Source organism: Paraburkholderia sp. RAU2J (assembly GCF_003634845.1).
Taxonomy (GTDB): Bacteria; Pseudomonadota; Gammaproteobacteria; order Burkholderiales; family Burkholderiaceae; genus Paraburkholderia; species Paraburkholderia fynbosensis.
Window position 1 is genome coordinate 749,224 of record NZ_RBXG01000003.1, and the last position, 230,686, is coordinate 979,909.

Sequence of the window (230,686 nt, forward strand, 5' to 3'; positions counted from 1 at the left end):
CCACCTGGGATTCGTTGCGGCGCGACATGCTTGCCCAGTTCAACGTTCAGGCGCTCGTCGCAAGCATGCTGGCTTCGCTGTCGTCGATGATCGTCAATATCTTTGTGGTGGTTCTGTACGCCAGCTTTCTGCTCATCGAGCAGCGGACGTTCAGCGAAAAGCTGACGAACATGGCCGCGAATTCGAGCAACGCCGAGCGCATCAAAAGCGTCGTCACCGACATCAACCGGCGCATTGGCGCTTATCTCGCGTTGAAGACGCTGCTAGGCGTGGTGCTCGGTGGCATAAGCTGGGGTGCGATGCGCAGCGTCGGCCTCGAATTCGCCGGACTGTGGGCCGTGCTGATTGCGCTGCTCAACTATGTGCCCTATATCGGCTCGGTGCTGAGCATCGTCTTTCCGACGCTCATGTCGGTGCTGCAGTTTGGCGAGGTCAACGAGGTGCTCATCGTGCTGGTGTCGCTGAGCGCGATTCAATTCGTGATCGGCAACATCCTCGACCCGTATCTGATGGGTAACTCACTGAACCTGAGCCCCTTTGCGATCCTCGCCAGCATGGCGGTGTGGTCGGCGATCTGGGGTGTATCCGGCGCATTCCTCGCCGTGCCGATCACCGTCATCGTGATCATTATTTTCTCGGAGTTCGAGATGACGAGGCCGGTCGCGATCCTGCTGTCGAAGAACGGCAGGCTGACTTACGGTGGAAGTTCGCCGGCGGTCTGAGGCGCAGAGGGAGAATCCGTTTCCAGTTTCATCGGCCGGCAGGCAGGCAAACCATTGCCCGCTCCCACTATTTCGACCACGGAACGCGCAGCCGAAGCCCCATAGCGTCCTATAGCGGAACCGATTGGTCAATAGAGAAGTGTGCTCTGTTGAACAATAGCCATTCCCGTCCGATACTCGGAACATCGTCCCCACGCTCACAAAACTCATGGCAACGTGGACTATGGGAGCAGACCGATTTGCGACCCGCCTTCCCCGGCTCGCGTGCGGGACCGCGCAATGCTGGGGAATTCCACCGCCGTCGAAGCTTGCGGGAAAGACCCCCGAAAGGGCCGCCGAAGCACGCACGAGACTGAAGGAGCCCTGAAATGGCGCACGACGATCTGGCGGTACTCGTGGGCGTCGGGATTCTCGCGCTGGCTTGTCTGTTCGTATGCGGATTGTATGTGTACCGGAGCAGCGATACCTGCCGCAACCGCAAACGCCGATCCGAAGCGCACGCAAGCGGCGTTCAGGCGAGCGGGTCGAACAGGGAATCGTTTTGGGACGAGGAGGCGATGATGGGCACGCAACTGAGCCATTGCTGCAAAAGCTCACTCTATCGGGCCGTGTTCGGCAGCGGCCACGATGAGCGGATCGTATTCCTGATCGCCGGCAACCGCGACGACGCCCGAAAGCGCGCGACCATCGCGCTGGCCGCGATTCATGGCGTCGCGACCCACGAGGTGTCTCTCTGCAAGCTGGCCTCGTTCCGCGAGCTGATCGACATCGGCGTCAGCGAGGATGAAGATCTGCGCGTGTTCGAAATGGCCTGGAAGGGTGAAAATGTCAGTGCATGGGCCGAGCATCCGCTTTTCCTGACCGACGACTCGTCCTTGCTGGGCAAGTGGGCCGAGCTATACGCGGACCTTGCGCGGGAGCTGGCTACCAGCGCGATCGACCGGGCGCGAGGTTGACGAGTTCGCTCGGCGAAGTACTGGCGCCGGCTATCCGCTACGCCGACCTGGGTTAGCCGTCGCACCGCGCACCAGCGGCGGCCATGGTCGCGATGCAGCGTCGTCCATGCGTGCACCGCGCCCGGCACCGTCACCGCGTGCGCCGAGTCTCGTTCGATTGCATTGACCCCGAGCTTCTGCAGCGCGTCGATCGACGCGGCCGCGGGCGCCCAACCGGCGCCGTTATACGCGACGATGTCGTCCGCGCCCCCCCCCCGAATACAGGGCAAAGCAGTCGCCACCGACACCGGTCGAACCGGGCTCGACCACGCACTGAACCGCGCAAGCGGCGATCGCGGCGTCCATTGCATTGCCGCCGGCTTCGAGCGTGTTGATGGCGATCAGCGTCGCGAGCGGATGTGACCTCGCAGCCATGCCGTTGCGGGCGACAACCATTGAGCGGCCAGGGGCCTCGACATTGCGCATGAAGAGTTTCTTGTCAGTGTAGGAAACGAGTCAACGCATCGCAGCCGTACCCGTTGCGCCCGCTGCCGCGTTTCGTGGATTGGACCTTCAGGAATGACGCGGTCTGCCCGGCAGCGCATCGGCGAGACCGGCGGCGCTTCATTGACCCTCTTGACCGTTAGGTTGGCTGAAGACTTTCAGCGGCCTCCAATAAATCCGGTAGAGGGTAAACCGCAATGCAGTGAGCAATAGTCAGGCGTGTTCGGGAAACTATGAAGTGCCTTGTCGGCCACCTCTCTGCACGCGTGTGTGGGGTTGCGCCAAAGGCGACGGCCATGCCGTTCAAAGGCATGGCCGGGGCGCTCATTCGGAAGAAATTCTTTCAGGGGCAGGGCGAGTCTTCGCCGCTAGCCCTGTCTATCGGAACCGCTCGGGACGGAACGGATGCACATCGATGAACGGCGCGGCGCCGGTCATCATCTCCGCCAGCAAACGTCCGCTGACGGGGCCGAGCGTCAAGCCGTGATGATTGTGTCCGAACGCGAACCACAAACCTCGATGCCTGGGCGCGCGCCCGATCACAGGCCGCATGTCGGGCGTGCAAGGACGCAGCCCGAGCCACGGCGCGTCGTCCAGACGCTCGCCCAGGCCAAAGGCCGGTTTGGCGATGTGTTCGGCGCGTTCTAGCTGGATCGCCGTGGGTGCGGCTTCACGCTGCGCAATTTCGACGCCGGTCGTGAGCCGCAAGCCGCCGCGCATGGGCGCAATCACGTAGCCTTCTTCCGTGTCGACTACGGGGACGGACAAGACCGTCCGCGTAGGACGATAGTGCATGTGATAGCCACGTTTCGCGCGCAACGGAATGCGATAGCCGAGCGGCGCGAACACCGTGTCCGACCACGGTCCGAGCGCGACCACCACTTCCTTCGCGCTGATTTCTCCGCTATTGCTTTGAACGGCCCACGCGTCGCCGCGTACGCGCAGCGTGGTGGCGTCGCCGTTCAACAGTGTGCCGCCGGCCTGTTCGAATAGACGCGCATAGCCTTTCGTCAGCGCGCCCGGATCGGAGATGCTCTTCGGATCCTGCCAATGCAACGCTCCGCAAAACCCTGCGCCGATGCCCGGCTCTTTCGCGCGCAATGCAGCCGCATCGAGGGGCTGCACGCGCAGACCGTGTTCGCGCACGGCGGCTTCGGCCACCTTCGTCTGATGGTCCAACTCGCTTTGCGTGCGAAATGCTTCGATCCACCCGCCGTCGTGCGCGAGTCGTCCAAGACCCGCGCGCGCAATCAACGCATCGTGCTCGGTGACGCTCGCCCGGATCAACGGCAACATATCGCGCGCCGCCATCGCCAGCCGTTCGGGTGACGACTCCCACCAGAAACGGCCGAGCCATGCGGCGAATGCGGGGAGCGCGCGGTAGTCCCAGTAAAGGTCGGTCGATTGATTGCGCGCGTAGCGCAGCAATGTGCGCAGACGGCGGGGAAAGCCGTACGGCACGATCGACGAACTCTCGATCAGGCCCGCGTTGCCGAAACTGGTTTCCTCACCGGGCCCGCGCCGGTCGACCAGCGCGACGCGGCGTCCGCGATCCTGCAGATGCAGGGCGGACGACACGCCGACGATGCCGGCACCCAATACGATTACATCGAAATCCATAGACTGGCTCTGTTCCCCGCGCCGGTTCGCGCGGGAGGGGCCTGCTGCTCGCAGGCCGGGAGGTGCTTATTTCACGAGTTATTTCGCAATGATGTCGCGCTTGAAATACTTGACCGACAGATTGCTCAGCGTGCCGTCTTTCTTCAGTGCGTCGAGCGCGGCGTTGACTTTGCTCTCCAGCGCCTTGTCGCCTTTGCGCAACCCGAAGCCGGTGCCTTCGCCGAGTGTCGCCGGGTCTTTCAGCGGCTCGCCGACGATCATATAGTCACGCCCGGCCGGCTTGTCGAGAAATCCATCCTGAGCCGTCTGCGCTTCCTGCACCGCGGCGTCGAGGCGACCCGCGGTGAGATCGCTATACACCTGATCCTGGTCCTGATACGACACGATCGACACGCCCGCATTCGCCCAGTGCTGCTTCAGGAAGTCCTCCTGCGACGACCCTTGCAGGACGCCCACGCGCTTGCCCTGCAAGCTCTTGACGTTGGGCAGCAACGGCGAGCCGTGCTTGACCACCATCACGATCGGCACGATGTAGATCGGCGGCGTGAAATCGATGCTTTGCTTGCGCTTCGCGGTGATGTTCATCGCTGAGTTGATGACGTCGAACTTGCGCGCCTGCAACGCTGGAATCAGGCCGTCGAACGAGTTCTCCACCCAGACGCACTTCACGCCCATCTTCGCGCAGACCGCATTGCCGACATCGACGTCGAAGCCTTGCAACTGACCGGTCGGCGACTTGCTTTCGAACGGCGGATACGCTGCCTCGATGCCGAAACGCAAAGTGCCGGCGGTTTCGGCGTTGGCTGCGCCGGCCACACTGACCAGGGCGGCAGCAAGGCAAACGGAAAGCGAGAGCTTGAGAATCATGATGGGTCCAGGCGTAGGTGGGATCGCTAGAAAGGGGCCAAATGAAACAGCATGGAGCTTGCCGCGAAGCCATCGCATGGTCGCTGCCTTGTCGCTGTTCTGGAACATGAGTCTATTCTGGACGGCGATAATTGCAAGGTATTTCAAAAAAAATAATCCAGACTGGACTTTAAATTTAGAATTGAGCCATGCCGGACCTCTGGCACCGACCTGGAGAGCAGACACATGAACCACAGCGAAACGACAACCCCGCTCATCGTCTACGAGGAGGCGGTGCGCAACGCGCTGCCCGAACTGGACGTACGCCGCGCCTTGACTGAGATGTTTCGCGCACTGCACGGCGAGCAGGCAGTGCAGCCGCCGCAAAGCCTCACGCTGTTTCCCGCGAACGCGGGCGATTTCATCACGTACCTTGGCGCGATTGCCGACGCGAAGGTATTCGGCGCGAAGATGTCGCCGTACATCGTCACGGGCGCGAAGCCGATCATCACCGCATGGACCGCGCTGATGTCGATGGAAACCGGCCAACCGTTGATGTGGTGCGATGCCGGTCTGCTGACGACCGAGCGCACGGCAGGCGCCACTGCGCTTGCCGTCGAGCATCTCGCGGAGCCTCACGCGCGCCGGCTGGCTATCGTTGGCACCGGCGCCGTGGGACAGGCGCATCTGCGCCACATTGCGCCGTTGCGTGCGTGGGATTCGATCCACGTTTTCTCGCCGAATCTGCAGGGCAACGCCGCACAGCGTGCCGCCGTCACCGCGCTGGACCCGCGCGCGAGCGTGAGCGCGACGCTCGAAGACTGCATCCGCGACGCGGACGTGGTGCTCTTGTGCACCTCGTCGGGCGCGCCGGTGCTGGCTGAAGGCATGCTGACGAAGCCGGCGCTGATCACGTCGATCAGCACCAACGTCGCCAACGCGCATGAGATTGCGCCTGCGTGGTTGCCGCAGATGGACGTGTTTTGCGACTACCGCCGCACCACGCCCGCGAGTGCCGGTGAAATGAAGCTGGCGGCCGAATTGCACGGATGGTCGCCGCACAACATCGTAGGTGACCTGCCCGAGCTGGCGAGCGGCAAAGCGGCTAAGCCGTCGTACCAGCGGCACGCGTTCTTTCGTTCGATCGGACTCGGACTGGAAGATGTGGCGATCGCGTATGAGCTGTTTCGATATCTGAGCGCGCGGCACCCCGTGGCAAAATAGTACGGACCAACAGGGGCGCGGCATGTCGGGCTGCACCATGCCCGACATGCCGCGCCCCAGGAACCTCCCCGACCTTCATGCGAAAGACAAAATCCACCCCGGCTCGCCGACAGTTGCTCGAACGCTATAGCCGCGTCGCCGACGGTATCGCGCTACTGTTTTTTCCCTACGTCGAAATCGTCATTCACGACCTTCACAGCCAGACCATCGCGTACATCGCCAACAATCTGTCCAAGCGGGAGTTGGGTGACGACTCGGCGCTGGAAGAGATCGATCAGGTCGCGCAGCCCGGCACGATCGGTCCGTACGAGAAGATCAATTGGGACGGCCGGCGCATGCGTTGCGTCAGCACGGTGTTGCTCGACGACGAGGGCGTCGCTTCGGGCGTGATGTGCGTGAACTACAACATCGCCGTGTTCGAAGATGTGAAGCACGTGATCGACCTCGTGATTTCGGGCGTCGGCGTGGTGAAGCAGCCGGAGGAACTGTTCAAGGACGACTGGCAGGAACGGATCAACACATTCCTCCATGGCTGGCTTCAGGAGCGCCAGTTGGCGCTCAATTCGCTGACACGCGATCATCGGCGCGAACTCGTCGCCGCGCTGTGGGAGGAGGGTGCATTCAAGGGGAAGAGCGCGGCGAACTACGTCGCGAACGTCCTGGGGATGGGACGCGCGACCGTCTATCAGCACATCAGGGATTTGCGCGACGCGACGCAGTAGCGTCGGCCTGTTCCGCCGGTGCCGGTTCATGGCTCGCGCGATGGGGCGGCGATTGGGCGCAGCGGCGCTGCGATCGGCAACGTACCGCTGCACCCAATACTTTTCACCGGAGGCTATGTCACGATTGCGGCGGCCATCACAAGGCCGCACCCCGCGATCCGACCCATTACGAGAGGTGATGAACCTCCTGCAACCCGAACACCGGCGTCGCGATACCTTCCATCCGAGCCTTCAGTTGCAGTGACAGGTACTGCGAGTAGTGGCGCGACTGATGCAGATTGCCGCCGTGGAACCAGAGCGCCGTCTGCTGCGTCGGTTTCCACATGTTGCGCTGCTCGCCTTCCCATGGCCCCGGGTCTTTGGTCGTGTTCGAACCGAGGCCCCACACCTTGCCCACCTTGTCGGCGACTTCGCGCGAGATCAGGTCGGCGGCCCAGCCGTTCATCGAGCCGTATCCCGTGGCATACACGACCACGTCCGCTTCGAGTTCGCTGCCGTCGCTGAGCAGCACCGAGTGTTCCTTCAATTCCACCACGTCGACGCCGCTTTTCAGCTTGATCTTGCCATTGGCCACCAGATCCGACGCGCCGACGTCGATGTAATATCCCGAGCCGCGCCGCAGATACTTCATGAAGAGTCCGGAATCGTCATCGCCGAAATCGAGCATGAAGCCGCTCTTTTCAAGCCGATCGTAGAACTCGGCATCGCGTTGCCTGATCGCGTTGAACACCGGGATCTGGAATTCGTGGAGTATCGCGTACGGAATCGAGGCGAAGGTCAGATCGGCTTTCGGCGTCGTCATGCCGGCCGCCACCGCGCGCTCCGAATACAGGTCGCCCAGCGCCAGTTCCATTAGCGAGTCCGACTTGACGATGTGGGTGGACGAACGCTGCACCATCGTGACGTCGACACCCGCTTCCCACAGCGCTGCGCAAATGTCGTGCGCCGAATTGTTCGCGCCGATCACGACGACCTTCTTGCCGCGATACCCGTCCGGCCCGGGATGTTTGGACGAATGATGCTGCTCGCCCTTGAACACGTCCATGCCCTTGAAGTTCGGCACGTTCGGCTTGCCCGACATGCCGGTGGCGAGCACGAGCTGCTTGGGCCGCAACGTGATGGCACGACCGTCGCGCTCGACTTCCACGATCCATTCGCCTTTCGCTTCGTCATAGCGGGCGGACTTGCAGGTAGTCGACCCCCAGTAGTTCAACTCCATCACCTTCGTGTACATCTCGAGCCAGTCTCCGATCTTGTCCTTCGGCGTGAAGACCGGCCAGTTGTCGGGGAAGGGCAGATACGGCATATGGTCGTACCAGACCGGATCATGCAGGCAAAGCGTTTTGTAGCGCTTGCGCCAGGCGTCGCCGGGTCTTTCGTTCTTATCGACGATGATGGTCGGCACGCCGAGCTGCCGCAGTCTCGCCCCCAGCCCGATTCCGCCCTGCCCGCCGCCGACGATCAAACAGTAAGGCTGCGACGAGTGGCCGAGCGCGTCGAGCTCGGCCTCGCGATTTTCCTTCCAGCTGGTGCGCTCGGGACGCGCGCCGTGCTCGGCGCCCATCGGCCGCTTCGGTCCTTTGGGTTCTTCGTGGCCCTTGAGCTCGGCCATCGTCGTGAGCAGGGTCCAGATCCGGCCGTCCTTCAGACGAATGAAGCCGCTGCCGCGCGCCGCTTCGGTTTCGAACGTGATCCAGCCCTGGGTCACGCCATTCGCATCGGTTTGCGGCTCGGGCTCGCCTTCGGCGAGCTTCAGCTTCGACGGTTTGATCGCGCCGAGTTGCGCATCCAGCATCGCGGCGATCTGCTCGCGGCCTTCCATGGTCTTGATGTTCCAGGTGAACGCGACCAGATCGCGCCAGTAGCAATTGGGTTGGAACAGTTCGACGGCCGCTGCCGTATCGCCGCGTTTCAACGCGGCTTCGAGTGATTCCAGAACGCTGGAGATGGGCCGGGTGGCGTTGTTTTCAGACATGGTTGCTCCTCCATACAATACGGATATCTAACTTCGATGGACATGCGGGTTCTGCGCCCGCTAAGGGAATCGATGCGGCGTTGCTAACACTTGTGCGGCGGCAGGATGCCGAGCTTGGCAATGCGCCGGTACAGCGTCGCGCGTGACATGCCCAGCGCTTGCGCGGCTTGCTCCGCGCGCCACTTCGCATCGCCCAAGGCCGCGACGATGCGGTTGCGTTCGAGCGCGTCGCTTTCGGACATGGCGGAAGGCGGCGCGGGCGTGGCCGGTGACGCGGCGGCGGCGCCGCGCGGCGGCGGTGCTGGCCGCTTCGGCATACGCACGACGGGCGGCGGCCGCACGCGTGCATACAGCGTCGAACCGGTATCGTTCAATCTGAGCGAGACGAGACCGCGGCTCGCCTTGGCTTCGAACAGACGCTCCGCCGGGACGTCGAAAAGCTCGGTGACGTGGCGCGGCAACCGCGCGAGGGCCGGCACGCATTCGCGCGCGCGCCGGTTCGCGGCGATCGCGTTGCCGCACGCGTCGATCGCGATCAGGATTTCCGGCTGGGCCTCGACGTAGTGGCGATTGCGGTGCGCGAGCAGCACCCAGCAATCAGTCGCCGCGTTGAGGAAGTACGCGTCCTCGATCAACAGCGCGCTTTGCCGCACGATGTGATTGACGAGCCGCTGGCTCTCGCGCTCGTCGGGCGAGCGCACCGCCGACGCATCCAGCACGCCGAGCAATTCGCCGTGCAAGCCGAAGATTGGCGAGGCGCTGCAAGTCAGCGTGGCGAACGCCGCGCGAAAGTGATCCGTCCTGTGAACGGTGATCGGTTCCGCGTCGAGCAGCACGGCGGCGACGCCGCACGTGCCTTCTTCGCTCTCCGACCAGCACGAACCGAGGTAGAGGCCCGCGCGCTTGAAGTCGTGGCGACGATCACGATCGACACGATAGTCGATGGTCACGCCTTGCGCGTCGGTGAGCATCACGCAGTAGTCGGCTTCGCGCACCATTTCATGCAGCCGCGACAGACACTGGCCCGAGGCTCGCAGGAAGGTTTCTTCGCGATGCTGCACATCGCGCAATTCGGGAACCGTGAGCACGCGTGGACCGGCGGTTGCGCCGGGGTCGAGATGGTATTGCTCGAGCGAGCGCCGATACGACGACGCGAGCCGTTTGCCGTCGACGCCGGGCCGCACCGTCCGCCCTTCGATGACGTTGCAGACGCGGTCGATATGCTGGGTCGACGGAACATACGGCATGACGAACCTCCGGGCGAATTCAGCGCGAGCAAGGGTGCAGAAGGCATTGTGCGCCACTTGTGGCGCCGTATGTCTGCGCTGCTGAAACGTACAGACGTTTTTTAGCACGCGTGCCGCGAGAGATCACACTGCAGTGCACCATGGCCGTGTGTGAGATTTTTTTCTCAACGATTCACCCGCGCCGCGTCCTTGAATCGGGCGGCCTGCGTCTCCCAAAGCGCCTCGGGCTAGGTCACTGGAAGCGCGAGTATCGCGCTCGTGCTCACGATGCAGCGATTGAAATACTCGGCGGGGCGGGTGAGGATTGCGCCTTCGCGACGCATCTATTCAGAATGACCGGCCGCAGTGGCAGGAACGAACTCATCGGGCAACGCGGCACGTCGATCGCAGGATTTGCTCAAGGTGGACACGCATGGCGGCGATACAGGTCATGGTGGGCCGGTGCGCCTCGTCAGTTGCAAAGAATGTGAGCCGGCCAGCGCATGCAAAGCGAGCCGGGTCAGCTTCAAACGCGAGCCGCTACACCTGGCGGCGTCGCAGGTCTGATTCGAACGTTCGTGTCGCCACTGGGTGGCAGGCTCACGGACGGGATGAAGTGGCGCAAGCCGATGCGCTATGTGACCAGCGTAGCGCGCGTGCTGCGGCTTTACCCGTCTTCGCGTTAATGCTTCGGATTCCGATACGTCTCGCGATCACGTTGAGCGTAACCGTGATCGTCGGTCTTCGGGCAGTGGCCGATCCGACGAGTTTCCTTCTTCTGTTCGAGGGGGCGAATGACGGAGGAGTGTCGTTGAGCGGCAGCGTGCCCGAGGCGAGCCAGGTCGATCTCGCGATCAACGCGGCGAAGGGCGTGCCTGGTGTGCAGTCCGTCAATAGCCGGCTTGCGGTGCGCAGTGAAATCATCGGGCGCGGCGGTCAGTAGGGTCATGCAGACGTCTGACCGGCGCCACGAGCAACCTCGCGCTAATCATGAAAGACGGCAAGATCTTCGAGATACGCCAACTGGCATGACATGAGTGCCGCGCGTTCTCTCTCGCAGATTGCAACACTCGCTGCGAAACAGGTGTTGCAACGCATGGGCGGCTTTCCTTATGCCTGAATCGTGTTCTTATAGAATTTTCCGTCTTTCATAATGGCGCGTAGGTTCTGGTCCGGATTGGCGATTAGATCGATGTTCTCGAGCGGATTGCCATCGACGAGCAATAGATCCGCGTACGCGCCCTCTTCGAGCACACCCAGTTTCCGCGGATAAGGATTGCGCTTACCGGAGAGCGCAAGCAATTGGCCGTTCGTGCCCGTCGCCATCCCCAACGCCTGCGCAGTCGAATACCAGCGGGTCAAATGCGTCAACATCGTGCCCTGGCGCGTTGCAAGCGCCGCGGAAAAGATCAGGTCCGAACCGAATGCGGTTTTAAGCCCGTGCTTTTTCGCGAGCTTATAGGCGTTGTCCGTGCCGCCCAGAACCTCCTGCAGCTTTTCCTTGCTCGGTCCGGTGACCGGCGCGACATCGTCTTCGCTGAGGAACGGCTGGATGCTCAACCACGTACCGCTTTTTGCCATCAACTCGGCGGTCCGGTTGTCCATCAAATGGCCATGTTCGATGCACTGCACGCCGGCCGCAACGGAGCGCTGCACGGCTTCGGCTGTGTACGCATGCACCAGAACATACGTGCCCCAGTCCGCAGCGGTTTCGACGGCGGCATGCAACTGCTTTTCAGTGAACGTCAGCATGTCCAGGGGACTGCGCGGCGTGGAGACGCCGCCGCATCCCACGATCTTGATCTGGGATGCGCCTTGAAGGAATTGTTCGCGCACGCGCATCCGAACCTCGTCTTCCGAATCGGCGATGGCGCTGCCGCCGCCTCGTTCAGTGGCGCTGATCTGGCCGCCGGAGCGGGGCAGATCCGAGAGGGAGCGAAAGTCGGCGTGGCCACCCGTGGTGGTGATCATGGCGCCGGACGGATAAATGCGCGGCCCCGAGATCAAGCCGGCATCGACGGCCTGCTTCAGCGCGAAAGCCGGGCCGCCGGCATCACGCACGGTGGTGAAGCCGCGCAGCAACGTACGCTCGGCTTCGGCGCTCGCCGCAAGGTGAACGAAGGCCATGTCGGACTGGAGGATCGCCTGAATGGGCAGTGACGCGAGCAACGAGTGCCAGTGTATGTCGATCATGCCGGGCATCATGACCATGCCGCGGCAGTCGACCACCATCTTGCCCTCGGTCGACGCGGGTTGCCCCTGGCCCAATTGACCGATGCTATTTCCATCGATAACCATGTACAGCCCATCACGCAAGGTCGAGGATTTGCCGTCGAAGAGCCGGAAGTTCGTGAAGACTACCGGCTTCGGGGGGGTGCCCGGGGGGCTAGCGCTTTGCGCGTTGCTGAGGCCGGGCAGAACGAGGCTCAGCATCGAAGCCGCAAGACCGGCGACGAACCCCCGTCGCGACAGGTCGGCGCTGATACGGCGGTTGGCGTACTGCGCCTGCGACTTATCACAAAAGCATGAGTACGACGAACCGATTGTCTTGTTGTCACTGTACTTTCTTGAAGGCATAGATCACCCATAAGCGTAGATCACCGCGTGCCGAAAGCCGCCGCCGGAAGCCGACCGGCATCGAAGAGAAGTGAAGCTCATGCAGATTATCTGTTATGGAAAAGTCTGGCAATTCCGGCTTCATCAGGTACAAGAGGAACGTGTCGAAGACCAATGCAGTACTAATAGAAAGGAATGCTTGACTGTTGCAAAAGAGCACCTGGAAAAATTTGCTTGCGATAGCCCAAAAAAAAGGGCTATTCTCATGACACGCAACTGCGTCGGCAAATCTCTGGCAACAAGACAGAAAAATTCAACATTATCGGAGAGCGAGATGGACCGGATGAGTGCTCGAGTTGATCCATTCACAGGTGTTGGCGGCACTTGCCATCGCGGCTCCGAATGCAGCAGGACATGAACGATTTCATGTGATCGATGCGCTGGGTTGTCCGTCTTTCGAACAACCACAAGCCGTGCAGTAGCGAGTCTGAAATTCAGCATCAAAACTGCGTGTTGAACTTCATGACCGACGCCGCCGGATTCGATCCCTTCATTTGCCGACGGAGAAGCCGAAATGATCGAAGTGTCAATGCGGTGCATGACCAAGCTGCTTGCGGGCTCTGCGCTATCGCTGTGTGCCGTGACGGCCATGGCGGACGATACGCTGAGCCTTTCAGAGAGCCTCTTTGCCCTTGCCGCCCCGGAGATCCAACCCGGCCCGTCCGGTACGCCCAGTCCGTGGCGCTTTTCCGTGGGCGCCGGTGTCGTGAACCTGCCAAAATTTCCAGGCGCGAGCGGCACGAAATGGGAGGTCGTGCCGGCAGTGAGCGTCAGTTACGACCGCTTCTTCATTGGCGCCAATCCGGATGCCGCATCATTCCTGTCGCTCGGTGCTTACCTGTATCGCGACAATAACTGGCGCGTAGGCGCGGCCATCACTTACGACGTCATAGAGCCGCGTAACGAATCCGACGACTCGCGACTGCATGGCCTCGGCGATGTCAAGCGGACTGCGCATGCCGAGCTATTCGGTGTCTATTCCTATCAGTTCGTCACTGCGCGCGCGAGCGTGTTGACCGATATCGCCGGCAACGACCGCGGCACCGTGGTGACTTTCGATGTGCTGGGCAAATACGAGCCGATACCGGGATTGACGCTCAGCGCCGGACCCGGACTGACGTGGGCGAGCAGCGACTACAACGAAACCTATTTTGGTGTGAACGCGGAGCAGAGTGCCCGCTCTGGTTTGCCGGGCTTTTCGGCCAGTTCGGGGTTGAACCAGTTGCGCTTCTCGGTCGGCGGTATTTATCGGATTGGGAGGCACTGGAATGTCGGCGCCAATGCCGCATTCGCGTGGCTGCGGGGCGACGCAACCGACAGCCCGATCACCGAGAAGACGAGCCAGATATCGTATGGCATCTTCTGCACCTATCTCTTCTGAGTCGGGCGAAGCGTGCTGCCGGTTATCATGTGAATGCGCGTTGCGCGCAATGCCGTAGCGATCCGGCTCACCACGCCATGGGGTGAGCCGGGCCGACTTCACTGACCGTAGACGTCGAAGTCGAAATACTTTTTGGCGATCTTGTCGTAGGTGCCGTCCGCGCGCGTGTCGGCGATCGCCTTGTCGATCTTCTCCTTCAATTCGGTGTCGTCCTTGCGCAAACCGATCGCGGTGCCGCTGCCCAACGTCTTCGCGTCGTAGAGCGCATTGCCGGCGAATGCGAAGTCTTTGCCTCGCGGCGTCCGCAGGAAGCCGACTTCGGCCTGCACGGCGTTCTGCAACGATGCGTCGATACGGCCGGCAATCAGATCCGCGTAGACGAGATCCTGATCCTGGTAAGACACGATGACCGCGCCGGCCGGCTCCCAATACGTCTTGGCATACGTCTCCTGGATCGAGCCCTGCTCGACGCCGATGTGCTTGCCCTTCAGCGCTTCCGGTATCGGTGCGATCGGCGAGCCCTTCTTCGCTACGAGGCGCGTGGGGATACGGAATACCTTCGACGAGAACGCGATCTGCGCCTGGCGCGCCGGGGTCATCGACATCGTCGAGAGCACGCCGTCGAATTTACGGCCCTTCAGCGCGGGAATCATGCCGTCGAACGAGTTTTCGACCCACACGCATTTTGCGTTCAGGCGGCGGCAGATCTCGTTGCCCAGGTCGATATCGAAGCCAACGAGCTTGCCATCGGCGGCTTTCGATTCGAACGGTGGATAGCTCGCATCGACGCCGAAGCGCACGGTCGACCACTCCTTCGCGATGGCGCTGCCGGAAGATACGGCGAGTAGCGCCATCGTCAGCGTTGCAAGCATGGTCTTCATGTTTTTCCTTTTCATCACTCTTTAAAAACCGCACGACGCGAATGGACGACCGCTAACGGACGTCAGGCACGCTGCTGCGCCGGGACCCATTGGACGAGTTGCCAGCGGCGCGCAAACCTGCCATTCGAGCGCAAATTGCCCGAACAGACAAATGTATTGAATAAATCGATTCATGCGAATGGCGCATACGGGCGGCGACGCGGATTCTACCGGCATCGACGTGAATGTGCGGAAGTGATTGAACCCGCGATGCGCGTCGATGAGAGCGAGCAGCAAGATGAGGGACCGCGCGTTCCGCAGCGCCGCACGCATTCCCACCGCTTGACTTGTATATGCCTTGAGGAGTATATAAGAGATATGGAGTCGACATTTGCCATCATCGCCGAGCCGAACCGCCGCGCCATCCTGAGTCTGCTTGCAGCTTCCGAGCAGTCCGTGGGTGAAATCGAGGAGAAGCTCAATCTCTCGCAGCCCTCTGTCTCGAAGCACCTGCGGGTGCTCCGGGAGGCCGGCTTCGTGGAGGCGCGCGTTGATGCACAACGGCGTCTATACCGGCTCAATCCGGAACCGTTGATGGAGATAGACGCCTGGCTCGCTCCGTTCCGCCGATTCTGGTCGGTCCACCTCGACGCTCTCGAGCGCCACCTCGATCAGATCGATCCTGCACCGCGCAGCAAGGGGAAGAAACGATGAGCAATCGCGACGAATACATGCCGGGCCCTGCCGCCGGCGCCGAAGTCAGAAAGGATGGGGAGAAGTGGACGCTCGTTGTCGTCCGCGAGTTGCGCCATTCGCCCGAGAAAGTCTGGACGGCATTGACCGATCCGGCCAGTCTGCGCGAATGGGCGCCGTTCGATGCCGACCGGAGCCTTGCTTCGGTCGGTCCCGTCAAGCTTTCGACGGTCGGAACGCCGACGCCGCAGATCTCGGAGACCGAGGTGACGCGCGCCGACGCGCCGAACCTGCTCGAATATCGCTGGGGCGGCAATGATATGCGGTGGACCCTCGAGCCGCTCGGCGACGGCACGCGTCTCACGCTCTGGCACAACATCGATCGCAACTTCATCTCGATGGGCGCAGCTGGGTGGCACATTTGCCTCGACGTGCTCGAGAGGCTCGTGGCCGGTGATCCGATCGGGCGTATCGTTGGTGGCGACGCGATGCAATTCGGCTGGCCGCGCCTGAACACCGAGTACACGAAGCGCTTTGGTCTCTGATACGGGGAGCACGGTGAGGGGCAAAGCCGAGATGGAAGTCGTAGTTAATAAGAAGGCTCGCCCCAGATCAGCACAATGTCCGAAAGATCAGGAGGAGAAGATGAAAAAAACGGAGCCGACCGAAGGTCAGCCGGCATCTGAATTGATCGACAACAGAATTGCCGAACTCGGAGATTGGCGTGCAGAGACGTTGAGCAGGATGCGCAAGCTCATCAAGGAAGCGGACCCTGCGGTCGTGGAGGAATGGAAGTGGATGGGCACGCCCACGTGGTCGCATGATGGGATCATCTGCACCGGCGAGTCGTACAAATCAGTCGTGAAGCTTACTTTCGCCAAAGGGGCTTCGTTGGAGGACCCAGCCAGCCTCTTCAACGCGAGTCTCGACGGAAATGTTCGACGCGCGATCGACATCCACGAAGGAGAGCAGGTCGACGCGCGCGCGTTCAAGACGCTCATCCGTGCCGCCATCGCCCTCAATGCCGCCGCTGTAAAAGCAAAGGCCGCGAAAAAGCCGGCGCGCACGAAGTAGGCGTCAAAAACGCGAACGACGCGCCGCTGCCCGAAGCGTCTTATCGCCAGACGCACTCCGGGCAACGCGGCGCACGCTTGCCCGCCACACGCGCTCAGTCAGGTATCTCTGGCTCGACCAGCCTCGCCAGTTGAGCGAGCGATTCCTGCCAGCCGAGGTAGCACATCTCCACCGGAATGACCTCGGGCACGCCTTCCTGCACGATGGTGATGTCGGTGCCGCAGGACACCTGCCGCAATGAAATGGTGACGTGCATCTGGCCGGGCAGGTTCGAATCGTCGAAGCGGTCGAAGTAGCGGATTTTCTCGTTCGGCACCAGTTCGATGTACTCGCCGCCGAACGAGTGGCTATGGCCGGTGCCAAAGTTACGGAAAGACATCTTGTGGGTGCCGCCGACGCGGGCATCCATGTGGTGGACCTGGCAGGTAAAGCCGTAGGGAGGCAGCCACCGCACGATTGCATCGGGTTCGAGGAAGGCCCGGTAGATGCGCTCGGGCGTGGCGCGCAAGACGCGGTGAAGATGAATGGTTCCGGTAGTCATGGTGTGCTCGCCTTTCACTAGAGAAGTTGGACTTACTTCTACGACGAATCGGCAATGCGGCTATCGACATGGATTTGCTCAGGGAAAACCCATGGATGCCGTCAATCGTACTCGAAAAGGCAAGCCGCGCGGCGAGGGGCGCCGCTCACGGTGACGACGGTTGAATCCGCCCAGTGCACGAGGGTCGCGGCTGTGATCCGTATCGAGCAAGCGTGAGCGGCGGCGAGCGCAATGTGTTCAGATTCCTGCTTCAACGCGCGGCTTGCGGCCGGCTGAACCATGTGTCGAACCTGACCGAACCGAGACGCGGATTCGCACCGGGCACCAGCGTGTCGTCGTGCAGTTCGGCGCCGAAGTAGCGTGCGTGCGGATCCGCGACCACCTTGCGCGGATCGTGCGTCGCGCTCAGGAAATGCTCCGCGAGCTCGGGCAGCCGAATCCGTTCCGGACCCGCCACTTCGACGACGCCGTTCAGCGGTTTGCCGAGCGCGTAGTCCGCGACCGCGAGGGCGATGTCGTCCGAGGAGATCGGCTGGATGTACGCGCTCGGAAGCCGCACGGTGTCGCCTTCGGTGCCCGATTGCACGATGCCGCCGACGAACTCGAAAAATTGCGTCGACTGGATGATCGTGTACGGCACGCCTGACGCGCGAATCAGTTTCTCCTGCGCGATCTTGCCGCGGAAATAGCCACTTTCTGCGAGCCGCTCGGTGCCGACCACCGACAACGCGACGTGATGCGTGACGCCCGCGGCAATTTCGGCCGCGAACAGATTGCGGCCGGACGTTTCGAAGAATTCGAGCACGGCCTTGTCCTCGAACGACGGCGAGTTGGCCACGTCGACGACGACCTGCGCGCCGCGCAGTGCGTCTGCAAGTCCCTCGCCTGTGATCGTGTTGACACCCGACGCGGGCGATGCCGCGATCACGTCATGACCGCGTGTACGCAGGTCGTTGACGACTTTGCTGCCGATGAGTCCGCTACCGCCAATGACGACGATTTTCATGATGTCCTCTCGATGAGTGTTCGTGCGGCCGCACGGGCCACGGGATGTGTCTCGGAGTGTGGCGCGCGCATCGCACACGATGCGTCGCAGTTGGGCTGTATCGGAGACCTGATTTATCTGGTCGTCGTACGAGGTGAATAGTAGGCGTCGGACGCGGCGCCCAGTAGACTCGCGCCGGGACTCGCACTGTTGCCGTGACGACACCAATCAGCGCGCGTGCGCCGGGGGCAATGTGGAAAGTTCCGGGAATGCGGTCATGCAGTCGAGGTCAAGCGCGCGCGTGTGTTCTGTCATGTAATCGACGAATACACGGATACGCGCGGGAAGATGTTTGCGGCTCAGATAGCAGATGTAGTGGCCGCGATCGTCGGGTGCGTATTGCTCGAGGCAGGACCGCAGCCGCCCGTCGCGCAGCGCGTCGCAGACCTGGTACGCGGCGAGCTGCGCAATGCCCGAGCCGTCGTGCACGGCTTGCAGCACGAGATCCGGATCGTTGAACGTGTGCGGGGCGTTGGGCGTTATCCTGTGCGGCAGGCCGTTGACCTTGAACTCCCATTCGGCGATGCGTCCCGACGCCGCCCGCAAGTTGATGCAGCGATGCGCCGCCAGCTCCGCCACGCTGCGTGGCAAGCCGTGCTCGCGCGCGTAGGCGGGCGACGAGCAGACGATCATCTGCATCGGGATCAACTGCTTGGCGATGACCTGACTGTCCTCCATGCGTCCATCGCGGAAAGCGACGTCGACGCGGTCGGCCGTGAAATTGGCCGGGTTATCGTTGAGCAGCATGTCGAGCGCGATATCCGGGTAGCGCTCGTGAAAACCGCGCAACAGCGGCGCGACGATCGCACGGCCGAAGCCGCTTGTCGAACAGATGCGCAATTGCCCGCGCGGCGGTCCGCTGCGAAGCTCGCGCATTTCCTCCAACGCCTGCACGATGCGTTCCACACCCGGATGGCAGTTCTCGTAGAAAAGTTCGCCTTCGCGCGTGAGCGAGGTGCTGCGGGTGGTGCGCAGAAAGAGGCGCGCATCCAATTGCGCTTCGAGCTTCTGGATGTTGCGGCTCACGGCCGAGCGGCCGATGCCGAGCCGGTCGCCGGCCTTGGCGAAACTGCCTTCGCTGGCGACCGCCAGAAACGCGATGACGCCCGCGTAGCTGGTGGCGAAGCTGCTGGCGAGCGAATCCTCGCAAGCGGGGGCGGAACGGGGAGAGGGTGCCGATGGTCGGCGAAACGCGTGCGTGTCAGGCATGGCGGGTCGGGTCGAAGATGTGCATATCCTCAAGACGGGCGACGCGCGCGCGCTGTGACACGATCCGCCATTTTTTGTTCGGCGGACGATGTCACAGGCCGGTGGATCGCTTTACTTCACCGGCGTCAGCACCGGCGCGTTTTTATTCTTCAGCAGCAGGACGAGAAACTTGGCCGGCTGCGTGGCGCTGGCGTTCCGGCCGACCGTGTGAATGTCGTTCGGCCCTTCATAGAAGCTCTGCCCAGGCGTGAGCGTCACTTCCTTGCCGCCGTTGACACCCATCACGATCGACCCTTCCAGCACATAGATGAAGCCATGCGCATCGTGCCGATGGACTGGATCGGCGGCGCCGGGCGGGTAGACGACCGTGATCATCAGCGCTTCCTTGCCGGGATAGTCCGCAAGCGGCTGCTCCATCACAGGTGTGACGATCGCTTCGGGCGCGGCGCTGGCCGGCTCCGCAAACCACGCCGAGCACAGCAGCGGCATCAGCGACGCGAGTTTTTTCGAGCTCGACATGACGTTTCTCCTGTAAAGGCCGCGCGGGCGCGGCCGTCACTCATGCAAGGCCGGCCTTGTCGAGACCGAACGCTTTGTCCGACGAGCCCGGCACGGTCTTGAAGGCGACGTTCGCGCGGTTCCAACCATTGATCGCCATCACTTCATAAGTCAGATCCGACAGTTCCTTCTCCGAAAACTGCGTGCGGACACGCTCGTAAATGTCGTCGGGAACGCCTTGTTCGGGCAGGCGCGTGAGGATTTCAGTCCACGCGAGCGCGGCCCGTTCGCGCGGCGCAAACAGCGTCGATTCGCGCCAGGTGGCCAGATGATGCAGGCGCAACTCGCGCTCGCCGTGGATCTTCGCCTGCTTCACGTGCATGTCGACACAGAAGCCGCAGCCGTTCATCTGCGAAGCGCGGACCGCGACGAGATCGCGGACCGATTCTTCGATGGCGCTGTCGCCTAGCAGGTTGCTGAACTCGAGAAACCTCTTGAACAGTTCTGGCGATTGCTGAATGTAGTTGATGCGTTGGCTCATGATTTTCTCCTGGCGGGAATGAAGACGGCGCCCTTCGGCGACCGGGGCATCGGTGTCGGCGATGTGCCGTACGGAAACCATGGTAGGTTCCGCCGCCCGAGCCCGGTAGACACGCCAGGATGCTCACGCTGTTGCCTGCTCGACACCAATCGCGCCAGCGCCTCCCGCCAGGGAGAAAATCTTCAGCAAGCTCCGAATGCGGCCGCGAGACGCACGAGCTTGGCAGGATTGCGCTGTATCTGGATGCGCACGATCCGCTCGCCATCGGTCTCGTACGACTGTGCCGATTCCAACGTGCCTTCGATGAAGCGCAACAGTGCCCACTGTCCGTTGAGTACCGCGAGTTCGATGCGCAGGTCGTTGCCAAAGCGCCGGCTCGCGGCGTAGAACAGTTGCGCGATGCGCCTGCCGCCGACCATCGGTTTCGGGAAGCTCGGGACGCGGCCGCCACCATCGCCGATGAGCACGGCGTCTTCAGCGAGCATGCCGTTGATGGCCGCGAAGTCGCCGCGCTCCAACGCCTGTGCGAATACTTGCAGCAATCGCAGATGGCTTTCGCGCGACACCGCGAAACGCGGCCGTTCGTCGCGCAATTGCGTTTTCGCGCGGCTCACCAACTGGCGGCAAGCGGCTTCGCTTTTGCCGATGGCGTTTGCCACTTCGTCGTAATCGGCATCGAAAACTTCTCGCAGCAGGAATGCTGCGCGCGCCTCGGGCGTCAGTCGTTCGAGCAGCATCAGGAACGCAACCGATACGTCGTCCGCGCGCTCCTTGATCTCCTCGGGCGTGACCGGCGACTCGATGATGTGCGGCTCCGGAAGCCAGATACCCGCGTAGTGCTCGCGTTGCACCTTGGCGGCGCGCAAGCGGTCGATCGACAGACGCGTGGTGACCGATACGAGCCATGCTTCCGGATTGTCGATGGTGGCGCGCTCGGCGCCATGCCATCGCAGCCATGCGTCCTGGACGACATCTTCGGCTTCCGCAACCGACGCGAGCATGCGGTATGCGATGCCCTGCAGACGAGGGCGAAGCTTGTCGAAGATGCGGGTCGCGTCATCCATTGGGGTGGTGGGCTCTTGATGCGGCGTGTCGAGGGAGGGGGGAGTGCGCTTCATCGTCAAGCTCATAGGAGAGGATCATCAGCGACAGTTGCAAGTCCGCTGAGCAAAGAATTACGGCCGTTCAGACCAGTCGCTTTTCAAACCAGTGATGGGCATACGGTTCCGCGCTGAACGCATCGACTTCGACGTATCCAGATTGCCGGTATAGCGAAATCGCCTCACCCAGAGTTCGATTTGTCTCCAGGCGAATAACGCGCACTTTGGCCTGCCGAGCGCGTTTCTCCGCCTCAACCATCAGCCGGCGGCCTACACCCATACCGCGAGCGGAAGGGCTCACCCACATTCTTTTGAGCTCGGCCGGGGACTTCTTATGAAATTTCAACGCGACGCAGCCGATCGGCTTTCCTTGGAGTCTCGCGACGATCAATGCGCCCGCCGGTGCCTTGAGTTCATGCGCATCCGCCGACAGACTGCTGGACGGGTCGAATCCTCCTTCAAAGCGCTGATCAAGCTCGCCAAAATACTGTTCAAAGCACCATCGCGCGTCATCAGTATCGGGATCCTCTAGCGCGAAATTCACAAGGGATGCCTGTAGCAAACGCTCAACCTCAGACATGGCTGCGACCAGTCTTCGACGCTGCTCATCGCCGAGCGGTTCGAGCGCGCGCAAAGCGACCTCGTCAGAGAGCCGCTCGAGTTCGGCCCTTTCCATGAGGCCTCCCTGAGTGAGGCAAACCCGGCGTACCCGCCGGTCGCCCGAATGAGCAAGGACAGCAACAAGTTTTTGCCGTTCGAGAGATGCCAACGTCCGGCTGACATAGCCTGAATCAAGATTGAGCCGCGCGCGCAGAGCGCGAATATCCGCACCTTCGACACCAATCTCCCATAGCAGGCGTGATTCACCCATCGGGCGTCCCCTTCCGAGGAAATGATCATCGATAGCGCCAATGCTTTCGGCGACTATGCGGTTAAAGCGACGGATGTGGAGAATGTCGGATTCCATATTTCTGACTTTAGTCAGAGATATGGAATCCGTCAACATAAAGTCGAGCAATGCGGTGCCTTGCGCTGCGCCGAGCGGCGTGTGGTGCAGTTCGACGAATGTTCGTCGGCTTCCTCAGCGATTTCGACCAGGATGCGGCGCTCGGCGATCTGACGGATCCACGAGGCCCGGCTGTGGTCACTGGCTACCGGAGGAATGCGCAGGTCCCTTGAACGAGGCCGTGGCCGATTTTCTGAATGCACCTTGAGCCTAGGCCAACGTCAGGTTTCACCGATGTTTCCGACTGACCCGATATGTACTCGCCATCGCCATCGCGCCGGCTACCAATCCAGCCATGTGGGTCAAAGCCAGCATGGCCATGCTCGGCATGCGCGGACACGACGCCGGTTATCAGGCTTGCCGTCGAAATGATGCCGTCGTTTGCGCCAGGCACCGCAGCGCGCAGCCAGCCAATCGCCTTGATTCGATGCGGCTCTTTGTGAGCCTTGGGCGTTGACAGGCCCTAGCGGTCTCGACCCCGATCACGCGACGGCCCTGCGTGAGGCAGCATCCGTTGTAGCACATGGTCTTTCAGAACAAAGCGGTGGAACAACGCTGCGACGACATGCAGGCCAATCAATGCGAAGAGCACCCATGCGAGGATGCCGTGCACATCCCCCATCTCGTGGCCGAAGGCGGAGCCCGGTTCGCTCAGTGCCGGATAAGGCACGACGCCCAGCAAGCGGACCGTCCAGCCGCGCGAGGACGCGTTGATCCAGCCGAGTAGCGGGACGAGCACCAGGGCGACGTAGAGCAGAACATGCGTTATGCGTGAGACGACGCTGAGTGGCAGCGGCAGTTGGTCCGGCGTGGGCCAATGCGTCAATCGCCAGAACACCCGAAGTACCATCACGGCGACGAGCGTCGCGCCCACGCCAAGATGCCAGGCGATCAGGTTAACGGGCTGCGTGTCTTTGTGGACATCCGGCATCGTCCAGCCGATCACAAACTGCGTGGCGACCAACAGGACGGTCAGCCAGTGCAGCGTGCGCGCGACTGCGTCATATGCCGGACGCTTCATTTCGAAGACCTTGGCCATTCCTGCTCCTCAAGTTACCACGACTTGATGAATTGATGAGGCGCGCAGCCTGCGAATCTTGAACTGATACCCGAAAAAAGCACTGCACAAATCCGACCCATGCTAGCGACCTTAGCTTAAGGGAACCTGACGTTCGGCGGGGCGATCCGGACGCTCGACTCCGCTGCTGATTCCGCACAGCGCCAACGTAGCGTCAGCAAGACCGGCAAGTCGGGAGGCCGAGGTCTTCCGCTTGAATCACGGAGCAGTTTGCGCCTTTGCAGGCAACGTCACGGGCCGGCTTCTTGCTATTGCTCGCATGCATCATCAATCAACGCTCATCGTAGGGAACCCACATGTGCCTGCTAAATCGTCTGGCTGTTTCAATGGTTTTGCCGCTGGCCGCTTGCGCGATCGGACCATCGAGTTCAAGCGATGCGGGCTTAGGCACGTCGCCCGCCATGCCGGCCCCGGAAACGTCGTGGGTGCCGATGGTCAACATCGCGCCTGTTCAGGCGCGCCCCGACGGTTTCATCCCCACAGCTCCCGCCGGCTTTCTCGTCACCGAGTTTGCCGGTGGCCTCGCGCACCCGCGCTGGCTTTACACGCTGCCCAATGGTGACGTACTGGTAGCGGAAAGCGACGCGCCAAAAGAACACGATGAAGGCAGCGGCCTGTTCGGCTGGGTCAGAAAGCAGGTCATGAAGCGCGCAGGCGCCGGTGTGCCGAGCCCCGATCGTATTGTGCTGTTGCGCGACGTGGACGGCAGCGGCGTCGCGGGGATGCACACCGTGTTTCTGCGCGGCCTGCACTCGCCCTTCGGGATGGCGCTCATTGGCAATCAACTCTACGTTGCCGATACGGACGCTCTGCTGCGTTTTGACTATGTGACGGGCACCACCCAGATCACAAGCCCCGGCGTCAAGGTTGCCGACTTGCCGGCCGGGCCGATCAATCATCACTGGACTAAAAATATTTTGGCTGATCGCTCCGGCAAGCGTCTGTACATCACGGTGGGATCGAACAGCAACGCAGCGGAAAATGGAGTCGACGCCGAAGAAGGCCGAGCGCGAATTCTCGAGTTCGACGTGGACAGTGGGCGCCTCGCGCCCTACGCGACAGGGTTGCGTAACCCCAATGGGCTCTCGTGGCAACCGGACAGCGGCGCATTGTGGACGGCAGTCAACGAGCGGGACGATCTCGGCAACAACCTGGTGCCAGACTACATGACAGCAGTAAAAGACGGCGCGTTCTATGGTTTTCCGTACAGCTATTATGGCCAGCACATCGACACCCGCGTCAAACCGCAACGCCCTGATAGGGTTGCAAAGGCCGTCGTGCCTGACTATGCGCTCGGCAATCATACGGCTTCGCTAGGTCTGGTCTTTTACGACCGGACGCTGTTCCCGCCTCATTATCGTGGCGGCGCGTTTGTTGGCCAGCATGGATCATGGAACCGTAAACCGCGTACGGGCTACAAGGTGGTGTTCGTGCCATTTGTCGATGGAACACCTGTCGGCCTACCCGAGGATTTTCTGACTGGCTTTCTGACGGCAGACGGCTACGCCCTGGGTCGACCTGTCGGCGTCGCACTGGACGCGGACGGGGCCTTGCTCGTGGCTGACGACGTCGGTAACGCTGTATGGCGAGTAGCGCCGCGCAACAATCACGAATCGGCTGACACCGCGCCGGCAGGCAAATGACACAGCCGTGATTCGCGCTCGCCCGCGTTTGGCGACTAGCTGCCCGTCGTGAACGTCGAAATCGGCCGCAACGTGTCGATTCGACGGTCCTTCGTTCGTCGTGGTTCTGAAGCACCATTCAACTCAGGAGAATGACGATGCGATTCATCATCACAGCCCAAGCAAGTGCAGACAAGGAAGAGCCGGATGCAGGCGGCCGTTTGGACGAGGCCCTGCTCACGGCGTACATGAAGTTCAACGAAGAGATGCACAAGGCCGGTGTCCTGGTGGCTTCCGAAGGCTTGAACCCGGCAGCGCCCGGAGCGCGAATTGCGGTTAGCAAGGGCAAACGCTACATCGTTGATGGCCCGTTTGCCGAGTCCAAGGAACTGGTCGGTGGCTTTTACATCATCGAAGTTGGATCGCTTGAGGAGGCAATTTCCTGGGCATTGCGCGCGCCATCCGGTCTCGGCACGGACGATGTGCTGGAGGTGCGCCAACTCACCGGCGCGGGCGACGTCCCGCCGGATGTCCTCGACATCATCCGGGCAGCGGCACCGACCTGGAGCGAGTCGGTCTGGCAGGCGCGCAAGTGAAGCCCACATACCCAGTTCACTTGTCGCCCATTCCAAAAAACACTGCGAGTTCGTCGGCGACCACTCGCGGTTGTTCTTCCGGCAGAAAGTGTCCACAGTGACGAATGGTGCGGCCCTGCACATCGGCGAAGAAGGCGCGCAGAGGTGTTGCCATGTCGGGGATAGACCCTTGATCGGAACCAAGGGCCAGTAACGGAACCTTTAGCATGCCATGTCCGTTCAATTCGCGGTTCTGCTGCGCGGACACATGCGCGGCACGGTAATACGCAAGGCCGGCGCGTAAGCCACCGTCTTTCTTGAAGATGCGCAGATATTCATCGAGATCCGCGTCAGTAAAAGCATCGGGATTCGCCGTCTTTCGACGCAGAAACCAGTCGAGGTATTCGCGTTCCTTGCCGGTTATCAACGTCTCCGGCAGGTCCGGTAGCATGTGGAATGCAAAATGCCAGGTACGCCACGCACGCTCGGGAGCGATAGACAGGGCATCCGGCAGCGTGATGCCCGGAATACCCGCGTCCAGTAGCGCGAGTCTGCGGACTTCGTTGCTGAACAATGCCGCGTGAGGATAAGCAACCCACGCTCCTACGTCGTGCGCGGCGACGAAGTACCGGGTCACGTCGAGTTGCTGGAGCAAGCCATGGACATGGTTCGCGAGGGTCCGCGTGTCATAGCCGTCTACCGGTCGATCGGAATCACCTTGTCCAGGAAGGTCCGGCGCGACGATTCTGTAGGTCGTCGCGAGCATGCCCATTACTTTGCGCCAGGCGAACCAGCTCTCGGGAAATCCCGCGAGTAAAACAATCACATCACCGTCCGGGTTGCCTCCCGTGACGTAGTGCAGCCGAAGCCCGCTCACGGTCTCGAACCGATGCTCGAATCCTGCCAGTCCCGGAACGGGCCTTGATGCGGGCAATTCGTTTGCGATTGTGGGACTTCCTGATTGGGTGGGCGAATGATGCGCTGTCACGAATGGGACTCCTTGGATTTTGTGGTGACGAAAGCATTAACGGGTTTGCCTGTCGGCAAATTCCAATTGGGAAACATTCGTTTCCTATTTTGTCGAGCAGCTTTCATTTGATGAGGATCGTGCCTTCAGCGGTTTTTTAGCCAAGCAGCCGCATGGCCTGCTCTGCTGCGGCCATCATGTGCGCCCGGGATCGCCCCGTCTTGCCGACGACCCTGAAACCTTGCACCACACTCAACAGTGCACAGGCAGAGGCCTTTGAGTCCACAGCCGATGTGATGGAGCCGTCTGTCTGGCCAAGACTGATCAGACGGTTCAACATGGCTTCAATTCTCTGCAAGGCCGCTACGACACGACCGGCGACCTCGCTATCGAAGGTAGCGAGGTCTGTCGCGCTTCCAGCGACAAGACAGCCCCGCTTTCCCTCGACGCCATGCGCTGACTCTGCATAGAAATGCAGAACAGCTCGCACCTTGTCCCGTCCAGTTGGCTCCCGATCGATCAGGCTCTGTAACTGTGCATTTCGTAGGTGAATGTAGCGGTCCAGTGCGGCGACGAATACTGCGCGTTTATCGGCAAAGGCCTTATAGATACTGCCGGCCGTCAGTTCCATCGCCGACCCAAGGTCTCCGAGGGACGTCGCGTGATAGCCGCGTTCGCGAAAAATCTGAATTGCGCCGTCTAGCGCTACATCCATGTCAAATTCACGTGGGCGTCCCGGCGCGCGGGAGTGTCTGGCAGTAGGGTTGCGCGTAGTCATCCAGCATTATAGGAAATGGTCATTTCCTAATCAAGATGTTCTTATGCGTCGGTGCCGTGCCCGTTGTCTTGTGACGGGCGGCCCAGGCCCGGCCTCGGTCAGAAGCGGACATTCGGAAATACCAGGTTCAGCGACCGCTTCGGGCCGATACGACTCATTCGTCGCACGCTGGATTCCAACCGCCATCCAGAGACCGACGGTGGCCACGAAACGCCCGGGTGTTTCGGGTACGCAGTTCCTATCATTTCAACGCGATAGAGCAGGGCCATCGAGCGAGCAAACGCATCGTACGACCAATGCCAGAGTTGAGAATCTCTCGTTGCGCCCGTGTCATTTCAGGCGGTGTCGAACTCACGCACATGATCCGTAAAGGGAAGATGAAGAGTGACGGTGGTCGGCATAGTTCAGTCGCCTGGCAGTTCGACGATCTTGCTAAATAGGCATTCCTGTTCGTGTCGTCCCGATTTTTACTGATCTTCGTCTCGGCGACAGATCTGTTCATGGATGACGTGGCGTGGCGGGGCTCGGGCCTTATTCAGGCAGCCGACGGCGATGCAGATGCGGGCGTGGCTGTTTGTGTGCCCACTGGCGCGTTTGCTGTTGATGCAATTGCGACTGGCGCTGGCGGCAGTGTTGCTCATCGGTGTCTCGTAGAGCAGCTTGCTGGTGTGGCGTCCGGCACCGCTACATTTTTCAGTGGCGATCAACGTCGATCTTATTGACCATTGATTTGCGCGGTGCGATCAGGCAGTAACCGCTAGAATTGCGGTTTTAGCCCGGAATGCGCCCATGTCTTTTGCCTCGCTTGGCCTGATCGAGCCCTTGCTGCGTAATGTGCACGACCTCAATTACCAGACACCTACGCCGGTGCAGGCCAAGGCGATTCCTGCTGTGCTCAGTGGCAAGGACGTCATGGCTGCGGCACAGACCGGCACTGGCAAAACGGCGGGTTTTGCGCTGCCGCTGTTGCAACGGCTGGTGCAACACGGCCCGGCAGTGTCCAGCAACCGCGCGCGTGTTCTGGTGCTGGTGCCCACGCGTGAACTGGCCGAACAAGTGCTGCAAAGCTTTATCGTTTACGGCAAAGGCCTCGACTTACGATTTCTGGCCGCCTACGGCGGTGTGAGTATCAATCCGCAGATGATGAAGTTGCGCAAAGGCGTGGATGTGCTCGTTGCCACGCCGGGCCGTTTGCTGGATCTCAATCGCCAGAACGCAGTGCAGTTTGATCAAGTACAAACGCTGGTGCTGGATGAAGCCGACCGCATGCTGGATCTGGGCTTTGCGCGCGAACTCAACGCCGTCTTCGCTGCCTTGCCCGTTCAGCGCCAGACCCTGCTGTTCTCTGCCACGTTTACCGATGATATCCGCGCCATGGCGGCGGGCATTCTGCGCGGCCCGGTCAATATCAGCGTCAGCCCGCCCAATGCCACGGCCAGCAAGATCAGGCAGTGGGTGGTGACGGTGGATAAAAAGAACAAGCCTGACCTCTTCATGCACCTTGTGGCTGAGAACAACTGGAAGCACGCGCTGGTGTTCGTCAAAACCCGCAATGGCGTGGATTACCTGGCGGCCATGCTGGATGAAGCGGGCTATGCGGTCGACACCATCCATGGCGACAAACCGCAACCCGCGCGCCTGCGTGCGCTGGAGCGCTTCAAGACGGGCGAAGTACATATGCTGGTCGCCACCGATGTGGCCGCGCGCGGGCTGGATATCGACGACCTGCCGTTGGTGATCAACGTCGATCTGCCGATCGTGGCGCAAGACTATGTGCACCGTATTGGCCGTACCGGCCGCGCGGGCGCCAGCGGCGTGGCGGTGTCCCTTGTGTGTGCCGATGAAGCGCCGCAACTGGCCGCGATTGAAGCGCTGATCCGGCAAACGCTGTCCCGTAAGGAAGAGCCGGGTTTTGAAGCCGAACACCGCGTGCCGCAAACCAGCGCGACGGGCCAGATCATCAAGAAACCCAAAAAGCCCAAGAAGCCCAAAGCGCCGCAAGCTGCGCCGGGCGCCATGCAGGTGCTCAGCAAAAAAACGCGCCCGCAGCAAAGCGGCGAAAACAAACGCAAGCCTGCGGCGCAACGCGCTGTGGCCGCGAGTAAAGGCACCAGCTTGTCCAGCGGCAACCCATTCAGCGTGCAGAAGCCGCGCAGCAAACCGGCCGGCAAGCCAGTTGCGGGTTCACGTAAGCCGGCTGGCAAACTCGCTGCTGGCCGCGCCAAACGCCAACCCTGATCCGTGGGATGTAGCAATGCCAGCCCTGGAACAGGCCGGCGGTTTGCGGCCCGCTGGCAGGCAGCGGCGCGGCTTCGGCGTGCATCAGGTCGGCGGGCAACGGCGTTCCAAATCCAGGATTCGTAGCAACTTCGGGGCCGCGTTGAAATCACGTGCGGGGGTGTCATCGGCACGACGAACGCGCGGTTCTCTGCGTGGTGGTCCAGCCAATGCAATCGCTCGTCATCCATCTCGACCGCTATGGTGGAATACTGCGCCGCAGCCCAATCGGTCGTGACCTGAGCGGCTGACCCCTTGCCTGGGCGGCCTGCACGCCGCTGGCATTCCCCACTCAATCTCTCGACGCGCCAAGCCGCGTGGCGTCAGGCGCGCCAACGTCGCGCGAGAACGCCCGCGCCATGGCCGACCGATCCCGGACGACTCCCGTTCGACGGCCGATCACTCGAATCGCCGCAAATTCGAACATTTGTGAATCTTAAAGAACAAATACGCGCGTGATCACGTTTGTCATCAGACATCGGGGCCTCAGAGTTTTCTGAAATTTGATTAAAGATATCTCAATATAATCAATAGCATAAAACTAATACATGGTTTTCCCTACTGTGATGTCGATCGCCGAGTGATACGATGACTGAAGCGAAACGAACGAAAAATGTTCGAATTCGCGCACCGCTCGAGGCAACTCGCGGCATCGAAAATTCGGAGATACCTTGAAAACAATCGTTGGACTGCGCTGGTGGATCATCGCGCTCGTGTGTCTCGGCACGATCGTCAACTATCTCTCGCGCAATTCGCTCGGCGTAATGGCGCCACAGTTGATGCCGCTGCTGCACATGAGCACCCAGCAGTATTCGTACGTTGTCGGCGCCTTCCAGATCGGCTACACGGTGATGCAGCCGGTGTGCGGCGTGATCATCGATCTGATCGGCCTGCGGCTCGGCTTCGCGCTGTTCGCCTGCCTCTGGTCGCTGACCGGGGTATTCCACGGTCTCGCGAGCGGTTGGCTCTCGCTCGCGGCATTGCGCGGGCTCATGGGGCTGAGCGAAGCGGTCGCCATCCCCGCGGGCATGAAGGTGGTCGCCGAATGGTTTCCCGATCGCGAGAAATCCATTGCAGTGGGTTACTTCAACGCGGGCACCTCGCTCGGTTCGCTGCTCGCGCCGCCCCTCGTCGTCTTCCTCTCGTTGCGCTATGGCTGGCAAAGCGCGTTTGCCGCGACGGGCGCGCTCGGCTTCGTGTGGGCCGCCGCATGGTATCTGCTGTACCGCTCGCCGGCCGATCACTCGCGCATCAGCGAGGTGGAGCGCGACAAGATCGTCAGCGGACAGGCGCCTGCCGCGCCCCGCCGCCGCAGCGTTCGCGAGGTATTGCGCACGCGCCGCTTCTGGGCGATTGCGCAAGCGCGCTTTTTCGCGGAACCCGCGTGGCAGACCTTCAGTTTCTGGATTCCCCTTTATCTCGCCACCCAGCGTCACATGGATCTCAAGCAGATCGCGATGTTCGCGTGGCTGCCCTTTCTCGCCGCCGATCTGGGCGGGCTGTTCGGCGGCTATCTGTCGCCGTTCCTGATGAAACACCTGCGCGTGCCGCTGGTCTGGTCGCGCATCGCGGGCGTCGTGCTCGGCGCTTTCATGATGCTCGGGCCGGCGGCCATCGGCCTCGTCGCTTCGCCGTATCAGGCCATCGCGCTCTTCTGCGTGGGCGGTTTCGCGCATCAGATGATCTCGGCGCTCGTGAATACGCTCGCCGCCGACGTGTTCGACCCGAGCGAGGTCGGCACCGTGGCCGGCTTTGCGGGCATGGCCGCGTGGATCGGCGGCCTCGGCTTCTCGCTGCTCGTCGGCGCGCTGGCCGACTCGATCGGCTATACACCACTATTCGGCGCCCTCGGCGCTTTCGACCTGATCGGCGCAACGCTGCTGATCATCCTGATGCGCGGCGTCTCGCCCGACGGCCGTCCGCGTCCGATCGCCGACGGCGCCGGCACCCCTGCGTGACCTCATTCGAAGACCCATCATGCGTTCACTGACGAATCTGAAACACCCGCCACGTTTTGCGTTGTCGTCCCAGCTCGACAACCACCTTGTTCTGACCGCGCAGGAAAACTGCCGAATCGAACTGTTCGTTCTCGCGGAAGACATCATCCGTGTGCTCGTGCTGCCCGACGGCGAATTGCACGGCCCGCGCACCTGGGCGATCGCGCCGGGCACCGACGATGTCGCACTGGAAGGGCGCGAGCGTCGCGACCTCAGCGGCTTCACGCCGCCGCCGTTTGTGGTGTCGAACGACGCGCGGCACTTGGTGGTCGAGACGGCGCGCGTGCGCCTGACGGTCACGCTCGACGGCGGCCTGTGCGCGTGGGACATCCTGCACGACGGCGCCTGGCATCGCGTGATGAGCGATCGCAAGACGCAGTCCTACAACTTCGGCTGGTGGGACAAGCGCGTGTATCACTACATCGAGCGTCGCAAGGACGAAATGTATGTCGGCCTCGGCGAGCGCGCCGGTTCGCTCGACCGCGCGCATCAGAGCTACGAGATGCGCAATATCGACGCGATGGGCTACAGCGCGCGCACGACCGATCCGCTCTACAAACACATCCCGTTCTACGTGACGTGGCAGCCGCAAACGTCGACCGGCTTCGGCCTGTTCTACGACACGCTCGCCGATTGCCGCTTCGACATGGGCCGCGAGCTCGACAACTACCACGGCCACTACCGCCATTTCATCGCCGAGCATGGCGATCTCGACTATTACTTCATCGCGTCCGCGGGCACGCCGTTGAATGCGGTGCGCCGCTTCACGTGGCTGACGGGCCGCCCCGCCTGGATGCCGAAGTGGGGGCTGGGCTACTCCGGCTCGACCATGAGCTACACCGACGCACCCGACGCGCAGCAGCGCATGGGCGAATTCATCGAACGATGCAGCGAGCACGACGTGCTGTGCGATTCGTTCCATCTCTCGTCGGGCTATACGTCGATCGGTCCGAAGCGTTACGTGTTCACCTGGAATCACGAGAAGTTTCCGGATATCGACGGCTTCGTGCAGAGCTATCTCGATCACGGCGTGCGACTGTGCGCGAACATCAAGCCGTGTCTGCTGCAGGATCATCCGGCATTCGAAGACGCAGCCCGCGCGGGTCTGCTGATCGCGTCGCGCGACGGCGAGCCGGCATGGGTGCAGTACTGGGACGAAGTCGGCGCGTACCTGGACTTCACGAATCCCGACACCCTCGACTGGTGGAAGGCGTGCGTAAAAGAAAGCCTGCTGAAGCACGGCATTGCGGCGACGTGGAACGACAACAACGAGTTCGAGATCTGGTCGCCTGACGCGATGGCGCGCGGCTTCGGCAAACCGTATCCGGCGCTCCAGGCGAAGGTGCTGCAAACGCAAATGATGATGCGCGCGTCGCACGATGCGCAGCGCGAGCATGCGCCCGACCGGCGGCCGTTCCTCGTGTCGCGCTCGGGTGGCGTCGGCATGCACCGCTACGTGCAGACGTGGTCGGGCGACAACTACACGTCGTGGGAAACGTTGCGCTTCAACCTGAAAATGGGCCTTGGACTCGCGATGTCCGGCGTGTCGAACAGCGGCCATGACATCGGCGGCTTCTCGGGTCCGGCGCCGGGGCCGGAGTTGTTCGCGCGCTGGGTCGCGTTCGGCATCTTCCTGCCGCGCTTTAGCATCCACTCGTGGAATGACGACGGCACCGTCAACGAACCGTGGATGTACCCCGAGGTCACGCAGCAGGTGGCCGACCTGATCAAGCTGCGCTATCGGTTGATCCCATACTTGTACGAACTGCTGTGGCAATCGCACAGCGCCTATGAACCCGTTTTGCGGCCGATGTTCGCGGAGTTTCCGCACGACCCGCGCTGCCTCGAAGACGGCGACGACATGATGCTCGGTTCGTCGGTGCTGGTCGCGCCGGTGGTCGAGGCGGGGCAGTCGACGCGCGACGTGTATCTGCCTGCGGGCACGCGCTGGGTGTCGTACTGGAGCGGCGAAGCATTCGACGGTGGTCAGACGGTGACGCTGCCGGCGCCTTTCGAACAGCCTGTGTTCCTGCTGCGTGAAGGCAGCGTGGTGCCGTTGAATATCGCCGAACAGCACTTCGGCCGCCCGGCTGACGAACGCGCGTTCATCGCGGTGCCGCACGCCGGCGCCGGCGTGACGCGCGGCGGCTGCGTCGAGGACGACGGTGAAAGCGAAGCCTGGCGCACTGGCGAGCAAGGCCGCTGGAACGTCACGATGACGGGCGACGCGCATACGTTGCGCATTGCGGTCGAACGTGAAGGCTGGATGCAACAGCCGCAGACGCAAGTCCGCCTCTACGTGCCGATGCATGAAGCGCGAGCTATCGAGTGCATCGGCGCAGCGCTCGCAGCCGACCACACGGCCGAAGGCTGGCGCTGCCTGACGATCTCCCTGTCCCACTGAACCCCTCAAAAAACATCCAGCACCGGCCTGAGGGATCAGGCCGGATATTCAATCCGGAGACCAGCAAGCGATGAACACTTTGAAGCGCGCGCGAACCCGCGCGATCGTCCTTTCCTGCCTGCCGTTGGCGGGCGCAGTGGCGTCGAGCAGCGCATCGGCGCAAAGCAGCGTGACGTTGTACGGCGTCGTCGATAACGCGTTTGCCTATGTCAGCAATCAGAACGGCCACTCCAACGTCTACATGAGCCAGGGCAACCTGCAGGCGAGCAAGTTCGGCCTGCTCGGCGCGGAAGACATCGGCGGCGGCACGAAGGCGATTTTCCGGCTCGAAAGCGGCTTTAATTCGCTGACCGGCGCGCAAAGCAGCGCCGGCTACCTGTTCAATCGACAGGCTTATGTGGGCCTCGCGAATGACCGCTACGGCACGGTGACGCTCGGCCGCCAATACACGCCTTACTTCCAGATGGTCGGCGCACTCGGGCCGACCGGCGTGCTTACCGGCGCGACCGGCGCGCATCCCGGCGATATCGACGCGCTCGACACGACGTTGCGCCTCAATAATTCGGTAACCTATCTATCGCCGACTATTGCGGGCCTGCAGATGAGCGCGCAATACGGACTGGGTGGCGTGCCGGGCAGCATTGCCAACGGCAGCCATTTCAGCGCGGCGTTTCGCTACGACTACAGGCCGTTTGCGATTGCAGCGGGTTACGTGAAGCTGAAAGACATCGCGACGAGCGCGGCGCTCGGCAGCTTTGCAATCAACTCGCCGGTGAATAACGGCTACGCTACCGCGCGTAGCGCGCAACTGTTTGCTGCGGCGGCGCGCTATAGCTTGCAGGACCTGATGGTCGGCATCAACTATTCGAACGTGCAATACACGCCGGGCAATGGTTCTCTGTTTACGAGCAAGGCCGTGTTCAATACGTACGGCGTGATTTCGACCTACCGGGTCACGTCCAGTGTGACAGTCGGCGCGGGCTACAGCTATACGCAAGCCAGCAAGGCGAATGGCATCAGTGATCCCGCACGCTATCACCAGATTTCGCTCGAACAGACGTACAGCCTCTCCGCACGCACGACGCTCTATGCGCTGCAGGCGTATCAGCATGCACGTGGCAAGTCGCTGGTCGCAACGGGTGCCGGCGCGACGAGTATCGTCGATGCAGTCGCGGTGGTCGGCGACTCGCAGAATACGACGCCGTCGTCCGGACCTTCGCAATTCGTCGGGATGGTGGGGCTCAGGCACGCGTTTTAAGGGCCTGAAGGCCGTGGGATTGCGCGTTGCCGATGGCGGCGGGCGTCCCGCGCGAAATTACAATTCTTGACTCTTTCTCGGCTTTGGAAACAGTTATCCGGCATAGTCGCGTGCTAAATTACGCCCGCCAGTTTGACTGCGTCCAAGCGCATTGACGAAGACAAGTCGATGGAACGCAGGTTGCGTCTGGGCCGGGAAAACTGGCAAACATGCAGCAGCGCAAACAGACAGCCAGGAAAGCACTGGCACTGAAGCCGGCCTCGTAGAGAGGTCGGCTTCAACCATTTCGGCGACGATTCCGGCATCACTCCCCGAGCGCCAGAAACTGGTGCAGAGACTGAACCGCAGCAGCGCCTTCCCCGACAGCCGCCGCCACTCTCTTGACCGAGCCGCTGCGGACGTCACCCACCGCGAAGATGCCGGGCCGGCTCGTTTCGAGAAAGTGGGCGGGGCGCTCCGACGACCATGTGTTGATTGCATCGGGCCCCGTGAGCACAAAGCCGTTCCTGTCGAGTTCGACGCAATCGCCGAGCCATGCGGTATTGGGCTGTGCGCCGAGAAAAAGGAAGAGATGGCGGATCGCCTTTTCTTCGATCTGCCCTTGCCGGTCCCATTTGATCGATTCGAGTTGCGTGTCGCCGTTCAATTCCACGATCTGCGTTCGCGTATGAACGGTGATATTTGCGGCTGCCTCGATGCGCCTGATCAAATAGTTCGACATGCTCGCATTGAGTCCGTCACCGCGAATCACGACATGCACGTGACGGGCGAATCCCGCGAGAAAGACCGCGGCCTGGCCCGCCGAGTTGCCTCCGCCGACGATGACCAACTCCTGCTGCGCACAGAACGCGGCTTCCATATACGTCGCGCTGTAATAGATGCCGCGTCCCTCGAAATGTTCGAGGCGTTCGAGCAAGGGTTTGCGATAGCGTGCGCCGGTCGCGATCACGACCGAGCGGGCGTAGAGATGCTCGTCATAGTTGAGACGGAGGTGAAAGGGCGGCGCATTGTGACATTCGATGCCGAGTACTTCGATCGGCACGCCGACCTCGGCGCCGAATTTACGACATTGCGACAGGCCGCGCCCGGCAAGCGCCTGCCCCGAGATGCCAGTTGGGAAACCGAAATAATTTTCGATCTTCGAACTGGTACCCGCCTGGCCGCCCGGCGCCTTGGTGTCCAGCACGGCCACCCTCAATCCTTCGGAAGCCGCGTAAACCGCAGCCGCAAGACCGCCCGGTCCCGCGCCGACTACCACCACGTCGAATTGCTCGCCATTCAGGCGGTCGGGGCTCAGCCCGATCGCATCGGCGACGGCTCGATGGGTCGGCTGCTTCAGCACGTTGCCTTGCAACGTGATCACCACTGGCAAATCGGCTTCCGTCGCGCCATAGCGTTCAAGGAGTGCTTTCGCTTCTTCGTGTTCGACGATATCGAAGTAGGCAAAAGGATGAGCGTTGCGGCTCAGGAAATGCCGCAGCTTGAGCGTGTCCAGCGAGGCCGGGCTGCCGATGACCAGTACGCCGCCGTTCTGATCCTGAATGAAGGCGACTCGCCGCAGAATATAGGCGCGCATGATCGTTTCGCTCAACTCCGCTTCAGCGATGACGAGCGCGCGCAGCGACTCCTCGTCGATCACGATCACTTCGCAGTCGCTGGTCGCGCGGGCGCTCGCCACCGCGGCGCGACCCGCAAGCGTTCCCACTTCGCCGGTGAAACTGCCGGGGCCGTGCAGACCCAGCACGTGCAGATTCTCGCCCGTGCCCCTCGTTGCCTCGATGGTGCCGGAGACGATGGCGAACATGGGTATATGGCGCTCGCCTTCGGAGAACAGCACGTCGCCGGTGATCAGTTTGCGCCGTTCGCCGTATCGTTCCAGAAGCGCGAATTGCCGCTCATCCAACTTGGGAAAGACCTGGTAGTGGCGGCTGCCGCCTGCCAACAGATCTTCCAGTTTGCCTGAAGACTTATTGCTCATGGACGCGTTCCGAAGGGAGGTGCGCACTGTGCGTGCGGAAGTGAGTCTGTGGGCGGTTGCCGATCAAACTGGTGAGAGTATCGCGGGCCTCCATATCCGGACAGATTGTGCGCCCGAGTTCTGCCCAAGGTAAAGCGCGCGGGAGGTGGCGATGGGGCGCACGCGGGTGTGCGAGGAGAACGGGCGCTGAGTGGCGGGCGTGGGCAGTCGCCCTTGTGCAAGCGAACGGTCGGTCTCAAATGGCGGCGAGGAGGCGAGTCAGGCGCGCTTTGCTTGTACTTCTGGCATTCGCGCATGGTTCACGAGGTGCGGCCGGTGATTGGTGAACGGCGGGTCCGATTGCGCGGCCGCGTCGGCGTCCAGATAGAACTGTTGGAAACGACGGCAGACACTGAAGCGTGCCATGTCCGCCTGCACACGGCACGCTCAACGCGCGGCCCGCGGTCGGCGTTAGCTGAAGCGAGGGGCGCAAAGACGAGAGCGGTGCTCGGGCGAGCACACGCCGTACGGCCTACGCAAAGATGTGGGGATTTGGTCAGCGCGGCGGGCCGGCTAATATGACCGCGTGATGACTGACGACATTGACGGATGTCGCTGCGCGATCAGTGTGCAATCCGCCACGCCGACCAGTCCAACGGATCGGCGTGGCTATGCAGACAGGCTCCGGAATTACTGCGCAACGGGTTGGGTCACGTCGGTACCGAACCAATGAACGGATATCTTTTTCAGCGTACCGTCCTGCTTCAACTCGGTCAGCGCATCGTTGATGGCTTTCGCAAACTTGGGATTGTTCTGGCGGAACGGAATACCCATCTCCTGATTGGCTCCCTTGAGTACCGCACCGGGCCGCAGCGGCAACTGTGAGGTCTTGATGATGTACGGCAGCATCAGCCGGTCGTCGATCGTCGCATCAATACGCTTGCTGGCCAGGTCACGTAACTTTTCGGGCGCGCCGGGGTAGGTCTGCACGTTGATGCCCTGGACGGCTCGCGCCATCTGATCGTAGTTGGTCCCGAGCGTCACCCCCAGCTTCTTGTCCCCTTTGAATTCGTCCAGTGACTTGAATTCGCGCTTGTCGTCCGCGCGCTGAATCAATTGCGCGGCCGAGTAGGTGTAGGGCTGACTGAAGTCCAGGGCCTGCTTGCGTTGCGGCGTGATCGTCACCTGGTTCACGATGACGTCGAACTTCCCGGTCTGGAGCGCCGCGATGATACCGCTCCATTCGGTAGGAATGAACTGCGGCTTGACGCCGAGCTTGGCGGCAACCGCTTTCGCGACGTCGACATCGAAGCCTTCGAGTTGGCCGTCGTTGTTCCGATAGTCGAACGGAGGATAGGTGCCCTCCAGACCCACCTTGAGTACCCCGGCCTGCTTGACGGTGTCCAGCAAATCTTCAGCATGGGCGGCAACGGAGGCCAAGCCGGCGGCCGACAAAGCCAACAGGTTGATGAGCACGAGCTTCGACAATTTCATTGAACGTCTCCTTGTTATTCGAGTATTGAACGGCCTGACTACTCCACTACGAAAAAACGGGTTCAGCTCGCTTGAAGAAGGCGGGCTACTCCGGCGATGAAGTCTCCAAAGAATGCTGGTCGATGTCGCGACGCTTTTGCCGTCACCTATCACGATGGGCGCCCTTATCGTAGCACTCCTGGTAGTGCGTCAGAGGGGGATTCGACCAGAGGCCAAGTCAGGGTTTCTACGTCTTCATGCGCTCGCCCACGATAGGTCACGGCGTGAGCAATCCATTTGTATGCACATATCGTTTCGCGCCCCGGGACATATACCGCCAAAATTCCCCAGATCAATATGTTTTGGCGTTTTTGCAACACATCAATTTTCCTCTAATCCGCGATGCCAGCGTGGACGCGGCTCGCGGGGCAACACCCTAAGTTCAGACAAAAAACCGGATTGTTTCACGCGTTCGAGCATGAGACATTGACGTAACGTCAGCGCCTCATCGCGCGGCGTGTGTGTTCTGGCCGCAGCGCTGTCTGCGGCTTTTTTTATGGTGCCGAACCGAACGGAATTGAGCGGAATCGGCAGACAGCCGCACCCTTGCGCCGGTTGCCACACGGCTGCGCCACATGCGACCCAGCCCGGCGATACGCTGATCCTGTCGCGCCCTTTGCCGGAGGGCTCGGAATGGGCTCGCCATTCGGCACGATCTATTCATCGAATATCACGCCCGACCGCCATGCCGGTATCGGCCGCTATAGCTACGACGATTTCGCGCGCGCGTTGCGTGACGGCGTTGCGCCCCGGCGGCAAGCGCTTGTATCCGGCGATGCCTTACCCTCCTTTGCCCGAATCGCCGACGACGACATGCACACGCTGTACGCGTACTTCATGCACGGCGTGCAGCCGGTAGCCACGCCCGCACCCGAAACGGCACTGCCGTTCCCGTTCAACCAGCGCTGGGCGCTCATGTTCTGGGACTGGGTGTTTGCGCCGCGCGGCGTGTTCAAACCGGAAGCTGGGCGCGATGCGCAATGGAATCGCGGTGCGTATCTCGTGCAATCGCTCGGACATTGCGGCGCGTGCCACACGCCGCGCGGCCCCGCTTACGAGGAGCGCGGCTACAGCGAGTCGAGCGCGGCCTATCTGACAGGCGGCACGAACGACCACTGGTTGGCGCCGAACCTGACCGGCGATCCCGGCTCGGGGCTCGGCCGAAGCTCCGCCGCGGACATCGCCGCCGTCCTCAAGCACGGCCACGGCGGCGGACTGGTGACACTCGGCTCGATGGTGCAAGTCGTCGAAGACAGCACACAATATCTGGACGACGCCGACCTCGATGCGATTGCCGTTAATCTGAAGAGCCTGCCTGCGCGTGCGCCACGCGGCCATTTCAATGGCGAGTCACGCGCCGCGCAGCAGACTGCGCGGGCGCTCAAAACGGGCAACGTCGAACGGCCCGGCGCAGGCATTGACGCGACTTATTGCGCGCGTTGCCATCAGATGGATGGCGCGGGCGTGCCGCAAAAGTATCCGCGTCTGGCGGGCAATCCGGCGGTGTTGTCGCCCTCGACGACATCGCTCGTGCGACTGCTGGTGGAGGGGGGCGCGAGCCCGCATACTGACGGCGGCCCGGAGTCTCGCGAGATGCCGTCTTTCGCCGGCAAACTGAATGATCGCGAAATCGCGCATGTGCTGACGTTCATCCGCAATACGTGGGGCAACGCGGCGGCGCCGGTGACTGCGAGAGAGGTGGCGAGCGTACGCGCAGCCTTGCACAAATAGAACGGCGACAGCGTTCATTCCGGCGCGCTGTCGCATCGCGACCGGCATGGAACGGGTACGTGCGCAATCAAGCGGGTCGAAGAGCCGCGACCACCTTCACCGGAATCGCCTTGGCCGCAGGCACCTTACTCTCTTTCGCATGATGCGACAGCGGAATGAGCGGATTGCATTCCGGGTAGTAACCCGCGACGCAACCCTCGGGCAAGTCGAACGCAATGATGCGGAACCCGTCGATGCGGCGTTCCATTCCATCCGGAGATACCGCCTCCAGCGATACCTCGGCATCCGCTTCGAGCCCACGGCGCTCGATGTCGCGCGCATTCATCAACAGCACCATGCGCGAGCCCCGAACGCCGCGAAACCGGTCGTCCAGCGTGTAGATCGTCGTGTTGAACTGACTGTCGCTGCGCAGCGTGAAGAGACGCAGGTCGTCGGGCTGGCGAGCGGGCATGTCGGGGTCTTCATCGAGCGTGGCCGGTACCATGAATTCGGCCTTGCCGCTCTTCGTTTTCCATTGACGCTCGCATGCGGGCAGTGGGCGATGAAAGCCGCCCGGCGTCCACATCCGCGCGTTGAAGTCGTGGAAAATGTCCGGATACGTTTCGGCGATGGCGTCGCGAATCAGCGCATAGTCGTTGCTCCACGCGTCCCAGTTGACCCGTTGCGAATCGAGCGTGGCCTTCGCGATTCCCGCGACGATCGCCTGCTCGGACAACAGCCGGTCGCTTGCCGGCGGCGCGACGCCGTGCGATCCGTGCATGCAGCCGGTGCTGTCTTCCATCGAGACCGCCTGCGGCCGGCCCATGCGCTCGTCGATTTCAATGCGGCTCAAACAAGGCAGCAGATAGGACACTTCGCCATGCACGAGATGGCTGCGATTGAGTTTGGTTGCAATGTTGACGGTCAGCCGCAGCTTGCGCCACGCCGGCTCGATGACGTAGCGGTCGGGCACCGAGCGCACGAGGTTGCCGCCTAGCTGGAACACGGCGCGCACCTTGCCGTTTATCACGCCCTTGCACGCATCGACCGTCGCCATGCCTTGCGTGCGCGGCGGCTCGAAGTGGTACTGCTCGGCGAGCTTGTCGAGCGGCGCGAGTTCCGGTTTTTCCGTGACGCCCACCGTCCGCTGTCCCTGGACGTTCGAATGGCCGCGAATCGGCGACGGCCCCGCGCCGGGTTTGCCGATATTGCCGCGTAACAGCAGCAGATTCACGACCATCCGCACGTTCTGCACGCCCAGCCGATGCTGCGTGAGGCCCATGCCGTAGTGGATGATGACCGCCTTCGCGCGCATGTATTCGTCGGCCGCCGCAGTGAGCGCCGCGCGCGAGAGACCGCACAGGCGCTCGAGTTCGTCCCAGCTGGCGCGGCGCACATAGTCCGCGAACTCGTCGAAGCCGCTCGTATGCTGCGCGATGAACGCAGCGTCGACGATACGCGCGGCGCCGGTGGCTTGCGCGCGGTCGTCCGCCGCGATCACGGCCTTGCAGATGCCGACGATCGCTGCCGAATCGCCGCCCGTTTTCAACTGATGATATTGCGTACTGATTTGCGTCGCGCCCGGCTTGAGCATTTGCGTGGGCGACTGCGGATTCACGAAGCTCACGAGGCCCGGCTCGCGAATCGGATTGAACGTGATGATCGGCACGCCGCGCTCCCTCGCTTCCTGCAGGTCGTGCAGCATGCGTGGACTGTTCGTGCCGACGTTCTGGCCGAAGAAGAACATCAGATCGGTATGCTTGAAGTCCTCCAGTGTGATCGTGCCGACGCCCACGCCGATCGCTTCCTTGAGCCCGACACTCGTGCTTTCATGGCACATGTTCGAACTGTCCGGCAGGTTGTTGGTGCCGTACATGCGTGCGAAAAGCTGGTACATGTAGGCGGTTTCGAGCGACGCGCGGCCGGACGTGTAGAACACCGCTTCATCGGGCTGAAGGGCGCGCAGTTCGCGGCCGATTTCACCGAACGCATGCTCCCATGTCACTTCGACGTATTGGTCCAGCGCAGAGTCCCATCGCATCGGCGCGCAGAGGCGGCCGGCATCTTCCAGCGCGTGATCGTGCCATTGCTCCAGTTCCACCAGTGTGTGGGCTTTAAAGAAATCAGCGTCGACGCGGCGCGAGGTGATGTCCCATGCGGTGGCTTTCGCGCCACTCTCGCAGAATTCGAATGGATGCGGGTGCGCGGGTTTTGCCCACGAGCAGCTCACACACATGAAGCCGTCTGGCTTGTTCTGATGCACGAGCACACGGCTCGTGCCAACCGGCGCGCCTTCCTGGATCAGCGCGCCCGCGACCGCCTTGACCGATCCCCAGCCGCCGCTGGCGTGCTGATAGGCGTCCGTGTCCTTATGTGCCGAGCTCATGGCGGCCTCCCCGAGATGAACGACGTGTACGACTGTCCGCAATGAACGTGCCTTGCATTCGGCTTACCGGGCCGGCAACAGCCACCTGCCGTCGTGTGCCGCGCGGCTCCATTGGGATTGTTTTTTGCAGCGGAGCGTATACGGCTCAGACATTGAAGAACGCTCATGACTGCAGCGGTAGGGGATTTCGTCGTCGAACGGCTGGGCGACTGGGGTGTGCGACACATCTTCGGCTATCCGGGCGACGGCATCAACGGCGTGTTCGGCGCGCTCAACCGGGCTTCGAAGTCGAAGGAAGGCGGAATCGAATTCATTCAGTCGCGTACTGGAAGCAGTGCTGAACAATGAGGACCTGAATCAGGTGATATAGGAGCAGCGCGCGATGGAGGGCGACCCGAAGTACGAGGCATCGCAGACGACGATGAAAAACTTGGCGGACTGTGGGACGAAGCGCTGGCGTCGGATCGGCCCGTCGTGCTGGAGTGAAAAGCGATCCCAACGTGCCGCCATTGCCGCCTCACGTAACGCTCGCGCAAGCGAAGGCGTTTGCACCGATGCTTTTCGAGGGCGATCCTGACGAGGGGAGCGTCATTGTCGAGACGGCGAAGCAGGTGCTGGGTGCGGTGTTGCCGGGGAGTAAGCGCGATTGACCGCGCATGCGCGACTCCGCTACGACTTGCCGAGAAAGCCCGGTAGTCCGATCGCCAGTTCGCTGCGAGCGAGTTTGATCACCTTGCGAAGCGCGTCGTCAAACTCTTCATCGTTGGTCGGCGCAGGCAACAGACTACGCAGAAGATCGGCCCAACGAAACTCCGCCAGCGGCGTGTCGGTTTTTTCAAAGGCTCCCGCGTCGCGGGCTAAAGCGGCGAGACTGCGATATTCATCGTTCGGCAGTTCCCAGACATGTCGCGGCATGTCGCTGAACGGCTGACGGCGGCCGTGTTCGTCGTAGGGGTACGTCCAGCGCCGGTCTTCCATCGTCAGCCAGAACTTCTCGGGCGTCAGCGAGGAAAGGTCTTCGATCAGTACAACCGGCACGGCCGGTATCCGCAGTAGGTGGAGTGCGGCGACGACATGGTGGTGATCGGTCACATACGCCACTTCGTTTGGACCGAGCACGATCGGCACGGGCTTTTCAGCAATGGCCATTTGCCGGTCGTGCTCCGAAAGGCTTCGATATTGCTCGGCCTTCTTTGCGACTACCCGCATACCGTGCGTCATCTGTGAAGGCCGCAGCCGCTGCAGCGCGATTTGCTTCATGACGTACTCCCGGTGGTCTCAGCGCAGCTCCCAGCAAATGCTATTCCCGGGCGAGGCGGCGCCGGGCACATCGTATGCTCGCTTGCCTGTAGCGACGCGTGGTCACGTCGCTGCATTCCTGACTGACAGGATGAAAGGAGTAGATCATGCCACTGAAGAGAGGAACCTCGAAAGACACGGTATCGCGCAACATCAAGACCGAGACGAAGCACGGTAAGCCGCACAAGCAGGCCGTGGCGATTGCGTTGAATCAGGCGCGCAAGTCAGGCGCGAAGATCCCGAAGAAGAGCGACAAGTAACACGAGTGGATGGCGGGTACGGGGAATCCGCCAGGGAGAGGCCCATGGCGACCAATAGCGAACCGGTTGAGGAAACCGGAGGATGTGCGTGCGGTGCGTTGCGCTTTCGCGTCAACGCGTGCCCGCGGCGGGTGTCGCTCTGCCATTGCATGACTTGCCGGCGCATTCATGGCAACGTCTTTGGCGGATATGCCATGTTCGAACGCAGTGCGGTGGAATTCTCGGGAACTACTCAGGCGTGGCCGAGTTCGCCCGGCGCGCGCCGGCATTTTTGCCCGACGTGCGGGTCGGTCGCGTTCATGGAATGCGTCGGCAGCGACGAGCTCGATTTACCGTTGGGCGCTTTCGATCGCGTGGGCATCTACGAGCCGAGCTACGAATTGTGGTGCTGTCACAAGGAGCCTTGGCTGCCCGCTGGCGTACGGGAAGAATACGACGAGGGTAGACCGGAGTAGCGAACATCGCTTCACGACGCCGGAGCTTGCGGAACGACGCTTGCTGGACCTCGGTAGCTGCCGGCTTAACCGGCGAAAGGAGTGGGATATGACTGACACGAAGCAAGCGAATGCACAGCCCGGCAATCCGAAAAGCGCAGGCAAACAGCAGGGCCAGCAACAGCAGAACCAGCAGAAGACGCCGCAGCACCAAGGCGGTCAACGGCAGCCTTGAGGGCATGTCGCGATGGGGAACCGTGGACACCGCGCATAGGCGGCGTCCACGGATAGACCCAATGCGGAGCGTAGCCTGCCGCGACTGACTGCATTGCGCAGACCTGCCGACGTTCCGAACTCTATCCCGCGGAGGGCATGATGAAACCCGCAACAGACCATCCGGCGCAGAGCACTGTGGATGGCAACCCCAGTAAGCGCGCAAGCGCCGCCAATACGCCGCTCGATACCGCGCAAAACAAGCGGGATGTCGAGGAGAAGCGCAAACATAGCCGCTCGGAAAACGCGTTGCAGTCTTCGCAGGACAAAAACCCGATCCCACCGGACTCGACCCGCCATTCATAGGCATCGCGGACATGCCGGCCACGATAGACGACAAGCCCCCTCGGCGCACGCGCCGCGACACGCATACCGACGCGGATGTCGAACGCGATCAGCAGCCTGCGACACTCGACGAGTGCCGTCGCTGCGCGCTTTGGCGCAATGCGACCCAAGCGGTGCAGGGTGAAGGGCCGCGTCACGCCTCGATCGTATTGGTCGGCGAGCAGCCGGGCGAGGCGGAAGATCTTCAGGGCAGGCCTTTTGTCGGACCGGCCGGCGCGCTGCTGGACAAAGCGCTGGAAGAGGCGGGCCTCGCGCGCAACGAGGTCTACGTGACGAATGCGGTCAAACATTTCAAGTGGACCGCGCGAGGCAAGCGTCGTATGCACAAGACGCCGGGGCAAAGAGAGATCGATGCCTGTGAATACTGGCTCGAACAGGAGTTGAACCGCTCAGGGGCACGCGTGATCGTCGCACTGGGCGCTACCGCACTCAAAGCCGTGCTCGACGACGCTCACTCACGGCTGCAGGACGCGCTCGGCAAACCGATCGAGCACGGCGAGCATCTGGTGGTGGCGACCTATCATCCATCGTTTGCATTGCGCGCGCCTGATCCGGCGACCCGTCAGCGTGTCTATGCCACGATCGTCGACGCGCTTCGCAGCGCGGAGAAACTGGCTCATCAGCGCAAACGCGCCGGTTCGTGAGTTCCTGGCCTGTATCGGTCACGCTGCCGAACCCGCTCGCTGCAACCCCAGCCGTTTCATCAACCGCTGTGCGTCGAAAGGCGCGCGTGCCTTGACGTCGTTGTCGAAATAACAGTACACGTCACGCCGTTTGCGGCGGGGCGGATGCTCGTCCGCTGCGATCAGCCGCGCGTCGGCCGGCTGCGACCCGTGACGCCATGCTTCGATCCGCGCAGCCCAACGGTCCAGCTCCGCGTCGGAGTATGAGCCTGCATATCGGGATTCGGTGCCATGCAGCCGAATGTAGACGAAGTCCGCAGTGAGGTCTTCGGCGAGTGGCCAGGACTCGGTGGAATCGGACACCACCAGTGCGACATCGTATTGCCTGAGCAACGCAACGAAGGCGGGGTCGAGAAAACTCGCGTGACGTATCTCCACTGCGTGGCGCAATCGGTGCTCGTGGCAAATCTCGAGATAGGGCGTCTTTACCCGCTCGTCGTGGTGTCTCGCCAGCGAGAGCGCGGCCGATGTGTCGCGTGGCAGCAAGCGTAAAAAGCGTTCCATGCCGTCGGGTTCGAAGGAGAACGACGGCGGAAATTGCCACAGAATAGGGCCGAGTTTTTCATTCAGCGCCAGCAGTCCTTGCGCGAAGAAATTCGCGCATCCGGCCCGTGCGCTGTCATCACGAAAGCGCAACAGGTGCGTCAGATACCGCGCGCCTTTAATGCTGAACACAAAGTCGGGCGGAGTGTCGGCATACCAGTGTCGCCAGCTGTCGAGCGACTGGAGGCTGTAGTGCGTGCCATTGACCTCAATCGTCTGGAACAGGCGCGACGCGAATTGCAGTTCCGCCGCCTGTTTCAGGCCTTCAGGGTAGAAGTCGCCTCGCCATCCCTTATAGCGCCAGCCGGAAATGCCAACACGAACGTCGTCGATTTGTTCCATGGCGAGCGGGCCCACGAGTGCATGTGTGGATTGTCACGCAACGAGAAGTAGCAACCCCTGTTCCCCGAGGCGCTCGCCGTGCTCGGCAAGAGTGGCTCGAAGCAGACACCGGGCGCATGAGTGAGCGTGAGCAATCGAGAACTCATGTCAGTTAGCCCTGCCGTTGCCGACATGAGCGTGCCCTCGTGCAGGCCACAAGCCCTGGGCCCAAAGGTTGCTCATCTCGTCATGAAAGCCGACCGCAATGCTGTGCATTTTCCTGCACGCCATCCCTATCCGCCCGCACCTGGAGATTTGACATGAGCACTATCCAACGACCCAAACCGCCGTTTCCCGCCCAGCAGCAACAACGCACGCCGGGCACGACGGCTGAAATGAATCCGCAACCCGATCATGGCGAACGAACCTACAAGGGATCTGCACGCCTCGCGGGCAAAGCGGCGATCGTGACGGGTGGAGACAGCGGCATCGGCCGCGCCGTCGCTATCGCATTTGCGCGCGAGGGTGCGGACGTGCTGATCTCGTATCTCGACGAGGACGACGATGCACGCGAAACCGCTCGCTGGGTGGAGGAGGCGGGCCGCAAGGCGGTGCTGGTGCCGGGAGACATCACTTCGCCCGCGCACTGCGACGCTATCGTCGACAAGGCCATCGAGGCGTTCGGCCGGCTCGACGTGCTGGTCAACAACGCGGCGTATCAGATGAGCTACCCTTCGCTCGATGCCATCAGCGACGAAGAGTGGGACAAGACCTTCGATACCAACATCGGTGCGATGTTCAGGATCACGCGCGCGGCGGTCAGGCATATGAAGGCCGGTGCGGCGATCATCAACACGACGTCCATCAACGCCGACCATCCGAATCCCGGACTGATCGCCTATGCGACGACCAAAGGCGCGATTCAGAACTTTACCGGCGGGCTTGCGCAGCTGCTGGCCGAAAAGGGCATTCGCGCAAACTGTGTGGCTCCCGGCCCGATCTGGACGCCGCTGATTCCGTCCACGATGCCGCCGCAGAAGGTCGAAAAATTCGGTGAGCAGGTCCCGATGAAGCGACCCGGCCAACCCGCCGAATTGGCGGCGGCCTATGTGATGCTTGCCTCGGACGAAGCGAGTTACATCTCGGGCGCCACGATTGCGGTAACGGGCGGCGCGCCGATTATTTGAGGTGACTGGACTCCCCGGCCGGTTGGCACATGCTGCTGACCGGTCCTGATTGCGCCGGATGCACCGTGTAGTCTGACTTCCATAACGGCTCGACAATTCAGTTGCGTGGTCGAGCCCCGCGTTTTTTCGACATCCGGCTTTGGGTTCAACAATGCGGCCCCTTTTAGCGCCTGGGGCCGGCATTGACACGTCCACGCGTTGGGCAGCCACGGGCACGGGCCGCTTTGCATTCTTCTTCTCGCCCGAAGGGATTCAAGGGCTGGTGCAGCGCGTAATGAAGAGACCGCGCTGGACGCTCGTGCGTGACACGATTCCGGCACGTCCTGCTGTCATCGAGCCATATAAAAGCGCACGTATCGATGCCGATCCAGACAAGCCGATCCTGTCGGTACGTGGTTTGTCGAAGCAGTTCGGCTCGCTGGTCACCGCCGACAAGATCGATCTCGATGTGTTTCCGTATCGGTTGCACAGCTTTATCGGCCCAAACGGCGCGGGTAAGACGACCTTCTTCAACATGCTGACCGGTGTGCTGCAACCGACGGCAGGACGCATAGTGTTTGACGGTCAGGATGTGACGCGCATGGCGATGTTCACCAGAAGCGGCAAGGAGCCGGCCAGCCGAGTACTTGCAAACGACCCTTCATTTCTTAATTGTAATGTTATAACATACGGCGCCGTGACCTGAGGGAGAAACCACCCTTCAGGAATTTTGTCGATCACATGGCGCCTGCGATGTGCAATGTTATAGCGTTGCACTCGACATCGCCGCTGGTGTCGAAGTCAACCTTAGAAAAAAGATCGTGAACAGACAACCTACACGCTCCATCGCGCGGTGGCCCCGCCGGTTATCGCCGGTTCCGTTGGCCTTGCTCGCATTCTCCGCGCAAGCCCAGCAACAGAATGAGACACCGGATGCGTTGCCCGGGGGTGCGCTTGCGCCCGTCTTCGTCACCGCGAACCCGCTGGGCTCGACCAACCTCATCGCGCCGGCCACTGCGCTGTACGGCGACGCTCTCACCTTCAGACAGACCAATTCACTCGGGGAAACGCTCAATGGTCTGCCCGGCGTGTCCACCACGACGTATGGGCCGATGGTGGGCCGGCCGATCATCCGTGGCATGGACGGGGATCGCATCCGCATTCTGCAGAACGGGGTGGCGGCGTGGGACGCATCGTCGCTGTCGTACGACCACGCGGTACCGCAGGAGCCCCTGACGATCGAGCGCGTCGAGATCGTCCGAGGTCCTGCGGCGCTGCTCTATGGCGGCAACGCCATCGGTGGCGTCGTCAATACGATCGACAACCGCATTCCGCGCGAGCCGATCACGGGCGTCACGGGTGCAGTCGACGCGAGCTACGGCGGGGCCAACGACGCGCGCGCCGGCGCGGCCCTCGTCGAAGGAGGCAATGGGCGATTTGCGTTTCATGTTGACGCGTTCGATCGGGATACCGGCACGCAACGTATTCCTGGTTTCGCGCACTCCGATCGCCAGCGCGCGCTCGACGGCCCGGATGCCAACGAGGCCTACGGCAGCATTCCAAACAGCGACGGCCGGTGGCACGGCGGCGCGGTCGGCGGTGCGTATACCTGGGCCGATGGCTATGCAGGTCTGTCGTACAACGGCTACGACGGCAACTACGGCTCGGTCGCAGAAGACGACGTGCGGCTACGCATGCATCAGGACCACGTAGCATTCGCCTCGGAGTTACGCAATCTGAGCGGGCCGTTCTCGCAACTGAAGTTCGATTTCGGCTACACGGACTACGAACACAGGGAGATCGACAACGGCGAAACCAGCACGACCTTTCGCAACCATGGTTATGAAGCGCGTATCGAAGCGCGTCATCGACAGATCGGCCCGTTCGAGGGAGCCGTTGGCGTGCAGGTCAGCCAGAACACGTTTTCGGCGCTAGGCGACGAAGCACTCGTCCCAACCACGCAGACCACCAACGTGGCGCTGTTCGGGCTGGAAGAGTGGAACGTCACCGACGCCTTCAAGCTCAGCGCGGGCGCACGCTTCGAGCATGTAAAACAGGACCCCGTGGCCAACGGCAACGACAGGTTCGCGAGTGCGACCGACCGCGACTTCAATGCGGTCAGCGCGTCGCTCGGTGCGTTGTACAAACTGTCGCCAGTGTGGTCGGTGGCGGGCAATGCCGCCTATACGGAACGCGCGCCGGCGCTGTACGAACTCTATGCAAACGGGCCGCACGATGCGACGGGCCAATATCTGATCGGCAATCCGGCTGCACAGAAAGAGAGGGCCGTGTCGACCGATCTGTCATTGCGCTTTGCGAGCGGCCCGAACAAGGGCAGCGTTGGCGTGTTCTACAGCCGCTTCAAGAACTATCTGACCGAATTCAACACAGGGCGTCTCGTCAACGACGACGGCGAAGTCGTGCCGCGCGGTACCGATGGTGCGTTGAACGAGGCGGTATATCGCGGCGTGCGCGCGGAATTCTATGGCATCGAACTCGACGGCAGATGGCGCGTCTTTGAGAAGGGCGCGCATCAGGTGGACGTCGAACTCGTTGCCGACTACACGCATGCTCGCGACATCGACAACGGCGAGGCGCTGCCTCGGATTGCGCCGCTGCGTGCGACGCTCGCCGTCGACTATGACTACGGACCGTTCGGCGCGCGTGCGGAGATGGAGCATGCGTGGGCTCAGAATCGCGTACCCGACAACGATCTGCCGACTTCGAGCTATACGAAACTGGGCCTGATTCTCACGTACAAGTTCCATGTCGGCGCAACGAACTGGCTTGCATATGTTCGCGGGGATAACCTCACGAATCAGGAGATTCGCTATGCAAGTTCGGTGGTCCGGGATATCGCGCCAGAGGGGGGCCGCAGCGTGATGGTCGGCATGCGTACTACGTTCTAGTCGGATCATGCGGGCATGCGCGATGGGCGACACAGGATCGCTGCCCTGGGCGGCTTTCTTGCCAGTTAGCGCATGCCTCGAAGACACGCTCGTCCATCCGGCACCAGACCGTTGCTGCCGGCGGATCGTCGGCATGCAAAATCGGCGACGCAGTCACTGTCACGTGCACTACGCTCCCGGCCCTCAGCACACTGAATCCTCGACGACGCGCAGTTCAAACACGTTATGCTCCCCGCTCAGCGAACTCGCGGCAGGCGCGGCGAGCGCACGCCGATACCACGCATGAAAGTGGCGCATGCCATCTTCGAGCGGCGATTGATACGGCCCCGCGTCACTCACGCCGCGCCGGTGCAGACGCAGGCGCCCTGCATCCATGCGTTCGGCGATTTCATCGTCTTCGATCATTGTTTCCAGATACGCGGCGCGCTGCGCCTCGATGAATTCGCGCTCGAACGCCACGATTTCCTCCGGATAGAAAAACTCGACGACGTTCAGCGTTTCCTGCGGCCCTTTCGGATAGAGCGTGGACACCACGAGCACATGCGGATAAAGCTCGATCATCTGAGTCGGAAAATACGCAAGCCAGATTGCGCCGAACGAGGGCGCGTCGCCGCCGCGATACTCGAGCAGCCGGTCGTGCCACGCCCGATAGATATCCGAGCCCGGCTGCGCGAGTGCGTTATGTACGCCGACCCGCTGCATGCTGTACGTGTCGGCAAACTCCCAATCGAGGTCGTCGCAGGTCACGAATTTGCCCAGTCCCGGATGAAACGGAGCGACGTGATAGTCCTCCAGGTATACTTCGATAAAGGTCTTCCAGTTGTAATGACACGAGTGCGTTTCGGTATGGTCGAGCACATAGCCGGAAAAATCGAATTCGGGGCGTGCAAACACTTTGGCCATGTCTCTCGCAGGTTCACGCGGTCCTTCGTAGAGGAGTCCGTGGCAATTCTTCAGCGCGAAGCGTTCGAGATTGCGGCAAGGCTTGCGTTCGAACTCGGGCGCCCCGATCAGTTCGCCCTTGCCGTCATATGTCCAGCGATGCAGCGGGCAAACGATGTTGCCGCCGGTCGCGGCGAGGTTGCCGCTCGATTGCGCGGCGCCGCCCACGTCCCCCGTTTCGCCGCCCAGCATCAACGCCTGGCGATGACGGCAGATGTTGGAGAGCAACTGCACGCCGCTCGCGTTGCGCACGAGGACGCGGCCGCCTTCCTCCTGCGGCAGACGGCGCCAGTCGCCCAGCGCGGGCACTGACTGTTCGTGGCCCACGTACAGCGCGGCGTTCGTGAAGATGCGCGCCATCTCTCGCTCGAACAGCGCTTCGTCGAAATAGGCGCTTGCCGGCAGTTGCAGCTGCGCGTCTTCCGCATCGGACGGCGGAGCAAGATGCGTCATGTTGCTGATGTCGTTCATCGGTCGTTTCCATTTCGGTTAGATGCCACGTGCGCGTGCGTTCACGTTCACGCGGCGGGCATGGCATCCCGTTCCGCATTCAGGCGCACGATGCGCTCGCGTTGTGCCAGTCGCGGGCATGTGCTGCAAAGTTCGCCATCGCGTCGGCGATAGTGGTAGCAGCAGGTCCGGCGATCGAGCGCGAGCGCGCTCGCGCCGTCGCTGCGAGCGAAAACGAAAAAGCCGCCACGGCCTGCGAGTGCGAGCGCCCGCAGCCAACGTTCGCCGAGCGCTTCGATATGCGCGTGGGTCCAGCCGGGATGCGTGGGCCGCAAAGCGAGCAACGCCGCCAGCACGCAATCGGCCTGCATGCATCGCGCAGCGTGAGCATTGAGCCGGACGACGCTCGACAGTTCGTCGAAAATCTGCACGCAGCAGGCGGCAATCTCACTCGCGGCGCGATCGATCAGTGCATCGGGATCGCCGTGCTCCGGCACGTGATCGGGCAACCGCACTTCGCGGGTCCAGCCGTTCTCGATAGGCTGCTCGAAGCGATCGAGCAACAGCGCGCGCTGCGCTGTGTGGACGCCGATCACGCTCAGGTAAATCGGCTGCCAGATCAGAATGCCCCAGCAGCGCAACGACCAGTACGCACGTCCGGCTTCGGGATATCCCGTGGTCCAGAAACTGAGCAGCGCTTCCAGCGCGACACGATTGCCGTCGCAACGGGCAGGGCGAAAGTGCGTTGCGCGACGCGCGGATTCGTCGTTGCAGGACGGCGAAGAGCTTGCGCAGTCCGCGACGACTCCGCGCAGGCCAGGCACTACGCGCGCGGCGAGCCGCAGGAGATCTTCCAGTGTGCGGGTCGCCGTCATGCTTACGCGTCGACTGCTTCGGCGAGCGCGCCCGTTTCGGCTTCCTGCGAGGCGGCGCGTCGTCCCGCAAGCGGGTTCTGGAGGTTGCCCGCCATCTTCAGATTGCCAGCGGGGTCCGACAGATTGACCATCTGCAAATTGTTGCCGAGCTGCAGGCGATTGAGGCACGAATGCAGGAACTCCGGCGCGAACAGGTCGTAGTCGGCAAACTTCTGCGCGAGCTGCGGATGCTCTGACTGATAGCGCGCGACGCAGCCTGCCACGGCGTTCCAGAACACATCCTCGCTGCAGCAGCCGTGCTCGACGAGAATCTGGTTGACGTAGCGGAAGAAGCCGTCGAACACGTCGATGAAGATCGCCAGCAGCTTCACGTGTTCGGGCACGTCCATTGCGAGCCGCTTCACGTTATCGGGGAGCTTGGCGTCCTTGTTGAGGATCGCGGATTCTTCCGCGATGTCCTTCATGATCGCGCGCACCGGCACGTGGTTCTCCATCACGAGGATCAGGTTCTCGCCGTGCGGCATGAACACCAGGTCGTGCGTGTAGAAGCAATGCACGAGCGGTGCCAGATACGCGTTCAGGTAGCGCTCGAGCCATGCCTGCACGCTGAGCCCGGACGCTTCGATGAGCGCGGGCAGCAGCGCGCGGCCGTGGCGGTCGGTGTGCAGCAGCGCCGCCATCGTCATCAGGCGTTGGCCTTCGCCCGCGAGTGTCAGCGGGTTCTCGCGCCAGAGCGCCGAAAACATCTTCTTGTACGGACTGTCGACCTGCACGGCCATTTCGTAATAGCGATTGCGAAAGCCGAGCGACGCGACTTCGCGCAGGATCGTGAAGCCCTGCTGCTGCAAATAAGGATCGCTCGCGACGAGGTCCTTGATGTAGTCGTTGATCGCCGGCGTGCCCGACATGTAATACGGCGAAAGACCACGCATGAACCCCATGTTGAGAATCGACAGCGAGGTCTTCACGTAGCGCTTCGAGCGGTCCGAGAGGTTAAAGAACGTCCGGATCGATTGCTGAGCGAGATAGCGGTCGTCGCCATAGCCCAGGCAGATGATGCGATTCGTCGCGACGTACGACGCGAACGCGATCGACAGCTTGTTGAACCATTGCCACGGATGGGACGGCATCAGATGGTAGTCGTCGAAGTTACAGCCGCGGGCTTCCACGATTGCCCTGAATCGCGCCATGGTCGGCGCGCCGAGTTCCTCGTCCATGAGACGCGCGTAGTCGAGGTCCTCGCTGCAATGAAAGGCGGCGTTGTCCTGATGGACCGCAAGCCATACGACCTGAATCGGCGAACCGGCTTCCGGCGCGAACGCGCGGTAGTCGCCCGCGTCGAAGCCGAGGCGGCCATTGTTGGCGACGAAGCCCGGGTGACCTTCACTCATCGCGGTTTCGATCGCCTGGAAGTCGGCGCCCAACAGCTCGGGCGTGTCCGGGCCAACCTTGACCGCCTTGTACGCGGCGCCATACAGCGTGCTGCTGATTTCGTCGAGGTAGATCGGCAGCATCTCTTCCTTGATGCCGAGACGACCCTTGACGTCGAGGATGAAGGCGAGCGCGTCCAGCGGTTGCTGAACACCGTCCCGTGTGCACACGATCGACTCTGGACGAATGCTCCAGTGACGCAGCGCGAGTTGTCGCGCTTCGAAGCTGTAGATGCTCGTGCCGTCGTCGGACTTCACTTCGTAGCGCGCATGGTGTTCGCCGGGCGCGTCGCCGATACGCGTCGGCTCGACGATCAGCTCGTGCGCGTATTCGGCGAGCGCCTTGCGAACCAGCATGCGGTTGGCGTCGAGCCATACGTCGGGCGTGAGATGCGCGGTGGCCTGTTGCGGGGCGAGCGTCACGTGTTGCATCGAAGGTTGCGTCGTCGGTTGAGTCATGACTCGAGATCCTTTGCAGTGGTCTTTTGAAGGGTGGCGTAGAAGTCGGCTCGCGTGCAGAACGCGAGTGAGGCGGTTTTCTCACGGAACGCGACGTTCTTCGCATAGACGAAACCCATCGCGCGGTTGAGTGCGTGGATACGCGTGTTGCGCGCATCCGGTTCGACGACGATGCGCTCGGCGTCGAGTTGTTCGAACAGGAACCTCATCAGCGTCTGAAACACGCGGCGTGTATGACCGGGCACGGGCGTCGCAGCTGGCCCTACGAACAGATGCATGCCGAGATCTCCGTCGCGCACGTCGTAGTGCTCGCCCGCTTCGTCGTGCGCCGGGTCGTAGCTCTCGAAGAGAAAGACGCTCGCACCACGCTGGCTGCCGATCCATGCACGTGCGTGGCCGGAGTCTTCGATGGCCTGATAGAACGCGGCGACCTCGTTGACGCTCTTGTCCTGCATGTTCCAGAAGGCGGCGCGCTCTTCGATGAACCAGCGGTGCAGCGTGGGTGCGTCCCGTTTGACGTCGAGCGGTCGGATGTAAAAGCCGTTCACGGTTGCGCAGAGCGTTGCGTGTTGCGAGCTAGCCGGGTTATCGGCGAGCCGTGCGCCAGATAACGGCGCGGGCGCGCGTAGTGCGATTTCGTCGGAGGCGATGTCAGTTCGCATGGCCGGTGGCTCCTGTGTTGGCAAGGTCGTTGGAAAGCGCGGCATGTTCCGTGTCGCGAGCGGGCCGTCGCCCGAGCAGCCAGATGCTCATGAGCGCGCATAGCAAGAGGCCCGCAGAAGCGATGAAGAACGGCGCGCGCAAGCTGATTTCATTGACGATCGCGCCGGCGGCGAACGAAGCGAGCAGCACGCCGAGGTTCTGGAAGAAGTTGATCACGCTGAAGTCGGTGGCATACGAGGCGGGCCTACTGAGCGCGAACATCGTCACGTCGAGCTTGACGACGATCTGGAAGAACGCCCAGCCGAACAGCACGCGCCCGACGATGATCCACAGCGGCGCTTCGACGCCTTGCAGCAGCATGCCCACGGTGCAAAGCAGCAGATTCGGGATCATCTGATCCGGCAGACGCCGGCCTCGCCCCGCGGTGTGCTTGTTGATATACAACGCGACGAGTGCAACCATGCCGGGAATCGCGAAGACGAGCCCGGAGAGCAGCTCGCTCGGCGAACCACTCGTGTTCTGCCAGTAGGACGACATGAACGGCCGGATCAGGTACACGCAGAAGTCGAACGCAAGCATCAGCAACGCGAGCCGCAAAATCGGCAGCCGAGTGCGCAGCTTCGGACGCACGGTCGCAGCCTGCGCTGTCGCTTCGTCCGCGAAGCGGCAGCGCCGTGCGATGGCGTGTGAGCGGATCAGCCACATGCAGATCGCCATCTGCGCGAAATCGCCGGCGGCCATCGCGAAGATGCAGGTGTGCGCGCTCCAGACCTGCATCACGAAGCCGCCCGCCACAGCGCCCGCGATCGCGCCGAAGTGCACGACCACCGAGAGCAGGCCGATCGTATGCGCGTGGGACTCCTTCGGCTCGAGCCGCATCATGTACGGGTACATCAGCAGATAGCTGCTCTTGCACATGAACATCGCGAGCGACAACACCCAGAAGAGCGACAGCGTCGACGCCCAGTAGCTCGTCAGCGACAGGACGCCGGCTGCGCATTGCGTATAGACGAGCAGATGCATTGCGTCGAGCCGTTTGGCGATGCGTGCCCAGATGGGCAGCGTCAGCATCACGACGACCGAAATGAACGCCACGTAGGCGCCCGCGTGCACAGGACTCGTCACGCCGTAGCGCGCGGCGAAGAACTGCGGATAGAACGGAATCAGGATCGCGTCGCTGACGACCGCGAAGGTCGTCATGAGGATGATCATGTTGCGCAACTTCATCGCGCCTCCAGCGGCGCTTTGACGAACGCCTCCGTGTCGGGCACCGAGAAGTCTTGCAACGCGATGCGCCGCTCGATCTTGTAGTGCTCGAAGCCGGTCAGCTCGCGCAGAATGCACGAATTGCGGTAGCAGCTCATGCCGAGGTCGGGATTGGTCAGCCCGTGGCTCAGAAGCCCGGCGTTCTGCACGAAGATGTCGCGTTCGTTCACGTCGATCGCATAGTTTCGTGACAGGCGGTAATGTCCGTTGTCGTCCCAGCGGATGCGCTCGCGAATGCCGTCGATGAAGTCCGGCACGTTCTGCCGGTAACCGGTCGCGAAGATCGCGCCGTCTGTGATGTGCGTGTACTGCACGCCCTCGTCGCGCTGCACGAAGCGCAGATGGTAGCGGTCGTCGACGTGATCGTGATGGCAGCCGGTCAGCTCCGAGTTCGTGATGAGCCGTGCGTTGCGATGACCGCGGCTGCGGCGGTCATCGAGCAGATCATAGATCTGGTTGATCAACGAAGCATTCACGCCTTTATAGAGACTGTCCTGCTTCGCGATGATGCTTTCGCGCACATTGCCCGGCAGGTTATAGAAATAGTCGATGTAGTCGGGCGAGATCATTTCCAGCGTGAGCTTGGTGTTCTCCATCTGGAAGAAGCGCGGCGAACGCGTGATCCATGCGAGCGAATAGTTGTAGTTATCGCTTTCCTTGAGAAGATCGTGAAATATTTCGGCGGCGCTCTGGCCGCTGCCGATCACCGCGATCGACCGCTTCTGCTGCAATTCGTGTTTGCGCGCCACGTAATGCGCGCTGTGAATGCAGCGGTCGCGCACCGCGTCGCAACAGGCCGGCAGTTGCGGCACCGAACCCACGCCGACCACGAGCCGCTTCGCACGATGCACGAAGGTCTGGCCGGTTCGCACATGACGCCCGCTCACGACGTAATGGGCACGCTCGCGATCGTATTCGACATTCTCGACACTCGAGCCGAAAGCGATGCTGGAAAGCTGCCTGATCGCCCATTTGCAGTAACGGTTGTATTCCTCGCGGCTCAGATAGAAGCGCTCGCGGATGTAATACGCGTAGAGCTTGCCCTCCTGCTTGCAGTAGTTAAGGAAGCTGAACTTGCTCTTCGGATCGGCGAGGCTGACGAGGTCGGCCAGAAAGGGATTTTGCAGCGTGGTGTCGTCGATCAGCATGCCGGGATGCCAGTCGAAGTCTTCGTTGCGTTCGAGGAAGAGACCATGCAGATCGCGGATCGGGTCGGCGAGACACGCGAGGCTCAGGTTGAACGGGCCCAGACCGATCGCGATGAAATCGAGAATCACCGGGTTCGTCCCGGCATCGGAGCCCGCACCTGCAGTACGGGGCTCGCGCTCATGGAAGATATTAGTTCTACTCATGTTCGAGTTTCCTCTTTGACCGGGTAGGACCATGTTGGGATGCCATCAACGACGGATGGAAGTCACGAGAGTCACGCAACTGTCACAGCGAAACGCGGGCGAAGTGGCATGCGACTTATGTGTGAATGAGAGTGATTCGCGTTTGATGATCATAGAAATTTCCTCGACGTCTTGCAAGGCCGAATGACGAATGAAAAGGAATCCAAATCAATAGATTGACTCACTGCGCATGAACGGGTCATGCGTCGTAGCGGCCGCAAAGTCGCTGTGGATCGAAGAGGCGCCGGGTTGTGGCGGTGTGCGCACTGTGCGCCAGTCGGGACCGCGAAAAATGCGGTTCTCCGATTTCATCGAACTTCATAACCCTTCCGCATGTGGGGGTTCGTGCGAAGCGGGTATGTCGGGCCAGACAGAGCCGGGAACGCCGTCTGGCGCGCGATGCAGCGCTTTTAAGGGGCTGTAAGGCAATCGAATTGCCGCGTAAGGCTTTTAAATGGGTGCGCACTTTGCTAGTATCGCGTCTTTGCGAATGATTCCCATTCACAACTAGGGCGCAGACGCCTCGGTCCTGCCAGACATGAAAAATCAACAAACCAAACGCTGTACCCGGCTCATGCCTTACCGTCCTTTGCAGATCGCGGCATGGCTGACTTTTGCCGCCGCATCTCAGCACGCCTTCGCTCAGAGCAACGCCAGCGCCGAAGCCGCTGCGCCGGCTGCCGCCTCCGGCGTGACAGCGGGTGCGCCAGCGACTGGCCGCGGCGAACAGGCATTACCCGCCGTCAAAGTGACGGCGGCCGCCCAGGCAGACTCGCCGCTGCATCTGAATACGCCTGTTTCGGCTGGCGCGCTCGGCTCGCGCTCGCAGTTGGAGACTCCGTTCTCGACCACTGTCGTGACCGGTGAAGAACTCGCCGATCGGCAGGCCAACAAGCTCGGCGACGTGTTCGCGGGCGATGCTTCGGTGACCGACAGCAGCAACGCGTATAACGCGTGGGCGACGTACATCACGATTCGCGGTCTGCCGATCGACTGGCAAAACGGTTTTCGTATCGACGGCAATCCCTTCATTTCATATGGCATCACTATGCCTTATGAAAATCTGGAGCGGGTCGAGTTGCTCAAGGGCCTCGGTGGCTTCATGTATGGTTTCGCGCAGCCAGGCGGCATCGTCAATTACGTGACGAAGAAGCCGGGGGCCGAACCGGTGACGAGCGCCTCTCTCGGCTACCGGATGGACGGCGTGCTGAGCCAGCACGTGGACCTGAGCCGCCGTTTCAGTCCGGACGGGATGTTCGGCGCACGCATCAACTACACGCACGAGGCGGGCAAGACCTATAACGCCGGCGACATCAACCGCAATTCGGTGGCGTTGGCGCTGGACGGCCAGATCACGCGCGACCTCGCCGTCTACTTCAATGCGATCTATCAGCAAAGCCGCTCGAGCGGTGGCACGCCGGCGATCTACACGGGTAGCTATACGGCGGCGAATCTGCCCGCGACGATCAGCGGCGGCAGCAATCTGCTGGGCGGCACCGATCAGCATCTGAATACGAACCTTCAGCTCTACACGGGAGGCGTGCGCTACCAGATCACGCCGGACTGGTCGTTCAATACGTCCCTGAGCTACAGCAAGTCGACGCGCGACCGTAACGAGAGCACGCTCACGCTGCTCAACCAGGCGGGCGACTACACCGACAACCGCTGGAACGGCGACGAAGGCCACCAGGACATTTACTGGCAGGGGATGTTCGAAGGCAAGGTGAAGACCGGCCCGTTCATGCATCAACTGGTGCTCGGCGCGTCGTGGCAGCATCAGACCAACGACTACAGCGCCGTTTCGTACTCCTTCGAACTCGGCAACGGCAACCTCTTCCAGCCTAATCCGTGGCGCTATTACTCGGGCGCGGGTCTCGACAAGTATCGCGCGAGCGAGATCACGCAGAAATCGGTGTTTGCGAGCGACACGATCCAGTTGACGAGCCGCTGGTCGGTGCTCGCGGGCGTGCGCGTCACGAACTACGATCAGGAGACGTACAACGTGAACGGCTCGCTGGCGTCGTCGTATGGTCACAATGGTGTCGTCACGCCGACCTTCGCGCTCATGTACAAGCTCGAGCCGAACACGACGGTCTACGCGAGCTACGTGGAGTCGCTGGAGCAAGGGACGAGCGTCGCCAGCAATTACGCGAACGCCGGGGCGCTGCTGAACCCGCTGCGCTCGCGTCAGTATGAAGTCGGCATCAAGAGCGAGCACGGGCGCTGGAGCGCGAATGCCGCGCTGTTCCGTATCGAGCGCGGCGCCACGTACGAGAACGACCAGCACGTGTTGACGCAGGACGGCACGTCGATCTACCAGGGTATGGAAGCGGGCGGCAGCGTGCGTCTGGGTCGCAGCTGGCAGGTGGCGGGCGACGTCATGCTGCTCGACACGTGGTACGCGAAGGGGCAGACGTATAACGGCAACCGCGTCGCCGGTGCGCCGCGGTTCGTTGCCGCTGCGCGCGTGACCTACGATGTTCCGTTCGTGCCGGGCCTGCAGGTGGGCGCAGATACGAAGTACACAGGCAATATGGAAGTACGTCCGGCGGGCAATCTGCAGACGGGCGGCTATATGCTCGTGAACGTCGGTGCGAACTATATGACGCGCGTCGGCGGCCACGACGTGACGCTGCGCGCGGCGATCGATAACATCACGAATCGCCGCTACTGGATGTTCCAGTACGAAAACTACATTGCGCCGGGCGATCCGCGTACGGTCAGCCTGAATGCGAAGATCGATTTCTGATCGAAGGATGGAAGCCTGCTTGCCGGCCGAGTATCGGCAGCAGGCTTTTCCTTGTTACCCGGCCAAGGTATTCGGCCTGGCCTGAAATCGAGCGTACGTTCTCTCTCGGCATAGGCGTTGCGCGCCGCTTGCTTCCCTGCAGACGCCACACTTGCGCACGGCACTTTCCGGTGCGCATCATTGCTGAAGTGGTCGATCGAACGACGTCAGCCGAACCGGCTGCAACTTGGGCACGATTGACGGGGCACCCCTCGCGCTGTTCGCAAGCGCGAGGACGCGAGTGCCGCAACCTCACGAGACGTTCGTGCTTCGTTGCGCGTTGCGTTGCCACTCGATGACCCACCTCGCGAATCACGATAGCCCGCGTGCAGCAGCCACGAGCGCCATGTGGGAAAGACACCGAACTGCTCATCGAGGTGTCATCAATCAAAGGGAGATTCTTCAGATCGGACGGCTGCTTCAGGGCATTCGGACCTTCCACGAGCGACGGACCACAGACCGGGAAAAATTCGTCACGCAGCAAAAAGCTGGACATGAGATCCGGCCACATGCCCGCGCCATATCTGATGCCGACATCGATGCGCACGGAGGAAGGCATATCCGAGCGCCGCGCGGAGCTAACGTGCGGTAGCCCCTCGCGCGGCCTGCGTGCGTTACCCCTGCACGCAGGTAAATGAAGCTGCCCTGTTCACGTCGCCCGCGCCGTTATAGCTAGGCCAAGCCGGATACTGGCACAGTGGCCGCGTGCGTCCAGGTACGCCCGCGGTATCGGTGACCACCTGATGCACCGGCTGCTTGCCGTGTTCGACCCAGTTCTCAAGCGTCGTGAGCGAGTCCCACGATGCGTTGAACCCGGTGCCGACCCCGTGCTGCAGCCCCGGAATCTCGTAGAAGCGCACGAATGACTCCATGGCGCCAGAGCCCATGGTCAACAGCAAGCGCTGATAGTAGCTCTCGGTTGCCCGCGTGCTGACGGTCAGGTCCACAGTGCCGTGTGCCATCAGCACCTTGCCGCCGCGTCGCATGAAGGACGTCAGGTCTGCGTCGGTCGCGTCGAGTCCAGACAGCATGCTGATCCGCCCAGACCATTGACCGGCAAGCGCCGGGTTGAACGTCAGCGAGTTGGCGTTCGGGTTGCCCATTACGGTGTAGCGGACGAACTCGTCGCTGATCTGTCCGTCGAACATCGTGGTGATCTGCAGCGGGTACGACGGCTGCGTCGTACCGAGCGCGAGCAACGTGACCGTTTCCTCGAGCGGAGAACTGCTGCCCATGCCGAGATCTGCGCCATACACGTTAAAGCCAGGGTACTGCGTTTCGCCGCTTTCGAGCGGATACTCAAACACGAGGGGTGTGTTCATCGTATTGAGCGCCGCGATCTGCCGGTCCGACAGACACGTGTCGCCGCGCGCCGCACCGCCGGGGCAGCGCAGTCGCTTGCCGTCGACGTAAGCCGTCGCGGGATTGAACGTCGCATTGCACGCCTGCACGTTGCTGATCAGCCCGTCGGCGGCGCCGTCGAGCCCGTCGCACGCCTGCATCGCCGCTTTCAGGAGCAGCGCGCGCTGCGTGGTGTCGAGGTACGCGCCAGGCGCCGCGAAGCCTTCCGTCACGCGTAACAGCTGCAGGCTCAGCGTCGTGAAGTCGTACGCGGGATAAAACGCGATCACACCATCCCAGTCCTGCGGCCAGCGCTGCGCGACGGTCAGCGCCTCGCGCCCGCCAGTTGAGCCACCCGCGAAATACGCCTTGTAGGGATGCGTGCCGTAACGCTTGTCGATGATCACGAGCGCCGCGTCATGCGTCTTCTTCAGCGCTTCACCCATGAAGTTGTCGTACGCCTCGGCGTTGACGGAGAACGCGCCGTCTATCGAGCCACCCGTCGCCTCGTGCCCGGAATCACTCGCGAACACCGCGTAGCCACGCGACAGCGGTCCCGGCAGATCGGGCGGCGCGCTTGGCACGTTGTCGGTCACGGCAGGAATCGAGCCGTTGAAACCGCCGCCGCCGAGCATCAGGATCTTGCCGTTCCACTGGTCCGGCAACGCGATGTTGAACAGGATGTCTGGGGCGGACCGATCGATCGGATGAATTGCGCCGGCCACGAGACAGTACGGCCCGGTCGCCGTCGGCCCACTGCCGCTCGCTGCCACCTGTGTGGTCGATGTGACGACTGCGCCGTTTGTCGGCAGGTCGATCTCGCGGGCCCGGATGGTCAACCCGTTCAGGTGCTGACAGCTTGTTGTCGACGGCGGCGGCCTGTGCCGTCCGCATGCCGCGTCGCGACATGAACCGGCCACCGACTCGGCATGCGCGCCGCCGCTCCACATGGCGCACAGTACCAGCACAGGGAACACACCCAGCCACGACAGCACGCGTCCACGCGCGCGCCACAGCCCGCTGCTCGAGTTCATCGCTTTGCCTCCTTCCAATTAGGCCTGGAGACGGCGCTGGACATCGCGGCATCGGGCCTATATGCCGCAACGCACAGGTGACCCTTATCTCGCCCGGGTCAACCGCGCGGCCACCGCGTGCGCGACGATCACCAGCGTGTTGCGCGCGATACCCGCCCGACACCGCATACCTGAACTTGCTGTCAACTCATTAGAAGACTTTCGACGGCCTGTCTACGCAATATTCGAAGGTCGTCGCATTCGCGCTCGCATTGCCGTATGCCCAGTGCCACTGCGCTCCGCTATTGCAGGCGAAACGGCAGCGGCTCACCCGGCACGCTGGTCGTAACGCTCGAGAAGAGATGGTCCGATACATCATAGTCGCTAACGCACGCCGCAGACGCCGAATCGCTCCTTTACCACGAGACGTGCAAGACTACTCTCGCTGAGTGCGACGTGACGGGCCCATTCCGTCAACGTGCGACGGTCTGCGGGATTTTCCGCTAAGGCCGCGGCGATCCGCTTCAAGCGCGGTCCGGATAGCGTCGCGCGAACTCTTCTGCTGAAGCGGCCGTACTAAGATCGGCCGCAAATCCCTGAGCGTTGCGGCCCGTTGCCGCTTTCAGCCGTGCTGCCGCTCACCAGTGCGAGTTTGCCTGTCAGATTCAGGTCCATGAGTGATGTCCTTTCAATGGACGAAGTAGAAATGGCGGCATCGCGGCATGAACGTCGGATACCGCCAGGAACGTTCACGTACGTGTAATCGATGCGCCACCATCGACCAATGAGGCGGTGCCAGTCACGAAGGACGAATCGTCCGACGCGAGATACAGCACCGAACGCGCCAGTTCTTCCGGCTTTGCGACGCGCTTGAGCGCATGCAGCCCGGTGACGAACGCCTGCGATTCATCGCTGTCGTTCATGTCGCGATACATCTCCGTGTCCACCGCGCCCGGCAGCACCGCGTTGACGCGCACCCCTTGCGCGCCGTACTCGGCGGCGAGGGCCTGCGTCAAGCCGATCAGTCCGGCCTTGCTCGCCGCGTAGGCCGCGGTGCCGGGGAACGCGAACGAGTAACCGACGAACGTCGACGTGAAGATGATCGATCCGCCACCTTGCTTCAGCATTTCGGGAATCTGGTGCTTCGCTCCCAGGAAGGCACTCGTCAGGTTGGTCGCCAGCGCGGCGTTCCAGCCAGCTTCGGAAATGCCGGTGGTCGGGCCCATCTCGCCCAGCGTACCGGCGTTGTTGTACGCGATGTCCAGACGGCCGAAGCGGCTCACGGCGAGCGTGACCAGCGCCTTCGCGAAGTCCTCCGACTGCACGTCGCCGGCCAGATGCGCGGCTTCGCCGCCTTCGCCGACGATCTCCGCAGCGAGCGTTTCAAGTTCCGCCGCGCGGCGCGCCGCAATCACCACCTTGGCGCCTTCCTTCGCGAACAGCTTTGCAGTAGCGCGGCCAATTCCTGCGCTGGCACCTGTCACGATGGCGACTTTTCCCGTCAAGCGTTGCATGTTCTATCTCCCGATACATTTGGTCGGCCAGCGCCCGATGCATTGGCCTGTGAAGCAATATAGGCTTCAGTCCTGATGGCAGAAAGGGCTAAAACATGGTCCTATCATTCAGGCTTTGTGAATGATAGGAGTGTTGCATGGACCGCCTGCGTGCCTTCGAGGTTTTCGTGACGGTGGTGAGCCGTGGCGGCTTTGCGCGCGCAGCGCATGCGACATACTCGCCATGTACCCGAGCCGTCGACACCCGAGCGCCAGAGTGCGTGTCATGATCGATTTCCTGGTCGATGCGTTCAGTGGGGTGCCCCCATGGAATCGGGATGACGGAAACAGGTCAGGTGTCGCGCCGGGGACGAGTTGAAGGCGCGTCCAGAACATGCGTCCGATATATCCGACAAAGCTGGCGCGCATTCGCGAATTGAACTAACCAGATACATTGCTCAGAACTGCAAGCTCTACGATGCGCTGAGAGCGCATCTTTTCCATCCGGATCATCATCCTGTGTTGGTCGATACTCATCCGGCAATCGAGGTTGCTCGTCATCTAGAAAGACTAGGATGGGTAAAGAATCCGGCTCCCCACACATGGTTACCTGCGTGTGATGAGGAATGCAGGGTGTATCTCGCAGGCGGGTGGCTGGAGGAATACAGCTTTCTGGCGCATGAAGCGGCCGGAGTTGATGAAATCTACTTCGGTCAGGAAATAGTCTGGTCCTACAGCGCGGACGGGGCAGCCTGAGTGAGGAATCGAGTGCAGTAGAAAGCGGCTCAATCAGAAGTGAAATGAACTGACCCGCTGTTTTTCGCAGTAGTCGCAGCGTCGCGTGAGAAAACGACGCGCTGCCGCTCAGAGCAGCTTGCCAGGATTCATCCGGCCTTTCGGATCGAGCGCGCGCTTGACCGCCCGCATCATGTCCAGCTCGACGTCGCTCTTGTACTGCGACAGTTCTTCGCGATGCGCCCGGCCAATGCCGTGCTCCGCGCTGATGCTGCCCCCGTGCTGCACGGCCATGCCATTGACGATCGTGCCGATGGCATCCACACGCGCATCGCGATCGGCGACCTGCGCCCACACCGCATGCGGAAACAGCACGATCGAATGAATGTTGCCGTCGCCCACGTGGCCGACGTACAGAAAGCGCGCGCCTTCGACGAGGCCCGCGTCGAGCAGCTTCGCTTCGGTGTGCGCGAGGCACTGCGGGATCCGCGAAATGGGCACGGAGATGTCGTGCGTCACACTGGTGCCGAAGCGCACATTGGCTTCGGACACGACATGCCGGATATGCCACAGCGCGGCCGACTGGGCTTCGCTCGCGGGCAGCGCGGCATCGAGCGCGATGCCGTCTTCGAGCGCGGCGCCGATCACGTTCTCGAGCATCGCTTGCAGCGGCGCCTCGTGCGACGGGTCGGCGAGTTCGATCAGCACGACCCAGGGCGAACCGCCGTCGAGTGGGTCGCGCGTGTCGGGCACTTCCTGATAGACGACTTCGAGCTGGCTGCGCGACATCAGCTCGAACGAGGTCAACGCGTCGCCGCAGGCGGCGCGACAGCGCGCAAGCAGGTCGATCGCGGCATCGGCGGATTCGAGCGCGACCCAGGCCGTCGCGTGCGCGCGCAGCGCAGGAAAGAGCTTCAGCACCGCCGCGGTGACGACGCCGAGTGTGCCTTCCGCGCCGATGAACAGCTGCTTCATGTCATAGCCGGTGTTGTCCTTGCGCAGTCCGCGCAGGCCGTTCCAGATGCGCCCGTCGGGCAGTACGGCTTCGAGCCCGAGCACGAGCGCGCGCATGTTGCCGTAGCGCAGTACCGCGGTGCCGCCCGCATTGGTGGAGATATTGCCGCCGATCTGGCACGAGCCCTCGCTCGCGAGCGACAGCGGAAACAGACGGTCGACGGACGCCGCCAGCTCCTGAATCTGCTGCAGCGTGCAACCGGCTTCTACGGTGACGGTGTCGTTGCCGATGTCGATTTCGCGGACCTTCGCCATGCGCGCGAGGCTGATGATCACGGCATCGCCGGCTTCGGACGGCGTCGCGCCGCCCACGAGACCGGTATTGCCGCCTTGCGGCACCACGCAGATGTCGTGTTGGGCGCACAGCGCCATGACCTGTGCGACCTGTTCCGTGCTCGACGGTCTGACGATCGCGCGGGCCTTGCCGTGGTAGCGGCCGCGCCAGTCGCTAAGCAGCGGCTCTGCATCGGCAGCGTCGACGAGGCCGGCCGGCCCCACGATGTCGCGCAGTGATTCGACCAGATTCATGATTGGGCGGCTCTGGGAGCAACGGTGACATTCGGTTTGACGGCGGGCGCCGATGCGGCCCGCGACGTGCCGGGCTGCGCATCGGCAATGCGCTCGTGCAAGGTATCGATGGCTGTGCAACCGAGCAGGGTCATCGTGGTGATCATCTCCTCGTACAGCAGCTCAAGGACGTGATTGACGCCGGCCTCGCCACGAGCGGCGAGCCCATAGAGCGGCGCGCGGCCGAGCAGCACGCCGCGCGCGCCGAGCGCGACGGCCTTGACGATGTCGGCGCCGCGTCGCACGCCGGAATCGAGCAGGATGTGCAGCGAATCGCCGAGCGCGTCGGCCACCGCCGGCAGCACTTCGATCGGCGCGTGCGCGCCTTCGAGCTGACGGCCCCCGTGGTTGGAGAGCACGATGCCGTCGGCGCCGTGTTGGTGCGCAAGGCACGCGTCCTCGACGGACATGATGCCTTTGACGATGAGCGGTCCCTTCCAGTGCTTGCGCAGCCACGCCATGTCGGACCAGGCGAGCGAGAGATCCATCTGACGCGCGAGCGCCGCTGCCTGACGTTGCAGGTCCGGCGCTTCGCCGAGGCTCTTCGCGAGGTTGACGAGCTGCGGTGTGCCCTGGCGCGCCATCTGCAAGGACCAGTGCGGATGACGCAGCAGGTCCAGGATCAGCTGAGGCGTGATCGGCAGGGGCAGGCGGTAGTTGTTATGGATGTCGTGATCGCGCTTGCCGTGCACGGGCGTATCGACCGTGACGAGCAGTGCCGTGTAGCCCGCCTCGGACGCGCGCCGCATGATGCTCTCGGCGATGCGGCGGTCCTTCTGCACGTAGAGCTGCATCCATAGTTCGGCGTGCGGCGCGGCCTCGCGCACGTCTTCGAGCAGCGAAGTCGAGGCGCTCGACAGCGCGAACGGCACGCCGCGGGCCATCGCGGCGCGCGCGAGCAACTCGTCGGCTTTCGGCCAGAAGAGTCCGTTCAGTCCGGTCGGCCCGACGGTCATCGGCGCGGCTGCCGCATAACCGAAAAGCTGCGCGGCGGGCGAGACATGCGAGACGTCCACCAGCGCGCGCGGCGTGAAATGCACGTCGGCGAAAGCGGAGCAGTTGCGCGCCAGCGTGTGACCGTCCTCGGCGCCGCCGTCGAGATAGTCGAAGGCGATCTTCGCCAGCCGCCGGCGTGCGGCTTGCCGATAGTCGGCGACGTTGGCGAAGCCTCGCGTGGATGAATAGAGCAGACTCATTGCGCGATCAGTTGAAGACGGGCCTGTTCAACGGCGCTCAACGCAACACCCACTCGTTGAAGCGTTCGATGGCGACGTCCTGGTGCGCGGGCCAGTAAGCGGGGTCGATGCGCACGCCGCGGCGCAAGTTTTCGGCGTAGGTCGGCAGGTTCTTCGCACGCGTCGCGTCGATGAACTGGAAGGCGTCGGGATGCGTCGGGCCGACGGCGAGCGCGCTCGCGACTTCCGCCTGACGTTTCGGGTCGGCACAGAAGGCGACGAACTGGCGGCATGCATCGACGTTGTCGCCGCCCTTCAGGATGCCGAACCCTTGCGGGCCATAAATGTGGCCGCCCCAGGAAATGGCGAGCGGCGCGCCTGCGTCGATGGCGGGCAGCACGCGCGCGAGCCAGCTCGCGGCCATGGCCACTTCGCCTGAGCGCAGGATCTGCTCGCACTGGGCGCCGGTCGTCCACCAGATGTCGATGTTCGGCTTCACGCGATCGAGGCTCGCGAACGCCTTGTCGAGATCACATGGATATACGCTGCCTGTCGGCGTGCCGGCTGCCATCAGTGCCTGTTCGATGGTGTCGAACGGAAACTTGCGCAGCGCGCGCCGGCCGGGGAAGTTCTTCACGTCCCACAGATCGGCCCACGAGGACGGCGCCTTGCCGCCCTTGATCGCATCGGTGCGGTAGGTCATCACTGTCGTGTAGACGTTGTGTCCGACCGCGTAGGTGTCGACGAACTGCGCGGGAATCTTCGAGACCGCGGTGTTGCCTTCGAGCTTGACCGGCTCCAGGTACGTCTTGCCATTGCGCGACAACAGGTACACCGCCGGGAAGCTCAGTTCGGCCATGTCCCACGTCTTCGCCCCGGTATCGACGATGCTCCTGATCTGCGCGGTCGGCTCCGCGCCCGAAGCCACACCCACGACCTCGATGCCGGTGGCCTGCTGGAACGGCTTGTAGAGCGTGCGCGTGTAGATGTCGGTATAGACGCCGCCGGAATCGCGGACCACGAGCCTCCGGGCAGCGGCTTTCGCCGAGGTCCAGATGGCCGGCATCGCCAGCCCGGCGGCGCCGGCTACGCCAAGACGGATGAAGTCGCGGCGCGAAGCTGCGGACGGCCTGTTTCGTTCGTTTGCCATCGAAGACTCTTTCTGCGAGAAGTGGAACCGGCGCGTGCCGCAAGGCAGCGCGCTGCGAGAAGGGCGGGTGAATGAACCTTCGAGGCACGTCCGTGGGCCGTGCCTCGAAGGCTTCGTCCCATGTTCGGGCCGTGCGCGCGTTGGGCCAAACGAAATAACAACACCAGGTGATTCGGAAAACTCATGATGCCCCGCACAAAGGGCTCGACGTGTCGCCGATCGACTGCGCGTCATACTGGCTGGCCTGTTGCAGCAGCCACAGGCGAAACTGTTCGAGCGGCTTGCTGTGGCTCAACTCGGTGGGATAGACGAGGTAGTACGCGGAATCGACCTTGGTGGTGGCTTCGAACGGCACGATGAGTCCGAGTTGCCCGAGCTGTCCGTTCACGAAGAACTTCGGCACCAGCGCGATGCCCAGTCCCGCCGCGGCCGCGTTGATTGCCATGGTGTGCAGTTCGTAACGCGCGCCATGCATCGTGCTGGCGTCTTCGACACCGAGATCCGCGAACCATTGGGTCCAGCCGTCGGGGCGCGTGGTGGAATGCAGGAGCGGATAGGCCAGCAGTTCGTGGGCTTTCCTGATCGGCTGATCGAGCAGCGAAGCCTTGCACACCGGCACCACTTCCTCGCCGAACAGATAGTCCGCCGCCGTGCCGGGCCACGTCGGCTTGCCGTAGTGGATAGCCGCCTCGAAGTGCGAGTCCGTAAACGAAAAGGTTTCCGTGCGCACGCCCATGTTGACGCGCACGTGGGGCGTGCGGTCGTAGAAATCCTTGATGCGCGGAATCAGCCACTGCGACGCGAAGGTGGGCAGCACCGCGAGTTCCAGATAGCCGCCGCCGCTGCCGTGCGCAATGATGGACAACGTATCGCGGTCGAGCTGTTCGAGCGAGCGCCGCACCTGCGTGCCGTAGATGCGGCCGGCGCGCGTCAACACCACGCGCTGCCTGGCGCGAACGAACAGCCGCACACCGAGATTCGATTCGAGCGTCGCGATCTGGCGCGAGATCGCGCTCTCCGTGAGGAACAACTCTTTCGCCGCGTGAGTGAAGCTCTCATGCCGCGCGGCCGCTTCAAAAGCCAGCAGCGCACCCATGTTGGGGATCTTGAATTTGCGCATGGTGATTCTGAACATTCATTACGTGGCAATTTAATCGCGCTTCACGCGCAATACAACGATTCAAAATAATGTGGCCACGCTGACGCGCTCGCACCGGTGGCAGTGTGACGAAATATCAACACCTCGTGAATATTCATGGTTTGACGTTGCGCCTGCGTTTACAGATAGTTGCGTGCATTCCGTTCGGCCCGTTGACCGACCGGATACCATGCGCGGAAAAGAGACGTTAGAACCGATTGTGCGGACCCTCCGTGCATCCGCAATCACCACACGGCAGACAAGTAGGATCACGTAATGAAGAAGAGCTTCCTGAAGGTGGCCTCCGTGTCGTCACTCAAGGAGAAGACGGACAGGGCATTCGGAGCTGCCGACGCGAATGCTCAGGACGCCGATCTGTGGCGCTGGTTCACGCTCCTCGTGCAGGACCGGCGTTTGCGTTGGTGTCAGGCGCAGGACCGCTGGTTCGTCAGTGTCGACAACCGGCATGTCGCGACCGAATCATCGTTCGATCAAGCGATAAGAAGTGCGAAGGCTCGTGTTCAAAAGCCGGATCGCGAAGACCGTGCGGCGTGCGTGTCACCCTGAAACAGACTTCGCGCGGTCGCATGAATCAGCCACCTGATCGCCCTGCCGGCAAAATCATGGACCATCCAAGTTGCTGATTATGCGAAACAAGTTGGCAAAGTAAAAACCAACTAATCGCAATGCGATCGTTGTGATTTTATTACAATTTTGACGCTCGTATGCTTTGTTCGAACGGGGATGCATGCCCCGACTCATGGGGTCTGCCTTGACAGCTGAAACCGGATTGATTGGTCGTTTTCGAACTCTGCTAGGCGATGACGCGGTCATTGTCACCGCTGCGGAGATGGAAGGCTTCGTCGAAGATTTTCGCGGTCGTTATCGCGGCGCGGCGCTGTGTGTCGTGCATCCGTCGTCGACGGAACAGGTGGCGGCGGTGGCGCGCGCGTGTGCCGCCGAGGGCGTGCCGATGCTCGCGCAAGGCGGCAACACCAGCCTGTGCGGCGGGGCGGTTCCCGCTGCCGATGGGACGCCGCCGGTCATCATCAGTCTTGCGCGCATGCGCCGCATCCGCCGCATCGATGCGGCCAATGGTTCGATGGAAGTGGAAGCGGGCTGTGTGCTGGAAACCGTGCAGAACGCGGCGGCGGACATGGCGCGGCTCTATCCCGTCAGCCTGGGCGCCGAAGGGTCGTGTCAGATCGGCGGCACGCTCTCGACGAATGCGGGGGGCACCAGCGTGCTGCGCTACGGCAACACACGTGAGAACGTGCTGGGCCTCGAAGTGGTAATGGCCGACGGCACGATCTGGAACGGCCTGCGTGCGCTGCGCAAGGACAACACCGGCATCGATCTCAAGCAACTGTTTATTGGCGCGGAAGGCACGCTCGGCATCATCACCGCTGCGACGCTCAAGCTGCATCCGCTGCCGACTCATCACGCGCTGGCCTGGTTCGCGCCGACCGATCCACTAGCCGCGCAGCAAGTTCTCGGGCTGTTTCAGGCGAATTGCGGCGCTCGCCTGACGGCATTCGAATTGATGAACGCGCGGCAATTGCAGCTGGTGGTCGAACATGTGGCCGATCGCCGTCAGCCGCTCGAACGCGCGCACGACTGGCACGTCCTTGTGGAACTCGCGGACACGCAAGGCGCGGCCGACATGGAAGCGGCCCTGCAGGCCACCCTGGAACAGGCGGTGGAAGCCGGGCTCGTGGAGGACGCGATCGTCGCGAGCAGCGACCGGCAGCGCGCCGCGTTGTGGGACATCCGTCACAGCGTGACCGAAGCCAACAAGAAGGCGGGCGTCGGCCTGACGACGGATTGCGCAGTGCCGGTGTCCGCAGTGGCCGCGTTCATCGAACAGGCGACGCAGGCAGTGCGCGCGCTCGACCCGCAAATCGACGTCGTCATCGTCGGCCATATGGGTGACGGCAATATTCATTTCATCCCGATGTACCCGTTCGATGTCTGGCGCGCGCTTGCGGATGCAGCTGCGACGGGCGCCGCGATGCGCCGCAGCGTGAACGATGCCGCGCATGCGCTCGGTGGCACGTTCAGCGCGGAGCACGGCATCGGCCAGACCGGCTTGCCGGAGATGGCGCACTACAAGTCCGGCGCCGAACTGTCGATCATGCGCGCCGTGAAAGCGGCGCTCGATCCGCGCAACCTCATGAACCCGGGGCGTCTCATCCCCGATCCGCTCCATTGAGCCGCTTCGCCAGCCTACCGCGGCTATCCGCTTAACGCAGGAGATGACCATGAAGCCGAAGTACAAGAACGACAGCGAGAAGACGATCCTCAACCCCGCTCGCCGCTCCGCGATCAAAGCCGTCGGCGCGGGCGTCGCGGCGACGGCCTTTCCGTTCATCTGGACGCCTTCGCGCGCGGCCAGCAAGCGCATCGTCGTGCGTGATGACGGCGGCATCTACACGAAGGCCTATGGCGCCGTGTACTACAAGCCGTTCTTCGAGCAGACCGGCATCGAAGTGGTGGGCGTGCAGGCCAATGCCGAGCCGACCGCGCAGATCAAGAGCATGGTGGAGTCGGGAACCTATTCGTGGGACATGGCGAAGATCAGCCAGCCCGCCATCCTGCTGCTCACCTCGGGTGGCAAGGAGTATCTGGAAAAGCATAATCTCGAATCCGATCCGACCATCGCAAGGATTCCGAAGCAGTACATGTCGCCGTACGGAGTAGGCACCAACGTCTATTCGACGGTGCTCGCCTATCGCACCGATGCCTTCAAGGGCCGCAAAGCGCCCAGCTCGTGGGCGGACCTGTGGAACGTGAAGGACTTCCCCGGCCGCCGGGCGTTGCGCAAATATCCGTTCGATACGCTCGAAGAATCGATGATGGCCGACGGCGCCACGACCGCTCAGGTGTACCCGATCAACTTCGACCGCGCGTTCGCGAGCCTCGACAAGATCTCGAAGCATGTGGACGTATGGTGGAATACCGGCGCGCAGGTCGAGCAGATGCTGAATTCGGGCGAAGTCGCGATGGTCGCGACCTGGGCCTCGCGCGCGCAGTCGGCGATGGCATCGGGCGCGCCGGTGGGCATCGTCTGGAATCAGAACATCTGGGGTTGCGACAACTGGTCGATTCTCAAGGGCACGCCGAACGCCGCCGCCTGCCGGGAGTTCATCAAGTTCGCCAGCGATCCCAAGCGTCAGGCCGCGCTGCTCGAGTATTTCCCGGCCGGCCTCACGCAGCCGGAAGCCTTCAACTACGTGAAGCCGGAACAAGCCAGAAACTGCCCGACGTTCCCCGATAACATGAAGACCGGCGTGCAGATCAACGCGAAGTACTGGCAGGAGAATCAAAGCACGGCGCTCGAGCGTTTCAACCGCTGGATTCTCACCTAACGGTCGGCATCGTTCATCAAGGAAGTGATCCGTATGGCTAGCATCAATCTCCAGATCTCCGGCCTCGGCAAGCGCTACGGCGATTTCGTCGCACTGGCCCCGACCGAGCTCGACGTCAAGCAAGGCGAGTTCCTCACGCTGCTCGGGCCGAGCGGCTCGGGCAAGACCACGCTGCTCAGTCTGATCGCGGGGCTGGCGCAGGCCGACAGCGGTTCGATCCGCATCAATGGCGTCGACGTCACCGACGGCGCGCCGTATGACCGCGACATCGGCATGGTGTTCCAGAACTACGCGCTGTTTCCGCACATGACGGTGGCCGACAATATCGCGTTCCCGCTGCAGATGCGCAAGGTCGATGCGGCGAGCGTGAAGAAACGCGTGGCCGAAGCATTGGAGATGGTGCACCTGCCGCATGTGGCGGGCCGCTATGCGCGCGAGCTGTCGGGCGGGCAGCAGCAGCGCATCGCGCTCGCGCGCTGCATGGTCTACCGGCCGTCGATCATTCTGATGGACGAACCGCTGGGCGCGCTCGACAAGAAGCTGCGCGACCACATGCAGCTGGAGATCAAGCGCATTCACCGCGAGCTGGGCACGACGATCATCTACGTGACGCACGATCAGGAAGAGGCGATGACGATGTCGGATCGTATCTGCCTGATGAACGCGGGTTCGATCGCACAGCTCGGCACGCCAGGGGAGCTGTATTTCCGGCCGAAAAGCGTATTCGTCGCGGACTTCCTTGGCGAATCGAATCTGCTCGATGCGCGCGTCACGGAGCGCCAGGGCGACCAGGTGCGCGTCGCGATGCAAGGCATGGACAAGGGCGCGGCAATGGTCTACGACCCGCATGTGCAGTCGGGCAAGGACATCAAACTCATGCTGCGCCCGCAGAATCTGCGCGTGAATGCCCATGACGGTTCGGGCGCGGGGGTCGAATCGATGTCGGCGGAGCTGACCGACATCATGGTTACCGGCGGCATGACCCGGCTCTACATGCAGCGTCGGCAGGATGATGCGGATGCGTCGGCGCTGATCGCTTCGTTCCCGACCCAGCGCCTCGGCGCGCAGTACGAGATCGGTCAGACGCTCACGCTGTCATGGTCGCCCGCCGACGCAGTTGCGATTGCGGGGTGAGCACATGAACGATTCCGCCATTGCCGCGCAGACCGAAGCCAGGCCGGCACGACCCGCGCGCAGCCGGCGCTCGCGCGAGAAGCTGCGCGTCGCCGCGATGGCCGCGCCGGTCGTCGTGCTGCTCGCCGTGTTCCTGATCTATCCGGTTGGGCAACTGCTCCTGCTGAGCATTCACAACCAGAGCGGCTTCACGCTCGCCGAATACAAGCGACTGTTCGCTTCGTCGGTCTATGTGGATGTGTTGTGGGTGACGCTCAAGGTATCGCTGCTCACGACCTTCTTCTCCGTGCTGATCGGCTATCCGGTCGCGTACCTGATTTCGACGCTCACACGCGAGCGCAAGAACCGTCTGCTGTACTGGGTATTGCTGTCGTTCTGGACCAGCTTTCTGGTGCGCACCTTCGCCTGGGTCGTGCTGCTCGGCCGCAACGGCGTGATCAACTGGGCGCTCAGGCATCTAGGCCTCGCCGACTCGCCGCTCGGGTTGCTCTACAACCTGCCGGCGGTGATCGTAGGGATGACGCACGCGCTCATGCCGATCGCGATCATGACGATGCTCTCGGTGATGGAGAATATCGATCGCCGCCTGCCGAGCGCCGCGTCGACACTCGGCGCGCGACCGGGCACCGCGTTCTGGAAGGTGTATTTCCCGCTCTCGCTGCCGGGCGTATTCGCTTCGGCGCTGATGGTGTTCGTGACCGCGATCGGCTTCTTCATCACGCCGACGCTGCTCGGCGGCCGCCACGAAACGATGATCACGCAGCTCATCATCGATCAGGTGCTGCAGGCGCTGAACTGGGGTTTCGCGGGTGCGATCTCGGTGCTGCTGCTGGCGGTGGTGCTGGTGGTCTTCGTCGTATACGACCGCATGGTCGGCCTCTCGACGATGACGGGCGGCAGCAGCGCGGCGCGCGCTCCGAAACGCGGCGGCGGGCTGAGCCGCAAGCTCGGCGACGCGCTGCTCACGGTGCTCGGCAACGCCAGCGATGCGCTCATTGGTCTGCTGCCGAGGCGCCGCAAGCGTGCGGGCGACGGCGCGAGCCGCACCTTGCGCACCGTCGTGTTGCTGATCATCGTGTTCCTGAGCGCGCCGGCGTTCCTGATGATTCCTCTGTCGTTCGATTCCGCTTCGGGCCTCGCGTGGCCGCCGCATGGTGTATCGCTGCAGTGGTACCAGCAGGTGATCGACTCGCCGCTGTGGATGCAGGCCGCGACGCGCTCGCTCGTCGTTGGCGTCGGCACGGGCGTGCTGTCGATGGCCGTCGGCACGCCGGTCGCGTTTCTTCTGGTGCGCGGCGGCTTGCGCTGGAACGCGACGATGCTCGCGTTCGTGCTCGCGCCGATCGTGGTCCCGCGCATGATTCTCGCGGTGGGCATCTTCTACTTCTTCGCGAAGATCGGACTGGTGGGCTCGTCGCTCGGGCTGGTGCTGGCGCATACCGTGGTGGCGGTGCCGTATGTGGTGATCACCATGATGGCGGTGCTGCGCAATTACGACACGCGTCTGGATCTGGCCGCGCAAAGCATGGGCGCCGGGCCGTTCACGACGCTGCGGCGCGTCACGTTCCCGATTCTCAGTGCGGGGATGCTGTCTTCGTTCCTGTTCGCGTTTGCGACTTCGTTCGACGAACTGACGATTGCGCTGTTCTCGTCGGGCGGTCTCAGCACCACGCTGCCCAAGCAGTTCTGGGACGAAACCACGATGCAGATTTCGCCGGTTATCGCGGCGGTATCCACCTGCCTGTTCGTCTTCATTTCGATCCTGATCTCGGTCGCCGATCGCCTGCGGCGCCGGGGAATGGCCTCCTGAGCCTTTCAAACAAAGAGAAATCCGTATGTCGTTGACGTCTCAATCCTTGCACGGCATCTTGCCGGCTATTCCCACCCCGGTGCATCCGGACGACACGATCAACGTCGAAGCCACCCGCGCGCTGCTGGGCTATCTGCTCGCGCAGGGCACCGACGGAGTTCTACCGCTTGGCGGCACGGGCGAGTATGGCGCGCTCTCACGCGAGCAGCGCGTGCGCATGGTCGAAGTCACGGCGCGCGAAGCGGCAGGCCGCGTGCCTGTGATCGCGGGCGTGCTCGACCCGGGGTATCACGATGCGATCAAGGCGGCGAAAGACTTCGCCGCGGCCGGCGCCGATGGCTTGCTGGTCCTGACGCCGTACTACACCAACCCGACGCAGGCCGGCATCCGCGACTACTTCATGCGCTATGCCGACGAATCGCCGGTGCCGATCCTGCTGTACGAGATTCCGTACCGGACGCGCATTGCGATCACACCGGAAGTGATTCATGAACTCTCGCAGCATGAACGCATCATCGGCATGAAGGCGTGCAACACCGACATGTGGCATTTCCTGCGCGTAGTGGCGGGTGTCGATGAGAGCTTCTCGGTCCTGAGCGGCGAGGACACCTTGTTCCCGCTGCATATCGCGGCAGGCGCGCGTGGCGGTATCGTCGTGACTGCTTCTCTATTGCCGAGTGCGTGGCGCCGTATCTACGAACTCGCCAGCGCGGGAAAGACCCAGGAAGCGCTTGCTTTGCATCGCACGCTGATTCCGCTGATGAACCTGGCCTTCGCCGAAACGAACCCCGGTCCGATGAAGTCGGTGATGGATCTCATCGGCGTGCATGCCCCCGACGTGCTTGCGCCGCTCGTGCGTGCCGACGCGACGCTGGCGAATAACCTGCGCGCCGAGCTCAAGAAGCAGCTTGCTGTTTTCGAGGGACGCGAGTGACGCGCTGAGGTTTGCCCTAACGCGTCGCGTTAGCGATGGGAGATGGGCAGGCGCGACTTCGAGATCGAGGTCGCGGCCACCTGAACATGCTTGGCCAATTCCGCCTCGACGCGTTCCACTGTCCAGCGAGTCGTGGGCACGGAGATGTTGATCGCCGCAACCGCGGCGCCACCGTGATCCGTGATGGGTGCGGCAACGGAGATATCTCCCAACACCGTTTCGTTCTCGATGATGGCATAGCCCCGGCGCGATGCCTGCCGTATCCGTTCGAGCAGTTTCTTCGGATCGATCTCCGTATAGGGCGTCATCCGCTCGAGCTGTGTTTGCGCGATGATGGCCTTCAGTTGCTTCTCGGGCAGGCGCGAAAGAATGGCGGTGCCGGACGCGGTGAAGAGAGCTGGTAGCCTCGCCCCTAATGCAATGTCGACGTTGAAGAGATGGCGCCCAGGAAAGCGCGCGACGAACACGATTTCGCTCCCGTCGATTTCCTGCAGATTCGTCGTCTCGCCAAGATGGCGGCTGATGTCCAGCAGATAGGGCGATGCCTTGTCGACCAGTTCATTGGCGCGGATGTAGTTGTAAGTGAACTGGAGCACCTTGGTGGTGAGCCGGTAATTGCGCGTCTCCGGCACACGCAACAGGTAACCGAGCGCTTCCAGCGTATAGACGATGCGCTGCGTGGCGCTTCGGTCGAGCGCCGATGCTTTGGCGATGTCGGCAAGCGTCATGTGGCGACTCGCACCATCGAACGCGTGGAGCACCCGGAATGTCTTTTCGGTAGATCCGATGAACAGGGAGGAGCGTTCGGAAGACGCGTCACGCGACGCTGGCGCCGCTGCGGAAGAGGCCTTGGGCATTGAGTCGAACGATCGTATTGCGATACGTTTGATTGTAGTCCAATTGCAGTGCTAAAAAAATTCGCGGAATTTATTCCTTGGCGAGGAATGAAGGTGTCTTCGTTACCCAATTCGACTCTTGCGTTCGACCATGCGAGCAGACGGTGGCGCGGATGATTTCGGCATCAGGCCGGCGCAAAGAGTTCGATCACGTCGCGAATTTGAACCAATAGTCCGGGTGCGACAGCGTCTAACCATTCAGTCGAATTCTTCGTGCTGTGGCAGCTGATCGGTGATGGCATGCCACGCTGCCTTTGAACCCACAAAAATGTGAGCAGTGGGGCGAATGGTGGGGGTGTCGGTGAGCGTTCCCAAAGTGACGTGTACGAACTCTCCGTGACGAACCACTGAGAACATCAGGCTGCCGCATGTCTTGCAGTGCACATCGTGCGACGCTCGTTCGTCACCGAAAATCAACAGGTTGTCTTTGCCCTGAGTGATACACAACTTGTCGCGCTCGATCCCCGCGAATGGTTTGAACGCTGAACCGGTCGCACGCCGACAGTTTGAACAGTGGCAGTTCAACGCGTAGATGAACTCGTCTTTTACCGAGTAATGGACAGCACCGCAAAGGCATCCGCCGGCAAGCAATGGTTTCATGGCTGGTTTTCAGGCAGTACGCACGTCGCAAATGGATTGGGGAGTAGCACGTCCATGATTATTGATGGGTCCAAGGTCGATGTCCAATAGCCGAATTTTGAATTAGCTCACAATATGGCATATTTAATTTTTTCCGAGAAAACTGGCGGAATATTGGGCGTGAAATTGAGGCGAGCCTGATAAATCGTTTGTCGAGGGTGAAATTCGTGAACCGGCCCTTCTCTGCTTCATGCAAGGCAACGAAGCGGCCGTGCGGGAACTCGACGTTACGTGCGCTCCGACAGCAAAACCGCGAGCAGCCGTCGCAACTCAGCACTTTCCAGCGGAGAAAGCGCGGCGGTGAGGATACGATCGACATTGTCGACGCGAGGGCGCAAGGTGGCGAGCTGCTTTTTCCCTGCTGAAGTCAGGAACAGGATATAGCTGCGCTTGTCGGCGGGGTCGTCCTGCCGCTCGATCAGGCCGTTTCGCACCATGCGTGCAACCAGATCGGCAATCGTGGAACGGTCCACGTCCAGCTCGTCGCCGAGTTGTCGCTGGTTGACGCCCGGCGTCTCGTGAAGGACGACGAGCGCCGCGTATTGCACGCTCGTGACCTCAGCCGAAACCTCGCGAAGCCATACCGCCAGGTGTCGCTGCTGAGCGCGGCGTACCAGGCTGCCCGTGTGTCGGGCAAGCCCTTTGAGGTCATCGGATTTTGTTGGCAATTTCGCAGTGTTCCGCGCAGGTTAATTGATTCGGAAAATGGGCTGCAGAAAGGTGCTCAACTCCGCGTAGGCGTTCAGCGGTAGAACGTGAGCAACGTACTGGTCCGGGCGGACCACAACCACTGCGCCCCGCTCGCGGTCGATGCCGCGTTCGTCGAAGATATCAGTCACCGCGTCGCTCGTAAATGCTTTCTCGTAGTCGATCAGGCCGTAGCGTCCCTTGCATGGCAGCAGCAGACGAGGCAACGCTTCCAGACACACTTCCCGATGGTCTTGCTGAAGCACCGCACGCAGATCAAGCACGCTGTCCGGGTCGGTGTCGGTGGGCGTAATTTGCCGCAAGATGGAATCGGGCGAGTTGATGAGATGGTCGCACAAGGCATCGAACGCTCTTTGACTGGCATCGGCGAAAACATACAGGCGCCAGCGGCCGTCCGCCTGCGCGGCATGTCCGAGATGGACCGGCTTGGCGTCGGCGACGCGAACCACCGGTGAAGAGTGGAACCGGGTACCGATCGTAAAGCCGCTCGCGAGCGCCTGATAAGTCGACCCTCCCGTGAGCATGCCTGGGCGGTAGCGGGTCGCGACCCCCGCGGTGTACCTGCCGGCGCGCACGAAGTACGCCTGCAATTCAGCGGGATCGACTCCGCCTGCTTCCGGCCGGGCTGGATCCTTGGGTGGCGCCGCCATCATCGCCGACCACTCCTTGTCGAACTCGATCAACTCCTTCGCGATGGGTTGGCGCTCGCCGGAATACGTGCGTAACAGAGTGGGACTGCTGCGTCCCTGAAGAACCGCAGCGAGTTTCCAGCCGAGATTGAACCCGTCCTGCATGGAGACATTCATTCCCTGGCCCGCTTTGGCGCTATGCGTATGGCAGGCATCCCCGGCGATGAACACGCGAGGGTCACGATCGACTCCATCTGCGCTGACGGAATCGTCGAAACGGTCGGTTAGACGCTGTCCCACTTCGTACACCGAGAACCATGCGACCTCTTTCACGTCGAGCGTATAGGGATGCAGAATCCGTTGTGCGGTCGCGATGATGCGGTCAACCGTAATCTGTTTGATCGCGTCTCGCTTTTCAGGCGTTACGTCGCCGAGGTCGACATAGAAGCGCACGAGATGGCCACCTTCGCGCGGAATGATGAGCAGATTGCCTTCGCGGGCGGACTGAATGGCCACCTTCAGCCGGATGTCGGGGAAGTCGGTGACGGCAAGCGCGTCCATCACGCCCCATGCGTGATTGGCCGCGTCACCGCGCAACGTTTGTCCGATTGCGGCGCGCACTCGACTGCGCGCGCCGTCGCAGCCCACGACATAGCGGGCGCGCACGCATATTTCCTCGCCGAGCCGCGTTGCATCAGTGCGGCGCAACGTGACCCGCACCGGGTACTCGCCGACATCATCGCGTTCCACGGCCACGACTTCGAGATCGTAGTCCGGTTCCAGCCGCCGCGGGGACAGCCGCATCACATCCAGCAGATAGTCCTGGATACGGGCCTGATTGACGATGACGTGCGGAAACTCGGAAAGGCCTGGTTCGGTGTCCTGAACACGTCCGGTACGCCGGATCGCGCCTTGCTCATCGGCGTCAGGACGCCAGAAGACAGTTTCGTTGACCCAGTATGCTTCGCGCAGCAAGCGCTCGGCGAGACCGAACGCATTGAACATCTCAACGGTCCGGCACGCGACGCCGTCTGCCTGGCCCATCAAAAGCGGCCCTGACCGGCGTTCGACGATGCGGGTCGTGATGCCAGGGAATTTCGATAGCTGAGCGGCGAGGACGAGCCCCGCGGGTCCCGAACCGGCGATCAGAACGTCGACCTGGTCGGGCATCTCGGGGCCGTGCATGTTCTCGGCGGCGGGTTCGATCCCTGGGTCGCCGACACGAAAACCGTTGAGATGAAATTGCATGATGTCTTCCTCCATGTTGGTGCTTATCGCGTTGGAAGAAATATACTCCGTATGCCAACTATTTCAATAGTTTTGCGTGTTATAGCGGTTTACCCTTAGGAAACTAAGGGTGGCGTGGCGGTATTTGTCCGCGTCTTTGCCAGAAAATGTCTCACTTGTGGGAGGGGAAGGCGCGCTGATGCGCGGGGTCTGCCGCGATCAGGCGAGCAGCTCGAGCAAATCCCGGCAGTGCATGCCCCAGCCGCTTGTGTTCAACCACCACGCCCTGATCGATCTCGGCCAGCCGTCTGCAGGCGCTCGACGCGGAGGTTGAATTGCAGAAGCAGCGGATCGAATCGGTTGCGTTCACGCGGGACAGCGTCGAGGCACACTACCGGCGAGGTCTGACGAGCCGGCTCGCGGCGCTCGAAGCGCGCAAGCCGGTGATCGCCGAGCAGGTCGCATTGCTCACGCTTGACGGGCGGACGCTCAGCCAGGAAAGTACGCTGACGAAGGCGCTCGGCGACGGGTATCGCGCCGAGCGGCCGTCGAACTCAGGCCGCTTTGAACGGAACGTGAGCGGGTTTTATTCCAGCTGCGCGCGAAGCGATGCGAACTCCGCGCGGCATGCGTCACTAAAGTTGTTGAGGATGTCGATCGAACCGTCTGCGAGCATCTCGCGAATCTCGATAAACGACTTGTCTGGCGCGAGGTAGGTGTCGACGATCTTGCGTCCGATAACTTCGGCCTCATCCGCGACTTCGCTCGAAGACTGGACTCGCATGCGGCTGATTTTGGCGTAGATGCTGCCGATCGAGTTCAGATCCGGTTCATTGTGTTGCAGCGCGTCAACATAGCACTTCGTTGCTTCCTCGATGAACTCCTTATAGAGCTCCTGCCGCCGGACGCGGTCATGTGCCCGCCACTCGGCGCGAACCTGGGTGCGTTGGGTCAACCATGAAGCAAGCACCGAAGTGAGGCCGCCGATCGCGGCGCCGACTAGCGCAGCCAGAGCAGAGATAGCCGATGCATTCATGGAGCAGCCTCTCATTGCGGATCACGATCATCCATATTAGCGCCCGAACGAGCTTTTCCTGGGAGCTAGCCCGAAGCAGTGAACCAGCATGATGAAGAAGACCGCTATTGCAGCGTATGTGCAGGCAGGCGCATCCGGCAGTCTGACTCTCGGCTCGCAGCCGCCGGAAGGGCAAATCCAGTTCGATAGCTGCCGTTGGACTCTTGCGGGACCGAACGGCCGTTCAGGGTCCGGAGGCGGGCGTTCGCCAATTTCCAGCATCGTAGAACGTAAGTTCTGCATTGGACGGTGTCCATATAAGGGTGTGTCAAAACGTGCGGCTTCGACGTTGCGCGCGAAAGTTGACCCGCCAGGATGCTCTGTATAGGCTTTGCGGCACTTGGGGAGGGGTGAAGCGACACCCGAAAACCAGGCAACTTCGAGTCTTGACACGCCCTCGGTCGATTGCTGTCCGACGCGAAAGGGCGAGTCGGCGGTAGCGCGGTTCTTACGGACAACGGCATTGGCGTCCGTATAGAACGTGGCGATCCGACGGATAACCGTTAGCCGTTTAGACGTTGTCCTCCACCTGTACCGCGACGGTGCCGGAGTTGATCGTCACGCGCGTGCGCTTTGCGAGCGGCGATGCCGGTGCCGTGGCGTCCGGGTTGAGGCCTTTCACCTTGTTGAAGATCGCGACAAACTGCGTCGGCGTGACCGTTGCCGATGCATAACCGATGCCGTCGTGATCCGCATAGTGCATGTCGGGGTTGTTTTGCATGATAAACGCATCGAACACTGCCGACGAACTGATCAGCGACGCGAGCGGCATGCCTGCCGCGTAGACCTGCACATCCTCGAAGAACGGCCGGCTGCTAATGCCGGCCGACATCAGATCGACCATCACCGGGGTGCCTGTCGCGGGATCGGGCACGTCACGCACGACGCCTGCCTGAAAAGCGTGCAGGTCGCCCGTGACGGCGACAAGATTCTTAATGCCTTGCGTCTTCACGAACGACATCAAGTCCGCCTTGTGCGACGGATACCCGTCCCACGCATCGCAGTCGAGCACGAACACGACGTTGTCGGGCGCCGGCGCGATGGCGGACAGATCGAGCCACATCCGGTTCATCATCACTTCGTTGCCCCACACTTTCCATGTCGAGGTAGACGCCTGCAAAGTCTCCTTCCACCATTGTGTTTGTGTGGTGCCAAGGATCGAGGGCACACGGCCGAGTTGCTGGGTATCGAGCACCTCGGATTGCGCGAGTACGGGTTGCGGCACGAAGTAGCGTGAGCCTACGAGATCATTGCCGTTCACTGGATCATGTCCGAGCAAGGACGCGATCGCCGCTTCGCTTACGACGTGATCGTCACGATAGAGCCGCTCGTCGGTCATCACGAGGTGAATCAGCGAGCCGAAATGGAAGTCGCGATAGATGCGGATATTGTTGTAGGCAGGGTTGTTCAGATCGAACGACACGTCACCCCAGTCAACCGGCAGATACTCGGCCCATGCCTGATTGGCGTTGCGGCGGCGTGCGGTTTGCTGGAGGTTCGCGTTCGTGTAGGTCTGATGGTCTTGCCAGCAGTCGTCGGAGAACTCGTGATCATCCCAGATCGCGATTACCGGAAAGCGCGCATGCACTGTCTGCAACCGCTCATCGCCGCGATAGGTGCGATACAGCGTGCGGTAGTCGGCCAGCGTGTTCGCGTAGGTGCCGCCACCCGGCAGCGGCAGGCCGTCGGGTAGCGTGATCATCGGATGCGCGGGCTCAGCGGGACCTGGCTGCGCGGCCGCTCCAGTGGTCTCGTAGATGTAGTCGCCCAGGTGCACGATGAAGTCGAGATCCGTCTCTGCGGCCATCAGCGTCATTGCCTGCCAGTGATTGGCGCTCCAGTTCTGGCACACAAACCACGCGAAGCGCAGCTGCGGTAGCGCTTCAGTGGCAGCGGCTGCCGTCAGCGTAGTGCCCGTCGGGCTGACGTCGCTGCCCGCGACGAAACGATAGTAGTAGGTCGTCTTGGCCTGAAGTCCGGTGACCTTGGCGCGAACCGTGTAGTCGTAATCGGGGATCGCAGTGAGTTGTACCGTTGCGGCAAGCTGCCCAAAGTCCGGTCGTGCGGAGACCTGAAGCAGCAGAGGCACGTTAGACGGAGTCGACGCATTCGCCGTGTTGTTCGGATTCGCTATGCAACGAGTCCAGAACACGACAGACACGTCACGCGGATCACCGCTCGCCACGCCTTGCGGGAACGCATACATACCCACCGGGTTTGGCGCGGGTCCATTGTTGTCGTCGCCGGAATGGCAGGCGGCCAAAGAGCCAGCAGCGGCTGCGACGGTGTAGAACGCGGAAAGTGAGAGAAAGCGCCGACGGTCCATGGAACTCCTCAGTACGCGATACATGGCGAAGTCGATGCGCGGCTTTGGTGGGCGAGCATCAGTCGCCGACGTTAGGCAATTCCCGCGTCGCGCCTGGCGATGAATTCAGTGGTGCATCCGAGCGTTCGGCCGGTTCCTCTCGCGCCCAACGCTTTCATTTCTATAAACCGCTGGTAGGTCTGTCAAGCAACGTCTTTGGCGGCAACCGGGGCCATAGACGATTTACCGAAACGATTGGGCTGTTGGCCATCGCACTGGCAACTTTACACGGTGGCAACCGGGCGCTTGTCTCGCTGGCTGTGGCGGCCATGTGCGATTCCTTTTGTTCTTTTTGGCCTCTTTTTTAATTCCGAGCGTGTGGCTGGCGAGTCAAGGGCAAGCATTAGCCTGGAGAAGCGGACCGTTGCTGCGCCGTCAAACGATAAGCTGACGCATGGTTGGTTGCGAATGCAGCAACCAACAATTCTAGATGAGCGAAGAGGACGAGTTAGACGCCCTGTGAACCGACGCGGCGGCGGGCCGGTCTTGGTGTCGCCTATGTCACAGCGCCGATTCTCAGCGCTGTTTCGCTCTGGGGGAGTTCGGCCCAATTCAAGTCGTTCGTCCGCCACCGCGACGGTATATTCGAACGGCGGCGCCGCACGAGACAGGGGACGCTCGGCCGCCGCTCACTGTTATCGGGTCATCGACCGCAGCAAGGTGTTTTCGCCGACTCTGTTAGCGACGGGATTAACGCGTTGCGGAACGGGGTCGAGAGTGCAAGGGTCAAGGAGTGAATGCAGGAGCGTTTCCTGAATTCGATGACGTATCGGGGAGACGCGGATGCAAAAGCACCGCTTCCGAAAGAACTCTCGGACGCTTCTCGATCCAACCCGCGATAGCGTCCAGCAGCCTCGCATCATCCGGCTTAGGAGTCTTCTCTGTCGGATCAGGTTGGGCAGTGCTCCAGAGCATCTGCTCCAGCACCATGCCGATCAGAGCGCTTCGCAACAGGCGCGACGTCTGCCCCTCATGCCGAGATGCCGACACGGCACTCTTGGCGACCGTGTGCAGATAAAAGGCGCAAAACGCAGAGATATGGACAAGCGTCTGCGAAGCCAGCAGCTATTCTTCAGACACGACGGCTAACGCGTTTCACACCGGCTTTGCGGCCGTCGTCAGCCATTCCGTGTCCCACGCGGAAAGGAGAGGATGTGTGACCCCCACAACTACCTCCTACGCAACGCGCGCTGCGTCGTCGGCATTCAAGGGGACGCCTGTGGTTCATCATCGGCAGTTCCCTCACCGGCCTCGCCTTTGCGCATGCGACGCTCGCTGCGGGCACACCTCCACTAGGTGACACCTACGTGGCCGGCGCTCAGATGAGTACCCCCGCCGGCTTTGGCTCCACGTATAACTTTGGGCCTAACGGGATATGGGCCATGCCCGCCGTAGCGTCGCATGCCGTGCTGGTGGCAGCTTGCTCAGTAGATGGTGAACGCCTGGCGGAAAACGGATGACGCTCACCATAACCTGGATGATGTTGTGAGAGCCGATTGAGCGGGGATAACCTCGGGAGTTCAGCGATGAAACACTCCGTTTGTGCGGGCCTTTTCAAGTTCGCCCGGATCATTCTGTTGGTCGTGCCTCTTGCAGCAGCGGCTCAATCACAAACAATAGTCACGGTGGCCGGTACCGGAGAGCAAGGGTATGCCGGTGACGGAGGGTTGGCCACGTCAGCGCTCCTCGCTCCCGAGGGACTTTCTCTCGACCACGAGGGAAACCTGTTTATCGCCGAGCCCGTGAACCACGTGGTCCGGCGCATCGATCACGCGACAGGAATCATCACGACTTACGCGGGTACCGGTCAAACCGCCTATAACGGCGAAGGGCTGAAGGCAACAGCGACAAATCTCGACTATCCGACAGGGGTCGCAGTCGGACCGCACGGCGATGTCTATATCGCCGATTATGGATCGACCAGCCGGATCTGGCGCGTCGATCGTCACACGCTAACGATGCGCACGGTAGTCGGCGGAAGCGAGCGCGGATTTTCTGGAGATGGCGGGCCTGCAAGTGGTGCATTGATCAACGCGACGGACATCGCCTTCGACCGCCACGGGAACCTTGTCATCAGCGATTCTGGCAACGACCGCATTCGCCGCGTCGATCGTCGCACCGGTATCATCACGACTGTAGTGGGCGGCGGCATAAACGGAGCAGGTCCGGCCAGCGGGCCTGCAATGGCAGCCGGTTTCCTGTATTACATCACTACGGCGTTCAACCGGCAGAATGACATGTTCTTTGCCGACTCTGTTCTAAGCACCGTTCGTGAACTCGACGCACGACGTCAGACGTTCACGACCGTGGCGGGTGTCTATCCGGGCACGACAGGGGTTGCTTTCCTGGCGGGCTACAACGGCGATGGCCAGCCTGCGACGCAGGCGCTCCTCAACTATCCCTCGCATATTGCGGCCGATTGCGCAGGCAACCTGACCATTAGCGATAGCGCTAATTACCGCGTCCGGCAGGTGGACAGGGAGACAGGAGTCATTGAGACTATCGCTGGGACAGGTACGGCGGGATACTCCGGTGACAGAGGTCTGGCCGTGCAGGCAATGCTGATGCAACCAAGAGGGCTTGCGTTCGGGCGTGACGGTGCTCTGTATGTGGCCGACGGCGTCCGGATCCGCAAGATTGATGGGCTGCCCGGTCATCACCGATGGGACTGTCGGGACGAACGACGTTACCATCTCGACGACGATCGAGACGATGGTGGCAAAGATTGAGCTTAAGTATAAGTATGGCGTTTGATCGGTTGCGTGCCGGGAGTGCCGGCGTCGGCATTCTGCGCGCGTCATGTCGATCTCGCGACGTCGCCTACTCCCTTTTGGTTCAGCAGACGGTGGACGTCTGCCTAGGGTCGCGTTTTGTCGATCGACACCGAGGGAGGACGGGCCGCCGACGCTGTTTGCATGAGGCAGTGCGCGGTCTTGGAAGCCGCCATTAATGTTTCACGACCCCAGCGGCTGCTTAGGGTCCCCGCTGCCGCCGCCGAACACCGGCGGGACGCGGCGGCAGCTTTCAAGTCCGACAACGGCCACATGTCCTGCCGCATCGGGCGACAATAGGCAGGCCCTCGCGGGCATTGGAGTCCGCTCGCATCCTGGTCAGTCGCGCAGTCGATTTATTCGCTGATTTTGGGAATGGCCCGACGGTATCTTCGGCAAGAAGCACTGGTCACAGCGGACAGCTGGGAAATGCGCGCGGGCGACCGCGTCCCCGATGCCCGAATACGACGTGAATTTTTTTCACGCTCGGCTTTCTACGGCGGCTGAAGTCTCAGCCTGCACCGCCGGCGGATTCTGACTTTCGAGAATCGGTTCGTCTGCCAGTCATTTTCATGTCAACAAAATCCATATAAATCAATAAGATAGGCGGCCTCCACGTCCGGCGATCGTTGGCACGGGCCTTGCGTTGTTTAACGCATAGCGCATCCAACGCCATTAAAGCAGTCCGCACAGGACTCACCTTCGGAGACGACACCCATGATTCGATTTTGCCCCCCGCGCTCTAGCGCGCGGCGTTAGTAAGCCGCAACTCAACTTCCCCAGTCTGTCCTGATCACCGACTGCCTCCCGCGGCCGGCGGGACAGATGCGTCCGTCGATTGTTCGTCACTGTATCCGGCATGCCCGCCGATGCCACCGCGCAGTCCATTCAGGAAGCAACCCGCAAGGAGACGATATGCAAGTCACTGGTATGTTGTACGGCTCAAGACTGTTGAAATTCGGCGGTTTTCCCACTGCCGAAGTTCTCGGCCCTGACGCAAGCGAAGAGCAGATCAAGGCCCTGATCGATCGTCATGGCTCGGTATTCGTGAAGCCTATGTTCAAGGGTGGGATAGGCAAAAAGGGCAAGGCGGGACTCATCGGGCGAGCGAGCGACCTGAAAACCGCACTGAAGGAGAAGGAGCGCCTGTACTTCGCCGAACACCGGCATGGAAATCAGACCGCCAAGGCTAATGGCGTGACCTTCGAAGGCGCAGTGCCGGCGCAGCATGAAGTGTATTTCTCGATCACCGATTCGACGCGCTTCAGGGCGCCTACGATGACACTCACGCATCACGGCGGCGTCGACATCGAGGAACTGGACCCGAGCATGATCGTGCACGTGCCGTTTGATCCGCTCACCGGGCTGAAGGCGTTCGTCGTCGCCAACGCGCTGTCGCGCCTGAACGCGCCTAAGGAAATCATTTCGCCGCTGGTCCAACACCTGCCAAAACTGTGGGAGCTATATCACAACTTCGGCATGACGACGCTCGAGCTGAACCCGATCCGCATGCAGGCCGGTCGCGATGGCCGGCTGACGCCAGTCGCATGCGATTTCAAATGCGGCTTTGATCGCGACGACGTTCGCTGGCAGCGGCTCGACATACCCGCGCACGTGTTCTCGGTCGACTATTCCGATTTCGAATCAGAGATCAACCAGTTGCGAACCTACCAAGGTCAAAGCGACGTCTATGTGATCAACGAAGGCGGCACGATCCTCGCGCCGACTTTTGGCGGCGGCGCCAACTCGCTGGTGTCGGAGATCCTGGGCGACGACGCGATCATTTCCTCGGACTTCGGTGGGAATCCTCCCTACGAAAAGATGAAGGAAGTCGCTCGCATCTGTTTCAAGCACTGGCTGAAACAGACCAACGTGCTATTCATCATCGGCGGGAAGTCGAACAACACCGATATCTTCGAGACGCTGCGCGCAATGGCCGATGCGTTGCGCGAGCATTTCAGCAAGAACGGACCGACGCCGCTTTACGTGGTGATCGGGCGCGGCGGCCCTAACCTTGTCCGCGGCATGGGTGCAATGCGTGATACGTGCGATGCGCTCGGCCTGCCCTACAGCATTTTCGGGTTCGATTCGGATATCAGCGAAGTGATCCAGTACGCGAAGGCGGCGGACGCGTGGATGAAAGCAGGCGGCCGCGAGCTGGTCTGCGCGACGCTCAACAGTGCGCAAGGCTCGCCCGCCCAGGCCTGAACCGACATGACTTGAGCATCTAATCAATCTGGAGGAAGACCATGTACAGGCAAGGTGCAGGAGATTTCAAATACTACGTCGGCATCAGTTCGCTCGCGCAGGCCGCCTGCCGCGAGGACCGTGTGTGCGTGCTGAACATACTCGGGGGCGAGTCGCGACAAGTCACGCCGGTGGGCCACGCGTATTCGGGAGGTAACGTGGTTTTCGGCACGTCGCCCGGACGCCGCGGACAGGTGCTGGAGACTTCGCTTGGCAATATCCCCGTGTACAACAGCGTGCTGGAAGGGCTGCAGGACGGCCATCGTTTCAACTGCGGCGTGATCTATTTGCCGCCATCCGCTGCGCGCGACGGTGTGGCCGAACTGATTCGCGTCAATCCCGAACTCAAGAAAATCTTCATCGTCACGGAGAAATTGTCCGTGCACGATTCGCGCGAGATCCGCGCGATGGGGCAGCAAAACGGCATCGACATCTTCGGCGGCAATAGCCTTGGCATTGCCGATGCGTGGAACCGCGTGCGCATCGGCGGCGCACTCGGCGGCGATAGCCCTGACGAGGCACTCAGGAAAGGCTCGATCGCGATCTTCTCAAACTCGGGAAACTTCACGACAACAATCGCGACATACCTGCGAATGGCCGGCTGGGGAACGACTACGCTGATGTCGAGTGGGAAGGACGTTTATATCCATTTCGCGGCGCCGGAGTTCGCGTTCGCGCTCGCCAATGACGCGCGCAGCAAGGCGGCCGTGCTGTACTCGGAGCCGGGCGGGTATTACGAACTCGAAGCGAATTTCAGCAAGCCGGTGGTCGCCTGCGTGGTCGGCCGCTGGAAGCAGAAACTGACGCGCGCGGTCGGCCATGCGGGAGCATTGGCCGGCGGCAACGACGACGCTGCATCAAAAGAGCGCTGGTTCATGGAGAAGTTTGGCGTCGATCGACCGTTCACACCGGACGATCCGGTGTGTAGCGCAAAAGGCGCGCTTGTAACCAATATCGCCCACATTCCGGCGGCCCTGACGGCGGTGATGCATGAAAACGGTGCGCGGCCGGACTTCGCGCCAGAAGGCAGTCTCGCGCTCAAGCCATGGTTTCGCTCATCAATAGGGATTGCGTTGCCGCCCGAGCTCGACCTGCCGGTTGTCGCAGCGTTGCCGCCGTATGACGCACAGATCGCCGCGCTGAACCAACAGGTCGGCATCGTGTTGCCCCGCCAGAATATGAAGGACGCTTCGGGCGCATCGCAGATGGACCCGGGCACGCAGGTGACGAGTCTGCACGGCGTGCCGGTGCTACAGGCCGCGCAGTATTCGCTCGAGGGCAACCTTTGCCTAGCGCTGTTGCATGAACCGGGGGGCACAAACGACGCGAAACTCGTCAGTGTTGCGGTCGGCGCCGAACTCAACCTGCATGGCGACGCGACGCTTGCGGCGGCACAAGCCGCGCGCGACGCGGGCAACGCGCCGAATAGCGTCCTCGCGGCGGCGGCGAGCATTGTCGGGCCTCGTCGCGCGGACCGCGCGCGACGGGCTGCGCAAGCGTTCGTCGACCTCGGCACCGCGGCCGGCCTGCGTGATGCGCTCGACGAAGACTTCGAGTTGTCGTTGCTGCAGTCCGACGCCGAGACGCGCGCGCTGCTCACGTGTGAGGCGCCCGACGAAAAGGCCCAGGCGATGCTTGCAGGTCTGGCGAACCGAGAAGCGAAGTCCGTGTTCATCCGCTATTTACAGGGCCTCGACGGACACCCGAACGCCGATGCCGTGCTGGCTGCAATCACCACGACGCTCGCGTGGGGGCCGTTGATGCGCAAACGCGTATCGCGGATGACCGTCGAAAACCTGCCATGGTGGATGCGCCTGTTCGGAACGCTGATCGGCGCGTCGGTCGACGCCGGACAACATGAAGCGGGACGCTTCTGCGGTATCGCGATGGACGAGGTGCTAGGACAGCGCTCGCTGACCGATGTTGCGTGCGCCGCGTTGATTGGGGGCAAGCCGGATGAAGCTGAGCTGTTTGGATTTCAGACACTCGTTGGCCTGCTGCTCACGAACGGACCGGGCGCGATCTCCGCGCAGGGCGCGAAGGGCGCGGTATCGGCGGACGGTCCCGAAACGCCGGAACGCGTTCAACTCAACAAAGCGATGGTCGGCTTTCTCACCCACGCGGGCTACGCGCATGGCGGCAATGGCTTCGAGGGAGTGGCGTTCCTGCTTGAGCGTTTTAAGGAGGTCTCGATGACCGATCCCGGTGATCCGGCGCACGGTCTCGACCTGAAAGCGATGGCTGCCGGATTCGCACGTGCATATGGCGAGGAGCGGACACAACGCAAGGAGGTCGGCGCACAGCAAGCCACGGCACTGCCCTGCATCAACCATCCGGTGTTCAAGGGCAAGCCCATCAACGTCGATCCCCGTGAGGCGTTCGTGCGTCAACGCTTCGAGGCTCGCGGCGAGTACAACGTCTTTCACGACTACTACCGTGCGCTGGTGCAGGCGTTGTACGATGAAAACGTGACGCGCAACGTATTCGCGGTCAACGTGGATGCAGTGATTGCCTCGGTGTTGCTGAAGATGCTGTGGGCTCGCCATCGGGCGGGGGAGTTCTCCAGTCAGGCGCTGGAGACCGCGGCCTTTACCGTGTTCCTGTATGGCCGGATGATCGGCTGCGCTGCGGAGGTTGACGACCACTTGAATCGCGGTCGCAACCTGGACACTCGCACACCTCAGGCAAACGTGCGATTCGTCGCGTGAGAGCCGAAAGCTGTATTACGATCGACTGATCAGTCCGAAGACCGGGCCGCATTCGACTGCTTTATCGGAATGCAGCACCGGCTTCAAACGCCGAGGAGACACTTCGTGCAAGTCACTCAACACACATCACAGCCGGTACCGGCGCCGCAACCCGAAATCAAGCCCCGATTCTGGCCAGAGGGCTGGTGGAAACTGATGGAATACCGGATCGGTATTATTCCGCTGCCGGTCTACGTTATCCTGCTCGCGCTGATCGCAGGTTTCGCGATCACCGGAAAGGTGCCCGGCGAAATCTCGATGGCGATCGCTGTATTGGCCTTCTTCGGTTTCACCTGCGCGGAGATCGGCAAGCGCCTGCCGATCGTGCGAAATATCGGCGCTGCAGCGATCTTCGCGACCTTCATCCCATCCGCGCTGACTTACTACCATTTGCTGCCCAAGCCGATCCTCACGCTCACGACGGATTTCACGAAATCGACCAACTTCCTCTACCTGTTCATTGCGTCGATCATCGTGGGTAGCATTCTGAGCATGGACCGGCGTGTGTTGATCCAAGGGTTCATCAAGATCTTCGTTCCGCTCGCGCTCGGCTCGGTCGCGGCGGGCATCGTCGGGACGCTGGTCGGCATGGCACTCGGGCTCGGCGCGCGCCATACGTTCTTCTATGTCGTCGTGCCGATCATGGCGGGCGGCATTGGCGAAGGCGCGATACCTTTGTCGGTCGGCTATTCGGAAATCCTTCATCTGCCGCAGGGCGAACTGTTCGCCCAGGTGCTGCCGCCCGTGATGCTCGGCAGTCTCACCGCGATCATCTTCGCGGGCGCGCTCGATATGGTCGGAAAACGCTTTCCGCATCTCACGGGTCAGGGGCGTTTGCAAGCCGGCGAGGTGGACGAAATGAACCCGGTGGAGGAAGAAATTCGCGGACACGTCGACGTCTCCCACATCGCGGCGGCTGGAATCACTGCCATCACGCTGTACCTGCTCGGGCTGATGTGTCGCAACATGTTCGGGCTGCCCGCGCCGGTGGCCATGCTGTTTCTCGCGGTGCTGGTCAAGCTCGCCCGGGCGGTGTCGCCGCCATTGCAGGAAGGCGCGTTCGTCGTCTACAAGTTCTTCTCGACGGCCGTGACCTATCCGCTGCTGTTCGCGATCGGCGTGGCGATGACGCCGTGGGACAAACTGATGGCTGCGTTCACGCTGGTGAACATCGTCACCATCGTCGCAACGGTGGCCACACTGATGGGGACTGGCTTCCTGGTCGGTCGCATGATGAAGATGTACCCTATCGACACAGCGATCGTGAACGCCTGTCATAGTGGGCAGGGCGGGACCGGCGACATCGCCATCCTCACGGCGGCCAACCGCATGCAACTGATGCCGTTTGCGCAGATTGCCACCCGCATTGGCGGGGCGATTGTCGTAACGGTCACGCTGATCGTTCTAGCGCGCATGGGATGATGAGTTGCTATTGGCAAACGTCGGGACGCCGTTCCCCACGTCGGGATCGGCAGTCATTCTGCAATCGAGCGCCGCGGGGCGACCTTGAGCATGAAAATAAGCGGTATTCCGTTGTGGGGATGGGCGGCCGCCGCCGCGCTTTACGTCGGTGTGGCTGCCGCCGCGGTCGAGTTTGCGTGGAACCGTTCGATCGATGCGCTTGTGGAGGTCGGCGCACACCGGCTCGACCTGTATGCTGCCAGCCTCAGGAGCGAGCTCGGACGCTACGAGATGATGCCTTCGATCGTCGCCAGGCAGGAAAGCGTGCGCGCATTGTTGAGTGCGATGCCCCACCCACCGGCCGGACTTCTACAGACGGTCAATATCTATCTTGACGCAGTGAATCGCGAGGCCGGCAGCGTTGCCGTAGACGTGATCGACCAGCACGGCCTGGTCGTCGCCGCGAGCAACTGGAATCGGCCAGAAAGTTTCGTCGGCACCAACGTGTCTTATCGGCCGTATTTCCAGGACGCGCTCGCACATGGAGCGGGCCGGTTCTTCGGTATCGGCACGAACACCGGCATGCCTGGCCTCTATTTCGCGAGCGCGGTGCGAGAGGATGGCGGCCCGATCGGGGCCACGGCCGTCAAGGTCAGCGTAGACGCGCTTGAATCCGCGTGGAGAGTGCCGGGCGTCGCGGCGATGGTGATCGATAGTAACGGCGTGATTGTCATTTCCACGGTTCCGGCGTGGAAGTTCACGTCGCTTAGACCGATAACGGCACAGCAGCAACGCCAGATCCAGGCATCGCGGCAATATGCCGGCCGTAGCGTAGAAGCGCTGCCGTACCGGCGTCTCGGTGACTGGGACACCTCGGCGTGGTTTGCACGCTTTCCCGACTGGGGTCGCCCAGGCCACGAGCGGCGATATCTGGCAATGTCGCGAACCGCCCCCCAGGCCGGCGATTCGATCATGATTCTGCTCGACCTGTCCAGCGCGCGGCGCCAGCAACAAATCGCGCTTGCGTTCGTCACGGGGGGCTTCCTCATCATCGGACTGTATTGCCTCTATGCGATCCAGCGCCGCCGCGCCATAGCGGAAAAACTCAGGGCACAGGACGCGCTGCGCAGCGCCAATGATCGGCTGGAGATCACGGTTCGCGAGCGCACGGCGGCACTGACGCAGGCCAATGAAAGGATGCGGGAGGAGATTGTCGAGCGCACACGCACCGAGCAGCTACTACGGGATTCCCAGCAAGAGGTCGTGCATGCGGGCAAGCTCGCGGTGCTCGGACAAATGGCGGCCGGTCTGACGCATGAACTGAACCAGCCGCTCGTTGCCATCAAAACGCTCTGCGACAATGCACGGACGTTTTTCGAACGCAATCAGCCTGCGCCTGCCATCGGAAACCTCGAACGAATTTCGCGGCTCGTCGACGGCATGGCGATACTCACAAGCGAACTTAAGACCTTCGCCCGCAAGCCTCAATTCGAACGTGTCGCGGTGTCACTGAATGAAGCGGTCGCGCATGCGGTGCTGATCTACGAAGCACGGATTCGCGATGAGCAGGTGCAGCTCGATGTGCTGATCCCGGCCGGCACGACGATATGCGCAGAGCCGAGCCAACTGCAGCAGGTGATCGTCAACCTGCTCGGCAATGCGCTGGATGCCGTCGCGGATCAGGATAAGCGCGTGATCGCCATCGAAGCTTCCAGAACCGAACGGCCGAGCCGTGTGCGGTTCACCGTCAGCGACAGTGGCGCGGGCATCGCGCCGGAGATTCTGGCGCATCTATTCGAACCATTCGTGACGACGAAGCCGCGAGGCCGCGGCCTGGGTCTCGGGCTCGCGATTACCTCGCGTCTTGTGGACGGCTTTGGGGCGCGAATCTCCGCTGCAAACCGACCCAACGGCGGCGCACAATTCACTATTGAATTTTCCGTGGCGACGGAGCAGGAGGCAGCCAATGGGCGATGAGATTAGCGTTGTCGTGGTCGAAGACGATGAGAACGTGCGTCTCGGCGTCGAGCAGGCAGTTGCTTTGGCTGGCTTTCCAGTGCGGGCGTATGAGTCGGCGGCCGCGGCGCTGGCGGAGGTCGCACCGGGTGCACCGGTGGTGATCGTGTCCGATGTACGGATGCCGGGCATCGACGGTCTGAAATTGCTCGAACGTGTCCTTGCGATCGATCCACAGATCCCTGTTGTACTGATCAGCGGGCACGCGGACATCGCGACAGCGGTGGGGGCGATGCGAACGGGCGCCTATGATTTCATCGAGAAGCCCTTTTCGTCGGACCACATCGCGAGTCGTGTAACACGCGCTGTCGAGAAGCGCCGTTTGACGCTCGAAGTGCAGGGTTTGCGCGCGGCGCTGCACAACTGGCGGGGAATAGAGGCGCTTGTGCTCGGCAAGTCGCCCGCGATCGTCGAGGTTCGACGGAAAATCCTGCGGCTGGCGGATACCTCAGTGTCGGTGCTGATTACCGGCGAAACGGGCACGGGCAAGGAACTGATCGCCCGTGGACTGCACGATTTCGGTGGGCGCCGCGATCATCATTTCGTTGCGCTCAACTGTGGCGGCTTACCGGAGCAGCTATTCGAGAGTGAGCTATTCGGTCATGAGGCCGGTGCGTTCACGGGTGCAATCAAGAACCGCATCGGCAAGATCGAATGGGCCACCGGCGGCACGCTCTTTCTGGACGAGATCGAAACCATGCCGATCGCATTGCAAATCAAGATGCTGCGGGTATTGCAGGAACGCCAGATTGAGCGACTGGGCTCGAACGAGGCGATAGCTGTCGATTGCCGGATCGTGGCGGCATCGAAGGCAGATCTCGTCGAACTTGCGACAGACGGACGTTTCCGCGCTGACCTGCTGTATCGGTTGAACGTCGCGCTGATCGATTTACCCCCTCTGCGCGAACGTCGAGAAGACATACCGCTGCTATTCGAGCATTTCGTACTCGCTGCCGCACTTCGTTTTGGGCTGTCGGCTCCGATCGTGTCTGCATCCCAGGTCTCGGAGCTAATGACGCATCAGTGGCCGGGCAATGTGCGGGAATTGCAGAACGTCGCGGATCGCTTTGTCCTTGGGCTCGATGGCGACCGCCTGCTGCCGGCCGGCGGGCAGCGGATTAAAACCGGAACGCTTGCGGAGCAACTTGCCCATTTCGAACACATGCTGATCGCGGATATGCTGCGGCGGCACAACGGGAATATCGCCGAGGCCAGCGCTGAACTGGGAATGCCGAAAAAGACGCTCTATCACAAGGTGCGTCAACTGAAGTTTCCGGGCGGAGACGAGCAAAGCGAAGGATTCGACGCTTGAGGGAGCGCCCCGATCATGCAGCGCTCAATATCGCGAATCGTGGCTGTTTCCTGGGTGGAACGGACGTCTTTTGGACATCCGCCGATATGTGCGGATTCAACCCGTCGATGCAACACAATCGAAGCTGCGCGAGCAGCGGGAGTGTTGCAAATGAAGTATGGAACCCGGATCTATTACAGCGAGAGCCAGAAGGCGTTGATGTGGGAGCGCTGCCGAAGAGCGGCACGAGCCTAAGCCCCCAGTCCCGTCGGTCGAGCAACCGCCCATTCGAGCAGTTGGAGTAAGAGAAGGCGAACTTCCCACCAGGTCGAAGATATCCAGCGGCTTCATCAAAAAAGCGCCGGGTCGATAATTTCTGAACCGCCTTGCTTCCCGATCACGCTTCAGGCAGTGCGTAAGACCACGGACGCCGTGTAGAGTGCGAGCCCCGGAACCGAAAAAAGAGTACGGATCACGTGAAACCTGATCCATCGCGCGCGTATTTGGACCCATTCGCGCGGCGGGTTGTGAATAGGCCAGGACTGGATTTGATGATTAATGCGGACACATGTCGGTACGCCAATTATTATGATGAGCGCATAGCAGACTGCACCTGCCGCAGCAAGTTGCCCGGGAATGGAATGGACACCGTACATCACAGCAAGGGCTACGCCTCCTGCCAGGGCACCTATAACCACGATCGGCATATAGGGATCGAAAGTACGATTCGTATGCTGATGGAATTCAACATAGGCAGAAACCGAAAGCCGGGACATCGCGCGTCCTAACCCTATCCAGTTGACGACCAATCCACCGGTTGCAAGTGCGCCGAATAGAATAACGATTACTATGATTGAATTTTCCACGATTCGATTGTGTCTCCATCCATTGGTGAGCATCCTCAGCCGCATCGGGTATGGCTCCCCGACGCTGCTGGTGTTCGGATTGCCCGGCTCGACTAGCCAGCGGCGGTCTTCGGGACCAAGTCTTCCAGAAGCAGCCTGCCAACTGCCGCATAATTTCGTTGCTGGGCCACGACGTGCTGCGCCCCGGCGTGAAGGTCACGCAAGCGCCGCTGCAGCGGCGAGACGTCGTAGAGAGCGCTCCCGCCACCCAGCGCGAAGCACGCGTCGGCAATACGCACACAGGTCGAAGCGATCCACACGGCGTTCTGCGTGCTTTGCATGCGCAGCGCGTCGTCGTTGATTGTTCCCGCCTGCGCATGGCCCCAGTGGCTTGCGGCCTGTACCTCCATGAACGCCTGCGCCGCCCTCAGGTCGGCTTCGACTCGGCCGAGTTCTGCCTGGAACAGCTCCGAATCACGCATCGCAGTCACCGCGCGATGCTGCCTCCGGCCGGTATTCGCAAGCGCGACGAGTTCCCCCAACGCTCCTTCGGCCACACCTACGGAGAAGGCGCTGTGCATCACCGGAATGAGTTCCAGCACGCTCTGATAGAGCGGGCCCGGAAGACAAGGCACGCCGTTCTCGATATCAAAGAAGTTCCTTTCCGGCACGATCTTGTCGGCGATCGCGATGTGATGACTGCCGGAACCCTTGAGCCCTGCCACGTGCCACGTATCTTCGATCCGCCATTCGGACGCTGGGAGAATGAAGCCGCGCACCAGCGGCGGCCCGTCTTCGCCGGCGCAACCGGGAAGCGGCCTCCCGTCTTTCGTCATCGTGCAGAAACCCATCATCCATTCGGCTTGCTGACAACCGCTGGCGAACGGCCAGCGCCCGCTCACGCGCCAGCCGCCCGTCACCGCCTGCGCGGTGCCCGCAGGCTGGGACGAACCGGCAAGGATGACGTCCGGACCCGTCGCGTAGACCTGATCATATGTCCGAATGTGCAGCAAGGATGCAAACAGCGCGCCTCCGCTGGCAATCATCGCGAGCCAGCCCAACGCCCCATCGATCTTTGCGAGTTCGACGATCACCCTGAGCCCTTTCGGAAGATCAAGCTCCATTCCGCCGTGACTCCTGGGTACGAACATGCGATAGATGCCGATCGCCTTAAGCGTCTCCACCAGGTCTGGAGGCATTCGGCGTGCTGCTTCGATTTCGGCTGTGCGCGATGGAATGCTCGGCGCCAGTTTGCGGATTTCGTCAAGCATACGGTCGACTTCATGGGTCATGGCATGGGTCCTTTGATGTGAGTATCGCGGAGTGACTCTTTCACAACATCCTTGATCCACGAGTTATTCCACCCGATGGAACGCGTCACGCCGCATCAGACCGAATAATCGCCGGGCTTGCCCTGTTATTCTGGGCGAGGGGCTTTGCGCCGCCTCGAGACCGTCAGCAATCCTTCCGACGTTCATCGCATCTGTGTTTGCCATCCCACGGGGACACGCCGGACCCGGCGCAAACGGGTTCGATGGCACCGCAAGTGTCGCTTGCGGCGTACGCGCTGCGTCGTCTCCGTCGATGATCGGGGTTGCCCTTTCCAGGGCACGTCGATGAAATGCTGTAACTGGTTCGCGTAAATTTTCCCGTCCGCGCTTTCGATCGGGACAATCGGAGCGAGGCTCGCAATAGAGGTGGCCGCGCAAATTCGGACAGTCGAACAAGTGGTTTGGCGGGGGCCTGAGCACCGCGTCGCTGAGGCTTCGAAGACGATCTTCGATGGGCTCTGACATGATTGCTCCTTTAGCCGATTCTGGAGCTGGTTGGTGTGATTGACGGCAGGAAGGAAGCTGGTCGACTCACGGAGTGCGGAGAGTGTCCTCCACACACAGGCCCGAAGTTGCTCCGGACGTTGATCCGGCCCGGTGATCCGCCTGCCTATTCGGCTCAGGACTGGGACGCAGCTTCGATCCCGGCAACCGGTTTCCAGTTCGGCAGGGGCGTCACGTAGTGCAAATCGAATCTGCGCTCCGTGAATGCCCAGTGGCCGTCACGGCGCTCGAACCGGTCGTGATAAAGGCCGCTGATCTGGACCGGCCCCATCTCCGCATGGGTAACCAGCGCGTTGAGCGCCACCTTGCCCGTGGCGAGGTTGCCGTTAATGTCGATCAGTGGATTGGCCGTCCAGTGATGCATGTGCGGGATCTGCGCCCAGTTCCTGTGAGCTGACTCGATGATGGCATCGATACCGGTACAGTTGCCGAACGCGTCGCCCAGTAACAGACTCGCATCGCTATGCCAAATGCTGCGCAGCAGTGCCTCATCGCGATTGTCGAACGCCTGACTGTATGCGGCGATGAGCCGTTCCAGCGCGAATTGGCTTTCGAGTGCATCGATCCGTGCAGCGATATCCTGGGTAGTCGCCATGTGTTCTCCTTGAACGTTTCATTGGGTGGTGATACAAGCAGTTCTCTTCACGTCGGGCTCTCCCTCGACCTCCTTTCACTATCGCGATACGCCCAAGCGCCATGTCGATGCAGCTGACCACACGTCGGATCAGTGTTTGCAGAAAGCGAATGACATGTATCGGCACCCTTGATCGGAGCCGCGAATCCTTGATGCGTCTGATTGCCCCTACAAGGCGAACTTATCGGCGTGTGATGTGTTGGCCAGCAGGGACGGCGGCAGAGCGCATCCGGCGCTAAAATCTCATAGCGCCACCTCGCCTATACAAGTTCCACGTCGTACCTTTCCAGCCAGTCCGACATCGCGAGCGCGTGATCGAGGTCCCCTCGCTCCCAACCGATGCTAACTTCGTTCAGCGGTTGATCGATCAGCTTACGAATCGCGTCCACGTCGAAAGTCTGTGCCGTGCGCGGCGACGCCTTCGAGATCACGCTGCCCATGCAGGCACGCAAAGCGCGTTCATACGCTGGGTCTTGCGTGGCCGGATAGGGGCTTTTCACGCGTTTGAGAATCGCCTTGGGCACGACGTCGCCTGCCGCTGCGCGCAGCAGGCTCTTCTCGCGACCATCGAACGTCTTCATGCTCCACGGCGTGTTGAATACGTACTGCATCAGTTCGTGGTCGCAAAAGGGCACACGTACTTCGAGGCCCACCGCCATGCTCATCCTGTCCTTCCGGTCTAGCAGGATGGGGAGCCAGTTGATCAGATGGAGGTGGCATATCTCGCGCATACGCTTTTCGGCGCCCGTCTTGCCGACATGCGGTACTGCGCGGAGTGCCTGGGCGTAACAGTCGGCCTCATACTCCTTCAGGCGCAGTTCCTTTGATAGGTCCGGGGACAACAGCGTGTCGAGCTTCGACGGCGCAACCCGCATCCAGGGGAACGTGTCGAGGTTGACGGTTTCCGGCGTGTGAAACCATCTATAGCCGCCGAACACTTCGTCGGCGGCCTCGCCGGACAATGCGACCGTCGAATTCTCGCGCACTGCCTTGAAGAGTAGATAGAGCGATGGGAATAGGTCGCTGCCGACGAACCATGCCGAGTCGAGCGCGTCGACAACGGCACGCCGCACTTGCATGTTCGCGAGCTCGCGGTCGTTCAACACGACCTCGGTGTGCCGCGTATTCACCTGCTTGACGAACTCACGCACGAACGGCGTATCGGCGGTATCGCGGTACGGGTCCTTGGCGAAGGCCCGCCCATGGTCCGCAAAATCGACCGAATAGGAGTGCACTGCACTGCCGCTTCGTTGGCGCAATATCCGATCGGCCATCGCCGTGACCAACGACGAATCGAGCCCGCCCGATAGCAGGCTGCAAAGCGGAACGTCGGCAACGGTCTGCTGGCGCATGATCCGGTCTAGGTGTCCACGAATCGTTTCGATCGTGACACCCAGCGAATCGGTATGTTCGTAACCCTCGAGCTTCCAGTAGGACCGTTGCGCGATGCCACTGCGCGACACGCGCACCAAGTGTCCAGGCATCACTTCGCGCATGCCTTCGTATACCGCGTCGCCGGGCATGCGGAACATGCTGATTACGTGCCGCAACCCTTCCAGCCCCACTCGCGGCACAATATCCGGATGAGCCAGAATCGCTTTTGGCTCGGAACCGAACAGCACGCCGCTGCCGAAGGGTTGATAGAACAGCGGCTTCACGCCTACACGGTCGCGCACCAGCAGCAACTCCTCTTTGCGCGTATCCCAGATCGCGAACGCATAGATACCAACCAGACGATCGACAAATGACTCGCCCCACTCGAGGTAGCTGCGCAACACGACTTCGGTATCGCTGCGGCTCGTAAAGCGATGGCCGCGCTTCATCAACTCGTCGCGTAGTTTAACGAAGTTGTACACTTCGCCGCTGTAGGTCAGGCATGCAACCGCTTTACCTTCTTCAGCAGCTTGCATTGGTTGCGCTCCGCCTTCGAGATCGATGACGGAAAGCCTGCGGTGTCCCAGTGCTGCGTGGCGGTCGATCCAGATGCCCTGCGCGTCGGGCCCGCGCAGTGCCATCGTGCGTGTCATTGCCTCAATGATCGGCTTTTGCTCGCCCAGATCGCGTTCGTAGTCCACCCAGCCCACAATCCCACACATCACGTATCTCCTCTGACATTTGAAGGACGTGCAACGGACTGCCCTTCATCGAGCTCTCTAAAAAGCTCAATGAAGCCATTGCTTCCTCAGATAACACGTCACGAGAAGGAAAATTCCGTGATACTCAGTGGATAAGTGCACACCCTGCCGCAAGCTTCAGGATAGGAATCTGACGGTTTGTAATCACCTCTGGCTTCGACCATCATCGACCCGATAGGGTGAGCGGCTGTTGTACTTCGCCTGCTGTCAATCGCGGGCTTCGGAGATTCAACCGCCTCATGCTGTTTCATAAGGTGGCACGCGCCGCCCTGACGTGCCCCCATGCTGCGGAAAGGTTTATTTCGCTTTCTTGCGCGTTTTTTCGTCGACCTTAGCAACCTGGCCGCTTACCATGTGAGCACGTATTTGCGATGCAAGTGCGGGTATCCCTGAGTCGCGTGCCACGTAATGAGAAAGCTGGCGCGTGGTCAGGTCGACGGTCACCGAATCGTTGGGGGCCTTCGTGTGCGGGCCGTCGCTGGCCGAATGGTATTCGATCCGCAACTGTGCGCTATTGGCCACCAGACGCAGATAGCCGTAGTTCTGATCATCGTAGTTTTCGAACACGACTGCGTCAGTGTCGCCAGATGCCTGCTGGATCAGTTGTGGGGCGCGCAGCGGCGGCTGGCCGTTCGTTGTCAACAGCTGGACGTTGTGACCGCCGTTGCCGCATACGATATACGGAATATGCGTTCCGTCCGGTCGTGTCCTTGTGAACCGCTGATAGTTGTGCGCATGCCCTGCGAGATCCGCATGAGGCCAAACGCCGACTTCATTGCAGACGGCATCGATCTGCTGCTGCATCTCGATGCTCCATCCATGTTTCCCGCGTACGACATACGCCGGATGGTGATGAGCAAAGAGCAGGGCGCCCGTATAACGTTCCTTCTTGACGCGGGTTAGCGCAGCTCTCAAGAACTTGAGCTGGCTATTGCCGATGTCGGCATTCGCAATGACGCCTGGATCTTCCAGCGTGTTGCTGTATAGCGCGATGATCCGGACGAAGGGCGCTTCGAACGTGAAGAAGACGCCTGGCTGGATCTGCGCGGTGCGCGACAGATGCCCGGCATCGGGCGAAACCTTGAAGCAGTCAGCGCAGAAATTGCGGAGATACGCCTGAAGGCTCTTCTCATGCTGAAGCGGCGAAATCATTCCGTCATGGTTGCCGGCCACGGCAAGTATCGGCGCGTGATAGTCGCGATAAGGTTCATAGAACTGGTCGTAGTAATACTGCGACTCACCAAAGCTATAGACGATATCGCCGAGAAGAAAATTGAATTGGGGCACCTCGGCTGGATCGGTCTCATCGAAATCGCTCACCATCTTGTCGGAGACTTCGTTCTGCGTTTTCGGGGCTTTGGTGCTGCCGCAATCGCCCGTCGAATGGAAGACGATCTGACCGTTCGCGTTAATCTGTTCCAGCACTTGCTGATTCCTGTTGAGCACGTCGGCGAGCGAGAGACGCGGTTCGACGCCGCCACGCGGCGCGGGGAAGGGCAAGGGCTTGAGCTTATGCTCGCGGTTCAGCTCGTCGATGACCTTGTAGGCGGCGGCATCCGAAGCGTGTCTGACGACGAACGTCTGCGGGTCGGGCGTTGGCTGCGGTTGAGAGAATACGGGCGCGTCAAGAACTCGCCCATTATCCTTACGGCTCTTTGCTGAAGGAACGGCGCTGCGTTTGCCAGGCATTGTGCGATCTCCAAAACGAGAGTCACAGCAGGCTAGCACACGTATAAACGATGTTGGAAAGAAACGATTTGTTGCGAACTGTAAGATTATTTGAGCGCGTCTTGTGAGGAAGCCGAAAGCCTGATGCTCGCGCCGGCGAACGCGACGCACATGGAGACGATGTCCCGTACAAGCGATGTGGTGCTGGGGCACTTCTGGGCATCGTCGTACGTTGCGCAGCACGACTAGACAAGGGGCGACTTTCCCCAGGGGTTCCGAGACCCGCCATGAAGCGACATTCGCGCTAAGGATCGAGCGGATGTTCAGCCGTCTGCTCCACCCATCTTCGAAACAGCTCGCAAGGTTTCACGCACGCGCTTCGCCGCGAGCAGCGGCACGTAATCGAGAATCCTCGCGTCCTTACGGAAGACCTGCACCGTCTCCGCGTACATCTGCGATACGATCTCTTCTGGGGTCGCCGTTAGCACAGCTATTTCGCGAATCACTTCCTGCGCGTCCTGCGTCTTCATGGGCGCCTCACGATCACGGTCACTGTCACAGCGTAGCGCGACGAGCGCCGGGACGCTTCGGTCGACATGCGTCGGCCACATCGGGCAAAATCCGGCCATGAAGGGACAGTCGCGAAGCGCCGCCGAACGACCGTTGATTTGGCCATACCGGCCGGTCGCGGATAGCGAGCAAAGGTCGATCAGCACCGCGACGTGTCCGCCTCCGAAAGGGACGCCGACGGCGGCGATCAGGAATCGGTCTTCGAGGATTCCTTGCTGTCCTGTTCCGACTTCGGCACGCCCTTCTTGCTCGGCGGCTTGCCCTTTTTCTCCTTCGGCTTTGCTTCAGCTTCGACCGTCGTCAGCGTCACGTTGTCCGAGCCCTTGTCGAAGGCCACGTCCACGGTATCGCCGGACTTGACCTTGTCGCCCAGCATTTCCTTCGCGAGCCTCGTCTCGAGTTCCTGACGAATCTGGCGCTTCAGCTCGCGCGCACCGAATTCTGGTCGATAGCCCACGTCGGCGAGATGATCGATGAGCGAGTCGTGGACCCTGAGCGTAATGCCCTGCGCCGCCGCGGTCCGCACTACGCGATCGATCTGGATCTGCACAATCGCGCGGATGTTCGCGCGCGAAAGTCCGTGAAAAACGATGATCTCGTCGATGCGGTTCAGGAACTCGGGACGGAAGTGCCCCTTTAACACGTCCATCAGCTTCTCGCGGATTTCCTTCTCCGAATCGCGATCCTTGTCGCTCTTCTCGAGGTTGTCCATGATGATCGACGACCCCAGATTGCTGGTCGAAATGATGATCGTGTTGCTGAAGTCGACTACGCGGCCCTTGCCATCGGTGAGTCTGCCGTCGTCGAACACTTGCAGCAGCACGTTGTTCACATCCGGATGCGCCTTCTCGATTTCGTCGAGCAGGATCACGCAATACGGACGACGGCGCACGCGCTCGGTGAGCTGACCACCTTCGTCATACCCCACATAGCCCGGAGGCGCGCCAATCAATCGAGCGACCGCATGTCGCTCCATGTATTCCGACATGTCGATGCGAATCACGGCTTGCTCGTCGCCAAATACGGTTTCCGCCAGCGCCTTCGCAAGCTCCGTTTTGCCGACACCGGTCGGACCGAGGAACAGGAACGTCGCAATCGGCCGATGGACCTGACCCATGCCGGCGCGCGAGAGACGTACGGCATCGCTCACGGCGAGCACGGCTTCGTCCTGCCCGACAACCCGCTCGCGCAGCTTGTTCTCCATGTCGAGCAGCTTTTGCCGCTCCTCTTGGGTCAGCTCGGTGACGGGTATGCCGGTGAGACGCGATACGACTTCCGCGACTGCCTCGACCGTCACTTCGAGCGTCTCCGATCCGGTCTTGCGCTGCCACGCTTCGGTTAGCTCTTCGAGCTTCGCCTGCTTCTCCTTGATGCGCTCCTCGAAGCCCTTGGCCTCGTCGAAGCGCTTGCGCGACGATGCATAGTCCTGCTCGCGTTTCAACTGCGCGATCTCCGGTTTGAGTTCCTGGATGTCCGGCGGCCGGGAAGTTGAGCCAATGCGCACGCGCGCCGCTGCCTGATCGATGAGATCAATCGCCTTGTCCGGTAGATAGCGCGAGGTGATATAGCGATCGGAAAGCTCTGCCGCCGCGACGAACGCGTCGTCCGCGAAGGTCACCTGATGGTGCGCTTCGAGCTTGTCGCGCAGGCCGCGCAGAATCACGATGGTCTGCTCGACGGTCGGTTCGGGCACCAGGACGGGCTGGAAGCGCCGCTCGAGCGCCGCGTCCTTCTCGATGTACTTCTGATACTCGTTGAGGGTCGTCGCGCCGATCAGGCTCAGCTCGCCGCGCGCGAGCGCGGGCTTGAGCACGTTGGCGATATCGAGACCGCCTTCGCCGCCGCCCTGTCCCGCACCGACGATGGTATGCAATTCGTCGATGAAGACGATCAGCTCGCTCTGCTTCGCGGTGATTTCGTCAATCAGCTGCTTCGCGCGCTCTTCGAATTCGCCGCGATACTTCGCCCCAGCGACCATCGAATTGATGTTGATCTCGACGAGCCGCCTGCCGCGCAGATCCTCGGGCACGTCGTCGTTCACGATGCGCTGCGCCAATCCTTCCACGATCGCGGTCTTGCCCACGCCGGGTTCCCCGATCAGCACGGGATTGTTCTTCTTGCGCCGGGCGAGCACTTCAATCGTGCTCTCGATTTCCTGCGCGCGTCCCAGCACAGGGTCAAGCTTGCCCTGCCGCGCCATTGCGGTGAGATCGCGTCCGAACTTGTCCAGTGTCGGCGTGCCGCTGGGCGTGTCGACGCGTCCATCTTCCGCACCCTTGCCGACGACCTTCACCACTTTCTGCCGCAACGCCTCGGGCGTGACGCCGTATTTCCTGAGCAACGCGCCCGCGATGCTGTCCGGAACGGCGGCCAGGCCGATCAGCACGTGCTCGGGACCAACATAGGAATGCCCCAGTTCTTGCGACGCTTGGAACGAGTATTGAAACGCTTTCTTCAGCCGCGGCGAGACCGTCATCTTGTCGATGGGCGCGTCGGAGTCGGCGTGACCCTTTTGCGCGTGCTCGTCGATGTATCTTTTGATGTCCTCCGGCGAAAGCTTCAATTCCTTGAAGAGCGCCGCGACGACGTCGGTGTCGGCGAGGACGTACAGCACATGTTCCGTGTCGAGCTCGGTGCGCTGCAGTTCGTGAGCTTTTTCCGCCGCGCGCTGCAGCAGTTCCATTGTCTGCTCGCTGAATGCGTCGGTGGCATCGACGGACTCGCGCGGCACAGAAGCGACGAGTCCGGCGTCGGCGTCATGCTCGTCTCCGGCCGCGCCGGGAAGCTCGCCCAATAGACGCGAAAGACCGCCGCCGAGCAGGGAATCGAACGGATTCAGCATGCTTTGATGACGCATCAATTGACGGTAATCGTACTCACAGATCGACATCGATTTACGCTGGCCGTTTTGCACTACCGTCACTTGTGCAACCGCGGGCCGGGCATGACAAATTTCGCAAAGGGCAGGCATGGTCAACCTCTCCATTTACAGGGCGGCTCAAGTTGAAGCCGAACGATCCACGCGATTGCGCAACGATGCACGCGTGACGCTAAGCGAACGCTGGCTCGACCAGAGCAACCACCTTCATCCGGCGGACGGATGGCCCGTCAGCCCGTCGCGGAGCCAGCCCCGCGCGCTAAGGCCGAGCGCCAGCAGCAACACGCCGGTGAAAATGGCATACGCACCGACCATCCAGACGAGCGCGAGCGCGCCGGCGCCGGGCCAGGCGAGTACGAGCGCACCGAACACCAGGGAAAGAATGCCGCTCAGGTACAGCGACCAGGCGCCGCGAATAGGAACGCGCAGCCGGAATGCGGTGATAAGGTCGAACAAGCCCGTCGCGATGGCATTGACGCCCATCACGATGACGAGGATGAGGGCGGTGATCGTCGGCAGCAGGATCGCGATCACCCCGGCGGCGACGCTGCACAGTCCCAGCAGCAGCGGCGCCCACCAGCCAGGCGTATCACGGCGATGACGGACGGCCCCGCTGATCGCCCCAACGCCGCCGACGATTGCATACGCGGCGTACAACGCGACCAGAAAGGTGAGTGTAAGACCGGGCAGAGCCAACGCCAGCACGCCGAAGATGAAACCGGCCGCGCCGCGCAGCGCCAGCATCCACCACGCGTGTCCGAGCAGATTGTGCATCGTGGGCCTCGCGAGACCATGAACAGATGCCCGCTCAGCGCGCGGCGCGCGGCTGACGGAGCCATTGAAGCGATGTATTTCTACAGTTCGTCCCAAGACGTGTCGGATTTCTGCGCTCCTGCCGTGTCATTCGCTGCCGCAGTCTGTGCACCATGGGCGGCAAGGCGGAACACGCGCGGGGTCATGCCCGTTGGGGCGCTGCCAAAATCGCGTGTTCCATATTGCGCAATCGTCGGGGTGCAGTGCATGGACCCGTTGCTTCAAGCTTAGTACCTCTTCGCGTACATGACAGGTACCCTCGTAAAAGAAGCGCGAAATAGTTCGACCTCTGTTATCAATAACTGCGTACGTCAGTTCTGCTTTGGGCAGTTATCCGTAAAGAACCCGCGCAAACGCGAAAGACCGTAGCATATGCGTTGCGCGATCATCGAATGAACTGTGCACGGCGCGTGTGCAATCCATGCACGCGCGCGCTGCGTTCGCGGCGCAGCGACGGGCGCCCGGGAGCCAAATCATGGAAAGCAAGAAAAGCTGGCTGCGCAGGGATCTCGATGCGTTGCGTCTGCAGTGGGACATGCTCACCTTTTATGAACGCTTCGAGCAGCTTGTTGCGCATGTGCTGAGCGTGGTGATTTCCATCATCATCCTCGTGTCGCTCTGGCAGTTGATTCGCGCGGTGATTTCATTGCTGGTTTCGGACGCGCTGAACCCGCTGGATCATGCGGTGTTTCAGACCATCTTCGGCATGGTCATGACGCTGCTGATCGCAATGGAGTTCAAACATTCGATTACGCGCGTGATGGCGGGGCGCGATCACATCGTGCAGGTCAAAACGGTGCTTCTCGTTGCCCTGCTCGCTGTCGCCCGCAAATTCATCATTCTCGATCCGGCCAGTGCGCCCGCCCAGATCGCGGCGCTTGCGTTTGCGCTGGTGGCGCTGGGGATCGTCTACTGGCTGATGCGGCAGCGTGATGACCCGGTCGACGCGACGGCCGCCACGCAAGCGCTGCGCGATCGCACGGCGGACGCGCAGCGACAGGAAGAGGTACGGCCCGGCGAAGGCGGGCAGCGCGGCAAATGATTCGACTCGCCACGCTACGTCACGTAGTGGCAGCGTAAGCGTCAATCTAGCGGACATCGTCGATGGCCACGCGAAGTCGATGGTGGCGCATCTTCACTCGACCCACCAACGGCAAGTAGTTCAACACGTCATCTGCCATCGTCTCATAGCCGCTCGGGAGCCGACTTCGCGTGAAGGTGCAAGAAACGCGCTGGTCGTAGCCTTACGCCTCCATTAGACACGCGACCGTCAGCGCCACAGACAGTCGCTTGTTATCTCTACATACCCGCCCGCATAATCCGTCATGAATCGCACAAAAGAGCTTAATCTGGCGTAAAACGCAGCTGTGCTGATAGCTTGTCTGCGCGATGCATCTGCTAAGCTGAATCGAAGGTCTTCAAAATGGTGGTTCAAGAACCATTCCTGCCGACGTACTCGACCGGTCGGTTCTCGATGTCATGGCGAGGAGGCATGCATGCCATTTCAATCAGGACAACCATTCAATATCGATGCCAAAAGCAACTGCCGGCGCGCGCGTTGCAACTGGATCCTGGTCGGCGTGTCCGTGGCGGAATTTATCGCGTCGTCCGCTTCAATGGCAGGCGGCGTGTTACCTCAGGGCGGAAGGTACGTTAGCGGGCAGGGCTCGATCACAGCCAGCGGCAACGGCGTCGTCATCACACAGCCTGGCTCGACGCGCGGCGTGATCGAATGGGACAGTTTTTCGATCGGCAAACGCGACGGGGTGACTTTCGACAACGGTCGGGGCGGGACGCTCAACCACGTATCGGGCGGCTCGCCGTCTGCGATTCTCGGCAAACTCAGTGCGACCGGCGACGTGTTTCTGATCAATCCCCAAGGCATCGTAATAGGACGTTCGGGCGTGATCGCGACCGGCGGACGCTTCCTTGCTTCAACCCTCGACCTCTGCGACGACGCCTTCATGAAGGGCAACGCGCTCACGCTATCGGGCGAATCGGATACACGTGTGGTTAATCTCGGCAGAATCAATTCGAATGGAGGAGACGTATTCCTGATTGCGCGAAGGGCCGTTGTCAACGACGGTACGATTACGGCGCCGAATGGCACTGTTGAATTGGCCGTGGGCGAGCAGGTGCTATTGCAATATGCAAACGGCGGCCGGCAGGTATTCGTGCAAACCGGCAGCAAGGGTACGATCTTCGACAAGGGCTCGCTGGAAGCGGCGCAGATCAGCCTTCAGGCCGCGGACGGCAACATCTACGCGCTCGCCGGTGGTGGCGCACGGCTGCGCGCCAACGGCACAGCCAACCGGGACGGACATGTATGGCTGGTGGCTGATGGCGGGCAGGTCATACAACGTGGCGCGATCAAGGCGGCTAATGACGACGGCAACGGTGGCATCGTCGACATTCAGGCGGATCAGCTAACGTTCGGCAAAGATGCACAAGTGCGTGCCAGTCAGTGGAACATATCCACACCCGCGTGGACCATCGACGCTTCCGCAGCGAATTCATTGCGACGCAGCCTGAACGCAGGCACTTCGGTAAACGTAACGACGACGGGTGCTAACGGGACTACTGGCGATCTGGTGATCGGCTCCAGCCTGGGCTGGAATGGGTCTGCCGCACTCACCCTCGCGGCTTATCACAACCTCTCGATTGCTTTGGGCGTTGCGCTCGGGAACAAGGGCACGGGAAATCTGACCTTGCGCGCAGATGCGACGAGCATCGATAACGGCGGCAACGTGGCAAACCGTGGCACGATCGACTGGTCTGCGAGCACAGGCCTCGTGAGCGCGTTGTACGACATGAATGGCAGCTACAGTCCGGGCACGATTCTTACCAACGCCGCCTGGACTGCCGCGCGGTACAGTGGTCTGCTCACGCAGGTGAGCGCCTACAAGCTGGTCAATTCGCTGACTGATCTGCTTGACGTGCCGTTGGATCTCTCCGGCGTCTACGCACTTGGCAAGGACATCAACCTGGGCGGCGCGAACCCGTCTGTTTATAGTCTCGGCACGCCCGTTTCGATTGGAAACGGCACGATTGCTTTTACCGGCCAGTTCGACGGCATGGGACATGTGATTAGCGGCGTGACACCGGGCGGCGTGACATCCGAGTACGGCTACGCGACCTCCGGCCTGTTTGGCGTGATCGGAAAGCAGGGCGTAGTGCGTAATCTCGGCGTGACCAACGTCCATGTCGACGACAGTGGCGATGGCGTCTTCGGCATTGTCGCGGGCGTGAACCACGGTTTGATTACCTACACCTATGCGAGCGGCAGCATTGGCGGCGGCGGCATAATCGCGAATCCTTCCATCGGTGGACTGGTCGGGGACAACGAGGGAACCATCACGCGATCGTGGAGTACCGCGACGGTGGACAGCACTGGCGTCGCGGGAGGACTGGTTGGGTCGAACGAGGGGCTGATCAGCCAGTCTTACGCGACCGGCAGCACGGCCGGATCCGCGCATGGCGTACCGGGAGGACTGGTGGGTGTCAACGATGGCGTGATCTCGCAGTCTTACGCCACCGGAGCTGTGTCTTCCTACGCAACGTCTTGTTCGTTCTGCATGGTCGGCGGGGCGGGGTTGGTCAACGAGAACTACGGGCAAGGCATCATTGAGCAGTCGTTCGCAACCGGCCGGGTCACACAGTACAATTTCGGAACCGTTCCGATAGGCATCGCGTACTTTGCAGGTGGCACCATTAAGAACAACGTCTACTGGGACAAGGAAACCACCGGTGCGACGAAAGGCGGCGGCACACTGCCGGCAAGCAATGGCTTCACCACCGCACAGATGAGCAATCCGGCCAGCTTCGATACGTCCTGGGACTTCAGCGCGACCGGTGCGTGGGCAATGCCGGCCGGTGCGACACATCCGGTCTTGCGTTGGCAACTGACGCATTGATTGGATCGACGTGGGCGTGATCTTGAAGTTGGTCAGTAAGTCAGAAGCCGGCCATCAACGGTCGGTCGCACAAATTTTCACAGGGACATTCGAGCGGCGGCTTCGCCCCAGACAACGGACCGTCGTGCTTCCGCGGCGGTTGTCGCCTCGTCGGCACATCAGGGTGTTCACGGTAGCGGAAGGACACGCCGGCCACGCAGTATTGTAGTAGACGGCTGGAACGCCGGGTGGGCGGTGTTTGAAGCGGCGATGCACCCAGTAATACTGTTCCGGAAATCGCAAAATCTGAGCCTCAAGAAACCGCGAAGCGGATGTCAGCGTGCAGGCGGGAACGTCGAAGAATGGAACAAAAACAGAGTTGTCGATACCATGATCCATGTCCGCCGCGAGCATACTGGTTTGCCAGAACGAAGTAATCACACAATCTTTCTGGCGCTCGTAGAACGTTCGATCATCTCCGCGCCAAACCTGCCGCGCCGCCTTGCACTGACAACGGACCGCTTGAAAGCGGCGTTCGCGACAATCTCGCGCCGAACGGCGGAAGTCGGTCGGTCACGGAAGCTCAAGCCTAACGCGTCGAAGCGGGCCAGTCGAACGATTTCGAATTTCCGGGCTGGGCTCAGCTTGAGCCATTCGCTTCTGCATTCAATATGGACGGTGCGCATGGCACAATCGGCTTGGGCTGCTGCTCCTCGCTAGACTTTAGGTTCTGACGTGATGCGTACCAACCAACTATCAGGCTGTGTCGCTACCTTGGCTGTCGTCTTGTCGCCGGCTGTAATGCTGTCGATAAGAGGGGGCACCGGCTACTGCTTTTTCGTTATTTTCGCGCTCGCTTTGGTCTACCTTGGCAAAGCCGAGCATCGGCGTTGCGCGGCGGCGCTGTTTCGCGAGCACCGGCTCTTCGTGCTGGGTCTGATCGGCATGCCGGCGGTCGTGCTGTTCCAGCTAGCGGTTTTTCGAAGCAGCACGTTCCCAGCGCTCGATCCATTCCTGCGGCTGGCTCTCGTCGTCCCCAGCTTTTTCTATCTGACGTCGCTGGCGTACCGGCAACTCCGACTCGTGCAATGGGGATTTGTGGCGGGCGCACTGGGCGTCGGTACGTGGGCCATCTACGCGCACTTTCACCCAGTCGTCTGGGTCGCCTCCGGTCGCCTCGGCAATTCATTTACCAACCCGATCCCTTTCGGCGACACAGCATTGCTGCTCGGTTTCCTGTCGATTGTGTCGATTACGCGAGGCAGGCGCGCACGCATAGCTGAGGTGGCGATCAAGATTGCGGCGTTTCTGCTCGGCGGATATGCGTCATATCTGTCGGGCTCCCGCGGGGGCTGGATTGCGGTGGCGCTGCTCGTATGGACAACCGTCGGCGGCCGGCACTGGCTAGTCAGCAGGCGGGCACGCATGACATTGGGCTCTGCGATCGTGGCGTTTTTCCTGGCACTCGGATCCACCAGCATTGTTCGTCAGCGGGTCGACGCGACCGTGTCCGACATCAAGGAAATGCAGCAAGGCAACATCGATACGTCGCTTGGCCTGCGGCTTCAATTGTGGCGCGCGTCCGCGCTCCTGTACTCGCGCCATCCGGCGTTTGGCGTGGGGCGCGGCCGTCTGGAGGAGGCGCTGAACGAGCTTGCCCAACGCGCCGAGGCGCCGCGGGCGATCGTCAACGCGGGCGCACATAGCGAGTTCTTTTCGACGCTTTCCCAAATGGGAACGGTGGGCGTGGCCGCACTGCTGCTTCTGTACGTCGGGACCTTCACACCGTTCTGGCGGAACCGGCTCAGCGCGGACGGCGAAATCGCTACCGCATCGTATCTGGGACTCGCCGTGGTTGGCAGTACGATCATCTTCGGGTTGACGATCGACGCGTTGACGCTCGTGATGAGCGCAGCTTTTTTCGCGCTGAATGTAGCAACACTGCTTGCGTGCATCGAGGCGCGCAAGCGGGAAATCGGCGAAGTGGGCAACTCACGTGCGCTGAAGCGGGGACGATCTGCGCGAACGAAGGTGGACAACTCGCGTCCGCTGAAGCTGGCACGGCCTCCGCGAACGATTCTCGTGGCCTGCCCACGTCGCATAGGCGATGTGTTGATGGTGACACCGCTTGTCCGGTCGATGAAGACGCAATGGCCCGAAGCCATGATAGATATGATCGTGTTTCGGGGCACAGAGGGGGTACTTGAGCACAACCCGGACCTGCGCCGCGTCATTACGGTCGCTCAGCGCGTCCCGCTGCGTGAGCGAATTGCCGACGCGGCGGGGATCTGGCGGCGTTACGATCTGGCCTGTGCAGCCACCGACTCCGATCGCGCACTGATTTATACGTGGCTTGCCGGCCGCAAGCGGATCGGGCTCGTCAATGCCGATCGCGAGAAGTGGTTTGCTCGCCTCATGCTTCACCGTATCGCGCTCGACTGGCAACTGCAGGCACACGTGGTGTCGACCACCCTGGAACTGGCGCTGCTGGTGGGTGTGACGCCGCGTGCGGAGGTGGTCGCACCGGGCATCGGTCCCGATCTCGAGCGTAGAGCCCGGTTCGAGGCGCGGCTCAATGCGCCGCCCGGCGCGATGCCGGCGCAGCCCATGGTCGTGCTGCATCTGTGCCCCATGTACGGGTATAAGAAATGGACCGTCGATGGCTGGGCCGCAACGATCCGCTGGCTGCGCGCGCATGGCTTTGCCGTCGCGCTGAGTGGAGGACCGGCGCAGGCCGAGCGCGCGTATGCCGCGCAGCTGGTCGTGGCGGCTGGCGAGCCGATCCTGAATCTTGTCGGTGAGCTGACGTTCGGCGAAACGGCGGAAATGATCCGGCGCGCGAAGCTCTTCATTGGTCCCGATACGGGTACCACGCACGTTGCGGCCGCATGCGGCACGTTGACGATCGCGCTGTTCGGCCCAGGCGACCCGGTTCGCTGGGGCCCGTGGCCATGGAACTGGCCGGTGGGTGAGGCGCCATGGGCTCGACGCGGCTCAGGCCTGCGCGGCAACGTGTACCTGTTGCAGGGGGAGAACGAGTGCGTTCCGTGCCGGCAGGAAGGGTGCGGCCGGCACGAGGAAAGCACAAGCGATTGTCTGACCGGCCTGCGGGCAAGCCGCGTGATTGCTGTCGCTGCGCAACTGCTTGGTATTCAGGCGCCGACACAGGCCAGGATCGTCGACATCAGCCGATAGACGCGCCCTGTGGGCGTTGCCTGAAGGGTCGGACTTACAATGGGGTGCCAGATAAATAAATACACTTCGACGGCATAGCAGTTCAAGCGAAGACTATTCAACTGCATGCTCGTGGCCAGCGCGCTTTGCGACAACGCTATGCGCCTGTGTAGTAATAGTATGGGCTTTGAATAATCCGTAAAAGCAACGAAAGTTGCGACAGCGGACGTTGCTGCTCCGGTTTTGCGACGATTCGCGAGTGTCCGCCCCGTGAACTTGCCGGCCGACATGGCCGCACGAATGACGGTTGTACCTTGGGAACAGCCATTGACGGAGAGCCGACCCGAAGGGCCGCAGTGGGTCGGGAGTGCGCACTGCCGACTGGCTACTTTCAGGCAGCGGAATTCCACTGGCCGCTTTCGGGCGATGAGTTTGAAGAGCGGACTGACGCAGCCCGACCCTGTGCGGACTCAGGCGACTAAGCCACAAATGCCCGCGGCCCTTCGAAGATCGGCCGTTCGCATTTGCCCTGGAGCGGATAGAGGGCGCATTAATCAGACGCATTGAAAAAAATAGCTCCAGATACTATCCTCCATGCTGGCATCGTAATCCCGCGCGTTCGCCCCTGAGCGTGCCGCACCTGTGGCGCGAAGCCTCCCTTATAGTCATTCACGATGACACTTGCGAGATGATCAAGCGGCGGTCGCTAATTTCTGCTTCCATCGCACTGGGCTGCATAGTTACAGTTGCCCCAGTACTGACGAGCATCTATATCGCAGACGAGGATGCAGAACGTCGCGAGCAGGAAGATCTGCAGCAGTTCGCCGCGAAAGCTGTGATGCGTGTGGAACTTGTCACCTACCAGGCATTCGCTGCAATTGCCGACATGGAGGCGCTCCCCGGCAGTCCCTGCTCTCCCGCCCAGGTTGCACAGTTTGCCCGCGTGGTTTTCAATTACCGGTACGTGCAGGACGCTGGTGCTTACGGCGGCGGACAATATCTGTGCTCACCGCTTTTAGGCGACGTTCGGGCGCAGCGTCTGACGATGCCCGCGCCCGATTGGCAGAGCAAGGACGGCTATCTGCTCTGGTACAGGCAGAAGAACCCCCTCAGCGACGAGCGCCAGGATATTCAGATTGGCCGCCATGGAAATTACGTCTCGATCGACCCACAGTCCTACGTCGATATTATCGACCCCGCCGGGAGACCGGTCGCAGCGATCAATGTCGAGACAAACACAATCCTTGCGTCGTCACCTGGTGCGGACGCCGACGACATGCTCAACGCATGGAAGCTGGCTGGGCATGTGAACAATGAACAATGGCACTACGCTGTCGCCCGTTCGTCAAGCCGGCCCCTCGGAGTGGTAGTCAAGTCTCCACGTAGTAGCCTCGTGGGCCACTGGCCTGGTTTGCTCGTGATGTGGCTTTCGATTGGTCTCGTTGTCGGAGGTGGGCTTGGTTGGCTTGCGTTCAGGCGAATCTCGCGGCAACTCTCCTTCCCGGCGACGCTCGAATGGGCTATAGCACGCAAGAAACTCGATGTCGTTTTCCAGCCGATCGTCCGCCTCACGAGCGGCGAATGCGTTGGCGTAGAAGCGCTCGTCAGGTGGAACCTGAACGGACGCCACATCTCGCCGGAAATCTTTGTCGCGGTCGCGGAGCAAAGCGGCCTTATTCAGCAGTTGACTGACCTCGTACTGGACAAGACGCTTGACGAGTTGTCGAAGATCTTGCGCTCGCGTCCTTCGTTCTACGTTTCAATCAACGTGAGTAGCGAAGATTTGCGGACGCGCCGTTTCCTGAATGTTCTTGCGGCCCGGCTGCAGGAGACGGGTATTCGACCTGCTCAGGTCAGAATCGAAGCAACGGAGCGAAGCTTCATGGATGCCAAAGCGACGCGGCAAACAATAGCGGCATTCAGGGATGCTGGCCACCCTGTCTATATCGATGATTTTGGAACCGGGTATTCCAGCCTGTCGTATCTGCAAACCTTTACGATCGATGTCCTGAAAATTGACAAGTCATTTATCGACACCATTGCACAAGACGCAGCATCCAGCGTCGTCGCGCCTCATATCATCGACATGGCACACGAACTGGGGGTGGAAATCGTGGCGGAAGGGGTCGAGCGCGATGTCCAGGTCGAATATCTGGTGCAGAGAGGCGTCCAGTATGGACAGGGATGGTTGTTTGCGAAGGCCATGCGGGTTAATGAACTTGTCGTCTGGCTTAACGAAAGCAGATCGACGCTTCAGCCGATCCATCAACAATCCTAGTGCGCAATGCACTGCCACGCGTGCCAAATGCAGCTACGAACCGCAACTGCCCGACGACACCACTTTCCGGGGTATGCTGGAAACCGATCGTCTCTTGTACCCGCAACAGCAGACGCCTCCATGTCTGATCCGTGGGTCCGGAAATGGCCGGCAGTACGCGTTCATCCACGTCGCCGGAAAGCAGTCGTTGACGACTCCAACGTCGGCTCTGTAGAACGTTCACGGAACTGGTGCTCTCGGCCACAACCAGCCATTTATGGTGGCGGGAGACGTAGCATTGGATTGTCGGCTTTACATCCGATTGTGTTGAAAAAGTCGCCCGTGGTTCGGAATGTTCGGTATCCTGGAAGACATCGATCGACGGGAGTGATTCGTCATGATGGGTCAACTGGGCAGCGGACAGGACAAACTCTTCTACTCGTTCAACCTTGATAATCACGTCCCTCGCGAGCACCTGTTGAGAGGCATCGATCACTTCCTTGATCTGCGTGATCTACGCCAGCATCTCGCACCGTTTTACAGTCCGATGGGTCGGCCATCGATTGATCCAGAGCTCATGATCCGCATGTTGATTGTGGGCTACTGTTTCGGCATCCGATCCGAGCGCAGGCTATGCGAAGAGGTGCATCTGAATCTGGCATATCGATGGTTCTGCCGCCTGGGTCTGGAAGACGCCGTACCCGAACACTCGACATTCTCCAAGAATCGCCACGGTCGCTTCCGCGATAGCGATGTGCTGCGCCATGTGTTCGAGTCGGTGTTGGGTCGGTGCATGTCCGAAGGGCTCGTAAAGGGTGAAGGATTCGCGATTGACGCAGGCATCATCAGAGCCGACGCGAGCTCTGCACGCGGTGTTCCGGGTTCTGGGCCCATCGACTGGGGTTGCGTCAAGGGACAAAGCCGTGCAGTGGTGGAGTATCTGGAAGCATTGGAAGAAGCGAATCCAGCGGGCACCGAAGCGGCGGAGGTGGCAGAGACATCGGCCCCTCCAAAGAGGATGTCTCTGACGGATCCCGCTGCGAGCTGGACAGCCGCGAAGGGCGGCTTGCCGTTCTTCGCCTACTCGACCAATTATCTGATTGACCTGCAGGCAGGGATCATCGTGGACGTCGAGGCGACGCCCGCGAACCGTTCGCACGAAGTGGAATCAACCAGGACGATGATTGACCGCGTTGAGCGGCGGCATGATCTCAAACCTCGACGTCTTGCAGGCGACACCGCGTATGGCTCGGCAGCGATGCTTGCCTGGATGATCGAAGAGAAGGAGATTGCACCGCATGTTCCGGTCTGGGATAAAACGACGCGCAAGGACAATACATTGTCCAGCAGCGAGTTCCTATGGGATGAACTGGCCAATGAATATCGCTGTCCCACCGGGCACGCACTACGCAGTGATCGGCGCAAATTCAGGAATCCGCGCTCGCGCGTCACGAAGGCTGACACGATCATCTATCGGGCAAGTCAGCTCGACTGCGAGAGCTGTTCGATGAAGGATCGCTGCTGTCCGAATACACCATTTCGCAAGATCGGCCGCAGCATCCATGAAGCTGCACGCGACGAGGCCAGGCGTATTGCGAAGACGCCTGAATACAAGCGATCTTGCCGTGAGCGAAAGAAGGTGGAAATGCTCTTTGCCCATCTCAAACGCATCCTGAAACTGGACCGTTTGCGACTGCGAGGTCCAAGCGGTGCTCATGATGAGTTCCTGATGGCAGCGACTGCGCAAAACCTGCGAAGAATGGCCAAGCGGTTCATGTCAGGAAGCAAGCCGATGAACCAGGCAGTTGCATGACGAGAAATGAGGATCGTTGCCTTGCCCAAGTTCACCACTTCGCCGATCGTCACAACTCGATAACGTCGTGCCAACTCCCGCGCCCTGATCCAAAACAGGACTTTTTCAACGCAATCCGGCGCACAGATGACAATGAGTTCGGCGCACCTCGCCCTACCGCCGGCAGGTTCAGTCCGGGACGCTTCTATAGCCCGAGGTTATAGTAAGTGTCCTTGACGACGGAGGGGTCGCGAGTGGCCTCAATGAGCTTATACGGGCGAGAGGGGAACACAGTCGCGGCGAAGTCGCAAATCTGGAGGGAGACGCCCCGGCTCGACGGGGCCGTCGCTCACGTCACAGGTTGAGCCTCGTAATCCGTTGGCCTTGCACGCCGAGCCCGGCCATCAACCCCTGCTGGCCGAAGATAAATGCGTAGACATCTGCCTGCAGCGTTGTGGTGTTCATCGACCTGGCTGCGCCCGCGTCCACGACTACGATACTTGGGCCTACGCCAACGGACCATCCGCTGCTATCGAAGGGCTGGCGCGCGGCTGCGTCGCTCATCAGGAACAACGCCTCCGAGAGCGTCTGCGCACCAGCCTGCAGGCCCCACGAAACCCCTGTGGCTCGGAAGTGGCCCAGGACTTTGCCGTCGGGACCGAACAGCACGCCTCTTCCGCCTTGCCCGCCGACTCCGAGGCCCGCCCGGAAGATGTTCGGGAACACAAGAACTGCTTTCGCCCGGTCATGAAGGTCTCTAGCCCTGGGAGCCGTGTCAAACAGTTGCTGGAGCGCCGCGCGCGCTTGTGCCTCCAGTTCTGGATCACCCATGCCTGAGGGAGCATTCTGCTGCGTCGAACAGGCCATCGTGAACAACAGAATCGGGACTGTAAGAAAAAGCCGCAGATACCTGGTCATGACACGCGCTCCATTCGAAAATCGATCTGGCTAAAACGAACGCCCCGCCTCGGGATCTTCCCAAGTCATATCAATAACGGTACATGCTTGCCGTCAAGACAATTGGAGTTTGGCCTCATAGCGGCGTCACAGGTGTCTGAAGCCGGCTCGGTCCCTCTCTGCTCTACGCGACCTTTTATACCCCTACGGCAGCTTCGTGTCGAGTTTGAGACGCTGGGCGGATTAGTTCAAACGGCTGGACCGGATCGGTTTGGTGCGTTCGCCGTCGACCCGGGTACGGCCACTTTGAGACACTCGACGCCACCGCTTAAACTGTTGACAATCATCCTTCCTGACACGAACAAGACGATGACCGAAATTGAACTCTTGAGGCCTACAATTGCATTGCTGCCGAGCTACGTTTCGGCCCTTGAGGCGGGATGGTCACCTGACAATGCTCGCAAGGAGGTCGCGGCCCGCGAACAGTTGCACGCTATCGAATTGAACGCGGAGGCATTCGTCGATGGGCTGAATGATCCGACCGCAGCGGGCGGCCCGATTCCTTTGCCCGACGGATCGACGATCGCTCGCCTGCCAAGCATTGTTCGATGGATTTGGGACGGCGATGTCAGCGGCGCAATCGGATTTCGTTGGCAGGCTGGAACTGCCGAGTTGCCGCCGTGTGTACTCGGACATATCGGCTTCTCGGTCATGCCGTGGAAGAGAGGCAACGGCTACGCCAGGCAGGCGCTCAACTTGATGCTGGGCGAAGCGAGGCTACAAGGCCTGTCTTACGTTGAGCTAACGGTTGATCCCGAAAATATAGCCTCACAGCGGGTGATCGCAGCATGCAGCGGTGTCCTGATCGAACGGTTCAAAAAGACGGCCGCCTACGGATTCGCTGAAACTCTTCGTTATCGCATTGAGCTAGCCGACTGAGGAGCCTGTCGGACCCTGTTCGGCCAGGAAGCGTCATTCGCCAATCTCACCGTTCGGACGTTCGGATGTCGCATCCGCTCCGCAAACGGCCATTCGATGGGTCTGGGCGAACACATTTTCATCCGGTAATCGCAGACGAAAGCTGACCATTGACTAATGTGAACGACTGCCGGCGGTTGTGCGCCAGGGGAATTCCTTCTCGGCGGCCCACCCGATTGTCAATCAGCCGCGCTATGCGACTCGCGCCCGTCTGTCACGCTCGCGCGTGCAAATCGCATTCGATATTCGCTCGGCGAGAGACCCGTCTTTCGCTTGAACAGCTGTCGAAACGTACTGATGTCTCCATAGCCCACTCGCTGACTGACCATATCCAGGCCAATGGGCCTGGACTCCAGCAACTGTTTGGCTACCTCAATGCGCAGGTTTTGCAAATACGTCAACGGCGCAAGGCCGACTGCCTGCTTGAAACGCCGGTTGAGCGTCCGTTCGCTGACCGCGAGCCACGCGGCTAGCTCGCTCAGCCGAAACGCCTGCTGAAGTGTCGCCTCCATGCGCTGCTGAGCGCGTGCGACGAGTGAATCGAGATGACCGTGGTCCTCGACAAGCTTGGCATAGGACGCTTGGGAAGTCCGGTTCATATCGATCAGTAACGACTTGGCTGTCATGGCGGCAAGCTTCTCGCCGGCAAACATTTCGACCAGCCGCACCGCAAGATTGAGATAGGACGTCACCGAACCGCCCGAGATAATGCCGTCTTGCCAGGTCAGGACTTCGCGCGCCCGAAGTTCGACACGCGGATACCGTCGGGCGAAGTCAGTCGCACTGGCCCAGTGCGTGGTGGCGACCCGGCCATCCAGTAGGCCCGCCTCGGCAAGCAGATAGTTGCCGGTGCAGTATGCGGCCAGCACGGCGCCCGCTTTGCGTTGGCGCCGTAGCGCGGAAGACAGCGCATTTAACTGCTCCCGTCGGCCGATGAACACGCCCATGTCAGAAAAAAACGGCGCCGTTAGCAGAATGGCTTCTGCCCGTTTGCGTGGATCGATTTTGCCGTCCACCTGAATGCTCTGGCCCGAAGCAGCCGTGACCGGCTGTCCATCTAGCGATTCGACGCGCCACGTGAACATGGGTACAGGTTTGGACCCGCGCGCGGCTAACTTGCCGCTCAGATGATTGGCGGCGTTCAGGACGTCGATAGGGCCCGCGACGCCCGACGCCAGAATGCCGTCATACACCCAGATCCGAATCGTGGTCATGTGCGCACGTGTCTTATCTTCCTCGAACAATGGCGATGCTGCCACTTCCCGGTCCCCTCGTAAAGGCCGATGATCGCCCCACCGAAACGCCTCAATCCGCGAGACGGCAAGGATGCCGTGCTCGCTAACAGCTCCCATACCTCCGAAGGAGAATCCGAAATGAAATTCAACGATACGGCGCCGGTCCTGGCGCCTGCTGGCGGTCTGCCGTTCTGGCTCGCCAGACTGTCCGAAAATGCAACGCTTGAGGCCACGGTCCTGAAGCGTCCGGTCGAAGGTCGGGCCGATATCCTCGCAGTCATCAAGCACGCTGTTTCGCTCTATGAGTTCCAGCATCACAGCTACAAGGGCGAGATAGGCGAGGGGCTCTACATGGAGTCCTATCGCTCGCAAATTCAGGGCGTGCCGATCGAGACTCTGCTCGTGGCGCACCTGAACGAAAGGGGTGACGCCGATTCCGTGGTGATCAACCATCGCCCGCTGAATGCTGCGATGCTGTTTTCGAAGCTGATGTGGGAGCGGGTCGACGAGCGATTCCGTGAGCTCTATCTGAGCGGACCGGAAGCCGATGCGTTGAATGCCGCGTCGATGTAACAACGCATACACCGTATGCACTGACGCAGCTTGGTTTTGTATCGCAACGTATCTGCCCGTCGCTCTGACACGTCTAGTCACAAAACCCCCCTTCCCAGACACATACGGAATACGTCGACGCGCTCAAATACGTTCATCGCGCGGTGAGTCCGATTAGTCAGGCGGCTGCCCGACTAGCTGCGCTTGAATCGTACAGATCGTTCGTAGTCTGAAATTTGACCTTCAATATATTGCATATGCAACTTGAGCCGAACATGTCGTTAGACGTTCAACCCGAAGCAGGGCGTGTCATGAGTAGCGAGATCGCACTTAACTGTCTGCTCACGCGCACGCGGCAGATTTCCAGGGTCTTGACCGCGATTTACGACGAGGCGGTACGGCCGTTCGGCGTCAACGCGTCTCAATTCACACTGCTTGTGCTCATCGTCGAATTTGGGCCACTGAGCCGCTCGGACCTCGGGCGCCGCAATTGTCACGACCGCACGACGCTGACGAGAAATTTGCGGCCTCTCATCTCGCGCGGGTTGGTTTGCGAAGGTGTATCAGGAAGCAATGTCCGCAGTCGTCCTCTTTCGTTGACGGGACAAGGCAACGCATTGCTCTGCAACACGGCGCCTGCGTGGTCGGCTGCGCAGGCAAAAGCGAGGGCACTCGTCGGCGCAGTCGGTGCCGACGCGCTCATGGGTATCGCGGGCGACTTGCCGTACCGCACGAGCTCATTTTTTTAATCACCAATGTTGCATATGCAACACCATTAAGGCGCTCCGCGCCCATCCTTATCGATAACGGAGTTTGCAATGAAAGTCGTTAAAGCTGCCGCAGTCCAGATCAGCCCGGTGCTCTATAGCCGTGAGGCAACAGTCGCCAAGGTCGTGCGAAAGATTCACGATCTCGGTGAGAAGGGCGTGCAGTTCGCCACGTTTCCGGAAACCGTGGTGCCTTATTACCCTTACTTCGCTGCCGTCCAGACGGGCATTCAGCTTCTTTCCGGAACCGAGCATCTGAGGCTGCTCGACCAATCGGTAACCGTGCCGTCGCCTGCAACCGATGCGATCGGTGAGGCTGCGCGAAAGGCCGGCATGGTGGTCTCGATTGGCGTCAACGAGCGTGACGGTGGAACCATCTACAACACGCAATTACTCTTCGATGCAGACGGCACGCTGATCCAGCGCCGCCGCAAGATCACGCCCACGCATTTCGAACGGATGATCTGGGGTCAGGGCGACGGGTCGGGTCTGCGCGCCGTAGATAGCAAGGTCGGCCGCATTGGGCAACTCGCATGCTTCGAGCACAACAACCCGCTGGCGCGCTACGCGATGATGGCCGATGGCGAGCAGATCCACTCGGCCATGTATCCGGGTTCAGCTTTCGGCGAGGGCTTTGCCCAACGGATGGAAATCAATATCCGTCAGCATGCGCTGGAGTCGGGCTGTTTCGTCGTCAACGCTACGGCGTGGCTGGACGCCGACCAGCAGGCGCAAATCATGAAAGACACGGGCTGCGCGATCGGACCGATCTCGGGTGGCTGCTTCACCACCATCGTGACACCCGAAGGCATGCTGATCGGCGAACCGCTGCGGTCTGGCGAGGGCGAGGTCATTGCCGATCTCGACTTCACGATGATTGACCGACGCAAGTTGTTGATGGATTCGGTAGGCCATTACAACCGGCCAGAACTGCTGAGTCTGATGATCGATCGTACGCCGACCGCGCATATTCACGAACGCATCGATCACGACAATCCGATCGCAGAACAGGGCCTGGACGACATGCGCACCACGGTTGCCTAAGCTCCGGACTCGGTTCGTCCTTAAGTGTGCATATGCATAAATAGTCTTGTACTCATGAAGAGGTGAAGGATATGACAAGTCAATCTACACAGGATCGTTCGATTCTCGTAACCGGCGCTGCCGGCGCGATCGGTGGCATCGGGCGCAACGTCACGGAAATGCTGCTCGCCAGAGGGCATAAAGTACGCGCCCTGGTTCGCCGTGAAGATGAGCGTGCTGAAGATCTGCGTCGACTCGGCGCGCAAGTCATGGTGGGCGACCTGACCGATCTCGCCTCGATGCATCGTGCGATCGAGGGGTGCGCGCGCATTTATTTCGGCATGTCGATCTCGGCGAACTATCTGGAGGCCACGGTCAACGTGGCTGCCGTCGCGCGCCATCATGGGATCGAAGCCCTCGTGAACATGTCGCAGATGACAGTCACGGAAATGAGCATCACTGAGACCACCAACAGCCCTCAGCACAAGCTGCACTGGCTCGCCGAGCAGGTATTGGCATGGTCCGGGTTGCCGGTTGTCACAGTGCGGCCCACGGTCTTTCTCGAAGGTTTCTTTCTGCGGCTCGCCGATGTAGGCGTGCGTGATCGCGACGAACTGGCGTTGCCGTTAGGCACTAGCCGCACCTCGCCGATCTCGGCGGTCGACGTGGCGCACGCCGTGTCCGTCATTCTCGACGATCCGGCGCCGCATATCGGTCATGTCTATAACCTGACGGGACGCGAGTCGGCTGATCTCGAGCACTACGCGCGTGCTTTTTCCGACGCACTGGGCCGGACGATCCTTTACCGCGATGTGCCGCTTGCTGCGTGGACCAATACGCTGCGCAAAGCCGGCGTACCGGCGCATCTCGTCGATCACCTCGGCGTGATGGCTGAACTCCATACGCAAGGAAGATACGACCGTATGACCGACGATCTGTCCAGGCTCATCGGCAAGGCGCCGACTAGCATGCGCGAATTCGTGCAACTCCATGCTGCCGAGTTTACGCCCGGCAAGGGCACCGCTTAACGCCTTCGCGTTCCTGCACACACTGTTCTATCGCGATCGCCATCGATAACGCGTGAGACTACGCTGCTACTCATAGAGAACATCGCTTTTTCGACAATCGGAAAAATCATGTCAGACAGCATGCTTCCCCAGTCTCCCTCTCGCCGTCGCTTTGTTAGCGTGGCAGCGGCCGCCGTTGCCGCCGGCTCATTGAGTCAGCTCGCCTTTGCGGACCCGAATCTGGCCATCACCGACGTGACCCAACCAACTGGTGGCGACAAAACGGCCATTCGTCCGCTTCGCATCCATGTGCCTGAGTCGCAACTGATCGATTTGCGGCGACGCATCAAGGCGACGAGATGGCCAGATCGGGAAACGGTCACCGATGATTCGCAAGGCGTGCCGCTCGCGATGATTCAGGAACTCGCGCATCACTGGTCGACCGATTACGACTGGCGCAAGGTCGAAGCAAGGCTGAATTCGCTACCAAATTTTGTTACCGAGATCGATGGGGTGGACATCCATTTCATCCACGTCCGATCGAAACATGAAAACGCGATGCCGCTCGTGGTCACGCACGGCTGGCCCGGTTCGGTCATAGAGCAACTGAAGATCATCGACCCGCTGACCAACCCGACGGCCTATGGTGAGAGCGCATCGGACGCGTTCCATCTTGTCATTCCCTCGTTGCCGGGCTATGGGTTCTCAGGCAAGCCCAGGGAAATCGGCTGGGGTCCGGAGCGCACGGCGCGCGCCTGGGCGGTGCTGATGAAACGCCTGGGTTATGCGAAATTCGCGGCGCAAGGCGGTGACCTCGGCGGCATTCTGGCGAACGTGATGGCGAGGCAGGCGCCGCCTGAGCTGATCGGCATTCACGTCAATTTCCCCGCGACGATTCCACCCGAGATCGCAAAGGCGCTGCAAGTCAACGATCCGGCGCCAGCCGGCCTCTCGGCCGAAGAAAAGCTGGCCTACGACCAGCTGAGCGCGCTGTCGAAGCGGCGTGCCTACGCATTGGAGCAGGGTACGCGCCCGCAAACGCTCTACGGGCTGTCGGACTCGCCCGTTGCACTGGCGAGTTGGCTTCTCGATCATCCGGACGGCTATGGCCAGCCTGCGTCTGCACTCACCTCAGCCGTGTACGGGCGCACGATCAACGGACACTCATCGGGCGAGCTGACTCGAAACGATGTCCTCGACGACATCACGCTCTACTGGCTGACGAACACGGGGGTTTCTGCGGCCCGCTTCTACTGGGAGTCGCACTTCAACTTTTACGCTGCCGCCGACGTCTCCGTTCCGGCCGCCATCAGTGCTTTTCCCGGTGAGAACTATCAGGCCCCGCGCAGTTGGACACAGCGGGCATATCACAACCTCGTCTATTACAACCGGCCCGAAACAGGTGGTCACTTCGCGGCGTGGGAGCAGCCGCATCTGTTTGCGCAAGAGGTTCGCGCGGGATTGAGACCTGTGCGCGGGTAGCGGACGGGAAGGGACTTCGGCTTCTCTTTAACTGTCTCTTGAATGGCGAGAGATGCACTGCGGATCCGTCATCCACCGCCAAGTTCGCTGGCCCCGCAGCCGGAACGCCCGGTGCACCATGGCTTACCTCGCTTTGTTGCCGGTGGGCGCCGCAAAGCGCAAGCGGATCAGAAAAGAAACAGGCCTGCACGTCCGGTCGGCTATCATGCCAATCTTCTTCGAAGTGGCTCCTTATGATTTCTGTCCGTAATCTCACGCTGCGCCGCGGCGTTAATGTCGTACTCGACTGCGCGTCCATCACATTCGCCCCCGGCGAAAAGATTGGTCTTGTCGGCCGCAATGGCGCCGGTAAATCGTCCTTCTTTGGCCTTCTCAACGGCACGCTGCACGAAGACAGCGGCGAGTTCTCGATTCCCGCTGCGTGGAAGATGGGCCAGGTCGCCCAGGAGATGCCGGAGACCGAGCAGAGCGCGACGGACTTCGTAATCGAGGGTGACACCATGTTGTTGGCCGCGCAGGCCGAAGCAGCCGCCGCCGAAGCCAGCGACGACGGCATGCGCATGGCCCACGCCTATATGGCCCTGCACGACGCCGGTGCACACGATGCCCCCGCACGTGCCCAAGCGCTGATCCTGGGCCTTGGCTTCAGTGCTGCGCAGCTTGTCCAGCCGGTCAACAGCTTCTCCGGCGGCTGGCGCATGCGACTGCAACTGGCGCGCGCGCTCATGTGCCCGTCCGACCTGCTGCTGCTCGACGAGCCGACCAACCACCTTGACCTCGACGCGCTGGTCTGGCTGGAAGCCTGGCTCAAACGCTATCAAGGAACCCTGGTAGTGATCAGCCACGATCGCGAATTCCTCGACGCGGTGACGCAGGTGACGGTGCACGTCGACAACGCCAAGCTCGTGCGTTACGGCGGCAACTACAGCAAGTTCGAAGACATGCGCGCCGAGCAGCTCGTATTGCAGCAGGCTGCAGTGGCCAGGCAGGCGGACAAGATCGCTCACCTGCAGAAATTCATCGACCGATTCAAGGCCAAGGCCTCGAAGGCGAAACAGGCGCAGAGCAGGGTCAAGGCGCTCGAACGCATGGAAAAGATCGCACCGGTGCTGGCCGATGCGGAGTTCACCTTCGAGTTCAAGGAGCCCCTCAACGTCCCGAACCCGCTGTTGTCGATGCTGGACACGAGCTTCGGCTACCCCGCGCCGACCGGCGCACTGCCGGGCACGCCGCCCACGGTCATCGTGCGGGGCATCAACCGTTCCGTGCTGGCCGGACAGCGGATCGGCATTCTCGGTGCCAACGGCCAAGGCAAGTCCACGCTGGTGAAGACGGTAGCGCACGCGCTGGCGCCGATTGCCGGCGAAATCAGCGAAGGCAAAGGCCTGAACATCGGCTACTTCGCCCAGCAGGAGCTCGACGTGCTGCGCCCGCTCGACACGCCGATGGAACACATGATCCGCCTTGCCAGGGACACGCCGGCTCACATGCGCGCTCCCGGCCAGAGTGGAACCGAACAATCGCTTCGCACCTTCCTCGGCACTTTCAACTTCAGTGGCGACACGGTCCATCAGGCGGTTAGCACGATGAGCGGCGGCGAAAAGGCGCGGCTCGTGTTGTGCATGATCGTGTGGCAGCGCCCCAACCTGCTGCTGCTCGACGAGCCTACCAACCACCTCGACCTGGCCACACGCGAAGCGCTAGCCATGGCGCTCAACGAATTCGAGGGCACGGTGATGCTGGTCAGTCACGACCGGGCCCTGCTGCGCGCGGTATGTGATGAGTTCTGGCTGGTCACCAGGGGCGGCGTCGAGCCCTTCGACGGCGATCTGGACGATTACCAGCAGTTCCTGCGCGACGAAGCCCGTCGCATGCGCGAGCAGGCTGCCGCAGAGCAGAAGGCCATCGCCTGAGTTAGCTCCAGGCGGGCGGCGGGCGTTGCATGGCAGACGAAGCGCGGACGTTCGCCAACGTCTTCAGCATTGGTGCGGACAAGCGCGCTCCAATCAAGGTATCGGCCACAAAGAGCCGTTTGAAGCTTATAGGCAAAAGCCCGCTCTCGGTCGTTCAACGGATGTTCAATCACGCAGGGCAAAAGTCCTCGGGAATCGAGCGTCACTTATAAGCCGACGGGCATTGCCTCAGGAGCAATGTAGCCGAACGTGCGAATCCGGCGCTCAATTCGAGAGACTGTTCATTGCGGTCACACCTAATGCTGCACGAACGAGGTCGCCATGACGTGCAATCTTGCCCTCCCGTGCCGCGATCTTCGCGTGATGTTTGGCTCAGTCTGGCGCGCATCTCTTCGCCACATTGACGATTGACGCCTTCCGCGCTTCCGACGACTTTTGTGCCTCGCTCGCGCGGTTTCCGGCAAGCGAGCCACGTTCACGCCTGCGCCTGAAAAACCAGATTGAACGGCGTTTGCGTTGCGCGCCTGAAGCGCGTGAAGCCGCCGGCAGTCACGACTTCTCTGAGCCGCGCTTCGCCCGCCTGCGCGCCGAGCGCTCTTCTGCCTTCCTGTGATAACGATGCGCCTGTGCAGATCATCGTCGACGCAGAATAGAATACCCGTCCGACAGGATTGATATTGTCTTCGAGGCGGTCATTCGCGAACGGTTCCACGATCATCCACGATCCATCGGATCGCAGCGTTTGCAGGACGTGTGCTGCTGCGCCCGTCGGGTCGCCCATATCGTGCAGGCAATCGAAGAATGCGACGAGGTCGTAGTCCTTTCCAGGATATTGCTGCGCGGTTGCGACTTCAAACGTGACGCGGTCGCCGAGGCCCGCGGCGTCGGCAAGTTCACGTGCTCTCTGCACGGACGGTTCGTGATAATCGAAGCCGATGAAAGCCGCGTTTGGGTATGCCTGAGCCATCAGTATCGTGGATGCGCCGTGGCCACAGCCAACATCCGCGACTTTCGCGCCACGCCCCTTGAGAATCTCTTGTACTCCGTCGAGCGCGGGGATCCATTCATCGACGAGATGCGCTGCATAGCCCGGACGAAAGAATCGTTCAGTACCCCGGAACAGTGATGGATGATGCTGATGCCAACCGACGCCCAAACCCGTGCGAAACGCGGCTTCGAGTTTCGGCAAGCTGCGGAACATCGCTTCGGCGCAGTCGCAGAAGCCGGGGATAAAAGTCGGGCTCGTTTCTTCGGCAAAGCACATCGCCATTTCATTGGCGAGCTGATAGCGGGCGGTCGAAGGGTCATAGTCAATGAAACCGGATGCAGCTTGCGCTGCGAGCCATTCGCGCACGTATCGTTCGGCGAGACCGGCGCGTTCGGCGACCTGCTCCGAGGTCATCCAGCCCTGCTCGGTCATCGCTTTATAGAGGCCGAGCCGGTCGCCGAGCGCGATCAGCGGCGCGCACGCCACGGCGCCGAACTCTCCAACCATACGCCCCATGAAGTCTTCCACTTTCTGTTGGTCGTATTGCATGTGCCACCTCACGCTACGAAGGCAGAATACATCTGACGAAAAAGGGCTGTCGTTCCTTGTAGTAAAACTAACGACGCCCTTGCAGAGTATAGGTAGGCAATAGCAGAATGAAACGACAATGTATGGCCCATCAGGCCGCAGTGGTGAAGGACGACGATGGGTCGGGAAGACCCATTCATCCATGACACAGCCGACATTCACCGGCACCGGGTTGCGAAGGTCAGCAAAACGCCGGGTAATTGCTGCCGTTCCAACGGCAGATTTCTCCGCTCACTGAGCGACAGGTTGTGGCCCGAAGTGAGCCTGATGCCAAATTGCCGAGTTCGACCCTGCGCCCGGACGACCAAAAGCGTCCGCCCACTCTTCTCATGCCGCTTCACGGCCGGACCGGGTCCGACGACGACCGGCTCATGTCGACCCCACTCCAGCCGTTGAGCCTCAAGCAACGTCAATGGCAGCTTTCGAAGTCAAAAGGGGCACCTGTCGTTATCGCCATCCGGCAAGTCGTTGGCCATTTTCGCCGTTGGCGTTGTCAACGGCAATTCACCGCGTCCGCTTCAGTGATTCGCGACAAGCCATTGCCACGCGGTCCGCTGCAAATGATCGATGCAAATTATGACCCCTCTGAACCAAAAAAATACACTCCAAGGGAACAGCGCCCACTCTCACCGCGCGCGCGAAGCGAGGCGCGCAGCAAGCCGCTCAGCCAGCGCGCGGTCAATGACCTCGAACGACCGGCTCGCCCGCTCATAGGCATACATGTCGCCGGTCGCGATGTCGAACCACCAGCCACTCAATACCAACGCCCCGGCGGTGACCTGCTGGCGGACGATCGGGTAGGTCATCAGATGCTCGATTTGCACAAGGACATTGAGTTGGGACAATTGGTCGTGCGGCTTTAGCCTGTCGTCGAGCGGGCCTTCGTGTTCGAGACGAAACGCCGCAGTGTTGGCATGGTATAGCCATTTATCGAGGTTCGGCGCTTTCAGCTTCGGGTTGCGTGCATATACGGCTTTCATCGCGCCGCATTCGGAATGCCCACACACGACAATATTCGAGACTTTCAGGATCAACACTGCGTACTCGATCGCGCCTGCCTCGGAGAGGTCGCCGGTCGAGACCCCTTCCGCGGTCGCCGGCGGTATCAAGTTGCCGACATTGCGCATAGTGAAAAGATCGCCCGGGTGAGTAGATGCGAGCAGGTCCGGTACAACCCGACTGTCCGAGCACGTGATGAAGAGTGCGTCAGGTGTCTGGGCGAGCGCAAGCTTACTGAACTGCTCTGCATATTGCGGCAGCATTTTCTCGCGGAATTCGACAATGCCCATTATGAGTTTGCGCATGGCGTGCCTCCGAACCAAATAGTTGTGCGCCGTCGAGCCTGACGATCTGCCCGGTTCTCGCGCGTCGGGATACGGGCGAGCCTCAGTGCTCCGCAATCAGATTCCAGTCTGCTTGCGCGCGCAGGCGCAATCGTCGACTGCCTACGGCTCTTTGTCGTCGATATAACTCTCTCGCGGCGGATAAACCCCGGCCAAGCGGGCGATGAGTATCGCGACGAATAAAGCTCCGCTTATCTGCTCGATCATGCATAGGCCGCGCGCCTGGCGCGTGAGCGGCGTCACGTCTCCAAAGCCTGTACTGGTGAGCACGGTTATGCTCAGGTAAAGGGCATCAGCATAGACCAGTCGCCCCGGTTGCCCGACAATCATGTATGACTGCGGATAGAAGAATCCGACGATCGCGTAAAGGTACGCCCAGAGCACACCGATCAGGAGATACGCAGCCGCAGCGCCAAACAGCTTGTCCTGCGTCATGATCTTCGGTTGGAAAACGTAGCGGAGCAGATAGGCGGTGGTCATGAAATAAAGTGCGGCGCTGAACATCCACGACCATGTCAGGTCCATGTCGCTGTCGTGCCAGAGACCCAGATACTGGAACCACACTGCGGGAACGGCGAGTAACAGCCCGACGACGAACGACAGTGACGTGCGCCCGACAGCTGCGACCGTCGCGATGAGGAGAAACATGTTGACACTGCTTATCACCAAGCGGCCATGGTCGGTCGCAGGGACAAACGACACCCCGCCGATGAGAGCGAGGAGCACGGCAAACAGCCAGAAGCAACGCTGGAAAAAAATACGCGACAGGGCGTCGCGCGTGGCATCGACAGCCATATTGATCTCTCGCTCGGTTCGTAACATGTGCCAATTCGAGGCCGCCAAAGGCCAGTAACGCCGACAGGCGGACCGGGCAACGAGCCGCCGTTTGGCAAAAGCGGGAGCCCACGGTGACCGATCGGCGTGCTGTTTCGAGATATCACTTGCGCACCCAACGTATAAGTTGAAACGCAGCTCAAGGTCCGCCGAGGGATCTCGGCTTGAACGCCTGGCGACGCGCCTGATTGACCGCGAGGTTCTGCGCCGCCCGGTGGAGCCCGTGGGTCAGAACCTGCGCGATACCCGTTCCGCTAATCGGCACAGCGGCGTTGACGACGCCCGCCAGGTCGCTGGGGCGCCGGGGGAGCGGTCGATGCGGGAACGGTGCCAGTCGCCCGCTGTTGCGAATGCGCCCGTCCCTGCGTGTTCCGTCCAATGATATATAGGCCATGATGCCCCTCGTCGTCGACCAGTCGCCTCGGCACACAAGCGCAAACGTGGGGCATGCACAAGCCTCGACTCTGAGGGAGTCAAGACAATGACGTGGCGCGACCGGGTGTTCCAAATATAGATGGATATTTTCCGAATAGTTAGTTTGATCGTGGCCCGACGAACGGCCATTGTCATTCATGGCCGACCACTGCCCAGCGTCGACTCGATGGTGGCTGTCCGACGCAGAGAAGCCGCTAGATCGACATTGCCAGAGCGTTGACGACTGTCGTTTATTGGCCGGCAAGCCGCATTTGCATGCTCCTGGATCCAAATCCAGGACAAGCTCTCCCGACGAAAACGAGCATCTATTGCTGTCGTCCACGATGGCACAAATCAGAGCCACCGGGAGCGGATTCTCCCACGCAAGCCATTGACCGGTCACGTCTCCTCCAACGGCGTCGGACCGGCGTCGCCACGATGCTCCTTGACGGCACGACTGCCAAGATGGTCATCGACCGCACTGCCTATCGTGGGATGGAATTGCGTGTCCCCGAGAAGGTCCGTCATTTCGAAGCGCCTGAACTTGTCGCGCACAGGATCCTTAAGCTCGGCGAAGTGCAACTCGATGCCAAGCGCTTTCAGCTTGCGGACTAAGTCGCGAAGCATATCGGCCGATGTCACGTCCACGCTCGTCATCGGCTCTGCAGCCACGACCACTCTGCGAACGGGTGTCGGCGATTGCGCGATGACCTGTGACAGACGCTCCTGAAACAGCTCGGCGTTGGCGAAGAAGAGCGGTGCATCCCAACGGAACAGAACGAGACCGGAAATCGCCTCACCATGCGGATAGCGCTCCAGGTCGTGGTAGCCGCGCAAGCCAGGAACGCGCCCGAGAACCGCGAAATGCGGTCTCCAGCCGTCCCACAGAAATTCAATGATCGCTATTGCCACCGCAAGGCAGATACCGGGGATGGCGCCAAAGACAGCGACGCCCGCCAGACACGCAATGGATAGCCAGAACTCCCATTGCTGAATGCGAAAAATGCGCTTGAGGTCGTTGATCTCGAAGAGGCCAATGGCTGCCGCAATGACCACTGCGGCGAGCGCGCTGGTGGGCAGAAAGCGCAACAGGTTCGGTGCCACCAGCAGCAACGCTGCGACCGCCACGGCGCCTACGACGCCCGTCAACTGCGTCTTCGCGCCTGCTGCTTCCGCCACGGGGGTGCGAGAGGAACTGCTGCTGATCGGGAAGCCCTGGAAAAGTCCGGCCGCAAGGTTGGCGACGCCGAGGCCGATCATCTCCTGGTTCGGGTCGACCCGGCTGTTGGCGCGCGCAGCGAAGGTTCGCGACAGCACGCTGGTATCGGCGAATGCGATGAGCGCGACCGCGCTGCCGCCAAGGACGATCTTCGCCAGGTCCACGCCGCTTGCCCACGGCAGCGCGAACGCTGGCAGTCCCTGCGGAATCTTGCCGAGCACCTTGACGCCGAGATTGTCGAGGCCGAATACGCTGACAGCCAGCGTCGCCAGCACGACTGCGATGAGAATGCCCGGGAGCTTTTCAAAACGCTTCAGAAAGAGGATGAGCACGAGGCTTCCCGCGCCCACTGCGAAGCTGATCCAATTGGCCTTGCCCGCGGCGATGGCCTGCACAAGGCTGATGAGATCGCGAAGCGGTCCTTGTTCCTCGATGGAGATGGCGAACAGCTTGGGCAACTGGCTGATCAGCACCGCGAGCGCAATGCCGTTCATGTAGCCGTAACGGATGGGCTTGGACAGCAGTTCGGTAATGAAGCCCAGCCGCAAGATTCCCATCACGATGCAGACCACACCGGAGACGACGGCCATCATGCTGGCCACCGCAATCGCGCGAGAGGGATCGCCGGCGGCGAGCGGCGCAACCACCGCCAATATGGGTGCGGCGAGCGCGGAATCCGGCCCGAGCACCAATATTCGGCTGGGCCCAAATACCGCATAGGCGAGCAGCGGAACAATCGTCGCGTACAGGCCGCATACGCCCGGTACGCCCGAAGCCGCCGCGTAAGCGATGCCGACCGGCACTAACATCGTGGTCAGCACCAGCCCTGCGGCCAGATCCTTCGGTAGCCAGCTTGCCTGATATCCTTTGACGACCTGAATACCGGGCAACGAGCGAAGCCATCGTTGTGCGCTTCTTGTGTCGCGCTCCGGGCGAAAAGGGGTATCGGTCCGCATGGTTCGCACCTTCAGACGATTGAGAGGCGTGGATGGTGACAGTATGCTCTCGACTCTTCAAGCGTACCTGCTTGACCGGCCAGCTAAAGCCGCCCTGTGGCCGGGTAGCGTTCGCTTTGTTCTACGACGCGGCCGCCAAAGTCCGCTAACCAGTCACCTCGATGCCGGAGAACCTCATGACAGATATCGCACTTGCACGCAAAGATGCCTGCCTCGCAATGGTTCATGCGGTATTGACCGACTTGATTGACGACGGCAATCTGATCGACGGGGCTCTACGTGTTGCGGACTACCTGGCGGATGATCTTGAAGGCAAGATCACCGAGACTGACGCCGTACTGCTTGCTGTCGCCGCACTAACCAAAGTCAATCGTGCGGCTCGTGAGTGGTACGACGTGGACGGCAACCCGATGGACGCGGTGAGAATTGCAGACTTTGTCATCGATGAACAAGTGAACGGGTACGACTGCGCAACCAATCCACATGAAACGACTTCGTCCGCGGCAAGGATTCAGGCGCGGGCGGCCGCAGTGATTCGGCCAATGGGATCACCGGTTCGGCCCGTTCACCACTGAGGCGCGAGCCTTCGATGCGGGCAGGAGTCTCCACGGCGGGAAAACAAGAGCGGATGCGTCCAATGCTTGACGGTCGATGGCGTGCTTCGTCTTCGATCGGCAAGAATTGCGGCATTCCTCCATATTGAGTTCTATTTTCGCGTCCAGTTGGGCGCCTTCCCCCGGGACCGTGCAACTGCGGCCTTGTGCGAAATGACGTGCCCGCTGCATGGGAGTGTCTCAAGTTGGTTTATGCGTTTTAGCCGGATGATATGGCACATTGAGGAACTCAAGCAAATGCGGCGGTGAAGCGCGTGTGCGAGGGCCGCGACCCCATACCTTCACTGAGTCCGGAATTGCGGAAGGGGGCGGGAATATCACGTACTCCTTTCAAGGAAATGCGTGCCGCACACTTCGTTAAGCGAATAATACAAAAACTCGAACCGCACGTCAGAGCCCAACATAAAGACTGCATTCGTGCGGCGGAAAGTCCGGCCGTGCTTGCATTCTGCGCTCAGTAACATATGCTTTTTTTTCAGCGAGCTTCCAGAGTTCTTTTGGTAAATCCGATGTAAAGGGTCGTCGGTAGGGCGCGACGCGGCCCGGCAAAAACTACAGCGCCGCCGCAGCGCGCCCGACGCTTCTGCATTCATTCGGGTGGAGGCTGCAAGGACAGGAGACGCCAGCATGAGCGACGATCGCGCATCGGAGGCTTCGTATCGCGCTACGCTATCAGGCGACGAACTCAGACGCATCGACGACTGGTGGCGCGCGTGCAATTACCTGTCGGTCGGCATGATTTATCTCAGGGACAATCCGCTTTTGCGCGAGCCCTTGAAAGTCGAACACGTGAAGCACCGTCTGCTCGGACACTGGGGCGCAAGCCCCGCGTTGTCGTTCGTCTGGGCCCATCTGAACCGCGTGATCAAGCGTGACGACCTCGACGTTATTTTCATGGCTGGACCCGGACACGGTGCACCAGGTGTACTCGGCCCCGCGTATCTGGAAGGCACCTACTCGGAGGTGTACCCGGACAAGAGCGAAGACGCCGAGGGCATGCAGAAGTTCTTCAAGCAGTTCTCGTTTCCGGGGCATATCGGCTCGCATGTGACGCCCGAAACACCCGGCTCGATTCACGAAGGCGGTGAACTCGGCTACAGCCTCTCGCATGCCTACGGCGCGGCGCTCGACAATCCCGATCTGATCGTCGCGTGCGTGGTGGGCGACGGCGAGGCCGAGACCGGCCCACTTGCTACCGCATGGCATTCGAACAAGTTCATCAATCCGGTGCGCGACGGCACCGTTCTGCCGATCCTGAACCTGAATGGCTACAAGATCGCCAATCCGACGATCCTCTCGCGCATCAGCCACGGCGAGCTGAAAGCGCTATTCGAGGGCTATGGCTATACGCCGTATTTCGTCGAAGGATCGGAGCCGTCGGAAATGCATCAGAAGATGGCCGGCACGCTCGATACGGTCATCGCCGAAATCCGCGCGATTCACGAAAGAACACGTGCAAGCGGCACTCCCGAGCGGCCGCGCTGGCCAATGATCGTGTTGCGCACGCCGAAGGGCTGGACGGGGCCGAAGGAGATCAAAGGCCACAAGGTCGAGGGTTCGTGGCGCTCGCATCAGGTGCCGTTTTCCGATGTGAGCGGCAACCCCGCGAATCTCGAACTGCTGGAAAGCTGGCTGCGCAGCTACAAGGCCGACGAGTTGTTCGACGACAACGGCCGCTTGCTCGCCGAGCTGCGCGAGCTTGCGCCGCAAGGGCCACGCCGCATGAGCGCTAATCCACATGCGAACGGCGGCGTACTGCGCCGCGAGTTGAAGCTGCCGGACTTCCGCGACTACGCGGTCGACGTCACGCACGCCGGCAAGGTGCTGCGCGAGAACACGCTGCCGCTCGGCCAGTTCCTGCGCGACACGATGCGTTGCAACATGAACACGTTTCGCGTCTTCGGCCCTGACGAGACCGCGTCCAACCGCTTGCAGTCCATCTACGAAGTGAGCAAGAAAGTGTGGATGGCCGACATGCTGCCAGAGGATGACGACGGCGGCGAACTCGCCCGCGACGGCCGCGTGATGGAGATGCTCTCGGAACACACGTTGATGGGCTGGCTCGAAGGCTATCTGCTGTCCGGCCGTCATGGCTTCTTTCACACTTACGAAGCGTTCGCGCACGTGGTGGACTCGATGTTCAACCAGCACGCGAAGTGGCTGGACGTGTGCAAGAACCATGTGCCGTGGCGCGCTTCGGTGGCCTCGGAGAACATTCTGCTTTCGTCGACGGTATGGCGTCAGGATCACAATGGCTTCTCGCATCAGGACCCCGGTTTCATCGACCTCGTGACCAACAAGAGCCCGTCGGTCACGCGCGTCTATTTACCGCCTGACGCCAATACGCTGCTCGTCGTCGCGGATCAATGCCTGCGCTCGACCGACTGCATCAACGTGATCGTCGCCGATAAGCAGAAGCATCTGCAATTCACCACCATCGACGAAGCGGTCGTGCATTGCGCAAAGGGCATGGGCGTTTGGCGGCGCGCGAGCAATGACGAAGACATGGAGCCGGATGCGGTAATGGCTTCATGCGGCGATGTCGCCACGCAGGAAGCACTCGCGGCCACGGCTATCTTGCGCGAGCGTCTGCCCGAGTTGAGACTGCGCTTCGTGAACGTGGTCGATCTGTTCAGGATGCAGCCGGTGACCGAGCATCCGCACGGTTCGACCGAGCGAGAGTTCGACAGTCTGTTTACCGTCGACAAGCCCGTGATCTTCAACTTCCACGGCTATCCGTGGCTGATTCACAAGCTCGCGTATCGCTTTCGTAATCACGAGAATCTGCACGTTCGCGGCTACACCGAGAAGGGCAACATCAACACGCCGCTCGAACTCGCGATCCTCAACAAGGTGGATCGCTTCAACCTTGTGCTCGACGTGCTCGACCGCGTGCCGCGCTTGCAGGGCAGAACCGCACATCTGCGCGAGGACATGAGGAACGCCATCATCCTCAACATAAATTACGCGCACGAGCACGGCACCGATAGCCCGGAGATTTCCGAATGGGTGTGGCCATATTGAGCGGTTCGTAGTCGGCGCCGTGCCTCGCTCGCTCACTCGGCCCGGATCGAACGCATTCAGGCGAGCGTCAAAGCATGAGGAGTCGTCGCAATGAAAGCTCCTGAGCGCCCTCCGCGTATCGAGTTGATCGCGCCACTTTCGGGCGTGATGGTGCCGCTGGAGAGCGTGCCCGATCCGGTCTTCGCGCAGAAGATGGTCGGCGACGGTGTGTCGATCGATCCGACTTCGGACGAGTTGCTCGCGCCGCTTGCCGGAAAGGTCACGCAACTGCATAAGTCCAGCCACGCGGTGACGATCACGGGCGACAACGGGCTGCAAGTCCTGCTGCACATCGGACTCGACACCGTGCTGCTGCGCGGCGAGGGCTTCATGCCGCTGGTCAGCGAAGGCGGCACGGTCGCGGTCGGCACACCGCTGATCCGTTTCGATCCGGTGGCGGTCGGCGCGAAGGCGAGCAGCCTGCTCACGCAGATGGTGATCGCCAACGGCGAACTCGTCACGCGCTATGTGCCCGCGAAAGGCCTCGTCAACGCGGGCACCGACACGGCCCTGTACGTCGAGTTGGTCGGCAGCGTCCCGGACAAGGAGCCGGCCGGTGCGGCCGGCGCGATCCTCTCCGGCGAAATCACGCTGCCGAATCCGGCGGGCCTGCATGCGCGGCCCGCCGCCGTCGTCGCGGCGCAAGCAAAGAAATTCACGTCGGAGATCCGCCTGCTGCGCGGCAGCGACAGCGTCAATGCGAAGTCGATCGTGGCGATCATGGGGTTTGCCACCACGCTCGGCGACAAGCTACGCGTCGAGGCGCGTGGACCCGACGCGGCGGAAGCGGCGAGCGTGCTCGCGCGCGTGCTTGCCGAAGGTTCCGGCGAAAAGCCCGGCGACGCGCCTGCGCCTTCAACACCTTCAGTACCGATCGCCGCACAAGCCGCCACACCAATCGACGAGCCAGTTGCAACCCGCTCCCCGCTCACCGACGCCAACGAATTCACCGGCGTTTCCGCTTCACCAGGTCTTGCCGTCGGCAACGTCGTGCAGTTCCGCCAACAAGTGATCGACGTGAACGAAGCGGGCGAGTCGCCGCAACGCGAACGCGCGCAACTCGAAGCGGCGAGGCACCAGGCGCGCCAGCAGATCGAAGCGCTGAAGGCGACGCTTGCCGACGCGTCGAAGGCGCAGATTCTCGCCGCGCATCTCGAACTGCTGGACGACCCCGACCTGAACGATATGGCCATCGCCAGCATCAGCGAAGGCAAGGGCGCGGGCTTCGCGTGGCGCGCGGCGTTCCAGACGCAGGCGGACACGCTCGAAAAGCTCAGCAATCCGCTGCTGCGCGAACGCGCGGGCGACATCCGCGACGTCGGCCGCCGGGTGCTCGCGTTGCTCGCGGGCGTCAGGCAGGCGCAGATCGACGTGCCGCAGGACTCGATTCTGGTTGCGGAAGAACTCTCGCCGTCCGACACCACATCGCTCGATCGCAGCAAGGTGCTCGGCTTTTGCACGACGACCGGCGGCGCGACGAGTCACGTCGCGATCCTTGCGCGTTCGCTCGGCATTCCCGCGATTTGCGGCATCGACGCACGAGCGTTGCAACTCGCCGACGGCACCCCAGTCGTGCTCGACGGATCGCGCGGCAGCTTGCGGCGCAACCCGAGCGCCGACGAACTCGAACAGGCGCGCCAACGAATCGGCCGCCAGGCCGCCAAACGCGAAACCGAAAAGCTCGCGGCGAGCAAGCTCGCGATGACGGCCGACGGTCACCGCATCGAAGTCGTCGCGAACATCCGCAATGCACAGGAAGCGCGCGACGCGGTGGCGGCCGGCGCGGAGGGCGTGGGCCTGTTGCGCTCCGAATTCCTGTTCGATGCGCGCGACACCGCGCCATCCGAAGACGAGCAGGCCGCTGAGTACTGCGCGGTAGCCGAAGCGCTCGGCCGCGAACGTCCCCTCGTCGTGCGCACGCTGGATGTCGGCGGCGACAAACCGCTGTCGTATCTGCCGCTGCCGAAGGAAGACAATCCGTTCCTCGGCTTGCGCGGCGTGCGTGTGAGCCTCGCGCGTCCCGACATTTTCCGCACGCAACTGCGCGCGATCCTGCGCGCGGCGCCGCTCGGCAATCTGCACGTGATGTTCCCGATGATCGCGACGATCGAGGAAGTGCAGGCGGCGCGCAAGCTCCTGCTCGAAGAAGCCGGCGACCATGCCGCGAGCGTGAAGATCGGCGTGATGATCGAAGTGCCTGCCGCCGCGTTGATCGCCGAGCCGCTCGCGCGCGAAGTCGACTTCTTCTCGATCGGCACGAACGACCTGACGCAATACACGCTCGCAATGGACCGTGGCCATCCGCAACTCGCGAAGCAGGCCGACGCGCTTCACCCTGCGGTGCTGCGTCTGATCGGTATGACGGTCGAGGGCGCCCATCGGCACGGCAAATGGGTCGGCATTTGCGGCGGCATCGCGTCGGATGCGATGGCGGTGCCGGTGCTCGCGGGCCTCGGCATCGACGAGCTGTCGGTCAGTATTCCCGCGGTCGGCTCGGTGAAGGCCCAGCTTGCGCGGCTGACGATGGCCGAGGCCAGCAAACTCGCCGCCGACGTGCTGCGCCTGGGCACCGCCGCCGAAGTCCGCGCGCATCTTTCGCGCTTTGCCGATTGAGCGGCTCGAGAGGAGATCAGCCATGTTTTCGCATGCGTTCGGAGTCTTGCAGAAAATCGGTAAGTCGCTGATGTTGCCGGTCGCCGTGCTGCCGGTTGCCGGGCTGCTGCTTGGTCTCGGCGCGACCGACTTCCACGGTTACGTGCCGGCCATCGTGCTCGCGCTGATGAAGAACGCGGGCGACGTGATCTTCGGCAACCTGCCGCTCATCTTCGCCATTGGCGTCGCCCTCGGCTTCACCGAGAACGACGGCGTCTCGGGCATCGCCGCGACGATCGGCTATCTGGTGATGACCGCAACGCTTGGCGTGATCGCGAAGCTCGAAGGCATCGAGCCCGACATGATCATGGGCATCCCGTCGATCCAGACCGGCGTGTTCGGCGGCATCCTCGCCGGTGGCCTCGCGGCGTGGATGTTCAACCGCTACTACCGGATCACGTTGCCGGCATATCTCGGCTTCTTCGCCGGCAAGCGCTTCGTGCCGATCGTGACGGCGATCGGCGCCATCGTGCTCGGCGGCATCCTGTCGTTCGTGTGGCCGCCGATCGGCAGCGGCATCAAGGCCTTCTCGCACTGGGCGGCGGTGTCCGACCCGCGCACGGCGGCGACCATCTACGGTTTCATCGAGCGTCTGCTGATTCCGTTCGGCCTGCATCACATCTGGAACGTGCCGTTCTTCTTCGAAATGGGCAGTTACCTCGATCCGACCACCGGCAAGACGGTGCACGGCGACATCACCCGTTTCTTTGCGGGCGACCGCACCGCCGGCATCCTGGCAGGCGCGTTCCTGTTCAAGATGTTCGGCCTGCCGGCAGCCGCGATCGCGATCTGGCACTGCGCGAAGCCGGAGAAAAAGCTAGCCGTCGGCGGCATGATGATTTCGGCCGCGTTGACGTCGTTCCTGACCGGCATCACCGAGCCGATCGAATTCGCGTTCATGTTCGTCGCACCGGTCCTTTACATCATCCACGCGTGCCTCGCGGCGTCGGCGCAGTTCGTCGCGAACACGCTGGGCATGCGCATGGGCTTCACGTTCTCGCAAGGCGGCATCGACTTGCTGATGTTCAACCTGATCGGCGGCAAGGCCACGCATGCGTGGTACGTGTTCATTCTCGGCCCGATTTACGCGGCGATCTATTACGGCATATTCCGCTTCGTGATCACGCGCTTCAATCTGAAGACGCCCGGCCGCGAACTCGACACGGTTGAAAGCGCGCCGCTCGCCGCGAGTGGTACGGGCGGACGTTCGCGCGAACTGGTGCTGGCGTTCGGCGGCCGCTCGAATATCACGAGTCTCGATGCGTGCATCACGCGCTTGCGCATTTCCGTGAAAGACCCCGCGCGCGTCGACGAAGCCAAGCTGAAGGCGCTCGGCGCAGCGGGCGTGTTGCGCGTCGGCGATGGCGTGCAGGCGATCTTCGGGCCGTTGTCGGAGAACATGAAGACCGACATGCAGGAGTACATGAAGACGGCCGGCAGCGACGCCGAACTCGCGCCTGCCGGCACGCCGGTCGCGCCAGACGCGGCGACGGCCAGTGGCGTGGCCGTGGCGGCGACAGCCGCCACAGCCGCGGCGCAAAGCTCGGCGCAGCAGAGCGCGCGCGCGGAGAAGATTCGCGCGGCGCTCGGCGGCGCGGCCAACATCGTCAAGCTCGATGCGCTTGCCGCCACGCGCTTGCGCGTCGAGCTATCCGACGTCTCGCGGATCGACGCGGCGGCGCTCAAGGATGCGGGTGTGCCAGCCACGCAAGCGTTGAAGAACGGCGCGATCGACCTGCTGGTCGGACTCGGCGCGGAGGATCTCGCGAATGCGCTGCGCTGGACACCGGCAAGCCATCCAACCCCGGCATGACAGGCGAGGGCAGCGATCATGAACGATGTTTCCACAGCAGAGGCCGCGGCGAACGCGCAAGCCGCGTCGCAGGATGTGAGCGGCTACGCGTTTCAGCACGACGTGGTGAGGAATCTGATTTGCCGCGCGGGGCGCTATCCAGACATTGCGGGCCCGCGAGACTGGTACATGGCGCTTGCCTACAGCGTGCGCGATCGGATGCTCGCGCGCTGGGCCGCGTCGACGAAAGTCTATGCGGAGAAGGACGTCAAGGTCGCCTGCTATCTTTCCGCGGAGTTCCTGATCGGTCCGCAACTCGGCAATAACCTGCTCAATCTCGGCATGCAGGACGAAGCGCGCGAGGCGATGCACGCGCTCGGCCAGGATCTCGACGCGCTCCTCGCGATCGAGGAAGAACCCGGGCTTGGCAACGGCGGGCTCGGACGCCTGGCCGCCTGCTATATGGACTCGCTGTCGACGCTCGAAATTCCGGCGATCGGTTACGGCATCCACTACGAGTTCGGCATCTTCGATCAGGAAATTCGCGACGGCTGGCAGGTCGAGGTGACCGACAAGTGGTTGCAGAACGGCAGTCCCTGGGAAATCGTGCGGCCGGATGTGAGCCATTACGTCGGCTTTGGCGGACACACGCAACACCAGATCGACGACCAGGGACGCCTGCGCGTGAGCTGGATTGCCGCGCGGCAAGTGAAAGGCGTCGCGTGCGATCTGCCGGTGCAGGGCTATCGCGTCGATACCTGCAATGTGCTGCGCCTCTGGAAGAGCGAAGCGGTCGAATCGTTCGACTTTCAGGACTTCAACGCCGGCCAATACTACGAGGCGGTGCAGGAAAAAGTCGTGTCGGAAACCTTGTCGAAGGTGCTCTATCCGAACGACGAACCCGAAGCGGGCAAGCGCCTGCGGCTCGCACAGCAGTACTTTTTCGTTTCGTGTTCGCTGCAGGACATGCTGCGGCTAATGGCACTGAAGGGCACGTCGATCGAGCATTTCGCGGACCTGTTTGCCGCGCAGCTCAACGATACGCATCCATCGATCGCGGTGACCGAGCTGATGCGTCTGCTGATGGACGTGCACGGGCTTGCGTGGGATACCGCATGGGAGATCACGCAGCGCACCTTCGCGTACACCAATCACACGCTGTTGCCCGAGGCGCTCGAAACCTGGGGCCTGCCGCTCTTCCAGAGCCTGTTGCCGCGCCCGCTCGAAATCATCTACGAAATCAACCGCCGTTTTCTCGACGACGTTCGGCGCGTTTTTCCCGACGACGACGCGCGCGTGATGCGCATGTCGCTGATCGACGAACGCGGCGACAAGAAAGTGCGCATGGCGCATCTCGCGACGGTGGGCAGTCATGCGGTCAACGGTGTGGCCGCGTTGCATTCGGATCTGCTGCGCCAGACCGTGATGCACGATTTCGCCGAGATGTATCCGCAGCGCTTTCTCAACGTGACGAACGGCGTGACGCCCCGCCGCTTCCTGATGTTGAGCAACCCAGGCCTCGCGGGTCTTATCGATCAAACGATCGGCGCCGGCTGGCGCACCGATCTCACGCAGCTCGACAAGCTCGCCGCGCACGCCGACGATGCCGGCTTTCATGAAGCATGGCGCGCGATCAGGCGCGACAACAAGACCGCGCTCGCGGCGCGGATCGCGTGCGCAACGGGCATCGACGTCGATCCGAACGCGCTGTTCGACATTCAGGTCAAGCGCATTCACGAGTACAAGCGGCAGCATCTGAACGCGCTGTACATCATTAGTCTCTATCACCGGTTATGCCGCAATCCCGCGCTCGACGTCGCGCCGCGCTGCTTTATCTTCGGCGGCAAGGCCGCGCCGGGCTACGCGATGGCCAAGCTGATGATCCGCCTGATCACTGGCATCGCGGAAGTCGTCAACCATGATCCGGCGATCGAAGGCCGGCTGAAAGTGGTCTTCTATCCGGACTTCAACGTGAAGAACGGGCACTGGGTCTATCCCGCCGCGGACCTGTCGGAGCAGATTTCGACAGCGGGCAAGGAAGCATCCGGCACCGGCAACATGAAGTTCATGATGAACGGCGCGCTGACGATCGGCACGCTCGACGGCGCCAACGTGGAGATCCGCGAAGAAGCTGGCGAGGAAAACTTCTTCCTGTTCGGCTTGAGCGCGCAACAGGTCGATGAATTGAAACGCAACGGCTATCGCCCGTCCGACTACGTGCAGGCCAACGACGACTTGCGCGAAGCGCTCGCGCAGGTCGCGCAAGGCCGTTTTTCGCGCGGCGATCCAGATGTATTCAGGCCGCTCGTCGACAATCTGCTGCGCTCGGACCCGTTCCTCGTGCTGGCCGATTTCGCCGACTACGTCGAGTGTCAGGATCGCGTGAGCGACGCATGGCGCGACGCGCGGCGGTGGACGCGCATGTCGATCATCAACACGGCGCGCTCGGGCAAGTTCTCGTCGGATCGTGCGATCGGCGAGTATTGCGAGCGCATCTGGAACGCGCGTGCGGTGAGGATCGACCTTGCTCAGCCCTAATGTAGAAAGTACGCGCAGTTATCGGGCGCGCCCCGGTTCACGATTTCCGCTTGGTGCGTCGGTCGTGCCGGATGGCGTCAACTTCTGCGTTTTTTGTCGGCACGCGACTCACCTCGAACTGCTGCTTTACGCTTCGACGGATAGCATCGAGCCGTTTCAGATCATCGGACTCACGCCCAAAATAAACCGTACGTTCTATTTTTGGCATGTGTTGGTCGAAGACCTTCCGGTGCCGTGCTGGTACACGTGGCGCGCCTACGGCCATCATGGCGTGCCGCAGGTCGACGACGAAGCCGGCAGCCGTTACGAGTTGCTCGATCCCGCCGCGCGCGCGGTCAGCGACCGCCACTGGCATCGCCAGGCCGCTGCCGGTGTGCGCGAACCGGGGCATGCGTCCTTTCGAGCCATCGTCACCGAACCGCTGCCTGAACGCGACGACGTGGCCGTGCGCACGCTCGACGACGCGATCATCTACGAGCTGCATGTGGGCGGCTTCACGCGCGATCCATCGAGCGGCGTTCGAGATTCCGGCACGTTCGCGGCGCTGATCGAGAAGATCCCTTACCTGAAGGAGCTGGGCGTCACGCACGTCGAGCTGCTGCCGGTGATGGCCTTCGATGAGCAGGACGTGCCTGGGTCGGCGGCCGCCGAGGGGCTCGTCAATTACTGGGGTTACAGCACACATAGCTTCTACAGTCCGCATCCGCGCTACTGCGTCGAGCCTGAGCGCGCGCCGCAGGAGTTCCGTGCGTTGATCGACGCGATGCACGCGGCCGGCATCCGCGTGCTGCTCGACGTGGTGTTGAATCACACCGCGGAAGCGGGCCTGAGCGGGCCGGTGATCAATTTCAAGGTGCTCGCCAACGAATTCTTCTATCACATCGATCCGGCTGATGGCGGGCGCTATCTCGACTACACGGGCTGCGGTAACACGCTCAACTGCAATCATCCGCTGGTGTCGGCGTTCATCCTGCATTGCCTCGAGTACTGGGTGCAGGAACTTGGTGTGGACGGCTTTCGCTTCGATCTCGCGAGCGTCTTCACGCGCGGCGAAGGCGGCGCGTTGCTGCGCACGCCGCCGCTGCCGTGGGCGATGGAAGCGTCGCCGGTGCTCGCGCGCGTGCCGCTGATCGCAGAGGCGTGGGACGCGGCGGGCCTCTATCACGTTGGCGCGTTTCCGGGCATGGCGTGGGCCGAATGGAACGGCCGCTATCGCGATGTGATCCGGCGCTTCGTGCGCGGCGATTCCGGACTGATCGGCCAGATGTGCACGTGCGTCGCGGGTAGCGCAGATCTCTACCAGGCGGACGGCCGATTGCCTGTGAACAGCATCAACTTCGTGACCTGCCACGACGGCTTTACGTTGCGCGATCTCGTCAGCTACGACGCAAAGCGCAACGAAGCGAACGGCGACGACAACCGCGACGGCAGCAACGACAACCTGTCGTGGAACTGCGGGGCGGAAGGGGATACCGATGATCCGTCGATCGCCGGTCTGCGTTTGCGGCAGGCGCGCAACTTCATCGCGATCCTGCTGCTGAGCCAGGGCGTACCGATGCTGCTCGCCGGCGACGAAATCCTGCGAAGCCAGCGGGGCAACAACAACGCATACTGCCAGGACAACGCGCTGTCGTGGATGGACTGGCGTTTTTCCGGTGACGCGCTCGACATGCTGCGTTTCGTGCGCGAGATGATCGCGTTTCGCAAGCGTCACCCGAGCCTGCGCCGTCGCCGTTTCCTCACGGGAGCTACGGAGCCCGGGCAAACGCATCCCGATGTCGTCTGGCATGGCGAACGGCTCGGCGCGCCCGCATGGGGCGACCCAGGTGCCCGGCTGGTCGCGTTCACGCTCGCCGGACATGCGCCGGGCGCGCCCAGGTTACATGTCGTCCTCAACATGAATGTCGATGCGCGCAGTGCAGAGCTTCCCGCGCTCGACGACGACGCCAGCTGGCGGCGCGTTGTCGATACGGCTGCGCAGCCTCCGGGGGACATTGTGTCGACTGTTGAAACCGCGCGCCTCGAACGCGGTAGCTGCCGCGTAGAAGCACGCAGTGTCGTCGTGCTTGAATCGCGATGAATGTGTGCGATGGCGCTGGACGGTGCGCGGCAAAGCGACTTTAATATTGATGTACTGCGGTGTTGCTTTGTCCATCACCAGGGGGCGGCATGGATGCAGTCAGAACCTTCGTCGAAAGTCAGCCGCTGTTCGCGCTCTTTCTGACCATCGCGGTGGGCTACCTAGTCGGCGAAATCAATGTGAAAGGCGTGGCTCTGGGCTCCGGGGCCGTGCTGTTCGTTGGGCTGGCGGTCGGCGCGTTCGCGCCGAAATCCACGCCGCCGGCGTTGCTGGGCACGCTCGGATTGTTGATGTTTCTTTATGGCATCGGCATTCAGTATGGTGCGCAATTTTTCCGCGGGCTCACGAGCCGGGAGGGCATGAAGGCCAATGCGGCGGCATGTCTCGGCGTGATCGCTTCCGGTCTCGTCGCCTGCGGCTTCATTCATTTCGGCGTCACGCTCGCCGATGCCCTCGGCATGTTCGCGGGCAGCGGCACGAGCACGGCGAGCCTGCAGGTTGCCATCGCGTCGATGAAGAGCAGCGATGCCGCGGTGGCCTATAGCGTGGCCTATCCGTTCGGCGTGGCCGGGCCGATTCTATTTATCTACGCGCTGCAACTGGCCCTCAAAGTCAACATAGGCAAGCCGCCGGCCAAGTTGATGGAGACTGCGGAAGTCGCGCTGCGCAATGCCAGTCTCTTCGGTCTCAAGGTGTCGGAGCTATTGACACGCCTACCTGCCGGTGTGGCAATCGCAGCAGTGCGGCGCGCGCATCACAACCAGCTCACCATCGACGATTTCGCGCTGCGTGGTGACGACGTGCTCCTCCTCACCGCGACGGACCCCCGCCTGCTCGACGAAGCAACGGCACTGTGCGGCGAGTTGCAGCCCGGGCGCATATCGAGTCATCGGGAAGACCTGGACTACATGCGCGTGTTCGCCTCGAATCCTTCGGTCGTCGGAATGTCGCTCGGCAGTTTGCGCTACCCGGACGGCGTGAACTGCGCGGTCGCGCACGTGCGGCGCGGCGACACCGATCTGCTGTCCACTCCCGACCTCATTCTCGAAGCGGGCGACCGCGTCGGCCTGCTCGTCAATCGCGCGCATCAGGCGAGCGTTCGCGCGTTCTTCGGCGATTCGATCAAAAGCACGGCCGACCTCAGTTTCATTTGCCTCGGCATCGGCGCGGCCGCCGGGCTGTTGGTCGGCGCGATCCCGCTGCGTTTTCCCGGTCTCGGCGCGTTCAGCCTCGGTCTCGCGGCGTTGCTGCTGGTCGCGCTGTGCCTCGGCAAGGTCCGCCGCAGCGGACCGTTCGTCTGGGTGATGCCGCTGTCGGCGAATCTTGTGCTGCGCAATCTTGGGCTCACGATTTTCCTCGCACAGGTGGGCATCGCTTGCGGACCCAAGTTCGTCGCGACCGTGGGCACCGCCGGGCCGCTGCTGCTGCTTTATGGCGCGATAACGCTCCTGGTGCTCGTCGGCGTGACGGCTATCTGTTGCCTGTGGATCTTCAGGCTGTCGTTCGATACGTCGGTCGGCGTGATCTGCGGTGCGACCGGCAACCCGGCGATTCTCGCCTTCGCCAACCGCGTCGCGCCGACGGATCAGCCCGACATCATGTACGCGATGATTTTCCCGTCGATGACGATCGTCAAGGTGCTGTTCGTGCAGATCGCGATAGCGATTGCAGCGGGCTGAACGTACCGGCGCGCACCGGCGCGCACTTGCGCCACGGGCGAATGAACGTCCAACCGGATACAGAAGGAGTGCATCATGAAAGTGGCGATCTTCAGTTCGACGCGTTATGAACGCCGGTATCTCGACGAGGCCAACAAAAGCGGCAAGCACGAGCTGCATTACTTCGACGTTTTGCTAAATATGGACACCGTCGGTCTTGCCGCCGGCTACGGTGCGGTCTGCATCTTCGTCAACGACAAGGCGGACGCGCCAGTACTGAGCGCGCTGCACGAGGGTGGGACGCGTTTGCTCGCGTTGCGCTGCACGGGCTTCAACAACGTGGATCTCGAAGCGGCGGCCACGCTCGGCATGAAGGTGGTGCGCGTCGTGACGTATTCGCCGAACTCCGTGGCGGAGCACGCGGTAGCGCTACTGCTCGCGGTCAACCGCAAGGTGCACCGTGCCTACAATCGCACCCGCGACTCGAATTTTTCGCTCGACGGGCTGACTGGCTTCGACCTTTTCGGCAAGACGGTTGCGGTGGTTGGAACGGGCAAGATCGGATGCGTATTCGCCAGGATCATGCTCGGCTTCGGCTGCAGGGTGATTGGTTTTGACCCGTACCCCTCTGCGGAATTTGAAGCGCTCGGTCTGAGCTATGCAACGCCTGGCGAGATCGGGGAGAAAGCCGACATCATTTCGCTGCATTGTCCGCTCACCCCCGCGACACACCACGTCATCAATGCGCAAACGCTCAAACGCGCGAAGCCGGGTGCGATACTGATCAACACGAGCCGCGGCGGGCTGGTCGATACGGGGGCTGCCATCGACGCATTGAAGACCGGGCAGCTTGGCGGGCTCGGAATCGACGTGTACGAACAGGAGGGGAATCTCTTCTTTCGTGATCTCTCCAGTGAGATCATCACCGATGACGTTTTTCAGCGACTCGTTTCGTTTCCAAATGTAATCGTGACCGGACATCAGGCCTATCTGACGCATGAGGCATTGACGACCATCTGCGAAACCACGCTGGAGAGCGTCTCGGCGTTCGAGAAGAGTCTGCCTTTGCAGAATGAGGTGAAGGTGGGATAGAGGCAAAGCCGCGTTCATGCAGGGAGTGATCATGCCGTCCACTATTGCCGTTCGGCGTTGATCAAACAGGGAGTGGGATCATGAAACGGCTGAGCCTCCTTGTGTTGTCGTGCGTTGCGATCTCCGCAAGCGCTCTTTCCGCGGAGCCGCAAATCGACGTCGATATCGTGCACGACGCGAACGGCGCTACTGTACATGGCGTCGATCCCGCGATGCGCACTGTCACGCTGACAACCCGTTCGGGCAAAGTGATGGAGCTCGAAGTGACGAACGAGGCGCGCAACTTCGACCAGCTTGCGCTCGGCGATGTCGTGACGGCGCAGTATCGTGAATCGCTCACATTGAGCCTGCTCGACGAGAAGGCGCAGGCATCGCGCCGACCGTGCGCCGCATGGAGCGAAGCCAGGCGGCGAACTCGGCCGCGAAGTGACGATCCTCGCGGATGTCGTCGCCGTCAACCCGCACGCGAAGACCGTGACGTTGCGCGGCCGCGCGGCGAAATGGTGGATCTGCACATGCAGGATCCTGAACGTCTTAGGCGCATAAAGAAGGGAAATCAGGTGAAAGCGGTCTATACGGAGGCGCTCGCGATATCCGTGGAACCCGCCTCGACGAAATAGCCCCAACGCAAGCCGGGCAAAAACGCGGGAGACAACGATGAGAAAACCCATTGCATTCGCGTTGACGCATGGCGCGTGCGCCGTTGCGCTCGTGCTCGGCGCTTGCGCACAGCCGGAGCAGCGAGTGCAAATCGGCATGAATGAGCAGGCGATTATCGCGAAGCTCGGTCCGCCGAAGGAGACATACGATCTGCCCAACGGCGGCAAGCGCCTCATGTGGCCCACGCAGCCCATGGGAACGACGACCACCGCCGTCGATCTCGATGCGTCGGGCAATACGACCGGTGTGCGGCAAGTGCTTCAGGAAAACGAGTTCTATCGCGCCGAGGTCAACAAGTGGACGCGCAACGATGTTCTGGTCGCGTTCGGTCGACCGTTCGAAAGGGCGCATTTCAAGCGGATGGATCGCGAGGTATGGTCGTATCGGTACATGGAGAACAACATCTACCACATGATCTTCAACTTCTATTTCGACCCGCAGGGCGTGCTCAGGCAAACGCAAAAGCAGCCGGACCCGCAATTCGATCCGAGCATGCGCAACAGGCTTTGAACGGAGACCGACAGGCGGGCAGATGCCCTTGGACACACTAGCGCGGCGGGGGACCGCGTCATCCGAACGTGGCGGCGCGCCCGCGTGCCCCTTGCGCCCGCATCATCGTGTCGAGCATCGGAACTGATGCATGTGATCAGAAAGGATCAGATGAAAGATGCTGGCGCAGAGTGGACTTCTGCCGAGCAATTCGTTTCTCTCATCGGGCGGTACGGCGTAATACTGGCAGCCGGCCAATGGCAGCAACAATGCGCAGACGCTGATGAGCAGGAGGCCCTTGAAGATGATATCCACGCCTTTCGCAGACGCGGCTCGTATGACGTTGTCGCTGAGCGCATGATTGACGCTTACCCGATGGAGTCATCCCTGTTCTCCTCGATTGAATACGACGTCCGGCAACGCACAAATTCTTATCCCGGCATGCGACCTCCAGTGAATGGCGGCCGGTCTGTCGTTTGTGGCGTCGCGCGAGCAAGCAATGCGCAGTAGGTACACAATGCGCGGCGAGCAGAGCGGGGCCCGCGGGAACAGTGCGATCGCTGCGTTCGATTATGCAAAAAGCGCACGGCATGTTTTTCGCGACTGGCGCTCGCTACTCAATACTTGATATCGCGAGCTGTCTGACGCCCGTGCTGTTTTGTCTGCCGCTTATCCTGCCGACATTGCGAATTGCTTTTCTGATCTGTGGCGCGGCACTCCTGCTTGGTGTGTCGTGAACCCTGCCGTGTTTCCTGGCGGACGTCACGCCCAGCACGGCGTTGTTGCGCCTGCTCAGTGGCCCACGACTGCGCCGACAAGGTGGTGAGGATCATCGCGGTTACCGCGGTGGTGAACCGGGAGTTCCATACTGGCATGATGTGATCTCCGATGGGCTATGTCCCGAAACCTGCATCCAATCAAAACAATCCCGGTAACGATTGAATCTGCACCTGCCGTCGAGCGAGCACGCCGGCATTGCATGGCCAGCATCAGCTCGCTTCAGTTTCGTGCAACGTTGTCGGGGTTGCCCGCCGTGTTGACCGTCGGTCCCACTTCGGCGATCTGCCGCCGCTCACTGCCCCGCTAGGGCGCACCGTCGGCAGCGCGACCGCTCGCCGTAGTGCCGCGAAATGCGCTGGGCAAATCGCGTGACGAGTTGTACGGCAGTTTCTCCGTTCGCTTGCAGCAACGAACCCAGATGAGGCTGACATGCGCGAGCATGCAGCGTGCGTCATCGGCCATGGACGGCTGGATTGCGCGAGCGCGCCGCCCGGGCTTGTATCCGCGAGGGTTTGCCATTCGCGCGCGATGCGCTCGCCGGTCAGGGGTATCGCGTCGAGCCTGCGCAGAACATCCCGGTGCGGTATGCGCGACGGTACGAGCGGCTGCAACGCAAAACCTGCCCACGCACCGGGCGCGAGGGGCGCACATGCCGTATGTCAGCTTACCAGCAAGACAGGGAGCGACTATCGGACCTTGGTCCTACCGAAGCGCGCAGCGTGGGGGCTACCGCCTTCACCAACAACCTGAGCTTGTTGAAGGACACCCATTACCTGCATGACGCCAGGCAACAAGGCAGCGCTCAACCTCTCCTGGCAAACGACGCTCGAGATCGAACAGGAGGGGCATCGCTCGATGGAACAACAGTGGCAGGGGTAGCGGCATGCGTATCAACGGGGCCGTGCCGCGCAGAACCACCGCCAGCAATGGTGACGGGACCCTGCCGCAGCGTGACGCTCGTCGCGGTGGCGAAGGGGCGGACCCAGACCCAGACCCAGACGCAGACCCAGACGCAGACCCAGACGCAGACCCAGACGCAGACCTGAACGCCGACCGGCTGCAAGAAACGCAACGGCGACTGGAAAGTGCGAAAGCAATAGCGCGCTGCGGCGCGCCGCGCACGCCGCCCCGGCTGCTAGAAACTTATCGCGAAGCCGAACGACACGCCGTGCACGTTGCGGCCGAACACGTAGCGCACCATCGCCCGGGTTCTCGTGATGATGATCGGATACCTGCCGCTGTCGAGCTCCAGTCCAACGCCCACTGAAGTGAGGTCGTTGAAGCCAAGCACGCCCGCGCTTTCGCCAAAATAGTGCGAGTAGGCGGTTTCCAGCACATAGCGCAGCGGCCGCTCAAGCGCCGTGAGGCCCGTAGGCGCCCGCCATCGCGCCCACAGGCTGACCTGTTGCGCGGTCGCCGATCCCTGCACAGCCTGCGACGATCCGCCGAAGCTGCGCAAATAGATGTCGGTCGCGCGCAATTCGACATCGATCTCGTAGTGTTCGCGATAGTGTTCGAAGTCCAGCATCAGCGATCCGCCTGCACCATACGCATTGAGCGAACCGCCGTCGAGAAATTGCAGGTTCGCATCGTTCCTCTCGTTGATCACCGTTTGTCCGATGTGCAGATCGCTTGCCACGCGGCCGACCATGCCGTTCAGGATCGGCCGGAAACGCAGTTCGTCCGTGATCGGGAAATCCCAGCCGATGCCGACCGTCGTGCTCACAGTGTTCCATCGCGTCGGAATCGGGCGTTGCTGTGCGCCTTCCGTCGCGATAAAGGTCGGATCGTAACGGCTATAGGCGACCGTGCCTTCGAGATAGAGCGGGAACGACTTGCTGAGCGTAAAGCCGCCGCCGAGCTGCGTCTGACCGAAACCCGGGTTGCCGGTGCCCGCGTTATTGATCGACAGCGAACTGGTCGTCACGTCGGGCACGGCCGTGTACGACATGATCGCGAGCACGGCATCGGCGTAGTTCTTCACGTTGGCGCCGACAAAAGTTCGGGCCGGAGGCGGCGTTCCTTGTGCGCGCAGATCCCGAGACAGCGGGAACAGTACGAGTAGCACGAGGATCACCGGTGCCAGAGAGCGAGCCTGCCGCGCTAAAAGAATCGACTTCGGCATGTTCGGTGTCCATTTGAGGGGTGAACGTCTGATTTCTCGGCCGGGTTGTCTTCGACAAGTCATCGCAACGGTTTGTTGCTTCGCGCCGTTGCTGCTGGACTATCACGCTGTTTCGCTCAGGTGGGTGTTGTGCCGTAAGTCGAGGCCTCAACTAGATGGATGCTCGCAAGACATGTCGTAAACGATCAGTTCGAATGAATCATATGGGTTTTTTTTAGCATACGCACCATCATAGGAATTCCTAAACTATAGGTATCTCGTTTCCCGTCGGCGGGAGGCTGCGATGAAACGTTCCGAGCGTCGTATGGTTTGGGCGTCGATTGGTGTTTTCGTCTGGCTCGGCGGGCTTTACGCGACGATCCGCGGCTTGCTGTACGAGGTTCCGGTCGAATTTCGTTGGGGCATGCTGGCGCTCGTCGTGGGCATCGCGACGTTCGTTGTCGCGCTCAATCCGCTCGCGCAGCGGGAAGCGGGCAAGCGCGACCGCCTCGATTGAAACATGCGGCAGAGGACCTGACGCCGTTGCCTAAGCGGACTGGCGCTGCAACGTCGATTGGCTGAGCGGCTTGCTGCGCGCCTCCCCTTTCGCGTGCGGTGAGAGGCCAACGACTTGCCGGACGGCGATAACGCTTTTCTCTTCCATTAGTCGGCCAGTATCCGAGTGTCGTATGGATGGGCTTCCCGCAACTATGCGGTAGGCCGTTCATCCTGATATTTGATTGGACCAAGGTCCTATACCGTCCGTGCTACGCAACGCATAGAGTTAATACTCGCGCCTGATCGGGAGGTGTTCCGCTGACATTTTGCCCGCCGCCTAAACAGGCGCGATCTGTAGCCTATCCAACCAAGGGTCCAGGTCCGCCGCAAGAGCGGGCGTCGCATAGCCAGATCGCCCGCAGCCGCAGCCTTGGTCGAATCGGGCAAACCGTCTCTCGCGGTTGGCGACCAGATTCGATGGCTGGCCACAATGAGTTCTTCGCGACTTGTGATGTCGGTTCAGGAGGACAGCACGTGACGAAGTTGCTGATCGATGTGGTCATCTTTCTTGCGGCGGCGCTGGTCGCCGTGCCACTGGCAGTTCGCCTCGGTTTTGGGGCAGTGCTTGGCTATCTAGTGGCAGGCGTCATCATTGGTCCGTGGGCACTGAAGCTGGTGACGGACATAGACGCGATCCTCCACTTTTCCGAGTTGGGCATCGTGTTGATGATGTTCGTCATCGGACTCGAAATGAGGGTCGACACGCTATGGGCAATGCGCCGCACTATCTTTGGCTACGGCACAATGCAGATGACCGTTTGCGCTGCGGCGTTGTTGGGGATTTTCCTGATGTTAGGGTTGCCCTGGCGAATCGCATTGACGGGCGGACTTGCACTCTCGCTGTCATCGACGGCAATGGTTATGTCCGAACTTCAGGAACGCAAGTTAATGGACATGCCTACGGGCCGTGCCGGGTTCGGCATTCTCCTGTTCCAGGACATGGCAGCCATCCCGCTGATTGCTCTCCTGCCTTTGCTTGGACCGGCGGCACCCACTGCCGTAGCGGAACCGGGTTGGCTCGTCGCCTTGAAAGCACTCGCCATGCTTGCTGCGGTGGCTCTTGTCGGCCGCTACCTGTTACATGTCGCGCTGCGTTTGATCACCAGCATCGGTATCCCAGAGATTTTCACCGCGTTTGCGCTGCTCTGGATTGTAGGCATCGCATTGCTCATGGAGAGCGTTCATCTGTCGATGTCCCTGGGCGCCTTTGTCGCGGGTGTACTGCTTGCAGATTCGGATTATCGCCACCAGGTCGAAGTCGACATGATGCCCTTCAAGGGCTTGTTGCTTGGTTTGTTTTTCATTGCCGTGGGAATGTCAATCGACTTCGGTGTGTTGATGCGCGAGCCGGTACGGGTCGCGGTACTGGTCGTGGCACTCGTCGGTATCAAGACGATCGCGCAGTGGTTTCTTGCAAATAGATTTGGCGTGCCGGCGTCGCAACGCGCCTACTTTGCCATTCTGCTGTCACAAGGCGGCGAGTTCGCCTTTGTGGTGATGGCCGCTTCACTGGCTGCACGTGTCATCGATCAGCGCCAGTCGTCGCTTGTCACGTTGGTCGTCGCGCTCTCGATGGTTTCAACGCCTCTGCTGCTGCTCGTGCACCGCCGGCTCTTGCAGCCATTTACCGGTCGCGAGCCCGGATAGCTGTCGACCCCCGCTTGAGGCTGTCGTGCTTCATCTGTTCGCCGCGCTTCAGCGCTCATCGCAGTTTCGTCGTCGGTATAGTCTAATCCCCGCCCAGCGTTGCGGTGGTGGTGAGGCAGCGATGCCGGTGTCTAAAGTTGAGAACAACAAGGAGCGCCACTTAAAATGTCAAACGAACGCGAACCCCTGCTGCGCAGTGCCAGCAGCGCTGCACGCTCCGCGCGCATCGTCGCAAGGTTAGTCCGAAATTTCAGTGCTTCGGCCCGGCGCGCCACGTCAGCGGGATGGTTCCGTCGCAGTAAGGTAAGCGGGTCAGGCAAAGGCGATATGCGAAGGATCGCTTATGAAACCAACGAGTAAAATTGCCGGTCGACGACGAGTGGCGACATTACACCTAAAGTTGATTTTATCGTCAACGTTGATGTCGTTATTTGTTTTTAGCGGACGCTGAGTCGGTCCTGGCGCGAAAGAAGGCGCAGTCGTGGCGCCGCGGAGGACGGTAAATCACATCGGGCGCAAAGGCAAATTCATCGAGCTGGCCGGCCGTCAGCCGTTTGACTGCCTCGCCATTTAGTCCTCCCTGTTTGCCGTATCAGAACGCCCTCGATCGAAAGGATGTGCGCTGTGCGATGGCGCAACAGTTGCATGCGCTTGCGTGCCAGGTCGCGTGCGCCGCGTTCTTCGCGCGGATAGACATGCCCCTCGGGCAGCAGCCCGAGTCTCAGCAATTGCGCCAGATAGGCCGCATCGGAGAAATCGCCGCTGTGCTTCAGCCCATCGTATTTCCTGATGGCAGCGGGATGGGCCAGCTTACCCGCTAGCCGGTGTTCACCAGTCCATCCACCAGCCAGTACCAGTTGTACGTGCTCTCAACGACCACACCCGCCAGTTCGCGCCGGTACGGTTCAAGCGCCGCCGCGATCTGCGCGAGCTTGTTTGGCAGGCGTTTCCGGTACACGATCCTGTCGTTCTCGTCGCTGACGCTCACCACGTGGTTGTTCGAATGCAGGTCTACGCCACAATAGTTCATGTCGGTCTCCGCAGGGTCAAAGTATGTTTTTGCAAACTGACTTTAACCCTCGTCGCATAACCGCGGGAGGAGGCCGGCTACATGATCATCATTCGATTTGCACGATCGAATGGCGGAAGTCCGGCGTGGATTTGACGCTGAATATCTGTCCACTTCTATAAAGAATTCCGCTCAACCTCCGCAAACTGGATCGCGCTCGAACGTCGGTCGTAGCGTTGCGTGGTGCGCGTCGACGCGTGAGTTTCCGCGCTTGCAACGTCACCAGGCGTCTGTTCGCGCGAAGCGTTTGCGAACAACGAGGCCAAAACGTACTCTAACATCATAGTTGACTAATAAATCAATATTGGGTTTAATATCACAGTACGGCCAAAAAACAGGTCGACTGACAACATAGCTGGCTGGCCGTTGGCAGGCGGCGATACCTGAAAGGTTCCCTTGTAGCCTAAGGCGCCTGGTGGCTGCAGTTTCCGGACTCCTCGTTGGCTCTCGTTTAAATGGATTGAACGCAAAAATGAAGAAGATTTTGATCGCCGCCGCAGTTGTTTTCAGCACTAGCGTGTTTGCGGGCGAAGCCCTCGTACCGAAGGTCTATCGAGAAATCGCCGCGGCGCCGACGGATCAGCGCGAAGCTGAAATCGCGTCGCTGTTCGATCGGTGGAATGCGGCGCTCGCAACGGGCGACGCCGACTCGGTTGCCAGACTGTACGCACCCGATGCCGTACTGGAGCCAACGGTTTCCAATGAAGTCCGCACGACTCCCGCAAGCATCAAGGACTATTTCGTGAAGTTTCTGAAGCTGAAACCGCACGGTACGATCAACCTCCGCGAGATCCGCTTGCTGAACGACAACTCGGCGGTGGACACGGGCGTCTATACGTTCGACCTGACAAAGAACGGCAAGCATCAGAAGGTGCACGCGCGCTACACATTCGTATACAAGAAGGTTGATGGGGAGTGGAAGATCCTCAATCACCATTCGTCGGCGATGCCGGAGTAACACTCCATTGAACAACGGGTCCGTGCCAGGCGATCAGATGTGAATGGCTGAGCGCGTTAGACGCCTCACGCCAATTGCTGCCGCGCATGCTACACGCGCAGAATCGAGGGGAATTTCGGCCGCCAATGCTCATAGGACCAATGAAAGCTGTCAACTGGCGATTGGGTCCGACTAGCCCCTCGATAAGCGTTTGAGGTCAACGAATTTCAAGCGCCGGTCGGGCCCCTGCCGCCAGAACTCTGGATTGACCCAAATAATTCGCAGTGCAAACTTCATGGCGGCCTCCGGAAGCTTTCTCGAAGTCGACGCGCTCAGGATCGGCCTCCACACGGTCAGGCTGCGTGCCCGCGTCGGGACCGATACGCGGCACGATGTGGTGGCTACGCTGAGAGCCGCCTACAAGCGAGGCCAGCGATCCGGCTGGCGGCAACACCAACCGCGTGCGTTCCAGAGTCCGTTCCATCACCATTCAATGCGAACAGATGCCACATTCAGTTGAAATTGCCGGCGCAGTCATTTTCGGACTGGCCCTGCTCCATACGCTCCTCGCGAAACGCTTCGAGGTTCTGGCCCACCGGCACCCGCACCACGCGGGCCTGTTTCACTTTCTCGGCGAAGTGGAAGTCGTCTTCGGCCTCTGGGCCCTGATCCTGTGTCTGGCTATCGTCGCGCTGGCCGGTTCTGCGCAAGCTGTGGCCTATGCTGAATCGCGCTCCTTCACCGAAGCCCTGTTTGTCTTCGTGATCATGGTGATCGCCGCGAGCCGGCCCATTCTCGACGCGGTCACGACGCTCGTGTCGCACATCGCGCGCGTCCTTCCCGTCAAGACGGAAACAGGCGTCATCTGGCTTTCCCTGACCGTGGTTCCATTGCTCGGTTCGTTCATCACGGAGCCGGCCGCAATGACGCTGGCGGCGCTGATACTGCGAGACCGGCTTTTCAGGTTGCCGATCGCCGAACACTGGAAATATCTCACGCTCGCAGTGCTGTTTGTCAACGTGTCAGTCGGCGGCACGCTGACCGCCTATGCCGCACCTCCGGTGCTGATGGTTGCCGCCGCCTGGGGATGGGACAGCGCGTTTATGGCGGCGCAGTTTGGCTGGAAGGCGGCCATCGCCGTGCTGGTCAACGCAACAGGCCTGCTGCTATTCATGCACCGCAAGCTCCCGAAGCATGCAGAGCGCAACGACGCGCCCGCCGCCGCGGTTCCGGTTCCGACGGGCGTCACGCTGATACACACCGGCTTTCTCGTCGCGGTGGTGCTGTCTGCCCATCACCCGGTTATCTTCATCGGCCTCCTGCTTTTCTTTCTGGGCTTCACGCAGGCATACGAGCAGTACCAGTCGCCGCTGATGTTGCGCGAGAGCCTGCTGGTCGCGTTCTTTCTCGGCGGCCTGGTCGTGCTCGGAGGATTGCAGCAATGGTGGCTGCAGCCGGTCGTCGCATCGCTCGATGCTTACGCACTTTATGCCGGCGCGCTTGGCCTGACGGCGATCATGGACAACGCGGCGATTACCTATCTCGGCTCGCTGATCGCGGGCCTTCCGGACCAGGCGAAGTACATGCTGCTGGCCGGCGCAGTCGCTGGAGGCGGTCTCACGGTGATCGCCAACGCGCCGAATCCCGCAGGACTCGCCATCGTGCACAAGGGATTCCGTGATGAGTCAGTCAGCCTGCTCGGCCTGTTGATCGCTGCCATCGTGCCGACGTGCATCGTCTCGGCAACGCTGCTTTTGCTGTAGGCTGCCGCACCGCAGTCCGGCAGTGCGCCCAACCGGGTGCGATTCGATGGCGCGCAGTAGAAGGACGCCGGGCCAGGGTGAATTAAGTCTTGCGGCGATAACCAACACCGGCCTGAATTTGGCACGAGACCACCACGACTGCGCAGGTCGCGGCCAGCGGCATGACGAACGCGCGTGACGGCAGCCTGCACCTAGCCGCGCAGACCGGCATTCCATTCCCCTTCCAGTATTAGCGACAGTTTCATTGCATTCTTGCGCCGGGGCGAATTCGTTTCGCTCCGGCGTTTCGTCGTTCGTCGTTTGTAATTGCTTTGCGCCGCGAGGTACCCCGATGACGTTGCAGATGCCGAAAGTATCTGTTGGGTGAAGGGTAATTGTAATGGTGCGTTAAACCGATAGACTGGCTTCAACGACTAAGCACACAGGCTTCCGCCCCGGCGGTCGTTGTTTCGCTAACCCAGTATTTTCTGTTTCTGATGGAGGTCTCATGCAAGTCCTGTTCAAGTCCTGCGACATTGAAGCTGCACGCTTGCGCAGCTTCGCGCGCCAACGCACCCAGTTTGTGTTCCGCCGGATGGCGTGGCTGGTTTCCCGGGCCACCGTCAATCTCTCCGACGTCAACGGCCCGCGCCGCGGACTCGATAAGCGTTGCCAGGTGCAGGTGCAGGTGCCCGGTGCGACCCCGGTCGTGGTGACGTCGATCGCGAAAGACTGGCGCGGCGCCCTCGATCTCGCGCTTGGCCGCGCCGTTTCTTCGATCGTCCGCAGGCGCCAGGCGCGCGTCGCGAGGCGCCGCGCGAGTCAACGCGAGTGCACCTGGAGCGCTGAACCTGACGCCGTCTAAGCAAGCCATGCTTGCACGGCTACGGCGGCATCGTACGAGCGGTATTGCTCGCTATTTGCGGTCCGCGATGGAAAGACGCGTTCGGGCGACCTTCGCGAATTTCCGTCCTACACGAAAGAGATTCTTATGTATTTGCAAACAATCAATCAGCTGCGACGCCTTGCGCGTGTCGTGACGCGCGGTACCGCTGTACTGGCCATGGCGCTAGTGCTCGTCGCGGGCACTGTTGCATCCAACCATGCCGAAGCGAAGCGTATTGGCGGTGGTAGTAGCTTCGGCCGCCAGTCGCAGACGGCGTCGCCGTCCGGGCAAGGCCAACGGAGCCAGCAAGCTCAACCGGCGCAGCAGGCCGCGCCGGCGGCCGCTGCCGCGAAGCCAGGCAACCGCTGGATGGGCCCGCTCGCCGGCCTGGCCGCAGGACTCGGCATTGCCGCGCTGATGTCGTCGTCCGGGCTGGGTGAAGGGGTGGCCCAGATGCTGTCGAGCGTAGTGGTGATTGGCCTCGTGATTGTCGCCGGCATCATGCTGTTCCGCTTCATTGCCAACCGGCGCCGTCCAGATCTCGCTTATGGGCACGACGCGGCGAACGGGCAGCGCATGAACGGCTCCTTGCTCATGAATCAGAGCGGGCAGGCGGCGCCTGAGACGAATTTCGGTGCCTGGCCGCGCACAGCGATGAATCCCGCCGCAGCGGCACAAACAACGACGGTGCCGGGGCCGCCTGTCGGGCTCGATCAGGCGGTCTTGCTGGCATCGGCCAAGACCTTGTTCCTGCGTCTGCAACGCGCCTGGGACCAGAACGAACAAGGCGACCTTTTCGAGCTGACAACCCCGGAAATGTTCGCGGTGATCAAGCGGGACCTGGAAGATCGGGGCAACCAGCCGAGCCATACGGAAATCACGCAGCTGGACGTGGAATTGTTGGCCACGGAACACAACGGCAGCGAAACGCTGGTTAGCCTTCGCTTTCACGGCCAGATGCGGGAAGACGAGGACGCGCAGACGGCGCAACCGTTCGAGGAGGTTTGGAACATCGTGGGCGTCGGGCATGGCGACCAGGCCTGGCGACTGGCGGGGATACAGCAGATTGGCCGTTAGCATCGAGCGCGGTCGGAACCGGCAGCGGCTCGCTGCCGGTTAGCCCACAAGCGCTATTGCGCGACGCGCAAACGGCAAACAGACCAAAATCCGACATCACACAAATCCGGGACTCATTCTATGCGTCGAGACTACTTTTCTTTTTGCCTGGCCACTGTCACGATGACATGCTTGCTAAGCGCTTGCGCGGCCTCGCCGCCCAGCAGCCCGTTACCTGTTGCCGGTGCAGATCGCGATGCACATGGTTGTATCGGTTCGGCTGGGTATTCCTGGTGTGAATCCACGCACCAATGCGAACGTCCTTGGGAACTCGCCAAGCGGAAGGGTTTCGCGCTCTCCGCAGAGCAGTTTGCTCACTACTGCGCGCCTGGATCAGCCGACTAATCGATGACTTCCATGCGCGGACGCGTCAACGATGGCATCGGGCGAGCAGCGTGCCTGCTCGATAGCATCGGCTTGGCCCCACTTGTCGGCACGGCAGAGTTCCTTAGTATGCCGGCCGGACGCCGTGTCGCATCACCGTCTGAAGGCGGCCATCCGGCCGACGGACAAGCAAACGGCAGAGCAGGGTGGCTTGGAGCCTATTACATCGACAACGGTCTCACCGTCGAATGCCCTGGCGAGCCGCTCCCGGCCGCTCCACTGATCCTGCCGGTTTCAAACCCGTAATCGCCATTATCACGCCCGCCGCCATGAAAGCCCCAGCCATCATGACCGCCGCGTGCAGCCCGCTGACCGGGTTGCCGGCCGTTCCGATGGCGAGCGATCCGAAGACACCTACTCCGAGTGCGCCTCCAATTTGACGCGCCATGTTCAGCACGCCTGAAGCAATACCGACGGATCGCGGATCGACATTCGCAAGGACCGCAGTATTGATCGACGGAACCGCTAGCGCGATGCCGATACCGATCGCCAGCAATGGCGCCGTACTCGCCAGCTGGCATCCCTCGGTTTCGAAGGCACCACGCCGGCGATCACCGGGCGACCTTCTTACCACCCGGCAGTGCTGCTGAAGATCTATATATCAATCGTGTGCAGTCTAGTCGACGCTTGGAGCGGGAGTGCAAGCGCAATGCCGGATTAATGTGGCTGACCGGCCGGCTTGCCGCCGGACTTCAAGACCATCGCAGAGTTCAGACGGAGTAACGGACAAGGTGTCCGCAACGTATGCCGACGCTTCGTGATGATTTGTCGTGATCTGAAACTGTTCATAGAGGCTGTAGTCGCGATTGACGGCAGCAAGTTCAAGGCAGTCAACAGCCGCGACAACAACTTCACGCCTAACAAGATTGCACGGCGTCAGGAGCAGATCGAGCAAAGTATCCAGCGTTAGCTGGACGCAATGGAGACAGCCGACCGTATTCAGGCGGATGAGGTAAAAGCGAAGACCAAGCGCCTACGGAAGAAGATCGAAACCTTGCGAGAACAGATGCGCGATCTGGACCACGCAGCGAAGTTTCTGAACGACCTACCGGAAAGGCAGATCTCATTGGCCGATCCCGGTTCACGCTCGATGATCTCGCAAGCCAAGGGAACGGGTGTGGTTGGCTACAACGTCCAGGTAGCCATCGACACCCGACACCATCTCATCGTCACTCACGAAGTCACGAATGTTGGCAACGACCGGACGCAGTCGAGCCCGATGGCTAAAGCAGCGCGGGATGATGGGCAAGAAGAAACGCAAGGCATTGGCAGACCGCGGATACTTTAGCGCGCCGGAGATCAAGGCATGCGACGCCGCGGGCATCGCTGCACTGGTGCCAAAGAACCAAACCTCCGGCGCAAAGGCTGACGGCCGCTTTGAATCGGGCTGACTTCACCTATATCGCCAAAGACGACCAGTGCCTGTGCCCGGCGGGTCAGCGTGCGATTTACCCAACTTAAATACTGCACAGCCTAGTTATCTGCATCATCATCCACGTCCACATAAATAAACTGTACGGATCAGATATGATAGAATCATCACATTGAAAGTCGAGGGCCGGTCTAGGGCGTCGCCGTCGCCGGCCATGTCGTTGATCAGTCGCCGCCGACCAAAGGAGCGCATTGAAGATGAGGGTGAAAACAGAAGCAAAGCGGCAGGTGATCGTTGACGCCGCTTTTGAGGTGTTCAGTGAATTGGGGTTCGAGCTTGCGTCGATGTCCGAGATTGCGGCGCGGGCGGGCGTGTCAAAGGCCACGCTCTACAACTACTTCAAGTCGAAGGAAGAGATGTTCATTGAGTTCATGGGCACCGCCGCGCTACAGGGAACAGAAGCCGCACGCGCGCAACTGAAGACCACTGTGCCGGTTCGCGACGCACTGGTGAGCTTCGGCAAGCACTGTCTGGTTGCGATCCTGACACCGCAACTGCTCGCGGCGCGCCGTCTCGCGCATCTTGAAGGTGGCCGGTCGAACGTCGGCGTCCTGTTCTATGAGCGCGGGCCGAAGCCCGGCTGGGAAATGATGACTGACTTCCTGCAGCAATTGATTGACGGCGGGAAGCTGCGCCGCTCTAACGCAGCCATCGCGACAGCGCATCTGCGCGGGCTGTATGAAGCGGAGCTGCTGGAACTCTGCCTGCTGGGCGTGCCGGCGGATACGAGTGCGCGCAACATCGCCAAAGTCGTTCAAAGAGCGGCCGACGTGTTCCTGGCCGCATATGGGCCGACGGACGGGACTGACGCCGCTTAGGCAGGCGCGTGGACGCTCGCGCACCCTGGAAGACGGCAAGCGAACCGCCGCGGTGTCGCCAGGTGGACAGTTCAACCTGCACACAGCGTCGGCGAAATCCGTCGTTTGCAACGCCTGACATGGGTATCAGCCTGTTCCGGCGCCAATCGTCGCGGTGAATGGGCCAGTGGACGACTACTCCGGATCATGCCGGATCGCGGGGCACGCCAATGGCAGTCCATGCGATCGCCGAAACCCGCTGGCAGCCGGCGAAGACGGCAGCGCCTCGTCGAATTGCCGGGGGAGGCGTTGAGAGCAGTTCATTGCTCAAAAAACCAGGGTCTCGCGGCCAGCGATTTGCCGACGTCATGAACGAATCGCCACAAACGCCGTCGTGCATCGCACGCGCCTACGGCGATGAACAGAATCGGGTAGCCGCGACATTCGCCGGTCTCTAGGTATGGCTGCGCGGGATGCGCAGCCATACGGGGTTATTTCGGAAGCTGGGTCGGGACTTGCGTCGACGCCTGTGTCGGGATCTGGTTCGGAAGTTGTGTCGACGCTTGTGTCGGAAGTTGCGGAAGCTGTGGAGGTTGCGGAAGCTGCGGGCCGCCTTGTGAAAGCTGCTTCGTGGACGGTTGCCCGGCGGACGCTGCCTGCTGCGACGGCAATTGCTGCGGCAGGTTGCTTTGCGCAAGCACGGACGTGCTAGTAAGGAATGCGAACAGTACAAGGAAGGTCTTTTTCATTTCAATTCTCTACAGTTGGTTGTGTTGATTTTGATGCGATTGGCAGCTGCAGGCCGTATCAACGCGCGGCCAAGGTTGCCTTGTAACGCCAGGACGCTGTTGCGGTACTAAAGTCGACGGGTCTATCGGACGCTACGTTGTCTGACGGGAGGAAAGCGGACGAACTAGTCATCCCGCCGTAGTTGTTGAACGCCTGTCGTTGGGCTTCCACGCGGGCTAACACCGCCTGAAAGTCCATTGCATGTTGCGTATCGGCGCTCATGCGTTCGTGGTAGCCGACCGTTTGACGCTGAACCGGTTGCACAGCCGCTTGCTCATACGTTTGCGGACCATTGTTGTTAGCGAATGCGGCGGTCGAGAACGACAGGATCGACGCGACAACAGGGGCGGGGATGAATCTCTTCGACTTTGGCATGATCAGACTCCATATCGAGCGTCGGGTGCAGGAGACGCGGTATTTGGGAAACAACGGTCTGGCGAGGCCTTGAGTGCTGTTTGCCAGTTCGTTGAGTGCCAGTTTAGTCGCTTACCGTCTGCTTACAAGCATCCCCGGGACAACGGATAGTTGCCGTCGCTGCAAGGTCGTAGCCGATTGCGCTAAAGCGGTGCGCGCTTCTTTACTGTGTCTGGAGGCAGGGGCGGTGCGGACCGTCTGAATGACACGCAGCACATTCGCTTCGACGGCATCCGCTGGGCATCGGAATACGTTCCGCTTGCTGTTCTTATGTCAGCGATTCGCGATTCACGCAAACCGTGTATTGAAGATCTCGCAACTCATAATTGCGCGCGTCGAATGGCGGCGCGCTTTGCTTATACTGCGTCCACCTGAAAACACGCTTCGCTTTTACGCAGGAATACTTATGGCACACCAACTAACGTTCCACGCCGGATCATCGAACACAGACGTCATTCACGACATCGTTCAGCACGCGTTGCGCAGCGCTGCTACGGCCTCCACCACGAATGGAGCTATCGATGTGCTTGGTCAGGCGCTACTCGAGGTCGAGCGCCTCGCCGCGCACCCGAGCGTCATGACGCACTGAGCCCTCCTGCGCGTCTGCGAACTGACCGGGAATCAGACCGGCAGCGCAGCGCACGGCGTACCGGCGATGGCGGATGCAGCGCGGTTCGATCTGTAGAATCAATATTGACTGATCACGCGAACATGATAATATCATCAACATAATGGCCCGTCCGCGAAGTTGCTGTAGGCGAGTCGCCGCAATGCCAGCGCACGCTGCATCAACCGTGGAAATGTCACCCATGACTGCTCAACCAGACCTCAACGATTCGCTGCATCGGTGGCACGAATGACGCGACGACCGCGCTTCTTTTTCGCCTTGCTGTGCTCGTTCCCGGTTGCTGCGGCGGTCTGCGGTTGTTCCACGACCGTGATGCCCGCGCCTCGCGTCATCGCGATTGTCGTTCCCGCGACGCCAGCACCGGCAATGATGTCGCCGCCCGATCCGATGACGCATCCATTGTGGATCGAAGTCGCCGGCCAACCCGGCGGCCAATCGCAGACAGGCACCAGCAAGCCGGCGACGCCGCAAGACCCGTCGCGCCAGCAGGGTGATACCAGGCGGACCCACAGCGCGGCTAGCGGCGCGACGCCGATCTGACGGATGCGGCGCGCGGGGACCTCGGCATCGCCGGCTCCCGCGGTTAAGACGGATGCATCCGCCGATGCTTCGACCCAACGAAGAAAGCCACTCGATCACTCGCCCAGTGGGCGCGCTTATGACTGTATACCATCGTCAATCTCTGTTTTGGGGCGCCGTTGCGTTAGCGGCCGGCGTGTTGCTGTGGAACCTGCGTGCCGTGCTTACGCCGTTTCTGCTCGGTGCGCTCGCAGCATACATTTTGCAGCCGGGCGTGGAGTGGCTGGTACGCCATCGCATTCCGCGCGGCCTTGCGGCGCTGGTGATGATGTCTTTGTTTGCTCTGTCCGTCGCACTCGTCATGCTGCTCATGTGCGTAGTTGTCCAGAAGGAAGGGCCGGAACTCATCAGGCAAATTCCATTTATCGTCGCAAAACTCGATGGATGGCTGAAGCCGCGTCTGGCTTTTCTGGGACTCGATTATTCGCTCGACGTGACGAATATCCGCGAGGTGCTGACGGCCCGTCTCAAAGCGGACGGGCAGGGCGCAGTGCTTGCCGTATGGCAGTACCTGCGCACCAGCAGCAACGTCATGATCAATGTCGTGAGCAATGCGGTGCTGATGCCGCTCGTCCTGTTCTATCTGCTCTACGACAGGCACGAGGCGTTCGCGCGCATGGCGAGCTTTGTGCCGCGGCGCTGGCTCGGCAAGACACGGGAATTCGTCGGAGAGATCGATTGCATGATGTCGCAGTATCTGCGCGGGCAACTGCTGGTGATTGCAGTGCTCGCCGTGTTCTACCCGGCTGTGCTGACGATTGCAGGGTTGGATCTGGCGGTGCCCGTCGGCCTGTTTAGCGCGCTTGCGGTATTCGTTCCCTACATCGGCTTTGCGACCGGCCTCGCGTTCGCGCTCCTCGCGGCGCTGCTGCAATTCGGTGACTGGTATGGGCTGGCCGTGGTGGTCGCGGTGTATGGCGTCGGCCAGATTCTCGAAAGCTTTGTGCTGACGCCGAGACTGGTTGGCGAGCGCATCGGCCTTCATCCGCTCGCGGTCATCTTTGCGTTGCTGGCTTTTGGGCGGCTGTTCGGATTCTTCGGCGTGCTGCTCGCGTTGCCGGTCAGCGCCATCCTCGCATCGGCGTTGCGGGAACTGCGCCACCGCTATCTCGCGAGTGCGTTTTACCAGAGTTGACCGCCGTCGCGATCGCCCGATTCGATGTCGCGGCACCCGCCCCGCCCACCCACCAATCCGACACCGCACTGGCGGCCGCACCTGCGACGGTGCGCAAACGCCGCGCTAGTTGCACTGTCACTGCAAGGTGGGAGCATCGGGAACGGTGGGCAGTGGACGTCGCGCGATCCGCTCCGCCTCTACACGTGTGAGACCGAACGCCTGCAACACAATGGCGGCGGTTCGCTGGGCAAACTTCTCCTCCTTCGAGCGAAGCAGCTTTCGCGCACGAACGGTCCGCTTCGACGAGACGGCCAATTGCAGTTCGGCGGCAATTCCCGCGAGCACCGTGCCAATCACGGAGATAACGGACATGAGTCGGTCCGCGATCACAAAGCGCCTTTCTGAAATGCCCTTCTCGCTATCGCGCAGCAGGCGCAGGCCGAGGCCCCTGTTGAGCAGGCGCGGTGACAAACCTTCGCGAATGAGAAGTTGCCCCCAAACCGGCTCGCGGTAGGCCCGCAGGAGCGTGTGACGGACCGAGACGGCGATCACTTCCGCTGGATCGGACAACCCCGCGGCGAGGCGATCGAGCGTATCCGCAAATTCCTCGAACAGCCATTCGATGAGCGCCGTGAAGATGCCTTCCTTGGATTCGAAGTGGTTGTAGAAGGAGCCGAACCCGACGTCGGCTGCCTCGGTGATTTCGTTAATGGTGACGGAGCTCAAACCCTTGGCCGCCACCAGTTTCAGCGCAGCGTTGAGCAGGCGCGCGCGCGTCTCGCGTTTGCGACGGGCACCACGCGGATAGCTTCGATTGATCGCATCGCGGGACGCGCTTGGCGCCTTGAGAGAGCGTGCGCGGCTCGCGCGCGGTTTGGGGGCTTGCGGCATGTCGGCTTCGTAGTCGTGATTATTCAATATTTGGATTCTAGATTTTTATGTCATAGTTGACAAGATACTCAGTATTGGGTCTAATCTCACCCGAGCCGCCGACAACCGGACGTACGAAGGACCCAACGATGCCGACTGAGCGAAAAAATTTCGTTAGCGGTCGATCCCAAGTCCTCGGCCGGAGCTGACAGACCAGCAGATCACCGGGCGGTAGGCATGAACGGGCGCTGCTCCCCACGTACTGGTTGCGTGGAGCCACATCGAGATGGCAAGTACCGCCATGCACGCCGATAAGTACAACTAACGTATCAACGAAGCTTGTTTTATACGTCCGCGCTGATAGCGAACCGTGCTTGCTGGCACTCGGGTTTGCACGGCATCGGGAAACTTTCTTACCAGGGTTATCACCCGTCTTGTGAACATCGTGAAACATTCCGGCCCTATTGCGCAGGCGCAGGCGCCTGCGCGTCGCTTCTTACCTTCCCTCATCCAATCTCCGCAGTGCGCACGCGTGGTGCTGGCGGCTTGCTGCGCGGTCATGCTCGCGGCATGCCACCAGCGCGAAGCCGCCGCTCCAGAGCCGAAGCCCGTGGTCGCCCTGGCCGTCCACGCTGACGGGCGCACGGCAAGTGCGTCGCTGCCGGCTCAGGTGCAGGCGCGCTACTCCACGGCGCTTTCGTTCCGGGTGGGCGGCAAGATCATCGAACGGCGCGTTCGCCTCGGCGACGCCGTCAAGGCGGGGCAGGTTGTTGCGCTGCTCGACCCGACCGATCTGCGCAGTAACCTGGCCAACGCGCGAGCGCAGCTCGATGCCGCCGAACACCGGGTCGTCTACGCGAAGCAGCAGCTCGATCGCGATCAGGCGCAGGCGCAGGCAAAACTGATTGCACCGGCGCAGCTCGAACAGACGCAGGATGCGTACGCATCCGCTGTTGCGCAGCGCGACTCGGCGCTCGCCCAGATGGCGCTCGCTTCGGACAATCTGCGCTATGCGACGCTGACAGCGGACCACGACGGCGTGATTACCTCGGAGGACGCCGACACGGGCCAGAACGTTCAGGCAACCCAATCCATCTATCACCTCGACTGGACGGGCGACGTGGATATCGTCTGCGACGCGTCCGAGCGCACGCTGAGCTCGCTCGCAGTCGGCAGCATGGCGCGCGTGAGCCTGCCCGCGTTGCCCGGCAAGATTTTCGAGGCCCGCGTGCGCGAGGTGTCGCCTGGCGCGGATCCGCAAAGCCGCACCTGGCGCGTCAAGCTCACCCTGAACGCGCCCAGCCCTGCAGTGCGCCTCGGCATGACGGCCACCGTTGCGTTCGATGTCGCCGGTGACGCGTCGGGCGCAAAGGCATTCACGGTGCCGGTGACGGCGCTCTTTCATCAGGGCGAGCACCCCGCTGTCTGGGTGGTGCGTACCGGCACCGACACACTCGAGCTGCGTCCTGTGACGGTGCAGCGATACGACGAGCGCACGGTCTCCATCGCATCGGGCCTCCACGACGGCGATCGCGTCGTGGTGCAGGGCGTACACGCCGTGAGCACGGGCCAGCACGTGCAGGTGGTGGCGCCCCTGCATCCGGAGGATTTCCCGTCATGAACTCCCGCGACGATGAATCCGTGCGCGAGAGCGCGCCTGTCCCGTCTTCCGGGGCAGACAAATCTGGCGAAGGCGGCTTTAATCTTTCCGCCTGGGCGTTGCGTCATCAGCAGCTCGTGATCTTTCTGATCGGGCTCGCCACGCTTTTCGGCGTGATCGGCTATACGAAACTCGCGCAGTCGGAGGACCCGCCGTTCACCTTCCGCACGATGGTGATCAAGACCTACTGGCCTGGTGCGACTGCGCGCGAGGTGCAGGAACAGATCACGGACCGGATCGGCCGCCAGCTACAGGCCGCGCCGTATATTGACAACATCAAGAGCTACTCGCGGCCTGGCGAGTCGATGATCTTCTTCGCCATGAAGGACTCGGCGCCCGTCAAGGAAGTGCCGGAAACCTGGTATCAGGTACGCAAGAAGGTCGGCGACATTGCCGCTACGCTGCCGAAGGGAACCGTCGGTCCGTTCTTCAACGACGAATTCGGCGACGTCTACACCAACATCTACGCGCTCGAAGGCGACGGTTTCTCCCCGGCGCAGTTGCACGACTACGCCGACAAGCTGCGCACGGTCCTGCTGCGCATACCCGGTGTGGCGAAGGTCGACTATTTCGGCGACCCCGACCAGCGCATCTTCGTCGAAATTTCTAATGCGCAGCTCACGCGGCTCTCTATTTCGCCGCAACAGCTCGCGCAGGCGATCGACGCGCAGAACACCGTGGCGCCCGTCGGCACCATCACGACCGCCGACGACCGCGTGTTCGTGCGTCCGAGCGGCGCGTTCAAGGACGTGCAGGCGCTCTCGGACATGATGATCACCATCAACAAGCGCACGTTCCGGCTGGGCGACATCGCGAAGGTCACGCGCGGTTATGACGACCCGCCGGCGACCCAGATGCGCGTCGGCGGCCAGGCGGTGCTCGGCATCGGCGTGACGATGCAAAAGGGCGGAGACGTGATCGACCTCGGCAAGGCGCTCGACGCAAAAGCCGCCGAACTGCAGGCCACGCTGCCGGCGGGTCTGAAACTCGCGCCGGTGTCGAGCATGCCGCACGCGGTCAAGCACTCGGTGGACGAGTTCGTGAAATCGGTTGGCGAAGCGGTGGCGATCGTGCTGGTCGTGAGCCTCGTCTCGCTCGGCCTGCGCACCGGCATGGTCGTCGTGATCACGATTCCGATCGTGCTGGCGGTGACGGCGCTTTGCATGCACATCTTCAATATCGGCCTGGACAAGGTTTCGCTCGGTACGCTCGTGCTCGCGCTAGGCCTGCTCGTCGACGACGCGATCATCGCCGTCGAAATGATGGCGGTGAAGCTGGAGCAGGGCTGGAGCCGGGCGCGCTCGGCAGCGTTCGCGTATACCAGCACGGCATTCCCGATGCTGACAGGCACGCTCGTCACCGTATGCGGCTTCCTGCCGATTGCGCTCGCCAAATCGAGCACGGGCGAATACACGCGTTCGATCTTCGAAGTGTCGGCCATCGCGCTGATCGTTTCGTGGTTCGCGGCCGTCGTGCTGGTGCCGTTGCTGGGTTATTACCTGCTGCCGGAACGCAAGCCTCAACCCGGCGGTGCACACCATGATCCGCATGAAATCGGCAACACCGGCTTCTACCGGCACCTGTCGGGATGGGTTGCGTGGTGCGTCGAGCGTCGATGGGTCGTGCTCGGCATCACCGTCGTGCTTTTCGCGATTTCCATGCTGGCCTTCACGCGCGTGCCGCAGCAGTTCTTCCCGAACTCGGAACGGCCGGAACTGCTGGTCGATCTGCGGTTGCCGGAAGGCGCCTCGTTCGAAGCGACGCTGCGTGAAGCGAAGCGCCTGGAAAAGGTACTCGACGGCAAAGCCGAAATCGACCACTTCGTCGACTTCGTCGGCACCGGCGCGCCGCGTTTTTACCTGACGCTCGACCAGCAGCTTCAACAGCCGAATTTCGCGCAGTTCGTGATTACCGCAAAAAGCGTGGAAAACCGCGAGGAACTGATGCGTTGGCTCGACGGCAAGCTCGAGAAGGATTTCTCCGGCGTGCGAGCGCGCGTCGCCCGGCTCGAGAACGGTCCGCCGGTCGGCTTCCCGATCAAATTCCGGGTGAGCGGCGACGATATCGCGACCGTCCGATCGATTGCGCAGACGGTGGCGGACAAGACCCGCGCCGATCCCCGCACGCGCAACGTCCAGTTCGACTGGGACGAGCCGGCGGAGCGCTCGATCTCGTTCGAGATCGATCAGAACCGCGCGCGCCAGCTTGGTGTCACGTCGGAAGACGTGTCGAACTTCCTCGCGATGACGCTATCGGGCTACACGGTGACGCAGTACCGCGAGCGCGACAAGCTGATCAACGTCGATCTGCGTGCGCCAAAGAGCGAACGTGTCAATCCGGCGCAGCTGACCAGTCTCGCGATTCCGACACCCAACGGCCCGGTGCCGCTCGGTTCGCTCGGACACGTGCGCAATACGCTCGAGTACGGCGTCATCTGGCAACGTGACCGCCAGCCGACTATCACGGTGCAGGCGGACGTGCGCGGCGACGCGCAGGGCATCGACGTGACCCACGACATCGAACGTGCGCTCGCGGCGGAAACCGCCAGGCTGCCGGTCGGCTATCGCATTCAGGTGGGCGGCGCGGTCGAAGAAAGCGTGAAGGGCCAGACGTCGATCAATGCCGAAATGCCGTTGATGATCATCGCCGTGCTGCTGTTGTTGATGATCCAGCTCAAGAACTTCGCGCGGACCTTCATCGTCGTGCTGACGGCGCCGCTCGGCCTGATTGGCGTCGTGGCCGCGCTGCTGCTGTTCGGCAAGCCCTTCGGCTTCGTCGCGCTGCTGGGCGTGATTGCCATGTTCGGCATCATCATGCGCAACTCCGTGATTCTGGTCGACCAGATCGATCAGGATATCGCGGCAGGGCAGCCGCGCTTCGACGCGATTATCGGCGCAACGATAAGGCGTTTCAGGCCGATCATGCTGACTGCCGCCGCCGCCGTCCTCGCGCTGATTCCGCTGCTGCGCTCGGGCTTCTTCGGTCCGATGGCGACCGCACTGATGGGCGGTATCACGATTGCGACGGTACTGACCGTGTTCTTCCTGCCCGCGCTGTACGCGGCGTGCTTCAGGGTCCGGCACGACGAGCGCGGAACGCAACCGGTCGTCGCCGAGCAGATGGAGGTTTGATGATGAGCTTCGCCTACAAGACATCCGTGATGGCCGTGGCTGTGGCCATCACACTGACGGCCTGCACGTTCGGCCCCAACGGCGCGCCCCCGGCGATGCCTTCGCCTGCGCACTACGGTGCCGACGCACAGCCGGCGAAGACCGTCGCAGCGGGCGGCGTGGCGCAGCAGTTCGATATCGGCGCAGTGGGCGTTCCGCAATGGTGGCAGCTTTACCGGTCGGACGCGCTGAGTGCACTGGTCGAGGAAGGCTTGCGCAACAGCCCCACGCTCGGGGCTGCGCAGCGGACGCTCGCAGCCGCGCAGCAGGAGCTGCGCGCCCAGGTCGGCGCATCGACGCTGCCTTCAATCGATGCTGCCGCACAAGTCGATCGCGGGCGTTCACCGCTTGTGCCCGGCATTGGCCCCAGCGAGGTTCGCTATAACTTTTTTGCCGGACAGGTTTTCTCGTCCTACACCTTTGACCTGTTCGGTGCGACGCGTTCGGCGAATGCGGCCAGCGCCGCTCGCGTCAACGTGCAGGCGTATCAACTGGAGGCGGCGCGGCGCGCGCTGGCGGCAAACATCGTCGGTACGACGATCAGCGTAGCGGCACTCGATCGCCAGATCGCGCTCACCGAACGGCTCGTCGCCGTGGCCAGGACGGCCGCGGACGAGGACCAGCAACGCTACGCACTCGGCTCGGTCTCGCGTGCGCAGGCGCTTGCGTCGACGCAGGATGCGGCTTCGGCCGCGGCGAGTCTTCCTGCGTTACGCCAGCAGCGCGCCACAGCCATCCATGCGCTCGCGGTGCTGATGGGTCGCACGCCGGACAATGCCCCGGCCGTTCCCGATCTCGCCAGCCTGACGTTGCCCGAACACGTGCCGGTCGTGGTGCCGTCGGACCTGCTGCGTTCGCGCCCCGACGTTCAGGCAGCCGACGCCGCCGTGAAGGCCGCCGCCGCCGATGTCGGCGCTGCGACCGCGCAGCTCTTTCCGAGCCTGTCGCTGACGGCCTCGATGGGCCGCGGCGGCTTTAGCTGGCCGGCGGTTCTCTCGGGCGCGGGCGGGCTGTGGGCGATCGGTGCGGGACTGTCGCAGCCGATTTTCCATGGCGGCGCGCTGTTCGCACACCGCAAGGCGTCTATCGATGCTTACGACGCGGCGGTGCTGAACTACAAGTCCACCGTTCTGTCGGCGTTCCAGAATGTCGCGGATTCGCTTGCCGCGCTGGATAACGACGCACAGACACTCGCGTCGACTGAAGCAGCGGCACAGGCAGCGCACGCGGGGTACGACGATACCGCGTCGCGCCGCCGCATGGGTTCGCTGCCGTCAACGGCAGAGCATGCCAGCGAGCAGCGGCTTCTCGGTGCGCAGATCAGCTCGGTTCGCGCGGCAAGCCAGCGCATGAACGATACCGTCGCACTGTTCCAGGCGATGGGTGAACTGCCGCCGGGCCAGCCGCAAACGGCGTCGGCGCAATGATCGCGTGTCGATGAAGACGGCAAGAGCGACCTGCCGATCAGGCCGCTCTTCCTCGACTGTACCGGCGGGTATCGGAGCAGTCGTTTCCTATCTCAAATAAGAATGCGCCCACGCACAGGAAGGTCAAGCCGGACTTCGTGTGCATCCAACGCGCCAGAACTTCAGGTTGTCCGGTTCCCCGTATGGAATATAAGAAACTGATCGCCTGTCGCGAGTGCGATCTGCTGTTTCGCAAGCCTCTGCTGCGGGGCGGGCTGACCGCGAGTTGCTCGCGCTGCCGTGCAGGCCTCGAAGGAACGCAGGGCGCGAGCGTGCCGCTGGACCGGATTTGTGCGGTCACCGTTGCAGCTTTGATCACATTCTGTATTGCGCAGGCTTTCCCGGTCATACAACTGCAGACCAACGGTATGACGTCGGAGGCGACGCTATTCGGCGCGGTGCGCTCGTTGTGGACGGGACACATGCGCATCGTCGCAATGATGGTCTTGTGTTCGGCGATCCTGTTTCCGCTGATCGAACTCCTCGCCCTTCTCTATGTGCTGGTTCCGCTGCGCTTTGGCAAGGTAGTACGTCATTTCAACGGAATGCTTCGCGTCGTGCAGTTCATTCGGCCATGGGGCATGGTCGAAGTGTTCATGCTCGGCGTGGTCATCACGATCGTGAAAATGGTCAGCATGGCGCAGGTGATCCCTGGGCCAGGACTGTTTGCATTCGGTGCACTCACGTTGATGTTGGCGTTTCTCGCCACTTTCGACCCGCGCGTGCTCTGGTCAAGGCGGGACGAAATAACGTTTCGACGACCCGCTGAGATCCGCTGGACCAGACTGAAGCATAGGTGTGCCCCGCGAGCCCTGACGTTCTTCGGGCGGAAGCCCGCGCCGGCGGTGCATATGACGGCGCGGCGCGCCGGGCTCATAGCCTGTCATACCTGTGGACTGGTGCAGAAGCACATCGCGGCGTCGTCAGAGCAGCGCTGTTCGCGGTGCGAATCGATGCTGCACACGCGCCATCCCGATAGCGTGACGCGCACGTCGAGTCTGGTTCTTGCCGCCGCGCTCGCCTACATACCTGCGAATCTGTTGCCGATCATGCACACGTCATCCCTCGGCCACTCGGAGGACGACACGATCCTCGGCGGCGTGGCGTACTTCTGGACTTCTGGCGACTGGCCACTCGCCGTCGTCGTGTTCGTAGCCAGCGTCGTGGTGCCGATGCTCAAACTCGCCATTCTCACGCTGCAGATCGTAGCGGCCCGTCGCAGTCCGGACTGGCAGCCGCTCGAACGCGCGAGGCTGCATCGGCTCGTCGAGTGCGTTGGCCGGTGGTCGATGCTCGATATCTTCGTTGTCGCGCTGACGGTCGCGCTGGTGCATTTCGGTTCGTTTGCCGTTGTCACTGCCGGTCCGGGCGCGCTGGCTTTCGGCGCGGTGGTGATTCTCACCATGCTCGCGTCGCATCAGTTCGATCCGCGGCTGATCTGGGACAACGTTCGCTGCGGGCCAGCGCGCGATTCACGGCCATGAACCAATACCGTTTCAGCGGCTTGCGCACTCCTCAATCAACTCATATTTTCGAACTACTCTCCGAGCGATGCATCTTCCCACGCCACCCAGACCTGACATCAAGCCGCGAAAACGCTGGATTCCCTCCCTCATCTGGTTAGTGCCGCTCATCTGTGCGCTGATCGGTGTTGCGCTGGTAGTCAAATCCGTCACCGACAAGGGACCGACAGTGACGGTCACGTTCAGCAACGCTGAGGGCATGGAGGCGGGCAAAACGAAGGTCAAATACAAGGACGTGGAAATCGGTTCGGTACAGGCGGTCGCGCTGTCAAAGGATCTGCAGCACGTCATTGTCACGATCGAGCTGACCAAACAGGCAGAAAAGTTCGCGAGCCGAGGCACGCGCTTCTGGGTGGTTCGCCCGCGCGTGGGCGCTAATGGCATCTCGGGCCTCGGTACGCTGCTGTCCGGTCCGTTTATTGGTGTCGACGTTGGGCAGTCTTCGGAAAGGCAAACTGCATTTGTCGGCCTCGAAAGTCCACCGATCGTTACGTCCGGGCAGCCGGGGCATCAATACACGCTAAGAGGCGACTCATTGGGGTCCGTCGATATCGGTGCGCCGATCTTCTACCATCGCATCCAGGTAGGCCAGGTGGTCGGCTTCTCACTCGATCCGAACGGCGCGGGCGTGATTGTCAATGTTTTCGTCAATGCCCCGTTTGACCGGTATGTCGGCACTAATACACGGTGGTGGCACGCAAGCGGTGTCGACCTCCGTCTGGATTCGAACGGATTGAAGCTCAACACACAATCTCTGGCGACGGTGGTCATCGGAGGCCTCGCGTTCCAGTCGCCGCCGGGTCAGGACGCCGGACAACCGGCCGCTGACAAGGCGGCGTTCCGACTCGCATCGGACGAGTCGGACGCGATGCGCGAGCCCGATGGCGCGCCGCTCAATGTCGTGATGCGGTTCAACCAGTCGCTGCGCGGTCTGTCTGTCGGCGCTCCTGTCGACCTTCGAGGCATCGCGCTGGGGCAGGTGACGGACATCGGTATCGAATATAACGAAAAGGAGAAGAGTTTCAGCATGAAAGTATCGCTGGCGCTGTATCCCGACCGGCTCAGCCGGCGCTCCAGCGAAGCGCTACCGGCTCCGAACTCGCAGGGTGGTCATGAGTTGCTGGAAAACCTCGTCATGGAGGGAATGCGCGGTCAGTTGCGAACCGGCAACCTGCTGACAGGCCAGCTATTCGTGGCGCTCGACATGTTTCCGAAAGCGCCTCGGGCGAGCGTCGATGTACATCGCAATCCTATTGAACTGCCGACTGTGCCTAACACCCTTGACGAACTTCAGGTGCAGATTGCCGATATTGCGAGGAAGCTGAATCAGGTGCCGTTCGACAAGATCGGAGCCAATCTTAACGGTGCACTGGAAAACGCCAACAAGCTGTTCGGGCACATGGACACAGAGGTCGTTCCACAAGCCCGCGACACGCTGGCGGCCGCGCAGAAAACCTTCAGTACCGCCGAAACGACGCTCCGGCAGACCGCGCCCCTGCAGTCGGACGTTCAGGATGCGATGCAGGAACTGACACGCACGCTGCAATCCCTCAATGCGCTCGCCGATTATCTGGAACGTCATCCTCAGGCGCTCCTGTTCGGCAAGAAAGGAGACCAACGGTGAAACTGATCCAATCCCGCGCGTGGTGCGCAATCGCCCGTATCGCGACCGTCATGGGTCTGGCCGCGCTGAGCGCCTGTGCTTCCCCGCCGGCCCGCTTCTATACACTCGCCACTGACAGCGAACCGACGCGCGCAAATGTTTCGGTCAGTCCGGCCTTCTGGATCGACATGCGCACGGTGAAGGTGCCGGCTTCAGTCGCAAGGAGCCAGTTCGTCGTACAGGTCGATGCGGCGCGCGTCAGGATTCTGGAAAACGAGCGCTGGGCATCGCCGCTTGCAGACGAGATCCGTAATGCGCTGCTCGCGGCCGCGACTCGACAGGCGAGTGGCCCCGACACGTACCAGCCTGGTCACGCCGAGGACGCTCGCACGTATCAGGTCTCCGTCGACGTGCAGCGTTTTGAATCGTGGCCGGGCTCACACGCGCTGCTTGACGTCACCTGGAGTGTACGCAAGTCGAACGACTCACGAACATTGACCTGCCGCAGCATAGTCAGCCAGCGCGTATCGGCCGGCTACGATGCACTCGTCAACGGCCATCGAGTCGCAGTGCGAAGGATAGGCACTCAAATTGGCGAAGCCGTCCGGGAATTTTCGGCGGCGCCGTTCGTGTCCGCCGTTGCACCGGCGCGCATGCCCGCGGGTATGAGAAATTCGGCGTTGACGTGCCCGGCTCTGGCGGGCTGAGCCGATACAGGAATTGATGCGCAACGCACCGGGAGGGAAATGGAACCATACCGTCGCCGCAACTATGCCGGCACATTTACGCTATTCGTTCCCGATGCTTGCAGCCGCAGTGGGAACGACGATCCCTGCTTGCGCAAGGAGGTCGATGACCTGTGCATCGCGCTCTTTGATCGCTCGTGCGAACGCCGCGAGATCACGCCACTCATCTACCTGCTCCATGCGTGGCCATTTTTGCCATCGGCGCCTCATCCGGTCAGAGTTGTGTCGCGACCGCTTCACAGTCTTTCGAGGTTCCACAGCGAAGCTCTCGACGATAACGAGCGCGAGCTGATTGCTCGGCTGACTTCAGGCCGATCAGACCGATGGCACCGATCGGACCGGACCTCTGAACTCAATCGGCGTCGACAGTCTCCTCCACGACCGGCAGCGGACGCGCTGCAATTTTCTCCGCCTCCGCGCGCTTGAGCCCGAGTGTCTGCAGCAGCATTGCAGCCGTACGCTCAGCCAAGTGCTCCCCGCTAAAGCCAAGTTCCTTGAGTACGGCTGCGGCGGGTGCGCCCGGAGCGACGTAGTTCAGCTCGGCGGCAATCACACAGAGGACTGTGCCGCCGACCGAAAGAAGTCCGATGAACGGGTCGGCGACCACGAAGCGCTTCGCGGCAATACCTTTAGCGATGTCGCGCATCAGCCGCTGGCCGAGCCCGCGGCTGAAAGCGCGCGCTGAAAACCCCTCACGTATCAGGAAACGTCCCCACACGGGGTCGACCCGGGCGCGCATCACGGTATGGCGCACGGCGACGGAAATTACCTCGGCCGGATCGGAAACGCCACCGGCGAGCCGATCCACCATGTTCCCGAAATCCTCGAACACGTTGTCGACAAGCGTCGCGTAAATCGCCTCTTTCGATTCGAAGTGATTGTAGAACGAGCCAAAGCCGACATCGGCGGCTTCAGTGATTTCATTGATCGCGACGCCCTCCATGCCCTTTTCGGCCATCAGCCTGAGGGCGGCGTCGAGCAGGCGCGTGCGCGTCTCGCGCTTGCGACGCGCACCGCGCGGCTCCGGTCCTTCGGCAACGGCAACCGGGGCGACCGGCGCGGCACGGGTGGGACGCTTTGCTGTCTTGGGATTTGTAGTTTTCGGCATGATGGATCCAAGCTTGGTTATGCCTAAGTATAGATCGTAATGTCTAGGTTGACAAAACGCTCAGGAATGATTTTAATGTCACTAAAGGCCGCCCGAAGGCGAGCTTCTTACACAAATACAACAGACAACAGCCGGAGTGACTGTGGAGATAGCAGCAAAGGACGGCGCCGCGCCGTCGAACCGGCATGGCCGGGTTCGTCCGCACGGGCGCCCTCATCTAGTCCGTGCCCCCTACCTGGTTGGCGTGGACGGCGCGAGCTCACTGGTTCGGCGGCTCATTGGGCAGGCATTCAAAGGCAAGACGCTCGCCGAGGACTGGCTGATCGTCGATGCGCGGCACGTTCCGCGCCCCGTTGACCAGGTGGAGTTCATCTGCGATCACCGTCGGGCGACCGCGCATAGGGTCGCGCCTGGCGGCCGTGAACGTTGGGAATTCATGCTGAGGCCTGGCGAACGTCACAAAGATATGGAATCGGAGACGCGCATCCGGGAGTGGCTCTCTCCCTGGGGCAATGTCGACGACATGATCATCGGGCGCAAGTCCGTGTATCACTTCCATGCACGCACCGTTGATGCATTCAGCAACGCTCGGGTGTTTCTCGCAGGCGACGCGGCCCACATCACGCCCCCGTTGGTCGGGCAGGGCCTGGCTGCAGGACTTCGGGACGCCGCCAATCTTTGCTGGAAGCTCGCATGGGTGGTGCAGGGACGCGCCGACCCAAGGATTCTTGATAGCTATGACGAGGAGCGGCGCCCCCATGCGAAGGCAATGATCGACCTCGCAAAGTTCATGGGCAAGCTCGTCATGCCGCGAAGCGGCGCAGTCGCGCAGTTGACTCACAGATTGATGCGCGACGGTCCGGCCACCGACGTGAACCGTATCGCGCGGAAGAGTCTTGCGTTGCTGTGTAGTCCCATCAGCGCGCCGACGCTGGAAACCCAATACGCAGTCCGAACTGTCTGAATCCTTTTTCGCCATGAAACTGACTACTGCACAACCGGCCCGTCATCCCGATCCCACTACTAGAGCGTCAGCATTAGCCTATCTGATGTTCGACCGGCCGGATCTCGAGAAAGCCGAGCAATTTCTCAATGATTTCGGGCTTCGAACCGTATCACGCAGCGACGCGCTCCTTCTACTGCGGGGAACGGGTGCTTCACACTTTTGCTATGTCGTCCGGAAGGCGCCGAAATCCCGATTCGTTGGCTTTGGGCTACAGGTCGGCAACAGGGTCGATCTTGATGCACTTGCAAAACTACCTGGCGCTTCGGAGGTCGAACGCTCGCCCTTGCCCGGCGGCGGCTATACGGTGCGACTGACCGACCCTTCGGGCTTTCGCGTCGATGCGATATGGGGCCAAACGCCAGCCGCAACGTTGTCCCATCGGCCGCCCTTGCCGTTCAACTCCGCTGATGCGACGGTCCGGATCAACGGGACGCAGCGACCGCCCGAAGGCGCGCCGGAAATCATCCGGCTCGGACACGTCGTGCTCGAACTCGTCGACTTCCAGGCAACCTGCGCGTGGTATACGCGGCATTTCGGCCTCATCCCCAGCGACGTCCAGGTGCTTCCCGATGGCTCGCCGGCCGTCGCGTTCATGCGGCTCGATCTCGGCGACAAGCCGGCCGATCATCATACGCTCGCGCTTGCACAAGGCTTCGTGCCCACCTACAGCCATAGCGCGTACGAAGTCGTCGACGCCGACGCGGTTGGCATGGGCCAACGCATTCTGCGCGACAAAGGTTGGACGCACGCGTGGGGGATCGGCCGGCATAAGCTGGGCAGCCAGATCTTCGATTACTGGCAGGACCCATTGGGCGACAAGCACGAGCACTATTGCGACGGCGACCTCTTTACGGCGGACGCGCCGACGGGTGTCCATGCGGTGAGCCGCGAGGCGATGGCCCAATGGGGGCCGACGATGCCGCGCAGCTTCACGAAGCCCAGGTTCACACCCGCGAGCGTCGTGGCACTTTTCAGAAACCTGCGCCGCAGCCCCGACCTGACGTTGAGCAAGCTGCGCACGTTGGCGAAGCTTTTCGCCTGAACCACCCCACTTTCATAGAATCCGGAGATCGATAAATGGCAGTTCACGTTCTGCATTACCTTCATGATGGCCGCGCCCAGTGGGGCGTAGTCGCCAATGGCGCCATCACGCCGATTGCTGGCGAATTCAAGTCGACCGCCGAGTTTATCGAGGCCAATCCGGTCGAACGGCTGCTCCAGCTAGTCGGTCCGACGATTCCCGAATCGGAAGTGCAATGGCTGTCGCCCGTGACCGCCAACCAGCAGTTCATCTGCCAGGGCGCGAACTATCGCCAGCATATGATCGAATCGGGCATGGACCCGGATGTGAAGAAATTCAACATGATTTTCACGAAGGCGACGAGCTGCATCGTTCCTGCCGACTCCACCGTCGTGAAGCCCAAGGAAGTGCAGTTCCTCGACTACGAGATCGAACTGGGTCTTGTCCTCAAACGCGACGTCACGTCCCAAGAAACGGTCACCGACGAGAACCTGCATGACTACATTGCTGGCGTCGTGATCGTCAACGACTACTCTGCGCGCGATATCCAGATTCCGCAGATGCAGTTTTACAAGGGCAAGAGCTACCGCACGTTTGGCCCTGTCGGCCCTTACCTTTGCCTCCTTGAGAAACACGATATCGCGAAGTTGAAGGAGCTCGTGCTGACACTGACGGTCAATGGAATCGTCCGCCAGAATGACACGACTGCGGGTCTTGTCTATGGACCGGCAGAGACCTTGACCGAGCTTTCAGGCGTGCATGATCTGCGCACGGGCGACCTGCTGGCGACGGGCACGCCGTCTGGCTGTGCACTGAGCATTCCATCGCCCGAAAAGCAGCGCGCCGCGGCGCAGCTGCCTGACGCGGAAAAATGGCGTCTTTTCCTGAAAATGCAGGAGGAAAGGCCGCAGTATCTGAAGGTCGGAGACGTCGTGGAGGCGCATATCGCCAGCTACGATCGCTCGATCAATCTGGGCGTGCAGCATAACGTCGTTGTGGAACAGGCAGCATGAAAGGCATCGCAAACATGGACGAAGTCCTTGCCATCGAAAAGCAGGGCTTGCCGGCGGATCTGCCGTCGAGCACTTACGAGATGATCTGCCGGGGCGCGGCGATTAATCCGTCGGCACCCGCACTTTCGTTCTTTGCAACCGCCGACGACCACCGCAACGCAGAGTGCTGGACGTACAGTGATCTCGTGCGCGATGTCACGCGAACCGCGAACATGTTTGCGCGCCTGGGCGTACATCGCGACTCAGTTATCGCATACGTTCTGCCCAATCTTCCTGAGACGCACTTTGTGATCTGGGGCGGAGAAGCCGCCGGGATTGTCTGCGCGATCAATCCGCTGCTTGAGAGTGAAGCCATCGGCGAACTGCTCAACGCCTCATGCGCGAGCGTGCTCGTCACGCTGGCGCCGTTTCCCGGAACTGACCTCTGGCAGAAGGTGCAGGCAGTGCTGCGCAAGCTCCCTTGCCTGCAGCATCTGGTGCTTGTGAACCCGGCCGACCGCATGCCTGAGGAAAAGGGCCTTGCGGCCCGGATGCTTGAACGTGGCGAGTGCGCACATCCTGATGGGTCTGGCGTCGTTCACGGCGCAGTTCCTGCGCATGTCTGCATTCACGATTTCCATACCGCCATTGCAAGGGAATCCGAGGAGGCGGTCAGCAGCACGCGTCGAATCAGCATCGCTGATGTTTCATCCTTATTCTGCACGGGCGGCACCACGGGGCTGCCGAAGATTGCGATTCGACGGCATGGCAACGAAGTGGCCAATGCGTGGAGCGCGGGGCAACTCTTCGGCGAAAGCATTGGTCCGGGGAAAACGATTTTTTGCGGCTTGCCACTCTTCCACGTCAACGCCGTGATGGTGACAGGCTTGCTGGCGTTCTCGCGCGGTGCCCACGTCGTGCTCGGCACACCGCAAGGGTACCGGGGCAAGGGCGTGGTAAATCGTTTCTGGGAAATTGTCGAACATTACCGTGTCAACTTCTTCAGCGGTGTGCCGACACTTTACGGGTCCCTGCTGGACGTGCCTGTTGGCGAGCACGATATCAGTTCACTCGAGTATGGCCTGTGCGGCGCCGCCCCCATGCCGGTGGAACTACTTCGCACTTTCCAGGATCGCACAGGAATAAGAATCCTTGAGGGCTACGGCCTCACCGAAGGCACCTGCGTTAGCAGCGTCAACCCTCCGCTTGGCGAGCGCAGAATCGGTTCGATTGGTCTGCGTCTTCCAGGGCAGGCAATGAAAGCCGTAGTGGTCGATGGAACTGGCCGCTATGTGCGGGATTGCGTTGCGGATGAGGTGGGCCAGCTGGTTATCTCCGGGCCGAATGTGTTCGCCGGCTATACGCGGCCAGAGCAGAACAATGGCATCTGGATGGAAAGTGGCGACGGCGAGCGCTGGCTCAATACCGGCGACCTCGGACGCTGTGACCCTGACGGTTACTTCTGGCTCACCGGCCGGAAGAAGGAGCTGATTATCCGGGGCGGACACAACGTCGATCCTGCGGCAATCGAGGAACCACTGCATCGTCATCCCTCAGTCCAGATCGCCGCGGCTGTAGGGCGCCCCGATATGCACGCGGGTGAGTTGCCGGTCGCCTACGTCCAACTGAAGCCAGGCACAACCGCAACCGAAGCAGAACTGGTTGAGTTTCTGCGTCACGAGATCAACGAACGCGCCGCGTTACCAAAGGGGATACGGATCATTGATGCGATGCCGCTGACGGGCGTCGGCAAGATTTTCAAGCCGGCGCTGAAACGGCGCGAAACGGCAGACGCCCTGGAGTGGGCACTCGCGGAGGCTGGCGTCGAGCATGCAACCGTTCACATCATTGATGAAACCTCGCGCGGACTGTCGCTGGAGGTCGAACTTGCCGACCCCGGGTTTGAAGCATTGGCGACGTCCACGCTCGGGCGCTTTGCGTTCGCATTTTCGATCTCGGCCGCCGCAAGGCCATCACGGGCGGAGCAATCGGTAGCGGGGGACGGCCCGGCAGCGACAGACTCGCTGGGCAGCCCAACGTGACACGTGCCACGAGATCAGAGGGGCGCATTCGGTCATGCACCCGGATTAAAGGTTAGTCAGGCGTAGGCGCGACGATGCTGCGGTTCAATACCTGTCAGTGTCTTTACGTTAGTAGTGCTACTGGTGTGAAGGAAAAGAGAATGAGCGTTGCGTCAGAGAGGACTTTGCGTTCGCAGGTGGAAAAATGGCTCGGGCTGACTTCGTCGACATCGGTTCGCGTCACCCGGTTCAGGCGTGCGCGCTCGAATCAGAGACCCTGCGTGCGTGTTGAGCTACTGCTACCGGCAGGCCCGCTCGGATTTTTTTTCTTCCGGCATCGCGACGGCGCGTGGTGCGTGTTCCCGCCTGAGATCGAACGCCTGGTGATGCAGGCTTACTAGAGTGCAGGGACATGCGAACGTCCGCCAATCGTGGCTACGAAAGGCGGAAAACGAGCAATTGAGCGGTTCCAAGGGCAACACCGCTGATTTATAAAAATTCCAGACAAAGAGACAGGAGACGACACGTGAGAAATTACGTGCGAGTGATCAATACAGTTGGGATGGCGGCTTGCATCTGCTCGGCTGCACTTACCGAGCATGCAAACGCCCAGTCCGCGGGAAGCATTACGCTCTCCACAGGATGGCTTCACATCGCGCCACAGGGTAACGCAACGCCGCTCACCGTGGAGAGTGTTGGCGGCGAAACGGTGAATCGCCAGCTAGCCGGCACCGGGGCGCATGCGACGTCAACGAATACGGTGGGAATTACCACCGAGTACTACGTCACGGACAACATTGGCGTCGCTATGCTTTTTGGACTGCCATTGACAGTAAATCTGGTTGGCGATGGGACACTGGCGAAGTATGGCAACCTCGGCTCGACGAGGCCGATGCCGCCCGCCATTGAACTTCGATACCACCTCTTTTCGGCCGGCTCGAAGCTGCGTCCATTCATCGGTTTGGGCGTGAACTATACCTGGTTCACCCAGGTTCGGACAACTAATAGCCAGTTTGTCATGGATAGCGTGGGTCCGGGTGGCTCGGCACACGCAACACTCAGTTCATCGTGGAATCCGGTATTCGAGATCGGGGCGAATTACGCGATTGCAAAGCACTGGTCGGTGGGAACCTCCGTCAACTACATGCCGGTAAAAACCAAGCTGACGTTAGACGGACAGACCGCGACTGGAACGCAGATCGTTTCGCAGTCGACGCTCCGGCTAAATCCACTTAGCGTCTTCGTGAACGTCGCCTACACGTTCTAGCGCGTACGGATCTTCAATGGGTCAATTGACATTTGAGCGCACTTTTTGAAGACATGCACCTTTATTTTTTTCGCCCGGACCTGACTGCGGTTCGCGCTTTTACAGTCGGGTACGGCATGTGGCAACACGCGCTGCTGCAAAGGGGCCGGCGTTGCCGGGTTTCTGACTCACAGCCTGGCATGACCGCGCTGACCCGCGCTGTTCGCACGCTCGGGGAAGTGGTCATACCGTCGTGCCGCCGCCTGCGCAACAAAGCTTCTCTTTGGATCGAAATATGAAACGACAGGTCCTCAAGACCATTCTGTTCGCCTTGCCCAAGGTCCTTGACCTGACGGCACGCCGCTTTCCCGCTTATCGCGATCGCCTGAAGGAGCGCAATCTCGTGGCCTGGATCGGACTCGCGGATCAAAGCATCGGTCGGGTCATCACGTTCAGGAACGGGCGCGTTCGGTCGCACGCCGGCAAGCATCCGCGGGCCGACGTGCGCATGGTCTTCAAGGATGTGGCCACCGCGCTGAAGTTTCTTTCCCCCAATTCGGACCAGGGCGAAATCATCCACGCTGCCAAGAACTTCAAGGTGGTGACCGAGGGTGAGGACGAACTGCTGGTTTGGCTCATGCAAACCCTAAGCATGATGCGCACCGTCGGCCTACCGATGGGCACGCCCATGCGCGACGGCACCCGCCGCTACACGACCTGCACAAACGGCGGCCCTCTGTTTGTCTACGTCAAGGGCGACCGCGTCGTTCGGGTGACCCCAATCGATCTGGACAGCACGGATGCGCCAAGTTATGTGATCGAGGCGCGCGGCCGCCGTTTCACCCCGCCACGGCGTGGCCTGGTCGCGCCCCACGCCTTGACGCTCAAGTCGCTTGTCTATTCCGACAAGCGCATCCTTCACCCCATGAAGCGGGTCGACTTCGACCCCGATGGCGAACGCAATCCCCAGAACCGGGGCAAATCCGGCTATGTGCGTATCACCTGGGACGAGGCGCTGGACATTGTCGCCAGGGAAATCAACCGGCAAAAGCGCGTTCACGGTCCCGGTTCCATCACCTTCCCGATGTCGTCCCATCACCAGTGGGGCAACGTGGGCTACTACCTCAGCGCGCTGACGCGCTTTGCCAACCAGATCGGCTTCACCCGGGTCGCGGCCAATCCGGATAGCTGGGAAGGCTGGTACTGGGGCGCCATGCATCATTTCGGCAACTCGATGCGCATCGGCGTGCCATCCGGCTATGGCGGCGTCGAAGATTGCCTCAAGGAAGCCGAGATGATCGTCTTCTGGTCCTGCGACCCGGAAAGCACCAATGGGGCCTACGCGGGATTCGAAGGGACGCCGCGGCGCATGTGGGCCAAGGAGCTCGGCATCGAGTTCGTCCATATCGACCCGCACTGCAACCCAACCGCCCAATTGCTGGGCGGGCGCTGGATGCCGATCCGACCGCAAACCGATGCCGCTCTCGCCACCGCCATCATGTATGTGTGGGCCGTGGAGAACCTGTACGACAAGGATTACGTCGCCACGCGCACCACCGGGTTCGACGAGTGGAGGGCCTATCTTCTGGGCGAAACCGACGGCATTCCGAAGACTCCCGAGTGGCAGGAGAGCGAGACCGGCGTGCCGGCCAAGGACGTCCGTGCGCTTGCCCGCCGATGGGGGAACAGAAAGGTTCATCTGGCAGTCGGGATGACTGGCGCAGGATTCGGTGGCGCGGCCCGCGGCGCGACGGGAGCGCAATGGGCGCGCTGCATGATCATGATGATGGCGATGCAGGGCTGGGGGAAGCCAGGGGTCAATTTCGGCTGCCTGGAAGTCGGTGCTCCCCATGACCTCCATTTCTACTTCCCCGGCTATGCGGACGGCGGCATTTCCGGCGACCTGGCGTGGACCGCCAATGCGGTGAACAATTACCAGCGCATGCCGCACATCCTGTCCATGAATCCGGTCAAGCAAATGGTCCCGCGGCAGCAACTGCCCGACGCCATCATCAACGGCCATGCGACCGGCTATCTCTGGGATGGTATGTCGCAGGAAGCCCAGTTCGCGCCGTTCAGCTACCCCATGCCCGGGTACTCGCCGATCCACATGATCTATCGCTATGGCGGATCTGCCTTCAGCACGGTGACGAAATCCGGGCGCTGGGCCGACGCCTACCGGCACTCGAGTATCGAGTTCGTGGTCAACCAGTCGATCTGGATGGAGGGCGAGGCCCAGTTCGCCGACATCATCCTGCCTGCGTGCACGCCGCTGGAACGCTGGGACATCGGCGAATGGTCGAATGCCGGTGGCTACGCCCACCATGGGCATGGCACCGTCAATCATCGCCTGATCACGCTGCAGCACAAGTGCATCGAGCCTTTGGGCGACTCACGTTCCGACTACGACATCTTCACCGCCATCCTGACCCGGCTCGGCCTGGGCGGCGTGTTCACCGAGGGATGCAGCGACCTCGATTGGGTCAGACGGGTCTTCGACTCGTCGGACCTGCCCGATCACATTTCGTGGCGCGAGTTCTGCCGCAAGGGCTATTTCGTCGTGCCAGCCGAAAAGCCCGAGTTGCGCCATCCGGTGGACATGCGCTGGTTCGCGGAAGGCAGGCGCAAGGATCTGCAGGAACCCCATCCGCTGCCGTCCCAGTTCGCCGAAAAATTCGGCATGGGCCTGCAGACGCCGAGCGGCAAGCTGGAGTTCGTGCCCGAGTTGCTGAAGCGGCACACGGCGGACAATCCCGAGCGGCCACCGCTCAACAGGTATATCCCCTCCTGGGAAGGGAGACGCTCGGACCTGGCTCAGCGTTATCCGCTGCAGTTGATTGCCACCCACAGTCGCTACAGTTTCCATACCCACTGTGACGGCAAGAACTCCTCGGTCAACAGTCTCGAGGACCATCGCGCGCTGATTGGCGGGCACCGCTTCTGGCTACTGAGGCTTGGTCCGGCCGATGCGGCCATGCGAGGCATTGCACATCGCGACCTCGTGAAGGTGTACAACGACCGCGGCGCTGTGATCTGCGCGGCCGACGTCTCGGCGCTGGTCACTCCGGGAGTGGTCAAGTCGTACGAGGCGAGCGCCGAGTTTCAGATGATCGAAATAGATGGCGAGCGAGTCGAGATAGGCGGTTGTATGAACGTGCTCACCCCTGACCGGCCGCAAACCGCCGGAACCAGCAGTATGAGCCCAAACTCCTGCCTGGTGCAGGTCGAGAAGTGGCGAAGCGCCGAGGCGTTCGTGCTCGGTCGCGCAGCGTAAGGACTACAAAATGAGCAAATTGAACCTGGTTATCAAAGTGGGGCATTGCGAGAATTGCCAGAACTGCGTGATCGCCGCGCGGGATGAGCACGTCGGCAACGACTTCCCCGGTTATGCCGCGCCTGCCGCGGCCAGTGCCGACAGCCCCGTGCGCATCCTGCGGCGCGTTCAGGGCGACGCGCATATGGTCGAGACCACTTATCTGCCGGTCATGTGCAACCACTGCGACGAAGCGCCTTGCATGCGGGTGGGCGGCGACGCCGTTCGCAAGCGCGCCGACGGCATCGTCATCATCGATCCGGACAAGGCGCGGGGCCGCAAGGACATCGTGAAGTCCTGTCCGTACAAGGCGATCGTCTGGAACGATGAGCTGCAGCTGCCGCAGACCTGGATTTTCGATGCTCATCTGCTCGACCAGGGCTGGCGCCAGCCACGTTGCCAGCAGTCATGCCCCACCGACGTTTTCGAGACGGTCAGGCTCGATGACGCAGCGATGGCCGAGAAGGCCCAGCGCGAAGGACTCAAGGTACTGCGGCCAAACCTGGGCACGAAGCCGCGCGTGTGGTACAGCGGCCTCGAGCGTTGGGAAACCTGCTTCATCGGGGGCAGCGTCAGCGCCCGGGTGGCAGACGTGGTCGAGTGCGTCACGGATGCGGTCGTCGCACTTTACGTCGGCGATCAGAAGGTAGGCGAAACCGTGTCAGACCACTTCGGCGATTTCCGGTTCGACGGTCTCGCCAGGGACAGTGGCGGCTACCGGGTCGAAATCCATCACGCCCTCGGCAACGCGTGGCGCAAGTGCGAATTGGGCGAAAGCGTTTATCTGGGTGAGGTTAGCCTCGCCCAGTCGACAAACAGTATGGAAGTTGCCTGATTACGAGCACCGCGACGAAGCTGCTTGGCATGAGACAGGCGGACCGCTCACGCTTTGGACGGGCGACGTATGCAGTCGCCGGCCGACTCAGGGGCGCACGCTATCGCCTGAAGATCTTCCAACCGGACGAAGGAAGCTCACGACGGCCTCGCGAAGCGCGCCTCTGCGCTTTTTCCGAAGGGTTTCTGGATGCCTTGTTCCGGAATGCCAGTGCGCGGTATGACGGTTCCGATTTCCTCTCGCGTTGGCCAGATTTCGCTGCCATAATTGACTATTAAATCATAGGTGAGTTTAATGTCATACGAGTCGCGAGGCAGCCGAGTTCGGCGTCGACGGAGTCATTGCGAAATCCGTCATCTGACAAGCTCGCCGATCTGGCGGCACCGCAGATGCCGGCCTGACCGGTACTTTATGTCATGAAGCGGGAACGCCTGACACGGGCGCAGCGCAAAGAGCAGACGCGCGAATGCCTGCTTGAGGCTGCGCGGAAGATGTTCGTTAAAAAGGGTTTGGCCGCAACAAGCGTGGAGGACATCGCTGAGGCTGCTGGCTATACGCGCGGCGCGTTCTACTCAAACTTCGGCGGCAAGCCGGACCTGCTGATCAGGTTGTTGCGCCGCGACGACGAGAGGGCTCGGGCGAATCTCCTGGCGATCATGGAGAAGGGCGGAACTGCCGATGAAATGAAGGAGCGCGCCATTGCGTACTACAGCCAATCTTTTGTTGAACACGATTGCTTTCCACTTTGGGTCGAGGCCCAGTTGCTCGCGTGCCGGGACACCCGGTTTCGGGAGCGCATTGACGCCTTCCAGCAGCAAAAGCTGGAACAGATCGGCGCGTACATCCGCATGCTTTCGGAGCGCAACGGCAGGCCGTCGCCCCTGCAGGCCGAGACTCTCGCGGTTGGCCTGATGTGCCTGTGCGATGGCGCGAAGTTCTTCAGGATGTGCAGTCCGCAAACGGTGAGCGACAAGGTGCTTCAGACAGTGCTTGCCGGATTTTTTTCGTCCGCGTTGTTGCGACAGCCGGAAGAAAGAGTCTCCGACATTCATCGCCCGGACGTACCCGGCTGAACTGCGAAAGTCAGAGAACCACCGCGTACGAGGGCCAGTTCCGCTACGAAGGCCTGACACGATAAAGGTGAAGCGGCAACCGCTCGGTAAGGGCTATATGAGTTCGTTCACCATTGCAACTGTCCCTAGAGAACACGCCGGTCTCTAGCGGTTGGCGCGGATACGCATGTATTTGGAACTGTTAAAGGAGATGGCCATGTATTGCGACCACACGAATTCCCTAAATGCCACGGTCGGGAGCAACACAAATGACCGGAATGAACCGGGTTCGGTGTCGAACCACCTCGTTGAGGCAACCAGTACCCTTACAGCAAGGAACTGGGCATGGGCGCACCATAGCGACTCATATGACTGGATGGACTGGCACAGCCCATTTCCCGCCGCAACCCCTCTTGAGTGAACGCGGCATGGCGGCGCCGAGCTGTCGCTAAGGCGAAGCGACCGCTCGATAAATTGCCGCGGGCATCAGTCGGAGGCATCGACAGGTGCCACTCGCCCCCCTCACCACAACAGGACATTGGCCGCACCCCCAGGCACCTTCGCCTGTTGATCGAGGCGACCCCAAAGGCACGGCGTCAAGCCTTGCTGCAGCCGGCTAGACGTACCGCTACCGCCATTTTCAGGCAGCGCTCAGCATTTCAATTCCCGACGTGCAAGAAAGAACCGGATGAGCTCGGGGGCCGACCGCCGATCGCGCTTCTTTCATCTGGCGCTCATATTTGACATGCAAAACATGTCTGATTGCATTGTCAACATTGACACAAAGGCGTACAATTCACACGTGGATGAAGCGAGCGATGGGCGCGTCGTTATGACTGACGGCGCGCGGGTAGTCAACGCTACGCGTGATGGGCGCGCAGGTCTCGATACGTGGGAAATCAGTGAAGGATACAGTCTCCGGACAAGCGCTCGGGTTGCGCGAGATGTTCGCCAAAAGTACCGCGCGTGTGGTCGCTGTCACAGGCGGCTCTGAAAGATCGGGCTGCACGGCTGCCGTCGTCCATCTCGCGATAGCGCTGGGCAAGCAAGGGATGGACGTGCTCGTGGTGGACGAGTGTCCTGGCGACGGATCGGCGAGCGCGGTGCTCGGCGCGATCCGGGCAGCGGGCGAGTCCGCTTCCATGCCGAATGGCAGGCTGCCGCGTGTGCTGCCGGTAGAAAATAGTCGATTGCCGCTCGACATCACGGGCCCCGGCCATACGAATGAACAACGCTACGGTGCAATCGAATACGACGCGGTGCCCGCCACCGCCCCTGATGTCGTACTGATCGACGCTGCGCTTAGCGACGATGGCGCACTTTCACCGCTTGCCTCGCAAGCTCACGATGTGGCGCTCGTCACGACGATGACGGCGGATGCAGCGGCAAACACGTACGTTCGCATGAAGCGCCTGCATCTCAAGCAGGGAATCTCGCAGTTCCGCATCGTTATGAATCGGGTCGAGAATCAAGCGGACGCTCGCGCGGTTCTGGAGAGCCTCAGCAGAATTGCTCGCGATTATCTCGCCGCCTCGGTTCTTGATGGAGGCTGTATCAGAGCCGATCCCCGCATTGGGCGAGCCGCCGAGCTGCCGTGCGCTACCGCAGATGCGTTCCGTCCTTCCCCCGCCGCGGAAGATTTTGCGCGTCTCGCTACCGATCTCCACTCGTGGCCGCGGCGGCCGGCAGGATCGTGGCGGGAACCCGTGTCAACGCTGCCGAGCGTCTGCGCCACGCGCCCGTGGGCTTGCTCGCCGTTTATTAACGCTCAACCATTGGTGCCTGCGCGAGAGACATCGAAAACTATGTGCCGCATCTATAAGCCGCGCTTCGATCGACAAGTATAGTCTGAGCACCTGTTTTCAGATCGGTCTTTAGTATAACGAAACATCTACCTTTATCTTGTCCGGTCGCAATGTTCTGGCCGCGGGCGAGACGCTAAAACCATGGAATATATCGAAAGCTTGCGCCTATTTCGCGCCATTGTAGAGGTCAAGAATTTCCGGCGTGCTGGCGAAATAATGGACTTATCGCCATCGGTCGTTTCGCGGGCGATCGCATCGTTGGAGGAGCGGCTCGGAACTCGGCTTTTTCACCGCTCCACCCGACAATTTTCGCTGACGGAAGCGGCAGAGCGCTTTTACAACGGCTGCACGCGGATCCTGGACGATCTCGACTGTCTGGAAGCCGATGCGGCAAGTCAAGGTCGACTGCCTGCGGGCGTCCTCAGGCTGGTCGCACACACGACAGCCGCGCTGACATGGCTCGCGCCACTCATTGCGTCGTACAAACTCAAATATCCGAGCATTAGCGTGGACGCCACGTTAACCGAGCGGCCAGTCGACCTGACAGCGGATGGTTACGACGTCGGTATCGTTATGCCTTTCATGCTGGCGACGGATTTGGCCGTGACGCGACTTCTCCACAGGCTGCCGTTGGTGATCGTCACCACGGAGACTTATCTGGGCAGGCGCCCTCGACCTCGGCATCCGGCTGACCTGGCAGAGCATGTATTCGTCACTGTTCCGCCTTCGATGCACAAGCCATTCGTCACCTTTCGCACGGAGCATGAAAGCGTCGCGGTCCCAATCCACTACGAAATTACGTCGAACAACCCGATCTTTAATCGTGACATCGTGCTCCAGGGATTTGGTGTTGCTCTGCTTCCGATTACGCTGGTAGAGCACGATATCAAGGCCGGACGGCTGATTCGCCTGCTTGAGCAGTTCGAGATCGCAGATACGGCGGCGGAGGTCCGCCTGGCTTACATGGGACGCACGCTGTTACCCCCGAAGGTGAGGGCGTTTATCGACCACGCGTCGCAGTTCTTTGAGGACGGCGCCGAAACGCCTCCTCAAGCTCGTTAGGTCGTGCGACGACCGTAGCTAGAAAATCGGATATTCGGCGGGTAAAACTCAGATGCCCACGAGTGCCCGGTGCCATCGGATGTCGCAATTGTCCGGACGCGTGACGCTGGACATAGGCATCCTGTCGGCCCAGCCGCAAGCACCTCGCGCTGGGAACGCAACTGAAAAAGAAAGGGCTATGAGGGTGGCAGCACATAGAGACCGATTCATAGGCAACGTCCTCGGCAGTTGGGTGATCGCCTGCTGTGCGATGGATGCAGTCTGCTACATCCTGCCCGGCACGCAGCAACTGGCACCGCTGTCGCCGGTTTTTGAGCTGATGGTAGCGACAGGCGTGGCGGCATTGGCCGCACTGTTCGTGCCATCGCTATGTGGTCGTTTCGCGGCACGCCACGCAGGCTTGCTTGATCATGAGGGCACGCATTACGCGGCATGGTGTGGGCGCCTGGCCGGGCTGCTTCTCGGTGTATTGGGCGATATCGCGTTGCAGTGGATCTGAGAGAAGAGGCATGCACTTGCAGTTTGCAAGATCGTCATCCAGTTCGCAGACGCTTGCGGGCACAGCGGTTGACCAGAAGCCTCATGGTGACATCTCGGCTCGAGTCTCACTTCGGCGATAACAATACTTTAAAAAAGAGGTGGGTTTTATGCCCAGCCAGCCGCTTCTTGCGTCCGCCCTTATTTCCGCGTGTGCGGGCGGCCGACAGACCGGCGCGGGTACGCGCGCGGATAAGATTGCGCTCGAAGTCAGCCCACCGAACAGGTGAACAGGTGGCGGCAATCGATCGGCGCAGTATCGATGCTCTGCTGCAAGCTGCGCAGGCCAACGCAGGCGGCGTCGAGCCGCTCGACCAGATGATCAGATCCTTCAGCGAACGCCCGAGCCGGTCCGGCCGCCATAGCACTACCGCGTCACCGGGTCGCAATGCGGCGAGCAGCCCGGTCAATCCCGTGCGTTCGGCTTTCGCCCCGCTCGGTGTCTTCGAAGACGCGTTCACACCCGGCCCTGGCCAACGCGTCGCGTTGCAGGTCCAGACCCTGGTCGTCCCTTGAGACGCGAGCGTATCCGGTTAAGATACGATTTCCAGTTTGCCGACGGGAAATTAAGTATAGTCGGACATTGAAAGGTGGAAGCTGCTATTGGATGCTTTTTGCGTGGATTCTCGTGATGCCGGCCTTTCATGCGAACAGCGTCCATCGAACTATCGTTTATTGGAAAGGCACTTTCTCTCTGGCCTTGGCACCAAGTCCGCCGCCCTGATACCCCGATGATCAGCTAGCAATGACCGCATGACGTTTCGCTCCCGAAGGAGAAGCCCATGCCCACATTCAATCCTGCCCACAAAACGAAACTCGATGCGCTCCTATCGCGTGTCTCTCACGTCCGTGCGGGCAAGATGTTCGTTGTAGTCAAGCTACAGAAGGCGTCGGCCGAGAAGCTGCTGAACGCGGACAGGAAGGCCGGGTCATTTCAAACCATGAGGCGGCCGAAGATGCGAGAGTGCGTCCAGCTCAACGTCAGCAAGCTGGAGAACTATCGGGTCTACCAACCCGTTTTCGAAGAATCCATCCGCTACGTGCTGGCGCAACAGGGCGGCGCGACATCATGACCTGGATCGATGTGCGGGAATATCCGTTCGAATCGCGGTACTTCGACCTGCCGGCGGGCCGGATGCACTACATTGACGAGGGCGCCGGGCGCCCGGTTCTGATGCTGCATGGCAATCCGACATGGTCGTTTCTCTATCGCCGTCTCCTCAAACGGCTGCGCGACAACTACCGCTGCGTCGCTCCTGACCACATCGGCTTCGGGCTGTCGGACAAGCCCGCTGGCTGGAGCTACCGGCCAGAGGATCACGCCGATCACCTTGGCGCATTCATTGACGGCCTCGGGCTGAACGACATCACGCTCATCGGGCAGGACTGGGGCGGCCCGATTGGGCTCGCCTATGCAATCGCCCATCCCGAACGGGTGTCCCGCATTATTCTGATGAACACCTGGGCGTGGCCGGTAAACCGCGACCCTCACTTTTTCGCCTTCAGTGCGTTCATGGGCGGCCCGATCGGACGTCTCCTGATCCGGCGCTACAACTTCTTTGCCCGCACGTTCATGCGTCAAGAATTTGCCGATAAGCGCAAATTGACACCCGCGCTGCACGCGCATTATCTGCGACCGCTGGCGTCGCCGGAAGACCGTACCGGCTGCCTTGTGTTTCCGAAACACATCGTCGCCTCGACGCCATGGCTGGGCGAGCTATGGACAGGCATCCCCGTCCTGAGCACGAAGCCAGCTCTGTTCGTCTGGGGCATGAAGGACGTCGCATTTCGAGATAAGGAACTGAGGCGCTGGGAACGCGCGTTCTCAAATGCCCACACGGTTCGCCTGGCGGAAGTCGGGCATTTCGTGCAAGAAGAAGCACCCGACGAACTAGCGAATGCTGTGATCACTTTTCTCAGCAAGACGGACCCAGCTTAGATGAGTGATCGGAATATCTGCCAATCACGGGGCGCTTGGTCAGTTGCAGATAATCCCGGTTTTGCGCGTCGGGCTGAGCGCAAACGGCGCTCATTGCAGATTCGGCCTGTTTGGATTGCAGGTCGTCACAGCTAGGGAGTTCCAGGCGGACAAAGAGGCGGCGTCGCCTGACACAAAAACATGATCTGGCTGTCGCCCTCGTGAAGGTGTCAGTCTATTCGCCTCTTGGGCCGCTATCCGTAAGCACCATATCAACGAACTCGCAGAAGGGTGCTTATCGCGCAGCCGGGCGCCCTGCAGACACACCTCTTTGAAACCAGGTATGCCACTCTCTCAACTGACGAAGGCTCTATCAAGTTGGTGCGGAGGCGACGATAGAACGAGTCGATGACGAAGACAAAATCGCTTTGTCACGACCACCGCTTCTCCGCTGTCGTCATCAGCTGCGCGGTTCGCTGGTATTGATATGACTTTGCATGTCAATCACGACATTGGTTTTCAGGTTGTTGCATCGACGCATGAATTTCCTGAGGGCGGCGCAGCAGTAAGTCTCGACGGTGGATCACACTGATATCCGCGGGTTGGATACCGCATTACAGAGGTCCGCCTCATGAGCCTGCCGTTAACTTCCGCCGCAAGTTGGCGATGCCCGTTGCGTAATACCATCGCGGGTTGCTCGGATGCCGGGCTGCGTCGCCTTCAGGAAACTCCGTCCGTTGTTCGGGGAATCACACATAGGCCGCGGGCAGTTTTCTGCGAGGTATTGCAAGCGACATGGCCAGTCGCCGAGGTGCCCGCTCCTGTCGACAACGCGAGCGTGGTCGGCGTGCCAAGGTGCTAAGGTCAGTAACCTGGCGGAGGCGGCGTATCGTAGGCTGGCAGAGGCGGCGTATTGTAGGCCGGTTGCAATCGCGTCGCTTCGTCTTGCGTCCGATACACATCGGCGGCGCTGCGCGGCAGAGGCACGCGCTCGCCATTTGCGTACATGCACTGAACGTACGCCTGGTCGTAGCGATGTTGAAGGCTGGTGGCGGAGCTTTGCGCCATGCCGCCGCCGATCATGCTGCCGCCGAGCAGACCTGCGCCTGCGCCGACCGCTGCACCACGGCGGCCGTTGAACGCCGCACCGGCCGCCGCGCCGAGCGCGGTGCCGACGGCCGTACCGCCGAGGGCGCCGGTCGCTGCGGCCTGTTGGGTACTCACACCGCCGGTCTGCTGGGAAGCAAATTGCTGGCACGTTGCGTCATCGGCGCGGAATTGATCGAAGGACTTGCCGGTGCCGGGCAGGGCCATCACTGTGGGGCCCGTCGGCACGCCAGCACAGCCGGCGAGGGCGATGATGCCGGCCAGGCTGACCGCGGCGGCGACTACCGCAGACGCGCCCCGCTTCGCGCGCGATGGCGGGGAGATGGAATTCATTTGGCTCATAATCATTTCGGCCCGGTTGGCCTCACGGGCACTTCCACCCAGCCGCTCGAACATCCCTTCACGTATGGGTAATATTTTTTTGTCACCGGGCAATACCACCAGGTACCTGCCGGCGGACTCGTTTGCGTTTTCTCGACATAGACGGTGGTCGGGGCTGGCTGGACCGACTGGACGACGACGGGGGCAGGTGCAGCGTAGACGATGGGGGGCGGCGCGACGTAGATAGGGGGCGGCATACCCAATAAAACCCCGACCCTCACATGCGCTTGCGCGGTGCTACTCAGGCATACGGCTATCGTCGCGATCAGGGCGAGCACAACTATCCTCAACCTCACAAACTTTCTCCTATTCGATGAAAAGCGGCACCGTCGCCATCGGCGCCTGATGGAAGGCTCTGTTGCACAAGCCGAAGAATGAAAACAAGCCGTGCGCCGTGCATGCACCGCCTGACGACGGGCAGCGCCCACGTGCCGTACGAGTTTGCAGACAAGGTGTCGATCACAACCTTCGGATGATCCTGAGGAACCTACGCCTTCCGCCGAGCCTCGCGTGCGGAGGTGGTACGCCGGCGTCGCAATAGTCAATCCGGCACAAGTCTGCGACTTGCCCACCTTGATGCCCAATCAACCTTCGCTGTAGATGGATCGATACGAGGCCAACTGAGCGGGAGTCGTTGCCACCGGAACTGCGGAGCCCAATTTCACGCCACCGTAGCCACTGAACGCCTGCTGTTGAGCCGCCGCGCTCGCCAGGGCGGCGTGGATATTCGCCGCATAGGGCGCGTCAGCGTTGGTCCCGTCGTAGCTCGCTTGCTGCAGTCGGATGACTTCTTCGTGCACTAGCTCACGCGTGAAAGGACCGTTGCCCTGAGCGGACGCGCCCGTGGGCAGGGCGATGACTGACACGACGGTGAGAACAGGCATGAACCCTTTAGCCATGATGGAGCTTCCAATCTTGAGCGCCGGGAACAGCAGACGCGGGGTTAGCGAAACAACGACCAGGCGATGTCTTGAGCCCGAGTGCCGGTGGCGTTGAAGTCCGGCATCTTCTTATAAATTGATCACAAATAGCTCTCGTCAATACATTGTTTCCGAACTTGCAACCTCGCGAGACGTCTATTGGGATCGTGATTGATTTGACTATCAACTCTTATATAAGACATAAGACATTTGACCATACAGGGGTGTTGCAATTAGAATCGCGCTAGAGCAGCGTCCGGCACGGCCTTTGGCGTGCCGTAAAAGCCTTTCCCTGAAACGCAAATACCAGCAGGTCCCCATGCTTGAAAATTTTCGTACTCACGTGGCCGCCCGCGCCGCGCTTGGCATTCCTCCCCTGCCGCTGACGGCTCAGCAGACCGCCGAGCTGGTTGAACTCCTGACGAATCCGCCGGCCGGCGAAGAGCAGACCCTGCTCGACCTGATCACTAACCGCGTGCCCGCCGGCGTGGACGAAGCCGCTCGCGTGAAGGCCGGCTTCCTCGCCGCCGTGGCCAAAGGCCAGACCGCCTGCGCGCTGATCTCGCGCGCTCGCGCCACCGAATTGCTCGGCACGATGCTGGGCGGCTACAACATCCAGCCGCTGATCGAGCTGCTGTCCGACGCTGATGTGGCCACCGTGGCCGCCGAGGCGCTGAAGAAGACCCTCCTGATGTTCGACCAGTTCCACGACGTCAAGGAACTGGCGGAGAAGGGCAACGGCAACGCCCAGGCCGTGCTGCAAAGCTGGGCCGACGCCGAATGGTTCACCAGCCGTCCGGAAGTGCCGCAGAGCCTGACCATCACCGTTTTCAAGGTGACGGGTGAAACCAACACCGACGACCTGTCGCCGGCCCCGGATGCGACCACCCGTCCGGACATCCCGCTGCACGCGCTGGCGATGCTGAAGAACGCCCGTCCCGGTATCACTCCGGAAGAGGACGGCAAGCGTGGCCCGGTCAAGTTCATCGAGTCGCTGAAGGAAAAGGGCCACCTGGTCGCGTATGTGGGCGACGTGGTCGGCACCGGCTCCTCGCGCAAGTCGGCCACCAACTCGGTGCTGTGGTTCACGGGTGAAGACATCCCCTTCATCCCCAACAAGCGCTTCGGCGGCGTGTGCCTGGGCAGCAAGATCGCCCCGATTTTCTACAACACGATGGAAGACGCCGGCGCCTTGCCGATCGAACTCGACGTGTCGAAGATGGATATGGGCGACGTGGTCGAACTGCGCCCGTACGAAGGCAAAGCCCTGAAGAACGGCGAAGTGATCGCCGAGTTTCAGGTCAAGTCCGACGTGCTGTTCGATGAAGTGCGCGCCGGCGGCCGCATTCCCCTGATCATCGGCCGTGGTTTGACCGCCAAGGCACGTGAAGCGCTGGGCCTGGCTCCGTCGACCCTGTTCCGCCTGCCGCAGCAGCCGGCCAACAGCGGCAAGGGCTTCTCGCTGGCCCAGAAGATGGTCGGCCGCGCCTGCGGCCTGCCGGAAGGCGAGGGCGTGCGCCCCGGCACATACTGCGAACCGAAGATGACCTCGGTCGGCTCGCAGGACACGACGGGCCCGATGACCCGCGACGAACTCAAGGACCTGGCGTGCCTGGGTTTTTCGGCCGACCTCGTCATGCAGTCGTTCTGCCACACCGCTGCCTATCCGAAGCCGGTGGACGTCAAGACCCACCAGACCTTGCCGAACTTCATCAGCACCCGTGGCGGCATTGCGCTGCGCCCGGGTGACGGCGTGATCCACTCGTGGCTGAACCGCATGCTGCTGCCCGACACCGTGGGCACCGGCGGCGATTCGCACACTCGCTTCCCGATCGGCATCAGTTTCCCGGCCGGCTCAGGCCTCGTCGCCTTTGCGGCCGCCACCGGCACGATGCCGCTGGACATGCCGGAATCGGTGCTGGTCCGCTTCAAGGGCAAAATGCAGCCGGGCGTGACCCTGCGCGACCTGGTCAATGCAATTCCCTTGTACGCCATCAAGCAAGGCATGCTGACGGTTGCCAAACAAGGCAAGAAGAACATCTTCTCGGGCCGTATTCTCGAAATCGAAGGCCTGCCCGAGCTGAAGGTCGAGCAAGCGTTCGAATTGTCGGATGCTTCCGCAGAACGCTCGGCCGCCGGTTGTACGGTGCACCTGAACAAGGAGCCGATCATCGAGTATCTCAACAGCAACGTCACGCTGCTGAAGTGGATGATCGCCGAAGGCTACCAGGACCCGCGCAGCCTGGAGCGCCGCATCAAGGCGATGGAGCAGTGGCTGGCCGACCCGCAACTGCTGTCGCCGGATGCCGACGCCGAGTACGCCGCGGTCATCGAGATCGACCTGGCCGACATCCACGAGCCGATCGTGGCCTGCCCGAATGATCCGGACGACGTGAAGACGCTCTCGGACGTGGCCGGTGCCAAGATCGACGAAGTGTTCATTGGCTCGTGCATGACCAACATCGGACACTTCCGTGCCGCGTCGAAGCTGCTCGAAGGTAAGCGCGACATCCCGGTCAAGCTGTGGGTGGCCCCGCCGACCAAGATGGACCAGAAGCAGCTGACCGAGGAAGGCCACTACGGCGTGTTCGGCACAGCCGGTGCCCGTACCGAAATGCCGGGCTGCTCGCTGTGCATGGGCAACCAGGCACAGGTGCGTGAAGGCGCGACGGTCATGTCGACCTCGACCCGTAACTTCCCGAACCGCCTGGGCAAGAACACGAACGTGTACCTCGGCTCGGCGGAACTGGCGGCGATCTGCTCGCGTCTGGGCAAGATTCCGACCCGCGAGGAGTACATGGCCGACATGGGCGTGCTCAACGCCAACAGCGACAAGATCTACCAGTACATGAACTTCGACCAGATCGAAGACTTCAAGGAAGTGGCCGACACCGTCGAGATGTAAGCGTGCTGTCGGGCTACGGCGTGTCGGTCGCGTCGTAGCACCACAGAATGGCGCTGCAGGCTGAACGTCTGCAGCGCCATTTTTTGTTGCGGCGCCGAAGTGGTATCTCTAGGCAGGCTTTCGAGAAGGAATATCGCCGCCGTGCCGTTCCTGATTTCTTGTGATGTCAATCTGCACCCGGCCTCGCGCCGGGACTTGGGTGTTGCGATAGATCGCCTGCAGGGACTGAAGTGGGCTCGTGGATGTCAAGCCGCATGGCCGCAATGTCAGATCATGAACTCGACTTTCCCGTTGTTCAGGTGATACATCGCACCTACCATCTTTATCTTTCCATCCCTTTCCATTGACGCCAGGATTTCGCTGCGTTTGCGTAGGTCGTTGATCGTGTTCTGGACATTCGCTCTTGCAACCTTGTCGACGAATTCAATGTTACTGCCCGTGCGCTTCCCTTCATATTGTGTGGCATCAATGGCAGGCTTTATCTTCGCCAGCAAGCCGGTCAGATTGCCGAGCTGGACGTTGTCGATAGCGCCCTTGATCGCGCCGCAATCCGTATGACCCATGACCAGCACGAGCTTGGCTCCGGCTGCGGCGCACGCGAATTCGAGGCTTCCGGCCAGATCCTCATTGGCAATATTGCCCGCGATACGTGCATTGAAGGTATCGCCGATGCCGGAATCGAGGATGAGTTCTGCGGGGGTGCGGGAGTCGATACAACTGAGAATGACAGCGGCGGGAAACTGGCCACCGGCGCTTGCCCGTTTCTGCGCGAGATAGTCGTGCTGATGCGCGGTTCCCGCGCGAAAACGTTCGTTGCCTTTCTTAATGCTTTCGATGATCTGATCGGGCGTCAGACTGTCACGCTCTTTTTGCGTGAGTGCCGCGGCCAGCGAGACAGACGACACCGAGAGCGCGGCGGTGCCAACCGCTCCGGCAAGTGCGATGCCGAGGCCAGTTTTCAGCGCTGTACGTCGGCCTCTTTGAATGGAATGTGAGGAATCGGGACAGGTGCAGTGACGAAACTCGCAAGCCATGATCTGTTCTCCATTGGACTAACTACTGGGTGTTCAGTCTATGTTGTGTTCCTGACAATTCACAGGCGCTACTGCGGGGGGCGGCGGCGGGCGGGGCGCACCCCGGGCTCGACGGTTTCCCGGTCCCAAGCCGCGAAGGATGCCTTCAAGCAACGCAGCAGCGAAAATCGAGGCTCGGCGTGACAAGCCGGTGCGCCAAGGCACCGCGCACTATCGCGGCACACTAACCGTCATGTGCGGCGCTTGCAAAAAATCGAAATCGCAACCTTCATCCGCCTGAGTGACCGAGTGCAAAAACAGCTTGCGATAGCCCCGTTCGTTCGTCCCGGTCGCGACGGGCGGCAACGCGGCGAGACGTTCGGCGATCTGCGCGTCGTCCAGTTCGAGCGCGACGACGCGTTGCGCCACGCTCAGACGGATGCGGTCACCGTTACGCACGATCGCGAGCGGGCCGCCGACGGCTGCCTCGGGCGTGACATGCAGCACGATCGTCCCCGCGGCGGTGCCGCTCATGCGGCCATCCGAGATTCGCACCATGTCCTTCACACCCTGCCGCGCCAGCTTCTTCGGAATCGGAATGTACCCGGCCTCCGGCATGCCGGGTGCGCCGACCGGCCCGATCCGCTTGAGCACGAGCACGTCGTCGGCATGCACGTCGAGGTCGGGATCGTCGATGCGGCGCGCGAGATCCTCGGCATCTTCGAAGACGACCGCCCGCCCGCTATGTTCCATCAGCGCCGGATTGGCCGCGGACTGCTTGATGATCGCGCCACGCGGCGCCAGATTGCCGTTCAGTACCGCAATGCCGCCTTCGGGGTAGATCGGGTTCTGCATCGAACGCACGATGTCCTGCGGGAAGTCCGCGGGCGCGGCGTCCAGTTCCTCGCCCAAGGTGCGTCCGGTCACGGTGAGCGCATCGAGATGCAGCAGATGGCGCATGCGCCGCATCACCGTCGTCAGGCCGCCCGCGCGATGCAGGTCCTCCATGTAGTGCTGTCCAGAGGGCTTCAGATCGACGAGTACGGGCGTCTCCCGTGCAATATGGTCGAGCCGTTGCAGATCGAGACGAATGCCGAGCCTGCCGGCGATGGCCGTCAAATGGATGATGCCGTTGGTCGAACCGCCGGTAGCCAGCAGCACGCGCAATGCGTTTTCGACGGCTTGCGGCGTCAGGATTTTTTGCGGCGTAAGCTGCGCGCCGATCATCGCGACGGCCTGCTGACCGGTTTTTTCGGCGATCCGCATGCGGTCGGCGCTCACCGCCGGCGGCGTCGCGCCGCCCGGCAGCATGATCCCCATTGCTTCGGCGATGCAGGCCATGGTGCTCGCCGTGCCCATCACCGAGCAGGTGCCGACCGTCGCGACCAGCTGGTTGTTCACCGCGTCGATCTCGGCCGCATCGATCTGGTCGCCGCGAAAGTTAGCCCAGAAGCGGCGGCAATCGGTGCAGGCGCCGACCCGCTCGCCGCGATGCGAGCCGGTGAGCATCGGGCCGGTGACGAGCTGGATCGCCGGCACATTCGCGGCGGCGGCACCCATCAGCTGCGCGGGCACCGTCTTGTCGCAGCCGCCGATCAGCACGACCGCGTCCATCGGCTGCGCGCGGATCATCTCTTCGGTGTCCATCGACATCAGATTGCGCAGATACATGCTGGTCGGATGCGAGAAGCTTTCCGCGATCGAGATGGTCGGAAATTCGACGGGCAGACCGCCGGCAAGCATGACGCCGCGCTTGATCGCCTCGATCAGTTGAGGCGCGTTGCCGTGACACGGGTTGTACGCGCTCCCTGTATTGGCGATTGCGACGATCGGGCGTGAGAGGACGTCGTCCGTGTAGCCGGCGCCTTTGATGAAAGCTTTGCGAAGGAATAGCGCGAAGCCCTCGTCACCGTAGTTCGTGAGGCCCTGGCGCAGGCCGCTGGACGAACGCGCGGCTGCGGGCGTATCGGGTTGATCGGCGGACGGATCGGACTGGCTGTTGTGCGTCATGGTGGGCGTCATTCACGGAGTAAGGTTGCCACTCGGCGGCAACGGGTTGGGACGGCAACGCGACGGGCGTCAGCGCATGACCGGCGGAGAAAAGCGCAGTACATTGTCGCGCGTCAGTTCCGCCATCTTCAAGTGTGTTTCATGCGTCGCGCTCGCGCTCGCGATGTACGGTGTGAGCACGACGTTGTCGAACGACAGGAGCGGCGATGCGGCATCGGGCGGCTCCGTGCATATACGTCGAGTGCCGCTGCGCCGAGGCGCGCGTCCCGCAGCGCGGCCACGAGCGCGGTTTCGTCGACCGCCGAACCGCGCGCGACGTTGACCAGCGTGCCGCGCGGACCCAGCGCTTCGAGCACGGTTTTGCCGATCATATGCCGGGTTGCCGGGTTACCACCCGGAGCAGGTGTTGCTGGGACATTTAATTGAACAAGCCGACCTCGTCTGCGTCGCTCCTATCGTCCCAGCAAGCAGGGGGGGCCGATTCCAGTAGACGCCGCGGACGCATACGACGCGGAGCCGCGGCCGTGCAGCGCCGGGACAAACGCTCTGGAGGCTCAGTCGTTGGTCGCGGTAAATCGGGTAGGGAGAGTCTTCTTGCCAGCGGAGACGTCGGTGACAAAGCCGCATCATCGATCAGATGAGGCTCAGATGAAGTGGCGACTGCATAAAGCGCCGCGCAGGGCTGGAAGCGAACTCTTGCCCCGGGCGATTTGTAATATCCAGCAACGATACTACGTCTTGGCGTGCTTACGAATTGTGCGCGTGCCCCTCGGCTTCCCAGACGGCGTACATTGCTGGACCACGCGCTGGAGGTGGTCCGGACCGGCCATAATGGCACCGAGTAACGACATCAGCACAAAATCGATCAACTTCGGTATAGCGACTTTGGTGTCCGCCCGCGGCGCACGGTTCGCGAGGATCAGCGTGGCGAGACCATGTTCCATGCTCCACGCCGCATGGGTCACCAGCTTGAGATCGGCCTGTGCCCAGCCGGCCTCAATGGCCAGCGTCTCGATTGTCTCCGAAAACAACCCAAAAGATCTGTTACTTTCCTCGATCAGTTCTGGATAGGCTTGATGCGCCACGATGCGAGGCCCGATCATCAGGCCGAACAGACCTTTGTGGCGCTGCGCGAACTCCACATATACGCGCATCATCCGATACGCTTTGGCAAGCGCGGTATCCTCGCTGTCGCGGATTGCAACCCGCAGCGCGGCGAGATCACGATAGCCACTTGCCGCGATCGTGGCCAGCAGTTCGTCGATACCTGAAAAATGTCGCGAGGGTGCCGCTTCCGATACGCCCACCATGCGCGCGAGGTAGCGCAGGCTCAGGTCTTGAGCCGATAAATCCATGAGCGCGCTGCGCCCCGCTTCGATAAGCGCGTTACGCAGATTGCCATGGTGGTAATCCGCATTCTTCGCGATAGATGATTTAGGACTCACGTGGCCTTCGTTCGTGGAGAAAAAAGGAAATCGATTATAAATTCTGCGCAAACCGGCTTGCAATATCGCAGATCACTCGCTAACCGGCGCGTGACCGTGCACGCATTCTAGCCGCGTGACGGGGCACCTGGTGCGTCCACGTTGGCCTCGGCCGATCATGTTGGCAATCGAGCCGATACATCGTCAACGGGCGATCGCCTCCTGATAACGCGTTGCACGCCAAAAAGAAGAACCACAACGCCAAGTGCCTGGATACAGGCAATCGTAATAAACCCGCTCGCGTAGGTCCCCGTTGCGTCGCGGACGTACCCGATCAACAAAGGTGTGACGAACCCGGCGACGTTGGCGATGGAACTGATCAACGGGACGCCGAGCACTATAGACTTGCTGCTGAGCAGGCCGACGGACATTTGCCAGAAAAGCGTTATTCCAGCTCCGGTTCCCGCGAAGCCAAGAACAAGGAGCAAAAACGTCGCTGCAGCACTGCGGTGCAATACGAAAACCAGCGCCGAAAGGCTCACCGCGGTAAAGACCGATGCCAGTGCACAAAAGACTCGCCGACGCTGCGCGCTGCCCCCGATGCTACAGATGAGAACATTGCCCAAGGCTCCGAGGACACAGGCACCAGCGACTGCACGGCCAATCTCGTTGTATCCGCCGAACCCTGCCTCACGAAGTAGCGTCGGGGAGAAGAAGAACAGAGCTGCGGTGGCGGCCAGAAGGCAAAAGTAGGCGGCGCTCAAGATCCAGACGGTGGGATTGAGTAACAGACGTCGTCCGTCTTCGTCGGCATTTTCCATCGTTTCGGCGTTCTGCCGGAGATCATCCTCGACGAGCTTGCGTTGCCGCGCGGAAAGCCACCTGGCGTCGCGAGGCAGAGCAGGCAGTACCATGAACGCAACGCACGCCAACACGACCGTAGGGATGGCCTGAGCGAAGAACATCCACCGCCAGCCCTCAACTCCGTTCAGTCCGTTCATGTGTTCGAGCACGAATCCTCCCGTTAAGCCAATCGCGACCGTCGAGAAGAGCGACCCTGAGTGAAAAATGCTGAAGTTGCGCGTGCGCCTTTTCGTGGGGAACCACGCATTGAAGTACAACACAACGCCAGGGTAGAAGCCGGCTTCGAACACACCAAGCAGGAACCTCAGCGCGTAGAAGGTCGGCGCGCTATTGACGAACGTCATCGTGACACTCGTCAGCCCCCACGCGCCAGCGATTCCCGCAAGCACGACGCGGGCACCGAACTTTTTTTGCAGCATCGTGGTAGGGATGCCGAACAACACATAGCCGACAAAGAACAGGCCTGCGCCCAATCCATAGACCGTTTCGCTGAACCGCAAATCCACAACCATTTGCAATTTCGCAAAAGCAACGTTCGACCGACCGACCCACGCGAGCATCCATAAGCCGAACAATACCGGCAGTATCCTCCACTGCGCCGACGTGTAGGCCTTCCGAAGCAGCGTGCTGTCATCTAACGTTGAGCCTTGTGGGCCCTCTACCCGTGCTTGATCCACGACTTCCATTCCGTCCTCCGACGAGTTGTGGTGACATCGTTAATGCGAGGCGCCCCCCGGTGATCAAAGACCGTCTGGGACTTCCTGAAGAACACTCGCTTGCGCAAGAACGGAAGCGCCGATCGCCTTTGGAGCCGGTTGTGGTCCACCAACCAGAATCCCCGTGTCGATGGCATGGCGGATTTCGGTATCCGCCATGCCCGCTTCACGGAATACCTGCTCGTTGTGTTCCCCCCTGAATGCGGGCGCGTTGCGCATTGCAAGCTCGTCATCGGAAAAGCGCCATGGATACCCGTGGATCAGATACGAGCCGCCACGGCGATCCGGGACCTCGTGCACCGCACCCCATTGCTTCGCCCAATCGGTTTCGGCAAGTTGCTTCAACGTACGGATCTGGCCAATCGCAATCTTCGCCTCGTCGAGTTGCGCATCGAGCGTCTTGAGATCGCGGAAGGAGAGGATCCATGTCTGGATCACTGCGTGCAGTGTTTTGTAGTTCCGCAGGCGGCACTCGGCGTTGCTGAAGCGCGGATCCCGCGCAAGGTCCATACGGCGCATGGCGCGCAAGTAATTCGGGAAGGTAAGGCTGCCAACAATGCTTTGCGCCGCCACGAACTCTTCGCCGCCGGGGCCAACGAAATGCGGGCCGTCGGAGGCGCCGAGGATGCCGGGCTCGGCGCCTGTGTCGACCCCCGCGATGTCAAGGTGAGCGCGTTCGTTGATCGACAGCATCACGGCGGCCATCGCGACGTCGATGTATTGGCCACGCCCGGTTACTTCACGTTTGCGCACGGCCGCAAGTACGGCGATGGTCGCCTGCAGGCCCGCATAGACGTCTGCGTGCGACAGCGGATCGGTCCATTTGCGCCCGTCGCCCGTGCCGTCGAAATGACGCAATGTGTTGTGCGTAAAGCCTGCTTCGGCCTGCACAGTCGGCGCATACGCCATGCGTGACGCCCACGGGCCGCGCTGACCGTAGCCGGTGATCGAAACATAGACCAGTTTTGGATTGCGCCTGGACAAAGTTTCATAGTCGAGACCGAATCCCTTGAGCGTACCCGCTCGAAAATTCTCGACGATGATGTCCGCTTCGTCGCACAACCGCAGCACGAGTTCGCGTGCGCGCGGCAGGTTCAAGTCGATGCTGACGTTGCGCTTGCCACTATTCTGCTGTGCGTAGTAGCCCGACATTCCGTCGTGATTCGGAAACGCGGCACGCGTGACGTCGGGCCGCGGCGGTTCGATCTTGATTACGTCCGCGCCGAGATCCGCGAGCGTCCTGGCGCAGAGAGGGCCGGCAAGCACCCGCGAAAAATCGACGACTTTGAGTCCCTCGAGCGGTCCGGCCATGTCAATTCCCTTCGAAAATGGCGGTGCCGGGGCCAGTCTTTTCGAAGGCCTCCAGTCCACGTTTCAGATCCTGCGACGCCCAGATCGGCTTTTGCAGTTCGAACATCGCCTCGTCGGCTGCGGCGATGCCCTCGTTGACCGCGACCCGCACGAGCTGCTTGGTGGCGGTGTGCGCGATGGTCGGACCGGCGGCCAGTTCTTGCGCAACCGACAGGGCTACTTCATCGAGCTTGTCGTCCGGCACAACGAGATTGATCAAGCCCCAGCGCTCGAGCGTGGCCGCGTCGTACCGCCGCCCGAGCAACGCAAGTTCTTTCGCACGTGCCGGCCCGGCACGCATCACCTGACGCTGGATGCCGCCGAGCAACGGATGCAAACCGAGTGCGACCTCGACCGAGCCAATCTTCGCTGATTCCGCGACTACGCTGAAGTCGCAGGCGAGCGCGACTTCGAAGCCCCCGCCGAGACATGTGCCGTTCACCGCGACAACGATCGGTATCGGTAGAGTCTCGAAGCCGCGAAGCACCTCGAGCGGGTCCATCAGCGCTTTGCCTTGCCTGGCAATGCGGTCCGGAAAGAGCGCTACTTCAGCGCCGGCAGAAAAGTGCCGCAGGCCACTGCGCAGCAGGATGGCTCGCGAGCCGCGTTTCACTGCGTTGTCGAATTCATCAAGTAGCGCCCGATAAAGCGTGGGGCCCATCAGGTTGTGCGGGCGACGATTCATCGTAAGGACCGTCACATCGCCTTCGATTTCCTTCTGAACAATTGCTTCATCCATTTTTTTGCTCCATTTCGTTAATTCAGGTGTGGGCCGACTCTGTTGTTAATATTGATAACATTTGACGTCGCGAGCATGTCAATCGTCGATGCCTGCCACGACGCGCGCATCCCTTTCGGCGCCGTCTCCCAGTACCGCCAGCGCTTCCTGATAAGCGTCGCTTCGAAACGTGGCGAGAGCCTGTTCAAAGCTCGGGAATTCGACCACGACGGTCCGTTCCTTGAGACCGGCCTGGAATGCAACGACTTCGCCGCCCCGTACCAGAAATTTTCCGCCCGCCGCCTTCACCACTTCTGTTGCGAGGACGCCGTAAGCCGCGAGCTTGCTGGCGTCATTGACCGCCCGATACGCCGCCACCCAATATCCCTTTGCCATTTCGCTTCCCCAGTTGAGACACATGCGACAATAGTAACGGCGTTAACATTTATATCAATGCGGGTTTTTCCTGGCCTAAAAAAGCTGGTCTCGAGAAGTGTTAACGGTGTTAGCATATGTCAACGCAATGATGCAATGCCAACCTTTTTGGGAGTCCTCCATGCCATACACGACTATCAATCCTGCGACCGGCGAATTGCTTGCCACCTATGACGACATCTCCGACGACGTGCTCGAAACGAGGCTCGCAGCCGCGCAGAACGCTTTTGAATCGGATTGGCGCCGTCGTCCGGTCAGCGACCGGGCTCGCATCGTGTCGCGCGCGGCGGCGCTGTTGCGTGAGAGGGCCGACGAATACGCCGGCTATCTGACATTGGAAATGGGCAAACGCAGCGGAGAAGCGCGCAAGGAAGTGGAATCATCGGCGAACATTCTCGACTACTACGCAAAGCATGCACACGCATATCTGCGACCGCGCCCACTTGCAGAAGCGCCTGGAGCGGCTGTGCACATCGAGCCGATCGGCGTGCTGTTCGGCATCGAGCCATGGAATTTTCCCTATTACCAGATTGCGCGCGTAGCCGGTCCGCAACTGATGGTGGGAAATGTCCTACTGCTCAAGCATGCGGAAAGCGTGCCGCAATCCGCGCTTGCCTTCGCGCGGCTGTTCGACGAAGCGGGCGCGCCCGAAGGCGTCTATACGAATCTGTTCATCTCGATCGAACAGGCTGGCCGCGTGATCGACGACCCGCGCGTTCAAGGCGTGACGCTAACGGGCAGCGAGCGCGCCGGCGCCGCCGTGGCCGAGCGTGCGGGCCGTAATCTGAAGAAGGTTGTGCTCGAGCTCGGTGGCAGCGATCCGTTCATCGTGCTCGAGGATGCGCCGCTCGAGTGGGCGATCGACAGCGCGGTCGCGGGCCGCATGCTCAATGCGGGGCAATGCTGCGTAGGCTCCAAGCGAATCATCGTGGTCGGCAAGGCGCGTGGCGACGCATTCCTCGATGGCTTTGCAGAGCGGATGGCAGCGTTCGCGACGGGTGATCCAGCTGACCCCACGACCGCCGTCGCGCCGCTTTCGTCCGAGCGCGCGTTGAATCTACTGCTTGAGCAGATCGATCGCGCGACCGTGCACGGTGCACGCGTCGTGTGTGGGGGAAAGCGCGTCGAGCGCCCTGGTTTCTATCTGCAGCCGACCGTCCTGACCAACATTTCGCCACAGAATCCGGTCTTCGCAGAAGAGCTGTTCGGTCCAGTCGCCGCCTTCCACGTCGTCGCGGACGAGGCCGCAGCGATAGCGCTCGCGAATGGCACGCCGTACGGTCTCGGTGCGTCGGTGTTCACTGCGAATACCGAGCGCGGCGAGCGGGTCGCGGCGCAAATCGACAGCGGCATGGTGTTCATCAATCAGCCGTTCGGCACGGCGGCGGAACTGCCGTTCGGTGGCGTGAAGCGTTCAGGTTTCGGCCGGGAGCTTTCTCAACTAGGCTTCGACGAATTCGTCAACAAGAAGCTGATCAGGGTTGCGCCCGCGGGGACCGCACCGTTCGGCCCTGCGCGGGCCGCCTGATGTTGAGCGGAGTTCCGTCCGCCGATTGCCATGAGCGTCGACGCGTAAGTGGCGCTGGTCACATGCGAGGCGCGTGAGTGTGGCGCTTCATTCATATTTTCTTGAAGGAAAACCATGACAAGCAAGACCATCATCAGTTGCGCGCTCACGGGCAGCGACGATACTGCGCGACTGAGCCCTGCAGTGCCTGTTACGCCCGAGCAAATCGCAAATGAAGCGATCGCTGCATGCGGAGCCGGCGCGAGCATCGCGCACATTCATGTTCGCGATCCCAAAACCGGTGTTCCAAGCACTGAGTTGTCGCTCTACGGAGAGGTCGTTTCTCGTATCCGCGATAGCGGATGCCCGATATTGATCAATCTGACGACAGGTCCAGGCGCTCGTTTCGTTCCCAGCGAAGAAGACCCGAACCGGGGAAGCGAACTCAGTACGATGATGACGCCCGAGGCGCGCGTGCGGCATGTGCTCGAGTTGCGTCCGGAAATCTGCACCCTCGACGTCGCGACCATGAACTTCGGTAGTCACGCATTCGTGAATGTGCCGGACCACCTGATCAAAATGGCAACCCTGGTCGAGGAAGCAGGCGTGAAGCCCGAAATCGAGGTATTCGATCTGGGGCACGTGCGTCTTGCGCGACACCTGATCGAAACACGGGGTATTTTGCGGGCCCCATTGTTTCAGTTATGTCTTGGCGTGCCATGGGGCGCGTCCGCCGATACCGAAAGCCTTCTACAGATGAAGCGCTATCTACCTGAAAACGCCCGCTGGTCAGCGTTCGGCATCTCGCGCGCCCAATTTCCGATTGTCGCGCAAAGCGTGATTCTCGGCGGGCATGTCCGCGTCGGCCTGGAGGACAACCTTTATCTTGCAAAAGGGGAACTTGCGCCGGGCAACGCATCGCTGGTCAAGCGCGCGGTCACTATTGTCAGGAGCATCGGCGGGAACGTGGCAACGCCTGAGGAGGCTCGCAGCATACTCGGCCTTTCCAGCCGCCAATAGGAGGAACGACGATGTCATTGCACCGCTTTCGGACAAGCCCCCATTGGTGGTTGAAAGGCCGGCCGGCTTCTTGGTGAAGTTGATCAGCAGGGCCAACGTTTTCCATAAAAATGGTGCGATGCGAAAGCAGAGTTTTCGAAGGGTGGCCTATTCTTTGGCTACCAGTACCGCCGCCTCACTCATGTCGGATTCATCTTTCTCTTTCAGAAATTCGGGATGTTCTGACTAGAGAGAGGCGGCATCTATTGATGCATGGAGACAAAAATGCCTTTGTGGAATATCTATCATCCCGTCGGTGCCTACTCGTCGGAAGACAAGCAGGAGATGGCGAAGCGAATTGCCGACATTTACATCATCCCTCGCTTCTATGTGGGCGTTCTGTTTCATGAACAGCCCAAAGACTCCTTTTTCATGGGAGGTGAGTCGCGGGGCGATTTTGTCAGGATCAGACTAGATCAATTCGCCAGACACATTTCGAAGGACGTGGCGTGGACGGAGTCGTGGTTGCGCAAGGCGAACGCGGCTATTGCGCCGTTTGTCCAGGAGCGGGGCTATCACTTCGAGCTGCATGTCGGCGAGACGCCGCGAGAACTGTGGTTGATCGATGGCATTCGACCACCTCGGCCTGATACGGAGGCTGAGAAGAGATGGAAGCTTGAAAACCGGGCTTCGGCATATGATCCGAGCGAAGGCTAAATCGAACGTTTAGGTCTGGTCTGTTCAGAGGCTGAACCGGACCGACGGCGGTGAAGAGCCTGGTTTTCACCGCTGTCGCTCCCAATCGTCTGGCGGTCTCTCTCTGACGTACCGTTTAGTAGCAAGACGGATACGTAATGGCGACCATCACCCGAGCTGGGAGTCCGACAATGCGTGGATCCGTAGCCGTGGCACGACGTCGCGCCCGCGGGATCATGATTGAAGACAGTAGTTCAAGAGAAGGAGAAGGCGTATGAAAGCTCTGATAATCGAACGCAATGGCGATCCGTCAGAAGTGGTTCGCTGCCTTGATGTGCCAGAGCCCACGCCCGGTCCCGCTGAAGTCCGCGTAAAGATGCTCCTCGCGCCCGTGCACCCGTCTGACCTGCACGTCATTCGTGGACGTTTCGCCCGTCAGCGTCAGCCGGAACTGCCTGCCTCGCCCGGGTCCGAGGGCGTCGGAATCATCGACTCCGTGGGCAGCGACGTGCCACGCGCGCGGGTAGGAGAGCGCGTTGTTTTGCTGGATGTGCCCGGAACGTGGAGAGAACAGGTCATCAGTCCAGCCGATCGCGCGATACCTGTACCGGCGGCGATCTCCGATGAGGACGCTGCGCAGGCGCTGATCAATCCGATGACGGCATGGGCAATGACGATCTGCGAGCACCGGCTCGAACGGGGCGACTGGCTGGTCCAGAGCGCAGCCGGCTCGACGGTCGGTCGCCTCGTATTGCAGATCGCGAAAGCGGAGGGGTTCCGTACCATCAACCTTGTACGCCGCGATGAGCAGGTCGCCGAGATTCAGGCGCTTGGCGGCGACGTCGTGCTTTGCACCGCTGACGAACGCTGGGTCGAGCAGTTGGCTAAGGCCACTGGCGGCAATGGCATCGTGAGCGCGATTGACTGCGTCGCGGGCCGCACGGGTGCCGCGCTTGCGCGTCAGCTGGCCCCGAACGGACGCCTGCTTGTGTATGGAGCCTTGTCGTCGCATCGTCAGACCGACGAGGCGGCGTTCGAGATGCCGATCTTCGCGCCAGCGCTGGTCTACTCCGCTGCCGAGGTGCGCGGCTGGTTCATCTTCTCGTGGCTCGCACGCAAGGGCGTCAATGAAGGCAGCCAGACGCTCCGCAGCCTGCTCGATCGTATTGCCAACGGCTCCCTGAAGCCGCCGGCAGCTCACTGCTACCGCCTGGATCGTGCACGAGACGCATTCACGGCCGCCGAGCGCGCCGCACACGACGCCAAGCCATTGCTGGTGTTCGCCGAGCGTTGAGCTTCGGCCCGTCCATGTTCAAGGGCGTTTCGTACGGCAGGGCAGCGAGATCGCGTCCGCCATAAGTCTGGAGCATCTTCCCGGTCAGCATGGTGATCGGATAGCTGTCGCGCGGCACGGATGTTAGCGGCTGTTCCGTGCGGGCGGCTCGGTCAGTAGCGAGGCGAGTCTAGGCGAGTCACGCAAGGTGCTCGCCTGTCCGCTGCAAACCGCGTTTTTCAGGTGGCGTTCTATGGCTTTGTGCGGGTACGCCAACGACCACGGCTGGCAAGTTCGTCCTCGCGGCTAGCTTGATCCATCCAGCGGAGCGGTAGACGGCACGCGAGATCTGGGTACGACGAGACGCGCAACCAGTCGCTGGAATACATCGCCATGCTGGTTCCGCGTTTCGCTCTGTACGGTCACCATGCCACGGTCGGGTTTTGACCTCGATGGCTGCACGCTCAGGATCGTGCTGACGACTCGCAGAACATCGCCAGGTCGCGTAGGGCGCGGCCATGCGATATCGCCGCCGGCCCCGATGATGCCGCCGGCCAGTGGCAAGCTCTGCACGAGCAGCTTCATCGTGATGGCGGCCGTATGCCAGCCGCTCGCGGCCAGTCCGCCAAACAAGGTATCGCGCGCCGCGACGTCATCGAGATGGAATGGCTGCGGATCGAACTCGCGTGCAAACGCGTGGATATCCGCAGCCTCCAGTTTGAAGCCGGAACTCTCATAGACCATACCTTCGGACAGATCTTCCAGGTAAACCTTTCCGGTCGTCGTGCCAATGCTATTGCTCATCTCTTTGCTCCTGGGTCCAGCCGGACTCTTCGCGGACACCTATGCATCCGGGCTTCCGACCTTCAGTGTAAGTAACCGGACACGCCATCCCACAACAATTTGATCGAGCTCACTACCAGCAAGCCATAGCACGCGCGATACATCTGGCGTTGGTCCAGCTTGCCATGCAGGCGCCAGCCCAGCCCGACGCCTGACGGGACGGCCAGAAGGCATATCGCCATCAACGTCCAGACCGCGCCGGCCGGCTTTGCCAGCGCGAGCCATGGCGCTGCCTTGAGAATGTTTCCCACTGTGAAGAACATGCTCGTCGTGCCGGCATAAAGCTGTTTGCTAAGGCCAAGGGGCAGCAGATACATTGCCAGCGGCGGTCCGCCGGAGTGGGCGACCATGGTGGTGATCCCAGAGGTCAGCCCAGCAGTGACGGCTTTGGGCGATGAGCGCGGCTGCACGAGGACTTCGCCGCCGCGCAAAAACCACAGGCCGACGAAGAGCAGCGTGATCGCTGCCATCACGATGGCGATAGCGCGGTGGTCCAGCACTCGAAACAGCACGTAGCCGACCCCTATGCCCACCGCGAGACCGGGCACAAGCGATAACAGATCGGGTCTGGACCACGTGGAGGGCTTCCAGTAGCGCAGGCTGAAAAGGTCCATTGCGACGAAGAGGGGCGCAAGCAGGCCGCCCGCTGTCACCGGGTCCATCACAAGCGACAGCAGGGGGATACCTACGATCGCGAAGCCGCCTCCAAAGGCTCCCTTCATGAAGCAGATCAGGAACACACCGGCGAAAGTGACGAGGACGATGGTGGCGTTCAGGTGCATATTGTCATTTCCTCGTCGGGCCAGCGCCACGTAGATCAGCCGCCGCAAAGGTGCCGACAGCAAGCGCGACGGCTTGCCGCGCACTTGGTCGTCGGCCTGCGAAGTCGGGCGCATTGTAGGCCCGCATGTCAGTAAATCCGATCATGGTGATGGACAGCCTCGATGACTCCGCCGCGCTACACGTTCGCGGTCGTTCGCAGCGCACGGAAGCTCGTGCGAAGCTCTTCGGAAAACACCTTGGGTTGCTCCCATGCGGCGAAGTGGCCGCCTTTCTCGAGCCGGTTAAAGTGGATGAGATTCGGATAGGCCTGCTCCGTCCAGCTTCGAGGCGCCGCGTAGATTTCGTCGGGGAAGACGCTCACCGCAACCGGAATCTGCACTCTCTTGATGTCAAAGAAGGGCAACTTGTTCTCCCAGTACAAACGTGCCGACGAGGTTGCCGTTCCGGTGAGCCAGTACAGCGTGACGTTATCGAGGATGTCGTCACGCGTGAGCCCTTCGCTTTGACCGTCGAATACCCGGGCGATCAGCGCCTGGCTGGCCGCGTCGTGGTCGAGCATCCAGGCAGCCAGACCGATCGGCGAGTCTTCAAGGCCATAAAGCGTCTGCGGGCGATTCGCCATCTCGATCGCATAGCCGAGCCCGTGCTTGTAGAAGGTATCGAGTTGCTGATATGCGTGCTGTTCATCAGCCGACAGGCCAGCCGGCGCCGGTTCGTTGTACTTCAACGCCTTCGAAATAGGGGCGGGCAGGGTAGCGGGCATGTTGACGTGGATGCCAAGCAGTGCCGGCGGCGCGATTAGCGCCATCTGCTCGGTGATCGCATCGCCCCAATCGCCGCCTTGCGCGACGTATTGCTTGTACCGGAGCCGGTTCATCAACACGATCCACGCGCGGGCGATCCGCACCGGGTCCCAGCCGGTGGCCGTCGGTTTGCCGGAGAATCCATGGCCGGGGATCGACGGAATCACCACGTCGAACGCATCGGACGCCTGACCGCCGAAGGCCGTGGGATCCGTTAACGGACCGATAATTTTCAGTTGCTCGATTACGGAGCCGGGCCACCCGTGCGTGATGATGACTGGCAGCGCATTCGGGTGCTTCGAGCGCACATGGACGAAATGGATATCCACACCGTCGATGTTCGTTGTGAATTGCGGCAGGGCATTCAGCCTGCCCTCGACCTTGCGCCAATCGTACTGTGTCGCCCAATAGCGGGCCAATTGCTGAATGGTCGCGAGGCGTACACCCTGTGATTCGTCGGTGACCGTTTCCCGGGTTGGCCAGCGAGTGGCACCGATACGTCGGCGCAGGTCGACCAGCGCTTCCTGCGAAAACGAGACGCGGAACGGATGAATTTCCTCGGTTGCACCCGCCGCATTTGAAGAGGTTTGTGCCGCCGCCGCCTCGTTGACGAAGGGCGCGACGCCCAAGCCGTAGCTCACCGCGACGGCAGCAACGCCGAGAAAATGACGTCGACTCAATCGGCTCGCATCTTCGTTCTGGTCTTTCAGCGTATTCATTGCAACTTCCTTCGGAGTAGTTTCATTCGAATGACGTACATGCCCTGTGGCGTCAGATCTGATGCCACGGATCGATGTCGTGCCGCGGCAGGCCGCCACTGTCGCCGAAGCTGCGGTGATCGTGTAGCAGCACGGCAAAGCCCGCTTGCGCGAACGTTTCAGCGAATGATTCGATGTCATGGGAGCGAGTACCCGCGAACCGATGCGCCGTGGTGATAGCCGGCAGCGGTCCGCTACGATGCTTCGGCAGGAGCAGCCACGCCGACAGGTGGATGCCGCCTTCGACGGGGAAACTCACATCTTGCTTCTGAAACATCAGTCCACTCCCGGATTGTCATGCGTCGAGATCGCCTAGCACATGAGCAAGATCCAGTTCTGCCTCGCGCGTCTGAAAGCCGCGCGCCATGGCGGCTTCCATGCGGCGTTGCACCGACGCAGACCGCACGTTATTTCCAAATAGATCGGAGTCGCGCCGGAAGTCGTCGGCGGATGCGAGCGCAATCGCATTGACGCGTTCCTTGACAATCGCGTGGCCCGTCGCAGGAAAACGCGCGATGCGCCGCGAGAGCGATGCGACGAATTCTGCGAGCGACTTGCCGGGAAGCGCCCGGTTGATCCAGCCATACCGTTCCGCAGTGTCCGCGTCGTAGTCCATCGCGCCCAGCATCACTTCGAGTGCCCGACCGCGTCCCATCAGGCGGGTGAGGGACTGCGCCGCGCCACCGCCCGGAATCAACCCGAATGCGGCTTCCATCTGGCTGAAGACCGCTGATTCGCGCGCGGCGAAGCGCATGTCGCACCCCAGGACAAATTCGCTGCCCGCACCACGCACTCGGCCTTCGATCTGTGCGATGGACACGAGCCGACTGGCGCTCAGATGGCGAAACAGCAGTGCAATCGATGGCTCGCCAGTCAGCTTTGCAGCTTCCGCCCGATATTCGTTCACTTTCGTCACATCGACGTGGGAGATGAAATAGTCGGGGTCCGCGCTGCTGAAAACGAGCACCTTGGTCTCGTCGTCCGCTTCAGCGCCCCGAATCAGCGAGACGAGGTCGCGCATGAGTTCCGGGCCGAGCAGGTTCATAGGTGGCGCGCATATCTCGACAAACAGAACTGCGCCATCGCGATTCACTTTGAGGGTGTCGGACATTTCGGCTGGCTCTCCTGGGCAACTTCAGATGTCAATCTAGGCCCCTTCTGATCCAATGAGTAGCCGGTAAAATTGGAAACTATCTTTTCATTGGTGGAAGGCTATGGACCGACTGGAAGCGATGGCCATTCTGTTGGCGGCGACAGACACCGGCAGCCTTTCCGCCGCAAGCCGGAAACTGCGCATTCCGCTGGCGACCGTTAGCCGGCGCATCTCCGAACTGGAGGCTCACCTCGACGTACGGCTGCTCGTTCGCAGTACCCGCAAGCTGTCATTGACAGAGGCCGGGCGTGGGTATGTGACGGCATGCCGCCGCGTCCTCGACGAGATCGTGGAGATCGAGCGCACGGCATCGGGCGAATATCATGCCCCGCAAGGAGAACTGATCATCAGCGTGCCACCGGTGCTCGCGCGCATCCACGTTATGCCGGTGATAGTCGGGTTTTTGCGCGAGTTTCCGGAGATTCGGGTGTGCGCGCAATTGACTGACCGGCTCGTGAATCTGCTGGAAGAACCCGTCGATCTGGTACTGAGGATCGGCGAGCAGCCCAGTAGCAACCTGATCTGCACACGTGTCGGCCAGTTGCGTCAGGTGATCTGCGCAAGCCCCGCCTATCTGAAGAAGCGCGGGGTTCCCGAAAAGCCCGATGACCTTCTGTCGCACGACTGCGTGACGTATGAGGGATATTCGATGGGCAGCAACTGGGAATTCGTGTCCAAGGGGCGGTCACGGCGAATCGAAGTGCCGTCGCGCCTCGTGCTCAATTCTATCGAAGCCGCCGTGGTTGCCGCGGTGGAAGCTGCCGGCATTGCCCGCGTCGCGTCCTACCAGATTGAAGATCTGGTGCGGGCCGGCAAGCTGGTGCTGCTGCTGGAGGGGTACGAACCGCGCCCGGTGCCGATCAGTCTGATGTACACCGGCCCGGGCAGGATTCCGCTTAAGGTTCGTGCGTTCATCGACTATGCAGTGCCCACGTTGAGAGACAGACTTGAACTGGTGCGTGGGGCGGATTCCGGGGAGCAGCGCCGTCCTCGACGCGGACGCGCGGCTCTGTCAAAAGACGTTTAAAGGGTGGCAAAAGCCGGTTAGGTGGTCAGGGTTAGAGCGATTCGGTCGCGTGCCGTCTCGCCGCGATCATTCGAACAAAGGCTGCGGTCATGCTGAGCTTCGAGGTAGCCGGTGCAGGCATCGGAACCGATTGTTCCGGCGCTGTTCGGATCAAAGGACCGCAACGAGGCCAGTGCACGGATAATGAGCCAGTCGCCGTATAGTTGTATACAGCATGATCCAATTTGGCTTCAGTTCTAAGTAATTACCCTCGGAAACGGCGATAAAACGTGTGTGAGTGCCTCGCGGTCCAAAAGGTGTGTATACAATTGACTCGTGCAAGTTACTGAATCCTCCTCATGACCGAGCGCCGCTTCATACCCGTTTCGCCGTCTGACCTCGACGCAAATGCAGCCGTCGGCGATGCCGCGGCAAGAGAACCTGCCGGCGAAGATGGGCCGCACGAGACGAACGCACATCGCGCCCGAGCGCCCGGCGCGGCGTCGCAAACGGAACGCGCGCTGCTCGGCTTGCGCGAACTGATCGTCGAAGGTCACCTGGTTGCTGGTGCGCGTATTTCGGAACTGTGGGTGGTCGACCGTCTTGGCGTGTCGCGCACGCCGGTGCGCGCCGCATTGAATCGGCTGGAAGAAGAAGGCCTGCTCGAACCGATCGCGTCGGGCGGCTTCGCGGTTCGTTCGTTCACGGTCGAAGACATCGGCGATTCGATCGAATTGCGCGGCACGCTGGAAGGCCTGGCCGCGCGGCTCGCGGCCGAACGCGGCGTGGATGCCGTCCAACTGCAAAAACTGCATGCCTGTATCGATGAAATCGACGTGATCCTCGCCGGCGAACTCACCGACGACGCGTTCTCGGCCTACGTCGATGCGAACCGGCGCCTGCACGCGCTACTCGCCGCGGCGAGCAACAGCAGTGTGATCGAACGTCAGATCGAGCGGGTCATGACGATGCCGTTCGCCTCGCCGAGCGCCTTCGTCATGGCGCAATCGATCGATGCCAGCGCGCGCGACATGCTGCGAATCGCGCAGTCGCAGCATCGCGCGGTCGTCGAGTCGATCGAACGGCGTGAGGGCGCACGTGCCGAGGCGCTCATGCGCGAGCATGCCCGTATTGCACAGCGCAACCTGCATGCGGCGCTCGAAAACCAGAATGTGATGACGCAGGTTCCTGGCGGAAAGTTGATCCGCCTGCCGATCGGGCGTTAGACGCTCCGCCGGAACACGGCGGATAGATTTCACATCCCGGATCATGAAATCAGTATAACTAAGGAGATAAGAATGTTTTTGAAGAATGCGTGGTACGTCGCCTGCACGCCCGATGAAATCGACGGTAAGCCGCTGGGTCGGACGATCTGCAACGAGAAAATGGTGCTGTTCCGCGGCGACGAAGGCAAGGTCGCGGCACTCGAAGACTTCTGCCCGCATCGGGGCGCGGCGCTGTCGCTGGGGTTTGTGCGCGACGGCCAGCTCGTTTGCGGCTACCACGGTCTCGTGATGGGCACCGATGGCAAATGCAAAGCGATGCCCGCGCAGCGCGTGGGTGGTATTCCGGCGATTCGCCGCTATCCGGCCGTCGAGCGCTACGGCTTCATCTGGGTTTGGCCGGGCGACGAGGCGCTCGCCGATCCGGCAAAGATCCATCATCTCGAATGGGCCGACAATCCTGAGTGGGCCTATGGCGGCGGCCTGTATCACATCAACTGCGATTACCGGCTGATGATCGATAACCTGATGGACCTGACGCACGAGACCTATGTGCACGCAAGCAGCATTGGTCAGCCCGAGATCGAGGAAGCGCCGCCCGCCACACGCGTGGAAGGCGATACGGTAGTCACCGGACGCCACATGCAGAACATCATGCCGCCACCGTTCTGGGCTGCGGCACTGCGCGGCAACGGCCTCGCGGACAACGTGCCGTGCGACCGCTGGCAGATCTGCCGCTTCACACCGCCGAGTCATGTGCTGATCGAAGTCGGCGTCGCGCACGCGGGGCACGGCGGCTACGACGCGTCGGCGGAATATCGCGCCGGCAGTATCGTCGTCGATTTCATCACGCCGGAAACCGACACGTCGATCTGGTATTTCTGGGGTATGGCACGCAACTTTGCGCCGCAGGACGCAACGCTCACCCAAACGATTCGCGAAGGGCAGGGCAAGATTTTCTCGGAAGACCTCGCCGTGCTCGAGGCGCAGCAGCGCAATCTGGTCGCCAATCCGCATCGAAAGATTCTCAGCCTGAACATCGACGCGGGTGGCGTGCAGTCGCGCAAGATCATCGAACGTCTGCTGAAAGAAGAGCGCGACGCCACGCAGGAGGTGAGCGCGTCATGAAGGTTCAGCTTATCCGCAAGACTGAAGTGGCGCGGGACATCGTGTCGTTAGAATTCGCTGATCCCGCCGGCGCGGCTTTGCCCGCGTTTTCGGCCGGCGCTCATATTGACGTCATGCCCGCCGACGGCTTCGTGCGTCAGTATTCGCTGTGCAACGATCCGCGCGAAACGCACCGCTACGTGTTGGGCGTGCTGCGTGAGCCGTCCTCGCGTGGCGGCTCCACGGCGATGCATGCATTGCGCGAAGGCGCGCTCCTCGATATCAGCGAGCCCAGGAATCACTTTCCGCTCGCGCTTGATGCCGCTCATTCGATTCTGTTGGCGGGCGGCATCGGCGTGACACCGATTCTATGCATGGCCGAGCGGCTCGCGCATGCGGGCGCCTCGTTCGAGCTGCACTACTGCACGCGCGAGCCCGAACGAGCGGCGTTTCGCGAGCGTTTCGCCGCGCCGCATCTGAAGCCGCACAGCCGGTTGTATTTCGACACTGCGCCGGCCACCGGGCGGCTCGATCTCGAACGCGTGTTGGCGGCGCCCGCCGCCGACCGGCATGTCTACGTGTGCGGTCCCGCAGGTTTCATCGACTTCGTGCTCGATGCGGCGCGGCGGCTCGGCTGGCACAGCGAGAACGTGCATCGCGAGTATTTCGGCGCGCCCGCGGCGAATGCGGCGGCGCGCGACAGCGACGGTCCGTTCCAGGTGCGGCTCGCAAGCAGTGGCCGTGTCGTCGACGTGGCCGCGACGCAGACTATCGCCGGAGCGTTGGAACAGGCCGGCGTCGCCATCGCGACCTCCTGCGAGCAGGGTGTCTGCGGCACGTGTCTGACGCGCGTGCTGGAGGGCGAGCCGGATCATCGCGACGTGTATCTGACCGATGAAGAACGCGCCGAGAACGATCAACTGCTGCCCTGTTGTTCGCGTTCGAAGTCGCCGTTGCTGGTGCTCGATTTATAACGTCACTTCAACGTCATGGCGGCGCCACGGCCGCCGATACCGAGTGAGTGGGCGACGCATGCAAATTTGACCGGAAAAATACCACTGCAAGCGTTCGACATCAAAGCACGTGAGGAACGGCCCGAGACCGGTGTCAGGCGCTGGCGCCCAGGAGCGTAATTTGCCGAGCGCGGGTTTGGCCCCATTGTCAGGCCCAACCGGTCCGCCTCTACAATCAGTCCTCGTCGCCGCGCCTTTCAGAATTTGTTGAATACGGCATGGATCACCCACCTGCAATTCGAGAGGAGCCAAAAAAATGAAGTTCCTTTTGCGCTTCTTTACGATCGTCCATGGGCTGATGGCTGTTCTCTTCACCGGCGCGGCGCTGATGTTGATTGCAATTGCTGCTCGCATCGGATCGATTGCATTTGCGAGTCGATGGGACCAGACAAGCGCGCAATCCATCATAGAAGCTTTGGGACTGCTGGCTGGGGCCGTTGTCGCCTTGCAGATCGCCGAGACCATCATAGAGGAAGAGGTCATACGCGAGGCCGACGTTAGCGCGCCGACGCGGGTACGACGTTTCATGTCGCGATTCCTGGTGGTTGTCGTCGTCGCGCTTGCCATCGAAGGGCTCGTGGCAACGTTCAAAGCGCTACATCAGGATCCATCGCAGCTTTGGTATGCTGCGGGGCTGATTGCTTCGACAGCCTTGCTTCTTGCCTCCTGGGGGCTGTTCGTCCGCCTGAATCGGTCTGCGGAAGAGTTAGAGCCGGAGGCCATGGCGGACGCGAAACGCGAAGACACGAAACTGCAATAGTTCAGTGCCGAATGTGGTGCCCGAATGCCCGCCGTGACACGAAGCGCCTGATCCGTACCGACACGTGGATCCTTCGGCTGGTACAACAATCGAAGAACTGGTTAAAGAGCGCCCGGCGAGCTTGGAACTGGATGACCGCACGAAGTCCGCCGTGCGCGCCCGCGGCCGCTTCCTGGCAGAAGCACGCCTTGCCACTGACCGCGGCTTCGCGCAGCGCTCCGGCGAGCGCTGCCACTAATGCATTCAGCCCCGAACGAGCCTCGATCTTCTTCGCCAATTCAAAGTCGCCAAGCTTTCTGGTTTGGAGCCCGCCAGCTAGGCGGCACAGGCATGCGTTCGTTTGCCATCGCCCGAGGTTTTCCCGTTGTTTTTGAGTTCGCACTTCAAATAACTCTACGTGGAATTCGCGTTTGCCTTCGCAGATTCCGGGCGTGCTGTGTCTATCGCACCGCTGCCGATCGAGCGTTACCCGTGCTGCCTTCGCAACCGGAAAACTCACTGACCGCTGAGGGGTCGCTTGCTACCGATCGCCGCCTTACGCGCTGTTAGAAAGCATGCCCCATGCATGAGACAGCAGGCGGCCAACAGGAAGGAGATCGAGCTTCGTGCAAAGACAGCAATGCGCGTCCGCATGCAAAGTCGCGATGCGCCTTGCAAACGCGCCAAGAGTTGCATATGTTCATACGTAAGCCACCGATCATGATTTGGCATCTCGCTGGCCGACCCTTCACGTGAATGATCAATACTCCCTGGAGAGCCACAGTCATGGTCGAGCAAAAGAGGATTCATGCAGCATTCCTCGCCGCAGTGATCGCCTCGATTGCGCCGACGTGTCGGTCGGAAAACACCACCGACTGGCTGGCGAACACCTATGGCACCCTTGCCGCCCACGTGGGTAACACCGCGCGTTCCATGTGGGTCGCGCCCGAAGGTGTTATTTACACGGCCTCGATGTGGGACGAGTACGAGGGTGGCGTCGCTGTCTATCAGGCCGGCAAGAGCCTCGGCTCGATCGGCGCGCACGGAGAGTTTCAGGGCGGCGCGATCACGGGCAGCGCGACGTCGATCTTCGCGGCACTGCAGCCCGGCGGAACATACGGAAGTGGTGCGGTAGGCCGATACAACCGCACCACCAGGACTCGCGATCTTTTGATTCAGGTCAGTGCATTTAACAACCTGCCCCGGGTCGACGTCGTCACTGGACTGGCCACGGCGGCGTCGCTTCTCTATGCGAGCGACTTCTATGGCAACCGCGTCCGCATATTCACCACCGACGGTATCTGGAAGCGGGATATCAACGTCACGGGCCCGGGTGCCCTTGCGGTGGATGGCGCGGGCGACGTCTGGGTCGCACAGAAGGGTGAGGGCTCGGTCGTCGAGTTCAGTCCAACTGGCGCGTTGTTGAACACCATCCAGATGCCGAGTGGGGCGCGGCCATCGGCACTTTATTTCGATGCGTCATCGGGGCAGCTCATGGTGGGGGACGAGGGCCCCGACATGAACATCAAGCGCTACACGCTCTCGGGCACGCCGACGCTGGCCAGTACATTCGGCATTCAGGGCGGCTATCTCGATACCACAACGGGAATCAAAGGGCAGGTTGGCGACAAGCGCTTTACCCGCGTCACCGGCATCGGCAAGGACACCGCAGGCAACCTTTATGTGCTCAACAATCCGTGGGGCGGAAGCTGGGATCTCGGCCGCGACGGCGGAACCGACATTCACGCTTACAACAGTTCTGGTCGGCTGCAGTGGAAGCTTCAGTCTCTGAACTTTGAGGGGATCGCCGCAGCGGACCCGGGTACCGACGGCGTCTACTTCTATGGAGGTACCAACATCTACAGCGGCACAGCCGGGGGAGCCTTCGTAGCGAACACTGTCGATCCGTTCGACTATCCATCCGATCCACGCATCAACATCAACGATCGCTCACGGGACGAGCATTTCGGTCAGCTTGCCACCGTCGGAGCAAACCGGATCCTCGTGGCATCGGGCCAGAATCCCGATACCTACTACTTCTTTCACTTCAACGCGGCGAATGGCTACATCGCAATACCGGACGCCACGCTTCCTGGTCCGGCGTTCAAAACGACCGTGGCAGTCAGGAATGGATTCTGCATCGACAGCAAGGGGGGCGTATGGGCCGGCCTGGACAAGACCGGTTACATCTACCACTATCCACTGATCGGCTTCGACGCCAGCGGCAAGCCAACATGGGGCGCCGGTGTCCCCATCCGCATTCCCGAGAGCATCAAGCCGTTGACGCGCATCGTGTACCTCGCGGACAGCGACACCATGATTCTCGGACAGGGAATTGTTGGGAGTACGGACTGGACGTCGATAGGTACGCGCATTGAGGTGTATCACGGCTGGAGCGCGGGCAATACCACGACACCCAATCCGGTGATCAACCTCAGCCACGCTGGCGCCAAGTCGATTGACGCGGCGGGCAGCTATCTATTTGTCGGTTACTGGTTCGGCAGCGGGCAAGCTTTGCCGAACATCGACGCCATCAATCTCGCTACAGGCAACCTCGATACCACACTGGTCAATACCAGCACCGGTACCGTTGACGCCAGCAGCGCCATCGATTCGATGTACGGCGTCAGGGCATACCATCGGTCGACGGGCGAGTACGTGGTCACGAAGAACAACGTCAAAGGTTCCAGCATTACTGTTTATCGCTGGACGCCTTGATTCTGCTTTTCGTCAGCGAGAGATCGGTCGTTATGACCGTTTCTGCTCCGCGGAGCATACTCACGTGTGAACGGCTACGCTGGGGGCCGCCCTGCGGCGCTCATCATCTGGATGAGTGCGACCACGAAGCGTCACTCGATAGCGCGATCGCTTAAACAGTCTGACGTCGGCTACAAGCTGCAAGCTATCGTTCAGACAGCGTCAACGCCCCTACTTCAGCAAATACGCGTCATAAATCACCGCATTCCCCAACCTCATGGCATATCCCACAGCCATCGCGCGATTTAGCCACGCATACTTCGCGGAGATCGTCTCGAACGTCATATACAGCCGAAAGTAGTACTTGTTCGGATCCACCGGTTTGCCTTTCGCCACATCTGCCATCACATCAGCGGGACCGTATCGCAATCCCCTCGTTTTCAGGTAGACCAGCTCACCGTCGTCCATCTTCAGCAGATAACGCGTGTCGATCACAGCAAGTCCATCCGACGTAACCACCTGCCAGCGACGCATCGCAGCGGTGATGCCCTGTCGGCGCCTAAAGTATCCTCCCCGGAGGATCATCGCTCGACGACTGCTCCCGCAGGTTCATGTCGAGCTATGCGCGGGCGGAGCGGCGAAGCTTGCGACAGCGTCGGGTAACTTCGCGCGGCCCGCTTCGATGCGCGCGCGGAAATAGCGCGCGGTCGCGGCAAGGCCG

The 230,686-nt window shown here is 61.4% G+C and carries 183 protein-coding genes and 11 pseudogenes (2 of these 194 running past the window's edge); 108 read left to right on the forward strand and 86 right to left on the reverse strand.

The annotated features are described in order from the left end of the window. Positions 1-722, forward strand: partial view of an AI-2E family transporter gene (locus B0G69_RS34860; protein ID WP_121324646.1) — the 3' portion only. Its footprint begins 352 nt before the window's first position; the window shows 722 of its 1,074 coding nt (coding positions 353-1,074); its start codon lies beyond the left edge, outside the window; the stop codon is at positions 720-722. 368 nt (positions 723-1,090) lie between these two features. Next, the gene (locus B0G69_RS34865; RefSeq protein ID WP_121324647.1) at positions 1,091-1,678 is read left to right on the forward strand and encodes a hypothetical protein; all 588 of its coding nucleotides are present in this window, start codon (positions 1,091-1,093) and stop codon (positions 1,676-1,678) included. A gap of 80 nt (positions 1,679-1,758) precedes the next feature. On the opposite strand, the pseudogene B0G69_RS34870 reads toward B0G69_RS34865, so the two are convergent. The 3 genes and pseudogenes from B0G69_RS34870 to B0G69_RS34880 all read right to left on the reverse strand — a co-directional run. Continuing rightward, positions 1,759-2,143 (reverse strand): annotated as a pseudogene (locus B0G69_RS34870) (gamma-glutamyltransferase); the annotation flags it as partial. Positions 2,144-2,539: 396 nt separating this feature from the next. Further along, positions 2,540-3,781 carry an FAD-binding oxidoreductase gene (locus B0G69_RS34875; RefSeq protein WP_121324648.1) on the reverse strand — a complete coding sequence of 414 codons (1,242 nt, stop codon included), beginning with the start codon at positions 3,779-3,781 and terminating at the stop codon, positions 2,540-2,542. 78 nt (positions 3,782-3,859) lie between these two features. Then, the gene (locus tag B0G69_RS34880; RefSeq protein WP_121324649.1) at positions 3,860-4,648 is read right to left on the reverse strand and encodes an ABC transporter substrate-binding protein; all 789 of its coding nucleotides are present in this window, start codon (positions 4,646-4,648) and stop codon (positions 3,860-3,862) included. A 225-nt stretch (positions 4,649-4,873) separates the two neighbouring features. Here B0G69_RS34880 and B0G69_RS34885 point away from each other — a divergent pair, with 225 nt between their 5' ends. Beyond that, positions 4,874-5,851 (forward strand): ornithine cyclodeaminase family protein, encoded by a 978-nt coding sequence (locus tag B0G69_RS34885; RefSeq protein WP_121324650.1) that lies wholly within the window; start codon positions 4,874-4,876, stop codon positions 5,849-5,851. A gap of 77 nt (positions 5,852-5,928) precedes the next feature. Then, entirely contained in the window at positions 5,929-6,573 is a 645-nt protein-coding gene (locus B0G69_RS34890; RefSeq protein WP_121324651.1) for a PAS domain-containing protein, read from the forward strand. A gap of 166 nt (positions 6,574-6,739) precedes the next feature. Here the strand turns inward: B0G69_RS34890 and B0G69_RS34895 are convergent, their stop codons facing one another. Next, positions 6,740-8,548 (reverse strand): NAD(P)/FAD-dependent oxidoreductase, encoded by a 1,809-nt coding sequence (locus tag B0G69_RS34895; protein ID WP_121324652.1) that lies wholly within the window; start codon positions 8,546-8,548, stop codon positions 6,740-6,742. An 83-nt stretch (positions 8,549-8,631) separates the two neighbouring features. Then, positions 8,632-9,795 (reverse strand): helix-turn-helix domain-containing protein, encoded by a 1,164-nt coding sequence (locus tag B0G69_RS34900; RefSeq protein WP_121324653.1) that lies wholly within the window; start codon positions 9,793-9,795, stop codon positions 8,632-8,634. 595 nt (positions 9,796-10,390) lie between these two features. Between B0G69_RS34900 and B0G69_RS34910 the strand changes: the two genes are divergently transcribed. Further along, positions 10,391-10,717 carry a BON domain-containing protein gene (locus B0G69_RS34910; protein ID WP_241991627.1) on the forward strand — a complete coding sequence of 109 codons (327 nt, stop codon included), beginning with the start codon at positions 10,391-10,393 and terminating at the stop codon, positions 10,715-10,717. A 167-nt stretch (positions 10,718-10,884) separates the two neighbouring features. Here the strand turns inward: B0G69_RS34910 and B0G69_RS34915 are convergent, their stop codons facing one another. Continuing rightward, positions 10,885-12,207 (reverse strand): amidohydrolase family protein, encoded by a 1,323-nt coding sequence (locus B0G69_RS34915; RefSeq protein WP_121324656.1) that lies wholly within the window; start codon positions 12,205-12,207, stop codon positions 10,885-10,887. A gap of 470 nt (positions 12,208-12,677) precedes the next feature. Between B0G69_RS34915 and B0G69_RS42890 the strand changes: the two genes are divergently transcribed. Both B0G69_RS42890 and B0G69_RS34920 read left to right on the forward strand, forming a co-directional pair. Continuing rightward, positions 12,678-12,812: a hypothetical protein gene (locus B0G69_RS42890; protein WP_277873605.1), complete on the forward strand. Its 135-nt coding sequence runs from the start codon at positions 12,678-12,680 to the stop codon at positions 12,810-12,812. Between the two features lie 92 nt (positions 12,813-12,904). Further along, complete coding sequence (locus tag B0G69_RS34920; protein ID WP_121324657.1) at positions 12,905-13,771, forward strand: MipA/OmpV family protein; 867 nt, start codon at positions 12,905-12,907, stop codon at positions 13,769-13,771. Positions 13,772-13,869: 98 nt separating this feature from the next. Here the strand turns inward: B0G69_RS34920 and B0G69_RS34925 are convergent, their stop codons facing one another. Next, positions 13,870-14,652 (reverse strand): ABC transporter substrate-binding protein, encoded by a 783-nt coding sequence (locus B0G69_RS34925; protein WP_121324658.1) that lies wholly within the window; start codon positions 14,650-14,652, stop codon positions 13,870-13,872. A 135-nt stretch (positions 14,653-14,787) separates the two neighbouring features. Here B0G69_RS34925 and B0G69_RS42370 point away from each other — a divergent pair, with 135 nt between their 5' ends. The 3 genes from B0G69_RS42370 to B0G69_RS34945 all read left to right on the forward strand — a co-directional run bounded on the left by B0G69_RS42370 (position 14,788) and on the right by B0G69_RS34945 (position 16,398). Next, positions 14,788-15,345, forward strand: coding sequence for a metalloregulator ArsR/SmtB family transcription factor (locus B0G69_RS42370; protein ID WP_241991628.1), 558 nt, complete (start codon positions 14,788-14,790; stop codon positions 15,343-15,345). Then, entirely contained in the window at positions 15,342-15,869 is a 528-nt protein-coding gene (locus tag B0G69_RS34940) for an SRPBCC family protein (protein ID WP_121324661.1), read from the forward strand. Before B0G69_RS42370 ends, B0G69_RS34940 begins: the two co-directional genes overlap by 4 nt. 100 nt (positions 15,870-15,969) lie before the next feature. Beyond that, positions 15,970-16,398 (forward strand): DUF1801 domain-containing protein, encoded by a 429-nt coding sequence (locus tag B0G69_RS34945; protein ID WP_121324662.1) that lies wholly within the window; start codon positions 15,970-15,972, stop codon positions 16,396-16,398. 94 nt (positions 16,399-16,492) lie between these two features. Here the strand turns inward: B0G69_RS34945 and B0G69_RS34950 are convergent, their stop codons facing one another. The 9 genes and pseudogenes from B0G69_RS34950 to B0G69_RS34990 form a co-directional block, all read right to left on the reverse strand. After that, positions 16,493-16,939, reverse strand: a complete 447-nt coding sequence (locus B0G69_RS34950) for an SRPBCC family protein (RefSeq protein ID WP_121324663.1) — start codon at positions 16,937-16,939, stop codon at positions 16,493-16,495. 250 nt (positions 16,940-17,189) lie between these two features. Beyond that, on the reverse strand, positions 17,190-17,945 hold the full coding sequence (locus tag B0G69_RS34955) for an SDR family oxidoreductase (protein ID WP_121324664.1): 756 nt from the start codon (positions 17,943-17,945) through the stop codon (positions 17,190-17,192). A gap of 207 nt (positions 17,946-18,152) precedes the next feature. Beyond that, on the reverse strand, positions 18,153-19,193 hold the full coding sequence (locus tag B0G69_RS34960; protein ID WP_121324665.1) for a LysR family transcriptional regulator: 1,041 nt from the start codon (positions 19,191-19,193) through the stop codon (positions 18,153-18,155). Between the two features lie 111 nt (positions 19,194-19,304). Next, positions 19,305-19,682: a cupin domain-containing protein gene (locus B0G69_RS34965; RefSeq protein WP_241991690.1), complete on the reverse strand. Its 378-nt coding sequence runs from the start codon at positions 19,680-19,682 to the stop codon at positions 19,305-19,307. A 70-nt stretch (positions 19,683-19,752) separates the two neighbouring features. Then, on the reverse strand, positions 19,753-20,232 hold the full coding sequence (locus B0G69_RS34970; RefSeq protein WP_121325100.1) for a carboxymuconolactone decarboxylase family protein: 480 nt from the start codon (positions 20,230-20,232) through the stop codon (positions 19,753-19,755). A 182-nt stretch (positions 20,233-20,414) separates the two neighbouring features. Continuing rightward, on the reverse strand, positions 20,415-21,296 hold the full coding sequence (locus tag B0G69_RS34975) for an RNA polymerase sigma-70 factor (protein WP_199731492.1): 882 nt from the start codon (positions 21,294-21,296) through the stop codon (positions 20,415-20,417). A 121-nt stretch (positions 21,297-21,417) separates the two neighbouring features. After that, complete coding sequence (locus tag B0G69_RS34980; protein WP_121324668.1) at positions 21,418-22,299, reverse strand: helix-turn-helix domain-containing GNAT family N-acetyltransferase; 882 nt, start codon at positions 22,297-22,299, stop codon at positions 21,418-21,420. A gap of 297 nt (positions 22,300-22,596) precedes the next feature. Then, positions 22,597-22,798 (reverse strand): annotated as a pseudogene (locus B0G69_RS42375) (VIT1/CCC1 transporter family protein); the annotation flags it as partial. A 3-nt stretch (positions 22,799-22,801) separates the two neighbouring features. After that, positions 22,802-23,377: a cytochrome b/b6 domain-containing protein gene (locus B0G69_RS34990; protein WP_121324669.1), complete on the reverse strand. Its 576-nt coding sequence runs from the start codon at positions 23,375-23,377 to the stop codon at positions 22,802-22,804. A 335-nt stretch (positions 23,378-23,712) separates the two neighbouring features. Here B0G69_RS34990 and B0G69_RS34995 point away from each other — a divergent pair, with 335 nt between their 5' ends. Beyond that, on the forward strand, positions 23,713-25,059 hold the full coding sequence (locus B0G69_RS34995) for a sorbosone dehydrogenase family protein (RefSeq protein WP_121324670.1): 1,347 nt from the start codon (positions 23,713-23,715) through the stop codon (positions 25,057-25,059). 137 nt (positions 25,060-25,196) lie between these two features. Beyond that, positions 25,197-25,634 carry a YciI family protein gene (locus B0G69_RS35000; protein ID WP_121324671.1) on the forward strand — a complete coding sequence of 146 codons (438 nt, stop codon included), beginning with the start codon at positions 25,197-25,199 and terminating at the stop codon, positions 25,632-25,634. A gap of 16 nt (positions 25,635-25,650) precedes the next feature. On the opposite strand, the gene B0G69_RS35005 is transcribed toward B0G69_RS35000, so the two are convergent. Together B0G69_RS35005 and B0G69_RS35010 are read right to left on the reverse strand one after the other, a co-directional pair. After that, positions 25,651-26,475 carry an alpha/beta hydrolase gene (locus B0G69_RS35005; protein ID WP_277873617.1) on the reverse strand — a complete coding sequence of 275 codons (825 nt, stop codon included), beginning with the start codon at positions 26,473-26,475 and terminating at the stop codon, positions 25,651-25,653. A 262-nt stretch (positions 26,476-26,737) separates the two neighbouring features. Next, entirely contained in the window at positions 26,738-27,295 is a 558-nt protein-coding gene (locus B0G69_RS35010; protein WP_121324672.1) for a TetR/AcrR family transcriptional regulator, read from the reverse strand. Between the two features lie 852 nt (positions 27,296-28,147). On the opposite strand from B0G69_RS35010, the gene B0G69_RS35015 reads away from it, so the two are divergent. The 4 genes from B0G69_RS35015 to B0G69_RS35030 all read left to right on the forward strand — a co-directional run bounded on the left by B0G69_RS35015 (position 28,148) and on the right by B0G69_RS35030 (position 35,294). Beyond that, on the forward strand, positions 28,148-29,596 hold the full coding sequence (locus B0G69_RS35015) for a DEAD/DEAH box helicase (protein ID WP_121324673.1): 1,449 nt from the start codon (positions 28,148-28,150) through the stop codon (positions 29,594-29,596). Between the two features lie 710 nt (positions 29,597-30,306). Further along, positions 30,307-31,593, forward strand: coding sequence for an MFS transporter (locus tag B0G69_RS35020; protein WP_121324674.1), 1,287 nt, complete (start codon positions 30,307-30,309; stop codon positions 31,591-31,593). A gap of 19 nt (positions 31,594-31,612) precedes the next feature. Further along, positions 31,613-34,036: a glycoside hydrolase family 31 protein gene (locus B0G69_RS35025; protein WP_121324675.1), complete on the forward strand. Its 2,424-nt coding sequence runs from the start codon at positions 31,613-31,615 to the stop codon at positions 34,034-34,036. A 70-nt stretch (positions 34,037-34,106) separates the two neighbouring features. Further along, positions 34,107-35,294 carry a porin gene (locus B0G69_RS35030; protein WP_121324676.1) on the forward strand — a complete coding sequence of 396 codons (1,188 nt, stop codon included), beginning with the start codon at positions 34,107-34,109 and terminating at the stop codon, positions 35,292-35,294. A 304-nt stretch (positions 35,295-35,598) separates the two neighbouring features. Here B0G69_RS35030 and B0G69_RS35035 read toward each other — a convergent pair whose 3' ends face one another. Together B0G69_RS35035 and B0G69_RS35040 are read right to left on the reverse strand one after the other, a co-directional pair. Then, positions 35,599-37,272: a cyclic nucleotide-binding domain-containing thioredoxin-disulfide reductase gene (locus tag B0G69_RS35035; RefSeq protein WP_121324677.1), complete on the reverse strand. Its 1,674-nt coding sequence runs from the start codon at positions 37,270-37,272 to the stop codon at positions 35,599-35,601. 669 nt (positions 37,273-37,941) lie between these two features. Continuing rightward, positions 37,942-38,745 carry a transporter substrate-binding domain-containing protein gene (locus tag B0G69_RS35040; RefSeq protein ID WP_121324678.1) on the reverse strand — a complete coding sequence of 268 codons (804 nt, stop codon included), beginning with the start codon at positions 38,743-38,745 and terminating at the stop codon, positions 37,942-37,944. Between the two features lie 586 nt (positions 38,746-39,331). On the opposite strand from B0G69_RS35040, the pseudogene B0G69_RS35045 reads away from it, so the two are divergent. Next, a pseudogene (locus B0G69_RS35045) lies at positions 39,332-40,515 on the forward strand (cytochrome c); the annotation flags it as partial. 67 nt (positions 40,516-40,582) lie between these two features. On the opposite strand, the gene B0G69_RS35050 reads toward B0G69_RS35045, so the two are convergent. Beyond that, a complete protein-coding gene (locus tag B0G69_RS35050) occupies positions 40,583-42,880 on the reverse strand; it encodes an FdhF/YdeP family oxidoreductase (RefSeq protein WP_121324680.1) in 2,298 nt (765 codons plus the stop codon). Between the two features lie 165 nt (positions 42,881-43,045). Between B0G69_RS35050 and B0G69_RS35055 the strand changes: the two genes are divergently transcribed. Both B0G69_RS35055 and B0G69_RS35060 read left to right on the forward strand, forming a co-directional pair. Then, positions 43,046-43,228: a thiamine pyrophosphate-binding protein gene (locus B0G69_RS35055; RefSeq protein ID WP_121325102.1), complete on the forward strand. Its 183-nt coding sequence runs from the start codon at positions 43,046-43,048 to the stop codon at positions 43,226-43,228. Then, a pseudogene (locus B0G69_RS35060) lies at positions 43,215-43,530 on the forward strand (thiamine pyrophosphate-requiring protein); the annotation flags it as partial. The gene B0G69_RS35055 and the pseudogene B0G69_RS35060, both read left to right, overlap by 14 nt. 19 nt (positions 43,531-43,549) lie before the next feature. Here B0G69_RS35060 and B0G69_RS35065 read toward each other — a convergent pair. After that, positions 43,550-44,140 (reverse strand): ParB/Srx family N-terminal domain-containing protein, encoded by a 591-nt coding sequence (locus B0G69_RS35065; RefSeq protein WP_121324681.1) that lies wholly within the window; start codon positions 44,138-44,140, stop codon positions 43,550-43,552. Positions 44,141-44,286: 146 nt separating this feature from the next. On the opposite strand from B0G69_RS35065, the gene B0G69_RS41555 reads away from it, so the two are divergent. The 5 genes from B0G69_RS41555 to B0G69_RS35080 all read left to right on the forward strand — a co-directional run bounded on the left by B0G69_RS41555 (position 44,287) and on the right by B0G69_RS35080 (position 46,135). Continuing rightward, complete coding sequence (locus B0G69_RS41555; protein WP_199731465.1) at positions 44,287-44,439, forward strand: DUF6496 domain-containing protein; 153 nt, start codon at positions 44,287-44,289, stop codon at positions 44,437-44,439. Positions 44,440-44,483: 44 nt separating this feature from the next. Then, on the forward strand, positions 44,484-44,894 hold the full coding sequence (locus B0G69_RS35070) for a GFA family protein (RefSeq protein ID WP_121324682.1): 411 nt from the start codon (positions 44,484-44,486) through the stop codon (positions 44,892-44,894). Between the two features lie 88 nt (positions 44,895-44,982). Next, a complete protein-coding gene (locus tag B0G69_RS42895; protein WP_277873606.1) occupies positions 44,983-45,108 on the forward strand; it encodes a hypothetical protein in 126 nt (41 codons plus the stop codon). A gap of 137 nt (positions 45,109-45,245) precedes the next feature. Then, complete coding sequence (locus B0G69_RS35075; protein ID WP_147440818.1) at positions 45,246-45,452, forward strand: hypothetical protein; 207 nt, start codon at positions 45,246-45,248, stop codon at positions 45,450-45,452. A gap of 11 nt (positions 45,453-45,463) precedes the next feature. Then, entirely contained in the window at positions 45,464-46,135 is a 672-nt protein-coding gene (locus B0G69_RS35080; RefSeq protein WP_121324684.1) for a UdgX family uracil-DNA binding protein, read from the forward strand. Between the two features lie 18 nt (positions 46,136-46,153). Here the strand turns inward: B0G69_RS35080 and B0G69_RS35085 are convergent, their stop codons facing one another. Next, positions 46,154-47,059 carry a DUF72 domain-containing protein gene (locus B0G69_RS35085; protein WP_121324685.1) on the reverse strand — a complete coding sequence of 302 codons (906 nt, stop codon included), beginning with the start codon at positions 47,057-47,059 and terminating at the stop codon, positions 46,154-46,156. Between the two features lie 299 nt (positions 47,060-47,358). Here B0G69_RS35085 and B0G69_RS35090 point away from each other — a divergent pair, with 299 nt between their 5' ends. The 3 genes from B0G69_RS35090 (at position 47,359) to B0G69_RS35100 (ending at position 51,113) form a co-directional block, all read left to right on the forward strand. Continuing rightward, positions 47,359-48,225, forward strand: a complete 867-nt coding sequence (locus B0G69_RS35090; RefSeq protein ID WP_121324686.1) for a glucose 1-dehydrogenase — start codon at positions 47,359-47,361, stop codon at positions 48,223-48,225. A 274-nt stretch (positions 48,226-48,499) separates the two neighbouring features. After that, entirely contained in the window at positions 48,500-48,910 is a 411-nt protein-coding gene (locus B0G69_RS35095) for an ATP-binding cassette domain-containing protein (protein WP_241991629.1), read from the forward strand. A 115-nt stretch (positions 48,911-49,025) separates the two neighbouring features. Beyond that, positions 49,026-51,113 carry a TonB-dependent receptor gene (locus B0G69_RS35100; protein WP_121325103.1) on the forward strand — a complete coding sequence of 696 codons (2,088 nt, stop codon included), beginning with the start codon at positions 49,026-49,028 and terminating at the stop codon, positions 51,111-51,113. A gap of 183 nt (positions 51,114-51,296) precedes the next feature. Here B0G69_RS35100 and B0G69_RS35105 read toward each other — a convergent pair whose 3' ends face one another. Genes B0G69_RS35105 through B0G69_RS35130 form a run of 6 tightly spaced genes read right to left on the reverse strand, consistent with a single transcriptional unit; the run spans position 51,297 to position 58,550 of the window. After that, positions 51,297-52,526, reverse strand: coding sequence for an aromatic ring-hydroxylating dioxygenase subunit alpha (locus B0G69_RS35105; RefSeq protein ID WP_121324687.1), 1,230 nt, complete (start codon positions 52,524-52,526; stop codon positions 51,297-51,299). Positions 52,527-52,573: 47 nt separating this feature from the next. Further along, entirely contained in the window at positions 52,574-53,380 is an 807-nt protein-coding gene (locus B0G69_RS35110; RefSeq protein ID WP_121324688.1) for a siderophore ferric iron reductase, read from the reverse strand. Positions 53,381-53,382: 2 nt separating this feature from the next. Continuing rightward, positions 53,383-55,242, reverse strand: a complete 1,860-nt coding sequence (locus tag B0G69_RS35115; RefSeq protein ID WP_147440832.1) for an IucA/IucC family siderophore biosynthesis protein — start codon at positions 55,240-55,242, stop codon at positions 53,383-53,385. Positions 55,243-55,265: 23 nt separating this feature from the next. Then, on the reverse strand, positions 55,266-55,931 hold the full coding sequence (locus B0G69_RS35120) for a GNAT family N-acetyltransferase (RefSeq protein ID WP_121324690.1): 666 nt from the start codon (positions 55,929-55,931) through the stop codon (positions 55,266-55,268). Continuing rightward, positions 55,921-57,159 carry an MFS transporter gene (locus B0G69_RS35125; protein WP_121324691.1) on the reverse strand — a complete coding sequence of 413 codons (1,239 nt, stop codon included), beginning with the start codon at positions 57,157-57,159 and terminating at the stop codon, positions 55,921-55,923. Before B0G69_RS35125 ends, B0G69_RS35120 begins: the two co-directional genes overlap by 11 nt. Next, on the reverse strand, positions 57,156-58,550 hold the full coding sequence (locus B0G69_RS35130) for a SidA/IucD/PvdA family monooxygenase (RefSeq protein WP_121324692.1): 1,395 nt from the start codon (positions 58,548-58,550) through the stop codon (positions 57,156-57,158). Before B0G69_RS35130 ends, B0G69_RS35125 begins: the two co-directional genes overlap by 4 nt. Before the next feature lie 577 nt (positions 58,551-59,127). Here B0G69_RS35130 and B0G69_RS35135 point away from each other — a divergent pair. Then, positions 59,128-61,338 carry a TonB-dependent receptor gene (locus B0G69_RS35135; protein WP_241991630.1) on the forward strand — a complete coding sequence of 737 codons (2,211 nt, stop codon included), beginning with the start codon at positions 59,128-59,130 and terminating at the stop codon, positions 61,336-61,338. Here the strand turns inward: B0G69_RS35135 and B0G69_RS41560 are convergent. The 4 genes and pseudogenes from B0G69_RS41560 to B0G69_RS35160 all read right to left on the reverse strand — a co-directional run bounded on the left by B0G69_RS41560 (position 61,310) and on the right by B0G69_RS35160 (position 65,245). Next, positions 61,310-61,936, reverse strand: coding sequence for a hypothetical protein (locus B0G69_RS41560; protein ID WP_199731467.1), 627 nt, complete (start codon positions 61,934-61,936; stop codon positions 61,310-61,312). The genes B0G69_RS35135 and B0G69_RS41560 overlap by 29 nt on opposite strands. Before the next feature lie 55 nt (positions 61,937-61,991). Continuing rightward, positions 61,992-63,752 (reverse strand): tannase/feruloyl esterase family alpha/beta hydrolase, encoded by a 1,761-nt coding sequence (locus tag B0G69_RS35145; RefSeq protein ID WP_241991631.1) that lies wholly within the window; start codon positions 63,750-63,752, stop codon positions 61,992-61,994. A 515-nt stretch (positions 63,753-64,267) separates the two neighbouring features. Then, positions 64,268-64,406, reverse strand: a pseudogene (locus B0G69_RS43030) (oxidoreductase); the annotation flags it as partial. Positions 64,407-64,480: 74 nt separating this feature from the next. Next, positions 64,481-65,245, reverse strand: a complete 765-nt coding sequence (locus B0G69_RS35160) for an SDR family oxidoreductase (RefSeq protein ID WP_121324693.1) — start codon at positions 65,243-65,245, stop codon at positions 64,481-64,483. Positions 65,246-65,456: 211 nt separating this feature from the next. On the opposite strand from B0G69_RS35160, the pseudogene B0G69_RS42380 reads away from it, so the two are divergent. Together B0G69_RS42380 and B0G69_RS40850 are read left to right on the forward strand one after the other, a co-directional pair. Further along, positions 65,457-65,603, forward strand: a pseudogene (locus B0G69_RS42380) (LysR family transcriptional regulator); the annotation flags it as partial. Further along, a complete protein-coding gene (locus tag B0G69_RS40850; protein WP_147440819.1) occupies positions 65,600-65,980 on the forward strand; it encodes a hypothetical protein in 381 nt (126 codons plus the stop codon). The pseudogene B0G69_RS42380 and the gene B0G69_RS40850, both read left to right, overlap by 4 nt. Before the next feature lie 108 nt (positions 65,981-66,088). Here B0G69_RS40850 and B0G69_RS35170 read toward each other — a convergent pair whose 3' ends face one another. From B0G69_RS35170 to B0G69_RS35185, 4 genes are all read right to left on the reverse strand, one after another. Further along, on the reverse strand, positions 66,089-67,501 hold the full coding sequence (locus tag B0G69_RS35170) for an FAD-binding oxidoreductase (protein WP_121324694.1): 1,413 nt from the start codon (positions 67,499-67,501) through the stop codon (positions 66,089-66,091). Then, a complete protein-coding gene (locus B0G69_RS35175; protein WP_121324695.1) occupies positions 67,498-68,736 on the reverse strand; it encodes an alpha-hydroxy acid oxidase in 1,239 nt (412 codons plus the stop codon). Before B0G69_RS35175 ends, B0G69_RS35170 begins: the two co-directional genes overlap by 4 nt. 37 nt (positions 68,737-68,773) lie before the next feature. Then, positions 68,774-69,865: an ABC transporter substrate-binding protein gene (locus B0G69_RS35180; protein WP_121324696.1), complete on the reverse strand. Its 1,092-nt coding sequence runs from the start codon at positions 69,863-69,865 to the stop codon at positions 68,774-68,776. A 181-nt stretch (positions 69,866-70,046) separates the two neighbouring features. Beyond that, a complete protein-coding gene (locus B0G69_RS35185; RefSeq protein WP_121324697.1) occupies positions 70,047-70,985 on the reverse strand; it encodes a LysR family transcriptional regulator in 939 nt (312 codons plus the stop codon). 294 nt (positions 70,986-71,279) lie between these two features. Between B0G69_RS35185 and B0G69_RS35190 the strand changes: the two genes are divergently transcribed. From B0G69_RS35190 to dapA, 6 genes are all read left to right on the forward strand, one after another. Then, a complete protein-coding gene (locus B0G69_RS35190; protein ID WP_241991632.1) occupies positions 71,280-71,570 on the forward strand; it encodes a hypothetical protein in 291 nt (96 codons plus the stop codon). A gap of 193 nt (positions 71,571-71,763) precedes the next feature. After that, positions 71,764-73,215 carry an FAD-binding oxidoreductase gene (locus B0G69_RS35195; protein ID WP_121324698.1) on the forward strand — a complete coding sequence of 484 codons (1,452 nt, stop codon included), beginning with the start codon at positions 71,764-71,766 and terminating at the stop codon, positions 73,213-73,215. 49 nt (positions 73,216-73,264) lie between these two features. Beyond that, complete coding sequence (locus B0G69_RS35200) at positions 73,265-74,371, forward strand: ABC transporter substrate-binding protein (protein ID WP_121324699.1); 1,107 nt, start codon at positions 73,265-73,267, stop codon at positions 74,369-74,371. Positions 74,372-74,404: 33 nt separating this feature from the next. Further along, positions 74,405-75,505 (forward strand): ABC transporter ATP-binding protein, encoded by a 1,101-nt coding sequence (locus B0G69_RS35205; RefSeq protein WP_121324700.1) that lies wholly within the window; start codon positions 74,405-74,407, stop codon positions 75,503-75,505. Positions 75,506-75,602: 97 nt separating this feature from the next. After that, entirely contained in the window at positions 75,603-77,315 is a 1,713-nt protein-coding gene (locus B0G69_RS35210) for an ABC transporter permease subunit (protein ID WP_121325107.1), read from the forward strand. A 25-nt stretch (positions 77,316-77,340) separates the two neighbouring features. Further along, positions 77,341-78,249, forward strand: coding sequence for a 4-hydroxy-tetrahydrodipicolinate synthase (gene dapA / locus B0G69_RS35215; RefSeq protein WP_121324701.1), 909 nt, complete (start codon positions 77,341-77,343; stop codon positions 78,247-78,249). A gap of 29 nt (positions 78,250-78,278) precedes the next feature. Here the strand turns inward: dapA and B0G69_RS35220 are convergent, their stop codons facing one another. The 8 genes and pseudogenes from B0G69_RS35220 to B0G69_RS42385 all read right to left on the reverse strand — a co-directional run. Next, positions 78,279-79,106 (reverse strand): IclR family transcriptional regulator C-terminal domain-containing protein, encoded by an 828-nt coding sequence (locus B0G69_RS35220; RefSeq protein ID WP_121324702.1) that lies wholly within the window; start codon positions 79,104-79,106, stop codon positions 78,279-78,281. A gap of 237 nt (positions 79,107-79,343) precedes the next feature. Beyond that, the gene (locus B0G69_RS35225; protein ID WP_121324703.1) at positions 79,344-79,745 is read right to left on the reverse strand and encodes a GFA family protein; all 402 of its coding nucleotides are present in this window, start codon (positions 79,743-79,745) and stop codon (positions 79,344-79,346) included. Positions 79,746-80,011: 266 nt separating this feature from the next. Continuing rightward, the gene (locus B0G69_RS35230) at positions 80,012-80,452 is read right to left on the reverse strand and encodes a MarR family transcriptional regulator (RefSeq protein ID WP_121324704.1); all 441 of its coding nucleotides are present in this window, start codon (positions 80,450-80,452) and stop codon (positions 80,012-80,014) included. 21 nt (positions 80,453-80,473) lie between these two features. Next, positions 80,474-82,369, reverse strand: a complete 1,896-nt coding sequence (locus tag B0G69_RS35235) for an FAD-binding monooxygenase (protein WP_121325108.1) — start codon at positions 82,367-82,369, stop codon at positions 80,474-80,476. Positions 82,370-82,520: 151 nt separating this feature from the next. Next, positions 82,521-82,718, reverse strand: a complete 198-nt coding sequence (locus B0G69_RS40855; RefSeq protein WP_147440820.1) for a hypothetical protein — start codon at positions 82,716-82,718, stop codon at positions 82,521-82,523. Positions 82,719-82,934: 216 nt separating this feature from the next. Continuing rightward, positions 82,935-83,384, reverse strand: coding sequence for a hypothetical protein (locus B0G69_RS35245; protein WP_241991633.1), 450 nt, complete (start codon positions 83,382-83,384; stop codon positions 82,935-82,937). A 550-nt stretch (positions 83,385-83,934) separates the two neighbouring features. Beyond that, positions 83,935-85,749 (reverse strand): alkaline phosphatase D family protein, encoded by a 1,815-nt coding sequence (locus tag B0G69_RS35250; protein WP_121324706.1) that lies wholly within the window; start codon positions 85,747-85,749, stop codon positions 83,935-83,937. 765 nt (positions 85,750-86,514) lie between these two features. After that, a pseudogene (locus B0G69_RS42385) lies at positions 86,515-86,752 on the reverse strand (hypothetical protein); the annotation flags it as partial. A gap of 562 nt (positions 86,753-87,314) precedes the next feature. Here B0G69_RS42385 and B0G69_RS35260 point away from each other — a divergent pair. From B0G69_RS35260 to B0G69_RS35285, 6 genes are all read left to right on the forward strand, one after another. After that, on the forward strand, positions 87,315-88,517 hold the full coding sequence (locus B0G69_RS35260) for a sugar ABC transporter ATP-binding protein (RefSeq protein ID WP_241991634.1): 1,203 nt from the start codon (positions 87,315-87,317) through the stop codon (positions 88,515-88,517). 957 nt (positions 88,518-89,474) lie between these two features. Continuing rightward, the gene (locus B0G69_RS35265; RefSeq protein WP_121324707.1) at positions 89,475-90,767 is read left to right on the forward strand and encodes an ATP citrate lyase citrate-binding domain-containing protein; all 1,293 of its coding nucleotides are present in this window, start codon (positions 89,475-89,477) and stop codon (positions 90,765-90,767) included. 41 nt (positions 90,768-90,808) lie between these two features. Further along, a complete protein-coding gene (locus tag B0G69_RS35270) occupies positions 90,809-93,514 on the forward strand; it encodes a CoA-binding protein (RefSeq protein WP_121324708.1) in 2,706 nt (901 codons plus the stop codon). A gap of 105 nt (positions 93,515-93,619) precedes the next feature. After that, the gene (locus B0G69_RS35275; RefSeq protein WP_277873607.1) at positions 93,620-94,975 is read left to right on the forward strand and encodes a 2-hydroxycarboxylate transporter family protein; all 1,356 of its coding nucleotides are present in this window, start codon (positions 93,620-93,622) and stop codon (positions 94,973-94,975) included. A gap of 90 nt (positions 94,976-95,065) precedes the next feature. Next, positions 95,066-96,931, forward strand: a complete 1,866-nt coding sequence (locus B0G69_RS35280) for an ATP-binding protein (protein WP_121324710.1) — start codon at positions 95,066-95,068, stop codon at positions 96,929-96,931. Continuing rightward, positions 96,921-98,282: a sigma-54 dependent transcriptional regulator gene (locus B0G69_RS35285; protein ID WP_121324711.1), complete on the forward strand. Its 1,362-nt coding sequence runs from the start codon at positions 96,921-96,923 to the stop codon at positions 98,280-98,282. The genes B0G69_RS35280 and B0G69_RS35285 overlap by 11 nt, the downstream gene beginning before the upstream one ends. A gap of 937 nt (positions 98,283-99,219) precedes the next feature. Here the strand turns inward: B0G69_RS35285 and B0G69_RS35295 are convergent. The 7 genes from B0G69_RS35295 to B0G69_RS35325 all read right to left on the reverse strand — a co-directional run bounded on the left by B0G69_RS35295 (position 99,220) and on the right by B0G69_RS35325 (position 109,600). Then, a complete protein-coding gene (locus tag B0G69_RS35295; RefSeq protein ID WP_121324713.1) occupies positions 99,220-100,398 on the reverse strand; it encodes an acyl-CoA dehydrogenase family protein in 1,179 nt (392 codons plus the stop codon). 658 nt (positions 100,399-101,056) lie between these two features. Beyond that, complete coding sequence (locus B0G69_RS35300; protein ID WP_121324714.1) at positions 101,057-101,536, reverse strand: nuclear transport factor 2 family protein; 480 nt, start codon at positions 101,534-101,536, stop codon at positions 101,057-101,059. Between the two features lie 299 nt (positions 101,537-101,835). Then, positions 101,836-103,671: an asparagine synthase (glutamine-hydrolyzing) gene (gene asnB / locus B0G69_RS35305; RefSeq protein ID WP_121324715.1), complete on the reverse strand. Its 1,836-nt coding sequence runs from the start codon at positions 103,669-103,671 to the stop codon at positions 101,836-101,838. A gap of 336 nt (positions 103,672-104,007) precedes the next feature. Continuing rightward, positions 104,008-105,399 (reverse strand): metallophosphoesterase, encoded by a 1,392-nt coding sequence (locus B0G69_RS35310; protein ID WP_121324716.1) that lies wholly within the window; start codon positions 105,397-105,399, stop codon positions 104,008-104,010. A 302-nt stretch (positions 105,400-105,701) separates the two neighbouring features. After that, on the reverse strand, positions 105,702-105,908 hold the full coding sequence (locus tag B0G69_RS35315; RefSeq protein WP_121325110.1) for a DUF3562 domain-containing protein: 207 nt from the start codon (positions 105,906-105,908) through the stop codon (positions 105,702-105,704). Positions 105,909-106,135: 227 nt separating this feature from the next. Further along, positions 106,136-108,919, reverse strand: a complete 2,784-nt coding sequence (locus B0G69_RS35320) for an AAA family ATPase (RefSeq protein WP_121324717.1) — start codon at positions 108,917-108,919, stop codon at positions 106,136-106,138. Positions 108,920-109,033: 114 nt separating this feature from the next. Then, positions 109,034-109,600, reverse strand: coding sequence for an HdeD family acid-resistance protein (locus B0G69_RS35325; protein WP_121324718.1), 567 nt, complete (start codon positions 109,598-109,600; stop codon positions 109,034-109,036). A 514-nt stretch (positions 109,601-110,114) separates the two neighbouring features. Here B0G69_RS35325 and B0G69_RS35330 point away from each other — a divergent pair. Both B0G69_RS35330 and B0G69_RS35335 read left to right on the forward strand, forming a co-directional pair. Further along, positions 110,115-110,681, forward strand: coding sequence for a phosphate-starvation-inducible PsiE family protein (locus tag B0G69_RS35330; protein WP_121325111.1), 567 nt, complete (start codon positions 110,115-110,117; stop codon positions 110,679-110,681). A 325-nt stretch (positions 110,682-111,006) separates the two neighbouring features. Beyond that, positions 111,007-113,553: a filamentous hemagglutinin N-terminal domain-containing protein gene (locus tag B0G69_RS35335; RefSeq protein WP_347232536.1), complete on the forward strand. Its 2,547-nt coding sequence runs from the start codon at positions 111,007-111,009 to the stop codon at positions 113,551-113,553. A 207-nt stretch (positions 113,554-113,760) separates the two neighbouring features. Here the strand turns inward: B0G69_RS35335 and B0G69_RS42390 are convergent. Further along, positions 113,761-114,044, reverse strand: a pseudogene (locus B0G69_RS42390) (lipid A biosynthesis lauroyl acyltransferase); the annotation flags it as partial. 433 nt (positions 114,045-114,477) lie between these two features. Here B0G69_RS42390 and B0G69_RS42395 point away from each other — a divergent pair. The 4 genes and pseudogenes from B0G69_RS42395 to B0G69_RS35355 all read left to right on the forward strand — a co-directional run. Then, positions 114,478-115,278, forward strand: a pseudogene (locus B0G69_RS42395) (O-antigen ligase family protein); the annotation flags it as partial. A gap of 303 nt (positions 115,279-115,581) precedes the next feature. Further along, entirely contained in the window at positions 115,582-116,727 is a 1,146-nt protein-coding gene (locus B0G69_RS42400) for a glycosyltransferase family 9 protein (RefSeq protein ID WP_241991694.1), read from the forward strand. Between the two features lie 667 nt (positions 116,728-117,394). After that, positions 117,395-118,984: an EAL domain-containing protein gene (locus tag B0G69_RS35350; protein WP_121324721.1), complete on the forward strand. Its 1,590-nt coding sequence runs from the start codon at positions 117,395-117,397 to the stop codon at positions 118,982-118,984. Positions 118,985-119,360: 376 nt separating this feature from the next. After that, positions 119,361-120,776 (forward strand): transposase, encoded by a 1,416-nt coding sequence (locus B0G69_RS35355; protein WP_121324722.1) that lies wholly within the window; start codon positions 119,361-119,363, stop codon positions 120,774-120,776. Positions 120,777-121,109: 333 nt separating this feature from the next. On the opposite strand, the gene B0G69_RS35360 is transcribed toward B0G69_RS35355, so the two are convergent. Next, positions 121,110-121,673: a YSC84-related protein gene (locus B0G69_RS35360; protein WP_121324723.1), complete on the reverse strand. Its 564-nt coding sequence runs from the start codon at positions 121,671-121,673 to the stop codon at positions 121,110-121,112. A 348-nt stretch (positions 121,674-122,021) separates the two neighbouring features. On the opposite strand from B0G69_RS35360, the gene B0G69_RS35365 reads away from it, so the two are divergent. Continuing rightward, a complete protein-coding gene (locus B0G69_RS35365) occupies positions 122,022-122,591 on the forward strand; it encodes a GNAT family N-acetyltransferase (RefSeq protein WP_121324724.1) in 570 nt (189 codons plus the stop codon). A 218-nt stretch (positions 122,592-122,809) separates the two neighbouring features. Here the strand turns inward: B0G69_RS35365 and B0G69_RS35370 are convergent, their stop codons facing one another. Then, positions 122,810-123,844, reverse strand: coding sequence for a helix-turn-helix domain-containing protein (locus B0G69_RS35370; protein WP_121324725.1), 1,035 nt, complete (start codon positions 123,842-123,844; stop codon positions 122,810-122,812). A 69-nt stretch (positions 123,845-123,913) separates the two neighbouring features. On the opposite strand from B0G69_RS35370, the gene B0G69_RS35375 reads away from it, so the two are divergent. From B0G69_RS35375 to B0G69_RS35400, 6 genes are all read left to right on the forward strand, one after another. Further along, positions 123,914-124,438: a hypothetical protein gene (locus tag B0G69_RS35375; RefSeq protein WP_241991635.1), complete on the forward strand. Its 525-nt coding sequence runs from the start codon at positions 123,914-123,916 to the stop codon at positions 124,436-124,438. 290 nt (positions 124,439-124,728) lie between these two features. Further along, complete coding sequence (locus tag B0G69_RS35380; RefSeq protein ID WP_241991636.1) at positions 124,729-125,166, forward strand: MarR family winged helix-turn-helix transcriptional regulator; 438 nt, start codon at positions 124,729-124,731, stop codon at positions 125,164-125,166. 69 nt (positions 125,167-125,235) lie between these two features. Continuing rightward, a complete protein-coding gene (locus tag B0G69_RS35385) occupies positions 125,236-126,228 on the forward strand; it encodes a carbon-nitrogen hydrolase family protein (protein WP_121324728.1) in 993 nt (330 codons plus the stop codon). Positions 126,229-126,299: 71 nt separating this feature from the next. Further along, on the forward strand, positions 126,300-127,235 hold the full coding sequence (locus B0G69_RS35390; RefSeq protein ID WP_121324729.1) for an SDR family NAD(P)-dependent oxidoreductase: 936 nt from the start codon (positions 126,300-126,302) through the stop codon (positions 127,233-127,235). 108 nt (positions 127,236-127,343) lie between these two features. After that, positions 127,344-128,696 (forward strand): epoxide hydrolase family protein, encoded by a 1,353-nt coding sequence (locus B0G69_RS35395; protein ID WP_121324730.1) that lies wholly within the window; start codon positions 127,344-127,346, stop codon positions 128,694-128,696. Positions 128,697-128,929: 233 nt separating this feature from the next. Next, positions 128,930-130,609: an ATP-binding cassette domain-containing protein gene (locus B0G69_RS35400; RefSeq protein WP_121324731.1), complete on the forward strand. Its 1,680-nt coding sequence runs from the start codon at positions 128,930-128,932 to the stop codon at positions 130,607-130,609. Positions 130,610-131,084: 475 nt separating this feature from the next. On the opposite strand, the gene B0G69_RS35410 is transcribed toward B0G69_RS35400, so the two are convergent. The 4 genes from B0G69_RS35410 to sulP form a co-directional block, all read right to left on the reverse strand. Further along, positions 131,085-132,146, reverse strand: a complete 1,062-nt coding sequence (locus tag B0G69_RS35410) for a class I SAM-dependent methyltransferase (protein WP_121324733.1) — start codon at positions 132,144-132,146, stop codon at positions 131,085-131,087. Positions 132,147-132,811: 665 nt separating this feature from the next. Continuing rightward, entirely contained in the window at positions 132,812-133,489 is a 678-nt protein-coding gene (locus B0G69_RS35415; protein ID WP_121324734.1) for a carbonic anhydrase, read from the reverse strand. A 141-nt stretch (positions 133,490-133,630) separates the two neighbouring features. Continuing rightward, positions 133,631-134,350 (reverse strand): potassium channel family protein, encoded by a 720-nt coding sequence (locus B0G69_RS35420; protein ID WP_241991637.1) that lies wholly within the window; start codon positions 134,348-134,350, stop codon positions 133,631-133,633. A gap of 825 nt (positions 134,351-135,175) precedes the next feature. Continuing rightward, a complete protein-coding gene (gene sulP, locus B0G69_RS35425; protein ID WP_121324735.1) occupies positions 135,176-136,951 on the reverse strand; it encodes a sulfate permease in 1,776 nt (591 codons plus the stop codon). A 176-nt stretch (positions 136,952-137,127) separates the two neighbouring features. Between sulP and B0G69_RS35430 the strand changes: the two genes are divergently transcribed. The 10 genes from B0G69_RS35430 to B0G69_RS35475 all read left to right on the forward strand — a co-directional run bounded on the left by B0G69_RS35430 (position 137,128) and on the right by B0G69_RS35475 (position 153,610). Next, positions 137,128-137,526, forward strand: a complete 399-nt coding sequence (locus B0G69_RS35430) for a hypothetical protein (RefSeq protein WP_121324736.1) — start codon at positions 137,128-137,130, stop codon at positions 137,524-137,526. 666 nt (positions 137,527-138,192) lie between these two features. After that, entirely contained in the window at positions 138,193-140,589 is a 2,397-nt protein-coding gene (locus B0G69_RS35435; RefSeq protein WP_121324737.1) for a phosphoketolase family protein, read from the forward strand. Positions 140,590-140,679: 90 nt separating this feature from the next. Further along, positions 140,680-143,241 carry a phosphoenolpyruvate--protein phosphotransferase gene (ptsP, locus tag B0G69_RS35440; RefSeq protein ID WP_121324738.1) on the forward strand — a complete coding sequence of 854 codons (2,562 nt, stop codon included), beginning with the start codon at positions 140,680-140,682 and terminating at the stop codon, positions 143,239-143,241. Between the two features lie 22 nt (positions 143,242-143,263). Continuing rightward, a complete protein-coding gene (gene ptsG, locus B0G69_RS35445) occupies positions 143,264-145,093 on the forward strand; it encodes a PTS glucose transporter subunit IIBC (protein ID WP_121324739.1) in 1,830 nt (609 codons plus the stop codon). Positions 145,094-145,111: 18 nt separating this feature from the next. Then, positions 145,112-147,610: a glycogen/starch/alpha-glucan phosphorylase gene (locus tag B0G69_RS35450; RefSeq protein ID WP_121324740.1), complete on the forward strand. Its 2,499-nt coding sequence runs from the start codon at positions 145,112-145,114 to the stop codon at positions 147,608-147,610. Then, a complete protein-coding gene (locus B0G69_RS35455; RefSeq protein ID WP_121324741.1) occupies positions 147,597-149,690 on the forward strand; it encodes an isoamylase in 2,094 nt (697 codons plus the stop codon). The genes B0G69_RS35450 and B0G69_RS35455 overlap by 14 nt, the downstream gene beginning before the upstream one ends. An 89-nt stretch (positions 149,691-149,779) precedes the next feature. After that, positions 149,780-151,369, forward strand: coding sequence for a TrkA C-terminal domain-containing protein (locus B0G69_RS35460; protein ID WP_121324742.1), 1,590 nt, complete (start codon positions 149,780-149,782; stop codon positions 151,367-151,369). 75 nt (positions 151,370-151,444) lie between these two features. After that, positions 151,445-152,440, forward strand: a complete 996-nt coding sequence (locus B0G69_RS35465; RefSeq protein ID WP_121324743.1) for a 2-hydroxyacid dehydrogenase — start codon at positions 151,445-151,447, stop codon at positions 152,438-152,440. Positions 152,441-152,607: 167 nt separating this feature from the next. Next, complete coding sequence (locus tag B0G69_RS41655; RefSeq protein ID WP_347232537.1) at positions 152,608-153,060, forward strand: hypothetical protein; 453 nt, start codon at positions 152,608-152,610, stop codon at positions 153,058-153,060. Positions 153,061-153,097: 37 nt separating this feature from the next. Next, on the forward strand, positions 153,098-153,610 hold the full coding sequence (locus B0G69_RS35475) for a hypothetical protein (protein WP_121324744.1): 513 nt from the start codon (positions 153,098-153,100) through the stop codon (positions 153,608-153,610). A gap of 596 nt (positions 153,611-154,206) precedes the next feature. On the opposite strand, the gene B0G69_RS35485 is transcribed toward B0G69_RS35475, so the two are convergent. Both B0G69_RS35485 and B0G69_RS35490 read right to left on the reverse strand, forming a co-directional pair. Beyond that, on the reverse strand, positions 154,207-154,422 hold the full coding sequence (locus B0G69_RS35485) for a hypothetical protein (protein WP_241991695.1): 216 nt from the start codon (positions 154,420-154,422) through the stop codon (positions 154,207-154,209). 1,082 nt (positions 154,423-155,504) lie between these two features. Further along, positions 155,505-156,494, reverse strand: coding sequence for a hypothetical protein (locus B0G69_RS35490; RefSeq protein ID WP_241991639.1), 990 nt, complete (start codon positions 156,492-156,494; stop codon positions 155,505-155,507). A 283-nt stretch (positions 156,495-156,777) separates the two neighbouring features. Here B0G69_RS35490 and B0G69_RS35495 point away from each other — a divergent pair, with 283 nt between their 5' ends. The 3 genes from B0G69_RS35495 to B0G69_RS35505 all read left to right on the forward strand — a co-directional run bounded on the left by B0G69_RS35495 (position 156,778) and on the right by B0G69_RS35505 (position 159,499). After that, entirely contained in the window at positions 156,778-156,990 is a 213-nt protein-coding gene (locus B0G69_RS35495; protein ID WP_121324747.1) for a DUF2964 family protein, read from the forward strand. 515 nt (positions 156,991-157,505) lie between these two features. Continuing rightward, entirely contained in the window at positions 157,506-158,678 is a 1,173-nt protein-coding gene (locus B0G69_RS35500) for a monovalent cation:proton antiporter-2 (CPA2) family protein (protein ID WP_121324748.1), read from the forward strand. Between the two features lie 629 nt (positions 158,679-159,307). Continuing rightward, a complete protein-coding gene (locus tag B0G69_RS35505) occupies positions 159,308-159,499 on the forward strand; it encodes a hypothetical protein (RefSeq protein WP_121324749.1) in 192 nt (63 codons plus the stop codon). Here B0G69_RS35505 and B0G69_RS35510 read toward each other — a convergent pair. Further along, the gene (locus tag B0G69_RS35510) at positions 159,496-159,708 is read right to left on the reverse strand and encodes a hypothetical protein (protein WP_121324750.1); all 213 of its coding nucleotides are present in this window, start codon (positions 159,706-159,708) and stop codon (positions 159,496-159,498) included. The two genes, B0G69_RS35505 and B0G69_RS35510, sit on opposite strands and share 4 nt — an antisense overlap. A 511-nt stretch (positions 159,709-160,219) precedes the next feature. Between B0G69_RS35510 and B0G69_RS35515 the strand changes: the two genes are divergently transcribed. The 5 genes from B0G69_RS35515 to B0G69_RS42405 all read left to right on the forward strand — a co-directional run bounded on the left by B0G69_RS35515 (position 160,220) and on the right by B0G69_RS42405 (position 164,773). Then, positions 160,220-160,705: an SgcJ/EcaC family oxidoreductase gene (locus tag B0G69_RS35515; protein WP_121324751.1), complete on the forward strand. Its 486-nt coding sequence runs from the start codon at positions 160,220-160,222 to the stop codon at positions 160,703-160,705. A 482-nt stretch (positions 160,706-161,187) separates the two neighbouring features. After that, positions 161,188-162,447, forward strand: a complete 1,260-nt coding sequence (locus B0G69_RS35520) for a putative Na+/H+ antiporter (RefSeq protein WP_121324752.1) — start codon at positions 161,188-161,190, stop codon at positions 162,445-162,447. A gap of 487 nt (positions 162,448-162,934) precedes the next feature. Continuing rightward, positions 162,935-163,291, forward strand: coding sequence for an HPF/RaiA family ribosome-associated protein (locus B0G69_RS35525; RefSeq protein ID WP_121324753.1), 357 nt, complete (start codon positions 162,935-162,937; stop codon positions 163,289-163,291). Positions 163,292-163,417: 126 nt separating this feature from the next. Next, the gene (locus B0G69_RS35530) at positions 163,418-164,389 is read left to right on the forward strand and encodes a TIM44-like domain-containing protein (RefSeq protein WP_121324754.1); all 972 of its coding nucleotides are present in this window, start codon (positions 163,418-163,420) and stop codon (positions 164,387-164,389) included. A 162-nt stretch (positions 164,390-164,551) separates the two neighbouring features. After that, entirely contained in the window at positions 164,552-164,773 is a 222-nt protein-coding gene (locus tag B0G69_RS42405) for a hypothetical protein (protein ID WP_241991696.1), read from the forward strand. A gap of 217 nt (positions 164,774-164,990) precedes the next feature. Here the strand turns inward: B0G69_RS42405 and B0G69_RS35540 are convergent, their stop codons facing one another. Then, complete coding sequence (locus B0G69_RS35540) at positions 164,991-165,308, reverse strand: hypothetical protein (protein WP_199731469.1); 318 nt, start codon at positions 165,306-165,308, stop codon at positions 164,991-164,993. 18 nt (positions 165,309-165,326) lie between these two features. On the opposite strand from B0G69_RS35540, the pseudogene B0G69_RS35545 reads away from it, so the two are divergent. Both B0G69_RS35545 and B0G69_RS35550 read left to right on the forward strand, forming a co-directional pair. Next, a pseudogene (locus B0G69_RS35545) lies at positions 165,327-166,264 on the forward strand (transposase); the annotation flags it as partial. 177 nt (positions 166,265-166,441) lie between these two features. Continuing rightward, positions 166,442-167,062: a TetR/AcrR family transcriptional regulator gene (locus B0G69_RS35550; protein WP_121324756.1), complete on the forward strand. Its 621-nt coding sequence runs from the start codon at positions 166,442-166,444 to the stop codon at positions 167,060-167,062. A gap of 786 nt (positions 167,063-167,848) precedes the next feature. On the opposite strand, the gene B0G69_RS35555 is transcribed toward B0G69_RS35550, so the two are convergent. Further along, complete coding sequence (locus B0G69_RS35555) at positions 167,849-168,205, reverse strand: hypothetical protein (RefSeq protein WP_018417923.1); 357 nt, start codon at positions 168,203-168,205, stop codon at positions 167,849-167,851. A gap of 445 nt (positions 168,206-168,650) precedes the next feature. Here B0G69_RS35555 and B0G69_RS35560 point away from each other — a divergent pair, with 445 nt between their 5' ends. The 3 genes from B0G69_RS35560 to B0G69_RS35565 all read left to right on the forward strand — a co-directional run bounded on the left by B0G69_RS35560 (position 168,651) and on the right by B0G69_RS35565 (position 170,586). Then, positions 168,651-168,833: a hypothetical protein gene (locus B0G69_RS35560; protein WP_121324757.1), complete on the forward strand. Its 183-nt coding sequence runs from the start codon at positions 168,651-168,653 to the stop codon at positions 168,831-168,833. A 267-nt stretch (positions 168,834-169,100) separates the two neighbouring features. Continuing rightward, positions 169,101-169,412: a hypothetical protein gene (locus tag B0G69_RS40860; protein WP_147440821.1), complete on the forward strand. Its 312-nt coding sequence runs from the start codon at positions 169,101-169,103 to the stop codon at positions 169,410-169,412. 118 nt (positions 169,413-169,530) lie between these two features. Continuing rightward, complete coding sequence (locus B0G69_RS35565) at positions 169,531-170,586, forward strand: AI-2E family transporter (RefSeq protein WP_121325114.1); 1,056 nt, start codon at positions 169,531-169,533, stop codon at positions 170,584-170,586. 117 nt (positions 170,587-170,703) lie between these two features. Here the strand turns inward: B0G69_RS35565 and B0G69_RS35570 are convergent, their stop codons facing one another. Next, positions 170,704-171,459: a TetR/AcrR family transcriptional regulator gene (locus B0G69_RS35570; RefSeq protein WP_199731498.1), complete on the reverse strand. Its 756-nt coding sequence runs from the start codon at positions 171,457-171,459 to the stop codon at positions 170,704-170,706. Between the two features lie 538 nt (positions 171,460-171,997). On the opposite strand from B0G69_RS35570, the gene B0G69_RS35575 reads away from it, so the two are divergent. The 6 genes from B0G69_RS35575 to B0G69_RS35600 all read left to right on the forward strand — a co-directional run bounded on the left by B0G69_RS35575 (position 171,998) and on the right by B0G69_RS35600 (position 181,567). Further along, entirely contained in the window at positions 171,998-173,059 is a 1,062-nt protein-coding gene (locus B0G69_RS35575) for an efflux RND transporter periplasmic adaptor subunit (RefSeq protein ID WP_241991697.1), read from the forward strand. Continuing rightward, positions 173,056-176,229, forward strand: a complete 3,174-nt coding sequence (locus B0G69_RS35580; protein WP_121324758.1) for an efflux RND transporter permease subunit — start codon at positions 173,056-173,058, stop codon at positions 176,227-176,229. Before B0G69_RS35575 ends, B0G69_RS35580 begins: the two co-directional genes overlap by 4 nt. Positions 176,230-176,231: 2 nt before the next feature. Further along, complete coding sequence (locus B0G69_RS35585; RefSeq protein WP_121325117.1) at positions 176,232-177,695, forward strand: efflux transporter outer membrane subunit; 1,464 nt, start codon at positions 176,232-176,234, stop codon at positions 177,693-177,695. A gap of 182 nt (positions 177,696-177,877) precedes the next feature. After that, positions 177,878-179,218 carry a paraquat-inducible protein A gene (locus B0G69_RS35590; protein ID WP_121324759.1) on the forward strand — a complete coding sequence of 447 codons (1,341 nt, stop codon included), beginning with the start codon at positions 177,878-177,880 and terminating at the stop codon, positions 179,216-179,218. 67 nt (positions 179,219-179,285) lie between these two features. After that, complete coding sequence (locus B0G69_RS35595; RefSeq protein WP_121324760.1) at positions 179,286-180,881, forward strand: MlaD family protein; 1,596 nt, start codon at positions 179,286-179,288, stop codon at positions 180,879-180,881. Beyond that, complete coding sequence (locus tag B0G69_RS35600) at positions 180,878-181,567, forward strand: PqiC family protein (protein ID WP_121324761.1); 690 nt, start codon at positions 180,878-180,880, stop codon at positions 181,565-181,567. The genes B0G69_RS35595 and B0G69_RS35600 overlap by 4 nt, the downstream gene beginning before the upstream one ends. 391 nt (positions 181,568-181,958) lie before the next feature. Here B0G69_RS35600 and B0G69_RS35610 read toward each other — a convergent pair whose 3' ends face one another. Next, positions 181,959-182,714, reverse strand: a complete 756-nt coding sequence (locus tag B0G69_RS35610; protein WP_121324762.1) for a TetR/AcrR family transcriptional regulator — start codon at positions 182,712-182,714, stop codon at positions 181,959-181,961. Between the two features lie 205 nt (positions 182,715-182,919). On the opposite strand from B0G69_RS35610, the pseudogene B0G69_RS35615 reads away from it, so the two are divergent. The 11 genes and pseudogenes from B0G69_RS35615 to B0G69_RS40865 form a co-directional block, all read left to right on the forward strand. Further along, positions 182,920-183,567, forward strand: a pseudogene (locus B0G69_RS35615) (FAD-dependent monooxygenase); the annotation flags it as partial. Between the two features lie 124 nt (positions 183,568-183,691). After that, positions 183,692-184,762 (forward strand): VOC family protein, encoded by a 1,071-nt coding sequence (locus B0G69_RS35620; RefSeq protein WP_121324764.1) that lies wholly within the window; start codon positions 183,692-183,694, stop codon positions 184,760-184,762. 35 nt (positions 184,763-184,797) lie between these two features. Further along, positions 184,798-185,754, forward strand: a complete 957-nt coding sequence (locus tag B0G69_RS35625; protein WP_121324765.1) for a fumarylacetoacetate hydrolase family protein — start codon at positions 184,798-184,800, stop codon at positions 185,752-185,754. Beyond that, positions 185,751-187,775: an acyl-CoA synthetase gene (locus B0G69_RS35630; protein WP_121324766.1), complete on the forward strand. Its 2,025-nt coding sequence runs from the start codon at positions 185,751-185,753 to the stop codon at positions 187,773-187,775. The genes B0G69_RS35625 and B0G69_RS35630 overlap by 4 nt, the downstream gene beginning before the upstream one ends. Before the next feature lie 541 nt (positions 187,776-188,316). Then, on the forward strand, positions 188,317-189,021 hold the full coding sequence (locus tag B0G69_RS35640; protein ID WP_121325118.1) for an OmpW family outer membrane protein: 705 nt from the start codon (positions 188,317-188,319) through the stop codon (positions 189,019-189,021). Positions 189,022-189,295: 274 nt separating this feature from the next. Then, complete coding sequence (locus B0G69_RS35645) at positions 189,296-192,274, forward strand: molybdopterin-dependent oxidoreductase (protein WP_121324768.1); 2,979 nt, start codon at positions 189,296-189,298, stop codon at positions 192,272-192,274. 10 nt (positions 192,275-192,284) lie between these two features. Further along, a complete protein-coding gene (locus tag B0G69_RS35650; protein ID WP_121324769.1) occupies positions 192,285-193,148 on the forward strand; it encodes a 4Fe-4S dicluster domain-containing protein in 864 nt (287 codons plus the stop codon). 416 nt (positions 193,149-193,564) lie between these two features. Continuing rightward, positions 193,565-194,221: a TetR/AcrR family transcriptional regulator gene (locus B0G69_RS35655; RefSeq protein WP_121324770.1), complete on the forward strand. Its 657-nt coding sequence runs from the start codon at positions 193,565-193,567 to the stop codon at positions 194,219-194,221. Positions 194,222-195,102: 881 nt separating this feature from the next. Next, positions 195,103-196,047 carry a MinD/ParA family protein gene (locus tag B0G69_RS35660; protein WP_158609036.1) on the forward strand — a complete coding sequence of 315 codons (945 nt, stop codon included), beginning with the start codon at positions 195,103-195,105 and terminating at the stop codon, positions 196,045-196,047. Positions 196,048-196,146: 99 nt separating this feature from the next. Continuing rightward, entirely contained in the window at positions 196,147-197,067 is a 921-nt protein-coding gene (locus B0G69_RS35665; protein ID WP_121324772.1) for a LysR family transcriptional regulator, read from the forward strand. A 79-nt stretch (positions 197,068-197,146) separates the two neighbouring features. Continuing rightward, a complete protein-coding gene (locus tag B0G69_RS40865) occupies positions 197,147-197,566 on the forward strand; it encodes a hypothetical protein (protein ID WP_147440822.1) in 420 nt (139 codons plus the stop codon). Positions 197,567-197,672: 106 nt separating this feature from the next. Here the strand turns inward: B0G69_RS40865 and B0G69_RS35675 are convergent, their stop codons facing one another. Continuing rightward, the gene (locus B0G69_RS35675; RefSeq protein WP_241991640.1) at positions 197,673-198,014 is read right to left on the reverse strand and encodes a hypothetical protein; all 342 of its coding nucleotides are present in this window, start codon (positions 198,012-198,014) and stop codon (positions 197,673-197,675) included. Beyond that, complete coding sequence (locus B0G69_RS42415; protein ID WP_241991641.1) at positions 197,980-198,081, reverse strand: hypothetical protein; 102 nt, start codon at positions 198,079-198,081, stop codon at positions 197,980-197,982. Before B0G69_RS42415 ends, B0G69_RS35675 begins: the two co-directional genes overlap by 35 nt. 305 nt (positions 198,082-198,386) lie before the next feature. Here B0G69_RS42415 and B0G69_RS35680 point away from each other — a divergent pair, with 305 nt between their 5' ends. Together B0G69_RS35680 and B0G69_RS35685 are read left to right on the forward strand one after the other, a co-directional pair. Beyond that, positions 198,387-198,677, forward strand: coding sequence for a hypothetical protein (locus B0G69_RS35680; RefSeq protein WP_121324774.1), 291 nt, complete (start codon positions 198,387-198,389; stop codon positions 198,675-198,677). Further along, entirely contained in the window at positions 198,674-199,543 is an 870-nt protein-coding gene (locus B0G69_RS35685) for an alpha/beta fold hydrolase (RefSeq protein WP_121324775.1), read from the forward strand. Before B0G69_RS35680 ends, B0G69_RS35685 begins: the two co-directional genes overlap by 4 nt. A gap of 843 nt (positions 199,544-200,386) precedes the next feature. Here the strand turns inward: B0G69_RS35685 and B0G69_RS41225 are convergent. Together B0G69_RS41225 and B0G69_RS35710 are read right to left on the reverse strand one after the other, a co-directional pair. Next, a complete protein-coding gene (locus B0G69_RS41225; protein WP_199731500.1) occupies positions 200,387-200,962 on the reverse strand; it encodes a hypothetical protein in 576 nt (191 codons plus the stop codon). A gap of 632 nt (positions 200,963-201,594) precedes the next feature. Next, positions 201,595-201,909, reverse strand: coding sequence for a hypothetical protein (locus B0G69_RS35710; RefSeq protein ID WP_121324779.1), 315 nt, complete (start codon positions 201,907-201,909; stop codon positions 201,595-201,597). Between the two features lie 340 nt (positions 201,910-202,249). On the opposite strand from B0G69_RS35710, the gene acnB reads away from it, so the two are divergent. Continuing rightward, complete coding sequence (acnB, locus tag B0G69_RS35715; protein WP_121324780.1) at positions 202,250-204,835, forward strand: bifunctional aconitate hydratase 2/2-methylisocitrate dehydratase; 2,586 nt, start codon at positions 202,250-202,252, stop codon at positions 204,833-204,835. 266 nt (positions 204,836-205,101) lie between these two features. Here acnB and B0G69_RS35720 read toward each other — a convergent pair whose 3' ends face one another. From B0G69_RS35720 to B0G69_RS35755, 8 genes are all read right to left on the reverse strand, one after another. Beyond that, a complete protein-coding gene (locus B0G69_RS35720; protein WP_121324781.1) occupies positions 205,102-205,869 on the reverse strand; it encodes a carbonic anhydrase family protein in 768 nt (255 codons plus the stop codon). A 210-nt stretch (positions 205,870-206,079) separates the two neighbouring features. Beyond that, positions 206,080-207,858 (reverse strand): IlvD/Edd family dehydratase, encoded by a 1,779-nt coding sequence (locus B0G69_RS35725; protein WP_121324782.1) that lies wholly within the window; start codon positions 207,856-207,858, stop codon positions 206,080-206,082. 128 nt (positions 207,859-207,986) lie between these two features. Further along, positions 207,987-208,229 carry an NAD(P)-dependent oxidoreductase gene (locus B0G69_RS35730; RefSeq protein WP_241991642.1) on the reverse strand — a complete coding sequence of 81 codons (243 nt, stop codon included), beginning with the start codon at positions 208,227-208,229 and terminating at the stop codon, positions 207,987-207,989. Positions 208,230-208,589: 360 nt separating this feature from the next. Beyond that, positions 208,590-209,303 carry a TetR/AcrR family transcriptional regulator gene (locus B0G69_RS35735; RefSeq protein ID WP_241991643.1) on the reverse strand — a complete coding sequence of 238 codons (714 nt, stop codon included), beginning with the start codon at positions 209,301-209,303 and terminating at the stop codon, positions 208,590-208,592. 155 nt (positions 209,304-209,458) lie between these two features. Beyond that, entirely contained in the window at positions 209,459-210,832 is a 1,374-nt protein-coding gene (locus B0G69_RS35740) for an MFS transporter (RefSeq protein WP_121324783.1), read from the reverse strand. Positions 210,833-210,886: 54 nt separating this feature from the next. Next, positions 210,887-212,173: a CoA transferase gene (locus B0G69_RS35745; protein ID WP_121324784.1), complete on the reverse strand. Its 1,287-nt coding sequence runs from the start codon at positions 212,171-212,173 to the stop codon at positions 210,887-210,889. A 1-nt stretch (position 212,174) separates the two neighbouring features. After that, positions 212,175-212,951 (reverse strand): enoyl-CoA hydratase/isomerase family protein, encoded by a 777-nt coding sequence (locus B0G69_RS35750; protein WP_121324785.1) that lies wholly within the window; start codon positions 212,949-212,951, stop codon positions 212,175-212,177. Positions 212,952-213,029: 78 nt separating this feature from the next. Then, positions 213,030-213,326 (reverse strand): DUF1330 domain-containing protein, encoded by a 297-nt coding sequence (locus B0G69_RS35755; protein WP_121325119.1) that lies wholly within the window; start codon positions 213,324-213,326, stop codon positions 213,030-213,032. A 160-nt stretch (positions 213,327-213,486) separates the two neighbouring features. Between B0G69_RS35755 and B0G69_RS35760 the strand changes: the two genes are divergently transcribed. The 4 genes from B0G69_RS35760 to B0G69_RS35775 all read left to right on the forward strand — a co-directional run bounded on the left by B0G69_RS35760 (position 213,487) and on the right by B0G69_RS35775 (position 217,861). Then, a complete protein-coding gene (locus B0G69_RS35760) occupies positions 213,487-214,893 on the forward strand; it encodes an NAD-dependent succinate-semialdehyde dehydrogenase (protein ID WP_121324786.1) in 1,407 nt (468 codons plus the stop codon). A 114-nt stretch (positions 214,894-215,007) separates the two neighbouring features. Next, a complete protein-coding gene (locus B0G69_RS35765) occupies positions 215,008-215,892 on the forward strand; it encodes a 3-keto-5-aminohexanoate cleavage protein (protein WP_121324787.1) in 885 nt (294 codons plus the stop codon). A gap of 264 nt (positions 215,893-216,156) precedes the next feature. Further along, a complete protein-coding gene (locus B0G69_RS35770; protein ID WP_121324788.1) occupies positions 216,157-216,588 on the forward strand; it encodes a tautomerase family protein in 432 nt (143 codons plus the stop codon). A gap of 253 nt (positions 216,589-216,841) precedes the next feature. Then, positions 216,842-217,861 (forward strand): zinc-dependent alcohol dehydrogenase family protein, encoded by a 1,020-nt coding sequence (locus tag B0G69_RS35775; protein ID WP_121324789.1) that lies wholly within the window; start codon positions 216,842-216,844, stop codon positions 217,859-217,861. A 285-nt stretch (positions 217,862-218,146) separates the two neighbouring features. Here the strand turns inward: B0G69_RS35775 and B0G69_RS35785 are convergent, their stop codons facing one another. From B0G69_RS35785 to B0G69_RS35805, 5 genes are all read right to left on the reverse strand, one after another. Next, a complete protein-coding gene (locus tag B0G69_RS35785) occupies positions 218,147-218,644 on the reverse strand; it encodes a MaoC family dehydratase (RefSeq protein WP_121324790.1) in 498 nt (165 codons plus the stop codon). A gap of 62 nt (positions 218,645-218,706) precedes the next feature. Next, on the reverse strand, positions 218,707-219,579 hold the full coding sequence (locus B0G69_RS35790) for a sulfite exporter TauE/SafE family protein (RefSeq protein ID WP_241991644.1): 873 nt from the start codon (positions 219,577-219,579) through the stop codon (positions 218,707-218,709). Between the two features lie 62 nt (positions 219,580-219,641). Further along, on the reverse strand, positions 219,642-220,988 hold the full coding sequence (locus B0G69_RS35795) for an epoxide hydrolase family protein (RefSeq protein WP_121324791.1): 1,347 nt from the start codon (positions 220,986-220,988) through the stop codon (positions 219,642-219,644). A gap of 52 nt (positions 220,989-221,040) precedes the next feature. Beyond that, entirely contained in the window at positions 221,041-221,304 is a 264-nt protein-coding gene (locus tag B0G69_RS35800) for a CocE/NonD family hydrolase (RefSeq protein ID WP_121324792.1), read from the reverse strand. An 18-nt stretch (positions 221,305-221,322) separates the two neighbouring features. After that, the gene (locus B0G69_RS35805) at positions 221,323-222,138 is read right to left on the reverse strand and encodes an enoyl-CoA hydratase/isomerase family protein (protein WP_121324793.1); all 816 of its coding nucleotides are present in this window, start codon (positions 222,136-222,138) and stop codon (positions 221,323-221,325) included. A 103-nt stretch (positions 222,139-222,241) separates the two neighbouring features. On the opposite strand from B0G69_RS35805, the gene B0G69_RS35810 reads away from it, so the two are divergent. The 5 genes from B0G69_RS35810 (at position 222,242) to B0G69_RS35830 (ending at position 227,289) form a co-directional block, all read left to right on the forward strand. Then, on the forward strand, positions 222,242-223,207 hold the full coding sequence (locus B0G69_RS35810; RefSeq protein WP_121324794.1) for a LysR family transcriptional regulator: 966 nt from the start codon (positions 222,242-222,244) through the stop codon (positions 223,205-223,207). Positions 223,208-223,545: 338 nt separating this feature from the next. Beyond that, the gene (locus B0G69_RS35815) at positions 223,546-224,412 is read left to right on the forward strand and encodes a GntR family transcriptional regulator (protein WP_121324795.1); all 867 of its coding nucleotides are present in this window, start codon (positions 223,546-223,548) and stop codon (positions 224,410-224,412) included. A gap of 72 nt (positions 224,413-224,484) precedes the next feature. Continuing rightward, on the forward strand, positions 224,485-225,537 hold the full coding sequence (locus tag B0G69_RS35820; protein ID WP_121324796.1) for an aromatic ring-hydroxylating dioxygenase subunit alpha: 1,053 nt from the start codon (positions 224,485-224,487) through the stop codon (positions 225,535-225,537). Then, positions 225,534-226,490, forward strand: a complete 957-nt coding sequence (locus tag B0G69_RS35825; RefSeq protein ID WP_121324797.1) for a PDR/VanB family oxidoreductase — start codon at positions 225,534-225,536, stop codon at positions 226,488-226,490. Before B0G69_RS35820 ends, B0G69_RS35825 begins: the two co-directional genes overlap by 4 nt. A 295-nt stretch (positions 226,491-226,785) precedes the next feature. Beyond that, complete coding sequence (locus B0G69_RS35830) at positions 226,786-227,289, forward strand: hypothetical protein (RefSeq protein WP_121324798.1); 504 nt, start codon at positions 226,786-226,788, stop codon at positions 227,287-227,289. Between the two features lies 1 nt (position 227,290). Here B0G69_RS35830 and B0G69_RS35835 read toward each other — a convergent pair whose 3' ends face one another. After that, on the reverse strand, positions 227,291-227,566 hold the full coding sequence (locus B0G69_RS35835; RefSeq protein WP_121324799.1) for a hypothetical protein: 276 nt from the start codon (positions 227,564-227,566) through the stop codon (positions 227,291-227,293). 488 nt (positions 227,567-228,054) lie between these two features. On the opposite strand from B0G69_RS35835, the gene B0G69_RS35840 reads away from it, so the two are divergent. After that, complete coding sequence (locus B0G69_RS35840; RefSeq protein ID WP_121324800.1) at positions 228,055-229,986, forward strand: SMP-30/gluconolactonase/LRE family protein; 1,932 nt, start codon at positions 228,055-228,057, stop codon at positions 229,984-229,986. 210 nt (positions 229,987-230,196) lie between these two features. On the opposite strand, the gene B0G69_RS35845 is transcribed toward B0G69_RS35840, so the two are convergent. Then, positions 230,197-230,550, reverse strand: a complete 354-nt coding sequence (locus B0G69_RS35845) for a DUF3237 domain-containing protein (protein ID WP_121324801.1) — start codon at positions 230,548-230,550, stop codon at positions 230,197-230,199. A gap of 24 nt (positions 230,551-230,574) precedes the next feature. Further along, positions 230,575-230,686, reverse strand: partial view of a UDP-glucuronic acid decarboxylase family protein gene (locus tag B0G69_RS35850; protein ID WP_121324802.1) — the 3' portion only. The gene runs 905 nt beyond the window's last position; the window shows 112 of its 1,017 coding nt (coding positions 906-1,017); its start codon lies beyond the right edge, outside the window; its stop codon occupies positions 230,575-230,577.

Coding starts and splice junctions, on each gene's coding strand:
- B0G69_RS35175 (WP_121324695.1), bottom strand. CDS start 68,736: ATGAGTCTGCTCTATTCATCCACGCGAGGCTTCGCCAACGTCGCCGAC.
- B0G69_RS35000 (WP_121324671.1), top strand. CDS start 25,197: ATGCGATTCATCATCACAGCCCAAGCAAGTGCAGACAAGGAAGAGCCG.
- B0G69_RS35630 (WP_121324766.1), top strand. CDS start 185,751: ATGAAAGGCATCGCAAACATGGACGAAGTCCTTGCCATCGAAAAGCAG.
- B0G69_RS35375 (WP_241991635.1), top strand. CDS start 123,914: ATGATCGCCCCACCGAAACGCCTCAATCCGCGAGACGGCAAGGATGCC.
- B0G69_RS35260 (WP_241991634.1), top strand. CDS start 87,315: ATGAAACACTCCGTTTGTGCGGGCCTTTTCAAGTTCGCCCGGATCATT.
- B0G69_RS35385 (WP_121324728.1), top strand. CDS start 125,236: ATGAAAGTCGTTAAAGCTGCCGCAGTCCAGATCAGCCCGGTGCTCTAT.
- B0G69_RS35320 (WP_121324717.1), bottom strand. CDS start 108,919: ATGCCTGCCCTTTGCGAAATTTGTCATGCCCGGCCCGCGGTTGCACAA.
- B0G69_RS35465 (WP_121324743.1), top strand. CDS start 151,445: ATGAAAGTGGCGATCTTCAGTTCGACGCGTTATGAACGCCGGTATCTC.
- B0G69_RS34925 (WP_121324658.1), bottom strand. CDS start 14,652: ATGAAGACCATGCTTGCAACGCTGACGATGGCGCTACTCGCCGTATCT.
- B0G69_RS34945 (WP_121324662.1), top strand. CDS start 15,970: ATGAAAAAAACGGAGCCGACCGAAGGTCAGCCGGCATCTGAATTGATC.
- B0G69_RS34965 (WP_241991690.1), bottom strand. CDS start 19,682: ATGCCGCTGCTGTGCTCGGCGTGGTTTGCGGAGCCGGCCAGCGCCGCG.
- B0G69_RS35770 (WP_121324788.1), top strand. CDS start 216,157: ATGCCTTTGTGGAATATCTATCATCCCGTCGGTGCCTACTCGTCGGAA.
- B0G69_RS35350 (WP_121324721.1), top strand. CDS start 117,395: ATGATCAAGCGGCGGTCGCTAATTTCTGCTTCCATCGCACTGGGCTGC.
- B0G69_RS34890 (WP_121324651.1), top strand. CDS start 5,929: ATGCGAAAGACAAAATCCACCCCGGCTCGCCGACAGTTGCTCGAACGC.
- B0G69_RS35210 (WP_121325107.1), top strand. CDS start 75,603: ATGGCCGCGCCGGTCGTCGTGCTGCTCGCCGTGTTCCTGATCTATCCG.
- B0G69_RS35490 (WP_241991639.1), bottom strand. CDS start 156,494: ATGCCGAAGTCGATTCTTTTAGCGCGGCAGGCTCGCTCTCTGGCACCG.
- B0G69_RS34875 (WP_121324648.1), bottom strand. CDS start 3,781: ATGGATTTCGATGTAATCGTATTGGGTGCCGGCATCGTCGGCGTGTCG.
- B0G69_RS34940 (WP_121324661.1), top strand. CDS start 15,342: ATGAGCAATCGCGACGAATACATGCCGGGCCCTGCCGCCGGCGCCGAA.
- B0G69_RS35225 (WP_121324703.1), bottom strand. CDS start 79,745: ATGAAACCATTGCTTGCCGGCGGATGCCTTTGCGGTGCTGTCCATTAC.
- B0G69_RS35575 (WP_241991697.1), top strand. CDS start 171,998: ATGCTCGCGGCATGCCACCAGCGCGAAGCCGCCGCTCCAGAGCCGAAG.
- B0G69_RS34950 (WP_121324663.1), bottom strand. CDS start 16,939: ATGACTACCGGAACCATTCATCTTCACCGCGTCTTGCGCGCCACGCCC.
- B0G69_RS35035 (WP_121324677.1), bottom strand. CDS start 37,272: ATGAGCAATAAGTCTTCAGGCAAACTGGAAGATCTGTTGGCAGGCGGC.
- ptsP (WP_121324738.1), top strand. CDS start 140,680: ATGAAAGCTCCTGAGCGCCCTCCGCGTATCGAGTTGATCGCGCCACTT.
- B0G69_RS42405 (WP_241991696.1), top strand. CDS start 164,552: ATGACATGCTTGCTAAGCGCTTGCGCGGCCTCGCCGCCCAGCAGCCCG.
- B0G69_RS35800 (WP_121324792.1), bottom strand. CDS start 221,304: ATGTTTCAGAAGCAAGATGTGAGTTTCCCCGTCGAAGGCGGCATCCAC.
- B0G69_RS35360 (WP_121324723.1), bottom strand. CDS start 121,673: ATGACCAGGTATCTGCGGCTTTTTCTTACAGTCCCGATTCTGTTGTTC.
- B0G69_RS35315 (WP_121325110.1), bottom strand. CDS start 105,908: ATGAAGACGCAGGACGCGCAGGAAGTGATTCGCGAAATAGCTGTGCTA.
- B0G69_RS35195 (WP_121324698.1), top strand. CDS start 71,764: ATGGGGTCTGCCTTGACAGCTGAAACCGGATTGATTGGTCGTTTTCGA.
- B0G69_RS35055 (WP_121325102.1), top strand. CDS start 43,046: ATGACTGCAGCGGTAGGGGATTTCGTCGTCGAACGGCTGGGCGACTGG.
- B0G69_RS35815 (WP_121324795.1), top strand. CDS start 223,546: ATGACCGAGCGCCGCTTCATACCCGTTTCGCCGTCTGACCTCGACGCA.
- B0G69_RS34975 (WP_199731492.1), bottom strand. CDS start 21,296: ATGGATGACGCGACCCGCATCTTCGACAAGCTTCGCCCTCGTCTGCAG.
- B0G69_RS35145 (WP_241991631.1), bottom strand. CDS start 63,752: ATGAACTCGAGCAGCGGGCTGTGGCGCGCGCGTGGACGCGTGCTGTCG.
- B0G69_RS35485 (WP_241991695.1), bottom strand. CDS start 154,422: ATGATCCTCACCACCTTGTCGGCGCAGTCGTGGGCCACTGAGCAGGCG.
- B0G69_RS35025 (WP_121324675.1), top strand. CDS start 31,613: ATGCGTTCACTGACGAATCTGAAACACCCGCCACGTTTTGCGTTGTCG.
- B0G69_RS34955 (WP_121324664.1), bottom strand. CDS start 17,945: ATGAAAATCGTCGTCATTGGCGGTAGCGGACTCATCGGCAGCAAAGTC.
- B0G69_RS35515 (WP_121324751.1), top strand. CDS start 160,220: ATGAAGAAGATTTTGATCGCCGCCGCAGTTGTTTTCAGCACTAGCGTG.
- B0G69_RS34915 (WP_121324656.1), bottom strand. CDS start 12,207: ATGCTGAGCCTCGTTCTGCCCGGCCTCAGCAACGCGCAAAGCGCTAGC.
- B0G69_RS35680 (WP_121324774.1), top strand. CDS start 198,387: ATGCCCACATTCAATCCTGCCCACAAAACGAAACTCGATGCGCTCCTA.
- B0G69_RS35120 (WP_121324690.1), bottom strand. CDS start 55,931: ATGCGAACTGACATCGCCTCCGACGAAATCGCACTACGCGCGCCCGCG.
- B0G69_RS35475 (WP_121324744.1), top strand. CDS start 153,098: ATGAGAAAACCCATTGCATTCGCGTTGACGCATGGCGCGTGCGCCGTT.
- dapA (WP_121324701.1), top strand. CDS start 77,341: ATGTCGTTGACGTCTCAATCCTTGCACGGCATCTTGCCGGCTATTCCC.
- B0G69_RS34865 (WP_121324647.1), top strand. CDS start 1,091: ATGGCGCACGACGATCTGGCGGTACTCGTGGGCGTCGGGATTCTCGCG.
- B0G69_RS35755 (WP_121325119.1), bottom strand. CDS start 213,326: ATGGCAAAGGGATATTGGGTGGCGGCGTATCGGGCGGTCAATGACGCC.
- B0G69_RS35820 (WP_121324796.1), top strand. CDS start 224,485: ATGTTTTTGAAGAATGCGTGGTACGTCGCCTGCACGCCCGATGAAATC.
- B0G69_RS35655 (WP_121324770.1), top strand. CDS start 193,565: ATGAAGCGGGAACGCCTGACACGGGCGCAGCGCAAAGAGCAGACGCGC.
- B0G69_RS41555 (WP_199731465.1), top strand. CDS start 44,287: ATGCCACTGAAGAGAGGAACCTCGAAAGACACGGTATCGCGCAACATC.
- B0G69_RS34895 (WP_121324652.1), bottom strand. CDS start 8,548: ATGTCTGAAAACAACGCCACCCGGCCCATCTCCAGCGTTCTGGAATCA.
- B0G69_RS35450 (WP_121324740.1), top strand. CDS start 145,112: ATGAACGATGTTTCCACAGCAGAGGCCGCGGCGAACGCGCAAGCCGCG.
- B0G69_RS40860 (WP_147440821.1), top strand. CDS start 169,101: ATGACGCGACGACCGCGCTTCTTTTTCGCCTTGCTGTGCTCGTTCCCG.
- B0G69_RS40865 (WP_147440822.1), top strand. CDS start 197,147: ATGTCGCAATTGTCCGGACGCGTGACGCTGGACATAGGCATCCTGTCG.
- B0G69_RS35135 (WP_241991630.1), top strand. CDS start 59,128: ATGAAAAATCAACAAACCAAACGCTGTACCCGGCTCATGCCTTACCGT.
- B0G69_RS35250 (WP_121324706.1), bottom strand. CDS start 85,749: ATGGACCGTCGGCGCTTTCTCTCACTTTCCGCGTTCTACACCGTCGCA.
- acnB (WP_121324780.1), top strand. CDS start 202,250: ATGCTTGAAAATTTTCGTACTCACGTGGCCGCCCGCGCCGCGCTTGGC.
- B0G69_RS35300 (WP_121324714.1), bottom strand. CDS start 101,536: ATGGCGACTACCCAGGATATCGCTGCACGGATCGATGCACTCGAAAGC.
- B0G69_RS35550 (WP_121324756.1), top strand. CDS start 166,442: ATGAGGGTGAAAACAGAAGCAAAGCGGCAGGTGATCGTTGACGCCGCT.
- B0G69_RS35280 (WP_121324710.1), top strand. CDS start 95,066: ATGAAAATAAGCGGTATTCCGTTGTGGGGATGGGCGGCCGCCGCCGCG.
- B0G69_RS35625 (WP_121324765.1), top strand. CDS start 184,798: ATGGCAGTTCACGTTCTGCATTACCTTCATGATGGCCGCGCCCAGTGG.
- B0G69_RS34880 (WP_121324649.1), bottom strand. CDS start 4,648: ATGATTCTCAAGCTCTCGCTTTCCGTTTGCCTTGCTGCCGCCCTGGTC.
- B0G69_RS35620 (WP_121324764.1), top strand. CDS start 183,692: ATGAAACTGACTACTGCACAACCGGCCCGTCATCCCGATCCCACTACT.
- B0G69_RS34990 (WP_121324669.1), bottom strand. CDS start 23,377: ATGGCCAAGGTCTTCGAAATGAAGCGTCCGGCATATGACGCAGTCGCG.
- B0G69_RS35745 (WP_121324784.1), bottom strand. CDS start 212,173: ATGGCCGGACCGCTCGAGGGACTCAAAGTCGTCGATTTTTCGCGGGTG.
- B0G69_RS35790 (WP_241991644.1), bottom strand. CDS start 219,579: ATGCGCCCGACTTCGCAGGCCGACGACCAAGTGCGCGGCAAGCCGTCG.
- B0G69_RS35505 (WP_121324749.1), top strand. CDS start 159,308: ATGGCGCAACAGTTGCATGCGCTTGCGTGCCAGGTCGCGTGCGCCGCG.
- B0G69_RS35110 (WP_121324688.1), bottom strand. CDS start 53,380: ATGACGGCGACCCGCACACTGGAAGATCTCCTGCGGCTCGCCGCGCGC.
- B0G69_RS35190 (WP_241991632.1), top strand. CDS start 71,280: ATGAAGAAGAGCTTCCTGAAGGTGGCCTCCGTGTCGTCACTCAAGGAG.
- B0G69_RS35650 (WP_121324769.1), top strand. CDS start 192,285: ATGAGCAAATTGAACCTGGTTATCAAAGTGGGGCATTGCGAGAATTGC.
- B0G69_RS35530 (WP_121324754.1), top strand. CDS start 163,418: ATGTATTTGCAAACAATCAATCAGCTGCGACGCCTTGCGCGTGTCGTG.
- B0G69_RS35460 (WP_121324742.1), top strand. CDS start 149,780: ATGGATGCAGTCAGAACCTTCGTCGAAAGTCAGCCGCTGTTCGCGCTC.
- B0G69_RS35580 (WP_121324758.1), top strand. CDS start 173,056: ATGAACTCCCGCGACGATGAATCCGTGCGCGAGAGCGCGCCTGTCCCG.
- B0G69_RS35730 (WP_241991642.1), bottom strand. CDS start 208,229: ATGATCGGCAAAACCGTGCTCGAAGCGCTGGGTCCGCGCGGCACGCTG.
- B0G69_RS34980 (WP_121324668.1), bottom strand. CDS start 22,299: ATGGAATCCGACATTCTCCACATCCGTCGCTTTAACCGCATAGTCGCC.
- B0G69_RS35075 (WP_147440818.1), top strand. CDS start 45,246: ATGATGAAACCCGCAACAGACCATCCGGCGCAGAGCACTGTGGATGGC.
- B0G69_RS35010 (WP_121324672.1), bottom strand. CDS start 27,295: ATGGATGTAGCGCTAGACGGCGCAATTCAGATTTTTCGCGAACGCGGC.
- B0G69_RS35220 (WP_121324702.1), bottom strand. CDS start 79,106: ATGCCCAAGGCCTCTTCCGCAGCGGCGCCAGCGTCGCGTGACGCGTCT.
- B0G69_RS35510 (WP_121324750.1), bottom strand. CDS start 159,708: ATGAACTATTGTGGCGTAGACCTGCATTCGAACAACCACGTGGTGAGC.
- B0G69_RS35085 (WP_121324685.1), bottom strand. CDS start 47,059: ATGGAACAAATCGACGACGTTCGTGTTGGCATTTCCGGCTGGCGCTAT.
- B0G69_RS35355 (WP_121324722.1), top strand. CDS start 119,361: ATGATGGGTCAACTGGGCAGCGGACAGGACAAACTCTTCTACTCGTTC.
- B0G69_RS35270 (WP_121324708.1), top strand. CDS start 90,809: ATGTACAGGCAAGGTGCAGGAGATTTCAAATACTACGTCGGCATCAGT.
- B0G69_RS35775 (WP_121324789.1), top strand. CDS start 216,842: ATGAAAGCTCTGATAATCGAACGCAATGGCGATCCGTCAGAAGTGGTT.
- B0G69_RS35740 (WP_121324783.1), bottom strand. CDS start 210,832: ATGGAAGTCGTGGATCAAGCACGGGTAGAGGGCCCACAAGGCTCAACG.
- B0G69_RS35645 (WP_121324768.1), top strand. CDS start 189,296: ATGAAACGACAGGTCCTCAAGACCATTCTGTTCGCCTTGCCCAAGGTC.
- B0G69_RS35830 (WP_121324798.1), top strand. CDS start 226,786: ATGAAGTTCCTTTTGCGCTTCTTTACGATCGTCCATGGGCTGATGGCT.
- B0G69_RS35785 (WP_121324790.1), bottom strand. CDS start 218,644: ATGAGCAATAGCATTGGCACGACGACCGGAAAGGTTTACCTGGAAGAT.
- B0G69_RS35840 (WP_121324800.1), top strand. CDS start 228,055: ATGGTCGAGCAAAAGAGGATTCATGCAGCATTCCTCGCCGCAGTGATC.
- B0G69_RS35415 (WP_121324734.1), bottom strand. CDS start 133,489: ATGCGCAAACTCATAATGGGCATTGTCGAATTCCGCGAGAAAATGCTG.
- B0G69_RS35295 (WP_121324713.1), bottom strand. CDS start 100,398: ATGACCCATGAAGTCGACCGTATGCTTGACGAAATCCGCAAACTGGCG.
- B0G69_RS35265 (WP_121324707.1), top strand. CDS start 89,475: ATGCAAGTCACTGGTATGTTGTACGGCTCAAGACTGTTGAAATTCGGC.
- B0G69_RS35130 (WP_121324692.1), bottom strand. CDS start 58,550: ATGAGTAGAACTAATATCTTCCATGAGCGCGAGCCCCGTACTGCAGGT.
- B0G69_RS34995 (WP_121324670.1), top strand. CDS start 23,713: ATGTGCCTGCTAAATCGTCTGGCTGTTTCAATGGTTTTGCCGCTGGCC.
- B0G69_RS35095 (WP_241991629.1), top strand. CDS start 48,500: ATGAAGAGACCGCGCTGGACGCTCGTGCGTGACACGATTCCGGCACGT.
- B0G69_RS35520 (WP_121324752.1), top strand. CDS start 161,188: ATGCCACATTCAGTTGAAATTGCCGGCGCAGTCATTTTCGGACTGGCC.
- B0G69_RS35400 (WP_121324731.1), top strand. CDS start 128,930: ATGATTTCTGTCCGTAATCTCACGCTGCGCCGCGGCGTTAATGTCGTA.
- B0G69_RS35065 (WP_121324681.1), bottom strand. CDS start 44,140: ATGAAGCAAATCGCGCTGCAGCGGCTGCGGCCTTCACAGATGACGCAC.
- B0G69_RS35410 (WP_121324733.1), bottom strand. CDS start 132,146: ATGCAATACGACCAACAGAAAGTGGAAGACTTCATGGGGCGTATGGTT.
- B0G69_RS35750 (WP_121324785.1), bottom strand. CDS start 212,951: ATGGATGAAGCAATTGTTCAGAAGGAAATCGAAGGCGATGTGACGGTC.
- B0G69_RS34885 (WP_121324650.1), top strand. CDS start 4,874: ATGAACCACAGCGAAACGACAACCCCGCTCATCGTCTACGAGGAGGCG.
- B0G69_RS41560 (WP_199731467.1), bottom strand. CDS start 61,936: ATGCCTTCCTCCGTGCGCATCGATGTCGGCATCAGATATGGCGCGGGC.
- B0G69_RS34900 (WP_121324653.1), bottom strand. CDS start 9,795: ATGCCGTATGTTCCGTCGACCCAGCATATCGACCGCGTCTGCAACGTC.
- B0G69_RS35720 (WP_121324781.1), bottom strand. CDS start 205,869: ATGGCTTGCGAGTTTCGTCACTGCACCTGTCCCGATTCCTCACATTCC.
- B0G69_RS35015 (WP_121324673.1), top strand. CDS start 28,148: ATGTCTTTTGCCTCGCTTGGCCTGATCGAGCCCTTGCTGCGTAATGTG.
- B0G69_RS35050 (WP_121324680.1), bottom strand. CDS start 42,880: ATGAGCTCGGCACATAAGGACACGGACGCCTATCAGCACGCCAGCGGC.
- B0G69_RS35070 (WP_121324682.1), top strand. CDS start 44,484: ATGGCGACCAATAGCGAACCGGTTGAGGAAACCGGAGGATGTGCGTGC.
- B0G69_RS34920 (WP_121324657.1), top strand. CDS start 12,905: ATGATCGAAGTGTCAATGCGGTGCATGACCAAGCTGCTTGCGGGCTCT.
- B0G69_RS35090 (WP_121324686.1), top strand. CDS start 47,359: ATGAGCACTATCCAACGACCCAAACCGCCGTTTCCCGCCCAGCAGCAA.
- B0G69_RS35160 (WP_121324693.1), bottom strand. CDS start 65,245: ATGCAACGCTTGACGGGAAAAGTCGCCATCGTGACAGGTGCCAGCGCA.
- B0G69_RS35810 (WP_121324794.1), top strand. CDS start 222,242: ATGGACCGACTGGAAGCGATGGCCATTCTGTTGGCGGCGACAGACACC.
- B0G69_RS35205 (WP_121324700.1), top strand. CDS start 74,405: ATGGCTAGCATCAATCTCCAGATCTCCGGCCTCGGCAAGCGCTACGGC.
- B0G69_RS35795 (WP_121324791.1), bottom strand. CDS start 220,988: ATGAATACGCTGAAAGACCAGAACGAAGATGCGAGCCGATTGAGTCGA.
- B0G69_RS35420 (WP_241991637.1), bottom strand. CDS start 134,350: ATGTTACGAACCGAGCGAGAGATCAATATGGCTGTCGATGCCACGCGC.
- B0G69_RS35525 (WP_121324753.1), top strand. CDS start 162,935: ATGCAAGTCCTGTTCAAGTCCTGCGACATTGAAGCTGCACGCTTGCGC.
- B0G69_RS35395 (WP_121324730.1), top strand. CDS start 127,344: ATGTCAGACAGCATGCTTCCCCAGTCTCCCTCTCGCCGTCGCTTTGTT.
- B0G69_RS35030 (WP_121324676.1), top strand. CDS start 34,107: ATGAACACTTTGAAGCGCGCGCGAACCCGCGCGATCGTCCTTTCCTGC.
- B0G69_RS34970 (WP_121325100.1), bottom strand. CDS start 20,232: ATGAGCCAACGCATCAACTACATTCAGCAATCGCCAGAACTGTTCAAG.
- B0G69_RS35185 (WP_121324697.1), bottom strand. CDS start 70,985: ATGCGCAAATTCAAGATCCCCAACATGGGTGCGCTGCTGGCTTTTGAA.
- B0G69_RS35565 (WP_121325114.1), top strand. CDS start 169,531: ATGACTGTATACCATCGTCAATCTCTGTTTTGGGGCGCCGTTGCGTTA.
- B0G69_RS35585 (WP_121325117.1), top strand. CDS start 176,232: ATGAGCTTCGCCTACAAGACATCCGTGATGGCCGTGGCTGTGGCCATC.
- B0G69_RS35725 (WP_121324782.1), bottom strand. CDS start 207,858: ATGACGCACAACAGCCAGTCCGATCCGTCCGCCGATCAACCCGATACG.
- B0G69_RS35380 (WP_241991636.1), top strand. CDS start 124,729: ATGAGTAGCGAGATCGCACTTAACTGTCTGCTCACGCGCACGCGGCAG.
- B0G69_RS35080 (WP_121324684.1), top strand. CDS start 45,464: ATGCCGGCCACGATAGACGACAAGCCCCCTCGGCGCACGCGCCGCGAC.
- B0G69_RS35665 (WP_121324772.1), top strand. CDS start 196,147: ATGGAATATATCGAAAGCTTGCGCCTATTTCGCGCCATTGTAGAGGTC.
- B0G69_RS35595 (WP_121324760.1), top strand. CDS start 179,286: ATGCATCTTCCCACGCCACCCAGACCTGACATCAAGCCGCGAAAACGC.
- B0G69_RS35430 (WP_121324736.1), top strand. CDS start 137,128: ATGACAGATATCGCACTTGCACGCAAAGATGCCTGCCTCGCAATGGTT.
- B0G69_RS35570 (WP_199731498.1), bottom strand. CDS start 171,459: ATGCCGCAAGCCCCCAAACCGCGCGCGAGCCGCGCACGCTCTCTCAAG.
- B0G69_RS35555 (WP_018417923.1), bottom strand. CDS start 168,205: ATGCCAAAGTCGAAGAGATTCATCCCCGCCCCTGTTGTCGCGTCGATC.
- B0G69_RS35760 (WP_121324786.1), top strand. CDS start 213,487: ATGCCATACACGACTATCAATCCTGCGACCGGCGAATTGCTTGCCACC.
- B0G69_RS35560 (WP_121324757.1), top strand. CDS start 168,651: ATGGCACACCAACTAACGTTCCACGCCGGATCATCGAACACAGACGTC.
- ptsG (WP_121324739.1), top strand. CDS start 143,264: ATGTTTTCGCATGCGTTCGGAGTCTTGCAGAAAATCGGTAAGTCGCTG.
- B0G69_RS35825 (WP_121324797.1), top strand. CDS start 225,534: ATGAAGGTTCAGCTTATCCGCAAGACTGAAGTGGCGCGGGACATCGTG.
- B0G69_RS35365 (WP_121324724.1), top strand. CDS start 122,022: ATGACCGAAATTGAACTCTTGAGGCCTACAATTGCATTGCTGCCGAGC.
- B0G69_RS35170 (WP_121324694.1), bottom strand. CDS start 67,501: ATGAATCTGGTCGAATCACTGCGCGACATCGTGGGGCCGGCCGGCCTC.
- B0G69_RS35105 (WP_121324687.1), bottom strand. CDS start 52,526: ATGAACGACATCAGCAACATGACGCATCTTGCTCCGCCGTCCGATGCG.
- B0G69_RS35495 (WP_121324747.1), top strand. CDS start 156,778: ATGAAACGTTCCGAGCGTCGTATGGTTTGGGCGTCGATTGGTGTTTTC.
- B0G69_RS42895 (WP_277873606.1), top strand. CDS start 44,983: ATGACTGACACGAAGCAAGCGAATGCACAGCCCGGCAATCCGAAAAGC.
- B0G69_RS35390 (WP_121324729.1), top strand. CDS start 126,300: ATGACAAGTCAATCTACACAGGATCGTTCGATTCTCGTAACCGGCGCT.
- B0G69_RS35115 (WP_147440832.1), bottom strand. CDS start 55,242: ATGCAACACGTGACGCTCGCCCCGCAACAGGCCACCGCGCATCTCACG.
- B0G69_RS35590 (WP_121324759.1), top strand. CDS start 177,878: ATGGAATATAAGAAACTGATCGCCTGTCGCGAGTGCGATCTGCTGTTT.
- B0G69_RS35765 (WP_121324787.1), top strand. CDS start 215,008: ATGACAAGCAAGACCATCATCAGTTGCGCGCTCACGGGCAGCGACGAT.
- B0G69_RS35310 (WP_121324716.1), bottom strand. CDS start 105,399: ATGCCTGGCAAACGCAGCGCCGTTCCTTCAGCAAAGAGCCGTAAGGAT.
- B0G69_RS35805 (WP_121324793.1), bottom strand. CDS start 222,138: ATGTCCGACACCCTCAAAGTGAATCGCGATGGCGCAGTTCTGTTTGTC.
- B0G69_RS35370 (WP_121324725.1), bottom strand. CDS start 123,844: ATGACCACGATTCGGATCTGGGTGTATGACGGCATTCTGGCGTCGGGC.
- asnB (WP_121324715.1), bottom strand. CDS start 103,671: ATGTGTGGGATTGTGGGCTGGGTGGACTACGAACGCGATCTGGGCGAG.
- B0G69_RS35640 (WP_121325118.1), top strand. CDS start 188,317: ATGGCGGCTTGCATCTGCTCGGCTGCACTTACCGAGCATGCAAACGCC.
- B0G69_RS35200 (WP_121324699.1), top strand. CDS start 73,265: ATGAAGCCGAAGTACAAGAACGACAGCGAGAAGACGATCCTCAACCCC.
- B0G69_RS35435 (WP_121324737.1), top strand. CDS start 138,193: ATGAGCGACGATCGCGCATCGGAGGCTTCGTATCGCGCTACGCTATCA.
- B0G69_RS35180 (WP_121324696.1), bottom strand. CDS start 69,865: ATGGCAAACGAACGAAACAGGCCGTCCGCAGCTTCGCGCCGCGACTTC.
- B0G69_RS35710 (WP_121324779.1), bottom strand. CDS start 201,909: ATGGCTAAAGGGTTCATGCCTGTTCTCACCGTCGTGTCAGTCATCGCC.
- B0G69_RS35845 (WP_121324801.1), bottom strand. CDS start 230,550: ATGATCCTCCGGGGAGGATACTTTAGGCGCCGACAGGGCATCACCGCT.
- B0G69_RS35245 (WP_241991633.1), bottom strand. CDS start 83,384: ATGAATGCATCGGCTATCTCTGCTCTGGCTGCGCTAGTCGGCGCCGCG.
- B0G69_RS35330 (WP_121325111.1), top strand. CDS start 110,115: ATGGAAAGCAAGAAAAGCTGGCTGCGCAGGGATCTCGATGCGTTGCGT.
- B0G69_RS41225 (WP_199731500.1), bottom strand. CDS start 200,962: ATGAATTCCATCTCCCCGCCATCGCGCGCGAAGCGGGGCGCGTCTGCG.
- B0G69_RS35610 (WP_121324762.1), bottom strand. CDS start 182,714: ATGCCGAAAACTACAAATCCCAAGACAGCAAAGCGTCCCACCCGTGCC.
- B0G69_RS35235 (WP_121325108.1), bottom strand. CDS start 82,369: ATGCAATTTCATCTCAACGGTTTTCGTGTCGGCGACCCAGGGATCGAA.
- B0G69_RS35325 (WP_121324718.1), bottom strand. CDS start 109,600: ATGCACAATCTGCTCGGACACGCGTGGTGGATGCTGGCGCTGCGCGGC.
- B0G69_RS35285 (WP_121324711.1), top strand. CDS start 96,921: ATGGGCGATGAGATTAGCGTTGTCGTGGTCGAAGACGATGAGAACGTG.
- B0G69_RS35040 (WP_121324678.1), bottom strand. CDS start 38,745: ATGAAATTGTCGAAGCTCGTGCTCATCAACCTGTTGGCTTTGTCGGCC.
- sulP (WP_121324735.1), bottom strand. CDS start 136,951: ATGCGGACCGATACCCCTTTTCGCCCGGAGCGCGACACAAGAAGCGCA.
- B0G69_RS34960 (WP_121324665.1), bottom strand. CDS start 19,193: ATGCCTGACACGCACGCGTTTCGCCGACCATCGGCACCCTCTCCCCGT.
- B0G69_RS35125 (WP_121324691.1), bottom strand. CDS start 57,159: ATGAAGTTGCGCAACATGATCATCCTCATGACGACCTTCGCGGTCGTC.
- B0G69_RS35685 (WP_121324775.1), top strand. CDS start 198,674: ATGACCTGGATCGATGTGCGGGAATATCCGTTCGAATCGCGGTACTTC.